This is a genomic window from Shimia sp. W99, assembly GCF_053851455.3.
The window spans coordinates 3798601-4008202 of sequence record NZ_JBSQBU020000001.1 but is presented as its reverse complement, the minus strand read 5'-3'; the positions used below and the strand labels follow the sequence as shown (position 1 = coordinate 4008202).

Sequence of the window (209602 nt, the reverse complement as noted above, 5' to 3'; positions counted from 1 at the left end):
GTATTTACGTATAACCGCTGACCCCCGCAAGGGCTTTTTTGAAGTTTCTGCGAAAAAATCCAAAACTTTGCGATTTCTTCAGGAAAACAGCATTTTTCAGCCTGAATTTTTGGCAACCTCACGCCGGGTAGCGCGGCATTGGCACCGATTTTTCTCCGTGGGCGCCGAATCCGCCACCGAGTCACCCCGATTCCGGCCATGAATCGGCACCTGACGCCATGCGAAACGCCCATTTCCGGCGCGACTCGGGGCGATTCCTATGAGTCGTCGCTCGACTCGGTCTGTTTAGGGGCGCCGACATAGCCCGCAACCGCCTGAAGGATACGGAACGCAGTCGAAGCATCATTCTCCACGACCGCCATGAACTCCGACTCCCCCAATCGCAACATTTCCAGGTCGGTGTGCGCCAGCATGTCGAGGGCTCGCTTCTCTTTCCTTAGAAGCGCCAGTTCCCCGACAAGAGTTCCCGGCCCCGCCACTGCGATCAGATTTTGCTTTCCGTCTTCTGTCACATATCCCAACCCGGCTTCACCTTCGAGGATCAGGTAGGCGCCGTCTGCAGGATCATCGCCCATGCGGAAAACGTAATTCCCTGCGCTTTCCTGGTGCCATTGCGCACCGAAGGCCAGCAGTCGCAACTGACGGCGCGAGAGGTTGGCAAACATGTCCGTCGAAACAAGGGCCCGCATCTTGCGCCGCAGATCCGCGCTTGCTGCATTGTCGGTTTCTTCCACCGTCACAGCGCCGCCGTCTTTCAGCCGTCCATGTTCCAGCTCGAGCACCATGTCCAAGGCATCCGGATAGGAGAACTCCTCTTCCAGCAGGATCAGGGTCGCCTCAGGCAAAAGGCGGCGCAGCCTCTCTATGGTACTCTGCTTTTCGGTGTCATCATAATTCACAAGACAGCGGTTCAGGATCAGGATGTCCGGCTTCTTGATCGCCGCACGGCTGATTGCCAAAGGCTCGAAGAATGCGGTCGGCAACCCTGCCCCGGCGATGCCCGACGGAACGGCATAGAGCAATTCGGCCACCTGCTGTTTCAACCCGGCTTCGCGCAGCGTGTCCGCAACGATGTCCCGGATCGCCTCGCCGCGCATGCCGGCTGCGGCCGACAGTTTGCCATAAATCGCGTTCTCAAGAACGGTCAGCCCGGGCGCAAAGGCGTCTTCCCGTAAAGGAGCAAAATGGACCACCAGCCATTCCGACAGCTTTTCTGACTGGGTCCGCCGCAGTTCGAGGATGGATGCCTTGAGGTCTTCACTGAAACCGGGGCCGATCCGTTCGGCGGACACTTCGAACGGCAGGGCCAGCATCTGCACCAGTTCGCCGCGTTCCATAGCATCAAGTCCGACGGAGCGACTCTTCTCGACCAGCGCCACCTTTGTGGTGAACACATCCGGGTTCAATCCCAGTTGCCGGAACAGCGGGTGATCCGTGCCATCCACTCCAAATGTCTGGTTCAGCATCTCGATCACTTCCTGCGACATGCGCAGGATTCCGTCTTCGATGCCCAGCTCATGCAGAAGATCGAGAAAATCGCTGATGGCTTCGGGTGAGGTTTCCTCAATCGGTTTCCGGGGCGTGGCGAAGAAAAGGTTCGCGGCCACCGGAAGCGCCGGGTTGTATTGCGTAGGGTCGAACCGATAGTAGAATTTGTCGAGCCCCGCCTCTTCCAACTTCTCCCGGATCACCGGGCGCATCTCGACAAGCGCATCGGCCAGCTCTTCATGGTCGGACTGTTTGAAGGTCTGGTCCAGCCCGCGCCGGAAAAGCGCGTTTCCCGCCCCGGTGGCGTCCATCAGTTCAAGCCACCAGGCATGCACCTCATCCTCGCTTGCCATACCGGCAAGGGTCGGGTCGACCCAATCGGAATAGAAACGGTCGGGGCTGTTGCCGGTGCGCTCCGTTTCATAGGCGCGCTTCTTATCCTCGGCTTCTCCTTCGGGGTCGGGAAGCTCCGATACCGGGCGGCGCTTCAGCGGCATCAGGACGTTGTGCCCGAACGTCCCCTCGAAAACGTAAGGCGCCGGATCCGCATAACCGACCCGCGTGGCGATTACACGCTGATGCACGCGGGACAGATCGACCTCACCGACCTCGATCCGCCCGCTCATCGGCACGATTTCCCGTGTGAACAATTCCGCGATCGCGCGCCGTTCTTCGGCATCCTGAGAAGCGATTCCGACCAGGGCCCCTTGCGGCAGGGTTATGTCGATGTTTTCAAGAACTGAGTCGCCATCATGGTCACGCACATAAACGTCCTTGAACACGATGTTGCCCGTCAGACGCGGTATGTCTTCTGGTTCCCCTTGGATAAGAGACTCGTCAATCATGCCCGACGGCGTGAAACGCTCGCCGATCAGGGTCCAGCGCAACGACAGGTCCTGAACGCGGTTGTAATAATTCAGGAGCTCTTTCCAGGGGCTGGACAAGTCCTTGTAGGCCGCTAATGCCGCCACGAGCGCACCCAGCGAAACCTGCCCTCGGATCACGAGGATACCACCCACGAGATAGAAAAAGAACGGCGTCAGCTGCGTGATGAAGTTGTTGAGGAACTTCATGAAGAACTTTTTCTTGTAGATCGTCAGACGGATCAGGAACAGCGTGCCAAGACGGCGCGTAATCCGTGACAAACGATACCTCCAGCCGCCATTGCCCCGAAGCTCGGGCGCTCCGGTCGCGGTTTCCCCGATCTCGGCGGCAAGGTGGCGCACTTCCTGAATGCGATCCTTGTTGTGCAGGTTGATCTGGCGCTGCAGCTTGGGGATCAGCCAGGCCTGCAGGGGAATCAAGGCGATTGCAGCCAGGCCGAACCAGAAACTCTGCAGGAACAGAAAGGCAAGGATAGTGAGCATCTGCCCCGCCTGCATGACAGGCAGGGAAACCGCATCGCCCATCATCCCGCCCATCGGTTCGGCCTCGGCCGTGATCATCGCCACCAGCTCGCCCTGCGACGTGCGTTTCAGGTAAGGTTGCGGAAACCGTGTGATCTGAGTGATCAGGGTAAAGCGGAACCGCCGCAACATGCGTTCGGACAGCACCCCCTTCATAGTGTTGATGCGCATCTTCATCAGGCCGTGGCCCAGAACCGCCACAAGGAAGAGAACACTCAGCATGATCAGGAAACTTTCCTGATCCATTTCATAATCGAAAACGTCGATGATGGATTGATCGGAATCAATCGCGTCATTGATGATCCGCTTGGGCAGCTCGAGCGTGAGGAACTGCAACGGGAACAGGCAAGCCGTCAGAAGCAAGAGCAGCAACTGATCCCGCTTCGAATATTTCCATATAAACGAAAAGAGCGTTGGTTCTATCGTCTGAACTCCCGAGCCACTTTTGGAATGTGGCAATTGTTCTGTCCGTGCTGGGCCGATGCTAACAATGTTGACCCGCGCAATTCAAACGCTTTCTTTTTCAGGAACGACAAGCGAAGTTTGCGATAATCCACATCAGGCGCTAGGCTCTGGGCGAGAGGGGTTACACAGGACCATCGGCGATGGATCATGACATGACTATTCTGCTGCTGTTTGCAGCGCTCCAGATCAAACATCTGGTTGCGGATTTCTTCCTGCAGAATTCCAAGATGATCATGGGACGGGAAAAATACTGGCACGTGGGACGTGCACAACATGCAGGCATCCATGTGCTCATGACAGCCGTGATCTTTGCCTTGTTTGGCACGGATATCACCTTGATCCTGTGGATCGTTCTGGCCGAGTTCGTCGTGCATTTCCACATCGACTGGGCCAAGGCGCGCTATTCTACAAGCCGCGCCCTGACCCCGGATCAGCCGATGTATTGGTACGCCATGGGCACGGATCAGGCCCTTCACCAACTGACCTATATCGCGATGGTCTGGGCCTGGTTGAGTTTCAGTTGATCACCGGCTCTGCCTGCACATCCATGATCGCGGCGATGAAATCGTCACCGGTCACGGCAAAGACCCGCGCCATCTGAACGAAACCGTCAGCGTCGGTTTTTCGCGGCACCATGGCAAAGCGCACGCTTGCCCCAACGGGCACGGATGCCATGAAACGGGTCTTCATCTCGCGCACCCAGATCCCCGGCCACGCTTGTACAAGCGCGTATTCGCAAACCCCGCACAGCATCATGCCGGGCAACACCGCGCCGGAGAGCCCGACAGCGCGCGCCGCGTTGTCATCGCTGTGGATCGGGTTGTCATCATGCGACAGCGCAAGATAGCCCGAAACTGCCTCCGCGCCGATCGCACCAGTCACCTGCCAGACGGTCTGGGGTGTTTCGAAACGCGAAGAAAAAGCCGTTCCCCGGATCGCGGCCATTTCATCCAAAGACACGAACCGCAACCGGGTCTGCATGTGGGCCAGCGCCGCGTCTCCGCTTTGGATTTCAAAATCGAAACGAACCGACATCGGCGCAACCTCCCCGGAAATCCAGATTTCCGGACAGCCTTCGGGGTAGATGGGCGCTGCGCGCTTAAACACTTGGGCTTCATGCACGACGCCAAGCCCAATAGGCGGTGTCATTGCGTGGGTTCGTTCTCTGATCTCCGGCGCCCCGAGGAGCATGGCGGGGGCAATCATTGGCACGTCAGGGCCAGTTTCCCCCCCCACCGGCGCGGCCAACACTGCGCGCAAGTCACGCGCCGCCTCTTCATCAACGAGACGGACCCCGCGCACGCAGCGCCTGGAAATGTCACTCATAGGTTTTCAGGATCAAGGTCGCGTTGATGCCGCCAAAGGCCAACGAGTTCGACATAACCGCGCGGGTCGAAATCGGGCGGGCCGCATTTCCGACCGGGTCGATTCCGATCTTGGGATCAACCTCGTTGAAGTTGATCGTCGGGGGGGCCGATTGCCGTTGCAACGCGCCAAAAGACGCCACCAGTTCCAGCGCCCCCGCTGCGCCGAGCGCGTGTCCGTGCACCGGCTTGGTCGACGAAACCGCCAGCCCTGACAGATCCTCGCCAAAGACGGCGCGCAACGCAGTGACTTCGTTGACGTCATTGGCAACCGTACCGGTGCCGTGCGCATTGACGTATCCGATGTCGCTTGCCTGCAGCCCCGCATCGGCAAGGGCCAGTTTCATACAGGCCGCCGCGCGCTCGGGGTTCGGGCGCAGCAGGTCGCCGGCATCCGAGTTTGTACCGTAGCCGGCAATTTCGCAGAGAATGTTCGCCCCGCGCGCCTGCGCACTTTCAAGGGTCTCCAGCACAAAAACGCCCGACCCTTCGCCCAGCGTCATACCGTTGCGATCCTTGGAAAAAGGTCGATTCTTGTCAGCTGTCATGACCCGAAGCAGTTCCCAAACCCGGAACACTCCGCCCTCAAGACTGGCTTCAGAGCCTCCAGCCAAACAGCGATCCATCACGCCTGCCTTCAGCAATTGGTAAGCCAAACCAATCGACTGGCTTCCGGAAGAACAAGCGGTCGCGAGGCAATAGGCCGGACCCATTGCATTGAACTCCATCGACACCCAACTCGCCGCTGCATTGTTCATGATCTTGGGCACTGACATGGGATCGAGCCGCATGCTGCCTTCAACACTGAACTTCATGTAGTTGCGATCCAGGGTCTGCGCCCCTCCGAAGCCCGACCCGATCGAAACACCACATCGGTCTCCGAAGTCCTCCGGGCCAAGCCCCGCCTGAGCCACGGCTTCCCGCGCGGCCATAACGGCGTAGTTGGACACCGGTTCGCGCATGCGATGGCCAGCCTCTTCCTCAATTTTCTCTTTGATTTCAGGGGCAATCGCCGCCGCAGTCCCAACGCGCTGCTGGTCGATATTCGTGAACTTCACCGGACGCACACCGGAGGTGCCGGACTGGGTGGCCTGCACCAGCGCGTCGGCGCCGAGGCCGCAGGCAGAGACTGCGCCCATGCCGGTAATGACAACCCGTTTCACGTTCAGGCGGCCTTTTGCTCTTCGATTTTCGCAATCACCAGGTCCAGAAGGTCCTGCACGGTCTCGACATCCGACAATTCGTTGTCGACCGAGATATAGACGTCGTACTTCTCTTCGATCGCCATCAGGATCATGACGAAGTCCGCCGACTGGATATCAAGGTCTTCAAGCCGTTTTTCCGGCGCGATTTCAGACGCTTCCACCATACCCTCATCTGCGACAAGGGCCAGAAGTTCCCGTGTCAGCGTCTCGCGGTCAGTGCTCATGTCCGTCCTTCCAGAGTAGTCAATCCGTTCTTAAGACCCTTACGGGCTGACGGGTCCGGGCTCAAGTCTATTGAGCATTGCCGCGAGATTCCAGCGCGAAGTTCGCGTCAACTTGGCGCTGGAATGCCCAATCGGTATCACGTCGGTATAATGTCGGTATTGCGTCGGTATCCGACTCACATACCCGGATCGACCGGTTCAGAGGCCGGCCCGCCCGCCTCGACCCAGTCTTTCAGACCGCCGAGGTTATAGACTTCCTGATACCCCATGTCCTTGAGCAGCTTCCCGGCCAGCGCCGCCCTGCCCCCGCTGGCACAATGCAGGATCACCGGACGGTCAAAGCGCAACTCGGGATCGTGAAACTGCGTCGCCGGATCGGCGCGGAATTCGAGCATCCCGCGCGGGATATGATGGCTCCCGGCCGCGCGCCCGTTCATCTGCAATTCCGGGGCGTCCCGGATATCCAAAAGGAGCGCGCCCTCGGCCATCTTGGCCTGCGCATCCTGCGTTGAAATCTTCGGCACAACCGCATGGGCGGCTTCGAGCATGGCAGCAGCAGTAAGGGGCATGGGGAGTCTCCTGTTCAAATCGCGTTGACTGCAGTTTGCGGGCTGCGGTCCGGGTGTCAATGCCCACCAACAGAGGGCAGCGCCCGACCCTGGGTGGGCGTGAAGCGCCCTCCCGTGGGGAGGGTCGGGCGCTGCCCGGCGATGCCGGGCGTCAATGGATTGCAGGTTCGACTTGCAGTCTGGAGACAAACCGAAGGGAACCCCAAGGATCAAAAAGGTACTTCGTCACTGTCGGCGGAAGTAAAAAAGTCCTTGGTGCGACTGTCTTGTTTCAACAAATCAACAATAACTTTGGAAATCTCCTCGGCAGTTCTATTTCTGCGCGGCAAGGCTTGCTCCTTGCCAATAAAACCCGTCGGCGTTTCGCCCATCTTTAGCGAAATGACCTTGATTTTTCTTGCTGCGGCGAAGCCGATTTCTTGTTGCGTCCAGTTGCTCTTTGAAAAACCCGGCGTGTGCATAGAAACAAAGCAATGCATATGCGCTAGTGCGCGTTCAATTTCAGTCTGCCATAGCACGGTCGGTTCGATGTCTTCATGTGCCACAAATGCCGATATTCCATAAGGTTTCAAACAATCTCGCAACCGAAGGGCTTTATCTTTGTCTGCTGAAATGTGACTGATAAAGAGTCTCAGCTCTGAAGTTTCCTCCCAAATTTTAGGCAATTGAGTGGAAGCAGTTTGCGCACCCAACTCTAAATCGTTGGCCATTTCAATCAAAACGCCGTCTGATAGATCCTTCATCAATTCGGATGAATAAACGCGCTTACTGTTTGGTCCATTCCAAGGAGCAATCGGGTCAACACCAAAGGCACCAAAGTAAGTATCTATCTCACTGTAGGTGAACCTCGACTGCAATTCCGCAGAAAGCTCAGAAATTAATCGCAAACGTTCGCTGGGTCGCATAACTAGTCCAAAATACAGAAAATGTCTGTTTGGACACTCCTACTCTTGAATTGATGCGTCAACAGGCGAAATTTCTATAGGTGAGTTCCTCACCCATCCATCTTCAACGCCGAAATAAACGCTTCCTGCGGGATATCCACTTTCCCGAACTGGCGCATCTTCTTCTTACCCGCTTTCTGCTTGTCGAGCAGTTTGCGTTTCCGCGAGGCGTCGCCGCCGTAGCATTTCGCGGTCACGTCCTTGCGCAGCGCCGACAAAGTTTCGCGGGCAATCACCTTGCCGCCAATCGCCGCCTGAATCGGGATCTTGAACATGTGGCGCGGGATCAGGTCCTTGAGTTTTTCGCACATCGCCCGGCCCCGCTGTTCGGCGCGGTCGCGGTGGACCATGGTCGAGAGCGCATCGACGGGTTCGTCATTCACCAGAACCGACATCTTCACGAGGTTATCCTCGCGGTAGTCTTCCATCTGGTAGTCGAACGACGCATAGCCCTTGGTCACGGATTTCAGACGGTCGTAGAAATCAAACACCACTTCGTTGAGCGGCAGGTCATAGACCACCATCGCGCGACTGCCCGCATAGGTCAGGTCAAGCTGGATGCCGCGGCGGTCCTGACAGAGTTTCAGGACGTCGCCAAGATAATCGTCGGGCACAAGGATCGTCGCCTTGATGCGCGGCTCTTCGAGGTGGTCGACCTTGGACATGTCGGGCATGTCGGCGGGATTGTGCAGCTCGATCTTGGTGCCGTCTTTCATGTAGACGTGATAGATCACGCTTGGCGCCGTGGTGATCAGCTCGATATTGTATTCCCGCTCGATCCGGTCGCGGATCACTTCGAGGTGCAACAGCCCAAGGAAGCCGCAGCGGAAGCCAAAGCCCAGCGCGGCAGAGGTTTCCATTTCAAAGCTGAAGGACGCGTCGTTCAGCGCCAGCTTGTCGATGGCGTCGCGCAGGTCTTCGAATTCGGCGCTGTCGACGGGGAAGAGGCCACAGAACACCACAGGCTGGGCCGGTTTAAAGCCCGGCAGCGCGGTTTCGGTGCCGTTGCGGTCATTGGTGATCGTGTCCCCGACGCGGGTGTCGCGCACCTGTTTGATCGAGGCGGTCAGAAAGCCGATTTCACCGGGTCCAAGCTCGTCGATGACCTGCATCGCGGGGCGGAACACGCCGATCCGGTCGACATGGTGCAGGGTGCCGTTCGACATGAACTTGACGCGCATGCCTTTCTTGAGAACCCCGTCCATGATCCGCACAAGCACGATCACGCCGAGATAGGCGTCATACCAGCTGTCCACCAGCATCGCCTTCAAGGGGGCGTCGCGGTCGCCCTTGGGGGCGGGCAGGTGTTGGACGATGGCTTCCAGCGTTTCGTGGATGCCCTGTCCGGTCTTGGCGCTGACCTGGATCGCGCCCGAGGCGTCGATGCCGATCACGTCTTCGATCTGTTCGGCGACGCGGTCACAATCCGAGGCCGGCAGGTCGATCTTGTTGAGCACCGGAACAATCTCGTGATCCGCGTCAATCGCCTGATACACGTTGGCCAGCGTCTGCGCCTCGACCCCTTGGGTGGAGTCGACCACCAGAAGCGAGCCTTCGACCGCGCGCATGGAGCGGGAGACCTCATAGGCAAAGTCGACGTGACCGGGGGTGTCGATCAGGTTCAGCACATAGGTCTCGCCATCGTCCGCCTTGTAGTCGATGCGGACGGTGTTGGCCTTGATGGTAATGCCGCGTTCGCGCTCGATATCCATCGAGTCGAGAAGCTGTTCCTTCATGTCACGGTCTTCAACCGTGCCGGTCTCCTGAATGAGGCGGTCGGCAAGGGTGGACTTCCCGTGGTCGATATGGGCGACGATGGAGAAATTGCGGATTTTCGAGAGCTCTGTCATGGATCGGCATATGAGCGGAAATGCGGATTTGGTCAAGGTGGCTTGCGCAGATGTCACCACGTTGTTTCCAAGACAGAGATCAAATTTCGACAGGACCCTTGTATCCCGGTTTGGCCATTCCAAGATTTTGTTCTAGCCTGAAGAGACATCGTAGCGCCCGCGCCAGGGAAATGCCCCCTTATGAACCGCCGATTGACCATCCTCATGTGTGCCGACCTCGTCGGATATTCTGCCCTCATGGGGCGGGATGAGGCGCTGGCCGTGGCCTCGGTGCGCGAGCTCAAGACTCGGCTTCTTGAGCCGGTGGCCGCCAATCACGGCGGCGAAGTGCTCAAGCGCATGGGGGACGGGTGGATCTTGTCCTTTCCGGGCGTCGAGGCGGCGCTGGATTGCGCCGAAGAGGTGCAGACCGGGCTGGCCGATCACGCGGTAATCAAGCTGCGCATCGGCTGTCATATCGGCGAGATCGTCGAGGATGAGGATGATTTCTACGGCGCGGGGGTCAATATCGCGCAAAGAATCGAAACCGAAGCTCCCCCGGGCGGAGTGATGCTCTCGGAAGACCTGTTTCGCCAGCTAAGCGTGTCGCGGCGCGGCAATCTTGCGGATGCAGGCGTGTTCAAGCTCAAGAACATCGCGACACCGATGCGGCTCTACCAGTGGCGTCCCGCCAATCTTGTCACGGCACCCGGCGCGGCCGGGGCGTTGCCTTCCATCGGCTTTGAGCCTTTCAGCTTTGCCCCGGACGATGCGGATACAGCCGCCATCGCAGCAGACCTGCATGACGGGATCCTCCAGACGTCGATGAAACGCACCGGGATCGATACGGTTGATTTGGGGGATGACCCTTCCGCGCCGACCGTGTTCATCCTGCGGGGCCGGTTGCGCCTTGCCGGCGCCCGCGGTCGGCTGGCGATCAGCCTCATCCTGCGCGAGGATGTCAGCACCGTGTGGACAAGTACCTATGATGGCAACGCATCCGATATCTTTGCCTTTACCGATGACGTGGTGGCGCGGGCCGAGGCGGATATCCGTCTTCAGACCATCCAGCATGATGGCGACAGGATGGCCCACCTCGCAGACGATCAACTGAGCCTGTCAGAGTTGCGCGCCCGTGCCGCAAATCTGTTTTTCAAACAACGACTCGAAGACTGGCGGCGCGGCTATGCCGCGCTCGAACGCGCGGTAACATTGAACCCGCGTGACCCGATGGCGCTCGCCATGAAAGCACAGAACCGTCTCAATTGGTGGGGGATCAGGTTCGAGCCCTTCGACGCGGCTCTTGCCGCCGAGCTGGGCCGCGAACTGGACATAGCGGTTCAGGAGGAGCCCCACAGCGATTTCATATTCTGGGCGCGCGCGGCCTATCGCCTGCGGATGCTTGATGACCTTGAGGCAGCCAGATTCGACATGGCGCAGTCGCTGGAGGTCAACCCGAACTTCCTGGGAATTGTAGAGGTGCAAGCCCAGATCGCTCTGCGAGAGGGGCGGATCGAAGATGCCCTGAAAGCATTGGAGGGCTACCTCATCCGTGGGTCGGATGACCCGTTCAAGCTGGTGCGCCTGACATTCAACGCCCGCGCCCACCTATGCGCAGGGAATGCCCAAGAAGCGGCACGCGAAGCCAAAGAGGCGGCCTATCTGCGGCCCGAGGAACGTGGTCTGCACCTACTCAAGGCTCTGGCCTGTCGCGAGGCCGGGGACACTGCCGGGTTGGAGGCCGCACGGCGTTCGGCGGAAAAACTCGAAAAACAGCCCTGCATCGCCGTGCAGCGCATCCCTCTGCCAGATGGTTTCGAGTGGATCAATGACGCACTCCACCCCGAGGCCGACCCGGTCTAACCCCGCAACCTGTTCGCCGCCAGCGTCGCGGCCCCCGCCATGAGCGCCGCCGTGAACAGGCAGAGCGGCAATCCCCCAAGCTGGTAACTCAGCCCCGACAAGAGCGTGCCCACAAGACGCCCGGCAGCGTTCGACATGTAGTAGAAGCCGACATCCATCGTCACCCGCTCCCCCGTCGTGAAGGCGAGGATCAGGTAGGAGTGCACGGAGGAATTCACCGCAAAGACAAAGCCGAACACCAACAGCCCCACAACGAGGATCGCCGTCAGCCCCGGCAAGTTGGCCCAAACCGCCCCGGCAAGGGCAAGTGGGATCAGGGTTAGCGCCGCGCACCATGTCACCGCCTTGTGCACGATCTGAGGCGTCGTGCTGCTGGCCCCCTTCAGCAGCTTGGGGGCGAGCCCCTGCACAAAGCCATAAAGAATGATCCAGACTGCCATGAAGCTGCCGATCATGAAGAACGCGGCGCGGTTGCCTGCCTCGCTGCCATCCGACAGCACGGCATAGAAATAGATCGGGATGCCAACCACGAACCACACGTCGCGCGCGCCGAACAGGAACAGGCGGGCAAGGCTCAGGCGGTTGATATTGCTGTCCTTGGAAAAGACGTGAGAGAACTTGGCCGATTTCTTTCCCCGTGACAGGCCCGCAGGCATGAAAGCCACGACCCCAATCAGGATCACGCCCAGAACCGCCGCCATGACCCAGACCGAGGTAACAAAGCCCCAGACCGCCAACAGCACCGCGCCCAAAAGGAACCCCAGCCCCTTGACCGCATTCTTGGACCCGGTAAGCACGGCGACCCACTTGAAAAGCGTACCCTGCCCCTCGGGCGCCAGCACCTTGACCGCCGATTTGGCCGACATCTTGGCCAGATCCTTGGCCACGCCAGACAGCCCTTGCACGCACATCACATAGATCACCGACGCCGAGAGACCCCATGCCGGATCAAGCTGCGCCAGCGCCAGAAGTGCCACGATCTGCAACCCCAGCCCGGCATAAAGCGTCGAGGTCAGCCCGAACCGCGCCGCCAACCAGCCCGCCGACAGGTTGGTGATCACCCCCATCACCTCGTACAAGACAAAGAGATAGGCCAGCTGCACCGGCGAAAACCCGAGCGCATGAAAATGCAACAAAACCAGCATGCGCAGCGCGCCATCGGTCAGCATAAAGGCCCAATAGGCGGCCGTGACGGTTGCATAGGCGGCAAGGCCGTTGGGTTTGGTCGTTTCGGTCATGTCGTCAGGTGCATCGGGGTTAGAGGCTGCCCACGACCATGCGGGTCACATCCGCCAGTCGCCATGCATAGCCCCATTCATTGTCATACCACGCATAAACCTTGACGTGACGCCCGTTCACCACCCGAGTCGACAGGGCGTCCACGATGGTCGAGCGTTCGTCATTGGTGTAATCGCAGCTCACCAACGGGCGCGTTTCATAGCCCAGAATGCCTTCAAGCGCGCCCTTGGAGGCCGCTTCGAACAGGCTGTTCACCTCTTCGGCGGTGGTGTCGCGGCTCACGTCAAAGACAATGTCGGTCAGCGACGCATTCAACAGCGGCACCCGCACGGCGTGGCCGTCAATGCGGCCCTCCAGTTCCGGGAAAATCTGGATGATGGCCTTGGCCGAGCCCGTGGTGGTCGGGATCAGCGAATTGAGCGCCGAACGCGCCCGGCGCGGATCCTTGTGGGCGCGGTCCACGATCACCTGCGTGTTGGTCACATCATGGATGGTGGTGAAGGACGCCTGCTCGATGCCCAGCGCCTCGTTGATGACCTTGACCACAGGCGCAATACAGTTGGTGGTACAGGAGGCCGCCGTGATGACCCGATGCGCTGCCGGGTCATAAGTGCCTTCATTGACGCCATAGACGATATTGGCCGCATCGTCTTCTTTGACCGGGGCCGAAACCACCACCTTTTTCACCCCCTGATCGAAATAGGGCTGCAGCTTGGCATTGGTCTTGAACGCCCCGGTGCAGTCCACCACCAGATCGACGCCCAGCTCCTGAAGCGGCAACGCATCAAGATCACGGGTCGAGGTAAAGCGCATCTGCTGGCCATCGACCGTGATACTGCTGTCATCAAACGCAAAATCCGCCCGCCAGCGCCCATGCACCGTGTCGAACTCCAACAGGTGCGCATGCAGTTCGGAATCGCCCATCGCGTCGTTCAAAAGAACGATCTCGGCATCAATCCCAAGGTCGAAAAAGCTGCGGATCACGAGCTTGCCCATGCGGCCAAGGCCGTTGATGGCGATTCTGGTCATGTCTTCAATCCTCAATCATTCGGGAACCAGCCGCGCGTGCGGTTGGCAAAAGCAACAAGCGAGAGCATGACCGGCACTTCGACCAACACCCCCACGACGGTGGCCAGCGCCGCCCCCGATCCCAACCCAAAGAGCGAGATCGCGACGGCCACGGCCAGTTCAAAGAAATTCGACGTACCGATCATGGCGCAGGGCGCAGCCACGTTGAACGGCACATTCCAAAGCCGCGCCCAGCCATAGGCAAGGAAGAAGATGCCGTAGGATTGGATCAAAAGCGGAATGGCGATGAGCAGGATCACGAAGGGCTGGCCCAGGATCACCTGAGCCTGGAACCCGAACAACAGCACCACCGTCACCAGCAACCCGGTGATCGAGAACGGCGCCACCTTTGCCTTGAAGGCATCCACGGCGGCTTCTCCGCCCTGACGGACCAGTCGGGACCGCGTCACCAACCCCGCCAGCAGGGGCAAAAGCACGTAAAGCACCACCGACAGGATCAGTGTTTCCCACGGCACGACGATGTCGGTCACCCCCAGAAGCAGCGCGACGATGGGCGCAAAGGCAAACACCATGATCACGTCATTCACACTCACCTGAACCAGCGTATAGGTCGGATCACCGCGCGTGAGGTTGGACCAGACAAACACCATCGCCGTACAGGGCGCCGCCCCCAGCAGAATCACCCCCGCCAGATAAGCCTGCGCATCCTCGGGTGCGATCCACGGCGCGAACACATGTTCAAAGAACAGAACCCCCAGCGCGGCCATGGTGAAGGGTTTGACCAGCCAATTCACAACCAGCGTGATCGCCAGCCCCTTGGGCCGCTCGCCAATATGGGCCAGCGATTTGAAGTCGACCCCGACCATCATCGGATAGACCATCGCCCAGATCAGCACCGCAACCGGCAGGTTCACAGACGCCACCTCCAACGCAGCCAGCGCGCCGAATACACCCGGCATCACGCTGCCAAGCAACAAGCCCGCCCCGATGGCCAACGCCACCCACAGCGACAGGAGACGTTCGAACGTTCCCAAACCGGCTTCGGCCTGTATCACGTGATCACTCATTCATTCTGCTCCTGCCATGATGGTATCCTGCCCGATCTTGTCCAGCCGCCCCTGAAGCGCCACGGCGTCGAGCTGTTCAATCGGCAGGTTCACAAAAGCCGATATCCGGTTGCGCAGCATGCGGTAGGTCTCGGAAAAGGCGACCCGCCTTTCGGCCTCGCTCCCCTGAACCTGAACCGGATCAGGCAGCCCCCAATGCGCACTCATCGGCTGCCCCGGCCAGACCGGACAGGGTTCAGCGGCGGCAGCATCACAGACAGTAAAGACAAAATCCATCCGAGGCGCGTCGGCGGTGGCAAACTCGTCCCAGCTCTTTGACCGCGCGAACCCCGTGTCGTGGTTCAGCCCGTTCAGCAGGTCGAGCGTATAGGGATGCGGCGCCCCGGCGGGATGCGATCCGGCAGAAAACCCCCGGAACCGGCCCATGGATTCCCGCTGCAACACAGCTTCGGCGATAATCGAACGCGCCGAGTTGCCCCGGCACAGGAACAACACGTTATAGATTTTGTCCGACATGGCTCGTGTCTCCTTGTCAACAGGCACAGGTGAGGTCTTCGATCAGCGGTTGGCACAATTCTGGCCGCCCGCCGCAGCAATCCTGCAAGAGAAACCCGAGCAGCCCACGCAGCCCCTCGGTATCCGCGAAATACCGGATCGCCCTGCCTTCGCGCGCATTGCGCACCAGTCCGGCATTGAGCAGCACCGAGAGGTTGGCCGACAGCGTGTTCTGCCGCACCTCCATCGCCTGCGCGATCTCCCCAGCCAGCATTCCGGCCTCGCCCCGCGCGATCAAAAGGCGGAACACATCCAAGCGCAACGGCTGGCTCAGGGCGGCAAAGGCCGAAAGGGCGTCATTCTTTTCCATATTTCATGAAATATTGAAACAAGAGATCCGGGACAAGCGATTCCCGCGCCCGTTATGGTGAATTTTTTGTAACACCGGCATGACGCCCGCCGCCGCGTACCCGCTTGACTCTCACATCATCGGGGCGCCCTCATGAACAGGTGAATCCGGAGCCGCCATGACCGCCGTTACCGTTCTTCTTGCCCTGATCGCAGGCCTCGCCCTCTGGACGCGCCGCCTGTCACGCGCCGCAGAAGTCGCACAACCTCCAATCGGCGCGTTCCAGCCCGTCACCGGCGGAACCATCCACTACATCGAAGCCGGCCCAAAAGACGCGCAAACCCTTGTGCTGATCCATGGGCTGGCCGGCAATCTGCACCATTTCACCTACGCCTTGGTCGACAATCTGGCCACATCGCATCACGTCATTGCGCTCGACCGCCCCGGAAGCGGCTATTCCACGCGCGAAGACGATACGCGGGCCTCGCTCGAAGCGCAGGCCGCGATGATCTGGGAATTCGTCGACACCCAAGGCATCACCAACCCGGTTCTGGTCGGCCATTCCCTTGGCGGCGCGGTGGCGCTGGCGATGACGCTCGCGCGACCCGACGCGCCTGCCGCCCTTGCCCTGCTTTGCCCGGCAACCCAGCCCCAGGCGGGCATTCCCGACGTATTTCGCCCGCTCCAGCTCAAATGGCGCGGCATGCGCCTTGTTCTGGCCCACACGCTTGTGGTCCCGATGACGCGGCTCACCCGCCGCCGCATGCTGCAAAAGATCTTCGCCCCCGACCCGGTCCCCGCAGACTTCGAGACCAGGGGAGGTGGGCCTCTTGCGCTGCGCCCGGAAACCTTCATCTCGGCGTCTGCTGACCTGATGGCCACGCGCGAAAGCGTGTCCCACCTGACAGAGCGCTACGCGACAGACATGTGCGTCCCCGGAGCCATCCTGTTTGCCGAAGACGACGCCATTCTGTCGCCCGATCACCACGGCACCCCCATGGCTGCTTTCGGCTTTGACACCACGCTCCTGCCCGGGCATGGCCACATGATCCCCTTCACCGCCCCCGACGCCTGCACGCAATTCATTCGTGACATCGCCGCCCGGGCTCCCGGCTGATCCCCTCTTCATTTTGCCAGAAATACTCCGGGGGTGCGGGGGCTGGCCCCCGCGTCCAACCTGTGTGCGGGGGTTGGCCCCCTGCAAGCCTGTTATCCAAACACGTCGAGCGGGCGATCCTCCAACATGGTTTCCATCGAGAAATACCCCGTCACCGTGTCCAGCTCATAGCCCGTGGTCAGCCGCCGATACACCGCGTCATAGCCCGACATACCTGTTGTGACGATCTTGAGCATATAGTCCCAATCTCCGCCAATCCTGTGCATCTCCGCCACCTGTGGAATGCGCGCCACATGCTTTGCAAACCCCTCGGCCCATTCCATGGAATGATTGCGGGTGCGCACCATGACGAACACCGTCAGATCAAGTCCCAATGCCGCCGGATCGATCTTCATCCGCGTTCCCTTGAGAATGCCCTGCTCATCCAAACGCTTCAATCGGCGCCACAAGGCATTCTGGGACAGCCCCACCCGGTCCGCCAGATCACGCTGAGAAAGCGATCCGTCGCGTTGCAGCAGATCAAGCAACTTTCGATCAATGGTATCCATTTTTCCTATCATTTCGATCAAATGACACAAAAACCGGTGAATTACCATATCAAATAAGTGAACTCATCCCAGCCCGACAGCGCTAACCTGACAGCACACCACTCACGGTAACAGGGCGTCCCATGACCAATCAGACAAATGCATTCCAAGACTTCGCCAAAAAACTCCGGCAGGACCCCAATCCCCTGTCAGGACTGCGCGAAGGTCTGATCGGCGGGGACGCCACGATCGACACACCTGCTGGGCCGACCAAGCTGATCTATGCCGATTACGTCGCCTCAGGCCGCGCCCTGCGACAGGTCGAGAGCTTTGTCATGGAACAGGTTCTGCCATTTTATGCCAACAGCCACACCGAAGCGTCTTTCTGTGGCGCCCATACCACGAGGTTGCGCGAAGATGCCCGCAAGGTTGTCGCTGATCTCTGCGGTGCCCGCACCGAAGACCATGCGGTAATCTTCTCTGGTTCAGGCGCGACGGCGGGATTGAACCAGTTGATCCACCTGCTGCAGGTCGATGCGGGCAGCACCGTCATCGTCGGCCCCTATGAACACCACTCCAACCTCCTGCCCTGGCGCGAGAGTGGTGCAAGAGTGATCGAACTGCCCGAAGCCGCAAAAGGCGGCCCCGACATGGACGTGCTCAATGGTGCCCTTGCGGAGCATACCAAGTCCGGCCCGGTGATTGTTGCCATGAGTGCCGCAGCAAATGTGACCGGCGTTTGCCCCGATGTCGCGGCGGTGACCCGCATCGTCAAGGCGCACGGTGCACGCATGGTCTGGGATTATGCCGGTGGCGGCCCCTACCTGCGTATGGCCATGACCCCGGCGCAGGGTGCCGAAATCGACGCGCTGGTCTTTTCGGGGCACAAGTTCATCGGTGGCCCCGGTGCCAGCGGTGTTCTGATCCTGCGCCGGGATGCGGTGGCGACGGATGTGCCCTATCGCCCCGGCGGTGGCACCGTGGCTTTCGTGAACGCGCATCAGCATGATTACGTCACCCGGCTCGAGCAGCGCGAAGAAGGTGGCACGCCCAACGTGATCGGCGATATCCGCGTCGCGCTGGCCATGATCGTCAAGGATGTGATCGGACAGAGCTATTTCGACACGCGCAACACCGAGCTCTCTGCTCGTGCCTTTGATGCATGGGCCAAGCACCCGAATATCCAACTTTTGGCCGACAATCGCCCCAACCGCCTGCCGATCCTGTCCTTCGTCCCCCGTGACGCAAACGGCCAGCGGATCGACCACAACGCCTTTACCCGCGCCCTGTCAGAAGTTTACGGCATTCAGGCGCGCGGCGGTTGCTCCTGTGCGGGACCTTATGTGCATGCACTGCTGAACATTGACGATGCGCTCAGCGCCGAAATCCGCGAGGACATCCTGCATGGCGGCGGCACCAGCAAGCCGGGCTTCGTGCGTCTGAACCTGAGCGTGCTGATGACGGATGAGACCGTCGATTTCATCCTGAACGCGGTGACAGAGCTGGCGTCGGGATGGCTCGCCAAAGCGGCCTGACGCGCCTCAGAGCCGGGTCTTGCGATACTTGAACGCGCCGGACCCGCGCGCAATGATTTCGCCGGTCTCGTCGCACACCGTGCTTTCGGCAAAGAACGTGCTCGCCCCACCCCCCACGCGCCGTCCCTCGGCGATCAGGACATGCCCTTTGGGGCGCGACAGGAAGTTGGTGGTCAGCGACAGGGTCAGCGCCAGCTTCTTATGCCCCGGATCACCCGTGTAGCAGCCCGCATAGCCCATCACCGTATCAAGCAGCGTCGCGTAGATACCGCCATGCGGAATGCCCGCCCGGTTCATCAGGAAATGCTCGATCGGCAATTCCAGCCGGGCGTAATCCACATCCCAATGGGTGAGCCGGAACCCCAGATGCTTTTGCAGCGCATAGGGGTCTTCATCAAGGCGGGGGTCAAGCGGAGTTTCACTCATGTCACATGCCTGCCCGAGCGTCACACCGCGGTCAAGCCGCCATCAATGGCAATCGCCTGTCCGGTCATAAATGAATTTTCGGGCGCACAGATCCAAAGCATCGCCTGCACCACTTCCTCGGGGGCACTGACGCGCCCCATCGGCACACGGCTGGCGATATGGGTAAACGCCTGCTCCCGGCTGAGACCGGCCTTGCCGCCGACCTGCTCGGCCATTTCGTCCACCATCGGCGTGGCGGAAAAGGACGGGCACAACGCGTTTACGCGAATGCCGCGTTTGGCGTTTTCGTCCGCGGCGGCCTTGGTGATACCCACGACCGCATGTTTGGCCGCCGCATAAAGCGACAGGTGCCCCGACCCGACCAGACCCGCCGCCGACGCTACGTTCAGGATCGCGCCGCCCCCGTGCTGCTGCATCAGCGGGATCTGGTATTTCATACACAGGAACACGCCCTTGGCATTCACGTTCATCATCAGGTCGAAATCTTCGGTGGTGAGGAACTGCAAAGGCTTCACGTCATGGCCGATGCCCGCGTTATTGACCCCGACATGTACGGTTCCAAAGGCCTCGGCAATCCGACCCACATGGGCGGCCACCTGTGCCTCGTCCGAAACATCCACGACATCCGACACAACCTCGACACCCTTGGCGCGCAGGGCGTCGACCACCTCGGCAAGCTGCGCGCCATTCACATCCGACAGGCCCAGCCGGGCGCCTTCGGCTGCAAACATCTTTGCAGCAAGCGCGCCGAAACCGCTGGCCGCGCCAGTGATCATGACCACCTTGTCCTGATAGCGTTTATCCATGTTTCGCGGCCTCCAGCCCCGCCTTGGCAAAGCGGGGCACAAAAGCCCCCAGCCGCATCGCCCGCTCAGGGTCGGACGCATTGCCATCCAACGCGCGTTTCAGAACACCCTGAATGATTGCCCCCATGCGGAAGAAACAGAAGGCAAGGTAGAAGCCGAAACGATCAATCCCGGGCAGGCCCATGCGCTGGCAATAGGCGGCGATGAACGCCTGATCGGTTGGAATGCCAAGGCTTGCGCGGTCCACCCCGGCCAGCCCGCGCCCCTCGTTGCCCGGCGGCATTTGCCACTGCATGATGACCGAGCCGAGATCGGCAAAGGGGTGGCCAATGGTCGACAGTTCCCAGTCCAGCATGGCGATCACCTCTTCGCGGTCCGGGGCAAAGAGCATGTTGTCGATGCGGAAATCCCCATGCACCAGCGTGCGCTTGCCATCATCGGGCGGCGTGTTGGCCGCAAGCCAGTCAATCAACGCATCCATGTCCGGCACAGGCTCGGTTTCCGAGGCGCGGTATTGCTTGGTCCAGCGTGCGATCTGGCGTTCGAAGTAGTTGCCCTCGGGGCCATAATCCGACAGCCCCACAGCGTCGATATCGACGGAATGAATGGCGGCCAGAACCCGGTTCATCTCGTCAAACACCCGGCCCCGCGCCTCGGGATCAAGGTCGGGCAGACGCGGGTCATCAAACTGCCGCCCCACGACATGGTCCATCACGTAAAAGGCCGAGCCGATCACGTCGTCGTCCTCGCAAAGCACATGCATCCCCGCGACCGGCACGTCAGTCCCGGCAAGGGCCTTTTGCACCCGGAACTCGCGATCCACCGCATGGGCGGACTTCAACAACACCCCCGGCGGCTTGCGCCGCAGCACGTATTTACGCCCCGGTGTCGTCAGCAAAAAGGTCGGGTTGGATTGCCCGCCTGCAATCTTGGTGGCCTCAAGCGGGCCTTCGAACCCCGGCAGGTTGGCGCTCAGCCAGCCCGCGACGGCCTCGGTGTCCAAAGTGCTGGTATCCATGCGCTGTCTCCCCTCAGCTATAGGTCAGCATGTCCTGTTCGTTCTCCGCAGTGATATGCGGTGTTTCGTTGAACCCATGCATCCACGTATTGCCCCGCGCCATGACAAATCGCGCCACGGCACAGTTCTTGACCTGCAATTGCAGCAGGATCATCTGTTCGGCAGGCGCGTCCAGCACATCTGCCAACGTGCGCCCGATGGCCCCGCCGGAACTCACCGCAATAGGGCACTTGGCGCCGCTCTGTGCGATGATCTCGCGCGCCTCACGGACACGGGTCGAAAAGGCGGCAAAGCTTTCGGGCGGGTTGGCGATTTCCTCGCGCTGCCATTCCAGAACCGTATCGCGAAGGATGCGGAAATGCGTCTTGCGGTCGGTGTGCAGATCATCCGGGCGGTCATCGCGCCCGGCAAAACGCGCCTCAAGCAGCCCGCCGAAATCAAACTCGTTCCACCCGGGCAGAACCACCGGCTCCAGCCCGGTCTTCAGCGCGCGTTCCATACCCTCCCATGTCTGGCGATGCCGTTTTTGCCCTCCGATAAACACGGCATCCGGGGCCACGCCCTGCGCCTTCAGCGCCGCGCCCAGCGCTTCGGACTGACGGTGCCCCAGCTCGGACAGGTTGTCATAATCCGCCGCGCCAAAACTGGCCTGCGCGTGACGCACAAGGTGGAACATGGCGCTCATGCCATGCGCCCCTGAAGCCGTTTCCACGCCGCATTGAATTCGCGTTCATAGCGATCCACGAGGTCGGCAACAGACGTCACATCCTTGACCGCGCCAATGCCCTGTCCCGAACCCCAGATGGTTTTCCATGCCTTTGGCTTTTCGCGCTTGTCGCCGAAATTCATCGTCTTGAGATCGCCTTCGGGCAGGTTGTCCGGATCCATGCCCGCGTTCTCGATCGAACCACGCAGGTAGTTGCCGGACACCCCGGTAAAGAGCGAGGAATAGACGATGTCATCCGCGCCGCTTTCCACGATCATGTCCTTGTACCCCTGCAGGGCGTTTGCCTCTTTCGTCGCAATGAAGGGCGATCCGATATAGCCCAGATCTGCCCCCATCGCGAGCGCGGCCAAAAGCGCGTCGCCCGTGCCGATTGAGCCGGACAGCAACAGCGGTCCCTCGAACCATTCACGAATTTCCGAGATCAGCGCGAGCGGCGATTGCGGCCCCGCATGTCCCCCGGCCCCGGCGGCCACGGCGATCAGACCATCGGCGCCTTTCTCGATGGCCTTCTTGGCAAAACGATTGTTGATGATGTCGTGCAAGGCAATGCCGCCGCAATCATGCGCGGCCTCGTTCACCTCGACCCGCGCGCCCAGCGAGGTAATCCAGATCGGCACCTCGTGCTTGTGGCAAAGCTCGATATCCCGTTCCAGCCGTGTATTCGAGCGATGCACGATCTGGTTGACGGCAAAGGGCGCTGCGGGGCGGTCCGGGTTGGCCTGATTGTGGCGGTCGAGTTCCTCGCGGATCAGGGTCAGCCAGGTATCGAGCAGCGGGTGTTCGCCTTCGCCCTCGCGCGCATTGAGCGCAGGAAAACTGCCGACGATCCCGGCCTTGCACTGGGCAATGACGAGTTCCGGCACGGATATGATGAAAAGCGGCGATGCAACGGCGGGGATACGCAATCCCTGCAACGCTGCGGGCAAATGGCTGTCCCCACGCATGTTTGTCCTCCTGTTCCCTGATCGTTAGCCTAGGCCGCGCGGGCCGCATAGCAAGGATCGCCGTTCACGACATAACGTCACTTTGATTGCATGCCGGGCGCGCGCTGCAAGGTGCCTCCGGCGGGGGTATTTGAAACCATTGAGAAATCAGGGGCGGGCGAGGAAATCGAGCACCAGGCGCGCGACCCGCTCGGGTTGCTGGTGCAACAGCCAGTGATCGGCCCCTTCGATTTCGTGGATCTCGAGGCGTTCGCAGAACCGTTCGATCCCGTGGCGCGCTTCGGGCAGGAGCGCGGTGTCCTCAAGCCCCCACAAAAGCAGGTGGGGCATGGTCACGCGCAAATGGGTCGGGTTCAGGCGGGGGAGCGTCTCCGGGGGCAAGGGATGGCCCGGGCGTGCAACCTTGAGCGCAGAAGCGCGATACCAGTTGACCATGCCGCGCACCGCCGCTGCATCCCCCCATGCCGCACGGTATTGCTCGCGCTTTTGCGGGGTCATCCAAGACATGTCCATGTTCTCCGAGAAAATCCGGAACATGCGGGCATGATCATCAGCCACAAGCGCATTTTCCGACCCGTCCGCGCGCAGCCATTCGATATACTGGCTGGCCGCGCTTTGCGCGCCGCCCGATGCCAGCGCGTTCTGGAACGGCACAGGATGCACACCATTGGCGATCACCAGTCGTTCGACAAGGTCCGGATGACGAAATGCCAGCGCATAGGCCACCGCCGCGCCCCAGTCGTGCCCGATCACGGCCGCCGCCGGTTTGCCCTGGCCGTAATGCACGATCATCGCGGCAGCATCCGCCATCAGTTCGGGCATGGCATATTCCGCCACCCCGGCCGGTTTCCACGACCCGCCATAGCCACGCTGATCCGGCGCCACACAGAAAAACTCCCCCGCCAGAAATGGCAGGATATCCTCGAAAGCGCCGGAATATTCCGGGAACCCGTGCAGGCACAGGAGCAGCGGCTTTTCCGGGTCGCCGGCTGTCAGGGCAGAGAACGGCTGGCCATTGACGGTCAACCGCTCTGTCTTGAGCGCTTCAGGCATCCGGCAGCTTGTAATCGGCAAACTGCTTGCGTAGGCTCAGCTTGGACACCTTGCCCGTCGCCGTCAGCGGCAATTCATCGACAAACACCACATCATCGGGCAACTGCCACTTGGCAAAATGCTCTTCGAGCATGGCCATGAGTTCAGGCACTTCGGGCTCGCCCTCCGCCGTTGGCACCACCACCAGAAGCGGGCGTTCATCCCATTTGGGATGGGCGATGGCAATCACCGCGCAATTGGCCACTTTGGGATGGGCCATAACCGTGTTTTCAAGGTCCAGCGAGCTGATCCATTCGCCGCCGGACTTGATCAGGTCCTTGGCGCGGTCGGTGATGTTGAGATAGCCGTTGGCATCAATCGTCGCCACGTCCCCGGTACCGAACCAGCCCTCGCTGTCAAAGGCGTTGCGGTTGGCCTCGTCATTCCTGAAATACCCCGCCGTGATCGCCGGGCCCCGCACGAACAATTCGCCCGCCGCCACGCCATCATGGGGCAGGCGCTGACCATCTTCATCAAGGATCTTGAGTTCGACCAGACAGGTGCGCCGCCCCTGTTTCGACTTGACTTTGAGCTTCTCGTCCAGCGGCAGGTGCTCAAGATGCGGCGGCAGGTTGCCCGTCGTCCCGATCGGCGACATCTCTGTCATGCCCCAGGCGTGACAGACATTCACGTCATTCTCTTCAAAGAACCGGATCATCGAGGCGGGCGCCGCAGACCCACCGATCACCACATCGGCCAGCCCCTTGGGCAGACGGCCCTGTTTCGCGATTTCGCCCTGAAGACCAAGCCAGACCGTCGGCACGCCCCAGGCGGAATAGACGTTTTCCGCCTCCATCAGCCTAAAGAGGCTTTCGCCGTCAAGAGCCCCGCCCGGAAAGATGAGCGATGCGCCAGTCAGCGGCGCGGCATAGGGCAGGCCCCAGGCGTTCACATGGAACAGCGGCACCACAGGCAGGATCGCACGCCCCGGCTGCAGGACATTCGGCAGGCCAACCGCCTCCATGAAAGCATGCAAGACCGTCGAGCGATGCGTATAGAGTGTGCCCTTGGGGTTGCCGGTCGTGCCCGACGTATAGCAAAGCCCCGAGGCCGTGTTTTCATCAAACACCGGCCAGTCAAAGCTTTCGGGCTGTCCCTCAAGCAGGTCTTCATAGCACAGGTAGTCGCCTGCGGGCATATGCGCCCGGTCGGTCATCACCACCACCTTCAATCCGGCGGGCCACTGCGCCCGCAGCGCCGCGACCAGCGGCACAAAGGTGGTGTCGACAAACAGCATCGTGTCCTCGGCATGGGTCACGATATAAGTCATCTGCTCGGCCGACAGGCGCGGGTTGATGGTGTGGCACACGGCGCCGATTCCGGAAATCGCATAGTAGAGTTCGAAATGGCGATACCCGTTCCACGCAAGGGTCGCGATCCTGTCGCCGATTTCGGCGCCCTCTCCCTTTAGCGCATGGGCCAGTTGAGACACCCGTCCCAGCGTTTCGCGATAGGTGGTGCGATGAATGTCGCCCTCAGTGCGCACCGACACGATTTCGCCGGTCGGATGGATTTCGGCCGCGTATTTCAGGATGTCCGCGATATTCAGCGGCACGTTCATCATTGACCCAAGCATCCCTTGCCCTCCCCTGCCTTTGGTGATGGTGATCTGAGCCGGTACGTTACCCGGCACGTCGCAGATTGCAAAAGGTTCCTTTGCAATCTGCCGCAGCGTCTCGCGCCAATCGCTGCACAGTCACCCTTCGCAGATGCGCAGAGGCGGCAATTGCAAGCGACGTGAGCCCCGCCTAGATTCCCTGATGAAAGGAGACACACCATGTCCATCCGCCCCGTTCTGGAAACCCGCCGCGCCCAGCCGACCCTGGAAGGGGCCGGCGTGCACCTGCATCGCGCTTTCGGCTTTCGCGATCCCGACGAGCTTGACCCGTTCCTGATGATGGATCATTTCCGCAATGATGACCCGGCCAAGTACAAGGCCGGTTTCCCCTGGCACCCCCATCGCGGCATTGAAACCATCACCTATGTGCTGTCTGGCGCCGTGGAGCATCAGGATTCGCTGGGCAATACCGGCAATCTCGGCGCCGGGGACGTTCAGTGGATGACGGCCGGTTCGGGTATCATGCACCAGGAAATGCCGTCACCGGATGCGCATGGCGTCAACCACGGGTTCCAGCTCTGGGCCAACCTGCCCGGCGCGCAAAAGATGGTCGACCCGCGCTATCAGGATGTGAACGCGCGCGAAATCCCCGAGATCACCGACGATGACGGCACCCATGTGCGGATCATCACCGGCACATTCTGGGGGCGCACCGGCCCCGTGGATGGCATCGCAGCCGACCCTGTCTTTCTGGACGTGACGGTCCCTGCAGGGGTGAAAAAGACCCTGCCGATCGACACCTACCGACGCGCTTTTGCCTATGTGTTCGAAGGCGAGGCCGCCTTTGCCGATGCCAGCACACCGACAGGCGTCCTGCTGGAAAAGGAAGTCGCCGGTCAGGAGGTCAATATCCGCGACATATCAGGAGATCGCACGCTGGTGCGGTTCGGCACCGGGGATGAGATCACCGTTCAGGCCGGGGAACGCGGCGTGCGCTTCCTGCTGATTTCGGGCACCCCGATTCAGGAACCCGTGGCCTGGCACGGGCCGATCGTGATGAACACGCAGGAAGAATTGCGCCAGGCTTTTGCCGATTTGCGGAACGGCACGTTCATCAGACCTGCGCACTGACGCGGCGGGCCGTCAGGCCAAACCGCCCCGCATTTGGGTATCTGGAACCATTGAGAAGCAAGAACCAGCTGCTTCTCAATGGTCACAAATACCCAACTCCGACACATCCCCAGCCAAAGGTTTCAAGGATCAGATCGCCACGGATTTGCGCACCATGTCCCAATAGATCTGTTCGACTTCGGCCAAGGAAAGCCGTCCGCCCTCGCGGAACCAGGTATTCACGCCGGTCAGCATGGCAATCACGGCCATGGTGGCGATCTTGGGGTCAGGAACGGCAAACACCCCCGCCTCAACCCCAGCGCGCAGGATGGTTTCAAGCCGGTCCTCGTAGCGGCGGCGCAATGCTTCGATCTCGGCAAAGTTCTCCGGGCTGAGATTGCGCAGTTCCATGTAGGCGATGAAAACCTCGTCAGGGCGTTCGGCGTGGAACTGGATGTGGAACCGGGTGAAGTGCTCGAGCCCTGCCATCGGGTCGGACCCTTCCTTGGGGGCGTGTGCAGCAAGCAGATCTTCAAGATGCGCGCGCATCAGGTCGAACAGCAAGGACTGCTTGTCCGGCGTGTAATTATAGAGCGCCCCGGCCTGCACACCGACCTCGCGCGCGATCTGGCGCATCGAGACCGCCGCATACCCGTGCTGCGCAAACAACGCCAGCGCCGCGGTGCGGACGCGCGGGCCGGTGATTTCGGAATGTGATCCTGCGGTTCTTGCCATGGACCCAGATTAACTGAACATATGTTCTAATAAAACCCCTGCTTGCCCTGCGCGTCGCTCTGGGGCACAGATAGGGAAATCGAGCCATCCGAGACCCATGCGTATTTTCGTTTCCTTCCTGTTCCTGATCGCGGCGGCCTGCAGCCCGGGCCGGGACGTTCTCGACATCGACGACGCCGCGGCCGTGGCCGCGCCCTATCCCGAGCTTATGCCGGTCGAACAGACCCTTGCCATGGATACACCGCGCCTGAACGAGAACAGTGACGAAGCGCTGGAAGCTCGGGCAAAACGCCTCAAACGGCGGGCCGCCGACGTCAGGGCAATGCCTGCCCAATAGGCAACCCGCACCCCAGCCGACATGTCACCTCCGACGCGCCGTTGCACAGGTCAACGGGTTGGGATACACGGCCTCTTGATTGCATTCTGTCATCAAGGAGAGCGCCAGATGACCACCCCCCTGCGCCTTGGGATTGCCGGGCTTGGCACCGTCGGTGTCGGCGTCGTCAAGATCGTCCGCCAGAAAGCCAACCTTCTGGCCACACGCACCGGGCGCCCCGTGGTGATCACCGCCGTCAGCGCGCGGTCGCGCGACAAGGATCGGGGCGTGAACCTGAGCGACTATTCGTGGGAAGAAGATCCCGTCGCGCTGGCCAAACGCGATGACGTGGACGTGTTCGTCGAGCTGATGGGCGGCGAAAACGGCCCCGCCAAGGACTCGATCGAAGCCGCAATTGCCTGCGGCAAGGATGTTGTCACAGCCAACAAGGCGCTGCTGGCGCATCACGGTCAGGCGCTGGCCGAAGCCGCCGAAGAGGCCGGACGTGTGATCCGGTTCGAAGCTGCCGTCGCCGGGGGCATCCCGGTGATCAAGGCCCTGACCGAAGGTCTGGCGGGCAACGATATCACCCGCGTCATGGGTGTGATGAACGGCACCTGCAACTATATCCTGACCCGGATGCTGGATGACGGGTTGAGCTATGACGAGGTGTTCGCCGAGGCCGACAAGCTGGGCTATCTCGAAGCCGATCCGAACCTTGACGTGGGCGGGATTGACGCAGGGCACAAGCTCTCGCTGCTGTCGTCCATCGCCTTTGGCACTCAGGTCGATTTCGACGCGGTCGAACTTGAGGGCATCCAGCGCATTTCGATCGAGGACATCAAGCAGGCCAACGATCTTGGCTACCGCATCAAGCTTCTGGGCGTGGCCCAGATGACCGGGCGCGGTCTCGAACAGCGCATGTCGCCCTGCCTCGTCCCCAAGAACAGCCCGCTGGGTCAGCTCAAGGGCGGCACCAACATGGTGGTGATCGAAGGCGATGCGGTAGAGCAGATCGTTCTGCGGGGACCCGGCGCGGGCGAAGGCCCGACCGCCAGCGCCGTGATGGGCGACGTATGTGACATCGCGCGCGGGTTCCGGGTGTCGACATTCGGCATTCCGGCCAAGTCGCTGAGCAAGGCCAAGACGGCCCAGTCGAATTCACCTGCCCCCTATTACCTGCACCTCAAGCTCGAAGACCGACCCGGCGCACTGGCCAAGATCGCCACGGTTCTGGGCGACAATGGCATCAGCATCGACCGGATGCGCCAGACCAAACACAAGAATGCAGCGGCCCCAGTTCTGATCGTGACGCATAAAACCCAGCGCGCGGCTCTGGATGCCGCCATTGAAGCCATGCGGGACACCGGTGTCGTGGAAAGCGCGCCGGTCGCGCTGCGCATCGAGATGGTCTGAGTACGCAACTTGCACAAGCCCGGCTGAGACATCGCGCGGGCTTGTGACATTGCCCCCCCTGCGTTATTGCGGGAACAAACCTAAGCACAAGGATATTTCCATGCCCGAAATCGCGGAATTTCATGACCGTATGCTCTCTCTTGGCCTGGCACGTGTTGCCGAACAGGCCGCGATTGCCTCGGCTGCGCTGATTGGCAACGGCGACGAGAAGGCCGCCGATCAGGCCGCCGTGAACGCGATGCGCGAACAGCTCAACCTGCTGGACATTGCCGGGGTTGTGGTGATCGGCGAAGGCGAACGCGACGAAGCCCCGATGCTCTATATCGGCGAAGAGGTTGGCACCGGCAACGGCCCCGGCGTGGACATCGCTCTCGACCCGCTCGAAGGCACCACCCTGACCGCCAAGGACATGCCCAACGCGCTGACCGTGATCGCCATGGGGCCGCGGGGCTCGATGCTGCATGCGCCCGACACCTACATGGACAAGCTGGCGATTGGTCCGGGCTACCCGACCGATGTCGTGTCGCTCGACATGTCCCCCAAGGAACGCGTCGAAGCACTGGCCAAGGCCAAGGGCTGCGCCCCCGCCGACATCACCGTCTGCATCCTCGAACGCCCCCGCCATGAAGACATGATTGCAGAGGTCCGCTCAACCGGTGCCTCGATCCGTCTGATCACCGACGGTGACGTGGCCGGCGTCATGCACTGCGCCGAGGCCGAGGAAACCGGCATCGACATGTATATGGGCCAGGGCGGCGCCCCCGAGGGCGTACTGGCGGCTGCGGCGCTGAAATGCATGGGCGGCCAGATGTGGGGCCGTCTGCTGTTCCGCAACGACGACGAAAAAGGCCGCGCGGCCAAGGCGGGGATCACCGATCTCGACCGGATTTATGCGCGCGACGAGATGGTGACTGCGGACGTGATCTTTGCTGCCACCGGCGTCACCGGCGGTTCGCTCCTGCCGCGCATCAAGCGCAGCCCGGGCTGGGTGGAAACCACCACGCTGCTGATGCGTTCGAAATCCGGCTCGGTCCGCCGCATGACCTACCGCGCCCCGGTCGAGGGCTGAATGACGCGGGCACTGGTTCTCATCGACATCCAGGAGGGCATGGACAGCCCTCTCTGGGGTGCCCGCAACAACCCCGATGCGGAAAAAAAAGCGGCGCGCCTTCTGGCGCGCTGTCGTGTTCTGGGCCTGCCCATTGCCCATGTGCGGCACTTTTCGACCCGCCCGACAAGCCCGCTGCACCCGGATCAGGGCGGCAACGCGATCAAAGCCATTGTTGCACCGATGGGCGACGAGCCCGTGTTTGAAAAAAACACCAACTCGGCTTTCATCGGCACGGATCTCGAAACCCATCTGCGCGATCTCGGCGTTTCGGGGCTGATTATCGCCGGGCTGTCGACCCCGCAATGCATCTCAACCTCGATGCGCATGGGCTGCAATCTCGGGTTCGACGTCTGGCTCGCCCATGACGCCTGCGCCGCTTTTGACACGCACGCCCGCAGCGATTGGCGCGCAGGCCTGCCCGCGATGACGGCACAACAGATTCACGATGCCGAAATCTCCATGCTGCATGGCGAATTCGGACAGGCCCTCGCCACCGACGACATTCTCAAGGCCCTGGCATGAGCGATTTTCTTGGCGTTTCCAGTTCCCTGACCGGGCGCCGTTGGGTTGGCCCCTCGGTCGAAATCACCCGCGCGACCGAACTTCTGCAACAGGACACCGCCCTGCCGCCCGCGCTCTGCGCCGTTTTGGCCCGGCGCGGCGTCTCCCCGCAAGAGGCCGCCGGGTTTCTTGAACCGAAACTGGCAGACCTGCTGCCCGACCCGCGCTCTCTCAAGGACATGGAAAAGGCCGCGGCGCGCTTCCTGCAGGCGGTCAAAACCCGCCAGCGGATCGCAATCTTCGCCGATTACGACGTGGATGGCGGCAGCTCCGGTGCGCTTCTGGTCACGTGGCTGCGCGCCATGGGCCTGCAGGCCACGCTCTATGTGCCGGACCGGATCGACGAAGGCTACGGCCCCAATGACGAGGCCATGGCGGCCCTTGCGCGTGACCATGACCTGATCATCTGCGTGGACTGCGGCACGCTCTCCCACGGCCCCATCGCCGCCGCCAAAGGCGCGGACGTGATCGTGCTCGATCACCATCTGGGTGGCGAAACCCTGCCCGACTGTCACGCCGTGGTGAACCCCAACCGCCAGGACGAATCCGGCGACCTCGCTCATCTTTGCGCGGCCTCGGTGGTGTTCCTGATGCTGGTCGAGGCCAACCGGCAGATGCGCGAAAGCGGCACACAAGGCCCTGACCTGATGTCCCTGCTCGATCTTGTCGCGCTGGCCACCGTGGCCGATGTCGCCCCCCTGATCGGCGTCAACCGGGCGCTGGTGCGGCAGGGGCTCAAGGTCATGGCACGGCGCGACCGCCCCGGCATCGTCGCGCTTTCGGATGTCGCCCGCATGGATTCGGCCCCCAACAGTTACCACCTCGGCTTCCTGCTCGGCCCGCGCGTCAACGCGGGCGGGCGCATCGGTCAGGCCGACCTTGGCGCGCGACTCCTGTCGACCGACAACCCGGACGAAGCCCGCGCCATGGCCGAACGGCTGGACCAGCTCAACACCGACCGCCGCGACATCGAAGCCGCCGTGCGCGCCGCGGCGATGGAACAGGCCGAAGCCCGTGGCCTTGATGCCCCGCTTGTCTGGGCGGCGGGCGAAGGCTGGCACCCCGGTGTCGTCGGCATCGTCGCCTCCCGCCTGAAAGAAGCCACCAACCGCCCTGCCATCGTCATCGGACTGGACGGGGACGAGGGCAAAGGCTCGGGCCGCTCGATCTCGGGCGTCGATCTCGGCGCCTCGATCCAGAAACTCACCGCCGAAGGCCTCCTGAGCAAGGGCGGCGGCCACAAGATGGCCGCCGGTCTGACCGTGGCCCGCGATCAGCTGGAACCGGCCATGGCGCGCCTGTCGGACCTGCTCGCAAAACAGGGCGCAGGCAGCGCCGGCCCCGCCGATCTCAAACTCGATGCCCTCCTGATGCCGGGTGCTGCCACGGTCGAGCTGGTACAGGACATCGACAAGGCCGGCCCCTTTGGCGCAGGTGCCCCCGCCCCTCGCTTCGCCTTCCCCGAGGCCGAAATTCGCTTTGCCAAACGCGTGGGCGACAACCACCTCAAGATCACCTTCGGCGACGGGCTGGGCGCGCGGCTCGAGGCGATCTGTTTCGGCGCCTTCGACACCCCCCTTGGCCCAGCGCTCGAATCGCACGGACAGTCCCGCTTTCATCTTGCCGGGCGGCTCGAGATCAACTCATGGGGTGGTCGCCAGACCGTACAACTCCGCCTCGAAGACGCCGCGCCCGCCTGAACACCCGCCCCATTCTTCCTTTTGCCGCAAATATCCCGGGGGAGTCGCGAGCCTGCTCGCGACGGGGGCAGCGCCCCCGGAACCCCGCGGTCAAAAAAGTCGCGCCCAGTTTGAAATTTCCGCTTGCAGTGCCCCCGGCCTTTCACTAATTACGCCTCACGCTTCGGCACGGCCCGTTCGTCTATCGGTTAGGACGCCAGGTTTTCAACCTGGAAAGAGGGGTTCGATTCCCCTACGGGCTGCCAGTCGAAGCCGGTTCTCCGGACTTCTGTTCCACCTTGAACCAAGCAACAGCGTGGCCCGTTCGTCTATCGGTTAGGACGCCAGGTTTTCAACCTGGAAAGAGGGGTTCGATTCCCCTACGGGCTGCCACTTCTGCCGCACCTCCGCCCCCATCGTGACACCGCGCCTTTGCCATCGCTGGCGCCGCTGCATAGTGTGTGTACAGGAAAGCGCATGTTTTGCCCCGGTCGCACCGGCAAGGAGGTCCCCCGTGAAATCCATCGTAGTCGCCACCGACATGTCCCCCCGTTCCGATCGCGCGCTGGAACGCGCCCTGTTTCTGGCCACGCAACACGGCGCGCGGCTGCACGTGGTGTCGGTGGTGGATGATGCCCTGCCCGAAGACATGGTCAATCAGCTGCGCGAGTCTGTTTCCGAGCGGCTCGAGGCCTATCTTTCCCGCCAGCCGGGCAAGGCACTGGCCACGGTCACCGTACTTGCCGGCGATCCCGTGGAACAGGTCAACGCCTTTGCCATCGACAAGGAAGCCGACCTTGTCGTCATGGGACTGCACCGCGCCCGGCGCCTCTTTGACCAGCTGCGCGAAACCACGTCCGAACGGATTGCCGCCGCCAGCCTTGCCCCGGTCCTGATCGCCCGGAACATGGTCGAGGGAGACTACGCCGCCGCCCTTGCCTTGATCAGCTTTTCCGACGCCTGCGCCGCCGCGCTGCGGGCGGCGGCGACCGTTGCCCCCAACGCGGCGATGACATCCTTTCACGCCATGCTGGTGCCCTTTGCCGGGCTGACGGGCGAGTCGCATGTCAGCGAAATGGCCCAGGCTGTACGCAGGGAAACCGAAGCCAAACGCGATGCCTGGCTGGCGAAGTCGGCGATCCCCGGCGCCTATGCCCCGCCAGAGATCGTGACCGGCAGCGTGACCCAGGCCCTGCATGACAAGATCGCCAGCATCACACCCGACCTCTTGGTGCTTGGCACACATACCCGCGGATTTGCCCTGCACAGGCTGGGCGGCTTTGCCGCCGATCTGTTGCGCGAACCGCCCACAGACCTGTTGCTGTCGCCGCCGTCGGTGCGTTAATCGGCCTCTGCCAGCGGCACCGGCGTATCCACCCCCGCCGTCCACGGCTTGATATCGACCAGCGGCGTGCCGTCGAAACAGTCGATGGCATCCACTTCGATCTCCCCCGACTCGACATCAACCGACAGGATTGTCACCGCCGACATGGCCATGGGGTTCGGACGATTGGGCGAGCGCAGCGCAAAGGTGCCCCGCGTGCCGTCGACATGTTTGGGCGCCTGCGTGATCAGGTCCCGGCGCGCCTGATGCATCCAGTAGATCAGGAAAATGCCCCGCCCCGGCTCAAGTCCGGTGAGCCCCGGTGCAAACCCCTCTTCCAGTTTCACCGTGAACCGCCCGCCCTCCTCGGCGGCACGCACCCGTGCAGAGGTCACGTTCTTGGGGCAATCCCCGCGCTTCCATGGGGTGTGAATACGCCCGATGAACCGCACGGTCGCGTCCACGCGCGCTGCCGGATCAAAGGACAGGGTGGTTTCGCCATCGCGGATGGCGGGTACGTCGCTGCTCATGGGATCTATGCTCCTTCACTTTGCCCCATACTGCCCGATCCATGCGCCAACACCAGCGCCGCAACGCCGCAGCCCGAATGCAAAAAGGGCCACGGGGGTGTGCCCCGTGGCCCTTTTCATGCGGTGTGCCCGGGCTAGTAGATCGCCCAGACCAACGCCAATGTTATCGACGGGAACATCGCCAGGATCGCCACGCGGATGATATCGGCCAGCACGAAAGGCGCCGTGCCACGGAAGGTCTGGCTGATCGGGATGTCGCGCGCCATGGTGTTGATGACAAACAGGTTCATCCCCACCGGTGGCGTGATCAACCCGACCTCGACCACGATCAGGACGATGATGCCGAACCACAGGGCGAATTCCTCGGTGCTCATGCCGAAATCCAGCGCCGTCATGATCGGGAAGAAAATCGGCACCGTCAAAAGCACCATCGACAGACTGTCCATCACGCAGCCGAAGATCAGGTAGAGCACCAGCACACAGAACAGCACGAACCACGGGCTGAACCCCTGTTCCGTCACCCACTGCGCCGAAGTCTGCGGCAGTTGCGTGAGTGCAAGGAAGCTGTTGAACATGCCCGCCCCCAGCACGATCAGGAAGATCATTGCCGTGGAATTGGCCGTGGTCAGGATCGAGTTGACGATCTTCTTGCCGTTGAGCCCCCCGGTCACCAGCGCCACAAGCCCTGTGCCTGCCGCGCCCACCGCCGCCGCTTCGGTCGGGGTAAAGATACCGGCATAGATACCGCCCACAACCGCAAGGAAGATGAGGATCACAGGCCAGACCGAGATCAGCGCCTTGAACCGCTCCGCGTAGGGCACCGGCTCGAGCGCATCGCCCGACCCCGGCACCACGCGCACATAGATCGCGATCACCAGCATATAGGCAATCGCCGCCAGAATGCCGGGAATGAAGGCCGCGACAAAGAGTTTGGCGATGTTCTGTTCGGTCAGGATCGCATAGATCACGAGGATCACCGAAGGCGGGATCAGGATGCCCAGCGTCCCCCCGGCGGCCAGTGTCCCGGTGGCCAGCGGCCCGGAATAGCCATAGCGGCGCAGTTCCGGCAGGGCCACCTGCCCCATCGTGGCCGCCGTGGCCAGTGACGAACCGCATATCGCGCCAAACCCGGCGCAGGCGCCAATGGCCGACATCGCCACCCCGCCCTTGAGATGCCCCAGCCACGCCTCGGCGGCCTTGAACAGCCCCTTGGACATGCCCGACAGGGTCGCGAACTGTCCCATCAAAAGGAACAACGGCACGATCGACAGCGAATAGTTCGAGAAAGTGCCATAGACGAGATGCTTGAGCTGTCCCATCGTCATCATGGTCGAGCCGAACACGATATAGGTGCCGCCCATGCCCACCGCCATCATCGCCAGACCGATGGGAATGCGGATGAAAATCAGGAACAGGAGAACCGGAAAGGACCAGAGGCCGATTTCAATATTGCTCATGCGCTTGCCTCCGACGACTGCCCCAGCAGGGCGCGCAGACTGCGCAGGATGCAGAACGCGGCAACGATCACGAACACGGCGGCCCCGAGGAACCCGGCGGCATAAGCCATCCAGATCTCGAACTGCAGGATGAAAGTGGTCTCGTGGTAATTGTACTTGTCCATCATGCCCAGATAGAGCCGCCACGCGATGATATAGGCCGCGATGAACATCATCACGTCCGCAACAAGATCAATCAGGCGATTTCCGAAACGCCCAAAGGCGGGCTGGAACAGGTCCACGCGCGCATGGCCCCGGTTGTACTGACACCATGGCAGAAAGGCGAAAATCGCAAATGCCACCCCGGCCTCGACCAGTTCGAAATCCCCCGGTACAGGCCCCAGCCCCAGCGGGATGAGCGCACGCCCGGTGATCGACAGGCAGGTCATGATGATCAGCCCGATCAACACGATCCCTCCCAGTATGGCCATGACGCGGGCCAGCCAGCCTACGCCCGTGTTCAACATATTATACATGATGGTGTTCGATCCCTGTCCCGGTCTTGTCCCTGTTGCTCTTGTAGCGCTGTCCATGCGCGCCCGGCATTGGCTCACACTGCGACAGTTCAAACGCGGCCTGTCAAGGTTTTGATGGCCGCGCATCCGCCTTTTGCGATCTCCTTCGAGGGTGCCGGACACGCGAATTCCCTTTTCACACGCGCCTGCGCCCTTTGCCGAAGTGTCCCGGAAAAGCAGGGGTTTCGGCAAATCAATTTCGCCGAGATCATATTGAAAAAAGCTATGAGCGGTGAAAAACCCCCGCGCGAGGCCGCTAACCCAAGGCGCGCCCGAGGTCTTCGAGGATCGGGCAGTCGGGGCGGGAATCCCCGGCGCAGGCCCCCACCAGATGTGCCAACGTGGCCCGCATGGCTTGCAGATCGGCGATCTTGGCGTCGATCTCGCGCAGGTTTTCCTCGGCCACCCGTTTCACGTCTGCGCTCGCGCGGCTCTGGTCCGCATAAAGCTCAAGCAGCGCCCGGCAGTTCTCGATGGTGAACCCTAGCGAGCGGGCGCGCCCGATAAAGGCCAGCCGATGAAGGTCTTTTTCATCAAAATCGCGGTAGCCGTTTTCACTGCGCCGGGGCGTGATGAACCCGATTTCTTCGTAATAACGGATGGTCTTGGATGGCAGGCCCGACCGTTTGGCCACTTCCCCGATATTCATGCCAACTCTCCTTATTCTGCCGCTGCCGGAACCAGCGGACGCGTCCCTTGCGCCTCTGCCGTTTCCACCGCCGCCGCGACCCAACGCAGGCGCAAGGCATTGCTCAATACAAAGACGCTCGACAGGGCCATGGCACCTGCGGCCAGAACCGGCGACAGCATCGGTCCGCCAAAGGGCACCAGAACCCCGGCGGCAACCGGGATCAGCACCGTGTTGTACCCAAAGGCCCAGAACAGGTTCTGCCCGATATTGCGGATCACCTGTTGGCTGATCGCCACCGCGTTGACCACGCCGCGCACATCGTCCGACATCAGCACCACATCCGCGGCTTCGATGGCCACGTCCGTGCCGCTGCCAATCGCAATCCCGACATCGGCAGACGCCAAAGCCGGGGCATCGTTGATCCCATCCCCGACAAAAGCCACGGCACCAACCTCTTCGCGCAGTGCCTCAAGTGCTGCCACCTTGCCATCAGGCAGCACTTCGGCGACCACCCGGTCAATGCCAAGCTCTTGCGCGATCACCCCCGCCGTATGCTTGTTGTCGCCAGTGATCATCGCCACCTGCAGACCCAGATCATGCAGGGCACGCACCGCTTCGCGGGCCGAAGGTTTCACCGGGTCGGCCACCCCCAGCACGGCGGCAACCACCCCGTCCACGGCAATGAAAAGCGGTGTGCGGCCCTGTCGCCCAAGGCTTTCTGCCCGCGCCCTGAGGTCACCAAGCTCCAGCCCCTCTCCCGTCATGAGGCGGTCCGCGCCGATCAGTATCGCGTGCCCGTCCACCGTGGCGCGCACCCCGAACCCGGCCAAGGCTTCAAAGCCGGTGGCCTTCGGCACCGACAGCCCCTTGCCCTTGGCTGCGCGCAGAATGGCCTGCGCAATGGGATGCTCCGACGTTGCCTCAACCGACGCCGCCAGCGTCAGCACGTGGTCGGCGTCAAAGCCGTTTGACACCTCCAGATCGGTCAGCTCCGGCTGGCCCTTGGTCAGCGTCCCGGTTTTGTCGAACGCAACAACTTTGCAATCGCGCACCCTCTGCAGCGCATCGCCCTTGCGGAACAAGACGCCCAACTGGGCCGCGCGTCCGGTGCCCACCATGATCGAGGTCGGCGTGGCCAGACCCATCGCGCAAGGGCAGGCAATGATCAGCACCGCCACCCCGGCGACAAGCGCACGACTCAGCACCGGATCGGGCCCCAGCAACAGCCACGTCGCCACCGTCAATAGCGCGACCACCAGCACCGCAGGCACGAACCACATGGTAATTCGGTCGACCATGCCCTGAATCGGCAGCTTGGCGCCCTGTGCGTCCTGCACCATGCGGATGATCTGGGACAGCATCGTATCCGCACCGACCTTTTCGGCCCGGAACACAAGCGCGCCCTGCCCGTTCACCGTCCCGGCGACAACCCCGCCGCCGCGTGTCTTTTCAACCGGCACGGGCTCGCCCGTGATCATGCTTTCATCAACCCAGCTTTCGCCGGACAGGACGGTGCCATCCACCGCGATCTTTTCGCCGGGGCGCACATGGACGTGATCCCCCACCACGATCCCCGCAATCGGCACCTCGACCACCTCGCCCGCGCGCTCGACACGCGCCTGACGCGGCTGCAGCCCGATCAGCTTGCGAATGGCCGCCCCGGTTTGCCCTTTGGCCCGCGCCTCCATCAGCCGCCCGGCCAGGATCAGCACGACAATGACCGCTGCCGCCTCGTAATAGACATTGGCGGTTCCCGCGGGCAAAAGCCCCGGCGCAAAGGTCGAAATCACCGAAAACAAATAGGCCGCCGACGTGCCCAGCGCCACCAGCGAGTTCATATCCGGCGCGCCCTTGAACAGCGCCGGATAGCCCTTGGCATAGAACACCCGCCCCGGCCCGACGAGCACTAGCGTGGTCAGCAGAAATTGCAGCAAGTAGCTGTTTTGCATGCCAATATTCGCCATCACCCAATGGTGCATGCCGGGAATCATGTGCGATCCCATCTCAAGCACGAAGACCGGCAGGGCCAAAGCAGCCGCCAACAGGGTCCGCTTTTTCAGCGCCCGGAATTCATCCGCCTTCTGCGCCTCGACCACGTCCGGTGTTTCGGTGTCGATCCGGGCCGGATAGCCCGCCGCCGTCGCCAGCGCCGCGATCTCGTCCGGGGCTGTGGCGCCGACGGCATAGCGCACCGTCGCGGTTTCCGTCGCCATGTTGACGCTCGCATCAATCACGCCGCGCCCGGCAAGCAACGCCTGTTCGACCCGGCGCACACAGCCTGCACAGGTCATCTCGGACACCCGGAACGATGTTTCCTGGATCACCGCTGGGTACCCGGCCTTTTCCAGCGCCGCGATCAGATCGTCCAGCGTGGCAGGCGCGTCATAGGCGACCTGCGCCGTTTCATTGGCAAAGTTGACCGAGGCCGACGCGACCCCCTCAACCCCCGCCAAAGCCTTCTCGGCCCGCCCCGCGCATCCCGCGCAGTTCAGCCCCGAAACCCGTAATTGTGCAGCGTGCGACTCTGTCATGACATACCTGTCTTTCCCGTATGACAGGCTACATAAGGGTTCCAGTTAGGGGAAGGTCAAGGGCCTGTGCGCGGTAGATGCGAAACTCTGCAAAAAACCTGCACCTTTGACCTCCGGCAAATTTCGCATTTGCCTTTCAATTTAATTTGAGTCTAAAATTAAGCGAGGAGACAATTGGGGGGATTGCCGTGTTCGTCGGACTCGACCTGGGCACATCGGGATTGCGCGCGCTTGTGATCGACGCCGATCAGCGTGTCGTCGCAACCAGCGAAGCCAGCTATGACACCGCCCGCCCGCATCCGGGCTGGAGCGAGCAGGACCCGGCGGACTGGACCGCCGCCTGCCGCGCGGTCTTTGCCGCCCTACACGCCGATCACCCCGCGCTCCTGCCCGCGATCCGGGGCATCGGCGTCTCGGGCCACATGCATGGCGCGACCCTGCTGGACGACAAGGGCGCGGTGCTGCGCCCCTGCATGATGTGGAACGACACGAGAAGCGCCGATCAGGCCGCCCGCCTGGATGCCATGCCGGGGGTGCGGGACCTGTCCGGCAATATCGTCTTTCCCGGCTTCACCGCCCCCAAGGTGCTCTGGGTGGCCGAGAACGAGCCCGACATCTTTGCCCAAACCGCCAAGGTGCTTTTGCCCAAGGACTACCTCAATTTCTGGCTGACGGGCACCTATGCCTCGGACATGTCCGACAGCGCCGGGACAAGCTGGCTTGACGTGGGCGCGCGCGACTGGTCGCAGACCCTGCTCGATGCTTCGGGGATGCGCCGCGATCAGATGCCCGCGCTGTTCGAAGGCACCCAACCCATTGGCACCCTGCATCCCGACATCGCCGCCGATCTGGGCCTGTCCCCCGACACGGTCGTGGCTGCCGGAGCAGGCGACAACGCCGCAGCCGCCTGTGGCATCGGCGCGCTTTCCGAAGGCGACGGTTTCGTCAGCCTCGGCACCTCGGGCGTTCTTCTGACGGGCCGCGACAACTATGCCCCCAACGCCGCCAGCGCCGTGCACACATTCTGTCACGCTGTTCCGAACCGCTGGTACCAGATGGGCGTCATCCTTGCCGCCACCGACAGCCTCAACTGGCTGGCCCGCACTCTCAACACACCGCCCGCCGACCTTGCTACCACTCTCGGACCAACCATCGGCGGGCCGGGGCGCTTGCGTTTCCTCCCCTACCTCTCTGGCGAACGCACGCCCCACAATGATGCCGATCTGCGCGGAGCCTTCATCGGGCTTGATATCGCGCACGGCCCCCGCGACCTCACCCAAGCCGTGATCGAAGGCGTGTCCTTTGCCCTGCGCGACAATCTCGAAGCCCTGAAATCCGCCGGGGCCGACCTGCAAAGCCTGATCGCCATCGGCGGTGGGGCGCAGTCGCCCTATTGGGTCGAACTGATCGCCACGCTGCTCGACATGCCCATCGCGCTCCCGGCCAAGGGCGAGTTCGGCGCGGCCCTCGGTGCCGCCCGGCTTGGTCTCTGCGCCGCCACGGGCGCCGCGCCCGAGGCGGTCATGACCCGCCCCGAGATCGCCACCACGATCGACCCGCGCAGCGAACTGCGCGCCGCCTATGAAGACGCTTATGCCGCCTTCGCTTCCTCTTACCCCGCATTAAAGGCCCTGCAATCATGACCGAGTTTTTCAACGGCATCGCGCCCATCGCCTATGAAGGTCCCGACAGCCCCAATCCGCTCGCCTTCCGTCACTACAACCCGGACGAAGTCGTCATGGGAAAGCGGATGGAAGATCACCTGCGCTTTGCCATTGCCTATTGGCATTCCTTTGCTTGGGAAGGCGGCGATCCCTTCGGCGGTCAGACCTTCATCCGCCCCTGGCACCCTCAGGACCAGATGGCCACCGCCAAGATCAAAGCCGACGCCGCCTTTGAGATGTTCGACATTCTCGGCCAGCCCTATTTCTGCTGGCACGACGCCGATATCCGCCCCGAAGGCGACAGCTTTGCAGAAAGCCTGAAGAACTTCGAAGAGATCATCGCCTATTTCGAAGAGAAGATGTCGACCCGCAAGGTCAAGCTGCTCTGGGGCACCGCCAACATGTTCAGCCACCGCCGCTGGATGTCGGGCGCTTCAACGAACCCGGATCCGGATGTCTTTGCCTATTCGGCGGCTACCGTGAAAACCTGCATGGATGCCACGATGAAACTGGGCGGCGAAAACTACGTGCTCTGGGGCGGGCGCGAGGGGTACGAAACCCTGCTCAACACCGACATGGGGCGCGAGCTCGATCACATGGGCCGGTTCCTGAACATGGTTGTGGATTACAAGCACAAGATCGGCTTCAAGGGCACGATCCTTGTCGAACCCAAACCGCAGGAACCCTCCAAGCACCAGTACGACTATGACGCCGCCACCTGCTATGGCTTCCTGCAGAAATACGGGCTGGAGAACGAAGTGAAACTCAACCTTGAACAGGGCCACGCCATTCTCGCAGGCCACAGTTTCGAGCACGAGATTGCCACCGCCGCCGCCCTTGGTGTGCTGGGCTCGATCGACATGAACCGCAACGACTATCAATCGGGCTGGGACACGGATCAGTTCCCCAACAACGTCCCCGAGGTCGCGCTGGCCTATTACCACATCCTCAGGGATGGCGGGTTTGACACGGGCGGCACCAACTTCGATGCCAAGCTGCGCCGCCAGTCGCTGGACGCGCAGGATCTGATCGCCGCTCATGTCGGCGGCATGGACATCTGCGCACGCGGTTTGAAGGCCGCCGCCGCTATGATCGAGGACGGCGGCCTTGAGGACGCACTCAAAGCGCGCTACGCCGGATGGGAGACCCCCGAAGCGCAGGCAATGCTGAACAGCGATTTCGACACGATCTTCGAAAAAGTGAACAGTGGCGCCATCAATCCCGCACCGAAATCCGGGCGTCAGGAAATACTGGAAAACCACGTCAACAGGTTCGTCTGAAACATGTCCCAAAGGATCGCACCCCAAGATATCCGCCGCCATGTCCTTCGGGACGGGGATGTTTCGGTTGCGATCCTCAACCTTGGCTGCATCACGCAAGACTGGCGCGTACCCCACCGGGGCGCGCGCCGCTCGATCGTGCTGGGCTATGCCGACCCGGTCGCCTATCTCGACAATCCCGCCAACCTTGGCACCATCGTGGGGCGGGTCGCCAACCGCATCGGCAACGCGACCTTTGCGCTGAACGGAACGCGCTATGAACTGGACGCCAATATCGCGCCGCACATGTTGCACGGGGGAACAGGCGGGATCGGCAAACGCCTTTGGCAAATGGAGCCCGACGGCACAGATGCCGTGCAATTGCGCCTGACCTCCCCGGACGGGGATCAGGGCTTTCCGGGGCAGGCCAGCATCACGGTGACGATCACGCTTGCGGGCAACACCCTGACTTATGACATGGGGGCAGAGGTCGACCGCCCCACTCCGATCAACCTTGCCCAGCACAATTACTACAACCTCATGGGCCATGGCAGCGCGCGCGATCACGTTCTGCACCTGCCCGCAACCCACATCACCGAAACCGACGCCGACTCGATCCCCTCCGGAACCCTACTGCCCATCTCAGGCACCAGGCATGACTTCACCCGCCCCCGCAGCTTTGCCGAGGCCGACCCGGACGCACTTGGCTACGACGACAACTTTGCGCTTGATGCGCAGACCGCCACGCTGACCGCCCCGGATGGATTGCGCCTGAGGCTCGAAACCGATCAGCCGGGAATGCAGCTTTATTCCTCGCGCTACCTCGAACCGCTGCACTCCGCCCTGCCGGGCCAGTCCCACACTGCCTATGACGCGATCTGCCTCGAGGCACAACATTTCCCGGACGCGGTGAACCACCCACAGTTTGCCCCCATTATCGCCACCCCGGACGCGCCTTATCGCCAGCGCCTGACCCTGACCGTCGAGGCTATGACATGAGGTGGCTCCCCACCTTCTTCGCGCTCCTGTCTTCGGCTGCCCTCGCCGGGCCGCTCCCCGAGGCAAACGCAACCTTCCCCGAGCCTGACATGGCACGGGTCGAGTTGGGCCACCTGCTGTTCTACGACCCGATCCTGTCGGGCAACAAAAGCGTGTCCTGTGCCACCTGCCACCACCCGAGCCTTGGGACGGGCGACGGGCTGTCGCTTGGCTTTGGCGATGGCGCGGTGGGGCTGGGCATCGACCGGGTGATCGACGCCAACGACCCACCCGAACAACGCATCCCGCGCAACGCGCCCGCGCTCTTCAACCTCGGCGCGGCGGAATTCACCCGGTTCTTCCATGACGGCCGCCTCGAAAAGGACCCCACCCGCCCCTCCGGTATCCGCACCCCTTTGGGCGCAGAAATGGAGGTCGGCTTTGACAGCGCTTTGGCGGCGCAAGCCATGTTCCCCGTGCTCTCGGGCGACGAGATGGCCGGACATTATTCCGAAAACGACGTTGCACAGGCCGTGCGGCAGGGCTTTCTGACAGGCCCCGGCGGCGCATGGGACATCCTTGCCCAACGGATCGAGGCCATCCCGGACTACCGCGCCCGGTTCGATGTAATTCTTGGCCGCGGCACAGAGATCCAGTTCCATGACATCGCCAACGTGATCGCCGATTTCATCGCCTTCGAATGGCGCGGCGACAATAGCCCGTTTGACCGTTTCCTGCGAACCGGACGCCCCCTGCCCCCCGACGCCGCTGCCGGGTTGACCTTGTTCTACGGCAAGGCGCGGTGCGACAGCTGCCATGCAGGACAGTTCCAGACCGACCACGGCTATCACGCCATCGCCATGCCCCAGATCGGCCCCGGCAAGGCTGCGCGGTTCGAACGGCACAACCGCGACACGGGCCGTGCCCGTGTCACCGGCGATGACACCGACCTTTACCGCTTTCGCACACCGTCCCTGCGCAACCTGCCAGATACCGGGCCTTACGGCCATTCCGGCGCCTATGCCACGATTGAGGGCGTCGTGCGTCACCATATCGACCCGGTCGAGTCGCTCTGGGCCTACGAACCCAGTCAGGCGCTTCTCCTGCCCCCCGACTTTGACAGCGATTTCGCGATCATGTCCGACCCGGAGGAAATCGACGCCATCGCGGCGGCCAATGAACTGGCCCCGATGACGCTTTCCGATACAGAGGTCGACCAGATCGTCGCATTCCTGCGCTTTGCCCTGAACGATCCCGGCGCTCTGAATGCCCGCCTTGGCGTTCCGTCAGAGGTGCCCAGCGGCCTGCCCGTGGATCAGTAGGCCGCAACCGACAGCGCGTCGCCTGCCCGAACCACCAACAGCGCATGATTGACCGGCACCGCCGCCCAATCGCTCACCGCACCATCCGGCCAGATCACCCGCGCCATGGCCTCGGACACCGCGCCAAGGCCAAAATGCTCCGGCCCGGCCACGCCCCCGGCATGGCCACCGCCCACCGTGATCTCGCGCGCATGAACGCGGTCCCCGACGCGCAGTTCGATCCACGCTCCCACCGCATTCCGGTTCGCCCCATCCTGCAAAAGCGCAACCGACACCCAGTTGCCTGACGCCTTGGTCACGTTGCGATAAATCTCCATGGGCGCGCGGCGGTTCACCACCACGAGGTCCAGCAACCCGTCCAGATCCAGATCGACCAGCGCGGCCCCGCGGCTGCGCACCAATGACGCAACACCAGCGACATCGCCCTTTTCCACAAACGTCCCGTCGGGCTGCTGCATCAACAGCGTGTTTGGGTCCTCCATCGCCGCGTCCGGCATCTGTTCGACATTGCCCTTGGACAGGAAAATATCATCCCGTCCATCAAGGTCGATATCCCCGAAACTCGCGTGCCACCCGGTCGAGGGCCGCCCATCCCCGCCCAGATAGGGGCGGTGCGCCGTTGTGCCCATCTCGTAAGGCACATCCGCAAAGGCCGCCCCCGGCCCCTCAAGACGCTGCATCCGCTGATCCCCCATCGAGGTCAGGTACACTTCGGGCAGGCCGTCGAAATCCACGTCCCGTGACGCGATCCCCATGCCCCAGAGCATATGCGAACGCCAACCATCCTCCGCCCCCAACAGGCGCGGGACGACCTCCATCGCCCACATCTGTTCCGACCCGCCGCGCACGTAATAATGCCGGTCATTGCTCACCCTGAGATCGGCCCGCCCCATTCGGCCCCAATCGGAAAACAACATGGACAGCGCGCAATACCCCGGCCCCAGCAGGGACATGGCGTACCCGTCCCCCTCCGGGCGAAACAACGTATTGTCGTCACAGGTTTCAAACGGCCCCTTGGGGTCGTCCCGGTTCACATAGTTTCCGAATACCAGCGTCGGCAGGGTCTGCCCCGCCTCCCATGTCGCCGAAAACGCGGTGGTCCAGCGGTCGCGCCCGTGGAATCCCGGCGGCTCAAAGCGGGAAAACCCACACGCGCCATCGCCACGCAGCAACACATTCTCCCCCACCCGCAGAACGGCAAGGTCGATGTGGCCGTCACTATCGATATCCAACGGATAGGCCCCGATCACCCCCGTGAGCGCCAGCGCCGCAGGCGTTTCTGCCTCAAACACCATGCCGCCCCGGTTGCGCAACACCTGCGCCGGGTTGCTGCCCCCCGCGACATAGAGATCGGGCAGCCCGTCCGCGTCACAATCCATGACCGCCACACCGCCACCCACGTAATGTTCCCACCCTCCGGCATAAACATGTTGCGGCGCCGGCACAGGCTGAAATTCCGGCTCTGCCGCCCCAGCCACCGAGGCGCTCAGCACCAAGGCCGCACCAAATCTAACCCGCATGATCCGCCATCTCCGCCAGCGCCGCCTCGGACACCTTGTCCAGCGCATAGGCGGCGGCGCCCCGTGCCCACATCAGGTTGCCCCATTTGTGGATCACCACCTCGGGCGGCGCCTTGTCGATCTGCACGATTGACGCGCGGATCGCCTCGATCACCTCTTCCGCGTAAAGATGGCTCGCCTGCATCTGTTCCCCGGCCAGAATGATCAGCTCGGGGTCGAAGATATTGACAAGATTGGCCAGCCCCATGGCGAACATACGCCCGGCGCGGTCCACGATGGACTTGGCCACCGCATCGCCCGCCTGCGCGTCCCGCAACAGGGCCTCCACCGGCCGGCCGTCCTTGTCTCCACTGGCGATCATCGCCTCGCGCAACAGCGCGTAGTCTGCGACATAGGCCTCCAGACAACCGCGCTGGCCACAGCGGCACAACGCCCCGTCCAACTGCACCTTGGTATGCCCGAACTCGGCTCCGCAGCCACGCGTACCGCGATAGATCTCGTCCCCGATATAAAGGCCCATGCCCACACCGCTTTCGATGGTGACAACGATGAAATCCGAATGCCCCTGCCCCAGCCCGAATGTCTTTTCGGCCACCGCGACAAGGTTGGCGTCATTGTCGAGATAGACCGGGATCGACAGGGCATCACTCAGCACGCGCCCGAACTCGACATTACGCTGATCCAGCAGGGGCGACCAATGCACGAATCCCCGCGGCGCATCGACAATCCCGGCGATACCGACGCCCAGCCCGGAAATATCCGTCCTCTGGCGGTCGATTTTCCGGGCAAGCACCTCGACATGCGTGGCCAGTTCCCCGGCAAGCTCCTGCGCCTCGAACACGTTCTGATCAAGAATGACCTCGTGGTCGGCCAGCTGGTTGCCCTCGAAATCCAGAAGCACGAGCGAAATCGTCCGGTTCGAGATCTTGGCCCCCGCCACCAGATGCGCCGCGCCGCGAATCCTGAGGTCGACCGTGGGGCGTCCGCGCTTACCGTCCCGCTCGGGTGAGTCGCCCGGCACCTCTTCGATCAACCCCTCGCGCAACAACTCGGCGGTGATCGTCGTCACGGTTGCCCGGCTGATTCCAGTGTGATCGGCAAGATTGATCCGGGCAATACGGCGGTGCTTGCGGATTTCGCCCAGCAACACACGCCGCCCGAATTCTCTCTGATTCACAGACATTTAGGCTTGCCTTCCCTTGTCTCTCTTGGTCCGCAGGAGCCGCCCACCCCCGGCAAACCACCCCCTCTAATCAGCGCGGATATCGCACCTTTTGCAAGGTTAACCGATTTAATTTGATTTTCAAATTTAATACTCTAAACTGTCCTCAGCCCATGAAACCGTTCGCAAGGACAGCACCGGGCACAGAAATTGGGAGGACATCATGAAACTTTTCGCATCCGCGACGGCGATCATTGCCGGCGCGCTGATTTCAACCGCAGCCATGGCCGAGGACATGATCATCGGCGTCAGCTGGTCGAACTTCCAGGAAGAGCGCTGGAAAACCGACGAAGCCGCCATCAAGGCCGCACTGGATGCCGCCGGCGCCACTTACATCTCGGCCGATGCGCAAAGCTCGTCCGCCAAACAGCTTTCCGACATCGAAAGCCTGATTGCACAAGGCGCAGACGCGCTGATCATTCTGGCGCAGGATGCCTCCGCCGTGGGTCCGGCGGTGCAGATGGCCTCGGACGAAGGCATCGGCGTTGTCGCCTATGACCGCCTGATCGAAGACTCGCGCGCCTTCTACCTGACGTTTGACAATGTCGAAGTCGGCCGCATGCAGGCCCGCGCCGTGCTCGAAGCCCAGCCCAAGGGCAACTATGTCATGATCAAGGGCTCCCCAACCGACCCGAACGCGGATTTCCTGCGTGGCGGTCAGCAGGAAGTGCTGCAAAAGGCGATTGATAGGGGCGACATCACCATTGTCGGCGAAGCCTATACCGACGGCTGGGTTCCCGCGAACGCCCAGCGCAACATGGAACAGATCCTGACCGCCAACGACAACAAGGTCGACGCGGTCGTGGCCTCCAATGATGGCACCGCAGGTGGCGTTGTCGCCGCGCTGACGGCGCAGGGCATGGAAGGTATCCCGGTCTCGGGTCAGGATGGCGACCATGCCGCGCTGAACCGCGTCGCGCTCGGCACCCAGACCGTATCGGTCTGGAAAGACGCCCGTGACCTCGGCAAGGCCGCCGCGAAGATCGCCGTTCAGATGGCCGAGGGCAAAGGTCTGGCCCAGATCGACAGCTCGCACCAGTGGACCTCGCCCGCTGGCACCAAGATGCACGCACGCTTCCTCAAGCCGGTCCCGGTCACGCAGGACAACCTGAACCTTGTTGTCGACGCCAAGTGGATCAACAAGGAAGCCGTCTGCGCCGGCGCCACGATCGACTACTGCAAATAACCTTCGCGTCCCTCCGGGCCACCCGGAGGGACACCCCCCTTCTTTCCTGAACATGCAACATGGTATTCATGGGCGACACGACATGTGTGCGCACATCCGCTACCGCGCGGCCCGGCAACACCATGAGAGGGAGGCTGTTCACATGCAAAACGCGGCAAAAAAATTCTTTGCCAATCTCGGGATAGACATGCGCCTGCTCGGCATGATCGGCGCGCTTGTGCTGATCTGGCTGACCTTTCATCTGGCCACGGATGGGCGTTTCCTGACCCCGCGCAACCTTTTCAACCTGTCGGTTCAGACCGCCTCGGTCGCCGTCATGGCCACCGGCATGGTCTTTGTGATCGTCACCCGCCATATCGACCTGTCGGTCGGCTCGCTGCTTGGCCTGCTCGGCATGGTCATGGGCGCGCTACAGGCCAAGCTGCTGCCCGAGATCGTCGGGCTGGGCCACCCTTCGATCTGGATCATCACCGTGATCGCGGGCATCGCGCTCGGCGTCATGATCGGCGCATTCCAGGGCTGGATCATCGGCTACCTGACCGTACCGGCCTTTATCGTGACCCTTGGCGGCTTTCTCGTCTATCGCGGCGCCGCTTGGTGGGTCACGTCCGGCCAAACCGTTGCCCCGCTTGACCCCACCTTCAAGCTTCTCGGGGGCGGTGCCGAAGGCACGCTGGGTGAAACCCTGAGCTGGGCCCTCGGCATTATTGCGGCCGTCGCCGCCACCGCGGTCATGCTGATGAGCCGCCGCACCAAGGCCCGCCATGGCATCGCCGTGAAACCGGCCTGGGCCGAAGGCACGCTGATCGCTCTCGTGGTCGCCCTGACCGTTGGCTTTGCGTGGCTGATGAACTCTTACAAGGTGCCCGACCGCGCCGCCGCCCGCATTGCCGAGGCCCGTGGCTGGAACGTGCCGGATGACTTCACCATGAATCACGGCATCGCCATTCCCGTTGTGATCCTGCTGGCGGTCGCAATCACCATGACCATCATCTCGCGCCGCACCCGGTTTGGCCGCTACATCTATGCCACAGGCGGCAACCCCGAGGCCGCCGAACTGTCCGGCATCAACACCCGCCTGCTCACCGTGAAAATCTTTGCCCTGATGGGCGGTCTCACCGCCATCGCCGCTGTTATCGCTTCGGCGCGGCTCGGGGCCGTGGGCAATGACCTTGGCACGCTCGATGAACTGCGGGTCATCGCCGCAGCCGTCATCGGCGGCACGGCGCTCGCCGGGGGCTTTGGCACCATCTATGGCGCCGTGATCGGTGCGCTGATCATGCAGTCCCTGCAATCGGGCATGGCCATGGTCGGTGTTGATGCGCCGCTGCAATCCATCGTCGTCGGCATGGTGCTTGTCCTCGCCGTCTATATCGACATCGTCTATCGCCGCCGGACCGGCAGCTAAGAGAGGAGAGAGACACATGGAAACCCAAACCCCTCTCGTGGAAATGCGCGACATGCACATCTCGTTCGGCGGGATCAAGGCCGTGGATCACGTCTCGGTCGATCTCTACCCTGGCGAAGTCGTGGGCCTTCTGGGTCACAACGGCGCCGGGAAATCCACCCTGATCAAGATCCTCTCCGGGGCCTACAAGGCCGATGGCGGCGAAATCTACGTCAACGGTGAAAGAGCCGAGATCCACAACCCGCGCGACGCGCGACGCTACAACATCGAAACCATCTACCAGACGCTTGCGCTGGCCGATAACCTCGATGCCGCCTCGAACCTGTTCCTCGGGCGCGAACTTGTCACGCCCTTCGGCTTTGTCGATGACGACGCGATGGAGGCCGAATGCCGCAAGATCATGGGCCGCCTCAACCCGAACTTTCAAAAGTTCAACGACCCGGTCTCGGCCCTCTCGGGTGGCCAACGCCAATCGGTCGCCATTGCCCGCGCCGTCTATTTCAACGCGCGCATCCTGATCATGGACGAACCCACCGCCGCGCTTGGACCGCACGAAACACAAATGGTGTCCGAGCTGATCCAGCAGCTGAAATCCGAAGGCATCGGCATCTTCCTGATCAGCCATGATATTCATGACGTGATGGAGCTGTGCGATCGCGCCAGCGTGATGAAAAACGGCCAGCTTGTCGGCACGGTCAAGGTTGATGATGTCACCGATGACGACCTTCTGAGCATGATCATCCTTGGCAAGAAACCCGAAGGCGTAGAGTGCTGAGGGGCATGAAGAGGCAAGCGTCATGACTTTTCTTGTGGGCGATGTCGGGGGCACCAACACCCGTCTTGCACTGGCCGATGCGTCCGGCCTGCGCAGCGAAACGTTGCTGCGCGCGCCAAATGACGATCACGCCAGCCTGCTCGACGTGATCGCGCGGTTCCAGGACGAACAGGATTGCGCCGGGGTTGACGCCGTCTGCATCGCCATCGCCGGCCCTGTCTCTCAGGGGCGGGGGCGGCTGACCAACCGAGACTGGCATATCTGCGCGCGCGAGGTCGCCGCCCAAGTCGGCGCAGCGCGCGGGATGCTGATCAATGATCTCTCGGCTCTCTGCTATGCCCTGCCCCAGCTCTCCCCCACCCCGATCAGCGGCACGGCGCCCCCGGATAACAACCGCCAAAGCCTTGTCGTGGGCATGGGCACCGGGTTCAATGTCGGGCTGACCAAGCCGGGACCGGCAGGCGGGATCACCGTGTTCGAGGCCGAGATGGGCCATGCCGAACTCCCGGCTTCGGTACGCGACACCCTGTCTGCGTCGCTTGGCACGGCGGCGGCGGGGTTCACCACGGTCGAAGATGTGTTTTCCGGACTGGGGCTCGCCCGGCTGCACGAGGCGCTCTGTGGCCGGGTTCTGAGCGGGCCGGAAATCATGCAGGGCTATGTCACCGGACAGGATCGCGACGCGGCGGCCACGATCACGCTTTTTGCCCGCGGGCTGGGACAGCTCTCGCGCGCTCTGATCTGCCAGTACCTGCCCGGGGCTGGCATGATCTTTGCCGGAAGCACCGCGCGCGGCATCCTTGGCTCTCCTGCGCTCGACGCCTTTGCCGAGGCCTATCTCGCCCCCGGCATGGAGGTGGTCCGCCCCGCCGATATCCCGGTGTCGGTCATCACCGATGACGGCGCGGCGTTGCATGGCTGCCTGCATCACCTGATGCAGGCAGGCTGACGCGCCTTGCGGCCCGGCGGTTCTGATACCGACACGATACCGACGTGATACCGACGCGGGTTTTCCGGGGTCACTGCACTGGGAAGATCACGTTGGTCTGCCCGGTGCCCGAGCTTGGGAAATACTCGGTCACGACCTCGCATTTGGCGTCATAACTGTCCCAGCCCAGCGCGCCATAAAGCATCGCCGTGTCATGCATCGACCCTTCTCCACAGCAATACTGCGCGTATTCCGGCAGCATCTTGAGGAAGGTCGCATGATCCCCGCGCTGCCACATATCCAGCACATGCAGGTCCATCTGGCGATTGAACTCGCTGGAAATCGTGAAGGTGCCATTGTTGGCGGCATAGTCCTTGTTGGCCCATATCTTGTGGGACAATGACCCCGACGCCACAAGCAGTACCTTGCTGTCACTCTCTTCCACTGCCTTGCGGATCGCCTCGCCCACGATGCGGCTCTCCTGATGATCATGCACCGTGGCCCAGGCTGCGACGCTGACCACCTTCATGTCATGCTCGCGGCTCATGAACCGCATCGGCACCAGCGTTCCGTATTCCAACTCCAGCGAGTCCAGATGATGCGCCAGCGTGTAAGCCCCCATGTCACTAGCCTTTTTGGCGATCGCGGCCCCCAACTCCGGGTTGCCGTCATAGCCATAGGGCAGGTTCTGAATGAACTGCGGGAACTCGTTGGACGTGAACAGCCCCTCGAACCGTGTGTTGGCATTGATGTGGAACCCGGCATTGATCACCCAATGCGTGTCACAGATCACCACCGTGTCCGCCCCCAACGCCTTGGCGCGGCGCGCAATTTCGCGGTGCCCGTCAATGGCGGCCTGCCGCTTGCCCTTGACCGGTCCCTCCTGCTCGGACATGAGCATGGTGGGGACATGTGTCATCTTGGCAGCCAGTACGATTTCACCCATCTGTTCCTCCCTTGGCGATGGCGGGGGTGAGGGGCCAGCCCCTCACACTCCCCGGGATATTTCTGGCAAAAGGAAGATGTCAGGCCCCCAGACGCATGATCTTGTGCGCCCCGGTGGCAAAGCCCACGTGCTTTTGCTCCATGTAAAACTCAAACGACCAGTCGCCCCCATCACGCCCGATCCCGGACGCCTTGACCCCGCCAAAGGGCGTGGGCAGGTGGCGGACATTCTCGCTGTTGACCCAGATCATCCCGGCCTCGAGCTTGTCCGTGAATCGCAGCGCGCGGGTGAGGTCATTGGTCCAGAGATAGCCGGTCAGCCCATAGGCCGTGTCATTGGCCATCGCCAGAGCCTCTTCCTCGGTCGAGAACGGGATCGAAGTGAGCACCGGACCGAAGATCTCTTCCTGTGCGATGCGCATATCATTGGCCGCATTGGTGAAAAGCGTCGGGCGCACGAAGTAGCCCGCATCGCCAACGGTCTCGCCACCCGCCGCAACCGTGGCGCCATCCTGTTTCGCGATATCGAAATAGGAGGTGACCTTGTTGAAGTGTTCCTCGGTCACAAGCGGCCCGATTTCCGTCGCCGGATCCAGCGGATGGCCAACCTTGATGTTGTTCACCCGTTCGATCAGGCGCGCTTCGAATTCTTCCTTGATCGTGTCCTGCACCAAGAGGCGCGAAGACGAGGTGCAGCGTTCGCCGTTGATCGAGTAGATCATGAAGATCACCGCATCCAGCGCGCGTTCAAGATCGGCATCGTCGAACACGATCACCGGGTTCTTGCCCCCCAGTTCAAGGTGCATCCGCTTGAGCGTATCCGCCCCCTGCTTGGTGATGATGCTCCCTGTGCGGCTTTCACCGACAAAGGCAATCGCCTTGATCAGCGGATGTTCGGTGAGCGCCTTGCCCGCCTCTTCACCAAACCCGTTGACGGTATTGAGCACCCCCGGCGGCAACCCTGCCTCTTCGGCGATCTCGACCAAAAGTCGCGCGGTCAGCGGGCTGGCTTCGGCCGGTTTGTGCACCACGGTACAGCCCGCCGCGAGGGCCGGTGCGATCTTCCACGTGGATAGCATGAACGGCGTGTTCCATGGCGTGATCACCCCGACCGGGCCAATCGGCACGCGCGTGGTGATGTTCATCAGGGTCGGGCTTTTGAGGTGTTGGCCATCCCGCGCCTGCACCACCTGATCCGCGAAATAGCGAAAATTCTCTGCCCCCCGCAACGCCGCCTTGGACATGAAGCGCAGGGTCTGGCCGGTATCCCAGCATTCACACAGCGCGATTTCTTCGGCGCGCGCCTCGATCGCCTCGGCCACATTGATCAGGATCTTGCGCCGCTCGGTCGCGGGCATGTCGCGCCAATCGGCAAAAGCGTCCGAGGCGGCCTGCGCAGCGGCGTCGATGTCGTCACGCGTGCCATGTGCCACATCGCAGATCACCGACCGGTCGACCGGAGAGCATGTCTGGAACACCCCCGCCCCTCCGGCGCGATCCGCGCCCGCGATCCGGTTCGCAATTCCACCTTCACGAAACCGCGCGAGATAACCTTGCAGCTTGTCGACATTCTGCTCAAGGACGGCCATGGCCCCCTCCCTCTGCTTGACATTACCAGCACCGGACGGCTGCGTCCGATAATTGTTGTCATGTTAAGCATTTTTGGAAAGACCTGTCAACGGTGCAGCTGACTTGCCTGCTCAAACCCTTTACAAAGCAGCATTTCCGGCGACACCGCACCAGGAATCAAAAAGGCCCACCGCAAGCGGCAGGCCATTGAACTCAGAGGTTTTCTGAAATCTCAGTGCGTCCACGGACCCTTGCGGTTCGTTGCGAAGTTTTCGCCATATCCACCGGGGCGGATATTGGCCTTGCGCTTCTGAGGCTCCATCACCTGCGCCTCGATACCTTTTTCGCGCGCGTATTCGACGGCGGCTTCTTTTGTGGCAAAGCGCATCTTGACCTGGCTTTGGGTGTCTCCCGATCCGGTCCAGCCCATCAAGGGGTCAATGTCGCGTGCTTCCGAGGGCCCGTATTCCAGTATCCAGGTCTTTGTTTTTGCGGTGCCCGACGACATGGCGGTGCGGGCTGGCTGATAGATACGCGCAATCATCGCAATCTCCTTGCTTCTGGCGCTTTATCCCGGATTCCACGCGCTGCGGCAAGGGGCAGTTTGCGGGTCGCTTTGCCGCAACTGCACAATCTTTGAACCAACTTGGCGATGGAAAGCTTGCAAGCAGTGCGGAACGCCAACCAAACCACGGGGAGCGAGGGGTGTAATGCGGCCTGTACCGGCAATCCTGTCGCACTGCTTGCACTGACGAGACTACCCATTTCTGCGTATGCGACGCAAGACCGTCAGAAGAAAATTACCCCAACCACCCGCAAGCTTTTCAAAAACTTCAAAACCGGCCATTAATGTTGACCAATTCGTGAGAAATCCGGCTTACCTTACGTCATTTTAGGTCCGAAACGGCCCTGAACGTCCACCCAAATGTTGCTCAATTGCCGCAAGTGCACAATGCAACTATTTTGCAGGGCGTGCCGCCACGTGAATTGACGCCTAAAAGCATCACCTCAGACGAATCTTTTGCATGCAAACAATCACGGTTCAGAGCGCCCAAGAGCCTGTCGGGCAAATCCCCCTTGAACCAGAACAAAAAGAGATCAAATCTAGGGCCAAGCGAAAGGAATCTCCGATGATGGACGCCGCCGACGCCCCGATCCTGAACACCCCCGCGCCGGATGTGAAAAACCGCCCCAAGCTCGAGGGTGGCAAGCGCATTGTCATGCAGACCGATTTTTCCCCCGCCGGGGACCAGCCCACCGCGATCAAGGAACTGACAGCCGGTGTTCTGGATGGCGAGCGCAACCAGGTGCTTCTGGGCGCGACCGGCACGGGCAAGACCTTTACCATGGCCAAGGTGATCGAGGCGACCCAGCGCCCCGCCATCATCCTTGCTCCGAACAAGACACTGGCGGCCCAGCTTTACGGCGAGATGAAGGGCTTCTTCCCCGACAACGCGGTCGAGTATTTTGTCAGCTTCTATGACTACTACCAGCCCGAGGCCTATGTCCCGCGCTCGGACACCTACATAGAAAAGGAATCCCAGATCAACGAACAGATCGACCGGATGCGCCACTCCGCCACCCGCGCGCTTCTGGAACGAGATGACGTGATCATCGTCGCCTCGGTCTCGTGCATCTACGGGATCGGCTCGGTCGAGACCTACGGCGCCATGACGCTCGATCTCAAGACCGGAAATGAGTATGACCAGCGCAAGGTCATGGCCGACCTCGTTGCGCAGCAATACCGCCGCAATGATCAGGCGTTTCAGCGCGGCTCGTTCCGGGTGCGCGGCGACAGCCTCGAGATTTTCCCCGCCCACCTCGAAGACCGCGCCTGGAAGCTTTCCTTCTTTGGCGAAGAACTGGAAAGCATCACCGAATTTGATCCCCTCACGGGCGAGAAAACCGACACGTTCGACCAGATCCGCGTCTACGCCAACTCGCACTACGTCACGCCCAAGCCCACCATGCAGCAGGCGATCATCAACATCCGCAAGGAACTGCGCACCCGGCTCGACCAATTGGTGAACGAAGGCAAGCTGCTCGAAGCCCAGCGCCTTGAACAGCGCACCAACTTTGACCTCGAAATGCTCGAAGCCACCGGCGTCTGCAACGGGATCGAGAACTATTCCCGCTATCTCACGGGGCGCGCGCCGGGCGAGCCGCCCCCCACCCTGTTTGAATTCATCCCGGACAACGCGATTGTCTTTGCCGATGAATCCCACGTTTCGGTCCCCCAGATCGGCGGCATGTACAAAGGCGACTATCGCCGCAAGTTCACGCTGGCCGAACACGGCTTCCGCCTGCCCTCCTGCATGGACAACCGCCCCCTCAAATTCGAGGAATGGGACGCCATGCGACCGCAATCCGTCTTTGTTTCCGCCACCCCTGCCAGTTGGGAGATCGACCAGTCCGGCGGCGTCTTTGTCGAACAGGTCATCCGCCCCACCGGCCTCTTGGACCCCGAGGTCGAAATCCGCCCCGTGGAAATGCAGGTCGACGACCTCCTTGACGAGGTGCGCAAGGTCTCTGCCAACGGCTTCCGCACGCTGGTGACAACGCTCACCAAGCGTATGGCCGAAGACCTCACCGAATACATGCACGAACAGGGCATCAAGGTGCGCTACATGCATTCCGACATCGACACGCTGGAACGTATCGAGATCCTGCGCGACCTGCGCCTTGGCGCGTTTGACGTGCTGGTCGGTATCAACCTCTTGCGCGAAGGGCTCGACATCCCCGAATGCGGCCTCGTCGCCATTCTCGATGCGGATAAAGAAGGCTTCCTGCGCTCCGAAACCTCGCTTGTGCAAACCATCGGCCGCGCGGCGCGCAACGCCGAAGGCCGGGTCATCATGTATGCCGACCGCATCACGGGTTCGATGGAACGCGCCCTTGGCGAAACCAACCGCCGCCGCGCCAAACAGATCGCCTATAACGAGGAACACGGCATCACGCCGGAAACGGTGAAGAAAAACGTCGAGGACGTTCTGGCCGGGCTGTATCAGGGCGACACCGACATGAACCGCGTGACCGCCAAGATCGACAAACCCCTGCATGGCGGGAACTTGGAAGCTGTTTTGGACGGGTTGCGCACCGACATGCGCAAGGCGGCGGAGAATTTGGAGTTCGAAGAGGCCGCGCGTTTGCGCGACGAGATCAAGCGGTTGGAAGCGGTCGATCTGGCCGTCGCCGACGACCCAATGGCGCGTCAATACGCGGTTGAGGCCGCGGCGGAGAAAGCCGTGGGCGCCAAGGGGCGGTCAACGGCTGGGCGGGCTGGGCAGCGTGGGGGGAATGTGAAGAGGCGGGGGCGGTGACTACAGGTAATCTCTATGGTACGCTCCACCTAAAGGAGAATCACTCGTGAAAAATGACTATGATAGAAACGTAACTCTGCTTTGCCCCACCTGTGCCTCCGACGAATTAGTCTGTTTAGATCAGTCTGAAACCGTACACAGCCAATACCAATGCAGATCATGTGAAGCGGAATTCTCCTACGCTGATATTAGAGACTCAAATTCTGAGAGAATAGAGGCCGCCGTCGAAGAAATGAAAGCTGAAATAGTTTCGGACATAAAAAAGGACATTGCTAAGATGTTCAAAAACTAAAATGGAATCCAGCGACTACATTGCCCTAGGTGCCTTGCTGCTGTCCTTTGTAGCAATTTGGCAAACAAGAAAGGGTCAAAAATCACAGGAACGCTTGACCGATAGAGAAGTCGAACTTGTTCGACGACAACTGGCGGAGTTTGAAAACATTGAACGAGCTTCCAAAGAAGCGAACGTATCAGCACGCCTCTATTCGTCATCCAAAAATAATTGGAAACTTCGCATCTTTAACACTGGGCCTGCCGATGCATGCAACGTGGATGTAGAAATTGTTTTGTCCGAAGGCAGTATGTTATCGAAAAAATGGTTGGAAGCAAAGCTTCCCCTCAAGGTTATGGAGAAAGGCGCAAGCGTGGACATCAATGCATTTGTTCATTTGGGTTCCGCTGCAAAAGAAGAAATATTAATAAAGTGGGACGATCCTTCGGGAAAGAGTCGCGTTAAGAGAGTTGAAGTCACGCTCTAAATCAGCATTCCAAGTTAAGCCATCAACGCACCCCACGCGCCCGACCCGAGGGTGGGTGCGGAACGCGCCCGCCCATGGGGGCGGGTCGGGCGCGTGCATGATGCTTTGCATCATGCATTGGTGAGAATGGAGAGACCACCTCACGACACAAACCCGGCACAGGAGCGTCCCTATCGCGAAATGCCATGCATGTCGCTTGGCTGAAATCGCCGCCCGGTCGACACAAACCGCAAAACCGACTACCCTGCCCCCCATGCGCCGAGCCGTCTTCGCCCTTACCCTTGCCTACGTGATCCTCTTCACATGGGCATGGATCGACACCGTCAACGCCTCGATGGACGCGGCGGGGCGGGGCATGGCGCTTGGGTTCATGACCATCGGGATCGGCATCACCGCGCTTTTCGTGATCCCCGCCCTGATCATGGCGCTCAACAACAAGGCGCTGAAATGGGCGCTTGGCCTCGCCCTCACCCCCGCCGCACTGCTGCTCTTTGCGATGATGTCCAGCGTCGTCTGAACTAAAAGGGCGCCCCCCGGCGCCCTTCCCTCAAAAATCAAAGATGTCTTCGAGAAACCCGCCCATCTTTTTCTTCTTGCGCGGTTTCCCGCGATATTCTTCGCGGTACTCGTCCCGATGCTCACGCGGTGGCGGAGGCGCAGCAAACTCCCCCGAGCGCTCGATGATCTTGTCCAACTCGCCGCGATCCAGCCACACGCCCCGGCATTCCGGGCAATAGTCGATCTCGACGCCGTTACGGTCCGCAATCACCAGCGTTGCACCATCCACGGGGCATTTCATAAGCATCTCCTCCTTTTCTGTTCCCCATCAACATGGGCGTTTCTCCGCCCGCTTTCATCCGCAAAACTGCGTAGACCCCGGCCACTCTTGCCCGACTCACCCGTTCGGTGTCACACTTCGCCCATCACGAAACCCAAGGGGCGCTCCGGTTGCGCCCATGAAAAACAGGCATCAGAACGCGGCCGCGGCGCCCTCCGTCTCTGGAGGACACCATGCCCATTGCATCCCGCCTCAAGCATCACCTCGACGCCCATGGCTTTCCCTTCGACATGCTTCCGCACCCCTATACGGCGACCGCAAGCGAAACCGCCGAACAGGCGCATGTGCCCGGCGATCACCTTGCCAAGACCGTGCTGATCCACATGGAGGAAGGCCCCTTTGCCGCCGTCATCCCCAGCCACCTGCACGTCGACCTGCACCAGTTGCAACAAATGATGAACCGCCGCCTTGGCCTCGCCCCCGAAGAGGAGCTGGCCGAAGTGTTCGAGGATTGCGAAATCGGCGCCGCGCCGCCCGTGGGCGTGGCCTATGGCATTCCCACAGTGCTCGACAAATCCATGATGGGGCTCGACGAGGTCTGGTTCGAGGCCGGCGACCACCGCACGCTCGTGCACATGTCAGGCCACCATTTCGACCGCCTGATGAGCGACGCCAAGCTCGGCTCGTTCAGCTGCCACTAAAGCGCCCTAACCGGCCACCGTCTTCATGAACCGGTCGCGTATCGCGACCGGGTCCATCGTAATCACCGGCATCTTCTTGTTGCCGCTCTCACACTTGCTGACGATCACCGTCATCGCGTCCCCCGCCAGCGCGTCTTCCAGCGCGGCACGGGTGTCTTCCGCGCTGCATTCCACCACCTTGTCACACCCACAGGCCCGCGCCACCTCGGCCAGCGAGGTTTTTTTCCCGGCATAGGTCGGCTGATCCCCAGTCGACCCGTAGGACCCGTTGTCCACGATCAACAGCACGTAATTGCCACGGGGGTTGTTCCCGATGGTCGGCAGGGTGCCAAGATTGGTGAGAACGGACCCGTCCCCGTCGATCACCACCACCTTCTTGTCCTGCACAAGGGCAAGCCCCAACCCGATCGAACTCGCCAGCCCCATCGTGCCCAGCATGTAGAAATTGCTTGGCTGGTCATCCAGCGCAAAAAGCTCCTGCGACGGGATCCCGATATTGCATACCACCAGCTGATCGCGGATCACGGGCAGGATGTCCTGAAGCATCTCGAAACGGATCATGGCTCAATACCCCTTCCAGAACGTGGCATCCATCAGCACCGCGACGGGCTTGTTGCACATGTAGGTATACTCAAGAATCTGCGGCAGCTCCCCGACATCCGCCTCGCGGTGGAAATGATAGGTCGGGATGTTCAACTGCGCGAGCAGCGCCTTGGTATGTACCGCCATCTCCACCTGGCAAGCCACCGGCTCGCCCAGCTCTCCGCGATAGGAGATCAGCATGGGCAGCGGCATCCGGTAATACTGGATCAGGGTCGCCAGCGCATTGATCGTCACGCCAATGGCGGTGTTCTGCATGATGATGGCCGACCGCGTGCCGCCCATCCATGCCCCGGCGCAAAGCCCCATCCCCTCGTCTTCCTTGTTCGACGGCACGTGCAGGATATCCGGGTGCGCCTCGACAACGTCAATCACCCCGGCCAATTGCTTGCAGGGCACGGTGGTGACAAACCCAACGTTGGCCCCGATCAGATCATTCACGATTTGCGTATTGATATCCAAGATCGCCTCCCCGCTCTGATCGCAGCGTGGCGCAATCCCGCCCCCGGGGCAAGCTCTGCCGCCTACCCGGCAAACCCGCTGTTGAGAATGACCGGCACGATGATCTCTTCCTCGTCGACAAGGTGACGATCCAGCAGCCCGTGGAACCCCGCCAGCGTCTGCGCAAATTCTCCGGCCCGCTCGCGCCCGTCCGCCTTGGCCCCAAGCACCGCGTTTGCCCCCTCGGCCAGCCCGTTCAGCAGCCCGTCCATGGCGCCGTGATCGGCCTCCAAAAGGTCAAACCCGCGTGCAACCCGCGCATCGAGCTGCACGAGCTGGGGAAAATAATGCATGTCCTCGATCTGGTGATGCCCGTGCAGCTGGTTCAGTAACATGCCCCCAAAGCGCGACAGCCGGGGGGCATAGCTTTCGAACGCCATCTGGCGGTCAAGCACCGCCTGCACATCATCTTCCAGCGCCGCCAACAGACGACGGAACATCAGGTGACGGTCCAGCCAGAACTGCACCATGCCACCGAACTCCGAGTGCGACTCCCAGCTTTCGCGGGGCAGCTCTTCGACAAGAACGCGCAGCGCGTCAGGCAATCCGGCGCGCACGCCAAGGGTCAGGTCCTGGGTCATGACAACGAACTAGGTGTTAAGGCGCCCCAACTCAAGCGCGCGCCGTATTAATCTGCCAATCCACCAATCCGATACCGACGTGATACCGACGTAATACCGAATGGGTTTTTTGTTTTCTCCCAGACGGTTAACCCCTCATGATTACTATTGTGCCAATCCAAGGCTTTCCAGATGCGCAACGCTCTCCTGTACCCTGTCGAAATCGTTGATCTCCACGATCAGATGCGGGTCCGACTTGCAGCGCCTGAGCGCCTCGAACACCCCGTGCCATGCAATCGTGCCCTGCCCCAGCGGCCAATGTCGGTCGGCATAGCCATCCGTATCCTGCAGGTGCACATGGCTCAGCATGTCTCCGGCTTGCGTTATGAACCGGTCCACCGCCGGGGCCCCGGCCATCACATGCGCCCAGTTTGCGTGCCCCGTATCCACCGAAAGCCGTAGAGCCGCGCTCCCTGCCGCGTCAACAACGGCAGCGCGATGGGCCGGGTCCACGTCCTTGATGTTTTCCAGAACCAGCATCACGCCCAGCGCTTCGGCCCGCCGCAACGCAGGCCCAAGCGTTTCCATGATCTGCGTGACACGCTTGTCCAAATCCTTGGGACCATTTCCAAAATTATGCACATCCCACAGGTCGAACGGCGAATGCAGCACCATTTGCCTGGCGTCCAGCGCCGCGCACACATCCAGCGCCTGATCAAGGCGCGTCTGCACCACGGCGCGCATGTCACGGTCCTTGGTGTCCAGTTCAAACCCGGCAAAGGGTCCGTGAATGCCCAGACGCCCTTTCCAGCCATCAAGCTTGTCCTTGGCCATATCGACAAAGGCACCCGGTGCCCGCAGGATGTCGGCCATGCAGAATTCCGGCAATTCAAGGTCCCGGTTTTTCTCGAATAACCAGTCGCGGTGCTTGTCGATATCCAGAACCGTCAACTGTGCGCCCACCACGGGAAGTTCAGCCATCACGCTACCTCATACCCAAACCTGTTGCCTCAGTCTCTTCCCCGCTGACACCTTTGACAACCCCATGCTTGGCGTGGCCCGCAAATCCTGTAGTCTCATCAGGACCATACCAGCCGGACCTCGACCCCATGACCCAGCCAAACCCAACCGGACTTGATGCCTACAAACCCGCCGAAATGGCCCGCCTTGTCGAAGAGGCCGGGGTCGCCAAGGCCCATCTTTCTCTGGCCCAAACCGTAACTCTTGCGGTGCTTGCCGGGGTGTTCATCGGCTTTGGCGGCGCGGCCTTCACCATGGTCATGACCGGCGTGGACCCCGGTTTTGGACCAGCGCGTTTCTTGGGGGGCAGCGTGTTTTCTCTCGGACTGATCCTCGTGATCGTGGGTGGCGCAGAGCTGTTTACGGGCAACGCGCTCATGACAATGGCCGCCGTGGACCGACGCATCAGCCCGGCACAGCTTTTGCGCAACTGGGGACTGGTCTTTCTGGGCAACGCCATTGGCTCGCTCGCGCTCGCGGGCGCCATGGCAGCGACTGGCCTGCTGGACGGGCCGATGGGCGACACCGCTCAAGCCATCGGCCGGGCCAAGACATCCCTCTCACCGCTCGAAGCCCTCATGCGCGGCGTATTGTGCAACGCCCTTGTCTGCCTCGCGGTGTGGCTGACCTTTGCGGCCCGCACTGCGGCAGGCAAGATCCTCGCCATTCTCTGGCCGATCAGCGCCTTCGTGCTGCTCGGTTTCGAGCACTCGGTGGCCAATATGTACCTGCTGCCACAAGCCATGCTGGCCGGTGCAGCCATCGCGCCCTCGGCGGTGTTTTCCAACCTTCTCTGGGTAACTTTGGGAAATATTCTGGGCGGGGCGGGCGGTGTGGCACTGGCCTATCGGTACGCCTACCTGCGTACCCGCTGAACCGATCAGTCCAGCGCGTCTCTCACGCCGGCAACGGCCTCGGCAATCGGCGCGAAATACTTGGTTTCAGACGCCGTGCTGCCTTGCAGGATCACGACGGCCTGATCAATGCTTTTCTCAAAAACCGCGCGCGCCTCGGGCAACGACTCTTTCGTCACCGCCTTGACACGCGCGCCGTTGATCCGCTCCCGGCCTGCATTCTTGTCGGTGTGATTGCGGACAAAAGTATAGAGGTTGCGGTTAACCCGCGTGAGCGCCACCTCGGCCTCCCAATAAGCCGACGCCTTACTGATCACGCGCGCGGTCTGCCCAAAGACCTGCTGAAAGCAGTCAACGCGATACGCCACCGGCGCCGCCATGCAGCCCTTGGCACCATCATTGAAGGTGGACACGGCCCGCTGGGTCTGCGCCTGCGAGAAGCCAATCCCGTTCTGTTCCTCTGCTGAGGACATCCCGGCAATGATCAGCCCCACCGACAAAGTGACACCTGCAATTGCGGTCCGCATCCACAAACTCCTTACCTCAAAACATGAACGGCACATTGCGCGTGGCGCACGACGCGCGCCGCAGTGCTGCCCAGGAAATAATCCGACAGATCCGGACGATGCGAGTTCATCACGATACAGTCAATCCCCCGCTCCCGGGCATAGTCAACGATCGTGCGCCCGGCATGGCCCGAAATCACCACGATCTCTATGTCATCGGCCTCATTGAAATCTTCGGCGAGTCCTGCCTCCATCTCTTTGCGGTTTTTTTCCAATTGGCCTGCAGGAAGCTGGGTCAAAATGAATTCCGGCAGGGCCTCTACCACGGTCAGAACCGTGATTTTGCCCCCGTCGTCTTTCAAAAGACGGGCCACTTTTGTGGCACGATCTGTCTTTGGATCATGGTCAGATGCCACTGGCACCAGGATGTTTTTGTACATTTTTCTCGCTCCTTAAGTCGTGAATGAGAGTCGTGCGGCACGCCCTAGCGCAGCACGTGAACCGAGCAACGCGCATGGCGCACAACCTGCGCTGCAGTGCTGCCCAGAAAATAGTCCTGCAGCCCGGGCCGATGCGATGCGATCACGATGCAATCCACACCGTTCTGCTCGGACCAGTCGAGAATCGACCGAGCGGAATGGCCGTCAATCACTTCTGCGTGTGCATCCGGCAAATCCCCTGCAAGGGTCACGAGGCTCTCGGCAATCGCGGCCTTGGCCTTTTCGTGAAACCCTTCCGGGATATAATTGATGGCATAGCTCGGTATCTGCTCCATCACATGCAGCAAGGTCACGCGCGTATCAGCGTCGCAGAGCTGGCGCGCGACGTCGACCGATGCGCTGGCATTGCGCTCGTCATCAAAGGATACCGGGATCAGAATATGGCGATACATCAACACCTCCTGTTTTGCCTCACCTTATGACAGGTTGACGCACAGGGCCTTGATTCAAATCACGTCCACCGCGGGCCGGATCAATTGAACGCGGCCACCACATCATACATGACAGGCTCGAAACTGCGGCACAGAAGGTTGATCTTGCGATTGCGCTCGCGCATCTCGTCGGTGCGCAGCATCGCCTGAAAATCCTCTCGCCGTTCCCATTGCGAGTAATTGGCGATCCGGGTCTGGGCATCATTCACGTGCAATCCGGCGGCAATAAAGCCGGGCTGTTTTGAAATGAAGGTCTCATAAGCGTCTGTCAGCGCATCCATCAGATCCTGACAGGTGCCGGGTGTCATCTCGAATGTGGTGATGACCGTTTGAAGGCTGGAGTCTTTTGAAATCTTTGGCATCGGTTCCTCCTTGATGGTTCCAGCTTAGACCAGCGTTTGCCACGCTGGCTACCGGTTTTCACCCCATCGAGATGCATGGCGTTAACACAATATTCATCAAGATCACCAAATGCTTGACCGGAGGCTCCCATGTTCCGTCCGATCACCTGCATTCTAGGCCTGTTCCTGGCTGCCGACGCCGCTTTGGCTGGCCCCTGGCCGCGTGCGCCCGGAACGCATTTTCTCTCCCTCGCACTTGAAAGCCCGTCCGACCCGCAGCTTGCCGAACAAAGCTATACCTCCCTTTATTATGAGTACGGGGCGCGCAACGATTGGACTCTCGGGCTCGACATCGGCGCGGACACGCTTGGATACGGCAAGGCCATCGCATTTGCCCGCCGTTCCATCTGGCGCGACGATCGGGCAAGGGTCGCGGTCGAGTTCGGGCTGGGCTCTCAAGCGACCTATCAGGGCACGGACGGCGCCTTGCGGCCCGGGATCAGTTGGGGGCGCGATGTGACCCTGCTGGGCAGGCATGGCTGGATGTCCGCAGATGCGACCCTGACCTATCTTCCCCGCCTGCGCCGTGCCATCGGCAAACTTGAAACCACGCTCGGGGTCACGCTTGGCGCGGACAGCAAGATCCTGGTGCAATTCACTGCTGAACAGGAAACCGGAAAACCGACGATTTTTACCATGACGCCCACTCACGCCCAGGCGATCGGCAAGAGCAGTTTCCTCACCACGTCGGTCATCCTGTCGCCAGACCGCCCGGCCCGGTTCAAGATCGGTATCTGGCTGCAATTCTGAGACCAATTGAAATTCCCGCCCGTATTGCCCATACTCTGCCGCACGAAACAATTCCGGATGACACCGTGAAAACACGGGCGCCGGTCTTGAGACCATGAGGCAGACATGACCAGACCCTTGATTCTTGCGGTCGCGATCACCGCGATTGCAATCCCGTTCATGCCATCCAAAAGCGACGCCGGCATCCTCAGTCGCGCGTGCATGCGCTCTGATCGCGAGGCCGCGACGCGCCCCATGTGCAACTGCATTCAACAGGTTGCCAACCAGAACCTGTCCCGCGCCGATCAACGCCTTGCGGCCTCGTTTTTTTCCGACCCGCACAAAGCTCAGGAAATCCGTCAGTCGGACACGCGCGGGCATGAACAGTTCTGGAACCGCTACAAGGAATTCGGCACGGTCGTCGCCGCCTCGTGCGGGCACCTGCGTTAGGCCCTGTCTGCCGGCAGCTTGCGGCGTTCCGGCTTGACGTCGACCCTCGCCAGTTTCACAAAAGGCAAATCTGTCGGAGACATTGCATGCTGAAGAAAGGCATCACTCTACGCGGCCTCGAAGTGTTCGAAGCGCTGGCGGCATCCGGCTCGGTGGCACAGGCTGCCGAGACAACCGGCCTGTCCCAGCCTGCCGTATCCCAGCAGATTCGCAACCTGGAAAAAGCCGTCGGTACGGCGCTTCTGGATCATGGCAAACGTCCCATGCAGCTGACCACGGCAGGCCGCGCATATCTGGCGCGCACGAGCGCGGTCCTTGCCCAGTTGCGCCTTGCCCAATCCGAGCTTTCGGTCATGGATCTGACCCACCTGACCAAGCTCAACATGGGCATCATCGACGATTTCGACAACGACCTTACGCCGCGCCTTGTCACCACCCTTGCCGAGTCCCTGTCGCAATGCCAGTTTTCGCTGGTCACGGCCCCCAGCCACGAGATCACTCGGGCATTGCTCGACAATAGCCTCCACCTTGGAATCGCGGCCTCGGCGGGCGAAGTTCATGCTGACATTACCGAATACCCGCTTGCCCGCGATCCCTTCATACTGGTTGTTCCGGCAGATGCCGCCGCCGCAGCGCAAGACGTGCAAGCCGTGCTCGATGAGCTGCCCTTGCTTCGCTATGACCACCAACAACTGATTTCACGCCAGATCGAAGCCCACCTGAGACGCCTCGACCTGCAATTCCCCAACCGCTTCGAAATCGGGTCCAACCCGACCCTTCTGGCCATGGTATCGCGCGGCATCGGCTGGGCCATCACCACCCCGCTCAGCTATCTGCGGGCGTCCCGGTTCCATGAACGCGTCTCGGTCCACCCTCTGCCGTTTGAACCCTTCAGCCGCCGTATCTCGCTCTATGCTCGCCGGGATTGGGCCGAAACGGTGCCCCGCGATGTCGCGCAAACCATGCGCAGCCTGATCCGTCAGGAATTGATCACCCCGGCTGTAGAGCGCTTTCCCTGGCTCGACGGCACGTTCCGGGTGCTCGAGCGCTAGGCTCACTTTTCGGAATTCAAAACCCATTCGCGCCCGCGCCATGTTCAATGCGGCCGCGCCTCCGCAACAGGTCTCAGGACAAGGCAGCCTTGAGACCGCTTGCGCATTCCTCCACAAGGTCAAGCGCCCCGTCAAAATCGCGGGTGTAATAAGGGTCCGGCACCTCGCGCGCCCCGCTGTCGGGGGCATAATCCGTGAACAGCACCAACGGGGTTTCGTTCCCATTTGGACGCAGGCGCTCCATGTTGGCGATATTGTCGCTATCCATCCCGATGATCAGATCGAACGTCTCGAAATCGTCCCTGCGAAACTGGCGTGCCCTCAGGTCGGACAGGTCATAGCCCCGCGCGCGGGCCGCCGCCTGCATCGGCCCATAAGGTGGCTCGCCCACATGCCAGCCCCCCGTGCCCGCGCTGTCGGTTTCGGCTTCGGGCATCATCTCCCGGAACACACCCTCCGCAGCCGGGGACCGGCAGATATTGCCCAGACACACGAACAGAACCTTCATGGCGCGACCTCCTGTTTCCAAAACCCTATGTCCGCCACGTTCCGACAGACGTCAAGCACCCCTTGCCGCTGTGCCCCGGTCCTGCAAGGTTGGGGCGATCCAACACTCTGGGAGCATTTCATGACTGGCAAGATCGTCATCCTCACCGGCGCGGGCATCAGCGCGGAAAGCGGCCTTGGCACCTTTCGAGACAAGGACGGCCTCTGGACCCGCTACGATCTCGAAGATGTCGCCACACCCGAAGGGTTCCACCGCAATCCCGATCTTGTGCAATCCTTCTACAACGCGCGCCGGGCCAACGCCGCCGGGGCCAGCCCGAATGCCGCGCACACGGCACTGGCGCGCCTGGAACGGGACCACCCCTCGGAAGTGGTGATCGTCACCCAGAATGTCGACAACCTGCACGAACGGGCCGGGTCAAGGCACGTGTTGCACATGCATGGTGAACTCGCGGGTGCGCTCTGCGCGGCCTGTGGCGCCCGCTGGACCGCACCACCAGAGATGCACAAGGACGATCCCTGCCCCTCCTGCAAGGCCCCCGCGACGCGTCCCGACGTGGTCTGGTTCGGGGAAATCCCCTATCACATGGACACGATCTGGGAGCATCTGGCCACCGCCGACCTTTTTGCATCCATTGGCACCTCGGGCGAGGTCTACCCGGCTGCGGCTTTCGTACAGGAAGCCGCCCGCAACGGCGCTCATACGATCGAGATCAATCTTGAACCCTCCGCCACCGTGTCCGATTTTGCCGAAACCTGTTTCGGCCCGGCGTCCGAAACCGTCCCGCGATGGGTCGAGTCCGAACTGGATCGACACCGCTAGGCATCGCGGTAATGAAAAAACGGACCCGACGGGTCCGTCTTTTTCGCGTTTCGTCGAAGGCCACCCTGCACGCAGGGTGGCCCGAGACGGAACGCTCCTCCGAGGACGCAATCGGGAGCGTCCCGGAACCGGTCAGCTGCCGTGTTTCATCTTGCCGTGCTGCATGCCGTGCATCGGCTTGCGCTCAAGATCGACGGGCACTTCCAGCGTCACTTCCCCGGCCTTTTCAAAGACCAGCGTGACAGTCACGACATCACCGTGGTCGAGCGACTGTTTCAGTCCCATGAACATGACATGGTCGCCGCCGCGCATCAGCATGTGCTTTCCACCCGCCGGAATCGCGAAGCCCTCTTCGACATGCACCATGGACATGTTGCCATTGCCGTCATCCTTGTGGGTGTGAAGCTCGACCTTCTTCGCAACATCCGAGCGGGCATCAACAAGGCGGTCATCTTCGTCGCCGCTGTTTTCGATAATCATGAAGGCTGCCCCGGATTTCGACATCTTGGTCGACACGCGGGCATAAGGGTCGTCTACCGCGATAATGCTTTCAGCAAAGGCAGGCAGGGCAAAGGCCGCAGCCGCAATGGCTGCAAAAGACAGGGTTTTGAAGGACATCTGAAATCTCCAGTCCGTTTTTGATCGTGAGTTTCGGGTTGGGTTTGGGACTTACGAAAAAACGGGCGGCGCGCGCGCAGATGCCACGACCAGCCGAATCGGCTGAACCAAGGCTTGGTGCCAGGTTTCAATGCGACTCGCATTGCCAGTGACAGGCACCACGACCACGGGCGCGATCTCGACCCAATTCAGAAGGGACAGACTGAAATCAGGGCAGATATGCGCCGGGCCGGTCGGGTTGCCTTCGCTGTCCACGGGCACCATGACGGCGGATTCGTTGATGCAGTATTCAGCATAGCCTGCGGCGCCCGGCATGCCCCGCGCGATGGCCATGCTATGCCCCGTCAGGACCAGCACCAGCACCAGAACGCCGGACAGATATGCGCGCAGCTTTGACATCACGCCGCATATAGGCACGGGTTTCGCCAATTGTATAGCGACAAAAGGAAACAGCCCCGTCCGATCTGGACAGGGCTGTCTCTCAAAGCGAATTTCGCAATCGGATCAGGCGTTTGCGGCCTGTGCCTTGGCGATCTCTTTCTTGACCTTCAGCGCGTTGGCCGACAGTTCGTCGTCCTTGGCTTTTGCCAGGAACGCGTCCAAGCCGCCACGGTGGTCCACCGAGCGCAGCGCCGACGCCGAGATGCGCAGCTTGACGCCACGACCCAGGGTCTCGGACTGCAGGGTCACGTCGTTCAGGTTGGGCAGGAAACGACGCTTGGTTTTGTTGTTGGCGTGGCTGACATTGTTGCCAGTCATCGGGCCTTTTCCGGTCAGTTCGCAACGGCGCGACATGGGTACATCCTCGTTTTTCGGTCCACGGGGAGCGGACCCCGTCAATGCAAAGGGGCGCCGCCAAGGCCGCGCCCGGAATTTCGTTCGCGGTCATTAGGCCGAAATACGGGGGGCGTCAAGTGATTCAGGCAAAGCTTTTCACGCGAGCCTTCACAAAGCCCGTCACCGCTCAGCCGGTCTTGAGGTCAAGCATCCCCAGCACGCGATCCGCCGCTGCGGACGGCGTCACCTCGCCCGCGCTCACCTGTGCGCCAAGCTGGTCGATTGCCGCCTTGACGTCACCGCTTTCCAGCAAGGCCAGTACCCCCTGCCGCACTTCTTCGTGGAACCAGTAATCGGCCTGCGCGCTGCGCCGCATATCCCAATGCCCGCTTTCGCGCCGCCACTCGGTCAGCGCGGTCATCTCTTCCCAGCTCTTTTCCAGCCCGTCTTCCTGCAACGCCGACACCGTCATCGCCTTGGGGAACCCTTCCGGATCCTGCGGGCGTTTGCGCAACAGGCGCAGCGCCCCGGCATAGTCGGCACATGTGCGCATCGCCGTGGATTTCAGCTCGCCATCGGCCTTGTTCACAAGGATGATATCGGCCATTTCCATGATCCCGCGTTTCACACCCTGCAACTCGTCTCCACCCGCCGGGGCCAGCAGCAACAGGAACAGGTCGGACATTTCCGCGACAACCGTCTCTGATTGCCCCACGCCCACGGTTTCGATCAGCACCACGTCAAACCCGAACGCCTCGCAAAGCGCCACCGCCTCGCGCGTGCGCCGCGCCACGCCACCAAGATGCGACTGGCTTGGCGAGGGGCGGATGAACGCGTTAGGATCACGGCTCAATCGCTCCATCCGCGTTTTGTCCCCAAGGATCGACCCGCCCGAACGCGCCGAGGACGGATCGACCGCCAGCACGGCCACCTTGAGCCCCTTGGCGGTCAGCATCATGCCAAAGCTCTCGATGAAGGTGGATTTTCCGACACCGGGCGTGCCGGAAAGACCGATACGCAAAGCCTGCTTGCCATTGCCCCGCAGGGACTCGAGCAGTTCCCCGGCATGCGCGCGATGGTCGGCCCGCGCGCTTTCGACAAGGGTGATCGCCCTTGCCAGTGCCCGGCGGTCCTGTTTCAATATCCTGTCGCGCAAATCTGCGATATCCATGGCCCAAACCTGTCTGATCCTGTTGGAAAGCGTACATGCCGCGTCACAGCCGTCTTTGTCCAGCCCGCCCCCGGCGCGCGCGTCGATTTCCTGCGCTTGCGCTTCCCTGTGCCGCAGCCGTGATGGCCGCGACCCCTTCTCTGGCCGAAACGCAGGGCTGGTCCGTGCATGCTTTCGGCCTCAAGGTCGGGGAACTGCGCCTGACCGTTTCCGAGAGAGCAACATCCTACACCGGCTCCGGCGGCTTTCGTACCACTGGGCTTGCCGGCGTGTTGCGCCGTATTCGTTTCTCTGTCTCATCGCACGGTCGCATTTCGCAAGGCACCTATCGACCCATCGCCTATGACGGGTCGATCGACACGGGCCGCCGCGTCTCGGAAACGCGGCTTGAATATTCCGGCACACTTCCTGTCAAGGTGGCGGGCGTGCAGGATCCGGCCACACCAATCCCCGAAAGCGATTTGCGCGGCGCGCATGACCCGATGACGCTGATGTGGCAGGTCCTGCAGGATCAGAATGAGGGCGCGCTCTGCCAGTTGTCCCAAACCCAGTATGACGGCACCCGCCTCGTGCGGATTACGCTCAAGGACCGCTCAAATGACGACGGCGACGTGACCTGTTCCGGCAGCTATGACCGGATCGGCGGCTATTCCGTCGAGGAACTGGCCGAAATGAAGACCTCGCCCATTTCCGTGACCTACCGGAACACGGGCGCGACATGGCGCGCGGTCCAACTTAGAGTCAAAACCCGCCACGGCAGCGCCACGCTCTATCGACAGGACTGACTGGACCTCGCGCATGCCTTGCCGGATAAGGGGCGCATGACCACCCTGCCCATAAATGACGCCCTTCCGCCGCTGCTGGCGGCGCTCAAGGCCCGCGGACGTGCGGTTCTGCAAGCGCCCCCCGGTGCAGGCAAAACCACGGTTGTGCCGCTCGCCATGCTCGAGGCCGGGCTGACCAAAGGCCGGATCGTCATGCTGGAACCGCGTCGGCTGGCGGCCCGCGCCGCAGCCGAACGCATGGCCCAGACACTGGGAGAACGTGCAGGGGAAACCGTGGGCTACCGGGTGCGGGGCGAAAGCCGTATCTCCAAATCCACCCGTATCGAAGTTGTCACCGAAGGCATACTGACCCGCATGATCCAGTCCGATGCCGAACTGAGCGGCATTGGCGCGGTCATCTTCGATGAGTTCCACGAACGCTCGCTCAATGCCGATCTCGGGCTGGCGCTTTCTTTGGAAATCGCGGACGCCCTGCGCGACGACCTTTTGCTTTTGGTCATGTCGGCCACGCTGGATGCCGCCCCCGTCGCCCAACTCATGGGCGATGTCCCGGTCATCACCTCCGAGGGGCTCGCCTTTCCGGTCGAAACCCGCTGGCTCGACACTCCCATGCGCAAGGATGACCGTCTTGAAGCCGCCACTGCGCGCCTTATCGAAAAAGCCGTCAGGGAAACCGAGGGCGGCGTTCTCGTCTTCCTGCCCGGCGAAGGCGAAATCCGCCGCACAGCGGCACAGCTGCGTCTGCCCGCGAATTGTGCGATCCGTCCGCTCTTTGGCGCCATGCCGTTCAAGGACCAGCAATCCGCCATTCGCCCCGCCGAACAGGGGCGCAAGGTGGTACTCGCCACCTCCATCGCGGAAACCTCGCTCACCATTCAGGACATCCGCGTGGTCGTTGACGCAGGCCGTGCGCGCCGCGCCCGGTTTGATCCCGGCTCCGGCATGTCCCGCCTTGTCACCGAACGCGTCACCCGCGCCGAGGCTACCCAACGGCAGGGCCGCGCGGGCCGTGTGGCCGAAGGCGTGTGCTACCGGCTCTGGACCAAGGGCGAAGAAGGCAGTCTGCTCGCCTTCCCGCCTGCCGAGATCGAAGCCGCCGACCTCACCGGCCTCGCGCTGGAACTGGCGCTCTGGGGGGCCCGGCCCGAAGACATGGCCTTTCTCACCCAACCCAACTCCGGAACCTTTGGCGAAGCGCAGGCCGTGTTGCGGATGTTGGAGGCGCTCGACGCCCAGAACCGGATCACCGATCACGGCCGCAGCCTGGCAAGCTTCCCCCTCCATCCGCGCCTTGGCCATATGCTCACCATCGCCGGACCCGCGGCTGCGCCGCTTGCCGCGCTTCTCGCCGCCCGCGATCCGCTCTCACGCAATGCCCCTGTCGACCTCGCCCTGCGCCTCGAGGCCCTGAACGACCCGAAAGGCTTTGCGCAACGCCGCCCCTGGCAGGTCAACCGCACCGCGCTCTCCACGATCCGCGAAGAGGCCAAGCGCCTGGCCAAAAACGCCAACACGCGCATCAAAGACGGATGGAGCGCGGCGGAAATGACGGCTCTGGCCTATCCCGACCGTATCGGCGGGCACCGCAAGGGCGACGCCCCCCGCTTTGTCCTCTCGGGTGGCAAGGGCGCCGTGATGGACGAGGCCGACCCGATGGCCGGTGCGCGGCTGATCGTCGTTACCGACACCGACGGCAATCCCCGCGAAGCCCGTATCCGTCAGGCCATCCAGATCACCCAAGGCGAACTCCGCGCCCTGTTCAGCGATCAGATTTCCTGGGTTGAAACCTGCGAATGGTCTAAACGTGACCGCCGGGTCGTGGCCCGCGCTCAGGAGCGCCTCGGCGCGGTGCCGCTCGATGATCGCATCTGGAAAGACGCCCCCGCCGACGCCATTGCCGCCGCGATGCTCGACGGGGTACGCGACCTCGGCTTTTCCTTCTCCGACGCGGCGCGACGTTTCATCGCGCGTGTCGCGCTGGTGCGCGACGCAGGCCACGATCTGCCTGACATGTCCGACACGGCACTGATGGAAACCATTGAGGACTGGCTCCTGCCCCATCTCGGCGGTGTGCGCACCGCGCAGGATTGGAAGAAGTTCGATCTCCTCGACCCGCTGCGTGCCTGCCTTGACTGGAACCAAATGCAGCTGCTCGACCGCGAGGCCCCGGCCAGTTTCACCACCCCGCTCGGGCGCAAGACACCCATCGACTATTCCGGCGAACACCCGGAAATCGCACTGCGCCTGCAAGAAATGTTCGGACAGAAAACGCATCCATGTGTGGGGCGCACGCCGTTACGGGTTACGCTGCTGTCGCCTGCGGGCCGCCCGGTCCAGACGACCATGGATCTGCCCGGCTTCTGGGCAAGCTCCTACGCGGATGTGCGCAAGGATATGCGCGGGCAATACCCCAAGCATCCGTGGCCCGAGGATCCGACCGAGGCCGCCCCGACGTTGCGTGCCAAGACCCGACGCCGCTGAATTCGGTCATTTTCACACAAAAGCCAACATTTTCCAATCAAAGCCTTGAACCTCGCCACGTTAACGTATATACAAAGCACAGACAAAAACGGACGAGCAGAGCAAAACCCATGACGGATGCCCTCAAGAACGCGCTTTCAAGCGTGGTCACACCCTTGTTGCGACGCCCCAAACGGCTTCAGGTCGCCGCCCTGTGCTTTTGTGGCAACAAGACAGAGCGCAAGGTCCTGCTGATCACGTCCCGCGACACAGGACGCTGGGTGCTGCCCAAGGGCTGGCCGATCGACGGTCTGGACGCCCCGGGAAGCGCTCTTCAGGAAGCCTGGGAAGAAGCTGGCGTCAAGAAGGCCCAGGTCAACACATCGGCTGTTGGAACCTACGAATACGACAAGCGCCTGGACGGCGGCGCCGAGGTACCCGTTGAAGTTCAGGTTTATGAAACCAAGGTCGAAAAACTGGTGGACGAATTTCCCGAATCCGACGAGCGCACCCGCAAGTGGGTCTCTCCGGACGAAGCGGCCCAGCTTGTCGATGAACCCGGATTGCAAAAGCTACTGCGGGAAATATGACGCTCTGGTAACGGAATTGTAACAACTCCGTTGATTTCACATTCAATCCCCGTTAGCCCCCGGCCAAACTGTTTGTCTGGGGGAACAGATGTCCGAATCCTCAAATCAAAAGAACTGGTCGACGCTCGACAAGGATCTCAACCGCATTTCCCATGTCGAATATGCCACCAACTATGTGGCGCGGCCTCTGGTCGGCCTTGGCATCGCGCTGGCCTTCATCGTTCTGGCAGCCATCGTCGCCAGCCTGTTCTTCGGATCATTCCCCTCCAACCTCGTCGTCGTTGCCGCCGCCGGGTTTGGCGCCTACATGGCGCTCAATATCGGCGCCAATGACGTTGCCAACAACATGGGACCTGCCGTCGGCGCCAATGCGTTGACCATGGGTGGCGCCATCGTGATTGCGGCCCTGTGTGAAAGTGCGGGCGCACTTCTGGCGGGCGGCGACGTGGTGTCGACCATTTCCAAGGGCATCATTGACCCCGCCGGCTTTGCCGATGCAAAAATCTTCATGTGGGCCATGATGGCCGCGCTGATTTCTTCGGCGCTGTGGGTGAACCTTGCCACTTTCGTTGGCGCGCCGGTCTCGACCACCCATTCGGTGGTCGGCGGCGTCATGGGCGCAGGTATCGCGGCGGCGGGATTTGCCGCTGTCAGCTGGCCAACCATGGGCAAGATCGCGGCGAGCTGGGTCATTTCTCCCATGCTGGGCGGGATCATCGCGGCGGCTTTCCTCGCCTTCATCAAGGCCAAGATCATCTACCAGGAAGACAAGATCGCCGCAGCACGCCGCTGGGTGCCCGTTCTCGTGGGGATCATGGCTGCTGCCTTTGCCGCTTATCTTGCGCTCAAGGGCCTGAAGCGCATCGTCAAGATTGACCTGACCACCGCGCTTTTGATCGGGGTTGCCGCCGGTGCGATCACATATGTCGTATCCGCGCCCCTGATCCGCAAACAGTCGGAAGGTATGGAAAACCGCAACAAGTCGCTCAAGGCGCTGTTTGGTCTGCCTCTGGTCTTTTCTGCCGCCCTTCTGTCCTTTGCCCACGGCGCAAACGATGTTGCCAACGCGGTCGGCCCGCTTGCGGCTATCGTGCACGCATCAGAGTTTGGAGACTTCGCCGCCAAGGTGGCGATCCCGATGTGGGTCATGGTGATCGGCGCGCTGGGGATTTCCTTCGGCCTGTTCCTGTTTGGCCCCAAATTGATCCGCATGGTGGGGGAGCAGATCACCAAGCTCAACCCGATGCGGGCCTACTGCGTGGCGCTTTCGGCGGCTATCACGGTGATCGTGGCATCGTGGCTGGGTCTGCCGGTCTCCTCGACACACATTGCTGTCGGGGGTATTTTCGGGGTGGGCTTCTTCCGCGAATGGCATGCCGAGCGCCGCCTGCGCAAAAGCGCCGCCACACGACCCACCGCCAAGCGCATCGCCCCCGAAGAGCGTCGCCGGCGCAAGCTGGTCCGCCGCTCACACTTCATGACCATCGTGGCCGCCTGGGTCATCACCGTCCCCGCTGCCGCCTTGATGTCGGCCGTGATCTTCCTGGTCCTGAACAGCCTGGTCTCCTGAAGACCAGGCACCTAGCGCTTGCGCCCCCGCACCTCCTTCGGGCTCAGCTTGGGCGACCCCGTGCCGATCTTTTCGGCCTGACGCACCAGCTCAAGCACACGCTCATTGAGCGGCGCGGGAATGCCGTTTTCCCGCGCCAGCTTTACAACCAGCCCCTGCAGCTCCTCGATCTCTGTATCCCGCCCGCGCGCGAGGTCGGCCCACATCGAACTGCGCGCATTCGGATCAATGGACAACATCGTGCGCGCGATAAGGCGGAAAAGCACGGTCGGCAGGCGGAGGACCTTGGGGGCATGCCGCATCGGAACCGGTCCCGGCACCGGGTTGATGGTCTCAAGCCCCGCGGCCTCAAGCACCCGCAACGCCTCGCTCATCTGGTCGGCCATCAGCCGCCGCCAGCGCATGTCCAGAACCTGTTTCCTGAGCGGCAATCCCGAAAGCGCATTGAGCGCGTTGTTGAGGTTGATCAACAGCTTGCCCCACTGCAAAGGCGCCATTTTCCTGCGCTCGGTGAAGTCCAGATCTTTCACGCTCAGCGTCCACGCGATGTGTCCCGGCCCCTTCTCGATCACCAAGTCGCCGCTAGTGCCCCGATGAAACCGGCCGCCCCCCATCGCGACGACATTGAAGCCCACCATGCCCGCGCGCACGTCATACCCGGCCAGCATTTCGCGCAGGATGCCGACATTCTGAACGCCGTTCTGAAGGCTCACCACCACGGCACTCTTGGGCGCGTGCCGTGCGATCAGCTGCGCCATGTCCTTCGTCGCGCCACTCTTGACCGTGACGAGAATGATCTCCGCCCCGGCCAGACACTCGGGCGTGGTGGACATGCTCACCATGTCCGGGGACAGCTCTTCGTCGATCCCGGAATAATCCGTGAGGGTCAGACCCTGACGCGAAAGTTCTTCGGCCATATAGGGGCGCACGAGCAGGGTCACATCATGCGCGCCCCGCGCCAGCATCCCTCCGATGAAACAGCCCACAGCACCGGCACCTGCCACGACAATCCGCGGTGATCCAGAGTGATGTGCCGTATCAGACGTCATGCTGTGCCCCCTTTTCTCAAAGAAAATCGCCCCGATCAGCCCTAGATCGGATTTAGGGCAAATTTGCGGCGTCTCAACCCTAACGTGAAACAACAAAGGGCGCCACGGTTTCGCGCGACGCCCTCTTGGTTTTGTTGACAGGTGTCGGACTTACCGCCCGACGCACCACCGCATGATCGCTTTTTGGGCATGCAGCCGGTTTTCCGCCTCATCAAAGATCACCGAGTTCGGCCCGTCCATCACTTCGTTGGTGGCCTCTTCGTTGCGGTGCGCTGGCAGGCAATGCATGAAAAGCGCGTCGTCCTTGGCATGGCGCATCAGGTCTGCATTCACCTGGTAAGGGCGCAGCTGGTTGTGGCGACGTTCGCGGGCCGAGGGTGCATCATGCATGCTGACCCAGGTATCCGTGACAACCAGGTCCGCTCCGGCCACGGCCTTGGCCGGGTCGCGCTCGATCTCGACCTTGGCCCCCTTGGCGCGCGCCTCCTGCACGAACACCATTTCAGGGTCCAAAGGCTCCGGCCCCGAGAATGTCAGGTCAAACCCGAACTGGCCTGCCGCGTGGGCAAAGCTGGCGAACACGTTGTTGCCATCGCCGCACCAGACCACCTTCTTTCCTGCAATCGACCCGTGCTTTTCTTCATAGGTCAGGATATCGGCCATGATCTGACAGGGATGCGTGCGGTTGGTCAGACCATTGATCACCGGAACCGTCGCATGTTCCGCCATTTCCAGAAGCGTCGCCTCTTCAAAGGTCCGGATCATGATCAGGTCGACATAGCGGCTCAGCACCCGCGCGGTATCGGCCACGGTTTCCCCATGGCCAAGCTGCATCTCGCTTCCCGACAAAACCATGGTCTGCCCGCCCATCTGGCGCACGCCCACGTCAAAGCTCACCCGCGTCCGTGTCGAGGGCTTTTCGAAGATGAGCGCAACCATGTGATCCTTGAGCGGTTGTTGGTCATCCGGCGCGCCCTTGGGGCGTCCATTGCGCGCCGCCTTGATCGCCTTGGCGTCTTCGATGATACCGCGCAGCTCATCCACGCTTGTCTTATTGATATCGAGAAAATGGTTCATCTTGTTAATCCTTTGCATCCGCGGCCAATTTCGTGGCCGCCGCATCCAGCCGCGCCACCGCTTCGGCGATTTCCTCTTCGGAAATCGTCAGCGGCGGCAACAGGCGCACGACATTGTCCGCTGCCGGGACAGTGATCAGCTCTTCTCCATACCCCGCCGCGACCACGTCGCCACAAGGCAGCTTGCATTTCAGCCCCAGCATCAGGCCCGAACCGCGCACCGCCTCGAACACCTCCGGGTGTCCGGCGACCAGCCCCTCAAGCTTCTGACGGAACAGCCCGGCCTTGGTGTTCACCTCTTCGAGGAATGCGGGATCAGACACCACATCCATCACTGCGCAACCCACGGCACAGGCCAGAGGATTGCCGCCATAGGTCGACCCATGCGTGCCCAGCGTCATGCCACTAGCCGCGTCTTCGGTGGCCAGCACCGCGCCGAGCGGAAAGCCCCCGCCGATGCCCTTGGCCACCATCATGATGTCCGGGGTCACGCCCGCCCATTCATGGGCAAACAGCCGCCCTGTCCGGCCTACGCCGCATTGCACCTCGTCAAAAATCAGCAAAATCCCTGCGGCGTCGCACATTGCGCGCAACGCCTTGAGGTCGGCATCGGCCATGGGGCGAATACCGCCCTCACCCTGCACCGGCTCAACGATCACCGCCGCCGTTTCCGCGCCAATGGCTGCCTCGACCGCCTCGAGATTCCCCCACGGTACATGCCGGAAACCGGGCAGAAGCGGGCCAAAGCCCTTGGTCAGCTTCTCGCCACCAGCCGCAGCAATCCCGGCAGAGCTGCGCCCGTGGAACGCGCCTTCAAAGCCGATGATCTCGACCTTCTCGGGCCGGCCCTTGTCATACCAGTACTTGCGCGCCATCTTCACGGCCAGTTCACACGCCTCGGTGCCGGAATTGGTAAAGAACACCGTGTCGGCAAAGGTATTGTCCACCAGCTTGTCCGCCAGCGCCTGCTGTTGCTCGATATTGTAGAGGTTCGAGACATGCCAAAGCTTGCCCGCCTGTTCGGTCAGAGCGTTCACCAGAACCGGGTTGGCATGGCCCAGTGCATTCACCGCGATCCCGGCCCCGAGGTCAAGAAAACGTCGGCCATCCGCCTCAATCATCCAGCTGCCTTCGCCTTTGACAAAGGTCAGCGGTGCGCGCGAATAGGTCGGAAGTACGGACGGGATCATGCGGATCATCCTTTTGCATGTGTGAAGCCCTGTGACTGCAACACTTGGGGCATTAACGTCAACGATGTTGGAAGAGTCTGCGCCAATTTGTGGCGCAATGAACAAACGGAACCGGTTACGCGCTCAGGCGTCGGCGTCGCAAAACAAGGATATGTGCGTGTTTGGTCATGTCGCGTCTCTAGCGGCGGAAAAGGCGTTTGAAAAGAGGATTCCCGACTCGACGCTTGCGAAAGGACAACATTGGCCGCAAAGGTGCAGGAATGACACGCGTTCCCCCCATCAGCGCCAACCCCACGCTCGCCGCAGTGCTCACGATTGCGGCCTCTGCCTTCGCGGCGGGGACAACCCTTTTGGCCAAGGCGCTTGGCACAGGCGCGCTGGGGCCGGAACTCCATCCCCTGCAGATCAGCCATGGCCGCTTTCTCTTCGCCTTTCTTGCAATCTCCAGCGTTGCCGCCGTGATGCGTCCGACCATTTCCAAACCTGCATGGGGGTTGCATGTCGGGCGCTCGACCTTTGGTTGGGGCGGCGTGTCGCTGATGTTTGCCGCCGCCGCCTTCATCCCGCTCTCCGACGCCACCGCGATCAGCTTTCTGAACCCGGTGGTCGGAATGCTTCTTGCCATCCCGTTTCTGGGTGAACGGATCGGACCATGGCGCTGGGGATCGGCGGCGGTTGCCTTTTGCGGCGCCCTGGTGCTTGTGCGCCCCGGTACGGGCAGCCTTGAATTCGGCGCCCTGCTGGCCCTCGGTGCTGCGCTCAGCATGGGGGCCGAAGTGATCTTCATCAAACTTCTGGCCGGGCGCGAGCGTCCATTTCAGATTCTGCTGATCAACAACGCGATCGGGCTGTTCATATCCACCTGTGCCGCGCTCCTTGTGTGGCAGACACCCACCGCCGCCCAATGGGCCGCGCTGGCCGGGATCGGCGTCCTGATGGCGATGGCACAGACCTGTTTCATCAACGCCATGGCCCGCGCCGATGCCAGCTTTGTCTCACCGTTCTTCTACATGACCCTCGCCTTTGCCGCGCTTTATGACGCGCTGATCTTTAACGTGCATCCCGACCGGGTGTCCTGGATCGGTGCCGGGCTGGTCCTGACCGCCGCCGCGATCCTCATCTGGCGCGAAGCGCGCCCCCGAATGCACCAGATCCCATGACAAATGGCGGCCCCCGAAAGCGCCGCCATTCTTCACCTACATCGGGATCAGTCCATACGCACGGTCACCGTGACATCCCCGGTCATCGCGGTCTCCCAGTGCAGCGTGACTTCATCCTGCCCGCTCCCCGACAGCAGCCCGACATAGGGCGTGGCAAAGGTGATCTGGTTCGAACCATTGCGCAGCGCCTTCGTCGCCACAACCGCGTCCACACCACGGCTGCGGCCGCCAAAGGGCAATTGCCCCTCGGATTTGACCGTCCAGGTGTTGCTGGCGGTGTTCTGTTCGTGGGTGATCTGAAGCGGATTGTAGATCGGTGTCGTGACATTGTGGAACGTGTTGCCCGAGACAAACACGTTTTTACCCCGCCCCATGTCCAGACCGGCAAAGCTTGTATCCACCCGGTCCACCCGGTCAATCGTCCCGTTAATCGAGCGGAACTTGTTGCCGGTCACGTTCATGCCGGTGATGAAATGGCCCTGCCCATAGGGTTTGATCACCAGATAGGCGAACCACGGCGCCACGTCGCCCGACAGGAAGACGTTGTCCGTGATCGACAGCGCCCCGAACGAGAACCCGCCCGTGAATTCCGGCTCCGAGTCGTATTCGTTGGTCCACTCGATCGTCGCATTGTCCACATAGTTGCCGTCAATCGTGGTCGAGGTATAGCCCTGCGCCAGAACGATCCCCGCCGTGCGCACCCCGTCCGCCTGGCCATCGCCCTGGAAAAAATGGTTTCCGGTGATGGTCGAGTTGGTGCCCCCGATCACCGCGAAATGCCGGAACTGGCTGGCGCGGTTGTTGCGCAGCTTGACGTCGTTTGCATTGGTGTTGATGGCCACCGTAACGCGGTCCTGCGCCCGCTCGCTCCCTTCACGGGTGAGAAACTGACAGCGGTCGATCAGCATGCCCTGACAGCCCTCTCCCGGCGAGGTGATCCCGCGATCCCGCGGGCGGGTGATGAAACTGTCGCGCAGGTGGAACACCACGCCGCTCGGCGACAACAGGATACCGCTGGCCAGTTCGTTGCAGAGGAACTCGACATTCGAGATCTGGAACTGCGAGATCTTCGAGAACCCGCTGAAATCCAGAATGTACTTGAACCGGGTGAACGTGTAGTTCTGCGTGCCCTCCGCATCATAAAGCGGCTGCGTCAGCACCACTTCCTGGGTCGCGGTGTTCTTGGAATGCACATAGATTTCGCGCCCCACGCCATTGCCGGTCACCAGCGAACCGACCTGGATATTGGCCACGTTGACCACGTTGCGCAGCGTGCGCCCGTCGCTCGCGGAATAGGTCGCCTGGCTGGTGACAACGTCCGGGTCCCACGCGCTGTCCCCGGTCACATAAAACTGCCCGTTATGGATGTGACGGCGCTGCGCGTAGGATGTCCGGTTGGGCACAATGGACTGCAGGTCGATCGGCGCCGAAATGGTCAGCCGCCGCCCCCCAAGGTCAAGGCTTTCATGGTCCGCACTGTTGAGCAGCGACTGGAAAGCCTTCTTGAAGGCAAGCTCTTCGTCACCAAAGGCATCAATATAGCTGGGCAGGTCGAAATTCTTGGTCAGGGACAGAATACCATCGGTCTCCATCGTAACCGTGCCCTCGAACACGACCCGGTTGTCAAAAGTCACGCCGGACCCGAGGTAGTGAACCCCTTCTGACACCAGCACCGCGCGCCCGTTTGCGGCTGCATCCGCAGCGATAAAGGCGGCGCTGTCATCGGTGCTGCCATCACCTACGGCCCCGAAATCCTTGACATCGACCCAGTTCATCATGTCCCGGTGAAACGCGTGAGTGATGTCTTCGATCTCGATATCGTCGATCCGAATGATCCCTCCGTTCAACCCGGTCAGGTCCAGCCCGAAATGACCGTAGACAGGGGCGGTGCCCCAGACCATGTCGACCCCGTCGCGCCCGCCACTGCCGACAATCGCGCTCACCTCGACAGTTTTGCCATATGACGACAACGTCACCGAAGGCCCGGTTTCGGTAAGCCCGGACACGTGGGCATGGCTGCCGTTCCCGGCCCAGGCCGCGATCCGCACCGAAGGAAGGTTCCCGCTGATCGCCTTCACCCGCGCCGTGACCCGCAGGTAACAGCCGGGCAGAATGGGTGTTTCGCCCATGTAGCGCAGCTTTTGCACACTGTCGGTCTTTTGAAGCTCAAGGCAGCCGCCAAAATCCTGATCGGCCGGCACGAAGGCCGCGTTTAACGCGTTCTCATAGGTATCGGACCCCGGCGTCCCGTCCTCGCTCGACCAGACATCCAACCCGTTTTCGAACTGGGGCGGCGTGAAAAGCACACCATCCGTAATCGCCTTGTTCATGAAATCCCTTTCTGCACCCCATCTGCGTCGGGGCACCGTCACTTTTCGCTGCTTGGCTCACTCCCCGGCCCTGGAACCGGTACAGCAGGGAAATATCAGACAAGGGGTTTTCACGGCCTTAGACGACCGTCCCAAACGCTACGCTTTGGGATTTAACTTATAAGAAACAAATCTTTATCCGTTGCAGCTATGTCCCAACGACGGCGCGCTTCATCAACAGGACTGCGCCAATCCGCCAGCCGGACTCGGTCGGGATCATCTCGTAGTCAAGCACATGCACCACGCCGGACTGGTCCGTGACCAGCACTTTCTGCCAAAGCGATCCCGCTTCCTGACGGAACTCCAGAAAGACCACTTCTTCGGGGCGATGCACCATCGGATAGCCCCGCCGCACCATCTCGCCAAACCGTTCGGCTGTGCCAAATACCTTCTGAATCCCGTCTGCCGCAAAATCAAACGCCCCGGCCATGTCATCGGCCTTAAAGGCCTCCATCTGGCTTTCGATCACGAATTTCACGTCATCCTGATTGGCAGACGCCACCGCCCCCCAAAGCCCGAGTGCCATCACAAACGAAAGAAAAACACGCATGTCTCCATCCTCCTGCCCATAATTACGCAACAGAACAGGCAGCAGATCGTTTTAGGTGGGTTCTGAAACGACATGACCCCGCCATTGGCGGGGTCACACGCATCTCAAATCGTCAAGCTTGGCTTCTAATCAGGCTAGCTCGCCCGCCAGCCCCTGCTCGATCAGGGCAATGGTTTCCTCAACCCCATAAAGCGCGATGAACCCGCCGAAACGCGGCCCCTGGCTTGCGCCCAACAGCACTTCGTAAAGCGCCTTGAACCAATCGCGCATCGGGTCGAACCGCTCGCGTCCGACTGAGAAGACCAGCGATTGCAGTTCATCCGCATCCGCGCCACCTTCCCACGTTTTCAGCTTGTCGCGCAGCTCTTCCAACGCTTCGCGCTCAAGATCGCTCGGCGCACGATACACTTTGGTCGGCTTCACGAAGTCATTGTAGTAGCGCACCGCAAACCCAGCCGCCGCATCCAGATCGGGGTGCGTCTCGGCACTCGCCTCCGGCGCATAGCGCTGGATGAAGCCCCAAAGCTGGTCTTTCTCTTCCGCTCCGGCCACCGATGCGAGGTTCAGCAGCATCGAATACGGAACCACCATGTTGCTCTGCGGCACGTCCCCACCATGGATATGCCACACCGGGTTGTTCAACTGCGCCTTGAGGTCCTGCCCGTGATAGGCCCGCAACTGCTGATGATATTCGTCCATCGCCTTGGGGATGACATCGAAATGCATCCGCTTGGCGGTCTTGGGCTTCTGGTACATGAAATAGGACAGGCTCTCGGTCGAGGCATAGGTCAGCCATTCGTCGATCGACACGCCATTGCCCGAGGATTTCGAGATCTTCTGCCCGTTTTCGTCCAAAAACAGCTCATAAGTAAAATGTTCCGGCGCCCGCACGCCCAGCGCCCGGCAGATGCCGTCATAGATCGGCGTATTGGTCGAGTGGTCCTTGCCATACATCTCGAAATCGACACCCAGCGCCGCCCAGCGCGCGCCGAAATCCGGTTTCCACTGCAGCTTCACGTTGCCGCCCGTGACCGGCAGCGTCCATTCCTTGCCGTCCTCGTCGTCAAAGGTGATCGTGCCATCCTTGGCGTTGACCTCTTTCATCGGCACATAAAGCACGCGACCCGTTTCCGGGTGGATCGGCAGGAAAATCGAATAGGTCTGGCGACGCTCTTCGCGCAGGGACTTCAGCATGATCGCCATGATGTCGTCATAGCGTTCCGCCGCGCGCAACAGGATCTCGTCGAACTGGCCCGAGCGATAGAATTCGGTGGCCGAGTAGAACTCGTATTCGAACCCGAATGTGTCGAGGAACCGGCGTAGCATGGCGTTGTTGTGATCGCCAAAGCTGTCGTGGGTGCCAAACGGATCGGGCACCGAGGTCAGCGGCTTTTGCAGATGCTCCTGCAACATCTCCGCATTCGGCACGTTGCCCGGTACTTTGCGCATGCCGTCCAGATCGTCCGAGAAACAGATCAGCTTGGTCGGAATGTCCGAGATCGCCTCGAACGCCGTGCGGATCATCGTCGTACGTGCCACTTCCCCGAAGGTGCCGATATGCGGCAGACCCGACGGGCCATAGCCGGTCTCGAACAGCACGTATCCCTTCTCCGGCGCCTTGTCCTTGTACCGTTTGAGCACCCGGCGCGCTTCTTCAAAGGGCCAGGCTTTCGATACGAGGGCTGCGTCGCGCAGGTCAGACATGTCCATCTCCGGTTCATGCAAGGGGTTTTGCGGCCGGTCACATCATTGCATCCGGCAATCTGACGCTTCCTATTGCTCCTGACGTCGCCAGTCAATATTCTGCGCTGCAACACCGCATTCATGAGGAAATCGACAGTGGCAGATGACATTCTTACCCCGCTTACCCCGCAGGACTGCCTCGTGGCTGTCATGGTCGCCATTTCGGCCAGCGATGAAACCATCCGCACTGCCGAACTGATCAAGATCCAGACGGCGGTCAACAACCTGCCCGTCTTTGGTGAATACGACGTCGACCGCATGAAAACAGTGAGCCAGATCGTGTTCGACCTCTTTGAACAGGAAGACGGGCTGGCCGCGCTTTTCGGCCTCGTGCGCGACAACCTGCCCGAGCGTCTTTATGAAACCGCCTATGCGCTGGCTTGTGACGTGGCCGCCGCCGACGGCTCGCTGGCGGAACCGGAACTGCGACTGCTCGAAGAAATCCGCTACGAGCTTGAAATCGACCGCCTCCATGCCGCCGGGATCGAACGCGGCGCTCGGGCGCGTCACATGACCTGATGAGGTCTCTCCGCGGTTTCCTTGTCGCCATTCTCTGCGCGCTCCTTCCGGGGGTCGCAACGGCGGGCGCGACGGAAACCGTGGTCGCCCGCGTCAACAAGACAACCCAGACGCTCACCGTCTACTTTGACGGCTGGCCCATTCACCGTGACTGGCCGGTATCCACGGCACGCCCCGGAAAATGCACGCCGAATGGCCTCTTTCGTGCGCAATCCCTGTCGCGGTATCACCGCTCGTCCCTTTACAACAATGCCCCCATGCCCTTTGCCATCTTCTTCAATGGCAATTATGCGGTGCATGGCACAGATCAGACCGAGCGGCTCGGCACGCCCGCCTCGGCCGGCTGCGTGCGCCTGCATCCGGACAATGCCGAGATCCTCTTTGATCTCACGCTATCGGTCGGCCTGAAAAACATGTGGGTCGAAATCATCGCGCCACCGACCGAGTGATCAGACCCAAACCGGATCACGACCCATAGACCGCGCCCCAACGTTCCAGAAGGTTCTGCTGCAACGCCTTGGCATTGCGGTTCCATGTCCGCGCACCGGGCGGGCGCTCGCGATCCGGGCCGATGAGCCGGTCCCGCGCCGATGTATCCGCCACAAAGATCGCAAAGGCCAGTTCGCTGTCACCGGGGGCGCTGACATACCCGGCCAGCCCGCTGACAAAATGCAGCGTTCCGGTCTTGGCCTGCACCTTCAGCGGATGAAACTTGTCCACCTTGCCGTTTTTTCCGCGCAAGCGAACGTCCTTGAGGATCGGGCGCAGCACCTGCTGCCGCTCGGCACGGCTCAGCACCTGCACCAACTCGCTGGCCCGCATGCGCGAGTCCTCTCCCAGACCGGAATGGTCGACCAGGGCTGCATGCGCCATGTCCAGCGTTTGCGCCGCCCACAGGTTCATCGCATCCGCCGATCCCCGAATATCGCTGAACTGCGCGCCGCGGGCCCGGCTCGCCATCATCCCCACCATTTCCGCCGTGATGTTGGTCGAATACTTCAGCATGCCTTTAAGGATGTCGCGCAACGGGTCGCTGGAAAGTGTCGCCAGCGTAGCCCCTTGAGGTGCGCCGCTGGTCATCTTGGCCTGTTTCAGGACAATCCCGTGCGACCGCGCCAGCGTGCGCATGACCTCTCCGGCATAAAGCTCGGGCTGACGCATCGGCAGCCACCGCGCGCCCCCTTTCCCAAGCGCCGAACGCGCCACGGTCCAATGATCAACGCCATTGACCTGCTTGAAAGTATAGACCGGCAGGTCCCGATTGGCGATTTTCATGCGCGCGACCGTCACGGCAGGACGATAGCGGTCCGAGCGCGCATCCATCGTCACTGCATAGTCCTTGGCGCCCCGTTTCCATTCGAAATGCACCCGGTTGTAATTCAACGACAGCCCCGAAACCGACGGGTTATACCCTGCATGGTCGGGTTGCTTGTCGTCGATGCGTACAACCCGCGGCAACACGCCCCCCCACACAAGGAACCGCCCCGTTACCTCGCGCACCCCGGCGGCCTTGAGCTGGCGGGCCAGCTCGGCCAATCCGTTCGTGTCCAGCGTCGGATCGCCGCCCCCGCTCAGCACGAGATCCCCGTTCAGCACGCCGTTGGACAGGGTTCCGGCCGCCACCAAGCGGGTTTTGAACCGATAGTCCGGCCCCAGCGTTTCCAGCGCATAAAGGGCGGTCAGCGCCTTGGTCACACTGGCCGGGGGCAGCCCGGTTTCCGCCCCGTGGCTTTCCAGCACCTCCCCTGTCCGGGCATTGGCGACCGCGCAGCCCACAACGCCACTGACCCCGGCAGCCTTGATAAGTGTCGCCATCCCCGGCGCCGAGCGCGCCAGAAGCGTAGATGGGCGCAGCACCGGGCGCAACGAGACCTTGGGCGGGTTCGCCCAGCCCGGAACCGCCGCCCCGGACAAAAGCCCTGCCAGAAATACCCGTCTCGAAAATGACTTTCTCATTCCGTGATTCTAACCCCGCCCCGCAACGGCTTACAAGAACCAAGAACGCGCTTTTGAGCCTGTCGCCAACATGTTACTGGCGACCCATGTGGAAACTCGCCGCCCTCATGTTCGTAGCCATGTCGATGATCCCCGCCGGGGACACGGCAGGCAAGCTGCTGAGCACCCAGCACGGCACCAGCCCGCTCTTCGTGGCATGGTCGCGTTTCGTGCTGGGCAGCCTGATCGCACTGCCTCTGGCGCGGGCCGATACGCTGCGCGCCCTGCGCGACTGGCGCATCTGGCTGCGCGCGATGCTGCTCGCGGGTGGCATCACGTCGATCCAGTTCGCCCTGAAATATGCGCCCGTCGCGGATGTCTTTGCCGCCTTTTTCGTTGGCCCCATCGTCAGCTACGCCCTTTCGGTGCTGCTTCTGGGGGAAAAGGTCACGCCCCTGCGCACGCTGCTCATGGGCGTGGGCTTTGTCGGCGTGCTGCTCGTGGTGCGCCCCAGCCTCACCATGGGCCCCGGCATGGGTTTTGCCGTACTCGCTGGCACGTTCTACGGCGCATTTCTCACCGCCTCACGCTGGCTCTCGACCGTGGCCCGCCCCGGCAGCCTTCTGTTCACACAGCTTTTCCTGAGCGCCCTTGTGCTGACCCCGTTCTGCTGGATGCTCACGCCCGCCCTGACACCTGCCCTCGCGGGCCTGACAATCGCCAGCGCGGTCTTTTCGCTCGGAGGCAACTTCCTGTTGCTCTTCGCCTACGCCCGCGCCGAAGCTGCCACCCTTGCCCCGTATGTCTATTTCCAACTTGTCGGTGCCGTTGCACTCGGCTGGATCGTCTTTGGCGACCTGCCGGACCTACTGACCTGGGGCGGTCTGGCTCTGATCATCGGCGCCGGGATCACCAGCGCCGCCCTGCCCCGCAAAGCCTGAGATTCCGGACCTACCGCCAGCGACCGCTTTCGCGGATGCGGGTCGAACTCGCGTCCACCATCGGCACATTCACGAAACACCATGCCGGCGCCGTGCTTTGGCCCAATGCCCGGCTCTCGCGCGGGGCCAGCCGCGCATGGCGAAACACCTGCGCCGCCTTGGCGGTGCGCGCCTCGACCCGGTCGCCGGGGCGCGCCAGCACGCCCACCGGCACCCGCGCCATGATCTCCTGCCAGTCTTTCCACAGGTGAAACTGCGCCAGGTTATCCGCCCCCATGAGCCAGACAAACCGGGCCTGCGGACAGGCCGCCTGCAACCTGACAATCGTCTCAGCGGTATAGCGCGTCCCGGCCCGCGCCTCGAAATCCGAGATATGCACGCGCGGGTGCCGCATGATCTCGCGCGCCGCCGCCAAGCGACGGCTCAGCGCGGCCGGTCCACGTTCTTTCAACGGATTGCCCGGAGACACCAGCCACCACACCCGGTCCAGCCCGAACCGGCGCAACGCCTCTCGCGTGATGTGCACATGGCCCTGGTGGGGCGGGTCGAACGATCCCCCCAACAGGCCGATGACCTGACCCGGCGCGACATATGGTAATCCGTTTGCCATCAAGGGTTTCTTGCCTCGCTCCCGCCCCCTGTCAACCGCAAAGCCCGCCCCCGACGCACCACTCCCCGCTTGACCCCGACAAATCCGGTCCATAGATGTTGGAAAACAGTTGACTTAGGTAAACCATGCCGCACAACCCCGCCACCCGTATCCGCCGCTTCAACCGCGCCGTCACGCGCGAAACCGGTGTTCTGGACCAGTCTTTCCTTGGCCGCGGTCGCCCCTTGGGCGCAGCACGAGTCCTGCACGCTATTGGCCGCGACGGGGCCGACCTTGAAACCGTGCGTACCTATCTTGGCCTCGACAAGACTTTGCTGAGCCGACTTCTCAAATCGTTGCAAGAAGAAGACCTCGTCCTTCTGACACCCGCCCCCGAAGATGCCCGCCGCCGAACCGCACGCCTCACCTCCAAAGGGCAAGAGGAACTCGCCGCCTATAACGACCTCTCCGATGCGCGCGCCCAGACCCTTCTCGCACGCGGCCCCAACCCCGAAGCGCTGCTTGCGGCCATGGACCTCATCGCCTCGGCGCTCGGACAGGACGATATCAAGATCATCGCCGCCGATCCGCGCGACGCGGACTCGCTATACTGTCTCCAAGCCTATTACGCCGAACTGGCCCGCCGTTTTGAGCAGGGCTTTGACGTCAACCTCTCGGCCGACCCCGAAGCCACCGACATGATCCCGCCGCGCGGCAGCTTTCTACTGGCCATGTCCGACGGCCTGCCCGTGGGCTGCGTCGGCCTCAAGGGCACCGGCAAGGGCTATGGCGAAATCAAACGCCTCTGGATCGCCCCCTCCGCCCGCGGCCTCGGCCTCGCCAAACGCCTGATGACCGCCGCCGAAGACACCGCCCGCAGCCTTGGCATGACCACCCTCCGGCTTGACACTAACGCCGCCCTCCCCGAGGCCATCCGCCTCTATGAAACCACCGGCTGGCACCAGATCGACCGCTTCAACGACGATCCCTACCCGACCCATTTCTTCGAAAAGCATCTCTAGACGCGGAACCGATTGCCCCCGCCCGCCCCCTCCGCTATCACCCCTGAAACGATTTTTGGCGAACGGAGTCGGCACCCATGGCATCCTATCAGTACGTTTATCACATGCAGGGGGTCTCCAAGACCTATCCCGGCGGCAAGAAGTGCTTTGAAAACATCCACCTTTCCTTCCTGCCCGGCGTGAAAATCGGTGTCGTCGGCGTCAACGGCGCCGGTAAATCGACCCTGATGAAAATCATGGCCGGTCTCGACAAGGATTTCACCGGCGAAGCCTGGGCCGCAGAAGGTGCCAAGGTCGGCTACCTGCCGCAGGAACCCCAGCTCGATGAATTGCTCACCGTGCGCGAAAACGTCATGCTCGGCGTGGCCGAAAAGAAAGCCATCCTTGATCGCTACAACGAACTCGCCATGAACTACTCGGACGAAACCGCCGAGGAAATGGCCAAGCTGCAGGACGATATCGACGCCCAGAACCTCTGGGATCTCGACAGCCAGATCGACGTCTCGATGGAGGCCCTGCGCTGCCCCCCCGATGACGCCGATGTGTCGACCCTTTCGGGCGGGGAACGCCGCCGCGTCGCGCTCTGCAAACTGCTGCTCGAAGCGCCCGACATGCTGCTGCTCGACGAACCGACCAACCACCTTGACGCCGAGACCATCGCGTGGCTGCAACAGCACCTGATCGACTACAAGGGCACCATCCTGATCGTCACCCACGACCGGTATTTCCTAGACGACATCACCGGCTGGATCCTCGAACTCGACCGCGGCCGCGGCATTCCTTACGAGGGCAACTATTCCGCGTGGCTCGAACAAAAGGCCAAGCGCCTTGAGCAGGAAGCCCGCGAAGACAAGTCCAAGCAGAAGACGCTGGAACGAGAACTCGAATGGATGCGGCAGGGACAAAAGGCGCGTCAGGCCAAGTCCAAGGCTCGTATTCAGGCTTATAACGAACTCGCCAACCAGTCAGAGCGCGAGAAAATCACCCGCGCCCAGATCGTCATCCCGAACGGCCCCCGCCTTGGCTCCAAGGTGATCGAGGTTACAAACCTCTCCAAGCATATGGGTGACAAACAGCTGATCGAAGACCTCTCGTTCAGCCTGCCCCCCGGCGGCATCGTCGGCGTGATCGGCCCAAACGGTGCGGGTAAATCGACCCTGTTCAAGATGCTCACCGGGCAGGAACAGCCCGACAGCGGCACGATCGAACTTGGCGACACGGTGCAGCTCTCTTATGTCGACCAGTCGCGCGACGACCTGAACCCCAAGGACACGGTCTGGGAGTCGATCTCGGGTGGTGCGGAAATCATCGAACTGGGCGACGCACAGGTCAACTCGCGCGCCTATTGCTCGTCCTTCAACTTCAAGGGCGGCGATCAGCAGAAACCCCTGAACCTGCTTTCGGGTGGTGAACGCAACCGCGTGCACATGGCGCGGCTCTTGAAGGAGGGCGGCAACGTGCTCCTCCTCGACGAACCGACCAACGATTTGGACGTCGAAACCCTCCGCGCGCTGGAAGACGCCCTCGTCGATTTCGCCGGCTGCGCCGTGGTCATCTCGCACGACCGTTTCTTCCTCGACCGTATCTGTACGCATATCTTGGCGTTCGAAGGCGAAGCCCACGTGGAATGGTTCGAAGGCAACTTCGAAGATTACGAAGAAGACAAGAAGCGTCGACTGGGCGCAGATGCGCTTGAACCCAAACGCCTCAAGCACAAGAAATTTACGCGGTGAAGTTCTGGCCCGGCCTCGCCGGGCCAGCCTCGTCAGTATTAGTTCGAATTCGGTAGTGGCAACGTAAACGTCCAAACGGCTAGGGTCAGAATGCCTGCGTAACGACGGAGCAACCACGGCCTGCCGAGCCTCCGACTTTTGCCGACCGTCTAACCGGATGGCTTCGTGATGTGCTTCACACAGGTAAAAGTTCCGAAAAAGCGCCGCCTCCGAATCTTGGACCGCCGGAAGTTGGTTTTCCCGCAAAACATATGAACCGCCGCTTCAAATGACAGCAGTTTCATTGTATCCCCTTCATAATTCTGAAGGCGTTCCCATGATGAAAAGTGAAAAAAAACAAAACCGCGAAGGAAGCGAAAAGAGAAGTTATCGCTGGAATAGCTGTCGTTCTGTGCGGCTGGGGCACCAAAATCTTCTTTCCTGAGTTTTACAACGGAATTGCCGTCAGGGGAGTTCTGGATTTTTTGTTGGTATTCGGAGTCCCCGTAATACTCACGCATTACTTCGTTATGCGAAAATACTACAAGGATATGTAGATAAAACAAATTCGTGGAAGCACATTATGGAAATAAGCTTTTCAGACTACCTTGGTGAGTACTCAGACGGTGGAATTGATGATTTAGGGTCAGGATGCATTGAATTCCGCTGCGCGGTGTGACTCACGGCTGGGAAAACGGATCATCCAGCCCGGACTCAAGGCTTGCAAAGCAAGCCGCCGGGCATCGCCCGACCGCCCCATGGGCGGGCGATTTTGCACCCGCTTCCCTCCGCACCACCGTCGGCAGTATTTGGCACCATAAAGCGCCCCAAAAAACAGGTTGGCTCGCCCACCCCGGTCGGTCGACGCCCGGCCCCAAACCATCCGCGTAGCGAAAACGGGAAAGACACAACACCTCTCCCCCGGTCTGGCGCTACTCGGCCCCTCCCTCAAACACAATAACCCCGCCTAACCGGCGGGGCTTTTCCGTGAGTGGTCTTCCGTCAATTCTCAGAACGCATTTCCGGGCTTGAACCCGATTGCCTTGAAGATCATCGCGGCGGGGCAAAATCCGGTAAAGGCCGATTGCAGCATGTTCGCACCGATGAACACGGTGAACCACATCCACATCGGATGCACGAACACGGTCAGCACCACGCTCAAAAGAACCATCACGCCGGCAAAGGCCAGTACGGCACGGTCAAGGGTCATCTCATTTCTCCTCATGGTCGGGCCACGCGGCCCGGGGTCTTGAGGAGATATAGCACCGCTCCCTTTAATATTCAATATGTGGAATATTAAATCTGACACACCTTACCAAACCCTTGCGCACGCCGCGTTAACACCCGCCGTTTCGCAAAATCCGCAAATCCATACCGACGCAATACCGACGTGAAACCGACGCGTTACCGAAGGCCCGAAACCCAGCAAAACAAGGCGGTAAGATACATATCAGGCGCAAGGACATCCCCGCACCGTTCGGTGCACTCCGAATGCCTTTACCAAGGCCCTCGCTGGCGTCTTAAAGGGGGAAGTTGACGTCCCAAAAACACAATTTTGCAAATTTCCAATAATTTAGTATGGTTAACTGTCTAAGACTTAAAAATTTTTTGATAGCGGAGCGCACTGTATTGAGAGTCTTGATCAAAACGCTTCTCGCAACAGCGGCTCTGTCAGGCGCAGGTGCGTCTGCAGATGCGGAATCTCTGCGCGCCGCCGTACAACGCGCGCTCACCACCAACCCGTCAATCAAGGCTGTCTCCGCCGAAATGAAAGCGAGCGCCTATGAGCTGTACCAAACCAGGGAAAACTATCTGCCCACGGTTGAAGTTTTTGGCGAACTCGGTGCACAGCATGTGAATGACCCGGCATTCCTACCAATAACAGATAACAGTAAGACACAGAGGCGGCAGCAGGTCGGCGTGAATGCCAAGCTTGTCCTGTTTGATGGTTATCGGCGCGCGAACATGGTCTATGCACGCGCTGCACGATTGGACGGGAATGTTTTCAAACTGCTGGATGCTTCAGAGACCATGGCGCTGAATGCCACTGAGGCTTATCTCGACGTCTATCGCAATCAACGCCTGCTAGCTGTCGCGCGCCGCAACCTCGAACGGCATCAGGACATCTCTCAGCGTGTTCGCTCACTGGTTGACGGCGGGCGACTGCCGTATTCGGACCTCCTGACCGCCGAAGACCGGGTGGATGCAGCCAACCTGGCGATTATTGACGTGAAAAGATCACTTCGCGATGCGAATGCACGCTACGAACGTGTGATCGGCACTGCACCCAGCTCGATATCAGGTATTTTCGCAGCGAAAGTTCCCAGTTCTCTTTCGCAATTGACCCAGCGTGCGCTCAGCAACAATTTTCGCATACATCACGCAAATACCAAGATCGACGAAGTGCGCGCCAACAAGCAAATTGTCCTGTCCGACAACCTTCCCGAAGTCTCGCTCAACGCTGGCAGCACTTACGGAATGAACCGGAACGGTCTGTCTGGCGATCGGAGCGATACCTATGTCGGATTGGCGGTCAAGTGGACAGTTTATCAAGGCGGGCGCAAATTCGAACGCAATGCACTTGTCCAATCCGAATACCAAGCTGGCTTCCAGCGCGACACCGTCGTGCGCGAGGTGCGCGAATTGGCCGCTCAATCCTGGAACAACTACGTTACGTCGGCAGAGCGCAGGACACAACTTGAACAACAGTTGGAGATAAACCAACTCATCGTCGGTGTCTATGCGACCGAATTCGATGCGGCCAAACGCACCCTGCTGGATCTTCTTGAAGTGGAACGCTCACGGTTCAATGTCGAGTTTCAAAAGGTCAGCGCCGACGCCAGCCTTGTCTACAGCACTTTTCGCGTCCTTGCGACGCAGGGCACTTTGGCAGAGTATTTCGGGGTCAAACGCAGCAACATTGCGCTTGAGCCGAATTTCCGTGAACGCGCCAGAACGTCGCCAAGCAGCCTGATTTTCAACACGACAATCGGTCCTCTCGAATGACATCCGATGGGGGTACTGCTCATCAGGCCGTGGACCTGGCGGATCAGTCACCACACAACGAACTGGCCGCGTCAGATGACTTGGCGCTTGTTCGCTGGTTCGCGGATCACTTTGATCAGCGCTTCTCACCGTCATCCCTGGATGCGCGGATGCCGCGCGGGTATAAGCTGAACGATCTCGAAGTGATCGCACGGGCGTTTTCGGCGATCGGGCTGAAATCTCGGATGGTTACGCGTTCCCCACCTCGTATTGACCCAATGGTCTTGCCTTGCGTGCTGCTGCGGAAAACCGGTGGCGCAATTATTTTGAATGAAATCGACCGTCGCAAGGGAAACGCGATTGTCATTGATCCCCACGAGGGCGGCATTGAAAGGGAAATAAAGTTACGGCAGTTACGACGCCAGGTTCAGTCTCAAGTGCTTTTCGTCACCAAAGCTGACGAATTGTCCGAGAGCAGGTTTTCGCCCGAGATCGCAAAACCTGAGCAACGGCGGTCCCACTGGTTTTGGAGCGCAGTGCGCGACTGCAGGCGATCATGGATACAAGTGCTTCTGGCGGCACTATGCCTCAACCTACTAAACCTCGCCCTGCCGCTCTTCGTCATGAACGTCTATGACAAGGTCATTCCGAACCTTGCGTTCGTGACACTTTGGACGTTGGCGATTGGCGTGATCATTGCACTCTCTTTGGACCTGGTGCTCAGATTGCTTCGTGCCGGGCTGATCGAACATATTGGTCAACGCGTCGATCTCACAGTCGCGTCTCGGCTTTTCGCTCATGCCATGAATGTCAAACTCCTAAACCGCCCCGGTGGCGCCGCCGGAATTGCCGGTACGATCAGAGACTTTGATACCGTCCGCGAGTTTTTCTCTTCGGCAACTTTTGTTTCGCTGATCGACGTATTGTTCATTGGCATCTTTATTGCGTTGCTCTTCTGGATCGTTGGTCCTCTTGCTTTTGTTCCCCTTGCCGCCTTGCCCGTGGTGTTCACTCTTGCCTTGATCACGCAGGTTCCACTGGGAAAAACCGCGGAGCGTGCGCAACAAATGGCAACCAAGCGACATATTGTGCTGGTCGAAACGTTGTCCGGAATTGAAACGATCAAATCGGTCAATGCCGAACCGGTCATGCAGCGCGAGTGGGAAAAAGCCGTTGCAGATGCCTCCCGCGTCAACGGGCGCATGCGCATCTGGTCCGGCTTTGCGGCAAATTCGACCATCCTGATTCAGCAGGTCGTCAGCGTGACAATTATCGTCTGGGGCGTGTTTCTTGTCAGCGAAGGACAGGTTTCAATCGGTGGCCTGATTGCTGCAAACATTCTGGCCGGGCGGGTTCTGGCGCCCCTTGGGATGATCGCGCAAACGATCCTGCGGGCACAGTACGCGACAAAGTCTCTGCGCGCGCTGAACAGTTTCATGAAGCTGCCGGTCGACCAAGCGCAATCCATCTCCCATGACATCAAGGTGAAACGTGGGCAGGTCGAACTCAAGAATGTCACCCTCACTTATCCCGCCGCTCACGTTTCTGCTTTGAACAACCTGAACTTCAAAGCCTCTCCGGGTGAAGTCGTCGCCCTGTTGGGAAGAGTCGGATCCGGCAAGACAACCATGGGCAAGGTCATTTCTGGACTGATTTCGCCGGATTCGGGTACCGTTTTGGTAGACGGCATCGCTATCAACCAGTACGAACCGGCGGAGTTACGGGCAGGCGTGGGCTACTTGCCGCAAAACCCCGAACTTTTCACAGGCACATTGCAGGAAAATGTTGTGATCGGTGTCAATCATGCATCCGATTCCGAAGTCATGCGCGCGTTGTATTTTGCCGCGATGGACGAATTCGTTTCCGAACACCCGGATGGCATGGATCTTTTTATCGGGGAGCGAGGAGACCGCCTTTCCGGTGGACAACGACAAGGCATCTCGCTTGCCCGCCTGATCCTTCGCAGGCCCAAAATGCTGTTCCTGGACGAGCCAACGAACGCCATGGATCAAAAAATGGAAGCACGGCTTGTCTCGAGATTGGGCGAACTGCAAAAAGCCGGAACCGGGGTAATTGTGTCAACGCATCGACACTCACTCACTGCTATGGCTTCGCGGTTGGTCGTGATTGATCAGGGCCGCGTGGTTCTTGACGGGCCGCGAGAAGAAGTCATGGCTCAATTGTTGATGCCGAAACACGAACAGGCAGGAGCAGGTGATGTTCGGTAGCCCCAGCGATACGGAGTTCGTCAATCGCGTGCCCGCTGCGGGGGACACATCCACATCAGGTGGCCCCTGGCGCGTGCTTGCAGTCATCGCTGCGGGAATTTCGTCTTTTATGCTATGGGCATACCTATTCGAGATCGAGGAAACCGCGCATGCGTCGGGACGCGTAATCCCATCGCAACAGATCCAGGTTGTGCAAAGTCTGGAAGGCGGCATCGTGCGTGAAATCCAGGTGCAAGAGGGAGACTTGGTCGACGCAGGCTTTGTACTGATGCGCATCGACGACACCAATTTCACATCCGAACGGGGGCGTCTGAGAGAGCAAGAAGAAGCGTTGATGGCCGAGGCGGTCCGTCTGACAGCAGAAGCTGAAATGGCGCCAGAACTTGAATTTCCCGAGGCTCTTTCCAGCCGAAACCCGCTTGCAACCATCGCAGAAGAGCAACTATTCCAGTCTCAGCGAGACCAACTCAACCGCGATCTGGAAATCCTGAGGCAAAAGCTTGTCCAGCGGCGCATTGACCTTGTTGAACTCTCCACGAAACGCGAAAAATTCCGCGCGGTGCTTGCACCACTTGTCGAAGAAATGAACCAGACCAGGGAGCTGGTTGAGCAGGGCGTCGTACCCAAGATCGAATTGCTGAGGCTACAGTCGAGATATGCCGATCTGACAGGTGACATCGAAGTCAGCGAAGCGTCGGAACCCGGGATCCTTGCCGCCATCAGCCAGGTCGAAAATGAAATTAAAGCCGCACAATCCACCTACGTTCTGAATGCACGCCAACGGCTTGCCCGGCTGCAATTGGAACTCGCGGTCGTTCAGGAACACCTCAGAGCCGCCGACGACAGGGTGTTTCGCGCCGATCTGAAGGCACCGGTCCGAGGGACGGTCAACAAGGTTCACGTGACGACCGTGGGTGCGGTTGTACAACCCGGAGCCGCCTTGATTGAAATCGTGCCGACAGACGATACGTTGCTGATAGAAACACGTCTAAGCCCGCGCGACGTCGCATTCGTGACGGCTGGAAAACCCGCTTCTGTGAAAGTATCAGCCTATGATTACCTGATTTACGGCGCATTGGACGGCGTCGTGGATCGCGTGAGCGCGGATACCCTGCAAAATGCGGATGGCGTAGAATATTTCCGCGTTATCGTCCGAACTGAACGTGCCTATCTGGGGGACGGGGATCGGGTGTACCCGATAACCCCCGGCATGATTGCAAGTGTAGATATCCAGACCGGTCGCAAAACCGTTTTGTCCTATTTGGCGAAACCCATTCTGCGTGCACGTGCCGAAGCCCTGCACGAACGTTAGAGAAAGACGGCCTGTGTTTTCCGAAAAGCTTCGCGGAATGCATGACCTTCCGCATCCACTCTAACTCGACTTTTTCGTGAACTTGTAGACACCATCCCAGTCTTCACCGGGGGGATCTGAACGAAGCTCCGAGATCCTGTTTCTGAAAAGATCCAGGTACACAGCCAGACTCAATTCCAGGTGCTCGTTTATACTTTGCATCAGGTCCAGTTTCTGTAGTGCCTTGTCCCATTCCTGTGCGTCATATGCCTCGTGCATTTGCTCGTTGAGAGAAAAGATCTCTTGAAACCCGGCTTCGTCCCGCATGGATTTGTCGCCCAGCAAGGCAAATATGGTTTCCGGAAGGTGCTTTCCCAACACCATGACAGTATCGAGTTTCAGGATCGCAAACTCGTCGCCGACGATTTTGACCGTGTTCATCCCCAATATGACCTGAACCCCATAGTATCGCGATTGCCCTTCAAGGCGCGATGCGACATTCACTGGATCGCCAAGGGCCGTGTAATCAAAGCGGGTTTCACTTCCCATGTTACCCACGACACACATGCCGGAATTGATGCCGACACCAATATTGATCTTGTGATGCTCCCGCGCGCGCGCGCCACCTTCAATGCCTGCACCCTCCGCATACGCCGATCGCTCATTGAATGCATGAATGTCCGCCATGATCCTCAGTGCCGCGTTACAGGCGGCCCGAGGATGATCCGGATTGTTCGTCGGCGCATTCCAGAATGCCATCACCGCGTCCCCCATAAACTTGTCGATCGTTCCCCCGTTATCCATGATCGCCTGCGAAACGAGGGTCAGGAACTGATTCATCAAGCGTGTCAGCGCTTCTGGATCATCCTTGTAGTCTTCGGCGATAGCGGTGAACCCACGGACATCTGAGAACAGCAAAGTCAGTTCGCGCGTCTCACCCCCAAGCTTCAGGTCTTCCGGGTGATCACTCAACTGACCGACAAGATCAGGTGATACATACTGCCCGAATGCATTCCGGATCGAGCGACGCAACCGCTCTTCGCGCAGGTAGTTGACGGTGGTCATGAGCGCAAAGGTAAGGAATGTCGAAATGACGGGATATGAAGGATCAAGCACCACCCCCCTCTGCGTAAAGAAGTAGTAAGAAACCGATACATAGACCCCAAGCAAGGCCAAAGACAGGCTGATGACCCAACGGGCGGCCATGACCGGCACGAACAAGATAACCAATACGCAAAGGAACAACGTCACCACGAGTTCGATGGCAATCATGTAGTTCGGACGCTTCAACATCGTCTGGCTTATGATATTTTCGAGAACCTGAGCATGAATCTCGACCCCCGCCATTGAAACACCCAGCATCGTGGGGCGGAAGTCTTCCAGACCGATCGCTGATGTTCCGACAAAGACAAGGTGCCCAGCCAGTCTTCCCTGCGGCATTCGATCATTCAAAAGATCTGTCGCGGACACATATCGGGCCCGATTAGACGGGGTCAGATGGGGCCAGACACTTCCATCCTGCGCTGTCTCGATCAACTGACGCGCGATCACGACCCCCTCAATTCCGGCTTCGTTCGTTCTGACCAGGAATGGTCCGCCACCGGTGGCAATCCGCAGCAACTCGGCGCTTAGACCAAGCCGAACCTTGCCCTGAACGCTGATGACCAGTGGAGCACTCCGATAGACACCGTCTACGTCCGGCCGCGCAGAAAAAACACCATACCCCGCTGCATTGGCTTCCAAGATGGGCAGGTTCTGCACGACGTCCGGGAATTGCGGAAGAAAGGGGGTCGGGTCCCCTCCGACAAAGGCGTGCGGAACATCCGCCATTTCAATCTTGGTGCTCCGGTTGCCTTCAATGGTCCGAACGCTGGCCTGCCCCAGAACGACCCTGCTTCGGGCAATAGCCTCGGCAAGCACAATGTCGTTGTCCGGCATACTTTTCAGTTGCTCCACAACATCGGGCGGCAAACGCGGGTTGTCCATTGCCACGGCGCCTGGAGACAGCCGATCCGGTTCGGAAAACACGATGTCAAACGCTATTGCAGCAGCACCGGCCAGTGTAGACTTCTGCACAATCTCGGCAATTCGCGTGCGCGGCCAAGGCCACTGCCCGATTTCGCTTAAACTCCGATCATCCACATCAATAATGGCAACCGGAAGCGGCGTGTATTCCCGAGGATAAGACTGATGAAAAAAATCAAGCGAAACGTTTCTCAAAACACTGAGGGGAAGTGGATCGCCAATGCGAACAATCAGGCCGAAGAAAACGCCAAGCAGGGCGACAACCCTGACCCAACCGATCCATTTTGATGCCCAAGCGCGCATAGAAGTGTGCATGCTCCCCAATCAACCTGTTCTCAATAGAGCCAGACCGATTCGCCCCTGATTCGGCATGACCACCATGACGTAAGGTAACGAAAAACTCGAATTTCGGTACCCGGAGACGTTTCCAAGTCAGGCGAAAGAAAGTGAAAAAATCGGATGTTAGCCTGATTCGAACGTTCGGTGATTTCGGCACTGAATACAAACTGGCGCCAATTTGATAATGTTCACCTACGTGCTCGTTAACCATGAAATGGGGGCACTTCATGGCATACGATAAATTTGAAGTCGTAGAATTAACTGGTGAAATTATTAGTCTTCCGCCGTCTACTGACGGGCGGACCGTTGTTCCTGACGCTCCGCTTCTTTTTAACGGCGAATTCGAGAGACAAGGGCACGACCTGTATATTCACAACAAGGGATCGGCCACGCTGCGAATTGCCGACTATTTTTCTCAAGGGCAACCTGCAGACCTATACGCCCCAAATGGCGCAGTTCTAAAGGGCAATATCGTTGAACGATTGGCGGGACCAGAAGCCCCCGGACAGTACGCGCAAGTTGGAGATGTGGCGAAAACCGGCGCTATTGGACAAGTTGAAGCTGTCGATGGCAACGCATTCGTCGAAAGAGCCAGCGGCATCAGAGAACAGCTCGACGTCGGTTCGAAGGTTTTCCAGAACGACATTCTGATTACGGACCAGTCAGGAAAGCTATCCGTGACTTTCGTAGATGGCACGATCTTCACCCTTTCATCAGGGTCACGGATGGTCATCGATGATTTGGTATATGACTCGAATAGCAACTCGAATAGCGGCGGTTTCAGCCTGGTTCAGGGCGGATTTGTATTCATTGCCGGCCAGGTGGCAAAAACGGGTGGGATGCAAGTGGACACCCCGTCGTCCACCATGGGCATTCGAGGCACGACAGTCATTGTCCATGTGCAAACCCAAAACGGCGTGGTGACGACGGAAGTTTCGCTGACACGCGACATGGATGGCAGCGTTGGGCAAATTGAGCTGTTCGATCTTTCAGGAAACCTCATTGCGAACATCACAGACACTAATTCGAAGTGGATCATCCAAGGAGGGGATGGCGACGCTGTCGAGGAGCCTCGCAATTCTTCTGACGACGCAGAGGATAACGTCATCATCGCTGATGCGATGGCCGCGCTGCAATCGGCGTTAACCAGAGTTGGAGCGGGACAGACATTCGTCGAATTTGGAGACAGTACTACCGGGAATCCAAACGTTCCACAAAGCCCTGTCGATGACTCCAATCAGAATCTGGACGCGATTGACAGCGACCCTCTGATCGACGGTGAAAACCCCGTAGAGGACAACCGAGGCGATGGTGGCAGCAACAGAGAAATTGAGGACAGGAGCACCAACGACGGCGCTTTCGACGAGGGACGTCTGAGAATAGAAAACACCAATGACAGCGCCGTCATCTCCGGCGACACCGCCGCAACACTGGCCGAGAACACCACCGCCGTCAGCGGCGACCTCGACCATGCCGATCCCGACAGCGCCGATCCCGACGACCTCTTCCAGCCCGTCACAACCGCAACCGCCTCCGCACAGGGATACGGCACCTATACCGTCACCGCCGCCGGCGTCTGGACCTACCTGCTCGACAATGCAAACCCCCTGGTCGACGCCCTCTCCCCCGGCGAGACCCTCACCGACAGTTTCACCGTCCTGACCGGCGACGGCACCCCCCAGATCGTCACCATCACCATCACCGGCACCAATGACAGCGCCGTCATCTCCGGCGACACCGCCGCAACACTGGCCGAGAACACCACCGCCGTCAGCGGCGACCTCGACCATGCCGATCCCGACAGCGCCGATCCCGACGACCTCTTCCAGCCCGTCACAACCGCAACCGCCTCCGCACAGGGATACGGCACCTATACCGTCACCGCCGCCGGCGTCTGGACCTACCTGCTCGACAATGCAAACCCCCTGGTCGACGCCCTCTCCCCCGGCGAGACCCTCACCGACAGTTTCACCGTCCTGACCGGCGACGGCACCCCCCAGATCGTCACCATCACCATCACCGGCACCAATGACAGCGCCGTCATCTCCGGCGACACCGCCGCAACACTGGCCGAGAACACCACCGCCGTCAGCGGCGACCTCGACCATGCCGATCCCGACAGCGCCGATCCCGACGACCTCTTCCAGCCCGTCACAACCGCAACCGCCTCCGCACAGGGATACGGCACCTATACCGTCACCGCCGCCGGCGTCTGGACCTACCTGCTCGACAATGCAAACCCCCTGGTCGACGCCCTCTCCCCCGGCGAGACCCTCACCGACAGTTTCACCGTCCTGACCGGCGACGGCACCCCCCAGATCGTCACCATCACCATCACCGGCACCAATGACAGCGCCGTCATCTCCGGCGACACCGCCGCAACACTGGCCGAGAACACCACCGCCGTCAGCGGCGACCTCGACCATGCCGATCCCGACAGCGCCGATCCCGACGACCTCTTCCAGCCCGTCACAACCGCAACCGCCTCCGCACAGGGATACGGCACCTATACCGTCACCGCCGCCGGCGTCTGGACCTACCTGCTCGACAACTCAAACCCCCTGGTCGACGCCCTCTCCCCCGGCGAGACCCTCACCGACAGTTTCACCGTCCTGACCGGCGACGGCACCCCCCAGATCGTCACCATCACCATCACCGGCACCAATGACAGCGCCGTCATCTCCGGCGACACCGCCGCAACACTGGCCGAGAACACCACCGCCGTCAGCGGCGACCTCGACCATGCCGATCCGGACAGCGCCGATCCCGACGACCTCTTCCAGCCCGTCACAACCGCAACCGCCTCCGCACAGGGATACGGCACCTATACCGTCACCGCCGCCGGCGTCTGGACCTACCTGCTCGACAACTCAAACCCCCTGGTCGACGCCCTCTCCCCCGGCGAGACCCTCACCGACAGTTTCACCGTCCTGACCGGCGACGGCACCCCCCAGATCGTCACCATCACCATCACCGGCACCAATGACAGCGCCGTCATCTCCGGCGACACCGCCGCAACACTGGCCGAGAACACCACCGCCGTCAGCGGCGACCTCGACCATGCCGATCCCGACAGCGCCGATCCCGACGACCTCTTCCAGCCCGTCACAACCGCAACCGCCTCCGCACAGGGATACGGCACCTATACCGTCACCGCCGCCGGCGTCTGGACCTACCTGCTCGACAACTCAAACCCCCTGGTCGACGCCCTCTCCCCCGGCGAGACCCTCACCGACAGTTTCACCGTCCTGACCGGCGACGGCACCCCCCAGATCGTCACCATCACCATCACCGGCACCAATGACAGCGCCGTCATCTCCGGCGACACCGCCGCAACACTGGCCGAGAACACCACCGCCGTCAGCGGCGACCTCGACCATGCCGATCCGGACAGCGCCGATCCCGACGACCTCTTCCAGCCCGTCACAACCGCAACCGCCTCCGCACAGGGATACGGCACCTATACCGTCACCGCCGCCGGCGTCTGGACCTACCTGCTCGACAATGCAAACCCCCTGGTCGACGCCCTCTCCCCCGGCGAGACCCTCACCGACAGTTTCACCGTCCTGACCGGCGACGGCACCCCCCAGATCGTCACCATCACCATCACCGGCACCAATGACAGCGCCGTCATCTCCGGCGACACCGCCGCAACCCTGGCCGAGAACACCACCGCCGTCAGCGGCGACCTCGACCATGCCGATCCCGACAGCGCCGATCCCGACGACCTCTTCCAGCCCGTCACAACCGCAACCGCCTCCGCACAGGGATACGGCACCTATACCGTCACCGCCGCCGGCGTCTGGACCTACCTGCTCGACAATGCAAACCCCCTGGTCGACGCCCTCTCCCCCGGCGAGACCCTCACCGACAGTTTCACCGTCCTGACCGGCGACGGCACCCCCCAGATCGTCACCATCACCATCACCGGCACCAATGACAGCGCCGTCATCTCCGGCGACACCGCCGCAACCCTGGCCGAGAACACCACCGCCGTCAGCGGCGACCTCGACCATGCCGATCCCGACAGCGCCGATCCCGACGACCTCTTCCAGCCCGTCACAACCGCAACCGCCTCCGCACAGGGATACGGCACCTATACCGTCACCGCCGCCGGCGTCTGGACCTACCTGCTCGACAATGCAAACCCCCTGGTCGACGCCCTCTCCCCCGGCGAGACCCTCACCGACAGTTTCACCGTCCTGACCGGCGACGGCACCCCCCAGATCGTCACCATCACCATCACCGGCACCAATGACAGCGCCGTCATCTCCGGCGACACCGCCGCAACACTGGCCGAGAACACCACCGCCGTCAGCGGCGACCTCGACCATGCCGATCCGGACAGCGCCGATCCCGACGACCTCTTCCAGCCCGTCACAACCGCAACCGCCTCCGCACAGGGATACGGCACCTATACCGTCACCGCCGCCGGCGTCTGGACCTACCTGCTCGACAACTCAAACCCCCTGGTCGACGCCCTCTCCCCCGGCGAGACCCTCACCGACAGTTTCACCGTCCTGACCGGCGACGGCACCCCCCAGATCGTCACCATCACCATCACCGGCACCAATGACAGCGCCGTCATCTCCGGCGACACCGCCGCAACCCTGGCCGAGAACACCACCGCCGTCAGCGGCGACCTCGACCATGCCGATCCGGACAGCGCCGATCCCGACGACCTCTTCCAGCCCGTCACAACCGCAACCGCCTCCGCACAGGGATACGGCACCTATACCGTCACCGCCGCCGGCGTCTGGACCTACCTGCTCGACAATGCAAACCCCCTGGTCGACGCCCTCTCCCCCGGCGAGACCCTCACCGACAGTTTCACCGTCCTGACCGGCGACGGCACCCCCCAGATCGTCACCATCACCATCACCGGCACCAATGACAGCGCCGTCATCTCCGGCGACACCGCCGCAACCCTGGCCGAGAACACCACCGCCGTCAGCGGCGACCTCGACCATGCCGATCCGGACAGCGCCGATCCCGACGACCTCTTCCAGCCCGTCACAACCGCAACCGCCTCCGCACAGGGATACGGCACCTATACCGTCACCGCCGCCGGCGTCTGGACCTACCTGCTCGACAATGCAAACCCCCTGGTCGACGCCCTCTCCCCCGGCGAGACCCTCACCGACAGTTTCACCGTCCTGACCGGCGACGGCACCCCCCAGATCGTCACCATCACCATCACCGGCACCAATGACAGCGCCGTCATCTCCGGCGACACCGCCGCAACACTGGCCGAGAACACCACCGCCGTCAGCGGCGACCTCGACCATGCCGATCCCGACAGCGCCGATCCCGACGACCTCTTCCAGCCCGTCACAACCGCAACCGCCTCCGCACAGGGATACGGCACCTATACCGTCACCGCCGCCGGCGTCTGGACCTACCTGCTCGACAATGCAAACCCCCTGGTCGACGCCCTCTCCCCCGGCGAGACCCTCACCGACAGTTTCACCGTCCTGACCGGCGACGGCACCCCCCAGATCGTCACCATCACCATCACCGGCACCAATGACAGCGCCGTCATCTCCGGCGACACCGCCGCAACACTGGCCGAGAACACCACCGCCGTCAGCGGCGACCTCGACCATGCCGATCCGGACAGCGCCGATCCCGACGACCTCTTCCAGCCCGTCACAACCGCAACCGCCTCCGCACAGGGATACGGCACCTATACCGTCACCGCCGCCGGCGTCTGGACCTACCTGCTCGACAATGCAAACCCCCTGGTCGACGCCCTCTCCCCCGGCGAGACCCTCACCGACAGTTTCACCGTCCTGACCGGCGACGGCACCCCCCAGATCGTCACCATCACCATCACCGGCACCAATGACAGCGCCGTCATCTCCGGCGACACCGCCGCAACACTGGCCGAGAACACCACCGCCGTCAGCGGCGACCTCGACCATGCCGATCCGGACAGCGCCGATCCCGACGACCTCTTCCAGCCCGTCACAACCGCAACCGCCTCCGCACAGGGATACGGCACCTATACCGTCACCGCCGCCGGCGTCTGGACCTACCTGCTCGACAACTCAAACCCCCTGGTCGACGCCCTCTCCCCCGGCGAGACCCTCACCGACAGTTTCACCGTCCTGACCGGCGACGGCACCCCCCAGATCGTCACCATCACCATCACCGGCACCAATGACAGCGCCGTCATCTCCGGCGACACCGCCGCAACACTGGCCGAGAACACCACCGCCGTCAGCGGCGACCTCGACCATGCCGATCCGGACAGCGCCGATCCCGACGACCTCTTCCAGCCCGTCACAACCGCAACCGCCTCCGCACAGGGATACGGCACCTATACCGTCACCGCCGCCGGCGTCTGGACCTACCTGCTCGACAACTCAAACCCCCTGGTCGACGCCCTCTCCCCCGGCGAGACCCTCACCGACAGTTTCACCGTCCTGACCGGCGACGGCACCCCCCAGATCGTCACCATCACCATCACCGGCACCAATGACAGCGCCGTCATCTCCGGCGACACCGCCGCAACACTGGCCGAGAACACCACCGCCGTCAGCGGCGACCTCGACCATGCCGATCCGGACAGCGCCGATCCCGACGACCTCTTCCAGCCCGTCACAACCGCAACCGCCTCCGCACAGGGATACGGCACCTATACCGTCACCGCCGCCGGCGTCTGGACCTACCTGCTCGACAATGCAAACCCCCTGGTCGACGCCCTCTCCCCCGGCGAGACCCTCACCGACAGTTTCACCGTCCTGACCGGCGACGGCACCCCCCAGATCGTCACCATCACCATCACCGGCACCAATGACAGCGCCGTCATCTCCGGCGACACCGCCGCAACCCTGGCCGAGAACACCACCGCCGTCAGCGGCGACCTCGACCATGCCGATCCCGACAGCGCCGATCCCGACGACCTCTTCCAGCCCGTCACAACCGCAACCGCCTCCGCACAGGGATACGGCACCTATACCGTCACCGCCGCCGGCGTCTGGACCTACCTGCTCGACAATGCAAACCCCCTGGTCGACGCCCTCTCCCCCGGCGAGACCCTCACCGACAGTTTCACCGTCCTGACCGGCGACGGCACCCCCCAGATCGTCACCATCACCATCACCGGCACCAATGACAGCGCCGTCATCTCCGGCGACACCGCCGCAACACTGGCCGAGAACACCACCGCCGTCAGCGGCGACCTCGACCATGCCGATCCGGACAGCGCCGATCCCGACGACCTCTTCCAGCCCGTCACAACCGCAACCGCCTCCGCACAGGGATACGGCACCTATACCGTCACCGCCGCCGGCGTCTGGACCTACCTGCTCGACAATGCAAACCCCCTGGTCGACGCCCTCTCCCCCGGCGAGACCCTCACCGACAGTTTCACCGTCCTGACCGGCGACGGCACCCCCCAGATCGTCACCATCACCATCACCGGCACCAATGACAGCGCCGTCATCTCCGGCGACACCGCCGCAACCCTGGCCGAGAACACCACCGCCGTCAGCGGCGACCTCGACCATGCCGATCCCGACAGCGCCGATCCCGACGACCTCTTCCAGCCCGTCACAACCGCAACCGCCTCCGCACAGGGATACGGCACCTATACCGTCACCGCCGCCGGCGTCTGGACCTACCTGCTCGACAACTCAAACCCCCTGGTCGACGCCCTCTCCCCCGGCGAGACCCTCACCGACAGTTTCACCGTCCTGACCGGCGACGGCACCCCCCAGATCGTCACCATCACCATCACCGGCACCAATGACAGCGCCGTCATCTCCGGCGACACCGCCGCAACACTGGCCGAGAACACCACCGCCGTCAGCGGCGACCTCGACCATGCCGATCCGGACAGCGCCGATCCCGACGACCTCTTCCAGCCCGTCACAACCGCAACCGCCTCCGCACAGGGATACGGCACCTATACCGTCACCGCCGCCGGCGTCTGGACCTACCTGCTCGACAATGCAAACCCCCTGGTCGACGCCCTCTCCCCCGGCGAGACCCTCACCGACAGTTTCACCGTCCTGACCGGCGACGGCACCCCCCAGATCGTCACCATCACCATCACCGGCACCAATGACAGCGCCGTCATCTCCGGCGACACCGCCGCAACACTGGCCGAGAACACCACCGCCGTCAGCGGCGACCTCGACCATGCCGATCCGGACAGCGCCGATCCCGACGACCTCTTCCAGCCCGTCACAACCGCAACCGCCTCCGCACAGGGATACGGCACCTATACCGTCACCGCCGCCGGCGTCTGGACCTACCTGCTCGACAATGCAAACCCCCTGGTCGACGCCCTCTCCCCCGGCGAGACCCTCACCGACAGTTTCACCGTCCTGACCGGCGACGGCACCCCCCAGATCGTCACCATCACCATCACCGGCACCAATGACAGCGCCGTCATCTCCGGCGACACCGCCGCAACACTGGCCGAGAACACCACCGCCGTCAGCGGCGACCTCGACCATGCCGATCCCGACAGCGCCGATCCCGACGACCTCTTCCAGCCCGTCACAACCGCAACCGCCTCCGCACAGGGATACGGCACCTATACCGTCACCGCCGCCGGCGTCTGGACCTACCTGCTCGACAACTCAAACCCCCTGGTCGACGCCCTCTCCCCCGGCGAGACCCTCACCGACAGTTTCACCGTCCTGACCGGCGACGGCACCCCCCAGATCGTCACCATCACCATCACCGGCACCAATGACAGCGCCGTCATCTCCGGCGACACCGCCGCAACACTGGCCGAGAACACCACCGCCGTCAGCGGCGACCTCGACCATGCCGATCCGGACAGCGCCGATCCCGACGACCTCTTCCAGCCCGTCACAACCGCAACCGCCTCCGCACAGGGATACGGCACCTATACCGTCACCGCCGCCGGCGTCTGGACCTACCTGCTCGACAACTCAAACCCCCTGGTCGACGCCCTCTCCCCCGGCGAGACCCTCACCGACAGTTTCACCGTCCTGACCGGCGACGGCACCCCCCAGATCGTCACCATCACCATCACCGGCACCAATGACAGCGCCGTCATCTCCGGCGACACCGCCGCAACACTGGCCGAGAACACCACCGCCGTCAGCGGCGACCTCGACCATGCCGATCCCGACAGCGCCGATCCCGACGACCTCTTCCAGCCCGTCACAACCGCAACCGCCTCCGCACAGGGATACGGCACCTATACCGTCACCGCCGCCGGCGTCTGGACCTACCTGCTCGACAACTCAAACCCCCTGGTCGACGCCCTCTCCCCCGGCGAGACCCTCACCGACAGTTTCACCGTCCTGACCGGCGACGGCACCCCCCAGATCGTCACCATCACCATCACCGGCACCAATGACGCGCCTCGGATCACATCTTCGAGTGATGACGCGTCCGGTTCAGTCACTGAAGGCTCCGAAACGACATCAACGTCTGGCAATCTCTCTGCCTATGATCCGGACAATGGATCGTCGGTTACGTGGACGGGTTCGGCTGCCGGCCTATATGGTGCGTTTGTCATCGCCGCCAATGGGGACTGGAAGTACTCGCTCGACAACACTTTGGCAGACAGCCTTCCGGGCGGCGCGGTCGTCACCGAAACCTTCACGGTCACGGTAACTGACAATTATGGGGCAACGGCTGAGCAGGATGTCATCATAACGGTGTTCGGAACCAACGACGCGCCTATCCTCGCGTCCGAAGTGATCGTCCAGGTTGCACCCGGTGACAGCGTAACCGGCACTTTGACTGCCACTGACCCTGACAGCAGCGGACCGCTGACATTTACTCAAGGTGGACTGACCCCCGCGAATGGCTCGGTGACGATCGATACAAACGGCAATTTCACATACACACCGACACAAGGCTTTCTGGGAATAGACCGCTTTGAATACACCGTAACCGATCCCGAAGGCGGAACGAGCACGTCGATTGTAACGATTGAGGTCATTCAAACATCGGGAGGTGGCGATGATGATAAGGCTGTTTCGCTCGACATATCCCTGGATGCAACGCCGGACGGGCCGGCTGGAGCCGTAAATGTAGGCGTAACTCCGGTGGATGCTACAGCGATCAATCTCGTCTTTGCGCTTGACCGGTCAGGCAGCATCGGCGCAACAGGCTGGGCGGAACAGACTGAAGCGGTCGCCAGCGCCATAGAGCAACTCGCCGAGCAATTCAAAGGGTCGGCCACGTCGGTCGATATCAAGATTATCACATATGCGACCGACGTTACTTCGCTTGATACCTACGATCTTCTTGATACGACCCTTCCCGATACGGTCCGCGCTTTACCATACACCAGGGGTTTGACGAACTGGACAGGCGCGCTGACAGAAGCCAAGTCTTTCTTCGATGGTGAACCCACGGACGAGTCGAACTTCCTGTTCTTTATCACGGACGGAGATCCGACGTCCGGCGGCTGGCAAACGGTGCTGGCCGACCTGAAGGATGTCGCCGAGAACGGATACACGGTGAACATTGAAGCATTCGGAATTGGGGATTCGGTCAATTTCACCAATCTCCTGGAATTCGATCCAACCCCGGTCCAACTTAATTCTCCAACCGACCTTCTGGATGCGTTGACAGAAACACCGGTTTTTTCACCCGAACTGGTGACATTCGAACTGACGCTTGAGGTGGATGGTGTCGATTTCGGCGTCATTGCCGATATCTCAAGCCCAGCGCTTGTTGCAGACGGGTTGGGTTATATTTTCGCACTGGCGGAGATTCCCGGATTGGCGGACTTGCTCGGCGACTCGAACCGCTTCAGCGTCCTCGTCGGCTTCGATCTTGACGGCGATCCCAGCACAACCGAAGTATCCTTGTTTGCCACAGAGGTCATTTCTGCGAGCGACAGTTCCGTCACCCTCGTCGGATTAAACGAAAGCGACTTGTTGGTCGGCAGTGATGAATCCGACGATATTTCGGGTGCGGGCGGGAATGACATCCTGATGGGTTTCGGCGGCGATGACCTTCTGGACGGAGGCACAGGCGCTGACACGGTTTTTGCAGGCGCCGGGGACGACAGGCTTGTCATCAGCGACATCCCATTGGCGATGGAACGTCTTGATGGAGGTGAAGGGCGCGATGTCCTTGATGTCGACATCGCCGGTGATCTTGGTTCGGATCTTCTTCCGACCCTGTCGCTAAAGGATATCGAGGCGATTGACATGCAAAACGGCCTCGTGAACCAACTTGAGCTGTCACTCAGCGATATCGTCGACCTGTCCTCTACCGCCGACACACTTCTCGAGTCCCTTCTTGCAGCTGCCCTACCCGAAAGCGCAATGGTCTATGGCGACGACGGAGATACCCTGACATTGCTGAACGGCGTGGATGGGGCTTTCCAGCATGCAGCTGGCAAGTCCGTCGATGATGGCGTCGGCAACCTGTTCGAGATTTACGAATATGTCTCGGGTGGAAGCATACTTGCAACGATTGCCATCGATGAAGACATTCTCGTCACAACGGCCCCGCCATAGGTGTGAGAACGGCGACCAATGGTCAAAGGGCTTTCAGACAGCGGCAATCAGGGCGGCACCACAGCCTCATTTCTCAGTTGCAATTGGTTTCACTTGGCCAGGTCTTCAAAAATTCTGCCCCGAGATGCCTGAGTTCGGACGGGGACCAACGGTGTGACCTGAGCCCCTGACCTGAATGTCTTCCAGTTTTCTGCAAATCCCGCACAATCGCTCCCAGGTGCTCACCACAAATGACCCTGGCGAGTTGGAGAAGATTCGAGGCTTGGGTCAGGCCAGATATGGGCGAAATAGAATCAGTTTGCGGGCGGCTTTCCGGCGGAAATTGGGCCAAAACATGGCGAAGGCCAAAGAAAAACAACTTTTGCGTGTATTTTTCATACCTTTGAACGACGCGGCCGGCGCGAGCATAGGTTTAGCTGGTTAACAGGCCTTTAAAGACTCTGAAGGGCCGTGTCGCCGCTCAATTTCTAGCGGCAAAACGCAGACCACAGGAGAAAGTTATGCGTAATTTTGTTGAATACACCGTTGGCCGCTTCATCAAAGATGAACGTGGTGTAACCCTCGTCGAATACGGCATTGCAATCGCGCTGGCCATTACGGTTGGTGGCGGTGCCCTTGCTGCCTTGGGCGTAAGCATTGGCGGTTCCATGGGGACTGCTGGCGGTCTGATGCCCTAAGACGCGCACTGATTTCCAGAGCACAACCACCGCGGGGTCGTCCCGCTCCCGCGGTGGGCAATCACAGCGCCGATGCTAGGGAAGATTGAAATCGAGTGCGTCTGGTGAATGTCAGGACGACTTTACCAAAAAGAGCGCTTCTCAAGTCTGCAAAGATGGAAATTGCGCGTTTCTGGCCAAAGACGAAAATGCGTTCACCTTGGCTCAAGCTCTCGTCGATACGCGTTCCGCGAATTCCGCCTAGTTTAACGACCTCGAAAATGAACCCGAGGGCACAAGAATTTCAAGTTAAGCGTTCGGTTCCAACAACTTCGCGCCCCTACTGTCAGCCTTGTGCGATCCCGTTCCATATTCGCACGTCGGATCCGTCACTTTTTGGAGGTACCAATGAGACTTTCCGCCTTGTTCACCGCATTTGCAGGTCTCGCCGTCGCAGGTGGGTCCGTCTATTTTGCCCGGGATTACCTTGCCGTCGATCTGGCGCAGGCGCAGATATCCGAAGATGACAGAACCGTTTCGGTGATTGTCGCCAGCAGGGACGTCAAGTTCGGAGAAGCCATCACCCCCCAGATGCTGACAACGATCAACTGGCCTCGGGAAGCCGTACCCGAAGGCGTGTTTCACGCCAGCCTGGACTTGCTGCCCGCAGAAGGTCAGGACCCACGTCGCGCGCGTCGACAGATCACCCAAGGCGATCCCCTTCGCAAAGCGACTATCTCCGGCTTCGGCGAAAAGGTGACGATCGTCCAAACACTTTCGCCCAATACCCGCGCCATGGCGATCAAGGTGGACGCAGAAACCGCCGTTGGTGGTTTCGTCACCCCCGGTGACCGCGTTGACGTGGTCTTGACCCAAGGGCGCAACGAAAGCCTGCGTGCCGTGACCATTCTTCAAAACATCCGCATCATTGGTGTCGATCAGGAATCCAACGAGCTGAACGAAACGCCCGGCATCGCCCGCACGGTCACTGTTGAAGTGACTGCGGTGCAAGGCCAACGCCTTGCCCTGGCCCAGAAGGCAGGCACACTCAGCCTCTCGCTGCGCGCCCTGGAAGACGAGCGGGACGTCAACCTCGAGACCACGCGTCTGAGCGACCTGTTGTACGACTCGCCGACCCCCGAAAAACTGTCGAAGCCGCGCCCGATTATTCGCGTGCGCCGGGGCGGCACTGACGTCACCGAAATTCCGGTGAATTGAGATCGACGATGCGCCATCTGTCCCAAATATCGAAGCTCTATCGCTCGGAAGAAGGCGGCGTGCTCGCCTTCTGGGGCGTCTGCCTCGCAGTGCTTCTGGGCTTGGTGGCGTTGTCCTTCGATTTTGGTCGTTTGGCCATCACGCAAACCGAACTACAGTCATTCGCAGACAATGTAGCGCTGGCTGCCGCCGGTGAGCTGGACGGAAGCGGGGATGCCATTGACCGCGCAACCCTCGCCGCAGCGGAACTGATCACGGATCACCAGACTTTCGCCAACGGCGACCAGACGCTGTCTGGTGCATCCGACTACACGCTGACTTTTCTTGCGTCGCTTCCTGATGATGACAGCGCCACACCCAACGATGTGACCGCTGATCCGGCCGATGCCGCATTTGTGCAAGTTACCGTTGCGACTCGTACCGTGGACCTCACATTCGGAGCCGCCTTTTCGGCACTGACGGGCCAGGCTGCGATGCGCAACACCACAAGCGCCACGGCCGTCGCGGGCTTTGTTTCATATGCATGTGATGTGACCCCGATGATGTTCTGTATCCCGTCAACAAGTTGGAGTGCGGACGCGCATGTCGGCGAAATGGTCCAGCTCCGCGCGGGTGGTCAGGGTTCGGGATGGGCACCGGGCGCTTTCGGTTTCCTCGACCCCTCCAAAGTGCTCGTTGATACAGACGGGCCATGTCAGGGCCTGACGGGTGGCAATCTGGACCGATGCCTGATCGGAGCCGCCGGGCCGATCACTCAGTGCTTCAGCAAGCGCGGTGTCGACATCGAGCCCGGGCAAAAAACAGGCAGCCTCGAAGCCGCCATCAACACCCGGTTCGACATGTTCAATTCCACAATGAATGGCAAGAAAAACGACGCAAACTATGCGCCGGCCCCGAATGTCATCAAGGGAATTGTGCCGTCAAGTGCGGGGTCTTGTATCGGCAACAACGAAGCCGTTTCCTCCAACACAATCGGGCTCCCGCGCGACACGTGTTTTGCAAACGGCACCTGTAACAGCGTCAATGGTGGCCAAGGTTCCAGATTTGGCAACGGAACCTGGGACAGGCACAGCTATTTCGCAACCAACTATGCACCCTTCGACGGAACCGTCCCGGCAGCGATCCAAGCTTGGCTGACGATGCATTCCCTGAATCCGGCACAGCCCACGCGATACGAAGTCTATCGCGCAGAAATCGCGGCGGCAGGCGACATCCTGACCGGAGACATTGACGGGAATGGCTACGACGGTCTGCCGATCGCCGAGTCCGGGCGCCCGATCTGCAATATGCAAAGCAATCCGGACTCCGACTACTCGCGCCGCATAATCGTCGCCGCCGGCGTCAATTGCGGTGCTCCGAACAATATCAGCGGCGCAGCCACCAATGTTCCTGTCGAAGAATACGTGAAAATCTTTCTGACCGAACCGGCCAGCAATGACGGCTCAGGCAACAGCTTCACGATCTGGGGCGAAATCATTGGATCGGCTAGTGGCGACGGCAGCGGCATCGTCGAAGACGTTGGCGTCTTCCGCGACGCCATCCAGCTTTACAGGTGATGTCATGGCTTTGAGCACCAAGACTATCTCGAAAACCTTCCGGCGCTTTCGCCGCGACGAATGTGGCGCGGCACTTGTTGAACTTGCAATTTCCTTGCCGCTCTTGTTGCTGGTTTTTGCCGTGATCATCGAAGGTGGACGGCTATTCTGGTCATACCAGATGACAGCCGCCGGTGTACGCGACGCGGCACGGTATCTTGCGCGCGTTGCAGATGCAGACTCGTGCACTTCGGGGAGCAACCTCGCCGTATTCTCGGACAAAATGACCGAGATCGTCCGCAAGACGGCCACTGGCAACAGCATTCTGCCAAGCTCAATCACTGTAACGTCCGTAACACCACAGCTCCAGTGCGTCGCCGGAGGATTTCGCATTTCTCCGGTCCCTATCGCCCAGGTCACGGCCACGATCGAAGTGACTTTCCCCTTCAGCGGCGTGTTCGGGCTGATGGACGGGCTTGATGATCTCGCCACGATCACAACGACCGTGACCGACCAAAGCAGGGTTTTCGGGATATGACACGCCTAAAGAAAACACGAGCCTGCACAGCCGCCAAGTTGCGCCGTTTCTGGAAGGACGAAAGCGCGGCAATGTTGGTTGAATACGGTCTGTCGATCGCCCTGATGATCTTCATTCTTTTCGGCATCATTGATTTCGGACGCCTGGCTTTCCACTACGTTTCCGCCGAAAAATTCGTGCAGCATGCCGCAAGGATAGCCGCAGTGCGCCCTGCGGCCTGCGCCGGTGTCCCACAGACGCATACGCGCGGCACCGCAGGAGATGGCCCCCGCTATGGCACTTCCTGCCGCGCCGGCACGGATATCTGTGCAAACCCGGGACCATTCATTTGCACAGCAACCCCAGATGACCCCACCTCCGCAGAAGTCTGGGCCTTTCTAGAGGCCGTTCTGCCGAACGATGCGACCATGAGCAATGTTGTGTTCCGGTATGATCATGATCCCGACCTCGGGTTTCTTGGGGGGCCATATGTCCCGCTTGTCACCGTTGAATTGAACGGACTGACATTCGACTTCATTGCCCCTCTCAGCGAACTTGCGGCGATGATCGTGGGGCAAGCCACGACCATGACCGAGTCCCTTGGCGGCAGCATCAACTTCCCAGCACTGAGCGCAACCGTTCCCGGAGAAGACCTCGGCCTGGGAACAAACGGATAAAGACTCGAAAGGATAGGATCCATGAAGACCGACAACCATTCGATCATCCTGATCTCAAACGATGAGGGCGTCACACGCGCCGTTGGCGAAGCGCTGGCCGACATCAACGATGTGAGCCTTGACGTCCAGGCGGGCACCCTGTCCTCGGTCAATGGCGCGGCGGTGCAGATGATTGAGCAGAACAATCTTGTCGTGTTCAAGCTCAGCGCGGACACCGACCGCCATGCCGTAACTTTCCTGCGCGACAAGGTCGGCTCGCGCGGCACGCTTCTTGCGCTCAGCGACGGCAGCATTTCACTGGCCGAGGCCATGGAGCTTAAACAGACGGGGATCGACGAGATCCTCCCTTTCCCCATCTCTCGAGACGTTCTGAGCAAGCAACTCCTGAATCTTTCCGGGTATCGCACGCAACTTCCTGCGCTGATGGACGCCGAAGGCGCCCCTAGGATGGGTCACGTCATCCCCGTGCTTCCGGTCCGTGGCGGCACCGGCGCCACGACAGTCGCGATCAACCTGGCGGATGCCTTGCAGGACAAGTCAGGACTGCGGCGCAAGACTGCAAAAAACCGCGTTGCGCTTGTCGATCTCGATGTCCAGTTCGGAACGGTTTCAAGCGCCCTTGATCTCAGCCCCTCCGATGTATTCCTGCGGCTGGCCAGCGAACAGATAGACCTTGATGCGACCTACCTGTCCCAGTCCATGCAAGCGCACGAATCCGGTCTTGATGTCCTCTCTGCGCCCGCGAAATTTCTGCCAATCGAGGCTCTGGAACGCACGCAGATCGATCAACTCATCGGGCAACTCCAGCGTAGATACGACTATGTTGTCATCGACATGCCGCGCACCTTGGTTGACTGGAATGATCCAATCCTCTCCCGTGCTGCGCGATTGCTGATGGTATCGGATACCACTGTTCCTTCGATCCGTCAGGCACATCGCCTGATGGAATTCTTCTCCGAAGTGCGCCTTGACCTGCCAATCGACATGGTCATTTCACGCGAAAAGAAACCGTTGGTTTCGCCCCGTCATCACGTAGAAGCGCAAAAGGTACTGGAGCGGCCGCTCAAGTACTGGTTGCCCGATGATCCGCGGCACACCCGAGCCGCCCTAGACCGGGGTGAGCTGCTTTCCAAGGCCGCAAACAGCGCGCCCCTGACCAAAGCAATCCGCAGAATGGCAAAGACCATTCTGGCCGAGACGCAAGATATCCAAACTACAAGCGCTGCGCGCAAAAACTGAAAGGACTCAGGTCGTGTTCAACAATTTCAGCAAGTCCAAGGTCGAAAAGCAAGATCGTGTCGTAGTCCTGCCCACAGCGAGCAATGGGGCCGCCCAACCAAACAACGTTCTCGTAAATCTGCATCCCGAAGACACCGAGCTCACGAAATGGCTCGACCTGAAGACCCGCCTGCACGAAGCGCTGCTTGATCGCCTCAACCTTTCGGTGGTCGACAAGGTCGAACCGGACGTATTGCGCCGGGAAGTTGCCGTTGCGGTCGGTGAATGGTTGAAAGAATCCGGCGAACCTCTGAGCGGATCGGATTTCAACCGCCTGATCGACGAACTCCTGCACGAGCTGCTTGGCTTTGGCCCGCTCGAACCGCTTTTGGCAGATCCGACGGTGAACGACATTCTGGTCAACGGTCATCAGGATGTTTTTGTTGAAAGGTTCGGTGTTCTTGAACCGACATCCATTCGGTTCCGCGATGAAAAGCATCTGGTGCGCATCATTGACAAGATCGTCAGCCGGGTTGGCCGGCGCGTCGACGAAAGCCAACCCTGGGTGGATGCCCGTCTTGAAGACGGCAGCCGGGTGAACGCGATCATCCGTCCCTGCGCCATTGATGGACCTTCCTTGTCAATTCGGAAGTTCTCGGCCCAGCCATTGACCATGGAAAACCTGATTGAGACCGGGGCACTTTCCGAACAGGCCGCCACCCTTTTGAATGCTTTGGTCGAGGCGCGCATGAATATCCTTATTTCCGGCGGCACCGGCTCCGGAAAAACGACGATGTTGAATGCTCTCTCATCCTTCATCAATGAACGCGAGCGGATCGTCACCATCGAGGATGCCGCTGAACTCCAGCTGCAACAACGCCATGTAGTACGCCTCGAAACCCGCCCACCCTCACCGCAAGGAAATGGCGCAGTCGGTCAGCGCGAGCTTGTGCGCAACGCACTCCGCATGCGTCCGGACCGTATCATCGTTGGCGAGGTTCGGGGTGCCGAAACCTTTGATATGTTGCAAGCGATGAACACCGGTCACGATGGCTCGATGACAACCGTGCACGCAAATTCCGCCCGCGACGCAATCAGCCGCCTAGAACAGATGGTCACGATGATGGGTGTTGACTTCCCGATTGGAACAATTCGGGCCCAAATCGCATCGGGGCTGCATTTTGTCGTGCAATTGTCCCGGCTTTCCGACGGCAAGCGGCGCGTCATGAGCATTTCCGAGATCACAGGCATGGAGGGCGATGTGTTGTCGATGCAGGATGTCTTCGTGTTTCGCCGCGAAGGGCGTTCCGAAACAGGCGAGGTTCTGGGACGGTTCATTCCAACGGGCGTACGCCCGAGATGCATGGACCGCTTGCTGGCAGCAGGGATCAACTTGGACCCGCAGGCGTTTCGCGCCACGGAGGTTTGAGCAATGGATGATTTTCTGACAACCGATGTTCTCAACTACATGGTCTATGCGGGAACCTTCCTCGGCATCCTGTTGGTTATGACCAGTGTGTTTCAACTGGCGCAGCGCGGTGAAACAAGAACCGAAGCGCGCAATCGCCGGATGCAGATGATCGACAACGGGGCCGACATCGAAGAAATCCTGTCGGTGCTCAAACCCGCTCGAACAACAGGAATATGGGTGAAACTACCGCTGTTGCGCGATTTGCCCAACATGCTGGCACAAGCGGGAATGACCATACATGTGTCGCGTTTTCTATTCCTCTGCAGTCTTGCCTCAGCCACGATCTTTGGCTTCGCTTCGGTTCCCCTGCCACCGGCCACGGCAGCATTGACTGGCCTCGGCCTGGGATTTTTGACTCCGCTGCTCGTGGTAAAGGCACGTCGCGACGCGCGTATGAAAAAGCTGGTCGAGCAGCTGCCCGATGCGCTTGACTTGATGGCGCGCGGGTTGCGTGTTGGCCACCCTCTCAACATCTCGATCGGCTCGGTGGCCGCCGAGATGCCCGAACCAATCGGGACCGAATTCGGGATCATTTTCGATCAAATAAGCTTCGGTGACGATCTGCCCGACGCCGTTCAGGAATTCGCCGACCGCGTCGGTTTGGAAGATGTACAATATCTTTCCGCAAGCATCGGCATCCAGCACGGAACTGGTGGCGATCTGGCGCGAGTTATCACAATTCTTGCAAAGGTCATCCGGGGTAGGCTGACGATGCGGCAAAAAATTCAAGCGATTTCATCCGAAGGTCGCCTGACAGCCATTTTCCTTTCCGCACTTCCGGTTCTGATATTCGCATTCACAAACATTACCAACCCGACCTACTTCGGTGGCGTTCGCGAGGATCCGCTCTTCATCCCGATGATGGCAACGATTGCCGCTCTGACAGGTCTCAATTTCCTTGTCTTGCGCAAAATTGTGCACTTCCGCGTCTAAGGAGATCCCGAAATGGAACAGTATCTTTCTTTCATTTCCACAGGTTTCAGTATCTCACCGGACTTTCTGGTTCTCGCTGGAGTGGGCATTGGCGCCGCTGTGTTTTTTGTCTCCCTGGTCGTTGCCATTGGCCAACGAAACCCCGCGGCCGAACGCATTGCAAACACCCGACTGGCCAAGGCAGACGCGCGGTTCCAAAAAGGGTTGTTGCGCGAAACGGTAAAAACGCCCAAGGGGATCCTTAGAGCCGCACTGCCGAGCGACGAAGAACAACAGTACAAGATTGAGCAAAAATTTCGTCACGCGGGCTACACCTCACCGCACGCCTTACGGATTTACACGCTGGTACGGATCGGTTTGGGCGTCATCCTGCCGCTCCTATTCGTCTTTCTGGTTGTTGCATCGAAAACTCCAGGGTTTCCTTTGCCCGACGTCGTGGCCCAACAACTGCTCGACCTCAGCCGCTTCAACGTGATCCAGATTGTTGCCGTTACAGTGGCCGCCGGCTACTACCTCCCTGCGATCTGGTTGGACGGGCGGATCAAGGAACGCCAGCTTCGCATCACCGAGAGCTTCCCCAACGCGCTCGATCTGCTGCAAGTTGCCATCGAAGCGGGACTCGGATTTGATGCGGCAATGACGCGCGTCGCCAATGAGCTCGCCAGCGTGTCCCCCGAAATCGCATTCGAGTTTCTCACCGTCCAACATCAGGTCAACGCCGGCCGCCGTCGGGAAGAGGCGCTTCAAGCCATGGCGCGCAATACCGGGGTCGATATGGTGCGCTCCTTTTCCACGGTTGTCGTGCAGTCGATGCAGTTCGGGACAAGCATGGGCGAAGCATTGACGACATACGCCCAGGAAATGCGGGTCACGCGCGAATTGAAGGCACAGGAGATGGCAAACAAGCTTCCCGTCAAAATGTCGGCGGTGCTTGCCTCTCTGATGCTACCCGCCGTTGTCATGGTCACAATCGGCCCGGTTGTGATTCGCTATATCCGGGTTTTTTCGGGATAAGGCGGCGCGCGCACTTCAATTGATAGTTACCCGCATTGTTGATCCAACAAGCAATATTCGGGACCAAAACAGAAGAGTGTTTCGAGTTGCAGTCATAATCAGCCGCAAATCTGGCTACTTTGTGGCGGAAATTTGACTGTGCCCGCCCAAACATCGTTGAGTCTCCTTGGTGGGGGTGCGTATCGGCGCTGGGGCAATTTTCTCCAGGGGCGGTGCAATATCCTTGGGACTTTGTTTGGATGTATGGAAAAGGTATTTATTCAGCTGCCGACCATCCGGAAAGAACGGTAGGCACATACTGCATCGAGGCCGTGGCCTCTTGGTGTCAGGCGGTACAGGGCGGCATCCGTCTTACGGATGCTCTCAAAAAAATATGTGACGCATTTGGTGGTGAACTTGCTGCAGTGACCCGCATCGACCACTCGATACATGTCGATCGGACTGCAATTACACGTATCGTGGCTTTTGATCGTCGGGCCAATCTCGCGAGCGATATTTCCGGGTATCGTGTTCCCTGCGCCAAAATGGTCTGCGGCGAATATTTTTCCGCGGCAAAAATTGGGTCAGTTTGGCACGCCCACGTTTCTGATTTTGGGCAACAGAACCGAATTTCGCGTCCCTTGACTCAGCGACGACTGGTCGAATCCATTGTCATCCCGCTGGCTCATCACGCGAACAGCAGTGACTTTCTGGAAATGCATTTTCCGTCGGCGGTACACGCGGCGAAATTGGACAACCTCGAACTGATTGGAGCAACTCTCGCAACTGCGTGGAAATCAAGGAGCATGGGTCTGTTGGTAAAAAACTGTCATCGTAACGCACATTCCGATCTATTGGCCGATGCAAAATCTGGCGAAAACACCGATCTTCTTGCAGTGGACAACCCTTGCAGGCTTAGCAGAGCCGAATACCGTGTTTGCGTTCTTCTCAGCTCGGGGCTGAACAACGAAGCCATTCTTGATGAGTTGTCCATTGGTATTTCAACGCTGCGAACGCATCTCCGCAATATCTACGCGAAAACCGAAACGGCTTCGCAACCCGAGCTGTTGCAGCGGCTCATGTTGCATGCCGCACCTGGGAGAACTCTCCAATCTTGGGAAGAACGAAATGTCGCCTGATGTGTTGCTCCTTTTGCTTCTGGTTCCGTTGCTGGCCTACATGGCCGCAAGCGATGTCAAACACATGCGCATTCCGAATTGGCTGGTCCTGTGCATGGTTGCGGTCTTTGCAATCTTCGCGCCATTCATGCTGAACACGGATGAAATCATCTTGCGCGCCGGTATCGCTACGGCTGTGTTGGTGTTCGGCTTTGTTGCCTTCATCCTCGGGCTTGTCGGCGGAGGAGATGTCAAGGCGATTGCCGCATTGATGCTCTTTGTGCCCGCAAACGCAATCTCGATCGCACATTTTGCATTCACGTTGTCAACCACGATATTGATCGGCATTGCGATCATCCTCATCGCGCGCCGCTGCGTCGATACCTCCAATTCCAACTATGTCAGCCTCACCGTTGGACGAGGGTACCCGATGGGGCTCTCCATTGCTTTGGCAGGCATCATTTTCCCAGCCGTTCTTTAGGGCGGCAGCTATTGCGTGGCTCTCCATTCGAACGGAGTCTTCTCTTGCCCGACACGAGGTCCAGGTAGACGACTCCAGAGGGTTTTCATGCCCTGCAGGAATTGCGAAGGCGTGACAGCCACCAAGAGTTTGGTTTCACGGCTGTGTTTCCACACGGGACGATCCCAGCCTCAAAATAGTTTGCTCCAGGACCGCGCGTCGGATCAGAAACACGATATTCGTGGATCGCGCGCGCGTGCCGATCCGTTGCGCGCACGCCGCGTTAACTCCAGCCGTTTCGCAAAAACCGCAAATCCATACCGACGCAATACCGACGTGAAACCGACGCGTTACCGAAGGCCGAAACCCAACAAAACAAGGCGTTAAGAAACGATTCGGCGCGCGAAGCCACCCCGCCCCGCGCGCCGCTGTTTTCAATCGTTAACGGATGCCCTAGCGCAGCCCCTCGTTGATCGACTTCAGCACCTTGGAGCCCGGACACAGCTCGTCCTTGCCCAGCTCGTTCAGGGGCCGGGTCGCGAGGTTCAGGTTCTGGTTCAGGTCCTGCGAATCCGGGTCCAGATACAACAGCCCGGTCAGGATCCTCCCATCCGCATGCGCCTGCTGCACCACGTCCATCGCCGCGCGCCGGTCATTGGCCTTATAGGTCGCATCCGCCTTTTTAAGATGGATCGCAGACCCGTCATGCAGCGTCACCGCCTGTGTTGTACCCTCGGCATATTGCGTCGTGATCTCCTCGCGCATCGGCACGAAATCCAGCGGCATCGCATCAAGATGTTCGCGCGTCTCGGCGTAGCTCTTGGTCGAGCCGACGTGGTTGTTGAAGGTCACACAAGGGCTGACCACGTCGATAAAGGCAAAGCCCTTATGCGCCATCGCCGCGCGGATCAGCGGTTCCAGCTGCCCCTTGTCCCCCGAGAAAGAGCGCGCTACAAAGCTCGCCCCCTGCAACAGCGCCAGCGCGGCAAGGTCGATCCCGTCAAACGGGTTCACCGCACCGCCCTTGGCAACCGACCCGAGGTCCGCCGTCGCACTGTCCTGCCCCTTGGTCAGGCCGTAACAGCCGTTGTTGGCGACGATATAAGTCATGTTCACATTGCGGCGGATCAGGTGGATGAACTGCCCCATCCCGATCGAGGCCGTGTCCCCATCGCCCGACACCCCGATATAGGTCAGGTCCCGGTTGGCTAGGCTCGCCCCCGTCGCCACCGACGGCATCCGCCCATGTACCGAGTTGAAACCATGGGATTTTCCAAGGAAATAGGTCGGCATCTTCGACGAACAGCCAATGCCGGAAACCTTTGCAATCCGGTGCGGCGGGATCGCGCTCTGGAAACAGGCATTGCGAATGGCCGCCGAGATGCTGTCATGCCCGCAGCCTGCGCACAGCGTCGAAATGGCCCCGTCATAATCGGCCACGGTAAAGCCCAGCTTGTTGGTCGGCAGGCGGGGATGGCGAAATTTCGGTTTGATATAAGACATCAGGCAGTCTCCCGTTTCAGGGGCACAATCTCGGCGCTCTTGGTCTTGAGCGCCTGTCGAATCTGGTGGGCAATGGTGCGCGCCGTGATCGGCGTACCGGAATAGTTCAGCACCGAGGTCAGCCGATCAGGTGCAATCTCGCATTCGTTCATGATCAACTGGCGCATCTGCCCGTCCCGGTTCTGCTCGATCACGAAGACCATGTCGTGATCGTGGATGAACTGATCGACATCCTGATGGAAGGGGAAGGCGCGGATGCGCATGGTATCAATCGGATACCCCTCGGGCGCGAGCATCTCGACCGCCTCATAAGCCGGTGACGCCGAGGTGCCAAAGAACAGCGCCCCCAGCCTGAGATCGGTCTTTGGTTTCTTCACCTTGATCGGCGGATGCGTCTTGGGCTTGGGCACATAGGACTTGGCCGTCTCGAACTTGCGCAGCAAACGGTCCACGTTCTGCACGTAATCCTCGCCGCTCTCCGAATAGACCGCCATCTCGTTCTTCGAGGACCCACGGGTAAAGAACGCGCCTTTCTCCGGGTGCGTGCCGGGCAGCGTACGATAGCAGATTCCGTCGCCGTCCACATCCAGATACCGCCCCCATTTCTCCGCGTTATCAAGCCCTTCGGCGTCCAGAACCTTACCCCGATCCATCTCGTAACTGTCGTCCCACTCCAACGGCGGCGACATCCAGTCGTTCATGCCAAGATCAAGGTCCGACATCATGATGACCGGCGTTTGCAGACGTTCAGACAGGTCAAACGCCTGCACCGTCATCTCGAAACATTCCTGCGGCGTCGCCGGGAACAGCAGCACCTGCTTGGTGTCACCGTGGCTGGCATAGGCACAGGCGAGCACATCCGATTGCTGGCTGCGCGTCGGCATCCCCGTCGAGGGCCCAGAGCGCTGCACATTGATCAGAACGGCAGGAATTTCCGCGAAATAGGCCAACCCGAGGAACTCGCTCATAAGCGACACGCCCGGCCCCGAGGTGGCGGTAAAGGCCCGCGCCCCATTCCAGCTTGCACCGATGACCATCCCCATTGCCGCAAGCTCATCTTCGGCCTGCACGATGGCAAAGTTCTTCTTGCCGGTGCCCGCGTCGATCCGCATCCGCTCGGCATATTTGGCGAAGGCATCCACGACACTTGTCGAAGGCGTGATCGGATACCACGCGGCCACCGTCGCGCCGCCATAGATCGCGCCAAGCGCGGCGGCGGTGTTGCCGTTCATCAGAATATGCGGCGTTTCAAGGATATGCGGCGCAACGTTGCCCCCTGATTCCAACCGGATCGGCAGCGGGCAAGCATAGTTTTCCTTGGCATATTGATAGCCCATCTCCAGCGCATGCACGTTGGACGAGATCAGCTTTTCCTTACCCTTGAACTGATCGTTCAACAGGTCCTTCAGTACCCGGAAATCAATATCCAGAAGCGCCGCCAGGGCTCCGACATACACCACGTTTTTCAACAGCTGTTGCAGACGCGGAACCGGGAATTCCTTCATGCACATCTCGGTCAGCGGGATGCCGATGATGGTGATGTCATCCCGCTTCATGTGATTGGCCAGAGGCTTGGTGCAGTCATAGAGGAAATAGCCACCCGGCTCGACGCTGGCGATGTCCTTCTCCATGCTCTGCGGGTTCACACAGACCATCATGTCCACGCCACCCCGACGGCCAAGATAGCCCTTCTTGCTCACGCGCACTTCGTACCACGTGGGCAGACCCTGAATGTTGGACGGAAAGATATTGCGCGGGGACACGGGAATGCCCATGCGAAAAATCGCTTTGGCGAACAGGTGGTTGGCGCTGGCCGACCCGGTGCCGTTCACGTTGGCGAACTTGACGACAAAATCATTGATGCCCTTGATCTGTTTCATTCTGCCGCCTCCACCAGAACCGGGGCCGCCTTGGCCATTGTGTAATAGAATTTCTGCATGTCCCAAGCCGCCGTCGGGCACCGCTCGGCGCACAGTCCGCAATGCAGGCACACGTCCTCGTCCTTGACCATGACCTTGCCTGTGGCCAACTCACCGGACACATAGAGATCCTGCTCGGCATTCTCTGCCGGAACCAGCAGACTCTGTCGCAACTCGGGCTCCTCGGCATTCTCGACAAAGCTGATACAGCTTGTCGGGCAGATGTCGGTGCAGGCATCACATTCGATACAGGCCGAATCCGTGAACACCGTCTGCGCGTCGCAGTTCAGACAGCGCTCGGCCTGCACGAATGCGGTCTCGACATCAAAGCCCAGCTCCACCTCAAGCGTTTTGCTCTTCAGCGCCTCTTCCAACTCGACCAGAGGCACCGCCTCGCGCTTGTCGGTGACCGGGATGCTGTCATAGCTCCATTCGTGAATGCCCATCTTCTGGCTGACAAGCGTAACATAAGGCGCAGGACGATTCACTTCGGGGTTCAGCCCGTTGCAGTACATGTCGATCGACACCGCCGCCTTGTGGCCATGCGCCACCGCAGTGATGATATTGGCCGGGCCAAAGGCGGAATCTCCGCCAAAGAACACCCGCTTGTTGGTCGACTGGAAGGTCTCATCATCATTGATGATCGGCGTCCCCCAGCTGGTGAACCGAACCCCTGTCGATTTCTCGATCCAGGGAAAGGCGTTCTCCTGTCCGATGGCGATCAGAACGTCGTCGCACTCGACATAAACCAAATCTTCACCGGTTGGGACGAGACTGCGTTTACCTTCTGCGTCGTATTGCGCTTCGACTTTTTCGAATTTCATACCGGCCAGCTTGCCGTCTTTGACCACAAATTCTTTCGGAACGTGGTTGTCGAGAATCGGGATGCCCTCGTGAATGGCATCCTCTTTTTCCCAGGGGCTGGCCTTCATGTCTTCGAACGGCGATCGAACGATCACCTTGACGTCCTCGCCGCCCAGCCGGCGCGAGGTCCGGCAACAGTCCATCGCGGTATTGCCGCCGCCAAGCACGATCACGCGCTTGCCGATGCTTTTTGTGTGTTCGAACGCCACGCTCGACAACCAGTCGATGCCGATATGGATGTTCTTGTCGGCTTCCTTGCGCCCCGGCAGGTTGGGCAGGTCGCGGCCTCGCGGCGCGCCGCAGCCGACGAAGATCGCGTCGTAATCCTGATCAAGGATGCTTTGCAGGCTATCCACGTATTTGTTGAAATGGGTGTGTACGCCCATGTCGAGCACATAGCCCACTTCCTCGTCCAGCACCTCGTCGGGCAGACGGAAGGCGGGGATTTGGCTCCGCATGAAGCCGCCCGCCTTGGCATGTTCATCGTAGAGATGCAGCTCGTAGCCAAGCGGCGCGAGGTCCCGCGCCACGGTCAGAGAGGCCGGGCCGCCCCCAATCAGAGCGACTTTCTTGCCGTTCTTCGGCCCCGCACCGGGCAAAAGGCCCTTCACGTCGTCCTTGAAGTCTGCAGCGACCCGTTTCAGACGGCATATCGCCACGGGTTCTTCCTCGACACGCCCACGCCGGCAGGCCGGCTCGCAGGGTCGGTCGCAGGTTCGCCCCAGAACACCGGGGAAAACGTTGCTTTCCCAGTTGATCATGTAGGCATCGGTATAGCGTTCCTGAGCGATCAGCCGGATGTACTCGGGCACCGGCGTATGTGCCGGGCAGGCAAACTGGCAATCTACAACTTTGTGGAAATACTCAGGGTCTTGGATATCAGTCGGCTTCAAGGGGTCCTCCATCGCTCGACCCAAAACACGGGTCTGGCAGAGCCGCCGCGCGGTACACGACGGTACACACAGAAAGCGCCGAGAATGCCGGGCTGTAAAGATCAGAATTTCAAATCTGTCGGTTTTTTATCCAACTGCGACACTTTATTGCGCCCCAAGCGAGAGCGCCTCGTCTGCGCGACAGAGAATGGCCTGCGCGACTGTCGGAAATCTCGCCCACACAGTCCAGTCAGGGAGCCTGCATCAAAACCCTGTTTGCACCTCGCAAACCTTCCAGCGTCGCTTCTTCGGCGGCCATCCGCTCGACCGGAACCCCTTGTCGTTCCAGCGCCACTTCATAGCGAGACACAAGTGGGCAATCGCCAATCACCGCCACCCGCTGCCCCAGCCAATAGGGTCGGCTGGCCCCCAGCTCCGCCCCGACGAGACACCCCGCCAACGCAGAAACAAGCACCTTGTCATCGGACGCGCCCAGCGCCTTTTGCGCGCGCAGCCCATGCAGACGCATCGCCAAAGTCTCGGGGCGCGACAGGGTCGCATCCAAGGCGTCATCAAAAGCATCCCCATCCCATGTCACGGAGTCTTCTGCCGACATTGAGCCATTGTGGGATAGGTCTTCGAACATCTCACCCGTCACAGCAGCCTGAAAGCTGACCAACTCATCCGCGCTCACATGCGCCCAGGTGGTCACGCGCCCGACACAGCAGATCACCCCATCCCATGAAGGGTTGCGCGCGAGAAACCCGGCAATACGAACCTCTTCGCCCCGGGTCACGTCCACGGGCCGTGCCTGCCGTGTTCCCGGGACGCCGAAAAGCCTGATCCGCGGGTTTGACACCGGGATATGCACCGGCTTGAGGGCTCCGGGCTTCAAAGGCACCTCTACGTAGGGCACCATCGGCGCTGCCCCCTGAACATGTCCGAACCCGCTGACCAGAACGCAGCTTGGAGCTGCGCCAAGCCATTCACCGATCAACTCCAGCAAAAGGCTTTCGAACGCCTCGGCGGTATAGGAGCCTGGGGCCGCAACCTGTCGTGCAGGCCCGGTTGCCTGCTCGCCCACGACCTTCCACGCCCGCATGGCCGAAGCTCCGATGTCCACGGCAATCCAGCTTTCGTTTGCGGTCATGTCACGGCTCCGGGTTCAGCTTGAGTTGTGGGATTATCGGTTCGCTTTCTGGCGCGCAACCGTCTCGGCGATCAGCGCCTTATAGAGCCCCCGAATGCGCTTGGTCACGGGCCCTGCCCCGGCATCCGTGCCAATCTTGCGCCCGTCAATCTCGGCCACCGGTGTCTGCGCGCCAAAGGTCCCCGTCAAAAAGGCTTCATCGGCGCTGTAGGCTTCATAAAGGGAAAAGTTCTTTTGCCGCACAGGGATGGCATTCTCGTGGCAGAGGTTGATCACCTTCTGGCGCGTCACGCCGTTCATGCAATAATCCCCGGTCGAGGTCCAAACCTCGCCCCGCCGCACGATGAAAAAGTTGCAGGCATTGGTCGTGTTCACGAACCCATGCGGATCCAGCATCAGCGCCTCATCCGCTCCCGCCTGCTCAGCCTGCAAACAGGCGATCACACAGTTCAGCTTGGAATGGCTGTTGAACTTGGCGTCCTGACTATGAGGCAAGCCCCGCACCTGCGGCACCGACGCCAGCCGGATGCCCGCTTTCTGCAGGCTTTCAGCCGGTTTGGAATGCTCGACAATCGCAACAATCGTCGGCCCAAAGCGCGACAGCCCCGGATGCTGGAATGGCTTCGCCTTGCGCCCCCGCGTGATCATCAACCGGCAATGCGCATCGTCAGTCATGCCATTGGCCGCGGCCGTGCGATCCAGAATATCGCGAATATCCTCGGGCCCGAGACCAATATCCAGCGAAACCGCCTTCAGTGAGCTGAACAACCGGTCCATGTGCTCGTCAAAAAAGGCCCATTCTCCGTCATAAAGCCGCATCCCCTCCCACATACCATCGCCCAGCATGAAGCCGCTGTCATAGACCGACACAACGGCCTCCTGCTTGGGAACAAGCTCGCCGTTCACATAGATCCTGATGTGTTCGTTGCGATCATCCGCCTGGGCGTCATGTGTTGAATGGTTGGGGGTGTTCATCAAAGGCTCCATCCTGCCGGTTGGGTATGGCTGTTGCGCTGCACCCTAGGCAATCCCGGACCGCGTTCCAATGTCTTTCGCACCCGGCTTGAAATCGCGGGTTCAATCAACCTCGATCCAGTCACTTCCCTGCCGAAGGCGGTGCCGGATCCTGTTGCTCTGGCCAAGTGTTTGCTCGATGAAACACCCCTTCTTCGCCGCATCAATCAATGCCATCTGGTCTTTCAAATCCGCGTCGCTATCCAACGCGATGTCGATCTCGAACGCCTTCGGAGCCGTTTCATACACCCTCTCACGGGCCGCCCAATCCCATTGCACGCGTACATCGACAGACAGGTCTTTGAGCGGCACACCCAGCCGTTTCGCAAAGGCCCGAATCTGCGTCATGATGCACCCCGTAAGTCCACCCACAAACAGCGCAAGCGGTGGCGGCGCGCTGCTGTCCCCTCCGTGGAACGGGCCTTCGTCGGTGGCGAGTTCAAACCGTTCCTCGAACGGTTTGACCATGCGCACTTCCAGTTCGTTGCGCATCTTGCCAACCGCCTGACCGTGGCAATCAAACTGCACCACCGCCCTTTGCGGCATGGTCTCGGGTGTCACCGCATCGCTCATTTGCCTTGCCTCACGATCCGGTTGGCCAGCGTTCCGATCTTTTCAATCTCAAGTTCAAAAAGATCGCCGGGTTGAAGCTTCTTGCCAATCTCCAGCCCACAGCCGGTTCCCACCGTTCCCGACCCGATCACTTCACCCGGATAAAGCGTTTCCGAAGCCGAGATGTGGGCGAGTATGGCACCGAAATCATAGTGCATCTGCGCCGAATTTCCACCGCCCCAGCGCTCGCCATTGACCCGCGCCTCCATGTTCAACGAAACCGGATGCGACACCTCATCCGCTGTCAGGATGTAGGGACCCAGGATGTTACCGGTGTCAAAATCCTTGCCCTTGGCAGGGCCAAGCTGTCCCGGCATTTCCTGCATCTGCGCATCCCGCGCAGAGACATCGTTGAGGATGGAATAGCCAAAGATATAATCCTCGGCGTCTTCTGGTTTGATGTCCCGCCCCTTGCGCCCGACGATTATCGCCATCTCCAGTTCGATATCAAGAAACTCCGCATAAGCCGGCCATTCAACATCCGCCCGGTGCCCGACAAAGGACATACGGTTGCCCTTGTAGTAGATCGGCTGATTGTACCAGACCGGCGGTATGTCAAAAGCGCGTCCCGTCATCTTGGTCGCCGCGGCGAAGCTGTTGATCAGATGCTCCTCGAAAACAAGGCAATCGCGGTATTGCACCGGCATGATCGGCGGCAGGAACCGTACGTCTCCTTCGTCCAAAACCTCGACACGCGCGTTCAAGGCCTCTGCCGCCTGATCCAACCCCTTCTGCCCGGCCTCGATCAACGCCAGCATGTCACCGAACTGCGCGAGCACGACCAAACCATCCTCACTTGCGGCCACAACCTTCTGCGCGCCCAAGTGGGCAACCGTTCCCAATCGCATTTCGTTTACTCCTCGAAAATCGCCACGGCGCGCGTAAAGCCCGCGCTGGCACCTTTGATCTTGTAGGGGAAACAGGAAATCTCGAACCCGCTGGCGGGAAGCGTTTCCAGCGCCGTGAGTTTCTCCATATGGCAGTATCCGATCTCCATCGAAGCGCGGTGCCCTTCCCAGATGATCTTTGGATCCCCGGTCCTGGCATATTCCTGCGCTGTCAGAGCAAAGGGCGCGTCCCAACTCCATGCGTCAGTCCCCGTCACACGCACACCCCGTTCAAGCAGGTGGAGCGTCGCCTCTCGCCCCATACCACACCCCTTCATAAGGTAGTCGGGCTTGCCGTAATGCGCCCCGGCGGACGTGTTGACCACGACGATATCCAGCGGGCGCAACTCGTGACCAATCCGCTCGAGTTCCGCTTCCACATCCGCTGCCGTCACGACATAGCCATCATCAAAATGGCGAAAGTCCAGCTTGACCCCCGGATTGAAACACCACTCAAGCGGCACCTCGTCGATGGTGATCGCGCGCTCGCCGTTATTCATGGTTGAATGATGATGGTAAGGCGCATCCAGATGGGTGCCGTTATGCGTTGCAATCTGCAGCATCTCGACGGCCCAGCCCTCACCTCCTGGCAGGTCTTCTTTCTTCAGACCAGGAAAAAACGACATCACCTGTTCGGCAGTCTGTTCATGGGTCATATATGTGATTTCGGGCAGCATGATCGGCGGATCACTGACGATGCCAGCTTCGAGCGGCACAGACAGGTCTACGTATCGGCGGGGCATGGCGGCTCCTTTCCTAGATGAGTGCAGTGGCGAGTTGTGGAAAAACAAGAACCAGTCCCAGAAGGACCAGCATGAGAACGGCAAAGGGTGCCGCGCCTCGGAAAATGTCGCCCAGCGTGATCTCGGGATCGTCCAAGGCGGACTTGATAACAAAGACCGAGATACCGAATGGCGGTGTCAGCAACCCGATTTCGACCGCGATGATGGTGACGATCCCGAACCAGATCAGATCAACTTGCATCGTGGCTAGGACCGGCAGCATAAGCGGCACGAGAATGAGCATGATGGAAGAACTGTCTAGGACCGTCCCCATGACGATTACCAGCCCCACATAGGCAAGGATTACCCCCCAGAAACCGATATCTGCAGACGCAACAAGGCCGCCAAATTCTGCCGGAACCCCTGAGAGAGCCAACATGCGTGAATACATCTGGGCCGCGATAATCAGAAAACAGATGGACGCGGTGACAAGCCCTGTGTCGTTCAAAACCTGCCAGAAATCGCGCCAGCTCAGCGAACGCCGCGCCAATCCAATGACGATCGCCCCAAGGCAGCCGACGGCCCCCGCTTCGATCGGCGTAAAGAACCCGGCGTATAGCCCGCCGAGCACAAGACCGATCAAAAGTGCCAATGGCAAGCCCTTGACCAACAACTCCCTCTGGCTGAGCACAGGCATGTCATCTGCATCCCGCATCGACCCTAGTCCAGACGGGTTCAGATGAGCGGTCAGCCAGATACCTCCGCCAAAAAGCAGCGCCAGCACCACGCCCGGAAGAACGCCCGCGATAAACAGGTCTCCGACCGATTGCTCCGTCAGCAACCCATAAAGGATCAACAACAGGGATGGCGGGATCAGCATCCCCAAAACGGACGACCCGGCCACCACCCCGACCGAAAACCGCGCCGAATAGCCATGCCGCATCATCTCTGGAACTGCGATCCGCGTGAACACGGCAGCGGACGCAATAGAAATTCCTGTAATCGCGGCAAAAATGGCATTCGCGCCAACAGTCCCGATCCCAAGCCCCCCCTTGAGGCGGCGAAACAGGTGATTGGCCACATCGAACGCGTCGCGCCCCATTCCCGACACCGAGACAATATAGCCCATCAACACGAACAGGGGCACGACCCCGAAAAAGTAGCTGGAAATGGTCTTGCTTGCCGCTAGGGCGAGAAGCTTACCCGCTAGTACAGGCGATCCCTTGATCAACCAGACGCCACCAAAAGACGACAGCATGAGCGCGAAAGGCACCCAGAGCCCTAAGTAAACCAGCACAACCATCACGCCAAAGGACGCCATTCCGATTTCGAACGGGCTCATGCATCGGTCTCCTGATAGCCGAACAGTCTGAACAGGGCCGTCGCGGCGAACATGATCAGTTGGATGATCAGGGCGATACACCCAATCAGGATGATGAGCTTCACAGGCCAGACCGGGGCAGTAAAATCACCCACCGTGCCTTCGAAGGTTCCTCGCTTCCAGCTTTTCACGAACAGAGGCCAAGAGGCGGCATAGAGTTGCCAGACCAAGGCGACAGAGGCGATGGCGAATAGAAAGTCGACTCCGTGTCGAAGCTTGGGGGCCCGCTTGTCCAGAAAGCCAAGCAAAGCCTCGGTTCGGGTCAAACGCCCCTTGCGAAAGGCTTGGGCGATTTGCAGGAAGACGATGGCAACAATGGACATCGACACCATTTCCGGAACGCCGGATATCGGCGCGTCCAGGAAGTTACGACCGAAAACATCCAGATTGACCAGCAACATAATACCCACGATGAGTACCGTGCCGGTCACGTTCAGAGCCGCTGTTGTGCCGTCTACCGTCCATTGAAGCAGACGAAACCAATGCGGGCCAATTGATGCCTTCTCGGCTTCCACCTTGTTCTGGGTCATCGAATGCCCGCTCTTTCTCTGGATGGCTTGGAACCAAGCGCCCACACTTGGGCGCTTGGTCAAGGTCAAACGGGCAGGTTATTCCTGATCCCAATTGCGTACAGGCTGCGCGCCAGCGGCCCGCATCGTATCCATGTAGTCCTTGAGTACACCGGTTCCGTTGACGCCGGAGCCGTCAAGCTTTTCGGCCCAAACCTTGGCGACATTGTCCATACCCGCAGCCCACTGAGCGCGGAAACCCTCGTCAACTTCGGTCACGGTTGCCCCCTGTGACGTCATTATCTCCAGAAACTTGGAAACCGATGCGTCCAGATCGGCATGATAGGCGATACGGTCGGCCTCGGCTGCGTCGCGCAGAGCCTGTTGCACGGACGGATCAAGACCATCGAACCAATCCTTGTTCGCGGCAAACCCGCCCGCGTATTGCGCGCCAAAACCGACTTTGGTGATATAGGGCGCGACCTCGTGCAGTTTGCCCGGCAACGCCGCCGACGCGAACACAATCACACCGTCATAAACACCTGTCTTTATCTCGTTGTAATAGGTGGTCAGATTACCAGACACGCCCACCGCACCGGTCCCCTTCAACCAGTTCACCGCCGGTCCGGGCGCGCCAATTTTGCGGCCTTCGAGATCCCCTATGCTTTTGACGGGGAAGTTGGTCATCAAAAGGTAGTCATCAATCCCGATGGCCCCCCCGAGATACTCGAGACCGTTCGCTTCCCAAGCGGCCTTCATGTCGGCGTTGCTGCTTTGCAGCTTGTCCATCCATTCGCTGACCAGCGTACTGTCCGAAACAACAAATGGGGTGAAATAGGTCACGTTCTGCGGGGCCAGCTTTGCGGGATCAAACAACGACGACACCAGCCCAATTTCGGCCAGCCCCTCTTCCACCGCCTCAAGTTCTTCGCCGACCTTTGCGAGCGACCCACCATATTGTTCGGACCATTCGATGGTTGTCCCACTGCCTTCCAACGCCTTGTTCACCGCCGGTATGAACGTCTGGCTTGCATGCTTGACCCAACGAAAGACGGGCGGATGCCCGGCAACGATGGTCACGTTCATCGTTTCGGCCAGCGCCATACCAGCGCCTCCCACCCCGGCAACCGCCAGAGCTGCGGCCAGAACGCCGCTTCTCAGAAACTGTTTCACTTTCTTCTCCTCCCAGTTTTAACTCTGCCGGTCTCCTCAAACCAGCGCGCGGATGCCTCCGCATACAAATGGCACGATTCTGGACATCATGGCGTCAGCATCGCGATCATCACACGCCCCCTCTGACAGACGCCCAGGCCGGCCTGTTTTGGCCATCATCGTCACGCCCACGCCAATCGCGAACAAATATGCCCAGACGGCATCTGGACGGCTCAATCCGGGAACGACGCGTTGCAGGGCGTCAATGTATTTGATCGCGATCGGATCATAGTATTTCTCAGCCAATGCCTGATCGCGCGCATCCGCCGAGTTGGCAACAGACGCAAGTATGCGCGCGTACGCACCCATATCCTCTTCATCTTCGCGCCCGACTTCAATTGTCGGGCGAAACAGGGAATCCACGACGGTTTCGAGCGTCGGGTCTTGCGGCTGGTCAAAAAGTGCCGCGAGCAGAGCAGCACGCGTACCGTTAATGAATTCGGCGCGCCGCGCGACCATCGCCTCAAATAACCGCGACTTGTTCTTGAAATGATAGTGAATAAGCGCTTGGGCCACATTTGCGCGTTGCGCAATCACGCGCAATGAGGCGCCATCGTAGCCACTTTCGGCAAATTCGACTTCGGCCGCATCCAGAATGGCATCGAACCTGTTTTCTCCGCCTTTTTGAATTTTTGCCGCAGCTGGCATCAAGGTTGACCTCCATCAATCCCCTAACTGATCGCCCAGTCAGTTTTTTCGCTGGAAAGCTCTTGAGTCAATGTTTTTGTTAAAAGCGGTTTGCATACCTTTTGAGAAAGCGCCTTCAGAAACTTCTCAGAAGCTGGGACGCAGCAAAAGCCGTGTGGTAGAATCCAGTTTTTGTTCTCCGGAAACTCACAGGTGTGGGCGTTGTCACCGGTATGGGGAAGGGCTGTTCATTCTTTCCTGCAAACAGGTCGGCCAGCGCTTTGCCAAACATGGTGCCCGTGGTGATACCGCGACCGTTGTAACCACAGGGCGCAAAAAGCCCGTCAGCCAGTTTGAATATGCGGAACACGTGGTCCGGGGTCATCGCGATCTGGCCGTGCCAGACGTTTTCAAACTTCACACGGCCCAATTCCGGATAGAGACGTCTCAGCGTTGCCGTGGCCCACCGCTGTGACAAGCCCGACCTACCGCCCAATGCAGCCCCCATTGATCCTATGAACAGGCGCCCCGCCGCATCGCGCCGCAACGAAAACATGACAGGTGCCGTGTCCCAAAGCCCCTGGTCTTCAGGCAGGATATGCGCAGCGCGCGCGCCCAAGGGGGCGGTTGCCAGCTGAAAGAAGTGAATCATCGTGTAGGTCTGACGCAATCCGGGCCAAAGGTCGTCCGAATAGGCGTTCGTTCCCAGCACCACATATCGGGCGGAAACCGAACCACGGTCGGTAATGACCCGCCACCCCTCCCCTGCGCGTTCAAGGCGCAGCGCCCTTGTTCCGGTTGAGATGGTTGCGCCAGCACTCAGCGAGGCCCGTGCCAGTCCGCGTGCGTACCCCATTGGGTTCACCGTGCCCGCACGGCGATCCAATAAACCACCATGAAACCGAAGCGACCCGGTCTTGCGCGCGGTTTCTTCGGCATCCAGCAGATCAACAGACACCCCCATCTGCCTCCATCCTTCTGCCCGGCGTTCCAATCCCCGATATCCGCCCGGAGAGTGTGCCGCATGAATAGTACCATTTCGGACCGGTTCACATCGTATCTGGTGCTTTTCGATCAACTCGAACACATAGTTCGGCATGTTGCCCATCGTCTCGACCAGGCCACGCGCCGTTTTATTATCCAGATGCTTGGCGATATCCTGAGGCGGCAACCAAAGGCCAGCATTGACCAGACCGACGTTCCGACCCGATCCGCCATGCCCGATCTGGTTTGCTTCAAGTACATGGCAGGCCAGCCCTTCCTCGGCGCAATGCAGTGCAGTCGACAGGCCAGTATAGCCCCCGCCAACAATCGCAACATCACAAGCGGCATCACCGTCCAGAGCTTCGGTGCATGCAGGTTCGCGGGCCGTCAGGTCCCACATTGAGATCGGCTCACTCATAGCCCGGAATCCAATATTTTGAGATGTGGAGGTATCACGCCCGGACCGGGCGAAGCGTGGACAACTTGCGGCACACATTCCGGTGTGTCAACAAGACGGCAGGCTAACGACATGCGCGACAATGGAGGGATAAGTCATGAACCGCCTCAAGACATCTTCCGCCGAGATGGTCCAAAAAGCACGCGACCGGATCGAAGAAATCGAAACTTCGGACCTGATCAGGATGGCAAACGATCCGAACGTTGTCATCGTTGACCTGCGAGATGTCCGAGAGCGTCAGAAACTAGGCTACATCCCCGGCAGTTTTCATTGCCCCCGAGGTATGCTCGAATTCTGGGTAGACCCTGAAAGCCCATATTTCAAAGAGATTTTCGCCGAGCCAAAGAAGTTCGTCTTTCACTGCGCAAGTGGCTGGCGTTCAGCGTTATCGGTCGCCTTGCTCAACGACATGGGGTTCGAAGCTGCCCACCTGAAAGAAGGGTTCTCGACCTGGGAAAAGCATGGCGGCCCGGTCGCATTCCCATCCTCCCCGGCGTGATGGGAGCCGTAATCGCGTGGCAGGAAGCCCATCCTTGAACGCGAAAACGAAATTCGTGAACCTCGTACTCCGGATGGCGTCGGTTCAGTCCATCGAGACGGCCTGAACCCAACGTACGCTTGATGGTGGCGAGTCAGCGCCCCACCAATCCCTCGGCCTCGGCAAAAGCCAGCGTGTCTTCGAGCGTTTTCCCGAACCGGGCGACCATCTCGCACACCTGTTCTTCGGTGATGATCAAAGGCGGGCAAAAGGCGATCGCGTCCTTGATGTTGCGGATAATCAAACCATAATCATGCGCGCGTTCGAAAAAGAACGCGCCGACTTTGCCTTCCGGATCAAACCGGGTGCGACTGGACTTGTCTGCGACCAGTTGAACAGCAGCAATCAAACCAACACCGCGTATTTCACCTACAAGCGGGTGATCGGCAAAACGCGCCAGTTCAGACTGCAGAACCTTTCCCATTGCCGCCGCGTTGCCGACAAGATCCTGTTCTTCGATGATGGCGATGTTCTCCAACCCGACGGCTGTCGCAACGGGGTGCCCGGTGCCGGTAAACCCGTGACCAAGCGTGCCAAGCTTTTCCGAGTGATCCGCAATCGCCTCGTAGATGGCATCCGTCATCATGATCCCAGCCAAAGGCTGGTAGGACGATGTGATCTGCTTGGACAACACCATGATATCAGGAGTGATGCCGAACGTGTCGGAAGCGAACATCTTGCCCGTCCGACCAAAGCCAGTGATGACTTCATCCGCAATCAGTAGAACATCGTACTTATGGCACACGGCCTGCACTTTTTGCCAATACCCCGCAGGTGGCACCAGAACCCCACCCGCGCCAATCAGGGGCTCGCCGATAAAGGCGGCGATGGTTTCCGGCCCTTCTTCCAGAATTGTCGCTTCGATCTCGTCGGCCAGACGCTGGGAAAACGCCTCCTCACTCTCGCCTTCGTCGGCAAAGAAATATGCGTGCGGCGTGGTCACATGGCGAACCGGGATCGCGGGCAGGTCAAAGCCCGCGTGGTTCCACGGCAAACCTGTCAATGATCCCGAGGCCACGGTGATACCGTGATATCCACCGGTTCTGGCGATGAACTTTTTCTTTTCCGGGCGGCCCAACGCGTTGTTGAGGAACCAGATCAGCTTGATCACCGTGTCGTTCGCCTCGGAGCCCGAGTTGGTGAAGAACACTTTGGTCAGATGCTCGGGGGTGAGTTCGACCAACTTGTCAGCAAGACGCGCTGCCGGACCGTGTGTTTTCTGAGCGAACACGTGGTAATAGGGCAGTTTGGCCATCTGCTCCGCAGCCGCATCCACAAGGCGTTTCTGATTGAAACCGACCGCGACGGACCAAAGGCCAGCGAGACCTTCGATATACTCGTTTCCTTGTTCGTCGCGCACAAAAATACCATCCCCTTCCGCCATCACACGGGGCCCCTCGGCCTCGAGCTTACGGGCGTTGGTATAGGGATGCAGATGCGCGGCCTTGTCCAATTCCGCGGTCGAGTTTTGGCGTGTCATCAGCGTGTCTCCTGTTTCGGCGCTTTCTCTCCACCATGGCGCTAGCATTTCAGTCCCGCCCATTCAATCTGTGCGCATTAGCGGCTGACCTTTGGTCATCCGCGCATCCGCTTTGCAGGCCGCCCATCCCCCTGCGCTTTCAGGCAGGTCGAAACGTGTCCGGCGAGACTCCAGCTGAGGGCCTTCAAACGATTTTGAGCAACAGCTCGCGTGTATTCTCTGCCGTCATCTCAATCGGGTTGCCGCCAGTGCTCGGGTCAATCAACGCACCTTGCACGATCCGGTCGATATCAGGGTTTTCGATACCCAAACCGGCAAGTGATTTGGGAATTCCTAGAGAATCGTTCAGTTCATCGACATAGGCACAGAACCCTTCAAAGCCCCCCGCAATCCCCAAATAATTTGCGGCCTGAGCAAAAACGACTTCGATAGCGGGTCGGTTGAATTGAAGCACAGCTGGCATACAGACCGCATTCGTCGTGCCATGGTGTGTGTGATAGATCGCCCCGATCGGATGGGACAACGCATGAATGGCTCCCAGCCCTTTCTGGAATGCCGTGGCACCCATGGCGGCGGCCGACATCATATGCGACCGAGCCTCGATATCCGACCCGTCCGCATAGGCGCGCGGCAGGTACTCCTTGACAAGCCGCATACCTTCCAGGGCCATCCCCTGTGACATCGGATGATAATGCGGCGAACTGAATGCCTCGACACAATGTGCAAAAGCATCAAGCCCGGTTCCCGCCGTTATGAACGGGGGCATTCCCACGGTGAGCTCCGGATCACAAATCACAACGGTCGGCAAGAACTTCGGATGGAAGATAATCTTCTTTTCCTCGGTTTCGGAATTGGTGATCACCGAGGCCCGACCAACTTCTGAACCTGTGCCTGCCGTGGTCGGCACAGCCACGATTGGGGCAATAGTGTCCGCATCTGCACGCGTCCACCAATCCCCGATATCCTCGAAGTCCCAGAGGGGGCGGGTCTGACCTGCCCAGAATGCCACCAGTTTCCCAAGGTCCAGCCCCGAACCTCCGCCGAAAGCCACAACGCCGTCGTGACCACCGTCCTTGAACGCTTTTACCCCTGCCTCGGCGTTCTTTTCGTTCGGGTTAGGATCGACATCGGCAAAGATCGCCCGTCCCAACCCGGCCTCTTCAAGCAAATCCAGCGTGCGTTGCGTGATGTCCATGTTCGCCAGCCCGCGATCCGTGATCAGCAGCGGCTTTTTTATCCCGGCCGCCGCGCAGGCATCAGCGATTTCCGAAATGCGGCCCGCGCCGAAACGCACCGATGTCGGATAGGACCAGTTTGCAGTAAGTGACATGTTCTTCAGGCCTTTTTCAGGTGGTATGATTTGGGTCGAGTCAGATTGTGATAGCCGATGACGGACAGGCCACCGCCTCGCCCTGTGTCTTTGCAGCCAGTCCAGCACAGGCCCGGATCAAGATAGTCTGCGCGGTTCAGGAAAACCGTTCCAGTTTCAATCTGATCGCCAATTGCTTCCGCCCGCGAGGTGTCCTTGGTCCACAACGATGCGGTCAGACCAAAGTCACTGTCATTCATCAGGGCGATCGCTTCGGCATCATCGCGTACCGGCATGATGCCAACCACCGGGCCAAAGCTCTCTTCACGCATTACACGCATGTCGTGGGTTACATTGGTCAAGATTTGCGGCATTAGGTACGCGCCGCCGTCCTGCGGAAATAGCGCCGGATCGATATGCGCTTTCGCGCCTGCTGCTACCGCATCGGCCACTTGCCCGCGCACTTCATCCGCAAAGCGTACATGTGCCATCGGGCCAAGCGTCGTCTCAGGGTCGAGCGGGTTACCGAGCTTGTAGTCACTCACAATCGCCACGGCCTTTTCCACGAACTGATCGAACAGCGATTCGGCGACGTATATCCGTTCTATCCCACAGCAACACTGCCCCGAGTTGAACATGGCACCATCTATAAGCGTGTCCACCGCAGCGTCCAGATCCGCATCATCCATGACATAGCCGGGGTCCTTGCCACCAAGTTCCAGTCCCAGGCCGGTAAACGTCCCGCTGGCCGCAGCCTCCATGGCCTTGCCCCCGTTGACCGAGCCGGTGAAGTTCACGTAGCCGAAGGAACGTTCCGCGATCAGCTCGGATGTTGTGGGGTGATCCAGGAAAACGTTCTGGAAAACATCTTCTGGGATGCCGGCTGCGTGGAACGCGGCCGCCATGCGCTCACCTACTAAAGGCGTTTGCGACGCATGTTTGAGCATAACGGTGTTGCCAGCGATAAGTGCAGGCGCAACGGTGTTGATGGCCGTCATGTAGGGATAGTTCCACGGAGCAACTACGAAAACCACGCCATGCGGAACGCGCTTGATGACCCGCCGGAAAGCGCTGCTATCTTCGATCTCAATCGGGGCCAACGCGCTTTCGGCGATCTCTGCCATGTAGCTTGCGCGTTCGTTAAACCCACCGAATTCGCCACCATAGCGAACGGGGCGCCCCATCTGCCAGGCGATTTCCGGGACAATTTCGTCGTTCATTTCGCCTACACGCGCCACCCCGGCCTGCACAAGCGCTACCCTCTCGGACAATGGGCGACCCGCCCAATCTGCCTGTGCTGCCGTGGCGCGCGCTACGGCCGCGCGCGCTTCCTGAGCGCTCAGTGTCTCTCGTTCAGCGTATACCGATCCATCAATCGGCGAGATACATCTGATGGTCATTTGTCAGGCCCTTTCAAAGCCACGCGCGACTTCCCAATCCGTCACGATACGATCAAACTCTTCCTGCTCCCATTCCGCTGCGCGGGTATAGTGATCAATCACGTCATCGCCCATCGCCTCGCGAAGGAAAGCCGAATTGCGCAGCGTCTCGGTGGCATGGCGCAGGGTCTGCGGAATGTCCTGCGCCTTGGCGTCCTCATACACGTCCCCAACCGTCGCGGGTGCCAGCTCCATCTTGTCTTCAATCCCCTTGATCCCCGCGGCCAGCATGGCGGCCTGCGCAAGGTAGGGGTTGAGATCGGACCCGCCGATCCGGCATTCCACGCGCACCCCCTTGGTGCCGTCGCCACAAAGGCGGAAGCCCGCTGTGCGGTTGTCTACAGACCAAACCGTTTTGGTGGGCGCAAACGTTCCCTTGGCAAAGCGTTTGTAGCTGTTGACATAGGGCGCAAGGAAATAGGTGTACTCCGGCGCAAAGGCAATCAAACCGGCCATGTAGTGACGCATCAGATCCGACTGGCCAAGCTTATCAGAAGGATCAAAGAATGCAGGGCCGCCGTCTTTCCATAGAGATTGATGCACATGCGATGATGATCCGACGCGATCATGATGCCACTTGGGCAGAAAGGTTGCGGCATGCCCGTTCTGCCACGCAATCTCCTTGATCGCGTGTTTTGCGATGGTGTGGTGGTCGGCGCAGTTCAACGCATGGTCATAACGGATGTTGAGTTCTTCCTGACCGGCTTCCGCCTCGCCCTTGGTGTTCTCGATGGGCAAACCCGCGTCAAATAGGTGATTGCGGATAGGCCGCATCACGCTTTCTTCCTTGGTGGTCTGCAAGATGTGGTAGTCCTCATTGTACCCGCTAATCGGCTCAAGGTTGCGGAAGCCTTCCTTACGGATTTCGTCAAAGCTTTTCTCGAACAGAAAGAACTCCAGTTCCGTTGCCATCTTCGCTTCGAACCCAAGAGCCTCCAAGCGTGCAATCTGTTTTTTCAGTATGGAGCGCGGGGAGTGCGGCACCGGTTCATGCGTATGGTGATCCAGCACATCGCAAAGCACCATCGCGGTGCCCTCAAGCCAAGGGACAAGCCGGATTGTCTCGAGGTCCGGCTTCATTACGTAGTCGCCATAGCCCGAACGCCACGAGGTCGATGCATAGCCTTCGGGCGTCGCCATCTCGAGATCAGTTGCCAGCAGGTAATTGCAGCAATGTGTTTCATTGTATGAGGTTTCTACGAAATTGTTCGCGTGAAACCGTTTGCCCATCAGGCGGCCTTGCATGTCCACCAGGCAGACCAATACTGTATCTATGGTGCCGTCTGCGACACGGGATTTCAGGGCATCGAAACTCAGCGTTCCAGGCATGGCTTGTCCACTTGCATATTATAGGTTTGGAGGGGGCAGCCAACTGGCCGCCCCGCTTCATTGTCAGCCGTAGCGATAAGGCCGACCAGCCTTGAGCATATCGGCATTGTACTTCTTGATGATATCCACCACGCGACGCTTGGTGTCGGATTCGGCAGCAATCTCTTCCCAGAATTCGAATGCGGCGGCTTCGACCGTTGCCCACTCCTCATCCGGAATCGAAGTCAGTTCCATCTTGGGACCATTGACGCGCAGATTGGCCTCGCCACCCCAATACCACCACTGACGATAGTAGTGCGACTGATCACAGCAAACGCGGAACAGCGTTTGCAGGTCTTCCGGCAACTCGTTCCAACGCTCCATATTGGCAAAGAACGATCCGGCCCACGCACCCGAAATGTTGTTGGTCAGGAAGTAGTTGGTCACATCCGCCCAACCCACGGTATAGTCTTCGGTAATGCCCGACCACGCAATTCCGTCAAGCTCGCCCGTCTGCATGGCTACTTCGATGTCTTCCCAAGGCAGGTTGACCGGAATCACGCCAAACTGGCTTAGGAAACGACCAGCCGTCGGGAAGGTAAAGACGCGTTTGCCCTTCAGGTCGGCAAGGCTGCGGATCGGATCCTTTGTGGCAAAATGGCAGGGATCCCACGCGCCGGCGCTAATGTGTTTCACGCCAACCTTGGAATACTCCTCGTCCCAGATTTCGTTCAGACCGTACTGGTTGAACAACACCGGCACATCCAGGGAATACCGGGACGCAAACGGGAAATAGCCGCCAAAAACCGTTACTTCGGTGGGCGAAGCCATCGAGTCGTCATCCGACTGAACGGCGTCGATCGTACCGCGCTGCATCGCCTGGAACAACTCGCCTGTCGGCACAAGCTGATCGGCAAAGAACAGTTCGATCTGCATCCGGTCGCCGGCAATTTTGTTGAACATTTCCACGGCGGGCACGATCACGTGCTCAGCCAGAGCGGCACCGGCATAGGTCTGCATCCGCCACTTGATCGTGTTCTGCGCCAATGCGGGCGTCGCAAGAGCCGCCGCCGGAACAACGGCGGCGCCCTGGATAAACTTACGTCTTGTCGTCATGACTTCTCTCCTTTGTTGGTAAATCGGCCACATTGCCTGTGGCTCATTAGGGTTTGTTGTAAACGAAATCCGGCAACCAGGTCGCGATGCCCGGGAAGATCATGACCAACACCAATGCGAGCACCATCACCATTACAAACGGCGTAATCGAAGCGTAGATGTCACGCAGGCTGATCTCGGGCGGCGCCATCGCGCGCATCAGGAAAAGGTTATAGCCAAATGGCGGGGTCATATAGGCGATCTGGGTCGTGATCGTGTAGAGAATACCATACCAGATCAGGTCAAAGCCAAGCTCACCCACCAGTGGCACGTAAAGCGGCGCCACTATCACCAACATGGCCGTGTCATCCAAAAACGTCCCCATGAGAATGAAGCTCAGCTGCATGAGGATAAGGATCATCCACGGGCTGAGGTTGAGACGCTCGGTGAACAGGTTCTCAATTGCCTTGACCGCGCCCAGCCCGTCAAACACCGCGCCAAAGGCCAGCGCCGCGAGGATGATCCACATGAACATGCAGGTTATCCCGAGCGTATTGCGCACCGAGTTCTCGAACACTTCTCGCGTCATGCGGCCCTTGAACACTGCAGCCATGAAGGCCGCCAGCGCCCCAATCGCCGAGCTTTCCACGAGCGAGGTCCAGCCATTCACGAAAGGGATCATCATCGTCGCGAAAATGATGATCGGAAGCAGACCTGCCCGCAGCAGCCGCAGCTTTTCTGCACGGGGCATGTCGCGTTCATCCACCTTGAGAACCGGGCCGAGTTCGGGAGTAATGCGACAGCGCACGACAATGTAGATGATGAAAAGCGACGCCATCATCAGGCCGGGCAACACACCGGCGAGCCACAACTGGCCAACGGGTTGTCGAGCGATCATCGCATAGAGAACAAGCACCACAGAGGGCGGCACGAGAATGCCGAGACTTGATCCTGCCTGAATCACCCCCGTCACCATCCGCTTGTCATAGCCACGCTTGAGCAGCTCCGGCAGCGCAATCGTCGACCCGATAGCCATCCCTGCCACGCTCAACCCGTTCATGGCCGATATCAGAACCATCAGCCCAATCGTGCCGATCGCCAACCCACCCCGAAGCCCGCCCGTCCAGACATGGAACATCTTGTAAAGATCGTCGGCGATTTTGCTTTCGGACAGCACGTATCCCATGAAGATGAACATCGGCAATGTCAGCAGCGGGTACCACTTCATGAGCTTCATCGCAGCGGAAAAACCGATGTCAAAACCGCCCCTGTCGCCCCACAACAAAAGGGCAGCCACGACGGCGATAAACCCGATTGCGCCAAACACGCGCTGCCCGGTCAGAAGCATCAGCATCATCGAGGAAAACATCAAAGTAGCAATCAATTCATAGGACATCAGATGTCTTCACCCTTGAGACGCAGGACGTCCTTGAAAAATTCAGCCACGCACTGCAGGATCATCAGGAACATGCCGATGATCATCACGACCTTGATGGGCCAGAGATATGGTCGCCAAGCAGTTGGAGAACGCTCCAGGCGACCAACCTCTTCGGTTCCGAACAGCACCCCAGCCAAATAGGAAACCGGCTCCGTCCCCCAGTAGCCAAGGCTGTAGGCCGTGGAGCTGATAGCGCCGAACAACAACACGAGCAGATAGAAGATTAGCAAAAGCACTGTCACCAGATCGAACCAGGCTTTGCGCCGCGTGCTCCAGTCGCCATACAGCAGATCCATACGCACGTTGGACCCCATCTGAATGGAGTACGGACCGCCCAGTATGTAATAGGCCACCATCACAAACTGGGCCATTTCCAGCGTCCACAGTGATGGCAAAAAGAAGGTCTTGCTGATAGATGACCACAAAAGAATGCCCATCAGCACGAAGATCCCATACATCGCCAATCGTCCAATACGCAGATTCACTGCATCGACAACCCCGACATACCCTCGCATCAATCCAATCATGAGGGTTCTCCATTGGAGACAAGGTCCCGCAGCGCACTTGAGACCCATCCGGAAATCATGTCCGCCATTTTGACCTGCTGCCGAGATGCCGTGATCAAGTCATTGCGAATTTCCAGCATGACATTCAGGTGCGCACCCGGCAGGGCATGTTCTCGCAAGGTGTGCGTTACACCATGCTCGGGCCCATAAGGATCATTCCTCTCGACTTTCGCTTCAGTGTGCCCCGCCGCAATTGCCAGCATAGAGTCAGCCAATCGCGTGTCGAAATCATGCAATACACCGATTTCCACCGCTCGTGTTTTACCATGGTAAACAGGCGTGAAGCTGTGCACCGTGACAATCACGGGCGCCTCGGTATGTGACACCGTATGCGCAAGAAGTGTGCGAAACGGCTCGTAATAGGTTGCCACACGATCTGCGCGCGCGGCGTTGTTGAGCCCCACATTCCCCGGAACATCCACGATCTCACTGCGCGCTGGCATCGCGTCCGGGGCCTCGGGCGGTCTGTTACAATCATAGACCAGCCGGGACGCCCCGCTGACGACCAGCTTTGCGTCCAAGATGCGCGCCATGCGCTCCGCTACAGCAAGTGCACCAGGATCCCAGGCGACATGACTTTGCCGGAACTCTTCTGCCACTCCGAGATTGTCGAGCGCATCAGGAATGAAACTGGAGGCGTGTTCGCACACCAGGACAACGGAAGACCTGCCGTCCGAATTAATGATGCGCGCAGCGCCCTCAAAATCTTCTGCTGTGCTTTGATGCATTTGTTCCCTCGCAGGCTCCAAGGTGCTGCGCCATGAAGGAGTCTGTCAACAAAATTCTGAAAGATTTTTTTCACCTCCATCAATTTTGTAATATAAACAATCAAAATGGAGTCGCTCATGTCCAACTCAGACCTCACCATCTCCGACCGCATTCAGCGGAAGTTGGACGAATTGACTCGTGCGGAACGCCAGCTTGCCCACTCCATTCTTGAAAATTATCCAGCCTCGGGGCTTGGCCCACTGACCGCGCTGGCCAAGGGCGCAAATGTTTCTGCACCGACCGTGGCCCGCATGGTGCAAAAGCTGGGATACAAAGGCTATCCGGAATTCCAGGCCGAGCTCCGTGAAGAGCTGAAAGCAAAAGCAAAAAACCCGATCGCCAAGCACGACGCCTGGGCGGTAGGTGCACCATCAGGGCACATGCTGAATCGTTTTACGGATGCGGTGATCGAAAACATCCGCCAAACCCTTGGGCAGATTGATCCGGACCAGTTTGACACAGCCTGCGAGATGGTCGCGGAGCCACGCAGCCGGATTTACATTGTGGGCGGCCGTATCACCCACACGCTCGCCGAATACCTGTTCCTGCACATGCAGGTCATCCGGCCAGAAGTGGTTCATATCCAATCAACCTCGAACGGCTGGCCGCATTACCTCTTGGACGTCAAGGAGGGCGACGTCTTTGTCATCTTCGATTTGCGCCGCTACGAAAACAACACACTCAAGCTCGCCGAAATGGCGCACAAGAAAGGGGCAAAACTGATCCTGTTCACAGACCAATGGCGCTCTCCGGTCAATCGACTTTCGGACATCACCTTTAGCGGGCGCATTGTTGTACCCTCGGCCTGGGACTCAAACGTCACGTCCTTATTGCTGATTGAATCGATGATTTCGACCGTACAGAACCTGTGCTGGGGTGACACGAAGGATCGGGCCGAAGCGCTGGAAGATATGTTCGACCAAACTATGCTGTTCCGCAAATTTACCTGAAGCAAAAGCTGACCGTTACCGTAAACAAATCCGCTTCATCTGGCTTGCACTGCCACGACCATGTAGTGTGTGATCCACGCGGGTTCACATATTGGGCACATGCCACATGCCACGCAAACTGGAAAAAAACTGTTGAGATCGGTCCGGCTCCGCCTCTTGACGCTGGCGCTCTTGCCAATGGTGGTTCTGATGCCCCTCATGCTCATGTGGGGCATCAATCGCTGGTCGTCTGAATATGACAATATCCTGATTGCAAATGTCGAAGGGGACCTTCGGATCGCCGAACAATACCTTGGACGCATTCTGGCCCGAACTGGCGCAAATGTTCAGGGTGTCGCCGAATCCGCCGTGTTTCTCGATCGCCTCGAAAACGGTCCGGCCGAACTTGATGATTTCCTTGCGCTCAAGCAAGCCGAAATGGAACTTGACTTTCTCTACTACCTTCCCCCCTTCGAGGTACCAGAATCGGCCCGTACCTGGCCCGTCATCGACGCTGCCTCCACAGGCATCTTGTCGACAGATATCGACATATTTTCCTCCGAAAAGCTCAACAGCCTCTCTCCTGCTCTGGCGGAACGCGCCCGTATTCCCTTGATCGAGACGGTGGCTGCCGTGCCGACCTCCCGCATCATCGAGGACAGGGGAATGGTCATACACACCGCCAGTCCCGTGCGGTTCGAAAACGAACGTGGCGTTCTGGTCGGCGGGATACTCCTGAACCGCAACCTCGACTTCATCGACACCATCAACAAGCTTGTCTATCTGAACGCCGCAACAGGGGGCGACCGTCAGGGCACGGCAACACTTTTCCTGGAAGATGTTCGGGTGTCCACGAACGTGCGCCTGTTCCAGGATGTCCGGGCTCTTGGCACGCGGGTTTCCGCGATTGTCCGCAGAGCGGTTCTGGATGAAGGGCGGACTTGGCTGAACCGCGCCTTTGTCGTCAATGACTGGTACATTTCGGGTTACCTACCTGTCGTAGACAGCTTCGGTGACAAGGTCGGTATGCTGTACGTCGGTTTTCTGGAAGCGCCATTTGTCTCCGCCAAGCGTGCCATCAACCTTTCGATGTTTGCGGCCTTTCTCGTGCTGCTCGTTCTGTCGGTGCCGTTCTTCCTCCGCATGGCGCGCGGTATTTTTGCGCCTCTGGAACGCATGATCCAAACCATGACCAAGGTGGAGAAAGGGGACCTGTCCGCGCGAAATCACGCCAAAGGTGCGAGCGACGAAATCGGCCAAGTCGCGTCGCATCTGGACACTTTGCTGGACCAGGTACAGGAACGCGACCATGCACTCCGCGCTTGGGCGGACGAGCTCAACGCGCGTGTCGAAGAACGAACTGCAGAACTCAAGGAAGCCAACCAGAAACTTGAGGAAACTTTCAAACAACTTGTCATGAGCGAAAAGCTCGCATCTATCGGTGAAATCACTGCCGGGGTCGCGCATGAGATCAACAACCCAGTGGCCGTGATACAAGGAAATGTGGATGTCATTCGTCAGACGCTGGACGGTCGCGCCGACGATATTGCCACCGAACTTGGATTGATCGACAGGCAAGTGCACAGAATCGAAACCATTGTCGGCAAGTTACTTCAGTTTGCCCGCCCAACAGAATTCGGCACATACGAAGAAAGCGTGGACGTAGCCGCTGTGCTGGCAGACTGCCTGGTGCTTGTCGAGCATGTCATTTCAACGACGGAAATCGAAGTAACGACTGAATTTGGGCAGGCCCCCTTGGTCCGTATCAATCCCGGTGAACTGCAACAGGTCGTTGTGAACCTACTGGTCAACGCAGCGCAAGCGATGGGACAAAGCGGAACGCTCTCCCTCACCCTGACATCCCAAAGCCAGAACGGAAAGACAGGAGCCTCTTTGCACATTGCCGATACCGGGCCGGGGATTCCCGAAGAAAACCTTAACACGCTTTTTGACCCTTTCTTCACTACGAAACTTGCCGAAGGAACGGGTCTTGGGCTCTCAATCAGCCAGACTCTGATACAGCGTGCGGGCGGTTTTATCCATGTGCGCAACCGGGAACACGGGGGCGCTGAATTCACGGTCTGGTTGCCGGAAGACATTTTTCAATAGGGTCAAAAAAAGAGTTCAAAAACCCCATGCGGCACATTTCCTGTCAATCGTTTTGCGCGAAACCCCCAAGCGGCGCGCGGCTTCGGCCCTGTTCCCACCACTTTCGTCCAGCACGTGCATGATGTGGCGCTGCATAACCAGATCGAGCGTTTCGATCGCACGGCTTCCGGTCACCTGCCCGCTTCCGGCGAACTTATCGGGGAAAGCCCCAAGTATCACAGATCTTTCGATAAGGTTGCGCAATTCGCGCACATTTCCCGGCCAGTCGTAACGTGCGAACTTCAGGAGCGTTTCCTCGTCAAGCTCCAATGCCGGCAAACCCAACGTCGTTGAAAACTGCTGTATGAATAGCGCCGCCAATTCAACGATGTCCTCGGAACGCTCCTTTAGTGGGGGCATGTTGATTTTGACAACGTTTATTCGATGATAGAGGTCTGCGCGGAAACGCCCTTCGGCTACGGCCTGCTCTAGGTCGGCATTGGTTGCGAAAAGAAACCGCAGGTTAAGAGGAATGTCACGTTCGGCCCCCACAGGGCGAATGCGCTGATCCTCCAGCACCCGCAGCAGGGCCGCCTGCACCTGATCAGGCATCTGTACGACCTCATCAAGGAACAGTGTCCCCCCCTCAGCGTGCAGGAACAGGCCATCTTTCTGGCGCTCCTGCTCATCAATCAATCCAAATAACTCATGAGCAATACGATCTGGGGATATGGCTGCACAATTTACGGCGACAAATGGCTTGTCTGCCCGATCAGACATAGAATGCAAAGTGCGTGCGGCAACCTCCTTTCCCGTTCCGGTAGCTCCTGAGAACAGGACAGATGTCGGAAGCGGAGCAAGGCGGTTCAGGATATCCCGCACCTCGCAAATCGCGGCCGACTTGCCGAGCAGCCGCCCTTTGAGCACATTGCTCTCCACAGACAATTCGTGCTTGAGAAGAAAGTTTTCACGCCGCAGGTTCTGGCGGTCCAGAGCCCGTGCGGCAGCGTTCAAGATCTGGTTCGCCCGAAACGGCTTCAGAACAAAATCCGCGACACCGGTACGCAGCGCCTTGATGGCCGTTTCCAGGTCGGCGTAGGCAGTAATCAGGATGGTGTCGGAAAACAATCCCACATGACGCTGCTCGCGCACCCAATCCAACCCGGTCTTCCCGGGCATGATATTGTCAACAATCACAAGGTCAAAATAAGCTTGGTCGAGCATCTTGGTCGCTTCGGCTGCCGATTGCGCCTGTTCAACCCGCTTGCAACGCGGAGACAAAATCTTGGTCAAAAAGTTCCGCATGCCCGGTTCATCATCGACCACGAGAATCGAAGCATTCGCCAGGCTGTCGCCATACTCGTCTTGCGAGGTCATGCTTGCCAAAGGACTAGTCCAACCTTACCGAGGAACCCGATTGCTGATCTTGCGCCGAAAATCCCGCACGATCCAATCCAAAATTGGCCGCGACGGCGATCGCTGCGATGGCGACGGCGCTTGTCAAAATGACTTTCATGGCTGTTTCTCCGTGGCTTGAGACTTGGTCTTGATAAAAGCAATGAGGTCCCTGCGATCCTTGGCCCCAGCTATCACCTGCATAGGCATCTTGGATCCAGGAATATAGTGATCGGGCCCCTGTTCAAAGAGTTGGTCGATCGTGTCGGAATTCCAGACAATGCGTGAATTTTTGATCACTTCCGAGTAACGATACCCTGGCATTGTTCCAGCAGGTCGCCCGAATATGCCATACAGAGACGGGCCTGCCTTGTGCCTTCCTTGCTCTTCAAGAGCGTGACAGATCGAGCATTTTCGCATGAATTGGCGCTCGCCATTGCTCATCATATCAATGTCCTTCAGAAAACTGCGTGGCTGTCCGCCGACCGGCGTAAAATCATCCATCAATGCAAGCGGCCAACCATAGACCACATCATCAAGCCCGCCCGCATAGAGCATCTCGCCGTCGGGCGAGAATGCCAACGCCCAGACCGGGCCGCGCCGCATCGCCCGAAAATCCTTTTGAATACGCCACCTTTGCGTGTCCACAAGCATGATATACCCATGCCCATCCCCCACAGCCAAAAGTCCGGACTGAGCGTGGTAAGCAAGCGCGAGAATGGGTTTGCGATCCAGCGTGAAATCGGCGATCGCATCACCTGTCGCGGGGTCGACGATGCGGGTTCCCCCGTCCACGGCGCCATAAGCAAGCCATTCCCCGTTTGGCGCCATCATCAGACGGTTCACGCCAAATCCATGCTGAACCAAAGGCTCCGCCGCTACGTCTTCGCTCAGTTCAAACCTGAGGACTTCGCCCTTGGTCGTTGCCAAAAAGGCGTGTGTTCCATTAGGGGAAAAAGTAACGTCATTTACGCCACTGTCGCGTGGCGAAAGTACTCTCGTCTCGCCCTGCCCCAATGGCCAAAGCACCGCTGTCCCGTCCCAACTGGCTGAAGCGACCATCTGACCTCCAGGCACTGAGCTCAGCGCGGCCACCTTGCCTTTGTGACGGCCCAGAATGCGCGCTTGGCCATTTTCCCAAACCCGCACCGTGAAATCATCTCCGCCAGAGACAATGCGCCCATCTTCAAGAAAAGCCACCGACACCACGGCCGCATCATGTGCGTCCAGCCAAGCTACTTTTCGTCCCGACCAAAGGCCAAGAGTATTGTCAAAACTGGCGGAGACAACCTGTCCCTCGACCGACACGGCAAGCCCCATGATCGGTCCGCCGTGACCTTTCAAAGTCGTGAATTCCTGCGCCGCGACAGTCGCGGCACAGAAGCCCAGAAACGACACGAAACAAGCAATGCGCTTCATGGCTTACTCAGCCGGGCTTGCTTTATCTTTTTGAGCTTCCGCCTTGACCTCCTCGAGCCAAATCGAGTGGTGTTGATGCGCCCAAGCCTCGTCCACTTCACCGCTGCCCATTGCGTCAAAGGCACCCTCCATACCGATGGATCCGATATAGACATGGGCGGTGACGATCATCATGAGAATGAAGGCCGCAATCGCGTGCCAGCCTTGGGCCATCTGCATGTGCTCATGGGGCGCCATATCGGCCGATCCGTCGCCAAGGCCGACCAAAGCACCCAACCCCCATTCGTTCATCAACCCAAAGGTCGTACCGAATATCGGGAACTGGAACGGAAAGAGAAGCGCAATTCCTGTCGCGGAGATCATCGCGCCAAGGAGGATGACAGACCAGAAAATCATTTTCTGACCTGCATTGAACTTCTTTGCAGGCGGGTGCGCGTTTCCGATAATGCCGCCGAACTGGCGCAACCAGACAATGTCAGTGCGGTTAGGAATATTGTGGATGACCCACATCACGAAAACCACGATGAGACCTAACATGAAGGCCCAGGATACGTTGTTGTGCACGACTTTGGACACGAGCAGAAGATTTGCATTGAAGTCCTTGCCAACAAGAGGCGCAATGAACTTACGCCCAAAAAGGACCAACAGCCCGGTCAGGCCCAGCACGAGAAATGAAATCCCCAGAAGCCAATGCCCAAAACGTTCAATCGCCTTGAAACGCGTAACCGTTCGTCCGGTCTTTGCTTCGTCGATGCGAATACGTCCTCGCAGCAGGAAAAACGCCAGAAGCGCGCCCGCTGTGCCGACCACCATCCAGAAGCCCCATATCTGGAGACGCCCCTGCCGCCACTCCAGCCACTTCATTCCCCCGTCCTGCATCAGGACGGTTGCGACCTCACCACCGGCAGACACCGAGGTTTCCGCTGATCCGTACCGGATCGCACGCCAGAGTTCCGGATCCGACGTGCCACCAAGGGGCCCAAGTTGAGGAACCGGCGCGGCCAGATTGGGGTCTCCAACATCGTTTCGCCATGCAGAATCGTCCACGGGCTCACCGCGCTGTCGCGCCATGATGTCTTCCAATGTCTGCGCGCCTCCGGTGGCGCTACGGTCAGGGGCCGTCTGGGCCTGAGCCGAAATCCCTATGAAAAGGAAAAGTACGAGTGCGAGTGCCACGCGTAGCATGGGGCCCACCTCCAATGGTTTGAAACTGCGAATCCGGTGTCGAAAGGCCCCACGCTGGGGCCTTCCGCCATTTCAGGCAATCGGCCGGTCAACCGCCCTTCTGGTCATAGGCTGTGCCCCAACCCCAGGCGCCCGAGCCAAAACCACGGGCCACGACGCGTTCGCGGTAGATCGCGGAAACGACGTCACCGTCACCTGCAAGAAGCGCTTTGGTCGAGCACATCTCGGCGCAGATGGGTAGTTTGCCTTCTGCAATCCGGTTGCGCCCGTACTTGGCAAACTCGGCGGTCGAGTGGTTCTCTTCGGGGCCACCAGCACAGAAGGTACATTTGTCCATCTTGCCGCGGCTGCCAAAGTTACCGGCCTGCGGATATTGCGGTGCGCCAAACGGGCATGCATAGAAGCAATAGCCACAGCCGATGCACAGGTCTTTGGAGTGCAGCACCACACCTTCTTCGGTCTGATAAAAGCAATCCACCGGACAAACGGCCATACATGGCGCGTCCGAACAGTGCATACAGGCCACCGAGAGCGAACGCTCTCCGGGTTTGCCGTCATTCAGGGTCACCACGCGACGGCGGTTGATCCCCCACGGAACCTCGTGTTCGTTCTTACAAGCCGTGACGCAAGCGTTGCATTCAATGCAGCGTTCGGCGTCACAGAGGAACTTGGATCTTGCCATTTCTCTTTCTCCTTATGCTGCGCTGATCTTGCAGAGAGTCGATTTCGTCTCCTGCATCTGCGTGACCGAGTCATAGCCATAGGTCTGGGCCGTGTTCGAGCTTTCCCCCAACACGTACGGGTCGGCGCCCGTCGGGTATTTCGCCCGCAGGTCGTCTCCCTGGAAATGCCCACCAAAGTGGAAAGGCATAAAGGCCACGCCTTCACCAACCCGCTCTGTGACCATCGCCATCACCTTGACCTTGCCGCCTTCCGGGCTTTCCACCCAGACTTGCGAGCCGTCGCGAATACCAAGGTTGTTGGCGTCCCTCGGGTGGATTTCGACAAACATGTCCTGCTGCAGCTCGGCCAGCCATGGGTTGGAACGCGTCTCGTCGCCGCCACCCTCGTATTCGACTAGGCGGCCGGACGTGAGGATGATCGGATAATCCTTCGAGAAATCGTTCTTCTGGATCGAGGCATACATAGTCGGCAGACGATAGAACTTGCGGTCTTCGTATGTCGGATAATCCCCAACCAGATCGCGACGTGGCGTGTAGAGCGGCTCGCGGTGCAACGGTACCGGATCCGGGAAGGTCCACACCACAGCACGAGCTTTGGCATTGCCGAAAGGCGCACATTCGTGCTTGATCGCCACCCGCTGGATCCCACCGGAAAGGTCGGTCTTCCAGTTGGTCTTTGGACCAGCCACGGCATCAATCGCCGCACGCTCTTCGTCGGTCAGGTCCTTGTCCCAGCCAAGGTCCATCAGCATCTGCATCGTGAACTCAGGATAGCCATCCTGAATTTCAGAATTCGAGCTGTAGACCCCATCAGCCAGGAGGTTGTCCCCGTCCCGCTCGACACCAAAACGGGCGCGGAAGGTAAGCCCCCCCTCGGAAACCGGTTTGGACATGTCATAGAGGTTCGGCGTCCCCGGGTGACCCATTTCCGCTGTGCCCCAGCAAGGCCACGGAAGTCCATAATAGTCCCCGTCCACCGGACCACCATTGGCGCGCAGCGTGGTGCGGTCAAAGGTGTGCTGGTTTGCCATGTGCGCTTTAATCCGCTCTGGGCTTTGACCAGTGTAACCGATCGTCCAGAGACCACTGTTGAATTCGCGGGTCACGCTTTCAACGTTCGGTGTGTTCTCGTCTTCCATCTCGATATTGCGGAAGAAACGATCGGCCCAACCGAATTTATTGGCAAAAAGACCGATGATCTCATGGTCTGTCTTGGACTCGAAAAGCGGCTCCATGATCTGATCCCGCCACTGGAATGAGCGGTTCGAAGCAGTGACCGAGCCACGGGTTTCGAACTGCGTCGCAGCCGGGAGCAGATAGCAGCCATCAGTGCGGTCATGCAGAACCGCGGAGACCGTCGGGAACGGGTCGACAACGACCAGCATGTCCAACTTCTCCATCGCCGTCTTCATTTCCGGACCGCGGGTCTGAGAGTTCGGAGCGTGGCCCCAGAGAACCATGGCCCGCACGTTGTTGGGCTGATCCATGTTGTCCTTGTCTTCAAGGATACCATCGATCCAGCGCGACACAGGAATACCGGTCAGGTTCTGCAGGGATTTTTCCTTGCCGTCCTTGCCGGTGATTTTGTCGAACTGTCCAGCCAGCCACTCGGGGTCTTCCTTCCAGACGCGGGCCCAATGGTCCCAAGCGCCCTTCGACAGACCATAGTAGCCCGGCAAGGTGTGTGAGAGAACGCCCAAGTCGGTTGCACCCTGAACGTTGTCGTGGCCGCGGAAGATGTTGGTGCCGCCCCCGCTGGTGCCCATGTTGCCCAGCGCAAGCTGCAGAATGCAGTAGGCGCGGGTGTTGTTGTTACCATTGGTGTGCTGCGTACCACCCATACACCAGATCACGGTGCCGGGACGGTTGTTGGCCATAGTGCGGGCCACCCGCTTGAGCTGTGAACCCGGCGTGCCGGTCACGCGTTCAACTTCTTCGGGGGTCCACTTGGCCACTTCTTCCTTGATCTGGTCCATCCCCCAGACACGGGTGCGAATGAATTCTTTGTCCTCCCAGCCGTTTTCAAAGATGTGCCACAGGATACCCCATACCAACGCAACGTCAGTACCCGGACGGAAGCGCACATACTCGTCGGCATGGGCCGCGGTGCGGGTGAAACGCGGATCGCACACGATGAGCGGCGCGTTGTTCTGTTCCTTGGACTTCAGGATATGCAGGAGCGAAACCGGGTGCGCCTCGGCCGCGTTCGAGCCGATCATGAAGATCGCCTTGGAGTTGTGGATGTCGTTATACGAATTCGTCATCGCACCATAGCCCCAGGTGTTTGCAACACCTGCCACCGTGGTCGAATGACAAATCCGGGCCTGGTGGTCCACGTTGTTCGTACCCCAATAGGCGGCGAACTTGCGGAACAGATAGGCTTGTTCGTTGTTATGCTTGGCCGAACCCAGCCAGTAGACGCTGTCAGGTCCGCTCTCTTCGCGGATCTTCATCATGCCGTCGCCGATCTCGTTGATCGCCTGTTCCCAGCTGATGCGCTTCCACTCACCACCCTCTTTCTTCATCGGGTACTTGAGGCGGCGTTCACCGTGGGCGTGCTCGCGGACTGCGGCTCCCTTCGCGCAATGGGCGCCAAGGTTGAATGGGCTGTCCCAACCGGGCTCCTGCCCGACCCAGACTCCGTTCTGCACTTCGGCAACGACAGTACAGCCAACCGAACAATGCGTGCAGACAGATTTCACCGTCTTGACCGCGCCTGCGGTTGCACTGGCGGCTGCATTTGCCTGCGTCACCGTTCCGCCGGTGGCGCTGATTGCGGCAAGGCCCCCAATGGCCAGACCGCTGCCGCGCAGAAACGCACGACGGTCGACAGATTTCTCCGCGACATCAGACAGGATACTTGTCCGCTGGGGGCGTCTCGCAACCCCGTTGGTCTTTTTCCTAAGCATTTTATCCTCCCTTGCTGTCCCATTGGGGACGTAGCTGGGTTAACGAAAACCTTCGGCAGTCGGGCGTCACGCAACCAGTCGCCTTTGGCTGAGTACCGCGTCCGTCTTCTCAGAAACGGGCGCTGTCGTAGTAGGCGCGGGTGTGCGCGGTATCCTGCATCTTGTTCGATGACAGGTCAGGTTCTGCGGCCTCTGCCGCGCCCCCCGTGGCCGCGATAGCGACTGCCGCAGCGGGCGCTGTGGTTGCGGCCATTTTCAGAAAATCTCGGCGGCTTGTGCCGTCGTCGGTCTTCTTTGCCATGTGAGAGTCCTCCTCTCTTTGGTGGGTGGCGGTTGCCCGCCATGTTTGCGGAATTAGTCCGCGCTCATCCGAAAGCCTTCCGCCTCAATCTCCATAAACACCCGGCCGACAGCACCGACCGAAGCGTAGAAGACCGAGTTTTCGGCGGCTTCCAAATCCGAATAGAAATGCCCCGCCCAGGGGGCGATATGGCGGTTGAAGAAGGTCTTCTGATCGCTGACCGGTGCAGGCGTCCCGAACCGCCCCACGATCAGGGCACCCATCATTTCCATGAGCGACGCGATATTGTCCTCAGGCTCATAGACATTCTCTGCACGGTTTAATCCACGCGCGTTCATGTCTTGGCGCAGGGTAGCCAGCGGTTTCTCGTTCAGGAATCCCGTGAGATAGTAACTGGCATAGGGCAACAATTCGCCCCGGCCCAATCCGATGAACAGCTTATTGAACTCGCGCTCAACAGTCTTCGGCTTGGACAGCTTGGCGATCCGGGCAAGCGCGTTGATTGCGACACCAAGCGCGCTCTCGTCTCCGGCGAGATCAGCGGTTTGCGCGAGCAGCAGTTCATCAGGCGGACCCGCCAGCAGGAGGCCCAAAAAATTGTAGATATCCGCGCGAAGGCGATCTTCCTGCGCCACACTCTCCGAAACTGCGGTTGCCGTCATCTGGCTTTCTCCATTCATGCGCTTGCCTCGGTTTCGCTGGTCGAAAACCGCATCCGTCTCGGCACCGGCATCGGCGCAATGCCCGAAATGTCTTCTATCTCATCGGCGGCGACGCCCATCTCGACCGCGGCGGCGCTCGCACTGTCCTCCGAAGCCAAAGCAAGGGCGCGCACCTCTTCAACCTCAGGCTCCAGAGCTTCGTCTGGCTCTTCGGCGTCAGCGACGACCACCACCTCTTCGCCGCGCATCAGCGCTTCGACGTGCGCGGTCATGCCCTTGCCAACCTGATAGGCTGTTTGGAGGTTCTCGATAACGTTGCCCGCGTCGGTAAAATCTTCGCCGTAGTCGACCAACCCGTCGACATTTGCCAATACCGGGTTTGTCGTCCACAGGCGCCGCAGCGCTCGGTTCTTTAAACGCGCGGGAACTTGCTCTGTCAGGAACGCCGTGAAATCGTCCCCCTCCGAGAGCGTGTCCGGGTCGGGAAGCCCCAATTCTTCGAGGATTTCTTCGTCCAACTTTTCACCCAACGCCAAATCCCGCTCGGCCACGGCCTCGTCGGCAAGCGCGCGCTCTTCCGCAAGCTGCTCCGCTTCCACAGCAGCCTTGCGCCGCGACCAGAAGTCTCCACGGCTCATTGTAAACGCTCCTTTTTGGCAAGAGCCGGCGAACGATAAACGTCGACCAACTGACGGATGCGCGCATCGCCAACGCCATCAGATGTCAACGTGATGTCCTTCTTGTCGCGCCTGCGTTTCTTGAATGCCTCTTCCCTGTGATGCTGATCAACAAAACCTTGGACCCACGCAAACACGCTCTGAGGCATGGCAACCTTTTCGACAATGTCCTCGCCATTGTCGGCATAGTCCTGCGCTTCGTAGGGTGACGCGGTCACCAAAACCAACTCGAAAGGATGCGCAGTTTCATCGGCCTCGCGCATCACAACGTACAGGCAGGGCACCTGTGCGTTCAGCCCGTGCAAGTATGAATCGGTGTCTGCCCTGTGCAACTCCAACATAAGTGTCGCCGCGTGAAACTCGCAGGTATTCCCCTCTTCGCGCAAAAGACGCCACTCTGCATTTGACGCGCCTGGGAGAACACCTGAAACACGCCAGCTCCACGCCGCCCACCGAGTCGCGCCGGGCCTCCGCCGCAGCACGATGCCCATCGGCATCGCTTCGTACTTTCCCGAATTGTAGATCACATTCCCCAGGGCCTTGCTCTATAAGTCTTTTAAAACTGCCCAATGGCCACTCTTCTATAAAGCGAGAAGTGTGCGTGAATCGCACTTTGACAGTTTTCCGGTCAAATTGGGCAGCATGGCATTCAGCCAGACAGTTGCGCGGTCGTTTTGTCCATTCCGACTAAAACAATCAACTAAAGATACACACATAGAATCGCCCGAATCAGGCATCCGGCTCGCATTGCTCAAACCAAAAAGCCTCTTCGAATTCTGGTTTACCGCCTCGTAGAATCATGCCTAGTCTGAGGTCGGTTCAGCGCAAAACTCGCGTCTAACCAACCAACAATACACGCTGGGATAACATGGCTAAAACATTGATTTTATGTGACTGTTTGGGGACAAATCCCCTCGACTCCGATGCCCTGTCACAGGCTACCGGTCTCCCATGCTCCCGCGTGCACACCTCCCTTTGTCAGGACCAACAGCAGGACGCGGCGAGGGCATTATCTGACGGTGACGCAATTTTTTGTTGTGGTCAGGAGACCGCCCTTTTTGAGGAAATAGCCGACAGTTTAGGGGTCCCTTACCCCGCCCATCTGGATCTGCGTGATCGCGCAGGTTGGAGTGTCGACACTGGGTCAAGAATACCCAAAATGACCGCTTTGGTCGCAGAAGCATCCCTCTCAATCCCCGCGGCCAAGACCGTTGACGTGGTTTCAGAGGGTTTGTGCTTGATCCTTGGCGCAGAGGAGCCCGCGCTGTTGGCGGCAGAACAACTCCAGACCTACCTGAGCGTAACTGTACTACTCGAAAGCGACGCCACTGCACCGTTCACCCGGGATTATGATGTGGTGCAAGGGCGCCTGAAAAGCGTCAACGGGGCACTCGGGAACTTCGACGTCACAATTGACGGCTTCTGCCAAATGTTGCCGCACGGCGCAGGCCAGTGGGCTTTCACATCCCCAAAAAACGGTGCGAAATCGAAATGCGACATCATCTTGGACCTGCGCGGAGCGCCCCCCCTGTTCCCAGCCCCTGAAAAGCGCGAGGGGTATTTCCGAGCCGACCCGAACAGCGCCACAGCGGTAGCGCGTGCCGTTCTAGATGCGTCCCACATGGTCGGCACCTTTGAAAAGCCGCTTTATGTCCGAACCGAACCATTGTTATGCGCCCACTCAAGGGCCGAACAGACGGGCTGCACGCGCTGCATTGACGCCTGCCCGACCGGAGCGATCACATCCTCTGGCGAACATGTTTCGGTCGATCCGATGATCTGCGCAGGCTGCGGTGCCTGTTCCTCGTTGTGTCCTTCCGGCGCGATTGCATATGACGCCCCAACGGTCGACCAAACCATCCGCCGCGTGCAAACGTTGGCCAAGGCGTATCTCGACGCAGGCGGCGTCGAGCCGAGGCTATTGATTATTGGTGCTGACGGGGCAGAGTTGATCCGTGTATCCGCCCGTTTCGGGCAAGGACTGCCGGCCAATGTCATTCCTCTGGAAGTTGAAGCGCTCAACACCATCGGCCACTCGGAAATGTTGGCCGCTCTCGCGGCCGGATTCGCAGACATTAATATCCATCTGCCCCCAAAGACCGATCGGGACGTCATGCAATCCGAGATCGATCTGGCGACCGCCCTTTCGAGCAAAGCCATTCGCATGATTGAAACCCAGGATCCAGACATTTTGTCGGAGACACTCTTTGCACCGAGCAGTGCCGATGCTCTGAAAATTCCGGCGCGTCCCATGGGCACGCGACGTCAAATCGCACGCACTGCCACAAAGGCCTTGCAACCGGATGCCGAGATTTTGCCCTTGCCTCAAGGCGCACCTTATGGCGCGGTGCTCGTGGATACCGATGCGTGCACGCTCTGCCTCTCCTGCATTTCGCTTTGTCCCTCCGGCGCTCTTGGAGACAATCCCGACCTGCCCCAATTGCGGTTTCAAGAAGATGCTTGCCTTCAATGTGGTCTTTGCGCTCGGGTCTGTCCTGAAAACGCAATCACCTACGAGCCGCGGATGAACCTCACTAACTCGGCGCTCGAGCAAGTGGTCCTGAACGAAGAAGAACCCTTTGCCTGTATCGAATGCGGTGCCCTGTTTGGCGTCAAATCCACAATCGACAAGATCACAGAAAAACTGGCGGGCAAGCACGGTATGTTCCAAAGCCCCGAAGCCGCCAGGATGATCCAGATGTGCGACAATTGCCGCGTAAGTGCGCAATACCACGCCCAAAACAACCCGTTTGCCGGGGGAGAGCGCCCCAAACCCCGCACCACCGACGACTACCTCAGCAAACGGCGCGATCACTGATGTTCCAACGGCGCCCCAAGATCGGCAGGGTTCAGCAAGGCAACATAGGCGAGAACCGCCTCGACTTCGTCGAGCGTCATCTCCAATGGCACTATGGGCGATGGGCGATCTTGTGCGAAGGGCGGTGTGACCTCCGCCACCTGGGTGAATGCCGGATGCGGGTTCAGCGCATAGAACGCGGCAAATCTCTCGTTCCAGTCGGGCAGGCTGCGCAAGGCAAAAAAGGATGGCGTCGAGCCAATGGCGTTCATCCGTTCTTCCGCCACCACTACATGACAGCGCCCACACATCCTCTGCGAGACTTCGCGACCAATGTCGGCATTCCCGCCCACCGTGACGGACACTGCCTCAACCTGCTCTTCCTCGGGGATAGAAAACACTTGGGCGCCCTCCACCGTAAAGGATGTGATCGCGCGCCGACCGACGTCAGACGTGATCCAGTCAGAGAACTTTTGCACGCCGCCATGCCCGGAGTTGTGCACTTGCATGCGCCAAATCCGACCAAGCCGGGAAAACACCGGTTTTCCATGCTCTCCAAGACGCACATCTGCCGCCTCGCCAGCCTGAACGAGTGTAATACGCACCTGTGTCTTGAGCGAGAACCGGGGCAAAATGAACTGCAAGAGACCGCTATCGACAATCTCCGGAGCAGCAGACATCGTGAACGTACGTTCGTTCGCGCCGCCCTGCTCCGCCCACGAAAAGGCAGCAATCAACGCCAGAATGAACATGCGAAACCAATGGACCATAAACGATTTTAGGGAATCGCATCTTCTTTCGTCAACACAATCGGGAAAGGACAAACCATGAGCGATGACTTTAACATGTCGATGCGCAAATTTCTGAAACAGGTCGGCGTAACCTCTCAGCAGGCTATCGAAGACACCATGCGCGATGCGGATTCTTCCGGCAAATCATTTACGGCCAAAGCCGTTATCACCATCGAAGAGCTTGGCATGGAACATGTCGTGACAGGAACGATCAAGGGGCGGGGTTAAGCTTGGAACTTTCGCGAGAAGCCGTTCTGAACGCTCTGAAACAGATTGCCGATCCTGCCGGGCACGGCGATATCGTCTCGTCAGGCGTCGTACGCGCCCTCAATATCGATTCCGGAACAGTACGTTTCGTCATGGAGATCGATCCGACCAAGGCCGACACCTATGCTCCCGTCAAGGAGCAGGCGGAGGCCGCGATCAGCGCGCTTGGCCGCGTCGAGAGTGTTTCGGTGGTTTTGACAGGGCACAGCACCCCGTCGGCGCCACCTGATCTCAAACCCTCGAGAAAATCCGAACCCAAGGGACCTGAGAATATCCCCGGAGTGACACGGATTATCGCCATTGCGAGCGGCAAGGGTGGCGTGGGCAAATCCACTGTTTCTGCCAATCTTGCCTGTGCGTTTGCGGCTGAGGGAAAACGTGTCGGCCTGCTGGATGCGGATGTCTACGGCCCAAGCCAACCCCGAATGCTGGGTGTTTCCGGTCGTCCCTCCAGCCCTGACGGCAAAACCATCCTTCCCATGCGCAATCATGGCGTGACGATGATGTCGATCGGCTTGATGACCAATGACGATCAGGCCGTTGTCTGGAGGGGACCAATGCTGATGGGAGCCCTGCAGCAAATGATGATGCAGGTGCAATGGGGCGCGCTCGATGTCTTGCTTGTCGACCTGCCGCCCGGCACCGGGGACGTGCAGATGACACTGGCACAGAAAGCACATGTCGACGGCGCGATCATCGTGTCCACACCTCAGGATGTGGCGCTCTTGGACGCTCGAAAAGGCATCGACATGTTCCGTCAGCTGAACGTGCCCATCCTCGGTATGATCGAAAACATGTCGACCCATATCTGTTCGTCCTGCGGTCACGAGGAGCACGTCTTCGGACACGGTGGTGTCGCCTTGGAGGCAGAAAAGCTCGGGGTTCCGCTGCTCGCCGAAATCCCGTTGCACTTGGACATCCGGATTGCCGCCGATGGCGGCGCGCCCATTGTTGTGTCCGCTCCGGACAGCGCGCAAGCTGCGGGTTTTCAAGAGGTCGCCCGCGACCTCATTTCGCAAGGTGCCGTATGAACAGCATGGTGTTCCCTCCACTCATGTCCGGGCAATCCGTTACAGGTGACGAGGATCCGTTCCTCACGGCCTGTCTGAAGGCTGCGGCAGGCTGCGACGCAGGGCTGATCGTCTACAATCTCGCCCCTGACACTTTGAAGGCCGCGCTGGTGTTTGCCCCCGAAGTGCCCTTGGCCGACGCGATGGTCATGCTGCCCGTCTGCGCCGTAGGGTTCCAGAATGCGCTTGGAGCGCTCGCGCCACCGGAAGTTGCGGTACATCTGGAATGGGGCGGTGGCTTGCGCATCAACGGCGCGACATGTGGCCGGATGCGCGCGGCGGCAAGCACGTCCACCCCGACAGAGATACCGAATTGGCTGGTCGTCGGATTCGAACTACCGCTCTGGCCCGCCTCCGAAGATATGGGGCACACGCCGGATCAAACCGCGCTTTACGCAGAGGGCTGCGCCGATGTTGAGGCACCGCTCCTTGTTGAAAGCTGGGCACGTCATACCCTGAGCTGGATAAACCGGTGGGAAGAGGAAGGAACAAGACCTCTGCATGCAGAATGGCGTGGCCTGGCCCATGGCCTAGGCGAGGAAACCGCACAAAGCGACGTCGTCGGAGTTTTCGTCGGGGTCGATGAGCAATTCGGGATGCTCTTGCGCGACCAAAACACCACCCACCTATTCCACTTGCATACGCTACTGGAGGACCTTTGATGCAACTGGCCCGCGCCATTCATTTTGACGAAAGCGATACGCGCGTCTTTTCCAACGCGGCCCGCACCGGCGAGTGGTGCATCTCTGGTGGGTTCGAATTCTCGAACTGGTCCGAAGCCGACCTTGTCGGCAAGGCCCGTCAGGCGTTTTCGAACGGATGGTTCGGTCTCGAAACATCCGGGAGGGTGACATTTGTGGCCGTCACTCCGATCGAGCCTGCGGAGATCGAAAGGCTGACTGACCTGCTGGCCCAGCATTTTGTAACCTACTATGGTGCGCCGGATGTCGACACAGCCCGCCCCGTGGCCGCCGAAGAACTGAGGCATATGCTTGACCTGTGCGATGAACACGACGCCAACACACTCCTCACTGTCGCACGCGACCTGACACCAGGAGGCGTGCGCGAATCCTATCGTGTGATCGAAACGCAAGACGCCGGTCTGGAACAATTTGCGATACACGGTTCACTGGACGACTAAAATAGGCCCAAGGAGGCACCCCAGGCCTTTTTTTCGGTGCGGGTGCGATCACTTGGCGTTGAACACAAAAAGCGTTTCACCATTGATCGCATAGGTGTTGATCAGGTCTTTCGCCCGATCCGACACCAACCAATTCTCAAGCTTCATCGCCAGATCGTTTTTCACATGCGTGTGTTTGTCTGGATTCACAGGGATATAGGCATATTGATTGAACAGCACGGGGTCACCTGAGTAAAGCAATGCCAACTCCCCTTTGTTGCCAAAATTCAACCAGCTTGCCCTGTCCGAGATGATGTAAGCATCCATGCCCGACGCGGTATTCAAAGCAGCTCCCATGCCTGCACCCACGGCACGATACCAATCGCCCAAGCTATGTGGATCCAGACCCGCGCTTGCCCAAAGGCTCAACTCTTTCTTGTGCGTTCCACTGTCATCGCCCCGACTGACAAACATGGCTTCGGCGCTGGCGATCTGCTGCAATGCCTGAGCCGCATTCGCTGCATCCGCGACATAGGCCACATCCGCCTTTGGCCCGATAAAGACAAAATCGTTATACATAATTTCGCGACGGTGCGTGCCGTGCCCAGCGACAAGGAATAGTTCTTCCGCTTTCTTGGAGTGTACAAGGATTGCGTCGACGTCCCCGGCTTCCCCCAAACGAAGCGCGTGGCCGGTTCCAACAACAAGAAGCTGTACCTCAAGCCCCAGATCCTCCTGAATTGCAGGCAGCAGGATGTCGGACAGTCCCGAATTATGAAACGACGTCGTGACTGCCATTTTCATGTCCTCCGCCCACGCCGTTGCGGACATCGCTACGACCGCGGCGACGGCAACAAAAAAGGTCTTCATTCTACAATATCTCCGTTCAAGAAAGCGCGCGCCTGCGCTGTTTGAGGTGTTTCAAAAAAATTTGACGCGCTACCCTGTTCATGGATCTGCCCTCCCAAGAGAAACAGCACGTCACTTGCCAATCGCCGCGCCTGTCCCATGTTATGCGTAGACATGATCAGGCGGACGCCATCCTGCACAGCAGTTTGCAAAATCTCTTCGACTTCACGCATCGCCCGCCCATCCAATGAGGCGCAAGGCTCATCCAGAAATAGCACTTGTGGCGACCGTATTAGTGCCCGCCCCAACGCAAGCTTCTGACGCTCCCCACCAGACAAGACAGTGGCAGGTCGGCCAAGTGCATCGCCCAACCCGACTTTCTTGGCCATCGCGTCAGCCTGCTCGCGCGCCTTATGCCGCGCCACCCCGGCAAGGCGCAACGGATACGCCAAATTGTCCCGCACAGACCGGCGCAGCATCACCGGCGTCTGAAAAACAAAAGCCTGTTTTTCGCGGGCACGCTCTTGTCCACAGGCCCATTCGATGCGCCCCGCGTTCAAACGCGCAATACCATGAAGCATCCGCAACAGCGACGTCTTGCCTGCACCGTTGGGGCCGATGACAATTGTCACGCCTCCGGCTTCCAGCTGCAGGTCGACGGGACCGACCAGCACCTTGCCACGCCGTCGTGTCAGCGCGCCTTCGACGATCAGGGGAAACATGTCACTCACCAGCGCCCCTCCTGTTCCGTCCTCGTCAACCAATGGATCGCAAGATTCACGGCTATTGCAAGACCGATCAGGATGAACCCAAGTGCCAGCGCCAGCGCGAAGTCTCCTTTGCCTGTCTCGAGCGCGATCGCAGTCGTGAGCACCCGTGTGTGATGGTCTATGTTGCCACCAACAATCATGATGGCACCAACTTCACCGATGGCGCGGCCAAATCCGGCAAGCGACGCAGTCAGGAGTGCTCTGCGCCCATCCCACAACAGTGCTGACATCCGTTGTACGTGGCTGGTATTCAATGAAATCAGCAGATCATGGTAATCCGACCACAATTCGCGCAGAGCCTGGTGAGCGATCGACGCGATCAGTGGTACGATAATGATGACTTGCGCTATGATCATGGCCGTCGGCGTGAACAAGAGCCCAAGAACGCCAAAGGGGCCCGCGCGGCTTAGCAAAACGTAGACGACAAGCCCAACCACGACCGGCGGCAACCCCATCAACGCATTCATCACCGCAATGGTCAACCGCCGCATCCGGAACCGGCGCACTGCGAGAAACGCGCCAAGCGGCAGAGCAATGGCCGAGGCGATGACCAACGCGGTCAACGTCACCTGCAGCGACCGCAGGGTGATCTCCACCAGATCGGCATCCAGGGTCCAAAGGAGAATCCAAGCCTGAGACAAGCCATCCCAAAAATCGGACATATTTGCGCTGTATCCTCCATCCTCCAAGGTATCGACCTGCTGACCGTTATCGCGCATCGAACCACAGTCCTCGACGGGAAAAAACGACTAAAAGCCAGCAATCCGCGCTTCCGGACAAATTGACCAGATTCAGTTCTTCGCATGTTAACCGAGCTGAAATAATGTCCAACCGCGACCACCTGCTCCCGTCAGGGTTGGAGGAATCGCAGGGTGACACGGGGCGTTGAGCCGAGGCCGCAAGCTCATGAGTCGCTCTGTTTCGCACTTTCATCTGACCGCTGAAAGATCACCTGCGTACCAGAAAATCTCGTCCCAATGTGACTGCCCTTCGAGTAGCACGCGCCCACGCCGGGCGCCTTTTTTGCTTCGGTTCACCCTGGCACAACCGCCACGCCACCCGATCATTCGACACTTTCGCTTCCGGACCGGAAGCACCCCAAATCGCAAATCTTCGCATCTGCTCTTTGAGCGAGCAAACAGTTACTAGCCCGCAGTTTCAGCACCGCGTACGGACGTTTCCAGACCTGCCGGCCACATCCAACCCTGAATAGCGGTCCCACCAAAATTGGCGGGACCACTCTCGATTGATTAAGAAGCACCACGAGCCAAAAAGGTGTTCACTAGCCCACCACGTTGAACTCCGGGCCGTAGGGATAGCCCGTGATGTTCTCGTTGCCGTCTTCCGTAATCACCAGAATGTCGTGCTCCCGGTAGCCACCCGCGCCGGGCTGCCCATCGGCGATTGTCAGCATTGGCTCCATAGAAATGACCATGCCCGGTTCCAGCACCGTATCGATATCCTCACGCAGCTCCAGCCCAGCCTCGCGGCCATAATAATGCGAAAGCACTCCAAAGGAGTGACCATAGCCAAAAGTGCGGTATTCCAGAAGGTTACGTTCTGCAAAAAACGCATTAATCTGATCTGTCACCTCAGCGCAGGACGCCCCCGGTTTCAGAAGTGAAATCCCCAATTCATGAGCACCGATATTAGCTTCCCAGATCTTGAGACTGGCATCGTCGACCTCGCCAACGAACATCGTGCGTTCCAACGCTGTATAATAGCCTGAGATCATCGGAAACGTGTTCAGGGACAGAATATCCCCACGCTGCAAGACGCGACCAGTCACCGGGTTGTGTGCGCCATCCGTGTTAATGCCTGACTGAAACCAAACCCACGTATCGCGATACTCGGCATCCGGAAACCGCCGTGCGATTTCCTGCTCCATAGCATCCCGGCCCGCCATGGCCACGTCGATTTCGCGCACCCCTTCCTTGACCGCATCCCGGATCGCATAGCCTCCGACATCGGCAACCGCGGCGCCGGCGCGGATCATCTCGATTTCTGCCGGCGATTTGGCCATGCGTTGACGCATGGTCGCCTCATAGAGATCAACAGTTCCGGCGGGCGACAGGAAGCTCTGCATCTTGCCCTGCTGCAACAGTGTGAGATGGTCTGCCTCGTACCCGATCATCTTGCCAGAACCTGTCACCGACAAGATGGCCCGCCAATAGTTGTCACGCTGCCAGTCTGTATAGGTGATATTGTCGCCATAGCATCGCCGCCAGGGCTGTCCCGCATCAATCCCCGCCGAAATCGTCACGCATTCCGTCGGCGTCACGACCAACGCATAGGGGCGTCCGAATGCGCAATAGGTGAAGCCCGAGTAATAGGAAATGTTGTGCATGGACGTGAACACGGCGGCATCGGTGCCGGTCTGCGCAAGAATACCGCGCAATCCCGCGACGCGCGTTTCGTACTCGCTGTCGGCAAATTGCAAACCGGCTTTTTCGCCATTGTGGAAACGATAGAATTCTGGACGTGCAGTCATTTCGACCTCCGTTAAGAAGGTCCCGGCGTTCAGGACTGGAAAGAAAGCGCGCTTCCGTTCCAAGGAAGCGTGGCGACGCCATCGCCTAAAGCATTTGCGCATAATGCCAGCCACCGGGCGCGTTTTCCAGACCGTTTGCGCCCTGGCGATGTCGTTTTCGAGTGTTAGACCTGAAACACTTCGCCCATGGGCCTAAACCTATCCCGCAAGCACTTTCCCCGCCTACCGTCCGTCACACCGTTCCGCGGCGCGAATCCCGTCCTCAAGAATATCAAACATCTGGTGTACCTGATCTTCGGTGATAATCAGAGGCGGCGACATCACACACATGTTGACGATAGGACGCACTAAAAGCCCGCGTTTCTGGCATTCGGCATCGATGCGCGCGCCAATATAATAATCGGCCTCAAGCGCGCTGTGCTTGTCGCCGTCGAAGGAACATTGGACGCATCCCATCAACCCCATGCCGCGCGTGTCAGTGACAATGCCGATTCGAGACAAGCCATGAAGCCGCTCTTGGAACACCGGCGCGATGGTGCGGACATGTTCAAGAATACCTTCTCGCTCGATGATTTCCATGCTGGTCAGCCCTGCAGCAGCGCAAACCGGGTGTCCCGAATAGGTATAGCCGTTTGAGAAGGTCGCATCGCGCCCTGCAACATCTGTGATCAACCGGTCGGAAATCAGCGTCGCCCCCATCGGTGCATAGCCCGAGGTCAAGCCCTTGGCGCAGGTGATAATATCCGGCCGAATACCAAACACGTCCTCGGACGCGAACCAATGCCCCAATCGACCAAATGCGGTTACAACCTCATCAGAGATATAAAGCACATCATGGCGGCGGCAAACTTCGAGACAGCGCCGGTGGTACCCTTCAGGCGGCACGATAACGCCTCCGGAGGCGAGGATCGGCTCGGCAATGAATGCCGCGACCCGGTCCGCCCCAAGTGTCAGGATCGCGTTTTCAAGGTCCGCGATCTTTTCTTCAAGAAACTCCGCAATGCTCTGTCCCTCGCCGCGATAAAGCGGGTTCACATCCGGCAGGAAATGGGCGAATTGGTCGGCCTTGTCCAACCACAGACGATCACGCTCCTTCCCGCTGACACCGGCTGCAAGATAAGTGCTACCGTGATACGCTTTCTGCCGCGTGATCACGATCTTCTTTTCAGGCCGCCCCAATAGGTTGTTCCGGAATTGGACAAATCGCAGAGCGCTGTCCACGGCCGTCGATCCGCCGGTGGTAAAAAACACATGATTGAGATCACCCGGTGACCGGCGGGCGAGTTCGCGGGCAAACCGGGCGGCGATCGAGTTGGTATTGTTGAAAGGCGAAAAATAGGCCAACTGGCGCGCCTGTTCCGCCATTGCCTCGGCCATTTCCTCTCGTCCGTAGCCAATCTGGGTACACCACATGCCCCCCGGACCATCGATCAATCGCTCTCCGTTGCCATTGAAGATGTGAATGCCGTTGGCCGTCTCCACAAACGTCCGCTCGTTCTGTCCTAGGGCCGACATGCCTTCCCATGGATGTACGAAATGTGTGTTGTCCCAGCTTCTGACGTCGGTGTTATCCACGGCGTGCCATCTCCTCGGTGCTCAAGATAATCGGAAATTCGGCTCGCACTTGGGCGTCGGCTGCACCAAAATAGTTGGGGAAATGAGACCCCAGGATCGTATTCGCCTTGTTCCGCGCCCGCTCCAGAAGATCAGTTTTGCCCTCGTTCTCCCAGGTATCGGTGCGTTCCCGGTCCATGAGTTGCGGATAGACAAACTCTGAATTCATGTAGGTGAGCGTATGTGGATTGCCCAGAAAGTGGCCGGGATCTATGGCACATTGGTGGATCACATCCACCGCCATGGTTTCGTCCGAAACCTCGATCCCGCGCAAAGTGCGCAGGATCATGCCGCCGGCTTCGTCATCAATGACCATGCTTTCGAAGCTGCATCCCATGAGGCTGCCAATCATCCCCCCAAACTCGCACAAGCGGTTGGCCCCTGCATGTGCCGCAAGCGAAAACGTAAGCGCCTTCTCCAGCCCGTATTGCGCGTCTGGCACCTTGGCGTCGGTCATACCGGCGCCCACAGAGGTTGGAAGGCCATAGAAATTGCCCATCTGGATCGCCGCGGCGCCGATCAGAGCCTGTTCACCGCTACCTCCTGTGAAGGACCCGCTGCGCAGGTCGGTGATAAAGGGCCAAGCGGCAAAACAGACCGAGCACCCCGGCGTGATCAGATTGACGATCGCCACGCAGGCCAATGTCTCGGCCACGGTCTGGACAAGCGTCCCGGCCAACGTGGCCGGCGCGGTGGCCCCCGCCTGCGGCGGCACAGCCAGATCAACAGTGAGGCCCAGCTTGGCCGTGTCGATCAATATCTCCATATTCTCACGCCCGATCCGCAGTGGTGACACCATGGGGCACCCACCAAAGATCACGCTCGGTTTCTTCATGAAACTGCCCTCGCCCCCGGAGGCCAGATCGAACATGCGGATTGCATGTGGGATGTGGCTGCGATCCCGAAAGGTCAGACAGGCCGGTTTCTGACTTCCCGCCAGCATCGCGTAGATCGTGTTCATGTCATGGGCGAAGTCGTCGGTCACGTCAGTGGCCAGCACCGTGTCGCCCAGCATGTGTATGTTTTCAAGCTGATCCACCAACCGGGTGAAATCATAGACATCCCGCAGAACCGACGGTCGATAGGTACTGGTCTCGGCGTCAAAGGTCGTGACCGCTGTCCCCGAGTTGGCGAAATAGACGCTCTCGCCGGTGCAATGCATGTCGTCCTTGCCTTCGCGCTCACCGCGGGCAAACACGTAGAACTCTTTAGCCGCGACCGACAAAAGGTCTTCCATCAGGGCGCGGGGAAAGCAGAGGCGATCATGCGCGTTGAGCACCGCCCCCTTAGGAAGCACCAAGTCAAGCAATTCGGGAAAATGATCTGAAACACCCGTTTTTTCCAATACCGTCAAGGCGGCATTGTGGATGTGTTCCATGTCGCGCTGGCTGAGCGGTTTGTACCGTCCGCCCGCCAAACCACCCTGAACCGCTTCATTGCCAGTCGTAGCCTTCTGCACAGCGATGCGGGCAGCCCGCCCGCCACCACGGCGGCGCGAACGGGGCGATGAAGATGTGGTGCTCATGATGTTTCCTCACAAAGATCGATAATTTCCCGGCGGAACCAATCTTTGTCGGTGTCCTGCATTGGGCGTTCAAACTCTCGGGCGGCGCGGTGCCCGGAGAATACCGCATCCACGATCAGGCCCGGTTGTGCTGCGTCGCCGATCAATTCGAGTGTGGTCAGTCCAAGCGGCTTTAGGGCAGTGTACAGAGCGGTATCGCGTATGCGTTCGGTGACTAGCACCGCAGATGCACAACTCACTTGCGTCGGTTTGCCGGTAAAGACACAACTCAGCGTAGCGCCATTGCGATCAAGTGAGGCCAGTGTCTTGTTGCAATGGATATCCACCCCCAACTCGATCAACCGCGCCTGAACGCGATGCTGTTCCAACGTGTTCACTGTGAAGCTCGACACCAGACTTTCCGGCGTGACAAGGGTCACCTGCATGCCAGAGGCGACCAGCTTCTCGGCAATCACACCAGCCAAATAGACATGATCGTCATCGTAGATCAGAACCGGCCCTTCGGCTGGCATTTGCCCTGACAAAATATCGTCAGGCGTCAAGATGTTTGCATCTGGCTCGATCAACGGCGCTTTGCGCTGGGTATTTCGGCCAACGCCATCACGCCGCCAATGCGCACCGGTCGCAACGAAGATATTGGTAATCCCCAGCTCCGCCACTTGTGCGGCATCCAGCGGGCTGTCGGTGAACATGCGCGCGTTCCCCCGCTGGGACAGGTCGTTCAGCCGGTAATCCTTCACGCGGTTCCAGGCAGATAGTCCCGGCAGGCGGCTTTCGCGGGCCACGCGCCCCCCGAATTCGCTGGATGCTTCGGCTAGCGTGACCTCGTACCCACGTCGCGCCATCTGCATCGCGCACTCCAGACCGGCAGGACCGCTGCCAATTACCAGCGCCTCGCTTTCCTCGCCCTTGGCCGAGATGATTTCCGGGTGCCATCCGCGCCGCCATTCCTCGCCCATAGTTGGGTTCTGGGTGCATCGGATCGGGATGCCGAGATTGTCTGAGGCCACGCAGATGTTGCAGCCTATACATTCGCGGATCTCGTCGATGCGGCCCTCCCTTATCTTGGTCGGCAAGAACGGATCGGCAATCGAAGGACGCGCCGCGCCAATCAGATCGACGATACCCTTTTTCACCATCGAAACCATCAGGTCGGGAGATGTCAATCGGCCCACGCCTACCACGGGTTTCCCCGTCACCTGCTTAACGAAAGCCAGAGCCTCGTTTTGATAGCCGTCCTCCAATTGGAACCGGGTGGTCATGCTGTCATTGTCCCATCCCGACACGTTTACGTCCCACAAATCAGGAAGATCAGAAAGAAGTTCGACCACCGCGCGCCCCTCTTCGGCGGCCTGCATGCCGTCTGCACCTTGCATCTCGTCAATGGCAAAGCGGAACGCCACGGCGCAGGTGTCGCCGACGGCCTCACGCGTATCTTCAAGCAATTCGCGCGCCAATCGCACACGATTCTCAAGCGACCCCCCATATTCATCGCTGCGGGTATTCATGTGGGGAAGCATGAAATGCTGTGCGATGGACATCGAATGGCCCGCATAGACATAGATGATATCGGCTCCTGCCTCCTTTGCGCGCAACGCAGCATCGCGATGCCAGCGACGAAACTCCCGGATATCCGCCTTGTCCATGGCGCGCGCATGTTTAGGCATGGCCGAGTCCACGCTCATCTCGGACGGCGCCAACAAGGGAGCCCGGCTCAGGTGGTTGTTCGCATGATTACCGTTATGTGCCAGCTGGATTGCGGCCAATGCTCCTTGTTCATGCACGGCATCCGTCATCAGACGCAACGCTGGAATGTCGCGTGCATCCCAAAGCCGCCCCTCGGGAAAAGGCGTTAGGTCGGAACTGGGGTGAATCTCGGTTTCCTGGTTCGACACAACCGCCCAGCCCCCTGCGGCTTTCATGCCGCGTACACCAGCATCGGCACGGGGGCGCAAATGGCCAAGCCCCGTGCAGTGAGGCACCTGAAAAAAACGGTTGCGGGCCGTGACAGGGCCAATCCTGACCGGCTCGAAAAGCAAAGCGTATGGGTTCGCGTCGGGCATGGCGCGTGCAATCCTGTTTTCTGCAGCCGGGGAGTTTTTGTCCCCGGCAGTCTGGTTGGTTTAGAAGCCGGCTTTGATCCGCTCGAACTCGGCCAGCATCTTGGCCTCAAGCGCGGGCGTCACCGCGTCAAAGAATAGGCTGCCTTCAAAAAAGGCCTTGGGGTCGGAGAAACCGTAGGCCTCGATACTGGCCTGGTCAGCGATCTCGAACGCCTTGGCGTTGGAGTGCGGGTACCCCCAATTGTCGATAATGTATTGACCACTTGCCGGATCGGTCAGCGCGTTCAGCAGGTCATAAACCTGCTCATCCGGCGTGGTAGCCGACTTCAGGTGCACGTAACCGCAAACCCACGTGGCAATCCCCTTGTCCACGTCCCGCATCATTGCGGCGGGGACCTCGTTCCAGATCAGGTTCAGCTCCGATTGGTTCCAGGCCCATCCCATTTCGATTTCGCCGCTGGTCATGGCCTGATCCAGTTGCCCTGCATCCGACCAGTAGAACCGCACATTCTGATGAATCGAGCGCAGGAAATCCGAGGCTTCTTTGAACTGCGCGTCGCTCAGGTTGGTGTAGTCCGCGCCGTTGCCGGTCGCCAAGGACGCCAGTGCATAAGCCGACGATGCCGCGTCTGGAATGGCGATCTTGCCTGCATAGGCCGGGTCCGCCAGAAGCTGAAGCGAAATGTCGTCCCCCGAAATCTTGTCGGTTCGGTAGATAAGACCGGTATTCCCCCATTCGAACGGAAGCATGTAAAGTTTGCCATCCAGCACGATGCCGTCGACTTCCTTGATTTCCGGAAGAACGTCCGTCCAGTTGGTCAACTTTTCCTCGTCCAGCGGTTGGATCAGATCCGCCGCCACCCATTTGCGCACCGCATCCGAACAGGGATGCGCAAGATCGGCGGTAAAGCCGGACATCAGCTTGGTAAACGCCTCTTCCTGACTTCCAAAATAGGAATAGCTAGGCGCCTCGTCGCCGTATTTTGCCATGTAGCTGGCAAAAAAGCCGGGGTCCTCGTAGCCGGACCAGTCAAAGACGCTGAGATCCGCACCTCCAGCGGTTACACCGCCTGAGCTGATCGCAATCGCCAGAGCAAATGCTGCAACACCCTTTAGTTTCATGTCTTCCTCCCGTTGGTTGTTTTCAATTGTCTTTTCCCAGATCGATGACGCTGGCCTCCTGAAGGCCCAGCCACACCGCATCCCCGCGTTTGAAGTCGACCGTGTGAAAATAGTTCGGCACCGAGACGGCGATCGGTCTGTCAATGCCACCGATCGCCACGTGGTAGTGTATATTCTCGCCATAAAAGGCGACGTTGCTGACTGTGCCTTGCACGGTCGCCGGATAATCGCCCGGTTTCTCGGCCTTGATTTCCAACTGCTCCGGGCGAATGCCCACAATAATGTCGCGGGCATGACCGCCGGCATTGGGATTTCGCTCTACGCGCATTCGGCCAAAACCCGCAGTATCGATCGAAAGTAGGCCATTGGAATCATCCAAAATCGACGCTGGCAGGATGTTCATTTCACCGATGAAACTCGCAACCGCGCGGTTGCAAGGGCGAGCATAGAGAGTGGCGGGCGTGTCGATCTGCATCAGGCGACCATCGAACATCACGCCAATCCTGTCGGACATGGTCATGGCCTCGTACTGGTCATGCGTGACCATAACAAAGGTGATGCCCAGCGATTGCTGCAGGTTCCGCATTTCGAACTGCATCTGTTCACGCAACTTCTTGTCCAACGCAGACAGCGGTTCGTCCAGCAACAGCACCTTGGGACGCATGATCAAGGCCCGCGCCAACGCGACCCGTTGGCGCTGACCGCCCGACAACTCGTTTGCCCCGCGCTGGTGCAATCCACCCAGCTCCACCATTTCCAGAACTTCGGTCACTCGCGCATCGATTTCGGCCTTGGGCACCCTCCCGCGAAGGCCGTAGGCCACGTTATTGGCCACATTCAGATGCGGAAAAATGGCATAGCTTTGAAAAACCATGTTCGTGGGCCGGTTGTTGGGCGGAACCCCCGCCATGTCTTGCCCATCGATCAGGATGCTGCCGCGGCTCGGCTCCTGAAACCCGGCGATCATCCTCAAGACCGTGGTCTTGCCACAACCCGATGGTCCCAACAGAGAAAAGAACTCCCCTTCTTTAAGATCAAGATCGATGTCGGATGCAGCACGGAAGCTACCGTAGCGTTTTTCCACTGCTTTCAGTTCTATGATGTTTTTATCGGTCATCAGACATCTCGGGTTGAAGAGCGGCGGCGGAAATACTCGGCCAACACCAAAAGCATGACCGAAACGAAAAGTAGGATAGACCCAAGCGCCAGCACGTTGGGCAGCTTGGCGGGGAACCGGATCTGGCTCCAAATATAGACCGGTAAGGTCGGCTGGTTGCCCGAAAGGAAAAATGCTAGCACAAACTCATCAAAGCTGACGGTAAACGTGACGAGGATCGAGGCCACGATACCCGGCGCAACCACAGGAAGGGTCACTCGGCGAAAAGTTTCGACGACACCGCATCCCAAGTCATAGGAGGCTTCCTCAAGCGATACGTCGAAATCGTCAAACGCGGACTTCAAGATAGATACAGCGAAGGGCAATGCCAGAAAGGTGTGGCCCAGCGTCACCGTGATTAGCGAAGGCTTCAATCCGAGGAACAGGAACAAGACCAGCATCGAAGAGGCGACGATAATGCCGGGAATGACCAGCGGCAGCATTACCAATCCTTCGGCAGCGGCCTGCCCCCGAAACCGGTAACGCACAAAGGCCCGCGATGCAAAAAGCCCCATTGCAGTGGCCATCAACGCCGCAACCGCTCCGACCCCCAGCGAATTCCACAGCGCCTGGATCAACGTATCCTGTTCGCCCAGCTTGCGGTACCAGTCCAGCGTCCATCCCTTGATCGGAAAGGCAACAATCGTGCCACTGTTGAAAGAAAACAGAGGGAGGAACAGGACCGGCAGGTACAGAAACAACAGATAGGCGAACGCGTAAACAACGAGCAGCGAAGGGCGTCTCATCGGATGCGCCTCCCCAGCCCACGACCCGCAATGACGAAAAGAATCGCAACAAAGCCGACTGACATCATCGCCAAGAGCGACAGCGTGGCCCCCAGCGGCCAATTGTTGGCCGCACCGAACTGAACCTGAATCAGGTTCGCGATCATCTTTCCGTCAGATCCGCCCACCAGTGCCGGGGTGACGTAATCCCCCACGGTCGGAATGAAGATGATCAGGCAAGCGGCAATGATGCCTGGCACGGTCAGCGGCAACGTTACCCGCAGGAACCGCTGTACAGGCGTGTTGCCCAGATCGGTCGCCGCTTCCAAAAGGCTCGGGTCGATCTTCTGCAGACTGACATATATCGGCAGGATCGCAAACGGCGCCCAAGCGTGGGCCAGCGTCAGCACCACGGCAAATTCGTTATAAAGAAGAAAACTCAGAGGCTCGTCGATCAAACCCATACCAAGCAAGGCCGAGTTCATCACGCCATTGAACCCCAGGATCAACTTCCACGCAAAAACGCGCAACAGGTAACTCGACCAGAACGGAATGGTGATCAGCAAAAGCCAGATCGTTTTCTTCCGGGCCTTCATCGCGATGAAATAGGCAATGGGATAAGCCAACGCTACCGTCGTCAGCGTCACGGCCCCCGCGATCCAGATCGACCGCAGCATCAAGTGATGCACCAAAGGGTCCGCCAACGCTTCGCGGTAGTTCTTGAGCGTCAGAGTTTTGTCCAGCGTGACGTAAGTCTGGGACCAGAAGGAATAGGCGATCAGGATAATCAACGGCGCCGCCACCAGAAAGCCGACGTAGGCTGTGGCGGGCGCGCTGAGGGTTTACCCCTTCGCGGCTTCACTTCCCAACTTGAACACCGGACCTCCCAGCTCTCTTTCACCCTCGCCCACTAATGGACGATTGTCCATTAAGTATTGTGCGAGAGCCGTGCCTGTGTCAATCTGATCTTTGATCCTTGGCTAGAAACCTCTTATTGGCTTGATAATGAGTGATTTTTCTTTGACTGACACACCCCAACGAAAGGCTGCGCGGCGAGACCCGGTAGCCAGTCGGAAAGCCTTGATCGACGCGACTCTGGACACGATTGCGGAAAGTGGGCTGGCCGAGGCCTCTGTTACCAACATCATCCGGCGCGCCGAATTGTCGCGCGGGATGGTGCATTTGCACTTTGGCGGCAAAGACAATCTCGTGACGGCCGCGGCCCAACAATTCAGCAATCACTATTATTCCGAAATGGACCGGATGATCGACATTGGAGACGCGCCCCCAGCGGTACGTGTAATGGCCGTGGTTGTCGCCGATCTGTCGGAGACATTGCTCAACCCCCGCAGCACCAAGATATGGCACGCCTTTCGCGGCGCAGCCAACGCGCATCCCGGCATCGCCAAATACTCCAGCACTCAGGACGAACGCCTAGTTCAAAACGTGCGCTTTGCCTTCGAGGAGATTGCCCGGGAACAAGGGGGCTCGGATACCCTCGCAGAAGATGCCACCTATGGTACGCTGGCGCTTCTCGAAGGCATGTGGGTGCATTACCTGACCGACATGGAGAATTTTTCACGCCCATGGGCCACGGAACTGGTACGCAGCTTCCTAGCGGGTCTTTTTCCCAACCATTTCTGCGACCCCGCAACCAGCGCTGAGAACATGCATCGCCTCATTCTCAGTAAGAGCCCAACAGGTGCCGACCGAGGTCACAGTACGTCCACCGCGTAACCGATTGGCGGTTTAAACGCGTAAATAGCGTTGTTTTCAAGTTTGGCCACTCCGCCTTCCACACCTAATCTGCTCCCGCTATCGGCGGGAGGCAAGGCGCTCCTTTTCTTGGATCAGGGGGTTACAATGGCAAAAAATGGGTCAAAATCGTCCATGGCGCCAAAAAGCGCGGCAAGCTTTGACGCGTCCCCTTCCAGCTGCAATTCCCCCTCCGCGATCAGGCTTTCAACGGGGGCGATTTGACCAAGCAGCGTGAAAAAGGCGGCTTCGCTCAAACGAAGGGTCAGATTGGCGGCCTCTGGCCGGTTCCTGGTATTGGACAAGACACCGTTCTGCGCGGTCAGAAGATAGCTATCCCCGGTATCGGTGAATTCGAGCAGAACCGAAAAATCTCCGGAGGCCTTTGCGGGATTGAATTTCACTCCCAGGAAATCAAGCGCCATGCCGACCCCCATGTTGAACAGCACGTCCGGGTTGGAAGTGTTGACCGCGTTCGACCGATCTATACCTTTGCGCAATTCCTGCGCCCCCAGCAAAAAGATGTTACGCCATGTCCCTGCTTCGGCTTGGTATCCCATCTGCTCCAGAATATCCGCCTGCAACTCCTTTGCCGCATTATTGTCAGGCTCGGCAAATACGAGCTTGTCAACGATCTCGGCGGCCCAACGATAGTCGCCTTCTTCCGCCGCTCGCCGACCCTCTGTCAACACGGCATCGGCCCCACCGATCACTCGCACAAAGCGCCGGGCGCTTTCCTGTGGCGGCAGTGCATCATAGGTCGTCGGTTTGCCATCCCACCAGCCCAGATAAAATTGGTAGACAGCCTTGATGTTGTGTTTTAGCGTTCCATAGTACCCGCGACAGGCAAAATCGTGGCGCAACCCATCAGGCAACTCCACCATGTCCGGGATCTCGTGCAACGTGTGCCCGTGATTGGCCAGCCGCAAGGTTTCGTCATGGATGAAACGATATAGATCGCGTTGGCGGATCAGGAACCGGGTGATCCGTTCGCTTCCCCACTGCGGCCAGTGATGCGAGGCAAAGATCAATTCTGTCCGGTCGGCAAATATCGAAATCGTCTCGTCGATATACTTGGCCCAACCAAGTGTATTGCGGATCTCTGCACCGCGTGGGGTCAGGATATTGTGCATGTTATGCGTTGTGACTTCCGACGCACAAAGCGCCTTCAGTTGCGGGAAATAGAACATGAACTCGGACGGGGCCTCAGATCCGTTGGCCATCTGAAATTCGATCTCGACGCCATCCACAATCCGGGTTTCGCCGGTTTCGCGAACGATGTCGGTGGGGGGAATCAGGCTGATCGACCCTTGCGAAATTCGCGGCCCCAGACCACAACTCGCATGCCCCTGTGGCCCCGCCTCAAGACCGATCCCGAATTGGTATTGTGCGCGCCGGTTCATTGCATTTCCAGCCAGAACGTTTTCGGAGATCGCGTAGTCCATGAACCCGTCCGGCGCGAGGATCGGCACCTTTCCTGCGGCTACATCGGCTCCATCCACAACGCCGCGTACACCACCGAAATGGTCGGCGTGGCTGTGGGTATAAATCACCGCGCGCACCTCGCGGTGACCAAGGTGTTCGTTGGCCAGTGCCAGCGAAGCACGGGCGGTTTCGACCGACAAAAGCGGATCGATGATGATCCAGCCGGTATCGCCCTCTATCAGCGTCATGTTGGAGATATCGGCGTTGCGTACCTGATGGATGCGCGGGTGAATGGTGAAGAGACCGTGGATCCGGTTGAGCTGCCCCTGGCGCCACAGACTTGGATTGACTGTATCCGGAGCGTCGCCATCCATGAACGCATATTGCGAAAGGTCAAAGGCCACGCCACCGCTGTCATTGGGAATGGACTCGGCGTCGAACGTGGCAACAAAGCCCCGCGTCGCATCCTCGAAATCTTGCCGGTCACCAAAATTGAGCAAGTCAAGAAGCGCTTGATTGGTCTGGGCTGTATGGCTGCTTGCCGGTTTGTTGCACATTGACTTCTCCTGGATTGAAACGGATCACCTCAGGGCAACCCGAATATTGTCATTCACTGCCGCGCGATTTCCACCTTGCTCATCGCGGCGCTGTCCATCTTGTCCTGCTTTTCGAGGTGAACCGTGACCTTGCGCAGGAGCCCCGTGAACTCGAACGGGCCGGGGTAGTCGACAACTGTCGTGCCTCTGTCGCGCCCGATGTCTAGCCCGGACCAGGAAATCAGGATCGCAAATCCCCGGGGAGAGCGGCCTGCGCCCGCAGGTTCACCGTTGATCAGCAATTCAAAGTCACGATGCGGCAGACCCGGCTCGACCTTCGCGCGCAGGCCCAAAGAGACATCGCCGGTAGGAACAGGCCGGTTCGAGATGATCGTCGTCACCGAGCCGCCAATGTTGATCGAATAGCAAAGATGACCATCACGGAGATAAAGGCTATAGCCCGACGTTGCATCACCGTGTGCAACTAGAACGCCCTCAGCGCCGCCCTCAGGGATACTTGCGTCTGCTTCAATAGCGTAGTTGCGGGCACGTACATCGGGAGCCACATCGGTCGGCACGTGCCCCACTCCGCGATGAAAGACAAATTCCGTTCGCTGACCTTGAAACCGCACCGAGTTCTCGGCAAAGCGTTCGGCAAAGCGATCATCTAGCGGCAGCACCTTGCAAGCCTCGGCTTCCTTCCACCAAAGGTCGATCATGGCCTTCAGCCGCTCTGGCTCTTGATCAGCGAGATCGTGAACTTCGGAAAAGTCCTGATCAAGGTTGTAAAGCTCCCAATCGTCTACTTCGAAGGGTGTGCCGGGCGCATGATAGGATACCGCCTTCCATCCGTCTGCCCACAGTCCGCGATGGCCAAACATCTCAAAATACTGCGGGCGAGACCGTGCCGGGGTCTTCGCATTGTGAAGGCTGGCCGCGAATGACTCGCCCTCGAACGGCATCTGAGGCACGTCGCCGATCTGGTTGGGGCCTTCGATGCCCAGCACATCCAGCAAGGTTGGCACCAGATCGCTGACATGTGCGAATTGGTGGCGCAACTCGCCCCGCGCTTTCAGCCCCGCAGGCCAATGGACCACCAACGGATCACGCACGCCGCCGCCATGGGTGTTCTGCTTATAGCGGCGCAAGGGAGTGTTCGAGGTCATGGCCCACCCCCAGGGAAAGTTCGAATGGGTGTCGGGACCTCCGATATCGTCAATGCGGGCAAGTTTTTTGGCGACGTCCTCTTCCAACCCGTTATAGGGGCCCATCGCGTTCACAAAGCCCAACGGCCCACCTTCCTGGCTGGCGCCATTGTCGGACAGGACAAAGGTGATGGTGTTGTCAAGTTGGCCAGCGGCCTCGAGAAAATCGATTAACCGCCCAAGGTTCTGATCAGTATGATCCAGCATGGCTGCATAGGCGGCGTTCAGCCGGGCAAAGACGGCCTGTTCGTCGGGGCTATGCGCGCCCCACGCCTGAACGCCGGGGTTCCGGTCTGGCAAATCGGTGGCCTCAGGCACGATCCCCATCTGTTTTTGCCTCTCCAGTCGTCGGTCTCGCTCCACATCCCAACCATGAAGGAAATCGTCGTGATAACTCTTGATCAAATCGAACGGCGCTTGATGCGGCGCGTGACACGCCCCCGGCGCGATGAAGGTCATCCAGGGCGTATTGGGCAATTCGGCGATATGATTGGCGATGAAACCGATGGCATTGTCGAACAGGTCTTCCGTGAGGTGGTAGCCGGTCTCGAAGGTGCCCGGTGGGTCAATATGGCCGTTGTCGCGCACCAACTCAGGGGAATATTGGTCGGTTTCGGCGTCGAGAAAGCCATAAAACCGGTCAAAGCCGCGCCCAAGCGGCCAGCCGTCGAATGGCCCGGTTGCTCCACTTTCGGTCAGCGGCGTGACATGCCACTTTCCCACCATGTAGTTACGATAGCCCGAGGGGCGCAGGATTTCCGCAATGGTGCCCGCCTCACGGCTGATTTTGCCGCGATACCCGGGATAGCCACTGTCAAAATTTGCCAGACACCCCATCCCCACCGAATGGTGATTGCGCCCCGTCAACATGGCGGCGCGGGTGGTTGAACACATGGCGGTCGTGTGAAATCCCGTATAGCGCAGACCATTGCTGGCCAACCGGTCGATCACCGGTGTGCGGATGGATGAGCCGTAGCATCCGAAATCGGAAAACCCGACATCGTCGACCAACACCACGAGTATGTTGGGGGAACCCGCGCGCGGGCGTTTGCGCTCCGGCCACCAAGGCCGTGAATCGGCCGCATAACGTTTGATGGAACCCTCGAAGTCTGATGCGTTAGTCATGGACGTTCCTATGGATTGAGCAGGACAAGGGACAGGGCAGGCCAGAAAGTGACAAGCAAAAGCACCGCAATCATGATCCCGATGAAGGGAAGCACGGAAACGCAGATGTCGCGGAATTTTTCGCGAAAAGCCGTCATGGCCACCAGCAGGTTCAGCCCCACCGGCGGCGTCAGGAGGCCAATCTCCAGATTGATCACCATGATGATCCCGAAATGCACCGGATGAATTCCAAAACTCTGAGCGGCGACGAACAGGATCGGTCCCAATAGCAGAATGGCTGAGACCACGTCGATCAGGCAGCCGATGATCAACAACGCGGCATTGACCGCCAGCAGGAAGGCAATTTTCGAGCTGACGGCACCCTGAAGCCAGCTTGCAAAGTCCTGCGGGATGCCTTCGATTGCAAGGATCGTTTTGATCGACAGTGCTACAGCCACGATGGGGAACAAGGTGCCTAGCATTTGCGCGGTTTGCAGACCGACGGCAAAAAAGTCCTTTGCGCCCAATTCCCTGTGAATGAAAAGCTCCACCAACATGGCATATCCGACGGATACTGCCGCAGCCTCGGTGGGCGAGAAAAAGCCGGAATATATTCCCCCCAAAAGGATTACTGGAAGCATCAGCGACCAGACCCCAGCTCGAAGGGCCTTGATTAACCGTGTCAACGAAAACGGTGTGCGCCTCACTTGTCGGTTTGTGACCACACTGTAAATGCCGAGCACCAGCGTCAAAAGAACGCCCGGAATGACTCCGGCCAGGAAAAGATCGACAATCGAGGTTTCTGTAACAATCCCGTAGATGATCAATGGAATCGAAGGCGGAATGATGATGCCAAGCGTTCCCGCCGATGTAACGGAGCCGAGCGCGAAACTCCGTGTATACCCCGCGTCCTTGAGCGCAGGATACATGATTGCCCCCACGGCCAGTAGGGTTGCCGGGGACGAGCCCGAGATTGCCGAGAACAGCGCACAGCTAAGGATCGTGGCAAAGCCTAGCCCGCCCGGCATCCATTCCGTCGCGGCCCGTACGATCTCGATCAGCCGGGCCGCGATCGACCCACGCGACATCAGCGCCCCGGCGATGATGAACATCGGAATCGCCAGCAGGACCGGGTTATCCATCGCAGTCCAGATATCTTCGACCAGGTAGACAATCAGACCGTCGCCCCAGACAAGATGCACATAGGCAGTCGCCGCCAAAAGGATCAGAATGACACTCTGACGCAGAACAAGAAGTCCGGCAAAAACCGTGATCAGGCCAAGTACGTCCATGGCTCAGCCCTCCCCAGCAGGAACCGGTTTCACGTCCGGCATCAGGAAAAACACGAAGTGCCGGAGCGCCGCAGTTCCAAATGCGTATGGGAATACCAGTTGAATGGGCCAGAGCGGGATATCGATGACCTCGGCCCGATCCTGGAAGGTCAGGCTCTCACTGACAAACTCGGCAGCGTACCAGCAAAGCCCCGAAAAAAGCAACGTCGACAACAAATCGCCAACCCTGTCGACCCATCGCCACGGCAGGACGCGATCCGCGAAACTGGCACGCAGGTGGGCATTGTTGCCCACCGCGATGCTCAATCCCAGGATGCCCGCAATGATTGCCCCGAACACCGCCAGTTTCTGTGCCCCCCAAATTGATTGGGAGGCGAGTTCGCGAGCCGCGACATCCGCAAGCAAGAGGCCGCAAGTCATCGCGTACGCGGCAACCGCAATGGCGCCCTCAACCTTCAATAGGCTACTTAAGAAGCGTCGCATCGGCATTTCCCCGGACTGGCACTAGGGATCAGGAACCGCAGGCCGCTTTGGCCGCAACCAGAGCATCAGCCACGTCCTGAGCCTTGCCCCCGGCTTCGGCAACCACGGCATTCATCACGCCGCTGGCTGCTGCTTTCCAGGCAGCATTTTCCGCCTCGTTAAGCCGTTTGACGGGAACTCCCGCACCTTCCAGCTTGCTCAAAAGCGCGACCTCCGCACCGAGGATACCTTCGGTAAGCTTCGGGGCCGCTGCGGTAAAGATGCCAAGCCATTGCTTTTCCTGATCACTTAGCCGCGCCCAAGTCCTGCCCGACACAGCTACGGTCCCAATCAGCCGCGCATGGTTCGTGACGGTCACATGAGGAGCGACTTTATGCGTGCCGATGCCGATCCCGAAAACGGTTGGAAACGTGGCCGCATCAACGGTCCCGGTTTGAAGTGCTGGGATCGTGTCCGAAGTACCCATCGGCACCCCCTGCACCTCCCAGGCCGAAGCGAGCGCCGCATCGGCAATCGTCGGTGCGATCCGCAGCTTCAAGCCTTTGAGATCCGCGGGGGTTGCCAACGGTTCCTTCGAAAAGAGTACGTAATGCCCCACCTCCATCCAAGTCAGAGGAACAACCCCGGCCCCTTCCATGATCTCGCCGAGTGTCTCGGAAAGATGCTTGTACGTCACGCATGTCCCCTGCTCTGCGCTGTCAAACAGGTAGGCTGAGGACGGAATCGCCAGTTCCTGACTGAGCAGCGTCATCGGCACATTCGAAACAAACGCGACATCCAGCCGCCCCTTGGCGGTCTGGCGCAGGATTGTCTGCTCGTCACCCGCCTGCGCATCAAGCAACAGGTCGATCTTCATTTCACCGTCGGAAACTTCCTCGATCTTGGCGGCAACCCCGGCCGCCCACTTGCCCCAAGGGGAGCCCGAAGGCGCCACAGAACCGAGTTTCAGAACCGTTTCGGCCGAGGCGGGAATCGCCCCACCGAACAAACCGACTATCGCCGCAGCGTTTGCCAAGACTTTGAATTTCATACTATATCCTCCCGTTTTTTTGAGCACACACTTGGTTCCTCCCAACCAAGAATCCGCACACAGATTTTTTCGTCAATCTTATCTAAACTAAAATTCTGGACATCTGTCTATATTTTTTGCTTAATACTTATGGCTAAAATGAAAGGGTGGAGATTCGCCAAGTATTGGCGCCACTATGCCTCGCAGAGGAGCGCGAGTGCGATATCAGGGAGGGAAAAAATGAGTTTTGATTTCGTGATCGTGGGAGGAGGATCGGCCGGGGCGACCATTGCGTCGCGGCTTAGCGAGGATCCCAAGGTGCGAGTCTGCCTGCTCGAAGCGGGAGGCAGTGGTGACGGGATTCTCGTGCGCGCGCCGATTGGGGTTGTCGCAATGCTGCCCGGCTATGGAAAGATAAATAACTGGGCATTCAAGACCGTGCCTCAACCAGGGTTGAAGGGCCGGCAGGGTTACCAGCCGCGAGGTCGCGCTCTGGGAGGCTCTTCCGCAATCAATGCCATGCTCTATATCCGAGGTCAGAAAGAGGACTATGACAGCTGGGCCGACCTGGGCTGTGACGGCTGGAGCTGGGACGAGGTTCTGCCCTATTTCAAGAAAGCCGAGAACAACATAAATGGGGCGGACGACCATCACGGCGGTAGTGGCCCGCTTCAGGTCTCCGACCAAAAGGCGCCCCGTCCGATCTCGCGCGCCTTCATCGAGGCAAACACCCAGGTCCAGATTCGCGAGATTGCCGACTTCAACACTGGCGACAACGAAGGCGCCGCGCTCTATCAGTGCAGCCAGTTCCATAGCAAGGAAAAGAATGGCGAACGCTGTTCAGCTGCCGCCGCCTATCTACGCCCGGTGATGAACAGTCGTCCCAACCTGACGGTGATCACAAAGGCGCGCGCGACCCGCATCATCTTTGAGGGCAAGCGCGCCGTGGGCGTGGCGTATCGGCGGGGCAAGAAGGATGTCGAAGTGCGCGCAAATAAAGAGGTCATCCTTTGCGGCGGCGCTTTCCAATCGCCCCAGCTTCTACAGCTCTCCGGGGTCGGTCGTCCGCAGGATATCACGAGCCACGGAATCGACATGGTGCATGAACTTCCCGGTGTGGGACAGAACCTTCAGGACCATCTTGACTTCATTCTCGCCTACAAAACCCGTGACACCGACAATATCGGCGTCGGTGTCCGTGCCACAATGAAACTCACTTCCGAGATTTTCAAATGGCGCAAGCACGGCAACTCGATGGTCGCCTCCACCATTGCCGAGGCTGGGTCGTTCTTCAAAACCGACCCCAATCTCGACCGACCAGATGTGCAAACCCATTTCGTGATTTCAATCGTCGACGATCACGCGCGCAAGCTGCACCTCGGTCACGGGTATTCCTGCCATGTCTGCGTATTGCGCCCGCATTCACGCGGCGAAGTATTCCTGAATTCGGCTGACCCGATGGACGCACCGGGCATTGACCCCAAGTTCCTTAGCGACGAACGCGATCTCTACACACTGATCAAAGGTGCACGAAAAACTCGCGAAATCCTCATGGCCCCGGCGATGAAGAAATATGCCCACAAGGAACTGTTTGGCACTCATGACAACATGACCGATGCCGAATGGGAGGACCACATTCGCGCCCGGGCCGACACGGTCTATCACCCTGTCGGCACCTGCAAGATGGGTGTGGATGAAATGGCGGTGGTCGACCCACAATTGAAGGTGCGCGGTCTGGAAGGACTGCGCGTGGCCGACGCTTCGGTGATGCCGCTGCTTGTATCCGGCAATACCAACGCTCCGACGATCATGATTGGCGAGAAATGCGCCGACATGATCAAGGCCGAGCACGCCACCGCTGCCGTCGCCGCCGAGTGAACGCGATTTCCGGGGCCGCGCCAATGCGGGCCCGGACAAGAAACTTCTCGAAAGGAAAGAACCTGATGATTGGTTCCATGATGCGCAACGCGCTTTTGGTCAGCGACCTTGTCGTACACGCGGGCAAATATCACACCGACACCGAAATCGTCAGCCGAGAGACGAGCGGCGAACTGAACGTCACCAACTGGGGCGAAGTGGCGGAAGCATCGCGCAAACTGGCTTCGGCACTCGACACGTTGGGTCTGCAGGAAGGCGACCGGATTGCTACGCTGGCCTGGAACAACCACCGCCACCTCAAGATCTGGTTTGCGGTGTCGGGGGCGGGCAAGGTCTGCCACACTCTGAACCCGCGCCTCGCGCCACAACAGTTCATCTTCATCTGCAACGATGCCGGCGACAAGGCGATCTTCTTCGACAAAACCTTCATGCCTCTGATCACCGGCACCCGCGACCATCTCAAGACGATCGAGCATTACATCTTCATGGGCCCGCGCGACGAAGAGGTCCTTGCAGCGATCCCGGACGTCATTTTCTTCGACGAACTGATCGAAAATGGCGATGCGGGTTACGTGTGGCCGCAGTTCAACGAAGAGAGCCCCTGCTCGCTCTGCTATACGTCGGGCACCACCGGCAACCCAAAAGGTGTGCTTTATTCCAACCGATCGACCATGATCCACACCTTCGCGATCTCGCTGCCCGATGCCCTCAGTCTGTCGAGCGCAGAAGTCATCCTCCCCGTGGTGCCAATGTTCCATGCAAATGCTTGGGGCATCCCATATGCCGCAGCGATGACCGGGGCCAAGCTGGTGATGCCGGGGCCGATGCTTGACGGGGACAGCCTGTTGGGGTTGATCGACGACCAGAAGGTGACTCTGGCGCTGGGAGTTCCAACAATCTGGATGATGCTCCTGACAGCGGCAGAAAAGAGCGGCTCGCAGATGGAGACCCTGCGCCGCAACGTGATCGGCGGATCGGCGGCGGCACCGTCGATGATCGCGACCTTCCGTGACAAGTACGACTGCGACACGATCCATGCCTGGGGCATGACCGAGACCTCGCCGCTTGGCACCGCAAACCGCCCCAAAGGCAAACATGCGGATCTGGACGCCGATGCGATGGGGCTTCTGCGCTTGGGCCAGGGGCGTCCACCCTTTGGCATCGATCTGCGAATCGTGGATGACGCCGGCAGTCCGCTACCCCATGACGGCAAGGCCGAAGGCGCTTTGCAATGTCGTGGTCATTGGGTGGTCGACACCTATTTCGGTCAGGAGACAAGCGCGATGACCGAAGACGGCTGGTTCGACACGGGCGACGTGTCGACCATCGACGCAGACGGGTTCATGGTGATCCGCGACCGCACGAAGGACATTATCAAGTCGGGCGGCGAATGGATTTCCTCGGTTGATCTCGAAGGCATCGCCGTGGCCCATCCCGGCATCGCCATGGCCGCTGCCATCGGCGCCGCTCATCCCAAGTGGGACGAACGCCCGATCATAATCGCAGTCCCAGCCGAAGGCACCGCCCCGTCCGAGGCGGATATCATCGCTCTTTATGACGGCAAGGTCGCCTCTTGGCAGGTTCCCGACGCCGTCGTTTTTACTGACGAAATCCCCCTCAATGCCACAGGCAAGATGCTGAAAAACAAACTTCGCGACAAATTCGCGAATATCCTGATCGAGAGAGGTATCTGACATGCTTGATGCTGCCCAACTAACGCTTGAGGGACAGGACGCTCTCTACGACGAATACGAAGACGCACTGGCGATTCTCGATACGAACAAGGACAACTGGGCACGGCTCCCAATCCCTGAACGCATCCGGCTTCTTTCAGCAATGAAGGATGGAATCATGTCCGTGGCCCAGGGCTGGGCCGAGGAATCCGCCCGCAAGAAGGGTCTGAAACCGGGCACCCCCGTCGCCGGTGAAGAATGGATTGCCGGCCCTTATGCCTGCATGGCCGGATGCAATGGATTGATCAGCACCCTGTCGCAAATGCAGGGCAAATCCTTCGTCGACCACTTGCACACGCGGCAGCTTGCCACCGGCCAATTGGCGGTACAGGTCCTGCCCCATTCGCTGTGGGATCGACTGCTTCTATCAGGTGTTTCCGCGGAAGTTTGGATGCAGGGCGGCGTGACCGCCTCCAATCTTAAACAACACGTAGCAACTGCCTATGACACTCCGGAAAAGGATCGTTTCGGCAAGGTCGCACTGGTGCTTGGTGCTGGCAATGTCGCGGCGATCACGCCTCTAGACGTGCTACAAAAGCTGATCCTCGAAAATCAGGTCGTGATCCTCAAGATGAACCCGGTCAATGACTACCTGACCGATTACTATCGCATCGCGATGAAACCCTTCATCGACGAAGGTTACCTCCGAATCGTCAAGGGCGATGCCAAGGGCGGCGCTTACCTGTGCGAACACCCGGTTGTCGAGGAACTACACATTACCGGCGCGGAAACCACTCATGACGCCATTGTCTGGGGCACAGGCGAGGAAGCGAAGGCCAACCGCAAGGCGGGCACACCAAAAAACGCCAAGCGCTTCACATCCGAGTTGGGTTCGGTCAGCCCCACTATTGTCGTGCCCGGCCCTTGGTCGGCGGCCGACATCCGGTTTCAGGCCGAAAACATCGCAACAATGAAGCTTCATAACTCAGGGCACAACTGCGTGGCCTGCCAGGCGCTTGTGATGCCAAAGGGCTGGAACAAGGGCGCGCGCCTGATGGAGGCCGTCAAATCCGTCGCCGCAAATTCGACCCGCCCGACATGGTACCCCGGTGCCGAACAGCGCCTCGAAACGCACAAGGGCAGTGGCCGAAGGATCGAAATGGTCGACCGCGGCAAGGCTGCACCGCCTCTCGTGATCTCTGACCTTGCAGAACAGCCCGCCAATTGCTCCATCGAAGTGTTCGGGCCCGCGATGGGCATGATCGAATTGGAGGCGCCCGATCCGGCAACTTACCTGGAAAACGCGATTGCCTATGCCAACGACGAACTCTGGGGCACCTTGGGGTGTCAGATCCTCATCCACCCCCGCACTATCCGCAAGATCGGCAAGAAACGGTTCGAAGAGATCGTGTCTAAGCTGCGTTATGGAACAATCGGAATCAACGGCTGGTGCGGGCTCGGCTTCCTGATCACCGCCTGTCCGTGGGGGGCCTTCCCGGGTCACACCCTTGAAGATGTCGGCTCGGGAATCGGCACTGTGCACAACAGCTTCATGCTTGAGGATACCGAACGCACCGTGGTCAGGGCCCCTTGGCGCCCCTTCCCGCGCGGCCTTCTGTCGTTGCAGTTCACCCTTCTGCCGCGGCCTCCTTTCTTCATCACGAACAAACAACAGCACAAAATCGGCGAAGCCTTGACGCGATTCCAGCACAAACCCGTCTGGCGCAAACTTCCAAAGGTTTTCTACCACGCTCTGCTGGGATAAGCGTGGTTGCCGGGCAGAATAGCTTGCATTCTGCCCGGCTCCGTACCAAGTAGGCACCATGAATGAAATGCCCGCCAAACTAAAGGCCCGCGCGGCACGCAAGAACGCGAAACGCGACCTGAAAAAGCGCCAGATCGCCGAAAGCGCGATCCTTGCCCTGAAAGAGCTGGGCTATGCCAACACGAGCCTTCGCGACATCGCCGAAAAAAGCGAAATGTCCCTAGGCATGTTGCACTACTACTTCGAAGATCGCACAGACCTGATCATCTATTGCGTGTCGATCTACAAGGAAGAGTTCGTTCGTAACATTACCGAGGCGCTGAAAAAGGCGAATGGACGCGCGGAAGTCATTGACGCGTTCTCCAATGCGCTGGTTGCCTCGATCATCGACGACGAAATGACCCACCGCCTCTGGTACGACATCCGTACGCAGGCGATGTTCGACGCAACCTTCCAACCTGTCGTCGCGGAGATCGAGAAAAAGTTGATGGACATCGTCGGCACCGCCTTTGAAAAGGCAGGACACGAGACTGTTGATAATGTCGAACTGTCCTACGCCCTTCTGGATGGTGTTTTCCGGTACCTCATGCAGGGTCAGATCGGAGAGTCCCCAAAAACAAGGGACGAACTGCTTGGCACCTTCCGCGCCCTGTTAGAACAATCTCTTTGACTGGCAACAACGCTGAGCGGTGCCAATTCAAACAAGCGCCGCATATTCGCTGCGCATCGCCGTTTCCACTGAGGCGCAACATGGGGAGTCGCCGGAAAACGGGTGCGTCCTTCATACGCATCACCACTTCGGCGACGTGACAGAACGCCAGTTCAGTCCGTGCCCGTCTCGCCGCATCTTGCCTCAGACAATGCCCTTAAAACTTCCCGGGCTGCTCTATCGGTGCCCGAGTTAGCCTGCATCATCTTAGATGTTTCTTTCAAACGTGTTCGCATTTCGCCGTCTTCCAAGAGAGCGACGATTTCCGCCCTCAATGTTTTGGCTGACCAACCGGCGCGGTCCACACGGCGCCCGACGCCCTTAGCCTCGGCGCGGTGAGCGTTGTCGTGTCCATCCCAGCAATAGGGCATGACCAACGAAGGAACCCCAAAAAACAAAGCCTCGCAAAAGCTGTTGTTCCCTCCATGGTGAATGAACAGTGCCGTGTCGGCCACGACAGACGGTTGCGGAAACCAACTCCCCAGATGAACATTGTCGGGGATGTGCTCATAAGAATCTTCGAAACCACCGGCATTGACAATGAACCGGGCGGGAATGGTTGCGAAAACGTCGATCATTCTTCGGATCAGATCCGTGTCAATGGCCCCCAGCGACCCGAAGCTGGTGTAAATTAATGGGCCATTGGTGGCCGGAAAGTCCGGCATTTCAAAATGGGTTTCCTGTCGAACACATCCTTCAAGGAAGACAAAACTGTCGTCGGCAAGTGGCTGTTCGCGATCATATCGGATGGCGCTCGGAGCAAGTAGCAGATTCAAGTTAGGAGAGGGTTCAAGGAAAATCCCGGACGCGAGCTGTGGCAACCCCCGCTTCTTGCGAAACTCGTTGTATCGTTTGTGTGCGGCCCGAGTGGCCTTTTCATACGCCTTTTTGAATGTGGCACAGTTTTTCGCAGCTTCCGGCGCAAGCCCCGAAAGGTAAGGAGGAACCTTGGGATCGGGAAGCTCAGTTTCCGCACAAGAGACGATTCGCACCCAGGGACAACCCGCCTTTGCAACAGCGGGAAACATGATCACGTTGTCCAGAAGAATCGCGTCCGGTTTGATCCGATCCAGAAGAGCTTCAAGATCATCTTCAACCGAGATTGCTGTGTCTACGATGGCCTCCCAAGTGGGCGCAACGTAAGTCTCCAATTGTTCGATTGGGTTGAGCTTGAAATGGGGCAAGTGGGTCGTGATGAAACTCTGCCAGTAATCTTCCGTCGCTTCGTCGCTGGCCCTGAGCGATTGCGGCAGGTGGTATTCCTTGAATCCGTATTCCGCGAAAACACCGGTAAAACCGGGATGGCAGATGAATACCGGGTTGGCGCCTTGTTCCCGCAGCTTCTGGGCAATGCCGACGCAGTTCAGCCCAGCGCCAAACCCGGCTTCGGGAAACAGCGCGATTGTCGGTTTCTTTGTCATGCGCGCGGCCCTCTCAAGAGGGGCGGAATACCTCGGTTGGCGGCTTCAGGGCGGCGAATCCTCGATCGTCTCAGATGTACGACCATCTGGTCGGCGGCCAGATCGAATTGGTTACGCTCAAGGCTGTCCAGAATTTCAAGATGCTCAGCCATGGCTTGCCTCAACCGGAAATTTGGCGTCGAGCTACCCCGTCGTGAAGCCTTTCGCAATCGATGATGTACCAGCAAGCCGCCGCGGACAAAGCGATTGGCCGAGCATTGAGCGATAAGAACGTGAAACTCGTTGTCGATCCGGCGGAACCCGCCGTGTGTAATGCGCTCCTCGTCAGCATTCAGAAACTCTTCAGCCTGCGTTCGCAACAGGCCAGCACGCTTGATGTCGAGCGAAAAACCCGGTGCGAGTATGGCCTGAGGCTCCATTGTGAGACGGAAATCAAAACTCTCGTCGATTGACTTGGGCGAATCGATCATGGGTTGAAACGCCCATGCGCGGCCCGGCAATTGTGTCACAATTCCATCCTGAGATAGTATTTTTAGCGCAAGTAGTACCGCATTCCTCGAAGCACCATATCTTCGAACAAGCGCACTCACCGACTGCACCTCATCAATACGGCGCTCGGCCCTGTCAGACAGTATGCGATGCGCAAGAGAATCCTCGGCCTCCTCCAGATCCCGCAGGGCCCTGGCAGCCTGACCGCCCGCAGCCACCGAAAGGAAGTACCCCTCCTCCTGCCTCCAGTGAAGAATACTTTTTTCTTCCAAAAGCTTAAACGCCGACCGTATTGGCGTCCTGGACACACCGCACACCTCCGAAAAGGCCTGCTCAGGGAGGTGATCTCCAGGCTTCATTCCGCGCTCCAATGCGACATTCAGTATCTGCTTGGCGAGCGATAGGTGGCTCTGCCTAGTATTGCGTCGGATTTCCGGCACTCTCCCCATCCTCACTTTGACTTCAGCGCCGACCGAACGCGCGACTCCAAAAAGAACATCGAATACAGTTTGACGTACTTTTTCTTTCATTAATACTCAAAACAGATCGGCGAACAACAGCCGCGAACAACAGAAACAAGGATCGCTCGAACAAAAAAGGGCGGCGGAACAAGGACAACAAGGAGGATTGGAATGCTTCGACATTTCCCAAAGACACTTACGGCCATCGGGTTAGGCATGATCTGCAGTGCAACGGCATTGTCCGCAGAGGGTTTGGTGGTTTCGAACTGGGACGGCTACATGGCGCCCGACGCCATTGACGCTTTCAACACGGCCAGCGGGAACAGTGCAGAACTGGTCCTGCACGGCACCAACGAAGAAATCATGGGTAAGTTGATCGCGTCCAAGGGCAAAGGCTATGATGTTGTCTTCGTCTCCTCACCGTTCGCCGAAGTTCTGCACAATCTCGGCCTTGCCGAAGAGCTGGATCATGCAAAGATCCCCAACATCGCCAACCTGTATGAGCAGGCGACCAAGCTTGAGCATGATCCCGGCAACGCATTCTCGGTGCCCTACGCATGGGGAACGACCGGGCTTTGCTATCGTTCCGACCTCGTGGCGGATGCCCCGGACAGCTGGATGGATCTTTTGGCCCCTACTGACGCCGTACGCGGCAAGACCACGATGCTGGCTACTGACCGCTGGCTGCTGGGCGCGGGGTTCCTGGCCAAGGGCTATTCGGTCAACGAAACCGATGCAGAAAAGCTTGGCGAAGTGCGTGACTTGCTGATCGAAGCCAAGGACACCTTGCTGGCCTATGACGACGCGACGTTCTACGCCAAGCTGGTCTCGGGCGAAGCGGAACTGGTGCACGCTTGGGACGGATGGTGCAACTACGGCATCGCCGAAAACGCGGATATCAAGTACGTTATCCCGTCCGAAGGGTCCGACCTTTGGGTCGACACGATGGTGATCCTGAAGAATTCAGAAAACAAGGATGCGGCCTACGATTTCGTGAACTTCATTCTGGACGCAAAGAACCATGGCTGGGCAGCGGAGAACATTCTCTACAAGGTACCGAACGAGCCGGCCATGTCCGCCTTGTCGGCAGACATGTTCGCAACCTTCCCCAACATGGGCATCACCCCGGACGTGCTGATCGGCTATGAGCAGCTGCGCGACGTCGGAGAGGCCACGCGCGCCTACGCCCGCGCGGTGTCCGAGATCAAGGCCGCCGACTAAGACGACCAACCCACGCTGAACACATTGTGGCCCGGCGCGCCCATGGGTGCCGGGCTACTGTGCCGGAACTGTCGATTACCCCCGTCGCGCCTGCCTCCTGCTCCTCTCGAGAGAAACCGATGACCGACCGCAAATCCCTCTACCTGATGACGCCTGCGCTGGCTTGGCTGACGGGTCTGATGGTGATCCCCTGCCTGCTGATCCTGGCTTTGGCTTTCTTCCGCCGGGGGATTTACGGGGGGATCGAATACACTTTTACATTGGAAAACATCTGGCTGGTTTTTGATCCGCTCTACGCCGGCATTTTCGTGAAATCCGCGACCATTGCAGGCACGTCGGCGCTGATCGCCGTGATCGTCGGCTATGCGGCGGCCTATGCCATCGCCGCGGCCCCTTCCCGGCGGCAGCCGATGCTCCTGTTCTTTGCGGTACTGCCGTTCTGGTCGAACTACCTGGTGCGGACCTATGCCTGGATCGTGTTGCTGAACCGCGAGGGCCTGATTGCATCGGTGGTTCATTCCCTTGGCTATGACGGGGAATTGCCGCGCCTGCTTTACACCGAAAGCGCGGTAGTGGTCGGCCTCGTCTACAATTACCTGCCCTTCGTGATTCTCGCCTGTTATGCCCCCCTTTCGCGCCTGAACCCAGAGGTGATCGAAGCATCGCGCGACCTTGGCGGATCGGGTTGGACCACCTTTCGCCGAGTGACGCTGCCGATGACCGCGCCCGGCATCGCGACGGGGTTCGTGTTCGTCTTCGTGCTCTCCATCGGGAACTTCGTGACCCCCGCACTCTTGGGCGGCGGTCAGTTCCAGATGATTGGCAACCTTGTCTACGCACAGTTTCTCACCGCCAATGACTGGCCATTCGGAGCCGCGCTGTCGATGTTCCTGATCGCAATCATGATGGGACTGCTGACGCTTCAGACCTTTGCCACCGAACGCGCCTCGGGTGCGCGCAAGGAGGAAAGCTGATGCGCTCGCAAGCCAATCCCCGCCTCATGCTAATGATCCTGTCGGCAGTCTTCGCCTTCCTTTACATCCCGATCTCGGTGCTTTTCGCGCTGTCTTTCAACGAAGGCGGTCTGCCGACGGCCTGGACCGGGTTTTCTGTCAAATGGTACGGAGAGCTTTTCCGCAACAAGGAAATCATCGGGGCGGCCCTGAACACCCTGGTTGTTGCCGTGGTATCGACCCTGCTGGCGACGATGCTTGGCACGTTACTGGCGATCGGCGTCGAGATCCGCCGTCGCAAGGGCCGTTTTCTCGAAACCATCATTTTCGCGCCGATGATCATTCCCGACATCGTGCTCGCCATCGCCCTTCTCAGCTTTTTCTCGATGCTCAATGTCACGATGGGATTGCACACGGTCATCGTGAGTCACGTCGTCTTCAACCTTGCCTTTGTCTGTTCGGTGGTTCGTGCCCGTCTCAAAACCTTCGACTGGTCGATCGTCGAAGCCTCTGCGGATCTTGGCGCATCCACACCGATTACCCTCTGGCGCGTGGTCATTCCCGTCATGCTCCCTGCGGTCATCGCGGGCGCGCTACTGGCATTCACCCTGTCCGTAGATGAATTCATCATTGCCTTTTTCACAGCCGGAGCGGGGCGCGATTCAATCACTCTGCCCATGCAGATCTTCGCCATGATCCGCTTTGGCGTCACGCCTGAAATCAATGCACTGGCCACCATCGTGATGACGCTGTCTGTTGTCGCGCTGGCCCTGTCACAACGGCTCAACCGCGGAGGGCTTCCGGGACAATGACCCAGACCATGCTGTCACTTCGGAATATCAAAAAACACTTTGGCGCGATTCAGGCCGTCTCCGGGATCGATCTGGATATCCGTGAAAACGAGTTCTTTGCGCTGCTTGGCGCTTCCGGCAGCGGCAAGACGACTCTGTTGCGGATGCTCGCCGGGTTCGAGATGCCGACCGCGGGCTCGATCTCTCTTGACGGGCGCGACATCACCCACACCTTGCCAAATCATCGCCCGGTGAATCTGATGTTCCAGTCCTACGCGCTGTTTCCGCACATGACCGTAGCGCAGAACATCGCCTACGGGCTGGAGATGGAAAAGCTGCCCAGGACTGAAATCAAAAGCCGGGTGGCCGACATACTCGAAGTCATCCAGTTGTCCCATCTTGCGACCCGCAAGCCGGACCAGTTGTCGGGCGGTCAACGCCAACGCGTCGCTTTGGCGCGCGCCCTTGTGAAACGCCCCCGACTACTCCTGCTGGATGAGCCGCTTGGGGCGCTTGACAAGAAACTGCGTGGCGAAATGCAGCTCGAACTCAAGCGCATCCAACACGAATTCGGTATCACCTTCATCATCGTAACCCATGATCAGGAAGAAGCCTTGGTCATGGCCGACCGGATTGCCATCCTGCAAGATGGGGCGCTGCTGCAATGCGGCAGCCCGCAAGAAATTTACGAACACCCGAAAAGCCGTTTTGCCGCCGATTTCATCGGGGTGATGAACTTCTTTCCGGTTCGGCGTTCCGGCAATCACCTCCTGGCGAATGACGGCGGCAGGGTCTTTGCCGATCTCGATGATGCCGTCGCCAACAACAGCGACGCCGTTGCGGCGGTACGTCCTGAGCGGTTGCACCTTGATGTCGGAAAAGGGGAAAACAGCCTCACCGGTCGGGTGAGTGCCATGGCCTATCACGGCCTTGACCTGCAGCTGCATCTCGAAACCCCGCTGTCACCGGACTCGGTCATGGTGCGCCTGACAGCAGACGCCGCCGAAGCCCGTCCCCTTTCGATTGGCGACGAGATCACCGTCGGCTGGGCGGCAAGGGATACACGCGTTTTTGCCGCCTGAAGCGGCCGACAAGAAAAGCCCGCCAAAGGCGAGCGTACACAACAGAGGAGACTTTCATGGAACAGAAAACCTTTGCCTTCTTTCCCGAGGCGGCGTTTGGGCCGGCCCTGAACTCGGTCGGAATTGCACAGGCGGTCGAGCGTATGGGTCACAAGGCGGTATTCCTGTCTGACCCAGGGTTCGTCGAGGTCTATGAGGGCTATGGATTCGAGGCGCACCCGGTCAACCTTTCGGAACCGATGCCCCCTGAGCAGATGGCGAAGTTCTGGGAGGATTTCATCAACGGCCACATCCCCAACTTCCGAAAGGCGCCGATCGACCAGATCGACAACTATGTCAAGGAATGCTGGGAAGCCATTGTGGACAGTGCAAAATGGGCGCAGAAGGATCTGCCAGGTATTCTGGCAAAGATCAAGCCAGACGTAATTTCCGTCGACAACGTGATCCTGTTCCCTGCCATCAAGCAGCACGGCGTACCGTGGGTACGGATCATCTCTTGTTCGGAGAACGAGATCGAAGACGACGCCATCCCGCCGCACCTGTCGGGCATGTCCGAAAACGACACCGAAGGTCACGCGGCCTTTCGGGCGCGGTTCAACGAGGTGATCAAACCGATCCACGACGATTTCAACGCGTTCCTGAGCACCTGCAACGAAGACGCCTACCCGGTGGGTCAGTTTTTTGAAGCGTCGCCGTACTTGAACCTTCTGCTGTATCCCGAGCAGGCCAAGTACACCCGGTCCACGCCACTCGATCCGGCGCAGTTTCAATATCTCGAAGGCTGTGTTCGTCAGGACGAGCCCTACGAGGTGCCGACCTTCAAGAAAAACAATGACGGACCGCTTCTGTATGTCTCGTTCGGCTCACTTGGGGCCGGGGATACCGATCTGCTCAAGCGACTGATCACTCTCATTGGAAACAGCCGATATCGGGCGCTGGTGAACGTGGGCGATTACAAGGACGAGTATTCCGACATCCCCGACAATGTGATCATTGACGGCTGGTTCCCGCAGCCTTCGGTCATTCCGCAAGTCGATGCCGTCATTCATCACGGTGGGAACAACTCGTTCACCGAGTGCCTCTATTTCGGCAAGCCCGCGATCATCATGTCCTATGTCTGGGATGGCCACGACAACGCCATGCGGGTGCAGGAAACCGGCCACGGGTTCCGGTCGGATCGCTACGAATGGAGCGACGAGGAGCTCATCGAAAAGATCGAAGCCTGCCTGAACGACGAAGCTATGGCCGCCAAGCTCAAGGCCACGTCAGCGCATATGCAGTCGCAAAACGGCCAGGAAAAGGCAGCCAAGCTGCTGGTCGAACTGGCGGAGAAGAGCGCGTGACCAACCTGGCATCTTCGGCACCCCATATCCACGGGGCCTCAACCTATGACGACCTGCTCGATTGGGGACCGCAACCCGACATGATCGACGGGCAATCGCATTCCACCGGCAGGCTTCTGCACAAGGGGCCGCGCAATTCTCCGGAAACCGGTGTCTGGGTCTGCACCCCCGGCACGTGGCGCATTTCCGTGCCGCGCGACGAATTCTGTCACTTCGTGGAAGGCCACGTGATCTACCGCCGCGATGGAACGGACGAGATGATCGAAGCCACGGCCGGTACTTGCGTTCTGTTTCCTGCCGGTTGGGAAGGCACGGCCGAGATCACCAAAACCCTTCGCAACATTTACATGCTCGTCTGAACTGGAACCAGAACCATGAAAGCACACGTGATGCAAAACCCACTTCAGGTCACCGACACTTTGGACTGGGGCATCATCCCGACCATGATCGAAGGCGAAAGCCACACCTCGGGCCGGGTCCTCTACAAAGGCCCCAACGGCGAAAGTGAATGCGGATTGTGGATCTGCACCCCGGGTAAATGGAACTGCCACGTCACCAGGGACGAATTCTGCCATTTTCTGGAAGGGCGGTGCACCTATGTCCACGAAAGCGGGGATGTCATCGAGGTGACGCCGGATACGGCCGCCTTTTTCCCTCAGGACTGGAAAGGCACCTGCACCGTCCACGAAACGGTCAAGAAGGTCTACATGATCCGATGAACCGGTCGCTTCCCGCACAGGCCGCCGCATCGGCTTCACAGCTTCCGGCCCCGGCACGTGCCTTTCTGGCCCGCCATGGGCTGGATCGGTTCGGGTTGGAGTTGTTTGAGGCCGACGCCTCCCAGCGCAGGTATTACCGCGTGCAGGGCGAAGGGGTGTTGTTGATGATCGATAGGCATGACCCGCCGGGATTTGCCGCCTATCTGCGCTTGTCGCATCACCTGAACGACCTCGGCTTGTCGGCGCCACGGGTGTTTGGCGCCGATCCCGCACATGGTGCCGCACTCGTTGAGGATTTCGGAGATGGGACCTATGCGAAACGCTTGGACGAAGGGCATGACGAGGCAGAGCTCTATAAGCTTGCCGTGGAGGCCTTGCTGCATCTTCACCATGACCCAAGGGGCAACGACGTCGATCAGCCTCGCTACGATCTCGCGGGTCACCTGACCGAGTTGAAGATTTTTGCCGACTGGTTCGCACCTGCGATAAACCCGGCCATCGACAGGACCGGCTTTGCGGACACCTTCCTCGGCCTTTGGCGCGATGCGCTGGCGCCGGTCGCCCAGCGGTTCGACACCCTGGTGCTTAAGGATTTCCACGTCGACAATCTCATGTTCCTTTCACATCGCGCAGGCATCAAGCGCTGTGGCCTGCTGGATTTCCAGGACGGCATTCTGGGGCCCTGTGAGTATGACCTCGTGTCGTTGCTTCAGGATGCGCGGCGCGATCTCGCCCCGGATCTCGAGACACAGCTACTCGATCACTACCTCGCAAATGCACCCGCACACCTGGGCTCGTCGGAAGAGATCCGCCATCGTTATGCGCTGCTGGGGGCACAAAGGCACGCGCGCGTTCTCGGCGTGTTTGTCCGCCTGTGCCAGCGCGATGCCAAGCCGCGCTACCTGACATTCATCCCCCGCGTCATCAAACAGCTCCAAACCGCGCTGGCCGATGCCGGGTTGTCCGACATCACTTCGTTTCTCGAAAGCGAACTGCCCGGATGGGCAGACACCGCGCTTGATCTGGGACGCGACTTACCAATCCCCCAAGGAGTGTCCCATGCCTGACGTTCTTTCGCCCTGCTATTACCTTTCCCCCGAATACGTTGCGACGGAAGGCCCACAACAAATGGCGGTAGACCCGGCAACGCTCGCGGACATCGGCGCGATCGGCACACCATCCGAGGCACAGTTGGAGCAAATCCTCGACCGTGTAAACGCTGCGCAGAAAACCTGGGCTAAGATGGACTGCAAGACCCGGGCAGGCCTGCTGCACGGTATCGCTGACGCCATGGAACGGGCAGACATGACCGACATTGCTATCACCATGACCCGCGAGATCGGCAAACCCTACCCAGAGGCGATTGGCGAGATCGCCAATATCCCGCCGGTGTTCCGCTATTTCGCCGAACTGGCCCGGGACGACGCAGGCAGGATCGCGGGCACCATGCAGCCCGGATCATTCCAGTTCCAGACCTATGCGCCCCTTGGCGTGTCGGTGCACATCGTGCCCTACAACTTCCCCCTGATCCTCGGATGCTGGACCATCGCCGCCTCACTTGCCGCAGGGAATGGGATCGTGCTGAAGGCCGCCCCGGCCGGGTCGCTCTGCACGCTTGCCTTCATGAAATTCTTCGATGGACTACCCGCGGATCTTGTCGCCTGCGTCGCAGGGGGGGCGGAGATCGGCAATCACTTGATCAACAGCAACAAGACGCACGCCATTGCCTTTACAGGGTCAGCCGAAGTCGGACGCATGGTTGCGGTAGAAGCTGCCGCCCGGATGAAACCCTGCATTGTCGAAGGCGGCGGCAATGATCCGATGATCGTGACACGCAATGCCGACATAGCGGTGGCCGCCGCCGGGGCTGTAACCGGCGTGTACCTGCAATCCGGTCAGGTCTGCACATCAACCGAGCGGATATATGTCGATGAAGAAGTGCATGATGATTTCGTTGCAGCCTTTGTTGCCCGCGCGCGTCAATTGCGTGTCGGCAACGGCCTCGGCGTGGCCGAGATCGGCCCTCTCGTATCACAGGCGGCGCGGGACAAGGTACTGGGCTGGATCGAACGGGCCCGGGCCAAGGGCGCCACAATTGCTCTGGGTGGAGGCATCCCCGAGGGCCTGGAAACGGGCTGGTACCTGGAACCGACAGTGGTCACGGATGTTACCCCGGACATGGATATCCTCAACGAAGAGATATTTGGCCCTGTCGTGTCAATCGTGCGGACCCGATCCTTCGACGAGGCGATTGCCATGGCCAATGACTCGGATTTCGGTTTGGGCGCCTGCATCTTTACGAATGACCTAACCGAAGCGCACGAGGCGATTGACCGGCTCGAAGCTGGAATGGTGTGGGTCAACAACCCGTTGGTCGACAATGACGCCCTTCCCTTTGGCGGGATCAAGAAATCGGGCATGGGGCGAGCGCTGGGGCGGCTTGGACTGGATGCGTTCCGCCAGCCCAAGATGGTCATCTTGGACCCGATCGCCAGGGAGGCGGACTGGTGGTACCCTTATCCGGACGACTGGTTTCTTGACGCCGGCGGGCGCAAGCATGTCTGATCATCTTGCGACCGCCCCCATCTCTCGGGTTTGCAGCACGTGTCTTATCTCGCTGTGCAAGAGACATGATCGTCCGATCCGAACATTTTGAAAGAATACGTTCGCTTGGTTCTGACAATGTCAGCAATCTCCTAGAAACCAGTGCCCGTAAGGACTGTGACCTGCCCCCCGATGGTCCCTCATTCAAAACGAGAGTCTGCGGGTCTGGTTTTCATATTCTTCGGTTTCGGTTTGGGCAAGCGCGCCGGGCGCGGAGCCCTCATTTGGCTCAAGCGCCCGGCGCGCTTCCGCGGGTGTTTGATTGCCGAGCGATGAGTGCGGCCTGACGTTGTTGTAGTCGTAGCGCCAGAGGGCCAGAATTCGCCGTGCATCTTCCAAGCTGTCGAACATCTCCTCGTTCAGCAACTCGTCCCGGAGGCTGCCGTTGAAGGACTCGATGAAGGCGTTCTGCTGGGGCTTGCCCGGATCGATGTAATGCCAATCGACGCCGTTGTTGTTCGCCCATTTCAGGATCGCCCGACTGGTGAACTCGGTGCCGTTGTCACTGACTATGCTGGCGGGCCTACCATAGACCCGGACAAGCGCATCCAGTTCCCGCGCCACACGGGCACCCGAGATGCTGGTATCGGCCATCAGACACAGGTTCTCGCGGCAGCAATCATCGTTCACCGCCAGAATGCGGAACCGTCGCGATGCCCCGAACGTGTCGGACAGGAAGTCCAGAGACCAGCGTTCGCCGGGCCTCAGAGCCTCGGGCATTGGCGTCCGCGATCCCCGCGCCCGTTTGCGACCCCTTCGTCGCCTGACGCCCAGCTTCTCCTCCGTGTAGAGGCGGTACAGCTTCTTGTGGTTCATGATCATCCCCTTGCGCTCCAGCATAACGCCGATCCGCCGATAGCCGAACCGGCGCCGCTGGACTGCGACGGCTTTCATCTCCTCCCTGATCTCAGGATTGTCGGGCGGGCGTTCACGCCTGACAGTTTTGGGATCGACACCAACGAGCCTGCACGCTCGGCGCTGCGAGATGTCATGATCCCGCATCGCCTTGAGCGCTGCATCCCGCCGTTCGGTTGGCGTCGTCAGTTCTTTCCCAGCAAGTCTTTCAGAACGGCATTGTCCAGCATCGTATCTGCCAGAAGGCGCTTGAGCCTGGCGTTCTCGTCTTCCATCGCCCTCAGCTTAGCGACATCCGACACCTCCATGCCGCCATACTTCGATTTGTACTTGTAGAACGTGCCCTGGCTGAGACCGTGCTTGCGGCACACCTCCGCTGTCGGCATGCCTGCTTCCTGCTCTTTGATCATCCCAATGATTTGCGCTTCCGTGAAACGGCTCTTTCGCATCTGTTTGCTCCTTCGAAAGGTTGAGCAAACTCTACATCAGAACGAGGGAGAATTTGGGGGGCAGGTCAACTGAACTGATCCCGTGCTTGCGGCACAGCCCACCAGTCGACAAGCACCCCCTGGTGCTCCTTCAGAATACCAATAATCTGCGCTTCGCTGAAACGGCTTCTCTTTTTAGCTTGTCTGCTCAGTCGGAGAACAAGCCAACCTCAAATCGAGAACTTTTCGGGGGGAAGGTTATGACCATCACACTTCGCGTCGACGCCATGCTCCGCCGAGATACCGAAATCTGATAGTCCGTGAAGCTGGGTCCCTTCATTGCCAGCCCAATAGCTGGGCAGCGACCCAAGCGAGCGAGAAGGAACAATCCAGTGGCAGTTCAAGAGGTTTCCACTCAGGTTTGAGCATTCAAATCTCAGTGAGCCTTGGAAAAGCCGACCCGCTGTCCGAAACGAAGGACCGCCCTCATGACGCGTCTGGGTATCGACCATGTCGGCTTGAGGAAACCGGCCTTTCGATACCGACATCTCTTGCCCACAAGAGCAACATCAGAAGTGCCCACACCTCTTTTCCCGCGTTTACCCGCCGTTTTTGATGTCGCTCCCACAGAGTTTCAATGAATCCTGCATTCAGCCCTAGATTAGAAATCGTTTCCGTGTCCGCAATCAACCCCGAACCCCATTCGTACAAGGCCCCTCTCAGCCAATCATCCAAGGGCATTGCGAAGCCTTGCTTTGGACGTTCGATCAATGCTTGCGGAACATGGCGGTAAAGCAGCTCTCGGAGCAACTTCTTGCCGGTGCGACCATCTACATGAAACCCAATAGGGATTTGTCGTGCCAGATTTGCGACCCGCGCATCCAGAAACGGCGCGCGCGTTTCCAAACCAACGCTCATGGCCGCTCTATCCACCTTGACCAAAATGTCGCCGGGCAAATAGCCAGTCATGTCACGTGCCATCATCCATTCTGCCAAGTCTAATCCCGACGGATCCAGTGCCCGCGAGTCAGAGGCTATTGGTGGAATAGTTTCGCGCAGTGCGCATTCCCGAAGTTGCCCAGCCGCAATAAATATCTGGTAGAACTCTTCTGCGTCACCTGTTGAACGAAGTGCCGCAGCGAGTTTGGGCAGGTTATCCAAAGTTGTGAGTGGAAGACCCAGAATTGAGATCACATTCCGAGACACTCGTTCGTTCCGCAATCCAAACTGCGCAGCACTACCGACAGCCCCGGCACCAATGTTGCGTAGGACTTGAGGCAGCCGAGAAATCTGCTCCCACATTTTGGGTCCGCGGATGTGGCGATTGTATCCACCAAAGACTTCGTCTCCACCATCGCCGGTCAATGCGACGGTAACGTGTTTGCGCGCAGAGCGACAAAGCAAAGTGGTCGGTATCTGCGAACTATCGGCGAATGGCTCATCATAAATGCGAGGCAGGTCCGCGATGATGGCCAGAGCATCATCTTCTGTGAGTATGAACTCTGTGTGGCTCGTGCCGAGGTGCTGGGCCACAGCGGCGGCATGGGGCGCTTCGTTGAACCGAGCATCGTCAAAGCCAATAGAAAATGTTCGAATCTGCTTGTCAGAGCCGGCCTGCATCAAACTGGCAACCAAAGAGGAATCAACGCCGCCAGACAGAAAGCACCCCAACGGTACATCGCTGAGCATCTGTTCGCTTACCACCTCATCAAGGGTGCTCTCCAGTTGCGCAACGGCCTCATCGGTATCCGTTATGGTGGCAGGCTGGCCAAATTGCGTTTCGACCGCAGAGTAGCGCATCTGGACTGGTTTCGAGCCGGCACGCAGTTGCACCATACTGCCAGGCATTACCTTGTGAACACCCTCGAGGATACAAAGGTGATCAGGCACGTAGCCGATCCTTAGATACGAAGCGAGTGCGGCTTGGTCGACCTGCGTCTTGATTCCCCCCGCCCGCAATGCACGCAACTCAGAACCGAAAATCCACTTCCCGCCTTGGTTCGAATAATAGAGAGGTTTTTCCCCCATCCTATCCCGCGCAAGCGTAAGAATGTGTTTCTGTCTGTCCCAAAGCGCGAGAGCGAACATTCCGAAAGATTCTTTGAGAGCGCGCTCCACCCCCCACTCGGCAACGGCAACTAGCAGTGTTTCTGTATCTGAGTGGCCACGCCACACAATACCCGGCGCACCTTGCTCCAAATTGTGGCGCATAGATCTATGATTGTAAATTTCGCCATTAAAAACAATAATATAACGACCACAAGGCGACTTCATGGGCTGTGCGCCGGTTGGACTCAAATCGAGGATCGACAGCCGCCTGTGACCGAGCGCTACGCCATGTTCTTCATCTAGCCAGTGGCCTTCAGCATCGGGGCCTCGATGTTGTATTGACCGGGTCATACTCTGCAACGTATCGCGCGCCTGAATGGCTTCGTCGAAAGGGCGGAACAAAGCAAAACCAGCCAATCCACACATTACGAGTCCCCCCCGCCTTGTTTCTCGAAAGAAGATTGTCACAGGCATCGCGGTAGTCATCCTGAAACAACCTCGCCTCAGCCCATCTCTCTGCCGCACGTGACGAAATCTCACGCCAAGATGCTGGTTGGGAGATCAACTCGACGATCCGTTGCGCGGTTTCTCCCGATGTGGTGACGTGAATTCCGGTATGCCCATCGTGACAGTAAGAGGGTATCTCGCCCACAGGTGTTACCACTGGTACCAACCCCATCGCCATCGCTTCGATAACTGACATGGCCATCCCTTCGAAAAGACTGGTCTGCAGGTAGAAACTGTATCCGCAAGCGTTCGCTAACAAGTCCTCCTGGGGCACAGCACCGAGAAATCGCACAGCGTCGCCAAGTTTCAACTCGGCCACTTGCTCCTGCAGCTCATCAAGCGAACCGCGATCCGGGCCAAAAATGTCGAACTTGGCGTCAGGCAACAATTGGTGAACCGCCGCAAACACTTCGAGCGCCAGACCAAGGTTTTTTTCAGATTGCAAACGCCCCCAATAGACAAAATTCGGTGCTATTGGTCTTTCCAGATTTTGTCCCCGAGCACTTGGAAGGTATGGGGGCCGTTGTGTCAAAAACGATAGTACCTTCGCTCGTTCGCGCACTTTCGAGGGCACCCGCGCATCCAGTGTCGTTTCAGAGTCCGCCCAGATCTCGTCCGCGATGAGCATAGCCACGCGGTTCAACACCTTGTCGAATACATGGACATCAACTGCAGAATGCAGAAACAAAACATATTTCGTTCGCGGGCGAAGGAATTTTAACGCAATCAGCGTCGGACAACTTCGCCAAAGCGATGCAACAACCAAATCTGGACGGCACTCCAAGGCAAACCGCAGTAATTTCCAGTGCGCGTCCGGACGATTGACCGATACGGCCGCGCCATGCCAATCGTCCGGGAACACTTCGACCGGTGAATGCGTCACCAGATAGCCACGGCGATAGCGAACCGGACCTGCCGTTCCGTCCCAAGTCGCCGGAACAGACCGAGCGGCCGTTTCCACTCCTCCAACCGTGTCGTAGGGGATAAGATGCAATACCGTAGGCATCACATGCCAGCCTTTGCCCTGAAGAGTTGATCGGCCAAGTCTTCATAAGCCCGCGCGGTCGTTCGTGCATCATACAGGCGCACGGCCTGCGCCCGCGATGCCGCTCCC

General features: G+C 59.6%; 186 protein-coding genes, 2 tRNA genes and 1 pseudogene (1 of these 189 cut by a window edge). 79 read left to right on the top strand and 110 right to left on the bottom strand.

From position 1 onward, the window contains the following. Positions 1 to 202, top strand: a 202-nt coding sequence (locus ACS3QZ_RS19335; protein ID WP_456039290.1) for a hypothetical protein, incomplete at its 5' end; no start/stop codon positions are given. A gap of 55 nt (positions 203 to 257) precedes the next feature. Here ACS3QZ_RS19335 and ACS3QZ_RS19330 read toward each other — a convergent pair. After that, a complete protein-coding gene (locus tag ACS3QZ_RS19330; RefSeq protein WP_456039289.1) occupies positions 258 to 3266 on the bottom strand; it encodes a cyclic nucleotide-binding domain-containing protein in 3009 nt (1002 codons plus the stop codon). 245 nt (positions 3267 to 3511) lie between these two features. On the opposite strand from ACS3QZ_RS19330, the gene ACS3QZ_RS19325 reads away from it, so the two are divergent. Next, positions 3512 to 3883 carry a DUF3307 domain-containing protein gene (locus ACS3QZ_RS19325; RefSeq protein WP_456039288.1) on the top strand — a complete coding sequence of 124 codons (372 nt, stop codon included), beginning with the start codon at positions 3512 to 3514 and terminating at the stop codon, positions 3881 to 3883. On the opposite strand, the gene ACS3QZ_RS19320 is transcribed toward ACS3QZ_RS19325, so the two are convergent. The 6 genes from ACS3QZ_RS19320 to lepA all read right to left on the bottom strand — a co-directional run bounded on the left by ACS3QZ_RS19320 (position 3876) and on the right by lepA (position 9515). Next, the gene (locus tag ACS3QZ_RS19320) at positions 3876 to 4508 is read right to left on the bottom strand and encodes a MaoC family dehydratase (RefSeq protein WP_456039287.1); all 633 of its coding nucleotides are present in this window, start codon (positions 4506 to 4508) and stop codon (positions 3876 to 3878) included. The two genes, ACS3QZ_RS19325 and ACS3QZ_RS19320, sit on opposite strands and share 8 nt — an antisense overlap. A 169-nt stretch (positions 4509 to 4677) precedes the next feature. After that, positions 4678 to 5886, bottom strand: coding sequence for a beta-ketoacyl-[acyl-carrier-protein] synthase family protein (locus ACS3QZ_RS19315; RefSeq protein WP_456039286.1), 1209 nt, complete (start codon positions 5884 to 5886; stop codon positions 4678 to 4680). Positions 5887 to 5888: 2 nt separating this feature from the next. Further along, on the bottom strand, positions 5889 to 6152 hold the full coding sequence (locus ACS3QZ_RS19310; RefSeq protein ID WP_456039285.1) for an acyl carrier protein: 264 nt from the start codon (positions 6150 to 6152) through the stop codon (positions 5889 to 5891). Between the two features lie 176 nt (positions 6153 to 6328). Then, positions 6329 to 6721, bottom strand: a complete 393-nt coding sequence (locus ACS3QZ_RS19305) for a rhodanese-like domain-containing protein (protein WP_456039284.1) — start codon at positions 6719 to 6721, stop codon at positions 6329 to 6331. Between the two features lie 209 nt (positions 6722 to 6930). Continuing rightward, positions 6931 to 7626 (bottom strand): toll/interleukin-1 receptor domain-containing protein, encoded by a 696-nt coding sequence (locus ACS3QZ_RS19300; RefSeq protein WP_456039283.1) that lies wholly within the window; start codon positions 7624 to 7626, stop codon positions 6931 to 6933. A gap of 89 nt (positions 7627 to 7715) precedes the next feature. Then, entirely contained in the window at positions 7716 to 9515 is a 1800-nt protein-coding gene (gene lepA / locus ACS3QZ_RS19295) for a translation elongation factor 4 (RefSeq protein WP_456039282.1), read from the bottom strand. Positions 9516 to 9695: 180 nt separating this feature from the next. Between lepA and ACS3QZ_RS19290 the strand changes: the two genes are divergently transcribed. Continuing rightward, the gene (locus ACS3QZ_RS19290) at positions 9696 to 11357 is read left to right on the top strand and encodes an adenylate/guanylate cyclase domain-containing protein (RefSeq protein ID WP_456039281.1); all 1662 of its coding nucleotides are present in this window, start codon (positions 9696 to 9698) and stop codon (positions 11355 to 11357) included. Here the strand turns inward: ACS3QZ_RS19290 and arsJ are convergent. Genes arsJ through ACS3QZ_RS19265 form a run of 5 tightly spaced genes read right to left on the bottom strand, consistent with a single transcriptional unit; the run spans position 11354 to position 15557 of the window. Further along, entirely contained in the window at positions 11354 to 12595 is a 1242-nt protein-coding gene (gene arsJ, locus ACS3QZ_RS19285) for an organoarsenical effux MFS transporter ArsJ (RefSeq protein ID WP_456039280.1), read from the bottom strand. The genes ACS3QZ_RS19290 and arsJ overlap by 4 nt on opposite strands. Before the next feature lie 19 nt (positions 12596 to 12614). Further along, positions 12615 to 13625 (bottom strand): ArsJ-associated glyceraldehyde-3-phosphate dehydrogenase, encoded by a 1011-nt coding sequence (locus tag ACS3QZ_RS19280; protein ID WP_456039279.1) that lies wholly within the window; start codon positions 13623 to 13625, stop codon positions 12615 to 12617. Positions 13626 to 13636: 11 nt separating this feature from the next. Beyond that, the gene (gene arsB / locus ACS3QZ_RS19275; protein WP_456039278.1) at positions 13637 to 14692 is read right to left on the bottom strand and encodes an ACR3 family arsenite efflux transporter; all 1056 of its coding nucleotides are present in this window, start codon (positions 14690 to 14692) and stop codon (positions 13637 to 13639) included. Then, positions 14693 to 15208 (bottom strand): arsenate reductase ArsC, encoded by a 516-nt coding sequence (locus ACS3QZ_RS19270; protein WP_456039277.1) that lies wholly within the window; start codon positions 15206 to 15208, stop codon positions 14693 to 14695. Between the two features lie 16 nt (positions 15209 to 15224). After that, entirely contained in the window at positions 15225 to 15557 is a 333-nt protein-coding gene (locus tag ACS3QZ_RS19265) for an ArsR/SmtB family transcription factor (protein WP_456039276.1), read from the bottom strand. Positions 15558 to 15714: 157 nt separating this feature from the next. On the opposite strand from ACS3QZ_RS19265, the gene ACS3QZ_RS19260 reads away from it, so the two are divergent. Further along, entirely contained in the window at positions 15715 to 16653 is a 939-nt protein-coding gene (locus tag ACS3QZ_RS19260; protein WP_456039275.1) for an alpha/beta fold hydrolase, read from the top strand. Between the two features lie 92 nt (positions 16654 to 16745). On the opposite strand, the gene ACS3QZ_RS19255 is transcribed toward ACS3QZ_RS19260, so the two are convergent. Further along, complete coding sequence (locus ACS3QZ_RS19255) at positions 16746 to 17213, bottom strand: Lrp/AsnC family transcriptional regulator (protein ID WP_456039274.1); 468 nt, start codon at positions 17211 to 17213, stop codon at positions 16746 to 16748. A gap of 110 nt (positions 17214 to 17323) precedes the next feature. Between ACS3QZ_RS19255 and ACS3QZ_RS19250 the strand changes: the two genes are divergently transcribed. Continuing rightward, positions 17324 to 18715, top strand: coding sequence for an aminotransferase class V-fold PLP-dependent enzyme (locus ACS3QZ_RS19250; RefSeq protein WP_456039273.1), 1392 nt, complete (start codon positions 17324 to 17326; stop codon positions 18713 to 18715). Positions 18716 to 18721: 6 nt separating this feature from the next. On the opposite strand, the gene ACS3QZ_RS19245 is transcribed toward ACS3QZ_RS19250, so the two are convergent. The 7 genes from ACS3QZ_RS19245 to ACS3QZ_RS19215 all read right to left on the bottom strand — a co-directional run bounded on the left by ACS3QZ_RS19245 (position 18722) and on the right by ACS3QZ_RS19215 (position 25304). After that, complete coding sequence (locus ACS3QZ_RS19245) at positions 18722 to 19141, bottom strand: PaaI family thioesterase (protein ID WP_456039272.1); 420 nt, start codon at positions 19139 to 19141, stop codon at positions 18722 to 18724. Between the two features lie 20 nt (positions 19142 to 19161). Continuing rightward, positions 19162 to 19947 (bottom strand): SDR family NAD(P)-dependent oxidoreductase, encoded by a 786-nt coding sequence (locus ACS3QZ_RS19240; protein ID WP_456039271.1) that lies wholly within the window; start codon positions 19945 to 19947, stop codon positions 19162 to 19164. Next, positions 19940 to 20965, bottom strand: coding sequence for a phosphotransferase family protein (locus ACS3QZ_RS19235; protein ID WP_456039270.1), 1026 nt, complete (start codon positions 20963 to 20965; stop codon positions 19940 to 19942). Before ACS3QZ_RS19235 ends, ACS3QZ_RS19240 begins: the two co-directional genes overlap by 8 nt. Before the next feature lie 13 nt (positions 20966 to 20978). Further along, positions 20979 to 21650, bottom strand: coding sequence for a histidine phosphatase family protein (locus ACS3QZ_RS19230; protein ID WP_456039269.1), 672 nt, complete (start codon positions 21648 to 21650; stop codon positions 20979 to 20981). Beyond that, the gene (locus ACS3QZ_RS19225; protein WP_456039268.1) at positions 21647 to 22636 is read right to left on the bottom strand and encodes an NAD(P)H-dependent flavin oxidoreductase; all 990 of its coding nucleotides are present in this window, start codon (positions 22634 to 22636) and stop codon (positions 21647 to 21649) included. Before ACS3QZ_RS19225 ends, ACS3QZ_RS19230 begins: the two co-directional genes overlap by 4 nt. Positions 22637 to 22783: 147 nt before the next feature. Further along, positions 22784 to 23689: an alpha/beta fold hydrolase gene (locus ACS3QZ_RS19220; protein WP_456039267.1), complete on the bottom strand. Its 906-nt coding sequence runs from the start codon at positions 23687 to 23689 to the stop codon at positions 22784 to 22786. Then, entirely contained in the window at positions 23682 to 25304 is a 1623-nt protein-coding gene (locus ACS3QZ_RS19215; RefSeq protein WP_456039266.1) for a long-chain-fatty-acid--CoA ligase, read from the bottom strand. The genes ACS3QZ_RS19220 and ACS3QZ_RS19215 overlap by 8 nt, the downstream gene beginning before the upstream one ends. 201 nt (positions 25305 to 25505) lie before the next feature. On the opposite strand from ACS3QZ_RS19215, the gene ACS3QZ_RS19210 reads away from it, so the two are divergent. Then, the gene (locus ACS3QZ_RS19210) at positions 25506 to 26417 is read left to right on the top strand and encodes a pirin family protein (RefSeq protein WP_456039265.1); all 912 of its coding nucleotides are present in this window, start codon (positions 25506 to 25508) and stop codon (positions 26415 to 26417) included. A gap of 129 nt (positions 26418 to 26546) precedes the next feature. Here the strand turns inward: ACS3QZ_RS19210 and ACS3QZ_RS19205 are convergent, their stop codons facing one another. After that, on the bottom strand, positions 26547 to 27131 hold the full coding sequence (locus ACS3QZ_RS19205; RefSeq protein ID WP_456039264.1) for a TetR/AcrR family transcriptional regulator: 585 nt from the start codon (positions 27129 to 27131) through the stop codon (positions 26547 to 26549). Between the two features lie 97 nt (positions 27132 to 27228). On the opposite strand from ACS3QZ_RS19205, the gene ACS3QZ_RS19200 reads away from it, so the two are divergent. The 8 genes from ACS3QZ_RS19200 (at position 27229) to ACS3QZ_RS19165 (ending at position 33559) form a co-directional block, all read left to right on the top strand. After that, complete coding sequence (locus ACS3QZ_RS19200) at positions 27229 to 27468, top strand: hypothetical protein (RefSeq protein ID WP_456039263.1); 240 nt, start codon at positions 27229 to 27231, stop codon at positions 27466 to 27468. A gap of 108 nt (positions 27469 to 27576) precedes the next feature. Further along, on the top strand, positions 27577 to 28863 hold the full coding sequence (locus ACS3QZ_RS19195; protein WP_456039262.1) for a homoserine dehydrogenase: 1287 nt from the start codon (positions 27577 to 27579) through the stop codon (positions 28861 to 28863). 100 nt (positions 28864 to 28963) lie between these two features. Next, complete coding sequence (glpX, locus tag ACS3QZ_RS19190) at positions 28964 to 29932, top strand: class II fructose-bisphosphatase (RefSeq protein ID WP_456039261.1); 969 nt, start codon at positions 28964 to 28966, stop codon at positions 29930 to 29932. After that, positions 29933 to 30496, top strand: coding sequence for a cysteine hydrolase family protein (locus ACS3QZ_RS19185; protein ID WP_456039260.1), 564 nt, complete (start codon positions 29933 to 29935; stop codon positions 30494 to 30496). Continuing rightward, on the top strand, positions 30493 to 32235 hold the full coding sequence (recJ, locus tag ACS3QZ_RS19180; RefSeq protein WP_456039259.1) for a single-stranded-DNA-specific exonuclease RecJ: 1743 nt from the start codon (positions 30493 to 30495) through the stop codon (positions 32233 to 32235). Before ACS3QZ_RS19185 ends, recJ begins: the two co-directional genes overlap by 4 nt. A gap of 170 nt (positions 32236 to 32405) precedes the next feature. Further along, positions 32406 to 32480, top strand: a tRNA-Glu gene (locus ACS3QZ_RS19175). 52 nt (positions 32481 to 32532) lie between these two features. Then, a tRNA-Glu gene (locus tag ACS3QZ_RS19170) sits at positions 32533 to 32607 on the top strand. 121 nt (positions 32608 to 32728) lie between these two features. Then, positions 32729 to 33559 carry a universal stress protein gene (locus tag ACS3QZ_RS19165; protein WP_456039258.1) on the top strand — a complete coding sequence of 277 codons (831 nt, stop codon included), beginning with the start codon at positions 32729 to 32731 and terminating at the stop codon, positions 33557 to 33559. On the opposite strand, the gene ACS3QZ_RS19160 is transcribed toward ACS3QZ_RS19165, so the two are convergent. From ACS3QZ_RS19160 to ACS3QZ_RS19140, 5 genes are all read right to left on the bottom strand, one after another. Further along, complete coding sequence (locus tag ACS3QZ_RS19160; RefSeq protein WP_456039257.1) at positions 33556 to 34068, bottom strand: SAM-dependent methyltransferase; 513 nt, start codon at positions 34066 to 34068, stop codon at positions 33556 to 33558. The genes ACS3QZ_RS19165 and ACS3QZ_RS19160 overlap by 4 nt on opposite strands. Positions 34069 to 34202: 134 nt before the next feature. Continuing rightward, complete coding sequence (locus tag ACS3QZ_RS19155; protein WP_093095759.1) at positions 34203 to 35525, bottom strand: TRAP transporter large permease; 1323 nt, start codon at positions 35523 to 35525, stop codon at positions 34203 to 34205. Next, on the bottom strand, positions 35522 to 36040 hold the full coding sequence (locus ACS3QZ_RS19150; RefSeq protein ID WP_456039256.1) for a TRAP transporter small permease: 519 nt from the start codon (positions 36038 to 36040) through the stop codon (positions 35522 to 35524). Before ACS3QZ_RS19150 ends, ACS3QZ_RS19155 begins: the two co-directional genes overlap by 4 nt. A 295-nt stretch (positions 36041 to 36335) precedes the next feature. Continuing rightward, a complete protein-coding gene (gene cueR, locus ACS3QZ_RS19145; RefSeq protein ID WP_093095755.1) occupies positions 36336 to 36728 on the bottom strand; it encodes a Cu(I)-responsive transcriptional regulator in 393 nt (130 codons plus the stop codon). An 11-nt stretch (positions 36729 to 36739) separates the two neighbouring features. After that, positions 36740 to 39241: a heavy metal translocating P-type ATPase gene (locus ACS3QZ_RS19140; protein ID WP_456039255.1), complete on the bottom strand. Its 2502-nt coding sequence runs from the start codon at positions 39239 to 39241 to the stop codon at positions 36740 to 36742. A gap of 188 nt (positions 39242 to 39429) precedes the next feature. On the opposite strand from ACS3QZ_RS19140, the gene xylB reads away from it, so the two are divergent. Genes xylB through ACS3QZ_RS19120 form a run of 4 tightly spaced genes read left to right on the top strand, consistent with a single transcriptional unit; the run spans position 39430 to position 44464 of the window. Further along, complete coding sequence (xylB, locus tag ACS3QZ_RS19135) at positions 39430 to 40884, top strand: xylulokinase (protein ID WP_456039254.1); 1455 nt, start codon at positions 39430 to 39432, stop codon at positions 40882 to 40884. Beyond that, complete coding sequence (gene xylA / locus ACS3QZ_RS19130; RefSeq protein WP_456039253.1) at positions 40881 to 42185, top strand: xylose isomerase; 1305 nt, start codon at positions 40881 to 40883, stop codon at positions 42183 to 42185. Before xylB ends, xylA begins: the two co-directional genes overlap by 4 nt. 3 nt (positions 42186 to 42188) lie before the next feature. Next, complete coding sequence (locus ACS3QZ_RS19125; protein WP_456039252.1) at positions 42189 to 43163, top strand: aldose epimerase family protein; 975 nt, start codon at positions 42189 to 42191, stop codon at positions 43161 to 43163. Beyond that, a complete protein-coding gene (locus ACS3QZ_RS19120; RefSeq protein ID WP_456039251.1) occupies positions 43160 to 44464 on the top strand; it encodes a cytochrome-c peroxidase in 1305 nt (434 codons plus the stop codon). The genes ACS3QZ_RS19125 and ACS3QZ_RS19120 overlap by 4 nt, the downstream gene beginning before the upstream one ends. Here ACS3QZ_RS19120 and ACS3QZ_RS19115 read toward each other — a convergent pair. Both ACS3QZ_RS19115 and ACS3QZ_RS19110 read right to left on the bottom strand, forming a co-directional pair. Beyond that, positions 44458 to 45984 (bottom strand): CRTAC1 family protein, encoded by a 1527-nt coding sequence (locus ACS3QZ_RS19115; RefSeq protein ID WP_456039250.1) that lies wholly within the window; start codon positions 45982 to 45984, stop codon positions 44458 to 44460. The genes ACS3QZ_RS19120 and ACS3QZ_RS19115 overlap by 7 nt on opposite strands. Beyond that, complete coding sequence (locus ACS3QZ_RS19110; protein ID WP_456039249.1) at positions 45974 to 47167, bottom strand: ROK family protein; 1194 nt, start codon at positions 47165 to 47167, stop codon at positions 45974 to 45976. The genes ACS3QZ_RS19115 and ACS3QZ_RS19110 overlap by 11 nt, the downstream gene beginning before the upstream one ends. Before the next feature lie 202 nt (positions 47168 to 47369). On the opposite strand from ACS3QZ_RS19110, the gene xylF reads away from it, so the two are divergent. From xylF to ACS3QZ_RS19090, 4 genes are all read left to right on the top strand, one after another. Then, entirely contained in the window at positions 47370 to 48392 is a 1023-nt protein-coding gene (gene xylF, locus ACS3QZ_RS19105; protein WP_456039248.1) for a D-xylose ABC transporter substrate-binding protein, read from the top strand. A 142-nt stretch (positions 48393 to 48534) separates the two neighbouring features. Beyond that, positions 48535 to 49800 (top strand): sugar ABC transporter permease, encoded by a 1266-nt coding sequence (locus ACS3QZ_RS19100; protein ID WP_456039247.1) that lies wholly within the window; start codon positions 48535 to 48537, stop codon positions 49798 to 49800. Between the two features lie 16 nt (positions 49801 to 49816). Then, on the top strand, positions 49817 to 50575 hold the full coding sequence (locus ACS3QZ_RS19095; protein WP_456039246.1) for an ATP-binding cassette domain-containing protein: 759 nt from the start codon (positions 49817 to 49819) through the stop codon (positions 50573 to 50575). A gap of 22 nt (positions 50576 to 50597) precedes the next feature. Continuing rightward, positions 50598 to 51524, top strand: coding sequence for a glucokinase (locus ACS3QZ_RS19090; protein ID WP_456039245.1), 927 nt, complete (start codon positions 50598 to 50600; stop codon positions 51522 to 51524). A 70-nt stretch (positions 51525 to 51594) separates the two neighbouring features. Here ACS3QZ_RS19090 and hpaD read toward each other — a convergent pair whose 3' ends face one another. The 3 genes from hpaD to ACS3QZ_RS19075 form a co-directional block, all read right to left on the bottom strand. Continuing rightward, a complete protein-coding gene (gene hpaD / locus ACS3QZ_RS19085; protein WP_456039244.1) occupies positions 51595 to 52449 on the bottom strand; it encodes a 3,4-dihydroxyphenylacetate 2,3-dioxygenase in 855 nt (284 codons plus the stop codon). Positions 52450 to 52528: 79 nt separating this feature from the next. Then, on the bottom strand, positions 52529 to 54037 hold the full coding sequence (hpaE, locus tag ACS3QZ_RS19080; protein ID WP_456039243.1) for a 5-carboxymethyl-2-hydroxymuconate semialdehyde dehydrogenase: 1509 nt from the start codon (positions 54035 to 54037) through the stop codon (positions 52529 to 52531). A 212-nt stretch (positions 54038 to 54249) separates the two neighbouring features. Continuing rightward, entirely contained in the window at positions 54250 to 54561 is a 312-nt protein-coding gene (locus tag ACS3QZ_RS19075; RefSeq protein ID WP_456039242.1) for an ETC complex I subunit, read from the bottom strand. Positions 54562 to 55150: 589 nt separating this feature from the next. On the opposite strand from ACS3QZ_RS19075, the gene uvrB reads away from it, so the two are divergent. The 4 genes from uvrB to ACS3QZ_RS19055 all read left to right on the top strand — a co-directional run bounded on the left by uvrB (position 55151) and on the right by ACS3QZ_RS19055 (position 58612). Beyond that, positions 55151 to 57337 carry an excinuclease ABC subunit UvrB gene (gene uvrB / locus ACS3QZ_RS19070; protein WP_456039369.1) on the top strand — a complete coding sequence of 729 codons (2187 nt, stop codon included), beginning with the start codon at positions 55151 to 55153 and terminating at the stop codon, positions 57335 to 57337. Between the two features lie 46 nt (positions 57338 to 57383). After that, positions 57384 to 57629: an ECs_2282 family putative zinc-binding protein gene (locus ACS3QZ_RS19065; RefSeq protein ID WP_456039241.1), complete on the top strand. Its 246-nt coding sequence runs from the start codon at positions 57384 to 57386 to the stop codon at positions 57627 to 57629. A gap of 1 nt (position 57630) precedes the next feature. Further along, the gene (locus tag ACS3QZ_RS19060; protein ID WP_456039240.1) at positions 57631 to 58095 is read left to right on the top strand and encodes a hypothetical protein; all 465 of its coding nucleotides are present in this window, start codon (positions 57631 to 57633) and stop codon (positions 58093 to 58095) included. A gap of 196 nt (positions 58096 to 58291) precedes the next feature. Next, entirely contained in the window at positions 58292 to 58612 is a 321-nt protein-coding gene (locus ACS3QZ_RS19055) for a hypothetical protein (protein ID WP_456039239.1), read from the top strand. A gap of 30 nt (positions 58613 to 58642) precedes the next feature. On the opposite strand, the gene ACS3QZ_RS19050 is transcribed toward ACS3QZ_RS19055, so the two are convergent. Further along, positions 58643 to 58894 (bottom strand): TFIIB-type zinc ribbon-containing protein, encoded by a 252-nt coding sequence (locus tag ACS3QZ_RS19050; RefSeq protein WP_456039238.1) that lies wholly within the window; start codon positions 58892 to 58894, stop codon positions 58643 to 58645. 212 nt (positions 58895 to 59106) lie between these two features. On the opposite strand from ACS3QZ_RS19050, the gene ACS3QZ_RS19045 reads away from it, so the two are divergent. Continuing rightward, the gene (locus ACS3QZ_RS19045) at positions 59107 to 59574 is read left to right on the top strand and encodes an aminoacyl-tRNA deacylase (protein ID WP_456039237.1); all 468 of its coding nucleotides are present in this window, start codon (positions 59107 to 59109) and stop codon (positions 59572 to 59574) included. Positions 59575 to 59580: 6 nt separating this feature from the next. Here the strand turns inward: ACS3QZ_RS19045 and comE are convergent, their stop codons facing one another. From comE to ACS3QZ_RS19025, 4 genes are all read right to left on the bottom strand, one after another. After that, positions 59581 to 60135, bottom strand: a complete 555-nt coding sequence (gene comE, locus ACS3QZ_RS19040) for a sulfopyruvate decarboxylase subunit beta (protein WP_456039236.1) — start codon at positions 60133 to 60135, stop codon at positions 59581 to 59583. A 3-nt stretch (positions 60136 to 60138) separates the two neighbouring features. Continuing rightward, positions 60139 to 60636: a sulfopyruvate decarboxylase subunit alpha gene (locus tag ACS3QZ_RS19035; protein ID WP_456039235.1), complete on the bottom strand. Its 498-nt coding sequence runs from the start codon at positions 60634 to 60636 to the stop codon at positions 60139 to 60141. Positions 60637 to 60698: 62 nt separating this feature from the next. Beyond that, complete coding sequence (locus tag ACS3QZ_RS19030) at positions 60699 to 61256, bottom strand: hemerythrin domain-containing protein (protein ID WP_456039234.1); 558 nt, start codon at positions 61254 to 61256, stop codon at positions 60699 to 60701. A gap of 144 nt (positions 61257 to 61400) precedes the next feature. Beyond that, positions 61401 to 62216: a sugar phosphate isomerase/epimerase family protein gene (locus ACS3QZ_RS19025; RefSeq protein WP_456039233.1), complete on the bottom strand. Its 816-nt coding sequence runs from the start codon at positions 62214 to 62216 to the stop codon at positions 61401 to 61403. Between the two features lie 128 nt (positions 62217 to 62344). Between ACS3QZ_RS19025 and ACS3QZ_RS19020 the strand changes: the two genes are divergently transcribed. Continuing rightward, complete coding sequence (locus ACS3QZ_RS19020) at positions 62345 to 63130, top strand: formate/nitrite transporter family protein (protein WP_456039232.1); 786 nt, start codon at positions 62345 to 62347, stop codon at positions 63128 to 63130. Positions 63131 to 63135: 5 nt separating this feature from the next. Here ACS3QZ_RS19020 and ACS3QZ_RS19015 read toward each other — a convergent pair whose 3' ends face one another. From ACS3QZ_RS19015 to ACS3QZ_RS19000, 4 genes are all read right to left on the bottom strand, one after another. Further along, the gene (locus ACS3QZ_RS19015) at positions 63136 to 63636 is read right to left on the bottom strand and encodes a hypothetical protein (protein WP_456039231.1); all 501 of its coding nucleotides are present in this window, start codon (positions 63634 to 63636) and stop codon (positions 63136 to 63138) included. Positions 63637 to 63647: 11 nt separating this feature from the next. Then, positions 63648 to 64055: a universal stress protein gene (locus ACS3QZ_RS19010; protein ID WP_456039230.1), complete on the bottom strand. Its 408-nt coding sequence runs from the start codon at positions 64053 to 64055 to the stop codon at positions 63648 to 63650. 44 nt (positions 64056 to 64099) lie between these two features. After that, positions 64100 to 64507, bottom strand: a complete 408-nt coding sequence (locus ACS3QZ_RS19005) for a universal stress protein (RefSeq protein WP_456039229.1) — start codon at positions 64505 to 64507, stop codon at positions 64100 to 64102. A gap of 80 nt (positions 64508 to 64587) precedes the next feature. Then, a complete protein-coding gene (locus tag ACS3QZ_RS19000; protein WP_093095685.1) occupies positions 64588 to 64908 on the bottom strand; it encodes an antibiotic biosynthesis monooxygenase family protein in 321 nt (106 codons plus the stop codon). Between the two features lie 129 nt (positions 64909 to 65037). On the opposite strand from ACS3QZ_RS19000, the gene ACS3QZ_RS18995 reads away from it, so the two are divergent. From ACS3QZ_RS18995 to ACS3QZ_RS18985, 3 genes are all read left to right on the top strand, one after another. Further along, entirely contained in the window at positions 65038 to 65697 is a 660-nt protein-coding gene (locus ACS3QZ_RS18995) for a hypothetical protein (RefSeq protein WP_456039228.1), read from the top strand. 105 nt (positions 65698 to 65802) lie between these two features. Continuing rightward, positions 65803 to 66126 (top strand): hypothetical protein, encoded by a 324-nt coding sequence (locus ACS3QZ_RS18990; protein ID WP_456039227.1) that lies wholly within the window; start codon positions 65803 to 65805, stop codon positions 66124 to 66126. A gap of 86 nt (positions 66127 to 66212) precedes the next feature. Further along, positions 66213 to 67178 (top strand): LysR family transcriptional regulator, encoded by a 966-nt coding sequence (locus ACS3QZ_RS18985; protein WP_456039226.1) that lies wholly within the window; start codon positions 66213 to 66215, stop codon positions 67176 to 67178. 73 nt (positions 67179 to 67251) lie between these two features. Here ACS3QZ_RS18985 and ACS3QZ_RS18980 read toward each other — a convergent pair whose 3' ends face one another. Then, the gene (locus ACS3QZ_RS18980; RefSeq protein ID WP_093095674.1) at positions 67252 to 67686 is read right to left on the bottom strand and encodes a low molecular weight protein-tyrosine-phosphatase; all 435 of its coding nucleotides are present in this window, start codon (positions 67684 to 67686) and stop codon (positions 67252 to 67254) included. 120 nt (positions 67687 to 67806) lie between these two features. Here ACS3QZ_RS18980 and ACS3QZ_RS18975 point away from each other — a divergent pair, with 120 nt between their 5' ends. Then, a complete protein-coding gene (locus ACS3QZ_RS18975) occupies positions 67807 to 68508 on the top strand; it encodes an NAD-dependent deacylase (RefSeq protein WP_456039225.1) in 702 nt (233 codons plus the stop codon). A 132-nt stretch (positions 68509 to 68640) separates the two neighbouring features. On the opposite strand, the gene ACS3QZ_RS18970 is transcribed toward ACS3QZ_RS18975, so the two are convergent. From ACS3QZ_RS18970 to meaB, 4 genes are all read right to left on the bottom strand, one after another. Next, complete coding sequence (locus ACS3QZ_RS18970; protein ID WP_456039224.1) at positions 68641 to 69126, bottom strand: copper chaperone PCu(A)C; 486 nt, start codon at positions 69124 to 69126, stop codon at positions 68641 to 68643. Positions 69127 to 69177: 51 nt separating this feature from the next. Continuing rightward, on the bottom strand, positions 69178 to 69525 hold the full coding sequence (locus tag ACS3QZ_RS18965; protein WP_456039223.1) for a hypothetical protein: 348 nt from the start codon (positions 69523 to 69525) through the stop codon (positions 69178 to 69180). A 105-nt stretch (positions 69526 to 69630) separates the two neighbouring features. Further along, positions 69631 to 69921, bottom strand: coding sequence for a 50S ribosomal protein L28 (gene rpmB / locus ACS3QZ_RS18960; protein ID WP_093095665.1), 291 nt, complete (start codon positions 69919 to 69921; stop codon positions 69631 to 69633). 169 nt (positions 69922 to 70090) lie between these two features. Next, positions 70091 to 71074: a methylmalonyl Co-A mutase-associated GTPase MeaB gene (meaB, locus tag ACS3QZ_RS18955; protein WP_456039222.1), complete on the bottom strand. Its 984-nt coding sequence runs from the start codon at positions 71072 to 71074 to the stop codon at positions 70091 to 70093. Positions 71075 to 71109: 35 nt separating this feature from the next. Between meaB and ACS3QZ_RS18950 the strand changes: the two genes are divergently transcribed. The 4 genes from ACS3QZ_RS18950 (at position 71110) to ACS3QZ_RS18935 (ending at position 76479) form a co-directional block, all read left to right on the top strand. Next, positions 71110 to 71859: a DUF3108 domain-containing protein gene (locus ACS3QZ_RS18950; RefSeq protein WP_456039221.1), complete on the top strand. Its 750-nt coding sequence runs from the start codon at positions 71110 to 71112 to the stop codon at positions 71857 to 71859. Between the two features lie 36 nt (positions 71860 to 71895). Next, positions 71896 to 74340 (top strand): ATP-dependent helicase HrpB, encoded by a 2445-nt coding sequence (hrpB, locus tag ACS3QZ_RS18945; protein ID WP_456039220.1) that lies wholly within the window; start codon positions 71896 to 71898, stop codon positions 74338 to 74340. Positions 74341 to 74450: 110 nt separating this feature from the next. Next, positions 74451 to 74909, top strand: a complete 459-nt coding sequence (locus ACS3QZ_RS18940; RefSeq protein ID WP_456039219.1) for an NUDIX hydrolase — start codon at positions 74451 to 74453, stop codon at positions 74907 to 74909. An 88-nt stretch (positions 74910 to 74997) separates the two neighbouring features. After that, positions 74998 to 76479 carry an inorganic phosphate transporter gene (locus ACS3QZ_RS18935; protein WP_456039218.1) on the top strand — a complete coding sequence of 494 codons (1482 nt, stop codon included), beginning with the start codon at positions 74998 to 75000 and terminating at the stop codon, positions 76477 to 76479. A gap of 11 nt (positions 76480 to 76490) precedes the next feature. On the opposite strand, the gene ACS3QZ_RS18930 is transcribed toward ACS3QZ_RS18935, so the two are convergent. The 3 genes from ACS3QZ_RS18930 to ACS3QZ_RS18920 form a co-directional block, all read right to left on the bottom strand. Next, complete coding sequence (locus ACS3QZ_RS18930; RefSeq protein WP_456039217.1) at positions 76491 to 77528, bottom strand: 2-dehydropantoate 2-reductase; 1038 nt, start codon at positions 77526 to 77528, stop codon at positions 76491 to 76493. Between the two features lie 150 nt (positions 77529 to 77678). Continuing rightward, entirely contained in the window at positions 77679 to 78605 is a 927-nt protein-coding gene (gene argF, locus ACS3QZ_RS18925; protein ID WP_456039216.1) for an ornithine carbamoyltransferase, read from the bottom strand. A 4-nt stretch (positions 78606 to 78609) separates the two neighbouring features. Beyond that, positions 78610 to 79794, bottom strand: a complete 1185-nt coding sequence (locus tag ACS3QZ_RS18920) for an aspartate aminotransferase family protein (RefSeq protein WP_456039215.1) — start codon at positions 79792 to 79794, stop codon at positions 78610 to 78612. Positions 79795 to 80054: 260 nt separating this feature from the next. Between ACS3QZ_RS18920 and ACS3QZ_RS18915 the strand changes: the two genes are divergently transcribed. Then, positions 80055 to 80954 carry a DMT family transporter gene (locus ACS3QZ_RS18915; protein WP_456039214.1) on the top strand — a complete coding sequence of 300 codons (900 nt, stop codon included), beginning with the start codon at positions 80055 to 80057 and terminating at the stop codon, positions 80952 to 80954. A 47-nt stretch (positions 80955 to 81001) separates the two neighbouring features. Here ACS3QZ_RS18915 and ACS3QZ_RS18910 read toward each other — a convergent pair whose 3' ends face one another. From ACS3QZ_RS18910 to ACS3QZ_RS18900, 3 genes are all read right to left on the bottom strand, one after another. Next, a complete protein-coding gene (locus tag ACS3QZ_RS18910) occupies positions 81002 to 83284 on the bottom strand; it encodes a right-handed parallel beta-helix repeat-containing protein (protein WP_456039213.1) in 2283 nt (760 codons plus the stop codon). A 187-nt stretch (positions 83285 to 83471) separates the two neighbouring features. After that, positions 83472 to 83873, bottom strand: coding sequence for a DUF4864 domain-containing protein (locus ACS3QZ_RS18905; protein ID WP_093095629.1), 402 nt, complete (start codon positions 83871 to 83873; stop codon positions 83472 to 83474). 129 nt (positions 83874 to 84002) lie between these two features. Then, on the bottom strand, positions 84003 to 85577 hold the full coding sequence (locus ACS3QZ_RS18900) for a lysine--tRNA ligase (RefSeq protein ID WP_456039212.1): 1575 nt from the start codon (positions 85575 to 85577) through the stop codon (positions 84003 to 84005). 120 nt (positions 85578 to 85697) lie between these two features. On the opposite strand from ACS3QZ_RS18900, the gene ACS3QZ_RS18895 reads away from it, so the two are divergent. Both ACS3QZ_RS18895 and ACS3QZ_RS18890 read left to right on the top strand, forming a co-directional pair. Continuing rightward, positions 85698 to 86135, top strand: coding sequence for a tellurite resistance TerB family protein (locus ACS3QZ_RS18895; RefSeq protein ID WP_456039211.1), 438 nt, complete (start codon positions 85698 to 85700; stop codon positions 86133 to 86135). Next, a complete protein-coding gene (locus ACS3QZ_RS18890; protein ID WP_456039210.1) occupies positions 86135 to 86584 on the top strand; it encodes a L,D-transpeptidase in 450 nt (149 codons plus the stop codon). The genes ACS3QZ_RS18895 and ACS3QZ_RS18890 overlap by 1 nt, the downstream gene beginning before the upstream one ends. A 16-nt stretch (positions 86585 to 86600) precedes the next feature. Here ACS3QZ_RS18890 and dacB read toward each other — a convergent pair whose 3' ends face one another. Next, entirely contained in the window at positions 86601 to 88091 is a 1491-nt protein-coding gene (gene dacB / locus ACS3QZ_RS18885) for a D-alanyl-D-alanine carboxypeptidase/D-alanyl-D-alanine endopeptidase (protein ID WP_456039209.1), read from the bottom strand. 86 nt (positions 88092 to 88177) lie between these two features. On the opposite strand from dacB, the gene ACS3QZ_RS18880 reads away from it, so the two are divergent. Continuing rightward, on the top strand, positions 88178 to 89011 hold the full coding sequence (locus tag ACS3QZ_RS18880) for a DMT family transporter (protein ID WP_456039208.1): 834 nt from the start codon (positions 88178 to 88180) through the stop codon (positions 89009 to 89011). Positions 89012 to 89021: 10 nt separating this feature from the next. On the opposite strand, the gene ACS3QZ_RS18875 is transcribed toward ACS3QZ_RS18880, so the two are convergent. Then, a complete protein-coding gene (locus ACS3QZ_RS18875) occupies positions 89022 to 89621 on the bottom strand; it encodes a nicotinate-nucleotide adenylyltransferase (protein WP_456039207.1) in 600 nt (199 codons plus the stop codon). Positions 89622 to 89746: 125 nt separating this feature from the next. Here ACS3QZ_RS18875 and ACS3QZ_RS18870 point away from each other — a divergent pair, with 125 nt between their 5' ends. Both ACS3QZ_RS18870 and ettA read left to right on the top strand, forming a co-directional pair. After that, positions 89747 to 90622 carry a bifunctional helix-turn-helix transcriptional regulator/GNAT family N-acetyltransferase gene (locus ACS3QZ_RS18870; RefSeq protein WP_456039206.1) on the top strand — a complete coding sequence of 292 codons (876 nt, stop codon included), beginning with the start codon at positions 89747 to 89749 and terminating at the stop codon, positions 90620 to 90622. A 77-nt stretch (positions 90623 to 90699) separates the two neighbouring features. Continuing rightward, positions 90700 to 92355: an energy-dependent translational throttle protein EttA gene (ettA, locus tag ACS3QZ_RS18865; protein WP_456039205.1), complete on the top strand. Its 1656-nt coding sequence runs from the start codon at positions 90700 to 90702 to the stop codon at positions 92353 to 92355. A 149-nt stretch (positions 92356 to 92504) separates the two neighbouring features. Here the strand turns inward: ettA and ACS3QZ_RS18860 are convergent, their stop codons facing one another. Continuing rightward, entirely contained in the window at positions 92505 to 92855 is a 351-nt protein-coding gene (locus ACS3QZ_RS18860) for a hypothetical protein (protein ID WP_456039204.1), read from the bottom strand. Between the two features lie 488 nt (positions 92856 to 93343). After that, complete coding sequence (locus tag ACS3QZ_RS18855; RefSeq protein WP_268920619.1) at positions 93344 to 93559, bottom strand: YgaP family membrane protein; 216 nt, start codon at positions 93557 to 93559, stop codon at positions 93344 to 93346. Between the two features lie 413 nt (positions 93560 to 93972). Between ACS3QZ_RS18855 and ACS3QZ_RS18850 the strand changes: the two genes are divergently transcribed. Genes ACS3QZ_RS18850 through ACS3QZ_RS18840 form a run of 3 tightly spaced genes read left to right on the top strand, consistent with a single transcriptional unit; the run spans position 93973 to position 98859 of the window. Beyond that, complete coding sequence (locus ACS3QZ_RS18850) at positions 93973 to 95340, top strand: TolC family protein (RefSeq protein WP_456039203.1); 1368 nt, start codon at positions 93973 to 93975, stop codon at positions 95338 to 95340. Beyond that, complete coding sequence (locus ACS3QZ_RS18845) at positions 95337 to 97547, top strand: type I secretion system permease/ATPase (RefSeq protein ID WP_456039202.1); 2211 nt, start codon at positions 95337 to 95339, stop codon at positions 97545 to 97547. Before ACS3QZ_RS18850 ends, ACS3QZ_RS18845 begins: the two co-directional genes overlap by 4 nt. After that, positions 97537 to 98859, top strand: a complete 1323-nt coding sequence (locus ACS3QZ_RS18840) for an HlyD family type I secretion periplasmic adaptor subunit (protein WP_456039201.1) — start codon at positions 97537 to 97539, stop codon at positions 98857 to 98859. The genes ACS3QZ_RS18845 and ACS3QZ_RS18840 overlap by 11 nt, the downstream gene beginning before the upstream one ends. Positions 98860 to 98919: 60 nt before the next feature. Here the strand turns inward: ACS3QZ_RS18840 and ACS3QZ_RS18835 are convergent, their stop codons facing one another. Then, positions 98920 to 101178, bottom strand: coding sequence for a CHASE2 domain-containing protein (locus ACS3QZ_RS18835; protein ID WP_456039200.1), 2259 nt, complete (start codon positions 101176 to 101178; stop codon positions 98920 to 98922). A gap of 233 nt (positions 101179 to 101411) precedes the next feature. Between ACS3QZ_RS18835 and ACS3QZ_RS18830 the strand changes: the two genes are divergently transcribed. The 12 genes from ACS3QZ_RS18830 to ACS3QZ_RS18775 all read left to right on the top strand — a co-directional run bounded on the left by ACS3QZ_RS18830 (position 101412) and on the right by ACS3QZ_RS18775 (position 123490). Next, entirely contained in the window at positions 101412 to 112673 is an 11262-nt protein-coding gene (locus ACS3QZ_RS18830) for a beta strand repeat-containing protein (protein ID WP_456039199.1), read from the top strand. Between the two features lie 500 nt (positions 112674 to 113173). Further along, entirely contained in the window at positions 113174 to 113350 is a 177-nt protein-coding gene (locus ACS3QZ_RS18825; protein WP_456039198.1) for a Flp family type IVb pilin, read from the top strand. 387 nt (positions 113351 to 113737) lie between these two features. After that, positions 113738 to 114547: a Flp pilus assembly protein CpaB gene (cpaB, locus tag ACS3QZ_RS18820; protein ID WP_456039197.1), complete on the top strand. Its 810-nt coding sequence runs from the start codon at positions 113738 to 113740 to the stop codon at positions 114545 to 114547. Positions 114548 to 114555: 8 nt separating this feature from the next. Beyond that, a complete protein-coding gene (locus ACS3QZ_RS18815) occupies positions 114556 to 116103 on the top strand; it encodes a pilus assembly protein TadG-related protein (protein WP_456039196.1) in 1548 nt (515 codons plus the stop codon). Positions 116104 to 116107: 4 nt separating this feature from the next. After that, positions 116108 to 116620, top strand: coding sequence for a TadE/TadG family type IV pilus assembly protein (locus tag ACS3QZ_RS18810; protein ID WP_456039195.1), 513 nt, complete (start codon positions 116108 to 116110; stop codon positions 116618 to 116620). Further along, entirely contained in the window at positions 116617 to 117276 is a 660-nt protein-coding gene (locus tag ACS3QZ_RS18805) for a TadE/TadG family type IV pilus assembly protein (protein ID WP_456039194.1), read from the top strand. The genes ACS3QZ_RS18810 and ACS3QZ_RS18805 overlap by 4 nt, the downstream gene beginning before the upstream one ends. Positions 117277 to 117297: 21 nt before the next feature. Then, positions 117298 to 118515: a CpaE/TadZ family protein gene (locus ACS3QZ_RS18800; protein WP_456039193.1), complete on the top strand. Its 1218-nt coding sequence runs from the start codon at positions 117298 to 117300 to the stop codon at positions 118513 to 118515. Positions 118516 to 118528: 13 nt separating this feature from the next. After that, a complete protein-coding gene (locus ACS3QZ_RS18795; RefSeq protein ID WP_456039192.1) occupies positions 118529 to 119923 on the top strand; it encodes a TadA family conjugal transfer-associated ATPase in 1395 nt (464 codons plus the stop codon). 3 nt (positions 119924 to 119926) lie between these two features. After that, positions 119927 to 120898: a type II secretion system F family protein gene (locus ACS3QZ_RS18790; RefSeq protein WP_456039191.1), complete on the top strand. Its 972-nt coding sequence runs from the start codon at positions 119927 to 119929 to the stop codon at positions 120896 to 120898. A 12-nt stretch (positions 120899 to 120910) separates the two neighbouring features. Continuing rightward, a complete protein-coding gene (locus tag ACS3QZ_RS18785; protein WP_456039190.1) occupies positions 120911 to 121912 on the top strand; it encodes a type II secretion system F family protein in 1002 nt (333 codons plus the stop codon). A 239-nt stretch (positions 121913 to 122151) separates the two neighbouring features. Next, positions 122152 to 123030 (top strand): helix-turn-helix transcriptional regulator, encoded by an 879-nt coding sequence (locus ACS3QZ_RS18780; RefSeq protein WP_456039189.1) that lies wholly within the window; start codon positions 122152 to 122154, stop codon positions 123028 to 123030. After that, positions 123020 to 123490: an A24 family peptidase gene (locus tag ACS3QZ_RS18775; RefSeq protein ID WP_456039188.1), complete on the top strand. Its 471-nt coding sequence runs from the start codon at positions 123020 to 123022 to the stop codon at positions 123488 to 123490. Before ACS3QZ_RS18780 ends, ACS3QZ_RS18775 begins: the two co-directional genes overlap by 11 nt. A 432-nt stretch (positions 123491 to 123922) precedes the next feature. Here ACS3QZ_RS18775 and ACS3QZ_RS18770 read toward each other — a convergent pair whose 3' ends face one another. From ACS3QZ_RS18770 to ACS3QZ_RS18710, 13 genes are all read right to left on the bottom strand, one after another. Further along, on the bottom strand, positions 123923 to 124972 hold the full coding sequence (locus ACS3QZ_RS18770) for a 2-oxoacid:ferredoxin oxidoreductase subunit beta (RefSeq protein WP_093094691.1): 1050 nt from the start codon (positions 124970 to 124972) through the stop codon (positions 123923 to 123925). After that, the gene (locus ACS3QZ_RS18765) at positions 124972 to 126852 is read right to left on the bottom strand and encodes a 2-oxoacid:acceptor oxidoreductase subunit alpha (protein WP_456039187.1); all 1881 of its coding nucleotides are present in this window, start codon (positions 126850 to 126852) and stop codon (positions 124972 to 124974) included. The genes ACS3QZ_RS18770 and ACS3QZ_RS18765 overlap by 1 nt, the downstream gene beginning before the upstream one ends. Next, positions 126849 to 128648, bottom strand: coding sequence for an FAD-dependent oxidoreductase (locus ACS3QZ_RS18760; protein WP_456039186.1), 1800 nt, complete (start codon positions 128646 to 128648; stop codon positions 126849 to 126851). Before ACS3QZ_RS18760 ends, ACS3QZ_RS18765 begins: the two co-directional genes overlap by 4 nt. A 229-nt stretch (positions 128649 to 128877) precedes the next feature. After that, positions 128878 to 129777, bottom strand: a complete 900-nt coding sequence (locus ACS3QZ_RS18755; protein ID WP_456039185.1) for a 2-dehydro-3-deoxygalactonokinase — start codon at positions 129775 to 129777, stop codon at positions 128878 to 128880. A 33-nt stretch (positions 129778 to 129810) separates the two neighbouring features. After that, positions 129811 to 130752, bottom strand: coding sequence for an aminotransferase class IV (locus tag ACS3QZ_RS18750; RefSeq protein WP_456039184.1), 942 nt, complete (start codon positions 130750 to 130752; stop codon positions 129811 to 129813). Positions 130753 to 130854: 102 nt separating this feature from the next. Next, positions 130855 to 131364: an OsmC-related (seleno)protein gene (locus tag ACS3QZ_RS18745; RefSeq protein ID WP_456039183.1), complete on the bottom strand. Its 510-nt coding sequence runs from the start codon at positions 131362 to 131364 to the stop codon at positions 130855 to 130857. Continuing rightward, positions 131361 to 132251, bottom strand: a complete 891-nt coding sequence (locus tag ACS3QZ_RS18740) for a fumarylacetoacetate hydrolase family protein (RefSeq protein ID WP_456039182.1) — start codon at positions 132249 to 132251, stop codon at positions 131361 to 131363. Before ACS3QZ_RS18740 ends, ACS3QZ_RS18745 begins: the two co-directional genes overlap by 4 nt. 5 nt (positions 132252 to 132256) lie before the next feature. Next, on the bottom strand, positions 132257 to 133033 hold the full coding sequence (locus tag ACS3QZ_RS18735; protein WP_456039181.1) for a cyclase family protein: 777 nt from the start codon (positions 133031 to 133033) through the stop codon (positions 132257 to 132259). 13 nt (positions 133034 to 133046) lie between these two features. Further along, the gene (locus ACS3QZ_RS18730) at positions 133047 to 134354 is read right to left on the bottom strand and encodes a TRAP transporter large permease (RefSeq protein WP_456039180.1); all 1308 of its coding nucleotides are present in this window, start codon (positions 134352 to 134354) and stop codon (positions 133047 to 133049) included. Beyond that, positions 134351 to 134923, bottom strand: a complete 573-nt coding sequence (locus tag ACS3QZ_RS18725) for a TRAP transporter small permease subunit (RefSeq protein ID WP_456039179.1) — start codon at positions 134921 to 134923, stop codon at positions 134351 to 134353. Before ACS3QZ_RS18725 ends, ACS3QZ_RS18730 begins: the two co-directional genes overlap by 4 nt. Before the next feature lie 78 nt (positions 134924 to 135001). Next, positions 135002 to 136075: a C4-dicarboxylate TRAP transporter substrate-binding protein gene (locus ACS3QZ_RS18720; protein ID WP_456039178.1), complete on the bottom strand. Its 1074-nt coding sequence runs from the start codon at positions 136073 to 136075 to the stop codon at positions 135002 to 135004. Positions 136076 to 136111: 36 nt separating this feature from the next. Then, positions 136112 to 136762, bottom strand: a complete 651-nt coding sequence (locus tag ACS3QZ_RS18715) for a TetR/AcrR family transcriptional regulator (protein WP_456039177.1) — start codon at positions 136760 to 136762, stop codon at positions 136112 to 136114. A 115-nt stretch (positions 136763 to 136877) separates the two neighbouring features. After that, complete coding sequence (locus tag ACS3QZ_RS18710; protein WP_456039176.1) at positions 136878 to 138143, bottom strand: NAD(P)/FAD-dependent oxidoreductase; 1266 nt, start codon at positions 138141 to 138143, stop codon at positions 136878 to 136880. A 136-nt stretch (positions 138144 to 138279) separates the two neighbouring features. Here ACS3QZ_RS18710 and ACS3QZ_RS18705 point away from each other — a divergent pair, with 136 nt between their 5' ends. After that, on the top strand, positions 138280 to 138681 hold the full coding sequence (locus tag ACS3QZ_RS18705; protein WP_093094680.1) for a rhodanese-like domain-containing protein: 402 nt from the start codon (positions 138280 to 138282) through the stop codon (positions 138679 to 138681). 133 nt (positions 138682 to 138814) lie between these two features. Here ACS3QZ_RS18705 and ACS3QZ_RS18700 read toward each other — a convergent pair whose 3' ends face one another. The 8 genes from ACS3QZ_RS18700 to ACS3QZ_RS18665 all read right to left on the bottom strand — a co-directional run bounded on the left by ACS3QZ_RS18700 (position 138815) and on the right by ACS3QZ_RS18665 (position 148083). Then, on the bottom strand, positions 138815 to 140200 hold the full coding sequence (locus tag ACS3QZ_RS18700) for an aspartate aminotransferase family protein (RefSeq protein ID WP_456039175.1): 1386 nt from the start codon (positions 140198 to 140200) through the stop codon (positions 138815 to 138817). Between the two features lie 184 nt (positions 140201 to 140384). After that, positions 140385 to 141530 (bottom strand): iron-containing alcohol dehydrogenase, encoded by a 1146-nt coding sequence (locus ACS3QZ_RS18695; RefSeq protein WP_456039174.1) that lies wholly within the window; start codon positions 141528 to 141530, stop codon positions 140385 to 140387. Positions 141531 to 141535: 5 nt separating this feature from the next. Further along, complete coding sequence (locus ACS3QZ_RS18690; protein ID WP_456039173.1) at positions 141536 to 142909, bottom strand: aldehyde dehydrogenase family protein; 1374 nt, start codon at positions 142907 to 142909, stop codon at positions 141536 to 141538. Positions 142910 to 142912: 3 nt separating this feature from the next. Further along, on the bottom strand, positions 142913 to 144277 hold the full coding sequence (locus ACS3QZ_RS18685) for a glutamine synthetase family protein (protein WP_456039172.1): 1365 nt from the start codon (positions 144275 to 144277) through the stop codon (positions 142913 to 142915). Between the two features lie 63 nt (positions 144278 to 144340). Further along, positions 144341 to 145372 (bottom strand): TRAP transporter substrate-binding protein, encoded by a 1032-nt coding sequence (locus tag ACS3QZ_RS18680; RefSeq protein ID WP_093094675.1) that lies wholly within the window; start codon positions 145370 to 145372, stop codon positions 144341 to 144343. A gap of 46 nt (positions 145373 to 145418) precedes the next feature. Further along, complete coding sequence (locus tag ACS3QZ_RS18675) at positions 145419 to 146747, bottom strand: TRAP transporter large permease (RefSeq protein ID WP_456039171.1); 1329 nt, start codon at positions 146745 to 146747, stop codon at positions 145419 to 145421. Beyond that, positions 146747 to 147316, bottom strand: a complete 570-nt coding sequence (locus ACS3QZ_RS18670) for a TRAP transporter small permease subunit (RefSeq protein WP_456039170.1) — start codon at positions 147314 to 147316, stop codon at positions 146747 to 146749. The genes ACS3QZ_RS18675 and ACS3QZ_RS18670 overlap by 1 nt, the downstream gene beginning before the upstream one ends. Further along, entirely contained in the window at positions 147313 to 148083 is a 771-nt protein-coding gene (locus ACS3QZ_RS18665; RefSeq protein WP_456039169.1) for an N-formylglutamate amidohydrolase, read from the bottom strand. The genes ACS3QZ_RS18670 and ACS3QZ_RS18665 overlap by 4 nt, the downstream gene beginning before the upstream one ends. 117 nt (positions 148084 to 148200) lie before the next feature. Here ACS3QZ_RS18665 and ACS3QZ_RS18660 point away from each other — a divergent pair, with 117 nt between their 5' ends. Then, a complete protein-coding gene (locus tag ACS3QZ_RS18660) occupies positions 148201 to 149073 on the top strand; it encodes a MurR/RpiR family transcriptional regulator (protein WP_456039168.1) in 873 nt (290 codons plus the stop codon). Positions 149074 to 149262: 189 nt separating this feature from the next. Further along, complete coding sequence (locus ACS3QZ_RS18655; protein WP_456039167.1) at positions 149263 to 151161, top strand: sensor histidine kinase; 1899 nt, start codon at positions 149263 to 149265, stop codon at positions 151159 to 151161. Between the two features lie 15 nt (positions 151162 to 151176). On the opposite strand, the gene ACS3QZ_RS18650 is transcribed toward ACS3QZ_RS18655, so the two are convergent. From ACS3QZ_RS18650 to ACS3QZ_RS18605, 10 genes are all read right to left on the bottom strand, one after another. Next, on the bottom strand, positions 151177 to 152517 hold the full coding sequence (locus ACS3QZ_RS18650) for a sigma-54-dependent transcriptional regulator (RefSeq protein WP_456039368.1): 1341 nt from the start codon (positions 152515 to 152517) through the stop codon (positions 151177 to 151179). Between the two features lie 13 nt (positions 152518 to 152530). Next, positions 152531 to 152656: a hypothetical protein gene (locus ACS3QZ_RS18645; protein ID WP_456039166.1), complete on the bottom strand. Its 126-nt coding sequence runs from the start codon at positions 152654 to 152656 to the stop codon at positions 152531 to 152533. Then, positions 152653 to 153954 (bottom strand): c-type cytochrome, encoded by a 1302-nt coding sequence (locus ACS3QZ_RS18640; RefSeq protein ID WP_456039165.1) that lies wholly within the window; start codon positions 153952 to 153954, stop codon positions 152653 to 152655. The genes ACS3QZ_RS18645 and ACS3QZ_RS18640 overlap by 4 nt, the downstream gene beginning before the upstream one ends. Positions 153955 to 153957: 3 nt before the next feature. Further along, a complete protein-coding gene (locus ACS3QZ_RS18635) occupies positions 153958 to 155139 on the bottom strand; it encodes a formate dehydrogenase subunit gamma (RefSeq protein WP_456039164.1) in 1182 nt (393 codons plus the stop codon). Between the two features lie 88 nt (positions 155140 to 155227). Then, on the bottom strand, positions 155228 to 155821 hold the full coding sequence (fdh3B, locus tag ACS3QZ_RS18630) for a formate dehydrogenase FDH3 subunit beta (RefSeq protein ID WP_093094666.1): 594 nt from the start codon (positions 155819 to 155821) through the stop codon (positions 155228 to 155230). A 12-nt stretch (positions 155822 to 155833) separates the two neighbouring features. Continuing rightward, positions 155834 to 158731 (bottom strand): formate dehydrogenase subunit alpha, encoded by a 2898-nt coding sequence (locus ACS3QZ_RS18625; RefSeq protein ID WP_456039163.1) that lies wholly within the window; start codon positions 158729 to 158731, stop codon positions 155834 to 155836. Between the two features lie 109 nt (positions 158732 to 158840). Beyond that, complete coding sequence (locus ACS3QZ_RS18620; protein ID WP_456039162.1) at positions 158841 to 159032, bottom strand: twin-arginine translocation signal domain-containing protein; 192 nt, start codon at positions 159030 to 159032, stop codon at positions 158841 to 158843. A gap of 53 nt (positions 159033 to 159085) precedes the next feature. Then, entirely contained in the window at positions 159086 to 159694 is a 609-nt protein-coding gene (locus tag ACS3QZ_RS18615) for a TorD/DmsD family molecular chaperone (RefSeq protein ID WP_456039161.1), read from the bottom strand. Positions 159695 to 159708: 14 nt separating this feature from the next. After that, positions 159709 to 160332: a DUF3306 domain-containing protein gene (locus tag ACS3QZ_RS18610; protein WP_456039160.1), complete on the bottom strand. Its 624-nt coding sequence runs from the start codon at positions 160330 to 160332 to the stop codon at positions 159709 to 159711. Next, a complete protein-coding gene (locus ACS3QZ_RS18605; protein WP_456039159.1) occupies positions 160329 to 160862 on the bottom strand; it encodes a DUF3305 domain-containing protein in 534 nt (177 codons plus the stop codon). The genes ACS3QZ_RS18610 and ACS3QZ_RS18605 overlap by 4 nt, the downstream gene beginning before the upstream one ends. Before the next feature lie 377 nt (positions 160863 to 161239). Between ACS3QZ_RS18605 and ACS3QZ_RS18600 the strand changes: the two genes are divergently transcribed. Then, positions 161240 to 163189 carry a 4Fe-4S binding protein gene (locus tag ACS3QZ_RS18600; protein WP_456039158.1) on the top strand — a complete coding sequence of 650 codons (1950 nt, stop codon included), beginning with the start codon at positions 161240 to 161242 and terminating at the stop codon, positions 163187 to 163189. Here ACS3QZ_RS18600 and ACS3QZ_RS18595 read toward each other — a convergent pair. Next, positions 163183 to 163938, bottom strand: coding sequence for a hypothetical protein (locus tag ACS3QZ_RS18595; RefSeq protein ID WP_456039157.1), 756 nt, complete (start codon positions 163936 to 163938; stop codon positions 163183 to 163185). The two genes, ACS3QZ_RS18600 and ACS3QZ_RS18595, sit on opposite strands and share 7 nt — an antisense overlap. Before the next feature lie 57 nt (positions 163939 to 163995). Between ACS3QZ_RS18595 and ACS3QZ_RS18590 the strand changes: the two genes are divergently transcribed. Genes ACS3QZ_RS18590 through ACS3QZ_RS18575 form a run of 4 tightly spaced genes read left to right on the top strand, consistent with a single transcriptional unit; the run spans position 163996 to position 166437 of the window. After that, a complete protein-coding gene (locus ACS3QZ_RS18590) occupies positions 163996 to 164187 on the top strand; it encodes a DUF6494 family protein (protein WP_456039156.1) in 192 nt (63 codons plus the stop codon). 2 nt (positions 164188 to 164189) lie between these two features. Beyond that, complete coding sequence (locus tag ACS3QZ_RS18585) at positions 164190 to 165257, top strand: Mrp/NBP35 family ATP-binding protein (RefSeq protein ID WP_456039155.1); 1068 nt, start codon at positions 164190 to 164192, stop codon at positions 165255 to 165257. Next, entirely contained in the window at positions 165254 to 165958 is a 705-nt protein-coding gene (locus tag ACS3QZ_RS18580) for a biotin/lipoate--protein ligase family protein (protein ID WP_456039154.1), read from the top strand. The genes ACS3QZ_RS18585 and ACS3QZ_RS18580 overlap by 4 nt, the downstream gene beginning before the upstream one ends. Then, positions 165958 to 166437, top strand: coding sequence for a DUF6505 family protein (locus tag ACS3QZ_RS18575; protein WP_456039153.1), 480 nt, complete (start codon positions 165958 to 165960; stop codon positions 166435 to 166437). The genes ACS3QZ_RS18580 and ACS3QZ_RS18575 overlap by 1 nt, the downstream gene beginning before the upstream one ends. Before the next feature lie 48 nt (positions 166438 to 166485). Here ACS3QZ_RS18575 and ACS3QZ_RS18570 read toward each other — a convergent pair whose 3' ends face one another. The 11 genes and pseudogenes from ACS3QZ_RS18570 to ACS3QZ_RS18520 form a co-directional block, all read right to left on the bottom strand. After that, positions 166486 to 167286, bottom strand: coding sequence for an ABC transporter substrate-binding protein (locus ACS3QZ_RS18570; protein WP_456039152.1), 801 nt, complete (start codon positions 167284 to 167286; stop codon positions 166486 to 166488). Beyond that, positions 167283 to 167987 carry an ATP-binding cassette domain-containing protein gene (locus ACS3QZ_RS18565; protein ID WP_456039367.1) on the bottom strand — a complete coding sequence of 235 codons (705 nt, stop codon included), beginning with the start codon at positions 167985 to 167987 and terminating at the stop codon, positions 167283 to 167285. Before ACS3QZ_RS18565 ends, ACS3QZ_RS18570 begins: the two co-directional genes overlap by 4 nt. Before the next feature lie 5 nt (positions 167988 to 167992). Continuing rightward, complete coding sequence (locus ACS3QZ_RS18560; protein WP_456039366.1) at positions 167993 to 168697, bottom strand: ABC transporter permease; 705 nt, start codon at positions 168695 to 168697, stop codon at positions 167993 to 167995. A gap of 620 nt (positions 168698 to 169317) precedes the next feature. After that, positions 169318 to 170526 (bottom strand): M24 family metallopeptidase, encoded by a 1209-nt coding sequence (locus tag ACS3QZ_RS18555; RefSeq protein WP_456039151.1) that lies wholly within the window; start codon positions 170524 to 170526, stop codon positions 169318 to 169320. Positions 170527 to 170748: 222 nt separating this feature from the next. Next, positions 170749 to 172101, bottom strand: a complete 1353-nt coding sequence (locus ACS3QZ_RS18550) for an aminotransferase (RefSeq protein ID WP_456039150.1) — start codon at positions 172099 to 172101, stop codon at positions 170749 to 170751. Next, entirely contained in the window at positions 172094 to 173665 is a 1572-nt protein-coding gene (locus ACS3QZ_RS18545; RefSeq protein ID WP_456039149.1) for a trimethylamine methyltransferase family protein, read from the bottom strand. The genes ACS3QZ_RS18550 and ACS3QZ_RS18545 overlap by 8 nt, the downstream gene beginning before the upstream one ends. Beyond that, positions 173662 to 175728 (bottom strand): oxidoreductase, encoded by a 2067-nt coding sequence (locus ACS3QZ_RS18540; RefSeq protein ID WP_456039148.1) that lies wholly within the window; start codon positions 175726 to 175728, stop codon positions 173662 to 173664. Before ACS3QZ_RS18540 ends, ACS3QZ_RS18545 begins: the two co-directional genes overlap by 4 nt. A 60-nt stretch (positions 175729 to 175788) precedes the next feature. After that, entirely contained in the window at positions 175789 to 176850 is a 1062-nt protein-coding gene (locus tag ACS3QZ_RS18535; protein ID WP_456039147.1) for an ABC transporter substrate-binding protein, read from the bottom strand. Between the two features lie 22 nt (positions 176851 to 176872). Further along, positions 176873 to 177967: an ABC transporter ATP-binding protein gene (locus tag ACS3QZ_RS18530; RefSeq protein ID WP_456039146.1), complete on the bottom strand. Its 1095-nt coding sequence runs from the start codon at positions 177965 to 177967 to the stop codon at positions 176873 to 176875. After that, positions 177967 to 178752 (bottom strand): ABC transporter permease, encoded by a 786-nt coding sequence (locus ACS3QZ_RS18525; protein ID WP_456039145.1) that lies wholly within the window; start codon positions 178750 to 178752, stop codon positions 177967 to 177969. Before ACS3QZ_RS18525 ends, ACS3QZ_RS18530 begins: the two co-directional genes overlap by 1 nt. Next, positions 178749 to 179660 (bottom strand): annotated as a pseudogene (locus ACS3QZ_RS18520) (ABC transporter permease). The gene ACS3QZ_RS18525 and the pseudogene ACS3QZ_RS18520 overlap by 4 nt, the downstream one beginning before the upstream one ends. A gap of 151 nt (positions 179661 to 179811) precedes the next feature. On the opposite strand from ACS3QZ_RS18520, the gene ACS3QZ_RS18515 reads away from it, so the two are divergent. Beyond that, on the top strand, positions 179812 to 180468 hold the full coding sequence (locus ACS3QZ_RS18515; protein ID WP_456039144.1) for a TetR/AcrR family transcriptional regulator: 657 nt from the start codon (positions 179812 to 179814) through the stop codon (positions 180466 to 180468). Positions 180469 to 180581: 113 nt separating this feature from the next. Here the strand turns inward: ACS3QZ_RS18515 and ACS3QZ_RS18510 are convergent, their stop codons facing one another. The 5 genes from ACS3QZ_RS18510 to ACS3QZ_RS18490 are packed head-to-tail and all read right to left on the bottom strand — an operon-like array spanning position 180582 to position 187561. Then, a complete protein-coding gene (locus ACS3QZ_RS18510) occupies positions 180582 to 182468 on the bottom strand; it encodes an alkyl/aryl-sulfatase (protein WP_456039143.1) in 1887 nt (628 codons plus the stop codon). 53 nt (positions 182469 to 182521) lie between these two features. Beyond that, positions 182522 to 184777, bottom strand: a complete 2256-nt coding sequence (locus ACS3QZ_RS18505) for an arylsulfatase (RefSeq protein WP_456039142.1) — start codon at positions 184775 to 184777, stop codon at positions 182522 to 182524. A gap of 8 nt (positions 184778 to 184785) precedes the next feature. Further along, the gene (locus ACS3QZ_RS18500; protein ID WP_456039141.1) at positions 184786 to 186048 is read right to left on the bottom strand and encodes a TRAP transporter large permease; all 1263 of its coding nucleotides are present in this window, start codon (positions 186046 to 186048) and stop codon (positions 184786 to 184788) included. A gap of 3 nt (positions 186049 to 186051) precedes the next feature. Continuing rightward, entirely contained in the window at positions 186052 to 186537 is a 486-nt protein-coding gene (locus ACS3QZ_RS18495; protein ID WP_456039140.1) for a TRAP transporter small permease, read from the bottom strand. 22 nt (positions 186538 to 186559) lie between these two features. Beyond that, on the bottom strand, positions 186560 to 187561 hold the full coding sequence (locus ACS3QZ_RS18490) for a TRAP transporter substrate-binding protein (protein ID WP_456039139.1): 1002 nt from the start codon (positions 187559 to 187561) through the stop codon (positions 186560 to 186562). A 219-nt stretch (positions 187562 to 187780) separates the two neighbouring features. Between ACS3QZ_RS18490 and ACS3QZ_RS18485 the strand changes: the two genes are divergently transcribed. The 4 genes from ACS3QZ_RS18485 (at position 187781) to ACS3QZ_RS18470 (ending at position 193526) form a co-directional block, all read left to right on the top strand. Then, positions 187781 to 189418: a GMC family oxidoreductase gene (locus tag ACS3QZ_RS18485; protein ID WP_456039138.1), complete on the top strand. Its 1638-nt coding sequence runs from the start codon at positions 187781 to 187783 to the stop codon at positions 189416 to 189418. Positions 189419 to 189483: 65 nt separating this feature from the next. Then, positions 189484 to 191112: a long-chain-fatty-acid--CoA ligase gene (locus tag ACS3QZ_RS18480; RefSeq protein ID WP_456039137.1), complete on the top strand. Its 1629-nt coding sequence runs from the start codon at positions 189484 to 189486 to the stop codon at positions 191110 to 191112. Between the two features lies 1 nt (position 191113). Continuing rightward, positions 191114 to 192856 (top strand): aldehyde dehydrogenase family protein, encoded by a 1743-nt coding sequence (locus ACS3QZ_RS18475; RefSeq protein WP_456039136.1) that lies wholly within the window; start codon positions 191114 to 191116, stop codon positions 192854 to 192856. Positions 192857 to 192914: 58 nt separating this feature from the next. Then, positions 192915 to 193526 carry a TetR/AcrR family transcriptional regulator gene (locus ACS3QZ_RS18470; RefSeq protein ID WP_456039135.1) on the top strand — a complete coding sequence of 204 codons (612 nt, stop codon included), beginning with the start codon at positions 192915 to 192917 and terminating at the stop codon, positions 193524 to 193526. 152 nt (positions 193527 to 193678) lie between these two features. Here ACS3QZ_RS18470 and ACS3QZ_RS18465 read toward each other — a convergent pair whose 3' ends face one another. Continuing rightward, a complete protein-coding gene (locus ACS3QZ_RS18465) occupies positions 193679 to 194986 on the bottom strand; it encodes a nucleotide disphospho-sugar-binding domain-containing protein (protein WP_456039134.1) in 1308 nt (435 codons plus the stop codon). Next, positions 194983 to 196005 (bottom strand): GntR family transcriptional regulator, encoded by a 1023-nt coding sequence (locus tag ACS3QZ_RS18460; RefSeq protein WP_456039132.1) that lies wholly within the window; start codon positions 196003 to 196005, stop codon positions 194983 to 194985. The genes ACS3QZ_RS18465 and ACS3QZ_RS18460 overlap by 4 nt, the downstream gene beginning before the upstream one ends. Before the next feature lie 102 nt (positions 196006 to 196107). Between ACS3QZ_RS18460 and ACS3QZ_RS18455 the strand changes: the two genes are divergently transcribed. The 9 genes from ACS3QZ_RS18455 (at position 196108) to ACS3QZ_RS18415 (ending at position 204610) form a co-directional block, all read left to right on the top strand. Beyond that, entirely contained in the window at positions 196108 to 197157 is a 1050-nt protein-coding gene (locus tag ACS3QZ_RS18455) for a polyamine ABC transporter substrate-binding protein (protein WP_456039131.1), read from the top strand. A gap of 119 nt (positions 197158 to 197276) precedes the next feature. Next, positions 197277 to 198131 (top strand): ABC transporter permease, encoded by an 855-nt coding sequence (locus ACS3QZ_RS18450; RefSeq protein ID WP_456039130.1) that lies wholly within the window; start codon positions 197277 to 197279, stop codon positions 198129 to 198131. Next, positions 198131 to 198922, top strand: a complete 792-nt coding sequence (locus ACS3QZ_RS18445; protein WP_456039129.1) for an ABC transporter permease — start codon at positions 198131 to 198133, stop codon at positions 198920 to 198922. The genes ACS3QZ_RS18450 and ACS3QZ_RS18445 overlap by 1 nt, the downstream gene beginning before the upstream one ends. Continuing rightward, entirely contained in the window at positions 198919 to 199983 is a 1065-nt protein-coding gene (locus ACS3QZ_RS18440; RefSeq protein ID WP_456039128.1) for an ABC transporter ATP-binding protein, read from the top strand. The genes ACS3QZ_RS18445 and ACS3QZ_RS18440 overlap by 4 nt, the downstream gene beginning before the upstream one ends. A 56-nt stretch (positions 199984 to 200039) precedes the next feature. After that, positions 200040 to 201326 carry a glycosyltransferase gene (locus ACS3QZ_RS18435; RefSeq protein ID WP_456039127.1) on the top strand — a complete coding sequence of 429 codons (1287 nt, stop codon included), beginning with the start codon at positions 200040 to 200042 and terminating at the stop codon, positions 201324 to 201326. Continuing rightward, the gene (locus ACS3QZ_RS18430) at positions 201323 to 201685 is read left to right on the top strand and encodes a cupin domain-containing protein (RefSeq protein WP_456039126.1); all 363 of its coding nucleotides are present in this window, start codon (positions 201323 to 201325) and stop codon (positions 201683 to 201685) included. The genes ACS3QZ_RS18435 and ACS3QZ_RS18430 overlap by 4 nt, the downstream gene beginning before the upstream one ends. Positions 201686 to 201700: 15 nt before the next feature. Next, a complete protein-coding gene (locus ACS3QZ_RS18425) occupies positions 201701 to 202045 on the top strand; it encodes a cupin domain-containing protein (RefSeq protein WP_456039125.1) in 345 nt (114 codons plus the stop codon). Continuing rightward, positions 202042 to 203112 carry an aminoglycoside phosphotransferase family protein gene (locus ACS3QZ_RS18420; protein WP_456039124.1) on the top strand — a complete coding sequence of 357 codons (1071 nt, stop codon included), beginning with the start codon at positions 202042 to 202044 and terminating at the stop codon, positions 203110 to 203112. The genes ACS3QZ_RS18425 and ACS3QZ_RS18420 overlap by 4 nt, the downstream gene beginning before the upstream one ends. Beyond that, positions 203105 to 204610: an aldehyde dehydrogenase family protein gene (locus tag ACS3QZ_RS18415; protein WP_456039123.1), complete on the top strand. Its 1506-nt coding sequence runs from the start codon at positions 203105 to 203107 to the stop codon at positions 204608 to 204610. The genes ACS3QZ_RS18420 and ACS3QZ_RS18415 overlap by 8 nt, the downstream gene beginning before the upstream one ends. A 183-nt stretch (positions 204611 to 204793) precedes the next feature. Here the strand turns inward: ACS3QZ_RS18415 and ACS3QZ_RS18410 are convergent. The 4 genes from ACS3QZ_RS18410 to ACS3QZ_RS18395 all read right to left on the bottom strand — a co-directional run. Next, a protein-coding gene (locus ACS3QZ_RS18410; RefSeq protein ID WP_456035993.1) for an IS3 family transposase occupies positions 204794 to 205953 on the bottom strand; the annotation gives its coding sequence in 2 pieces (ribosomal slippage) (positions 204794 to 205704 and positions 205704 to 205953; 1161 coding nt in all). Between the two features lie 465 nt (positions 205954 to 206418). Next, complete coding sequence (gene asnB / locus ACS3QZ_RS18405) at positions 206419 to 208407, bottom strand: asparagine synthase (glutamine-hydrolyzing) (RefSeq protein ID WP_456039122.1); 1989 nt, start codon at positions 208405 to 208407, stop codon at positions 206419 to 206421. After that, positions 208295 to 209494 carry a glycosyltransferase family 4 protein gene (locus ACS3QZ_RS18400; protein ID WP_456039121.1) on the bottom strand — a complete coding sequence of 400 codons (1200 nt, stop codon included), beginning with the start codon at positions 209492 to 209494 and terminating at the stop codon, positions 208295 to 208297. Before ACS3QZ_RS18400 ends, asnB begins: the two co-directional genes overlap by 113 nt. Further along, positions 209494 to 209602: the end of a glycosyltransferase family 4 protein gene (locus ACS3QZ_RS18395; protein WP_456039120.1), read on the bottom strand. 1172 nt of this gene lie beyond the right edge of the window; the window shows 109 of its 1281 coding nt (coding positions 1173-1281); the start codon falls outside the window, past its right edge — the gene reads right to left on this strand; it ends in the stop codon at positions 209494 to 209496. The genes ACS3QZ_RS18400 and ACS3QZ_RS18395 overlap by 1 nt, the downstream gene beginning before the upstream one ends.

Bases quoted from the DNA above. Each gene is read 5' to 3' on its own strand.
- ACS3QZ_RS19325 (WP_456039288.1), top strand. From the start codon at position 3,512: ATGACTATTCTGCTGCTGTTTGCAGCGCTCCAGATCAAACATCTGGTT.
- ACS3QZ_RS19320 (WP_456039287.1), bottom strand. From the start codon at position 4,508: ATGACACCGCCTATTGGGCTTGGCGTCGTGCATGAAGCCCAAGTGTTT.
- ACS3QZ_RS19310 (WP_456039285.1), bottom strand. From the start codon at position 6,152: ATGAGCACTGACCGCGAGACGCTGACACGGGAACTTCTGGCCCTTGTC.
- ACS3QZ_RS19305 (WP_456039284.1), bottom strand. From the start codon at position 6,721: ATGCCCCTTACTGCTGCTGCCATGCTCGAAGCCGCCCATGCGGTTGTG.
- ACS3QZ_RS19300 (WP_456039283.1), bottom strand. From the start codon at position 7,626: ATGCGACCCAGCGAACGTTTGCGATTAATTTCTGAGCTTTCTGCGGAA.
- lepA (WP_456039282.1), bottom strand. From the start codon at position 9,515: ATGACAGAGCTCTCGAAAATCCGCAATTTCTCCATCGTCGCCCATATC.
- ACS3QZ_RS19290 (WP_456039281.1), top strand. From the start codon at position 9,696: ATGAACCGCCGATTGACCATCCTCATGTGTGCCGACCTCGTCGGATAT.
- arsJ (WP_456039280.1), bottom strand. From the start codon at position 12,595: ATGACCGAAACGACCAAACCCAACGGCCTTGCCGCCTATGCAACCGTC.
- ACS3QZ_RS19280 (WP_456039279.1), bottom strand. From the start codon at position 13,625: ATGACCAGAATCGCCATCAACGGCCTTGGCCGCATGGGCAAGCTCGTG.
- arsB (WP_456039278.1), bottom strand. From the start codon at position 14,692: ATGAGTGATCACGTGATACAGGCCGAAGCCGGTTTGGGAACGTTCGAA.
- ACS3QZ_RS19270 (WP_456039277.1), bottom strand. From the start codon at position 15,208: ATGTCGGACAAAATCTATAACGTGTTGTTCCTGTGCCGGGGCAACTCG.
- ACS3QZ_RS19265 (WP_456039276.1), bottom strand. From the start codon at position 15,557: ATGGAAAAGAATGACGCCCTTTCGGCCTTTGCCGCCCTGAGCCAGCCG.
- ACS3QZ_RS19260 (WP_456039275.1), top strand. From the start codon at position 15,715: ATGACCGCCGTTACCGTTCTTCTTGCCCTGATCGCAGGCCTCGCCCTC.
- ACS3QZ_RS19255 (WP_456039274.1), bottom strand. From the start codon at position 17,213: ATGATAGGAAAAATGGATACCATTGATCGAAAGTTGCTTGATCTGCTG.
- ACS3QZ_RS19250 (WP_456039273.1), top strand. From the start codon at position 17,324: ATGACCAATCAGACAAATGCATTCCAAGACTTCGCCAAAAAACTCCGG.
- ACS3QZ_RS19245 (WP_456039272.1), bottom strand. From the start codon at position 19,141: ATGAGTGAAACTCCGCTTGACCCCCGCCTTGATGAAGACCCCTATGCG.
- ACS3QZ_RS19240 (WP_456039271.1), bottom strand. From the start codon at position 19,947: ATGGATAAACGCTATCAGGACAAGGTGGTCATGATCACTGGCGCGGCC.
- ACS3QZ_RS19235 (WP_456039270.1), bottom strand. From the start codon at position 20,965: ATGGATACCAGCACTTTGGACACCGAGGCCGTCGCGGGCTGGCTGAGC.
- ACS3QZ_RS19230 (WP_456039269.1), bottom strand. From the start codon at position 21,650: ATGAGCGCCATGTTCCACCTTGTGCGTCACGCGCAGGCCAGTTTTGGC.
- ACS3QZ_RS19225 (WP_456039268.1), bottom strand. From the start codon at position 22,636: ATGCGTGGGGACAGCCATTTGCCCGCAGCGTTGCAGGGATTGCGTATC.
- ACS3QZ_RS19220 (WP_456039267.1), bottom strand. From the start codon at position 23,689: ATGCCTGAAGCGCTCAAGACAGAGCGGTTGACCGTCAATGGCCAGCCG.
- ACS3QZ_RS19215 (WP_456039266.1), bottom strand. From the start codon at position 25,304: ATGCTTGGGTCAATGATGAACGTGCCGCTGAATATCGCGGACATCCTG.
- ACS3QZ_RS19210 (WP_456039265.1), top strand. From the start codon at position 25,506: ATGTCCATCCGCCCCGTTCTGGAAACCCGCCGCGCCCAGCCGACCCTG.
- ACS3QZ_RS19205 (WP_456039264.1), bottom strand. From the start codon at position 27,131: ATGGCAAGAACCGCAGGATCACATTCCGAAATCACCGGCCCGCGCGTC.
- ACS3QZ_RS19200 (WP_456039263.1), top strand. From the start codon at position 27,229: ATGCGTATTTTCGTTTCCTTCCTGTTCCTGATCGCGGCGGCCTGCAGC.
- ACS3QZ_RS19195 (WP_456039262.1), top strand. From the start codon at position 27,577: ATGACCACCCCCCTGCGCCTTGGGATTGCCGGGCTTGGCACCGTCGGT.
- glpX (WP_456039261.1), top strand. From the start codon at position 28,964: ATGCCCGAAATCGCGGAATTTCATGACCGTATGCTCTCTCTTGGCCTG.
- ACS3QZ_RS19185 (WP_456039260.1), top strand. From the start codon at position 29,933: ATGACGCGGGCACTGGTTCTCATCGACATCCAGGAGGGCATGGACAGC.
- recJ (WP_456039259.1), top strand. From the start codon at position 30,493: ATGAGCGATTTTCTTGGCGTTTCCAGTTCCCTGACCGGGCGCCGTTGG.
- ACS3QZ_RS19160 (WP_456039257.1), bottom strand. From the start codon at position 34,068: ATGAGCAGCGACGTACCCGCCATCCGCGATGGCGAAACCACCCTGTCC.
- ACS3QZ_RS19155 (WP_093095759.1), bottom strand. From the start codon at position 35,525: ATGAGCAATATTGAAATCGGCCTCTGGTCCTTTCCGGTTCTCCTGTTC.
- ACS3QZ_RS19150 (WP_456039256.1), bottom strand. From the start codon at position 36,040: ATGTATAATATGTTGAACACGGGCGTAGGCTGGCTGGCCCGCGTCATG.
- cueR (WP_093095755.1), bottom strand. From the start codon at position 36,728: ATGAATATCGGGGAAGTGGCCAAACGGTCGGGCCTGCCATCCAAGACC.
- ACS3QZ_RS19140 (WP_456039255.1), bottom strand. From the start codon at position 39,241: ATGACAGAGTCGCACGCTGCACAATTACGGGTTTCGGGGCTGAACTGC.
- xylA (WP_456039253.1), top strand. From the start codon at position 40,881: ATGACCGAGTTTTTCAACGGCATCGCGCCCATCGCCTATGAAGGTCCC.
- ACS3QZ_RS19125 (WP_456039252.1), top strand. From the start codon at position 42,189: ATGTCCCAAAGGATCGCACCCCAAGATATCCGCCGCCATGTCCTTCGG.
- ACS3QZ_RS19120 (WP_456039251.1), top strand. From the start codon at position 43,160: ATGAGGTGGCTCCCCACCTTCTTCGCGCTCCTGTCTTCGGCTGCCCTC.
- ACS3QZ_RS19115 (WP_456039250.1), bottom strand. From the start codon at position 45,984: ATGCGGGTTAGATTTGGTGCGGCCTTGGTGCTGAGCGCCTCGGTGGCT.
- ACS3QZ_RS19110 (WP_456039249.1), bottom strand. From the start codon at position 47,167: ATGTCTGTGAATCAGAGAGAATTCGGGCGGCGTGTGTTGCTGGGCGAA.
- xylF (WP_456039248.1), top strand. From the start codon at position 47,370: ATGAAACTTTTCGCATCCGCGACGGCGATCATTGCCGGCGCGCTGATT.
- ACS3QZ_RS19100 (WP_456039247.1), top strand. From the start codon at position 48,535: ATGCAAAACGCGGCAAAAAAATTCTTTGCCAATCTCGGGATAGACATG.
- ACS3QZ_RS19095 (WP_456039246.1), top strand. From the start codon at position 49,817: ATGGAAACCCAAACCCCTCTCGTGGAAATGCGCGACATGCACATCTCG.
- ACS3QZ_RS19090 (WP_456039245.1), top strand. From the start codon at position 50,598: ATGACTTTTCTTGTGGGCGATGTCGGGGGCACCAACACCCGTCTTGCA.
- hpaD (WP_456039244.1), bottom strand. From the start codon at position 52,449: ATGGGTGAAATCGTACTGGCTGCCAAGATGACACATGTCCCCACCATG.
- hpaE (WP_456039243.1), bottom strand. From the start codon at position 54,037: ATGGCCGTCCTTGAGCAGAATGTCGACAAGCTGCAAGGTTATCTCGCG.
- ACS3QZ_RS19075 (WP_456039242.1), bottom strand. From the start codon at position 54,561: ATGATTGCGCGTATCTATCAGCCAGCCCGCACCGCCATGTCGTCGGGC.
- uvrB (WP_456039369.1), top strand. From the start codon at position 55,151: ATGGACGCCGCCGACGCCCCGATCCTGAACACCCCCGCGCCGGATGTG.
- ACS3QZ_RS19060 (WP_456039240.1), top strand. From the start codon at position 57,631: ATGGAATCCAGCGACTACATTGCCCTAGGTGCCTTGCTGCTGTCCTTT.
- ACS3QZ_RS19050 (WP_456039238.1), bottom strand. From the start codon at position 58,894: ATGAAATGCCCCGTGGATGGTGCAACGCTGGTGATTGCGGACCGTAAC.
- ACS3QZ_RS19045 (WP_456039237.1), top strand. From the start codon at position 59,107: ATGCCCATTGCATCCCGCCTCAAGCATCACCTCGACGCCCATGGCTTT.
- comE (WP_456039236.1), bottom strand. From the start codon at position 60,135: ATGATCCGTTTCGAGATGCTTCAGGACATCCTGCCCGTGATCCGCGAT.
- ACS3QZ_RS19030 (WP_456039234.1), bottom strand. From the start codon at position 61,256: ATGACCCAGGACCTGACCCTTGGCGTGCGCGCCGGATTGCCTGACGCG.
- ACS3QZ_RS19025 (WP_456039233.1), bottom strand. From the start codon at position 62,216: ATGGCTGAACTTCCCGTGGTGGGCGCACAGTTGACGGTTCTGGATATC.
- ACS3QZ_RS19020 (WP_456039232.1), top strand. From the start codon at position 62,345: ATGACCCAGCCAAACCCAACCGGACTTGATGCCTACAAACCCGCCGAA.
- ACS3QZ_RS19015 (WP_456039231.1), bottom strand. From the start codon at position 63,636: ATGCGGACCGCAATTGCAGGTGTCACTTTGTCGGTGGGGCTGATCATT.
- ACS3QZ_RS19010 (WP_456039230.1), bottom strand. From the start codon at position 64,055: ATGTACAAAAACATCCTGGTGCCAGTGGCATCTGACCATGATCCAAAG.
- ACS3QZ_RS19005 (WP_456039229.1), bottom strand. From the start codon at position 64,507: ATGTATCGCCATATTCTGATCCCGGTATCCTTTGATGACGAGCGCAAT.
- ACS3QZ_RS19000 (WP_093095685.1), bottom strand. From the start codon at position 64,908: ATGCCAAAGATTTCAAAAGACTCCAGCCTTCAAACGGTCATCACCACA.
- ACS3QZ_RS18995 (WP_456039228.1), top strand. From the start codon at position 65,038: ATGTTCCGTCCGATCACCTGCATTCTAGGCCTGTTCCTGGCTGCCGAC.
- ACS3QZ_RS18990 (WP_456039227.1), top strand. From the start codon at position 65,803: ATGACCAGACCCTTGATTCTTGCGGTCGCGATCACCGCGATTGCAATC.
- ACS3QZ_RS18985 (WP_456039226.1), top strand. From the start codon at position 66,213: ATGCTGAAGAAAGGCATCACTCTACGCGGCCTCGAAGTGTTCGAAGCG.
- ACS3QZ_RS18980 (WP_093095674.1), bottom strand. From the start codon at position 67,686: ATGAAGGTTCTGTTCGTGTGTCTGGGCAATATCTGCCGGTCCCCGGCT.
- ACS3QZ_RS18975 (WP_456039225.1), top strand. From the start codon at position 67,807: ATGACTGGCAAGATCGTCATCCTCACCGGCGCGGGCATCAGCGCGGAA.
- ACS3QZ_RS18970 (WP_456039224.1), bottom strand. From the start codon at position 69,126: ATGTCCTTCAAAACCCTGTCTTTTGCAGCCATTGCGGCTGCGGCCTTT.
- ACS3QZ_RS18965 (WP_456039223.1), bottom strand. From the start codon at position 69,525: ATGTCAAAGCTGCGCGCATATCTGTCCGGCGTTCTGGTGCTGGTGCTG.
- rpmB (WP_093095665.1), bottom strand. From the start codon at position 69,921: ATGTCGCGCCGTTGCGAACTGACCGGAAAAGGCCCGATGACTGGCAAC.
- meaB (WP_456039222.1), bottom strand. From the start codon at position 71,074: ATGGATATCGCAGATTTGCGCGACAGGATATTGAAACAGGACCGCCGG.
- ACS3QZ_RS18950 (WP_456039221.1), top strand. From the start codon at position 71,110: ATGCCGCGTCACAGCCGTCTTTGTCCAGCCCGCCCCCGGCGCGCGCGT.
- hrpB (WP_456039220.1), top strand. From the start codon at position 71,896: ATGACCACCCTGCCCATAAATGACGCCCTTCCGCCGCTGCTGGCGGCG.
- ACS3QZ_RS18940 (WP_456039219.1), top strand. From the start codon at position 74,451: ATGACGGATGCCCTCAAGAACGCGCTTTCAAGCGTGGTCACACCCTTG.
- ACS3QZ_RS18935 (WP_456039218.1), top strand. From the start codon at position 74,998: ATGTCCGAATCCTCAAATCAAAAGAACTGGTCGACGCTCGACAAGGAT.
- ACS3QZ_RS18930 (WP_456039217.1), bottom strand. From the start codon at position 77,528: ATGACGTCTGATACGGCACATCACTCTGGATCACCGCGGATTGTCGTG.
- argF (WP_456039216.1), bottom strand. From the start codon at position 78,605: ATGAACCATTTTCTCGATATCAATAAGACAAGCGTGGATGAGCTGCGC.
- ACS3QZ_RS18920 (WP_456039215.1), bottom strand. From the start codon at position 79,794: ATGATCCCGTCCGTACTTCCGACCTATTCGCGCGCACCGCTGACCTTT.
- ACS3QZ_RS18915 (WP_456039214.1), top strand. From the start codon at position 80,055: ATGACACGCGTTCCCCCCATCAGCGCCAACCCCACGCTCGCCGCAGTG.
- ACS3QZ_RS18910 (WP_456039213.1), bottom strand. From the start codon at position 83,284: ATGAACAAGGCGATTACGGATGGTGTGCTTTTCACGCCGCCCCAGTTC.
- ACS3QZ_RS18905 (WP_093095629.1), bottom strand. From the start codon at position 83,873: ATGCGTGTTTTTCTTTCGTTTGTGATGGCACTCGGGCTTTGGGGGGCG.
- ACS3QZ_RS18900 (WP_456039212.1), bottom strand. From the start codon at position 85,577: ATGTCTGACCTGCGCGACGCAGCCCTCGTATCGAAAGCCTGGCCCTTT.
- ACS3QZ_RS18895 (WP_456039211.1), top strand. From the start codon at position 85,698: ATGAGGAAATCGACAGTGGCAGATGACATTCTTACCCCGCTTACCCCG.
- ACS3QZ_RS18890 (WP_456039210.1), top strand. From the start codon at position 86,135: ATGAGGTCTCTCCGCGGTTTCCTTGTCGCCATTCTCTGCGCGCTCCTT.
- dacB (WP_456039209.1), bottom strand. From the start codon at position 88,091: ATGAGAAAGTCATTTTCGAGACGGGTATTTCTGGCAGGGCTTTTGTCC.
- ACS3QZ_RS18880 (WP_456039208.1), top strand. From the start codon at position 88,178: ATGTGGAAACTCGCCGCCCTCATGTTCGTAGCCATGTCGATGATCCCC.
- ACS3QZ_RS18875 (WP_456039207.1), bottom strand. From the start codon at position 89,621: ATGGCAAACGGATTACCATATGTCGCGCCGGGTCAGGTCATCGGCCTG.
- ACS3QZ_RS18870 (WP_456039206.1), top strand. From the start codon at position 89,747: ATGCCGCACAACCCCGCCACCCGTATCCGCCGCTTCAACCGCGCCGTC.
- ettA (WP_456039205.1), top strand. From the start codon at position 90,700: ATGGCATCCTATCAGTACGTTTATCACATGCAGGGGGTCTCCAAGACC.
- ACS3QZ_RS18860 (WP_456039204.1), bottom strand. From the start codon at position 92,855: ATGCGTGAGTATTACGGGGACTCCGAATACCAACAAAAAATCCAGAAC.
- ACS3QZ_RS18855 (WP_268920619.1), bottom strand. From the start codon at position 93,559: ATGAGGAGAAATGAGATGACCCTTGACCGTGCCGTACTGGCCTTTGCC.
- ACS3QZ_RS18845 (WP_456039202.1), top strand. From the start codon at position 95,337: ATGACATCCGATGGGGGTACTGCTCATCAGGCCGTGGACCTGGCGGAT.
- ACS3QZ_RS18840 (WP_456039201.1), top strand. From the start codon at position 97,537: ATGTTCGGTAGCCCCAGCGATACGGAGTTCGTCAATCGCGTGCCCGCT.
- ACS3QZ_RS18835 (WP_456039200.1), bottom strand. From the start codon at position 101,178: ATGCACACTTCTATGCGCGCTTGGGCATCAAAATGGATCGGTTGGGTC.
- ACS3QZ_RS18830 (WP_456039199.1), top strand. From the start codon at position 101,412: ATGAAATGGGGGCACTTCATGGCATACGATAAATTTGAAGTCGTAGAA.
- ACS3QZ_RS18825 (WP_456039198.1), top strand. From the start codon at position 113,174: ATGCGTAATTTTGTTGAATACACCGTTGGCCGCTTCATCAAAGATGAA.
- cpaB (WP_456039197.1), top strand. From the start codon at position 113,738: ATGAGACTTTCCGCCTTGTTCACCGCATTTGCAGGTCTCGCCGTCGCA.
- ACS3QZ_RS18815 (WP_456039196.1), top strand. From the start codon at position 114,556: ATGCGCCATCTGTCCCAAATATCGAAGCTCTATCGCTCGGAAGAAGGC.
- ACS3QZ_RS18810 (WP_456039195.1), top strand. From the start codon at position 116,108: ATGGCTTTGAGCACCAAGACTATCTCGAAAACCTTCCGGCGCTTTCGC.
- ACS3QZ_RS18805 (WP_456039194.1), top strand. From the start codon at position 116,617: ATGACACGCCTAAAGAAAACACGAGCCTGCACAGCCGCCAAGTTGCGC.
- ACS3QZ_RS18800 (WP_456039193.1), top strand. From the start codon at position 117,298: ATGAAGACCGACAACCATTCGATCATCCTGATCTCAAACGATGAGGGC.
- ACS3QZ_RS18790 (WP_456039191.1), top strand. From the start codon at position 119,927: ATGGATGATTTTCTGACAACCGATGTTCTCAACTACATGGTCTATGCG.
- ACS3QZ_RS18785 (WP_456039190.1), top strand. From the start codon at position 120,911: ATGGAACAGTATCTTTCTTTCATTTCCACAGGTTTCAGTATCTCACCG.
- ACS3QZ_RS18780 (WP_456039189.1), top strand. From the start codon at position 122,152: ATGTATGGAAAAGGTATTTATTCAGCTGCCGACCATCCGGAAAGAACG.
- ACS3QZ_RS18775 (WP_456039188.1), top strand. From the start codon at position 123,020: ATGTCGCCTGATGTGTTGCTCCTTTTGCTTCTGGTTCCGTTGCTGGCC.
- ACS3QZ_RS18770 (WP_093094691.1), bottom strand. From the start codon at position 124,972: ATGTCTTATATCAAACCGAAATTTCGCCATCCCCGCCTGCCGACCAAC.
- ACS3QZ_RS18765 (WP_456039187.1), bottom strand. From the start codon at position 126,852: ATGAAACAGATCAAGGGCATCAATGATTTTGTCGTCAAGTTCGCCAAC.
- ACS3QZ_RS18755 (WP_456039185.1), bottom strand. From the start codon at position 129,777: ATGACCGCAAACGAAAGCTGGATTGCCGTGGACATCGGAGCTTCGGCC.
- ACS3QZ_RS18750 (WP_456039184.1), bottom strand. From the start codon at position 130,752: ATGAACACCCCCAACCATTCAACACATGACGCCCAGGCGGATGATCGC.
- ACS3QZ_RS18745 (WP_456039183.1), bottom strand. From the start codon at position 131,364: ATGAGCGATGCGGTGACACCCGAGACCATGCCGCAAAGGGCGGTGGTG.
- ACS3QZ_RS18740 (WP_456039182.1), bottom strand. From the start codon at position 132,251: ATGCGATTGGGAACGGTTGCCCACTTGGGCGCGCAGAAGGTTGTGGCC.
- ACS3QZ_RS18735 (WP_456039181.1), bottom strand. From the start codon at position 133,033: ATGCCCCGCCGATACGTAGACCTGTCTGTGCCGCTCGAAGCTGGCATC.
- ACS3QZ_RS18730 (WP_456039180.1), bottom strand. From the start codon at position 134,354: ATGAGCCCGTTCGAAATCGGAATGGCGTCCTTTGGCGTGATGGTTGTG.
- ACS3QZ_RS18725 (WP_456039179.1), bottom strand. From the start codon at position 134,923: ATGACCCAGAACAAGGTGGAAGCCGAGAAGGCATCAATTGGCCCGCAT.
- ACS3QZ_RS18715 (WP_456039177.1), bottom strand. From the start codon at position 136,762: ATGCCAGCTGCGGCAAAAATTCAAAAAGGCGGAGAAAACAGGTTCGAT.
- ACS3QZ_RS18710 (WP_456039176.1), bottom strand. From the start codon at position 138,143: ATGAGTGAGCCGATCTCAATGTGGGACCTGACGGCCCGCGAACCTGCA.
- ACS3QZ_RS18705 (WP_093094680.1), top strand. From the start codon at position 138,280: ATGAACCGCCTCAAGACATCTTCCGCCGAGATGGTCCAAAAAGCACGC.
- ACS3QZ_RS18700 (WP_456039175.1), bottom strand. From the start codon at position 140,200: ATGACACGCCAAAACTCGACCGCGGAATTGGACAAGGCCGCGCATCTG.
- ACS3QZ_RS18695 (WP_456039174.1), bottom strand. From the start codon at position 141,530: ATGTCACTTACTGCAAACTGGTCCTATCCGACATCGGTGCGTTTCGGC.
- ACS3QZ_RS18690 (WP_456039173.1), bottom strand. From the start codon at position 142,909: ATGACCATCAGATGTATCTCGCCGATTGATGGATCGGTATACGCTGAA.
- ACS3QZ_RS18685 (WP_456039172.1), bottom strand. From the start codon at position 144,277: ATGCCTGGAACGCTGAGTTTCGATGCCCTGAAATCCCGTGTCGCAGAC.
- ACS3QZ_RS18680 (WP_093094675.1), bottom strand. From the start codon at position 145,372: ATGACGACAAGACGTAAGTTTATCCAGGGCGCCGCCGTTGTTCCGGCG.
- ACS3QZ_RS18675 (WP_456039171.1), bottom strand. From the start codon at position 146,747: ATGTCCTATGAATTGATTGCTACTTTGATGTTTTCCTCGATGATGCTG.
- ACS3QZ_RS18670 (WP_456039170.1), bottom strand. From the start codon at position 147,316: ATGATTGGATTGATGCGAGGGTATGTCGGGGTTGTCGATGCAGTGAAT.
- ACS3QZ_RS18665 (WP_456039169.1), bottom strand. From the start codon at position 148,083: ATGCATCAAAGCACAGCAGAAGATTTTGAGGGCGCTGCGCGCATCATT.
- ACS3QZ_RS18660 (WP_456039168.1), top strand. From the start codon at position 148,201: ATGTCCAACTCAGACCTCACCATCTCCGACCGCATTCAGCGGAAGTTG.
- ACS3QZ_RS18655 (WP_456039167.1), top strand. From the start codon at position 149,263: ATGCCCCTCATGCTCATGTGGGGCATCAATCGCTGGTCGTCTGAATAT.
- ACS3QZ_RS18650 (WP_456039368.1), bottom strand. From the start codon at position 152,517: ATGACCTCGCAAGACGAGTATGGCGACAGCCTGGCGAATGCTTCGATT.
- ACS3QZ_RS18645 (WP_456039166.1), bottom strand. From the start codon at position 152,656: ATGAAAGTCATTTTGACAAGCGCCGTCGCCATCGCAGCGATCGCCGTC.
- ACS3QZ_RS18640 (WP_456039165.1), bottom strand. From the start codon at position 153,954: ATGAAGCGCATTGCTTGTTTCGTGTCGTTTCTGGGCTTCTGTGCCGCG.
- ACS3QZ_RS18635 (WP_456039164.1), bottom strand. From the start codon at position 155,139: ATGCTACGCGTGGCACTCGCACTCGTACTTTTCCTTTTCATAGGGATT.
- fdh3B (WP_093094666.1), bottom strand. From the start codon at position 155,821: ATGGCAAGATCCAAGTTCCTCTGTGACGCCGAACGCTGCATTGAATGC.
- ACS3QZ_RS18625 (WP_456039163.1), bottom strand. From the start codon at position 158,731: ATGCTTAGGAAAAAGACCAACGGGGTTGCGAGACGCCCCCAGCGGACA.
- ACS3QZ_RS18620 (WP_456039162.1), bottom strand. From the start codon at position 159,032: ATGGCAAAGAAGACCGACGACGGCACAAGCCGCCGAGATTTTCTGAAA.
- ACS3QZ_RS18615 (WP_456039161.1), bottom strand. From the start codon at position 159,694: ATGACGGCAACCGCAGTTTCGGAGAGTGTGGCGCAGGAAGATCGCCTT.
- ACS3QZ_RS18610 (WP_456039160.1), bottom strand. From the start codon at position 160,332: ATGAGCCGTGGAGACTTCTGGTCGCGGCGCAAGGCTGCTGTGGAAGCG.
- ACS3QZ_RS18605 (WP_456039159.1), bottom strand. From the start codon at position 160,862: ATGGGCATCGTGCTGCGGCGGAGGCCCGGCGCGACTCGGTGGGCGGCG.
- ACS3QZ_RS18600 (WP_456039158.1), top strand. From the start codon at position 161,240: ATGGCTAAAACATTGATTTTATGTGACTGTTTGGGGACAAATCCCCTC.
- ACS3QZ_RS18595 (WP_456039157.1), bottom strand. From the start codon at position 163,938: ATGGTCCATTGGTTTCGCATGTTCATTCTGGCGTTGATTGCTGCCTTT.
- ACS3QZ_RS18590 (WP_456039156.1), top strand. From the start codon at position 163,996: ATGAGCGATGACTTTAACATGTCGATGCGCAAATTTCTGAAACAGGTC.
- ACS3QZ_RS18580 (WP_456039154.1), top strand. From the start codon at position 165,254: ATGAACAGCATGGTGTTCCCTCCACTCATGTCCGGGCAATCCGTTACA.
- ACS3QZ_RS18575 (WP_456039153.1), top strand. From the start codon at position 165,958: ATGCAACTGGCCCGCGCCATTCATTTTGACGAAAGCGATACGCGCGTC.
- ACS3QZ_RS18570 (WP_456039152.1), bottom strand. From the start codon at position 167,286: ATGAAGACCTTTTTTGTTGCCGTCGCCGCGGTCGTAGCGATGTCCGCA.
- ACS3QZ_RS18565 (WP_456039367.1), bottom strand. From the start codon at position 167,987: ATGTTTCCCCTGATCGTCGAAGGCGCGCTGACACGACGGCGTGGCAAG.
- ACS3QZ_RS18560 (WP_456039366.1), bottom strand. From the start codon at position 168,697: ATGTCCGATTTTTGGGATGGCTTGTCTCAGGCTTGGATTCTCCTTTGG.
- ACS3QZ_RS18555 (WP_456039151.1), bottom strand. From the start codon at position 170,526: ATGACTGCACGTCCAGAATTCTATCGTTTCCACAATGGCGAAAAAGCC.
- ACS3QZ_RS18545 (WP_456039149.1), bottom strand. From the start codon at position 173,665: ATGAGCACCACATCTTCATCGCCCCGTTCGCGCCGCCGTGGTGGCGGG.
- ACS3QZ_RS18540 (WP_456039148.1), bottom strand. From the start codon at position 175,728: ATGCCCGACGCGAACCCATACGCTTTGCTTTTCGAGCCGGTCAGGATT.
- ACS3QZ_RS18535 (WP_456039147.1), bottom strand. From the start codon at position 176,850: ATGAAACTAAAGGGTGTTGCAGCATTTGCTCTGGCGATTGCGATCAGC.
- ACS3QZ_RS18530 (WP_456039146.1), bottom strand. From the start codon at position 177,967: ATGACCGATAAAAACATCATAGAACTGAAAGCAGTGGAAAAACGCTAC.
- ACS3QZ_RS18525 (WP_456039145.1), bottom strand. From the start codon at position 178,752: ATGAGACGCCCTTCGCTGCTCGTTGTTTACGCGTTCGCCTATCTGTTG.
- ACS3QZ_RS18510 (WP_456039143.1), bottom strand. From the start codon at position 182,468: ATGTGCAACAAACCGGCAAGCAGCCATACAGCCCAGACCAATCAAGCG.
- ACS3QZ_RS18505 (WP_456039142.1), bottom strand. From the start codon at position 184,777: ATGACTAACGCATCAGACTTCGAGGGTTCCATCAAACGTTATGCGGCC.
- ACS3QZ_RS18500 (WP_456039141.1), bottom strand. From the start codon at position 186,048: ATGGACGTACTTGGCCTGATCACGGTTTTTGCCGGACTTCTTGTTCTG.
- ACS3QZ_RS18495 (WP_456039140.1), bottom strand. From the start codon at position 186,537: ATGCCGATGCGACGCTTCTTAAGTAGCCTATTGAAGGTTGAGGGCGCC.
- ACS3QZ_RS18490 (WP_456039139.1), bottom strand. From the start codon at position 187,561: ATGAAATTCAAAGTCTTGGCAAACGCTGCGGCGATAGTCGGTTTGTTC.
- ACS3QZ_RS18485 (WP_456039138.1), top strand. From the start codon at position 187,781: ATGAGTTTTGATTTCGTGATCGTGGGAGGAGGATCGGCCGGGGCGACC.
- ACS3QZ_RS18480 (WP_456039137.1), top strand. From the start codon at position 189,484: ATGATTGGTTCCATGATGCGCAACGCGCTTTTGGTCAGCGACCTTGTC.
- ACS3QZ_RS18475 (WP_456039136.1), top strand. From the start codon at position 191,114: ATGCTTGATGCTGCCCAACTAACGCTTGAGGGACAGGACGCTCTCTAC.
- ACS3QZ_RS18470 (WP_456039135.1), top strand. From the start codon at position 192,915: ATGAATGAAATGCCCGCCAAACTAAAGGCCCGCGCGGCACGCAAGAAC.
- ACS3QZ_RS18465 (WP_456039134.1), bottom strand. From the start codon at position 194,986: ATGACAAAGAAACCGACAATCGCGCTGTTTCCCGAAGCCGGGTTTGGC.
- ACS3QZ_RS18460 (WP_456039132.1), bottom strand. From the start codon at position 196,005: ATGAAAGAAAAAGTACGTCAAACTGTATTCGATGTTCTTTTTGGAGTC.
- ACS3QZ_RS18455 (WP_456039131.1), top strand. From the start codon at position 196,108: ATGCTTCGACATTTCCCAAAGACACTTACGGCCATCGGGTTAGGCATG.
- ACS3QZ_RS18450 (WP_456039130.1), top strand. From the start codon at position 197,277: ATGACCGACCGCAAATCCCTCTACCTGATGACGCCTGCGCTGGCTTGG.
- ACS3QZ_RS18445 (WP_456039129.1), top strand. From the start codon at position 198,131: ATGCGCTCGCAAGCCAATCCCCGCCTCATGCTAATGATCCTGTCGGCA.
- ACS3QZ_RS18440 (WP_456039128.1), top strand. From the start codon at position 198,919: ATGACCCAGACCATGCTGTCACTTCGGAATATCAAAAAACACTTTGGC.
- ACS3QZ_RS18435 (WP_456039127.1), top strand. From the start codon at position 200,040: ATGGAACAGAAAACCTTTGCCTTCTTTCCCGAGGCGGCGTTTGGGCCG.
- ACS3QZ_RS18425 (WP_456039125.1), top strand. From the start codon at position 201,701: ATGAAAGCACACGTGATGCAAAACCCACTTCAGGTCACCGACACTTTG.
- ACS3QZ_RS18420 (WP_456039124.1), top strand. From the start codon at position 202,042: ATGAACCGGTCGCTTCCCGCACAGGCCGCCGCATCGGCTTCACAGCTT.
- ACS3QZ_RS18415 (WP_456039123.1), top strand. From the start codon at position 203,105: ATGCCTGACGTTCTTTCGCCCTGCTATTACCTTTCCCCCGAATACGTT.
- asnB (WP_456039122.1), bottom strand. From the start codon at position 208,407: ATGTGTGGATTGGCTGGTTTTGCTTTGTTCCGCCCTTTCGACGAAGCC.
- ACS3QZ_RS18400 (WP_456039121.1), bottom strand. From the start codon at position 209,494: ATGCCTACGGTATTGCATCTTATCCCCTACGACACGGTTGGAGGAGTG.